The organism is Mucilaginibacter rubeus (assembly GCF_003286415.2).
Taxonomy (GTDB): Bacteria; Bacteroidota; Bacteroidia; order Sphingobacteriales; family Sphingobacteriaceae; genus Mucilaginibacter; species Mucilaginibacter rubeus_A.
In genome coordinates this window covers 6,629,744-6,860,429 of sequence record NZ_CP043450.1, presented here as the reverse complement: position 1 = coordinate 6,860,429, position 230,686 = coordinate 6,629,744, and the positions used below count along the sequence as shown (strand labels likewise).

218 protein-coding genes, 2 tRNA genes and 1 pseudogene (2 of these 221 cut by a window edge) are annotated in these 230,686 nt (G+C 42.9%); 108 read left to right on the top strand and 113 right to left on the bottom strand.

Annotated features, from left to right (window positions below; all coding sequences use genetic code 11):
• From DEO27_RS27970 to DEO27_RS27895, 16 genes are all read right to left on the bottom strand, one after another.
• Positions 1-355, bottom strand: the 5' portion of a protein-coding gene (locus DEO27_RS27970; RefSeq protein WP_112571109.1) for a hypothetical protein. The gene continues 263 nt to the left of window position 1, outside the view; the window shows 355 of its 618 coding nt (coding positions 1-355); its start codon is at positions 353-355; its stop codon lies beyond the left edge, outside the window.
• The gene (locus DEO27_RS27965) at positions 345-965 is read right to left on the bottom strand and encodes a hypothetical protein (RefSeq protein WP_112571111.1); all 621 of its coding nucleotides are present in this window, start codon (positions 963-965) and stop codon (positions 345-347) included. The genes DEO27_RS27970 and DEO27_RS27965 overlap by 11 nt, the downstream gene beginning before the upstream one ends.
• Positions 962-2,308 (bottom strand): RIP metalloprotease RseP, encoded by a 1,347-nt coding sequence (gene rseP / locus DEO27_RS27960; protein ID WP_112571113.1) that lies wholly within the window; start codon positions 2,306-2,308, stop codon positions 962-964. The genes DEO27_RS27965 and rseP overlap by 4 nt, the downstream gene beginning before the upstream one ends.
• Complete coding sequence (locus DEO27_RS27955; protein ID WP_112571115.1) at positions 2,305-2,913, bottom strand: hypothetical protein; 609 nt, start codon at positions 2,911-2,913, stop codon at positions 2,305-2,307. Before DEO27_RS27955 ends, rseP begins: the two co-directional genes overlap by 4 nt.
• Before the next feature lie 3 nt (positions 2,914-2,916).
• Positions 2,917-3,096: a hypothetical protein gene (locus DEO27_RS27950; RefSeq protein ID WP_112571117.1), complete on the bottom strand. Its 180-nt coding sequence runs from the start codon at positions 3,094-3,096 to the stop codon at positions 2,917-2,919.
• Between the two features lie 8 nt (positions 3,097-3,104).
• The gene (locus DEO27_RS27945) at positions 3,105-3,836 is read right to left on the bottom strand and encodes a ZIP family metal transporter (RefSeq protein ID WP_112571119.1); all 732 of its coding nucleotides are present in this window, start codon (positions 3,834-3,836) and stop codon (positions 3,105-3,107) included.
• A 12-nt stretch (positions 3,837-3,848) separates the two neighbouring features.
• The gene (locus tag DEO27_RS27940; RefSeq protein WP_112571121.1) at positions 3,849-4,253 is read right to left on the bottom strand and encodes a hypothetical protein; all 405 of its coding nucleotides are present in this window, start codon (positions 4,251-4,253) and stop codon (positions 3,849-3,851) included.
• Between the two features lie 25 nt (positions 4,254-4,278).
• Positions 4,279-4,959, bottom strand: coding sequence for a hypothetical protein (locus DEO27_RS27935; RefSeq protein ID WP_112571123.1), 681 nt, complete (start codon positions 4,957-4,959; stop codon positions 4,279-4,281).
• Positions 4,956-6,275: an Nramp family divalent metal transporter gene (locus tag DEO27_RS27930; protein WP_112571125.1), complete on the bottom strand. Its 1,320-nt coding sequence runs from the start codon at positions 6,273-6,275 to the stop codon at positions 4,956-4,958. Before DEO27_RS27930 ends, DEO27_RS27935 begins: the two co-directional genes overlap by 4 nt.
• Positions 6,268-8,397 carry a heavy metal translocating P-type ATPase gene (locus DEO27_RS27925; protein WP_112571127.1) on the bottom strand — a complete coding sequence of 710 codons (2,130 nt, stop codon included), beginning with the start codon at positions 8,395-8,397 and terminating at the stop codon, positions 6,268-6,270. Before DEO27_RS27925 ends, DEO27_RS27930 begins: the two co-directional genes overlap by 8 nt.
• A gap of 13 nt (positions 8,398-8,410) precedes the next feature.
• Entirely contained in the window at positions 8,411-9,607 is a 1,197-nt protein-coding gene (locus DEO27_RS27920) for an efflux RND transporter periplasmic adaptor subunit (protein WP_112571129.1), read from the bottom strand.
• A gap of 8 nt (positions 9,608-9,615) precedes the next feature.
• Positions 9,616-14,004, bottom strand: a complete 4,389-nt coding sequence (locus tag DEO27_RS27915) for a CusA/CzcA family heavy metal efflux RND transporter (protein WP_112571131.1) — start codon at positions 14,002-14,004, stop codon at positions 9,616-9,618.
• Positions 14,005-14,286: 282 nt separating this feature from the next.
• Entirely contained in the window at positions 14,287-14,601 is a 315-nt protein-coding gene (locus tag DEO27_RS27910; protein ID WP_112651674.1) for a DUF6660 family protein, read from the bottom strand.
• Between the two features lie 250 nt (positions 14,602-14,851).
• Positions 14,852-15,469, bottom strand: coding sequence for a class I SAM-dependent methyltransferase (locus tag DEO27_RS27905; protein WP_112571552.1), 618 nt, complete (start codon positions 15,467-15,469; stop codon positions 14,852-14,854).
• A 186-nt stretch (positions 15,470-15,655) separates the two neighbouring features.
• Positions 15,656-16,798, bottom strand: a complete 1,143-nt coding sequence (locus DEO27_RS27900; RefSeq protein ID WP_112571135.1) for a prolipoprotein diacylglyceryl transferase — start codon at positions 16,796-16,798, stop codon at positions 15,656-15,658.
• 71 nt (positions 16,799-16,869) lie between these two features.
• A complete protein-coding gene (locus DEO27_RS27895; protein ID WP_112571137.1) occupies positions 16,870-17,295 on the bottom strand; it encodes a MarR family winged helix-turn-helix transcriptional regulator in 426 nt (141 codons plus the stop codon).
• Between the two features lie 705 nt (positions 17,296-18,000).
• On the opposite strand from DEO27_RS27895, the gene DEO27_RS27890 reads away from it, so the two are divergent.
• From DEO27_RS27890 to DEO27_RS27880, 3 genes are all read left to right on the top strand, one after another.
• Positions 18,001-18,429: a PepSY-like domain-containing protein gene (locus DEO27_RS27890; RefSeq protein WP_112571141.1), complete on the top strand. Its 429-nt coding sequence runs from the start codon at positions 18,001-18,003 to the stop codon at positions 18,427-18,429.
• 36 nt (positions 18,430-18,465) lie between these two features.
• Entirely contained in the window at positions 18,466-19,098 is a 633-nt protein-coding gene (locus DEO27_RS27885) for a phosphatase PAP2 family protein (RefSeq protein ID WP_112571143.1), read from the top strand.
• A gap of 76 nt (positions 19,099-19,174) precedes the next feature.
• Positions 19,175-20,227, top strand: coding sequence for a hypothetical protein (locus DEO27_RS27880; RefSeq protein WP_208057738.1), 1,053 nt, complete (start codon positions 19,175-19,177; stop codon positions 20,225-20,227).
• A gap of 53 nt (positions 20,228-20,280) precedes the next feature.
• Here the strand turns inward: DEO27_RS27880 and DEO27_RS27875 are convergent, their stop codons facing one another.
• A complete protein-coding gene (locus tag DEO27_RS27875; RefSeq protein ID WP_112571145.1) occupies positions 20,281-20,643 on the bottom strand; it encodes a response regulator transcription factor in 363 nt (120 codons plus the stop codon).
• A gap of 157 nt (positions 20,644-20,800) precedes the next feature.
• On the opposite strand from DEO27_RS27875, the gene DEO27_RS27870 reads away from it, so the two are divergent.
• The 15 genes from DEO27_RS27870 (at position 20,801) to DEO27_RS27805 (ending at position 36,370) form a co-directional block, all read left to right on the top strand.
• Positions 20,801-22,441, top strand: a complete 1,641-nt coding sequence (locus DEO27_RS27870; RefSeq protein ID WP_112571147.1) for a hypothetical protein — start codon at positions 20,801-20,803, stop codon at positions 22,439-22,441.
• Positions 22,442-22,729: 288 nt separating this feature from the next.
• On the top strand, positions 22,730-23,155 hold the full coding sequence (locus tag DEO27_RS27865) for a hypothetical protein (RefSeq protein ID WP_129567793.1): 426 nt from the start codon (positions 22,730-22,732) through the stop codon (positions 23,153-23,155).
• A 285-nt stretch (positions 23,156-23,440) separates the two neighbouring features.
• Complete coding sequence (locus DEO27_RS27860; RefSeq protein ID WP_129567792.1) at positions 23,441-23,908, top strand: hypothetical protein; 468 nt, start codon at positions 23,441-23,443, stop codon at positions 23,906-23,908.
• A 51-nt stretch (positions 23,909-23,959) separates the two neighbouring features.
• A complete protein-coding gene (locus DEO27_RS27855; RefSeq protein WP_112571153.1) occupies positions 23,960-24,622 on the top strand; it encodes a DUF305 domain-containing protein in 663 nt (220 codons plus the stop codon).
• A gap of 105 nt (positions 24,623-24,727) precedes the next feature.
• Complete coding sequence (locus DEO27_RS31640) at positions 24,728-24,895, top strand: hypothetical protein (protein WP_167516251.1); 168 nt, start codon at positions 24,728-24,730, stop codon at positions 24,893-24,895.
• 158 nt (positions 24,896-25,053) lie between these two features.
• Positions 25,054-27,285 (top strand): heavy metal translocating P-type ATPase, encoded by a 2,232-nt coding sequence (locus DEO27_RS27850; protein WP_112571155.1) that lies wholly within the window; start codon positions 25,054-25,056, stop codon positions 27,283-27,285.
• Positions 27,286-27,300: 15 nt separating this feature from the next.
• Entirely contained in the window at positions 27,301-27,513 is a 213-nt protein-coding gene (locus tag DEO27_RS27845; RefSeq protein WP_112571157.1) for a heavy-metal-associated domain-containing protein, read from the top strand.
• A gap of 103 nt (positions 27,514-27,616) precedes the next feature.
• Positions 27,617-28,048 carry a hypothetical protein gene (locus DEO27_RS27840; protein ID WP_112571159.1) on the top strand — a complete coding sequence of 144 codons (432 nt, stop codon included), beginning with the start codon at positions 27,617-27,619 and terminating at the stop codon, positions 28,046-28,048.
• A 66-nt stretch (positions 28,049-28,114) separates the two neighbouring features.
• Positions 28,115-28,678, top strand: a complete 564-nt coding sequence (locus DEO27_RS27835) for a helix-turn-helix domain-containing protein (RefSeq protein ID WP_112571161.1) — start codon at positions 28,115-28,117, stop codon at positions 28,676-28,678.
• Positions 28,679-28,964: 286 nt separating this feature from the next.
• Positions 28,965-31,559: a multicopper oxidase domain-containing protein gene (locus tag DEO27_RS27830; RefSeq protein WP_190295260.1), complete on the top strand. Its 2,595-nt coding sequence runs from the start codon at positions 28,965-28,967 to the stop codon at positions 31,557-31,559.
• 38 nt (positions 31,560-31,597) lie between these two features.
• Positions 31,598-32,275: a DUF305 domain-containing protein gene (locus tag DEO27_RS27825; protein ID WP_112571165.1), complete on the top strand. Its 678-nt coding sequence runs from the start codon at positions 31,598-31,600 to the stop codon at positions 32,273-32,275.
• A gap of 30 nt (positions 32,276-32,305) precedes the next feature.
• Positions 32,306-32,923: a DUF305 domain-containing protein gene (locus tag DEO27_RS27820; RefSeq protein WP_112571167.1), complete on the top strand. Its 618-nt coding sequence runs from the start codon at positions 32,306-32,308 to the stop codon at positions 32,921-32,923.
• A gap of 150 nt (positions 32,924-33,073) precedes the next feature.
• Positions 33,074-33,316, top strand: a complete 243-nt coding sequence (locus tag DEO27_RS27815; protein ID WP_243771445.1) for a four-helix bundle copper-binding protein — start codon at positions 33,074-33,076, stop codon at positions 33,314-33,316.
• A gap of 548 nt (positions 33,317-33,864) precedes the next feature.
• Positions 33,865-34,941, top strand: coding sequence for an NAD-dependent epimerase/dehydratase family protein (locus DEO27_RS27810; protein WP_112571202.1), 1,077 nt, complete (start codon positions 33,865-33,867; stop codon positions 34,939-34,941).
• 31 nt (positions 34,942-34,972) lie between these two features.
• Positions 34,973-36,370, top strand: a complete 1,398-nt coding sequence (locus tag DEO27_RS27805) for a vitamin K epoxide reductase family protein (protein ID WP_112571205.1) — start codon at positions 34,973-34,975, stop codon at positions 36,368-36,370.
• A 71-nt stretch (positions 36,371-36,441) separates the two neighbouring features.
• Here the strand turns inward: DEO27_RS27805 and DEO27_RS27800 are convergent, their stop codons facing one another.
• On the bottom strand, positions 36,442-36,675 hold the full coding sequence (locus tag DEO27_RS27800; protein WP_112571207.1) for a hypothetical protein: 234 nt from the start codon (positions 36,673-36,675) through the stop codon (positions 36,442-36,444).
• 574 nt (positions 36,676-37,249) lie between these two features.
• On the opposite strand from DEO27_RS27800, the gene DEO27_RS27795 reads away from it, so the two are divergent.
• From DEO27_RS27795 to DEO27_RS27695, 21 genes are all read left to right on the top strand, one after another.
• On the top strand, positions 37,250-37,954 hold the full coding sequence (locus tag DEO27_RS27795; protein ID WP_112571209.1) for a class I SAM-dependent methyltransferase: 705 nt from the start codon (positions 37,250-37,252) through the stop codon (positions 37,952-37,954).
• A 144-nt stretch (positions 37,955-38,098) separates the two neighbouring features.
• On the top strand, positions 38,099-39,349 hold the full coding sequence (locus DEO27_RS27790) for a hypothetical protein (protein WP_112571211.1): 1,251 nt from the start codon (positions 38,099-38,101) through the stop codon (positions 39,347-39,349).
• 91 nt (positions 39,350-39,440) lie between these two features.
• The gene (locus DEO27_RS27785) at positions 39,441-39,869 is read left to right on the top strand and encodes a hypothetical protein (RefSeq protein ID WP_112571213.1); all 429 of its coding nucleotides are present in this window, start codon (positions 39,441-39,443) and stop codon (positions 39,867-39,869) included.
• Between the two features lie 77 nt (positions 39,870-39,946).
• The gene (locus DEO27_RS27780) at positions 39,947-40,447 is read left to right on the top strand and encodes a DUF3347 domain-containing protein (RefSeq protein ID WP_112571215.1); all 501 of its coding nucleotides are present in this window, start codon (positions 39,947-39,949) and stop codon (positions 40,445-40,447) included.
• A gap of 77 nt (positions 40,448-40,524) precedes the next feature.
• A complete protein-coding gene (locus DEO27_RS27775; RefSeq protein ID WP_112571217.1) occupies positions 40,525-41,130 on the top strand; it encodes a DUF3347 domain-containing protein in 606 nt (201 codons plus the stop codon).
• A gap of 4 nt (positions 41,131-41,134) precedes the next feature.
• Positions 41,135-41,584, top strand: coding sequence for a heme-binding domain-containing protein (locus DEO27_RS27770; protein ID WP_112571219.1), 450 nt, complete (start codon positions 41,135-41,137; stop codon positions 41,582-41,584).
• 74 nt (positions 41,585-41,658) lie between these two features.
• The gene (locus tag DEO27_RS27765) at positions 41,659-44,370 is read left to right on the top strand and encodes a multicopper oxidase domain-containing protein (protein WP_112571221.1); all 2,712 of its coding nucleotides are present in this window, start codon (positions 41,659-41,661) and stop codon (positions 44,368-44,370) included.
• A gap of 199 nt (positions 44,371-44,569) precedes the next feature.
• Positions 44,570-45,145 carry a TlpA family protein disulfide reductase gene (locus DEO27_RS27760; protein WP_112571223.1) on the top strand — a complete coding sequence of 192 codons (576 nt, stop codon included), beginning with the start codon at positions 44,570-44,572 and terminating at the stop codon, positions 45,143-45,145.
• A gap of 7 nt (positions 45,146-45,152) precedes the next feature.
• Entirely contained in the window at positions 45,153-47,264 is a 2,112-nt protein-coding gene (locus DEO27_RS27755; protein WP_223266070.1) for a copper-translocating P-type ATPase, read from the top strand.
• Between the two features lie 19 nt (positions 47,265-47,283).
• Positions 47,284-47,787, top strand: a complete 504-nt coding sequence (locus tag DEO27_RS27750) for a GNAT family N-acetyltransferase (protein WP_112571225.1) — start codon at positions 47,284-47,286, stop codon at positions 47,785-47,787.
• Positions 47,788-47,805: 18 nt separating this feature from the next.
• Positions 47,806-48,234, top strand: a complete 429-nt coding sequence (locus DEO27_RS27745) for a hypothetical protein (protein ID WP_112571227.1) — start codon at positions 47,806-47,808, stop codon at positions 48,232-48,234.
• 60 nt (positions 48,235-48,294) lie between these two features.
• Positions 48,295-48,882, top strand: coding sequence for a c-type cytochrome (locus DEO27_RS27740; protein ID WP_112571229.1), 588 nt, complete (start codon positions 48,295-48,297; stop codon positions 48,880-48,882).
• A 471-nt stretch (positions 48,883-49,353) separates the two neighbouring features.
• Complete coding sequence (locus tag DEO27_RS27735) at positions 49,354-49,539, top strand: hypothetical protein (RefSeq protein WP_129567791.1); 186 nt, start codon at positions 49,354-49,356, stop codon at positions 49,537-49,539.
• 473 nt (positions 49,540-50,012) lie between these two features.
• Positions 50,013-50,387, top strand: a complete 375-nt coding sequence (locus tag DEO27_RS27730; RefSeq protein WP_112651672.1) for an HYC_CC_PP family protein — start codon at positions 50,013-50,015, stop codon at positions 50,385-50,387.
• A gap of 125 nt (positions 50,388-50,512) precedes the next feature.
• A complete protein-coding gene (locus tag DEO27_RS27725) occupies positions 50,513-50,935 on the top strand; it encodes a hypothetical protein (protein WP_112571233.1) in 423 nt (140 codons plus the stop codon).
• Between the two features lie 39 nt (positions 50,936-50,974).
• On the top strand, positions 50,975-51,235 hold the full coding sequence (locus DEO27_RS27720; protein WP_112571235.1) for a heavy metal-binding domain-containing protein: 261 nt from the start codon (positions 50,975-50,977) through the stop codon (positions 51,233-51,235).
• 60 nt (positions 51,236-51,295) lie between these two features.
• The gene (locus tag DEO27_RS31915) at positions 51,296-52,570 is read left to right on the top strand and encodes an efflux RND transporter permease subunit (protein WP_112571237.1); all 1,275 of its coding nucleotides are present in this window, start codon (positions 51,296-51,298) and stop codon (positions 52,568-52,570) included.
• Positions 52,567-54,459 (top strand): efflux RND transporter permease subunit, encoded by a 1,893-nt coding sequence (locus DEO27_RS31910; RefSeq protein ID WP_112571239.1) that lies wholly within the window; start codon positions 52,567-52,569, stop codon positions 54,457-54,459. The genes DEO27_RS31915 and DEO27_RS31910 overlap by 4 nt, the downstream gene beginning before the upstream one ends.
• A gap of 2 nt (positions 54,460-54,461) precedes the next feature.
• Complete coding sequence (locus DEO27_RS27705) at positions 54,462-55,697, top strand: TolC family protein (protein ID WP_112571241.1); 1,236 nt, start codon at positions 54,462-54,464, stop codon at positions 55,695-55,697.
• Positions 55,672-56,940 carry an HlyD family efflux transporter periplasmic adaptor subunit gene (locus DEO27_RS27700; RefSeq protein WP_112571243.1) on the top strand — a complete coding sequence of 423 codons (1,269 nt, stop codon included), beginning with the start codon at positions 55,672-55,674 and terminating at the stop codon, positions 56,938-56,940. Before DEO27_RS27705 ends, DEO27_RS27700 begins: the two co-directional genes overlap by 26 nt.
• Positions 56,933-58,180 (top strand): efflux RND transporter periplasmic adaptor subunit, encoded by a 1,248-nt coding sequence (locus DEO27_RS27695; protein WP_112571245.1) that lies wholly within the window; start codon positions 56,933-56,935, stop codon positions 58,178-58,180. The genes DEO27_RS27700 and DEO27_RS27695 overlap by 8 nt, the downstream gene beginning before the upstream one ends.
• Before the next feature lie 244 nt (positions 58,181-58,424).
• Here DEO27_RS27695 and DEO27_RS27690 read toward each other — a convergent pair whose 3' ends face one another.
• The 5 genes from DEO27_RS27690 to DEO27_RS27670 form a co-directional block, all read right to left on the bottom strand.
• Positions 58,425-59,666 carry an MFS transporter gene (locus DEO27_RS27690; protein WP_112571247.1) on the bottom strand — a complete coding sequence of 414 codons (1,242 nt, stop codon included), beginning with the start codon at positions 59,664-59,666 and terminating at the stop codon, positions 58,425-58,427.
• The gene (locus tag DEO27_RS27685; RefSeq protein WP_112571249.1) at positions 59,659-60,831 is read right to left on the bottom strand and encodes an efflux RND transporter periplasmic adaptor subunit; all 1,173 of its coding nucleotides are present in this window, start codon (positions 60,829-60,831) and stop codon (positions 59,659-59,661) included. Before DEO27_RS27685 ends, DEO27_RS27690 begins: the two co-directional genes overlap by 8 nt.
• The gene (locus DEO27_RS27680; protein WP_112571251.1) at positions 60,815-65,179 is read right to left on the bottom strand and encodes a CusA/CzcA family heavy metal efflux RND transporter; all 4,365 of its coding nucleotides are present in this window, start codon (positions 65,177-65,179) and stop codon (positions 60,815-60,817) included. The genes DEO27_RS27685 and DEO27_RS27680 overlap by 17 nt, the downstream gene beginning before the upstream one ends.
• 72 nt (positions 65,180-65,251) lie before the next feature.
• Complete coding sequence (locus DEO27_RS27675) at positions 65,252-65,677, bottom strand: hypothetical protein (RefSeq protein ID WP_146750034.1); 426 nt, start codon at positions 65,675-65,677, stop codon at positions 65,252-65,254.
• Positions 65,678-65,685: 8 nt separating this feature from the next.
• Positions 65,686-67,008, bottom strand: coding sequence for a cation diffusion facilitator family transporter (locus DEO27_RS27670; protein WP_146749898.1), 1,323 nt, complete (start codon positions 67,006-67,008; stop codon positions 65,686-65,688).
• A 79-nt stretch (positions 67,009-67,087) separates the two neighbouring features.
• Here DEO27_RS27670 and DEO27_RS27665 point away from each other — a divergent pair, with 79 nt between their 5' ends.
• From DEO27_RS27665 to DEO27_RS27655, 3 genes are all read left to right on the top strand, one after another.
• Positions 67,088-67,942 (top strand): AraC family transcriptional regulator, encoded by an 855-nt coding sequence (locus tag DEO27_RS27665; protein WP_112571255.1) that lies wholly within the window; start codon positions 67,088-67,090, stop codon positions 67,940-67,942.
• A gap of 269 nt (positions 67,943-68,211) precedes the next feature.
• The gene (locus tag DEO27_RS27660; RefSeq protein WP_223818073.1) at positions 68,212-68,631 is read left to right on the top strand and encodes a hypothetical protein; all 420 of its coding nucleotides are present in this window, start codon (positions 68,212-68,214) and stop codon (positions 68,629-68,631) included.
• Between the two features lie 245 nt (positions 68,632-68,876).
• Entirely contained in the window at positions 68,877-69,512 is a 636-nt protein-coding gene (locus DEO27_RS27655; RefSeq protein WP_112571259.1) for a hypothetical protein, read from the top strand.
• Positions 69,513-69,766: 254 nt separating this feature from the next.
• Here the strand turns inward: DEO27_RS27655 and DEO27_RS27650 are convergent, their stop codons facing one another.
• The 11 genes from DEO27_RS27650 to DEO27_RS27600 form a co-directional block, all read right to left on the bottom strand.
• Positions 69,767-70,423, bottom strand: coding sequence for a metallophosphoesterase family protein (locus tag DEO27_RS27650; RefSeq protein WP_112571261.1), 657 nt, complete (start codon positions 70,421-70,423; stop codon positions 69,767-69,769).
• Position 70,424: 1 nt separating this feature from the next.
• The gene (locus tag DEO27_RS27645; protein ID WP_112571263.1) at positions 70,425-71,183 is read right to left on the bottom strand and encodes a metallophosphoesterase family protein; all 759 of its coding nucleotides are present in this window, start codon (positions 71,181-71,183) and stop codon (positions 70,425-70,427) included.
• Entirely contained in the window at positions 71,183-72,268 is a 1,086-nt protein-coding gene (gene arsB / locus DEO27_RS27640) for an ACR3 family arsenite efflux transporter (RefSeq protein WP_112571265.1), read from the bottom strand. The genes DEO27_RS27645 and arsB overlap by 1 nt, the downstream gene beginning before the upstream one ends.
• Before the next feature lie 43 nt (positions 72,269-72,311).
• Positions 72,312-72,938, bottom strand: a complete 627-nt coding sequence (locus DEO27_RS27635) for a hypothetical protein (protein WP_112571267.1) — start codon at positions 72,936-72,938, stop codon at positions 72,312-72,314.
• Positions 72,939-73,002: 64 nt separating this feature from the next.
• On the bottom strand, positions 73,003-73,425 hold the full coding sequence (locus DEO27_RS27630) for an arsenate reductase ArsC (protein ID WP_112571269.1): 423 nt from the start codon (positions 73,423-73,425) through the stop codon (positions 73,003-73,005).
• Entirely contained in the window at positions 73,422-73,847 is a 426-nt protein-coding gene (gene arsN2 / locus DEO27_RS27625) for an arsenic resistance N-acetyltransferase ArsN2 (RefSeq protein WP_112571271.1), read from the bottom strand. The genes DEO27_RS27630 and arsN2 overlap by 4 nt, the downstream gene beginning before the upstream one ends.
• Positions 73,848-73,857: 10 nt before the next feature.
• A complete protein-coding gene (locus DEO27_RS27620; protein ID WP_112571273.1) occupies positions 73,858-74,430 on the bottom strand; it encodes a DUF6428 family protein in 573 nt (190 codons plus the stop codon).
• A gap of 54 nt (positions 74,431-74,484) precedes the next feature.
• The gene (locus tag DEO27_RS27615; protein ID WP_112571275.1) at positions 74,485-74,814 is read right to left on the bottom strand and encodes an ArsR/SmtB family transcription factor; all 330 of its coding nucleotides are present in this window, start codon (positions 74,812-74,814) and stop codon (positions 74,485-74,487) included.
• Positions 74,815-74,995: 181 nt separating this feature from the next.
• Positions 74,996-76,255 carry a hypothetical protein gene (locus DEO27_RS27610; protein ID WP_112571277.1) on the bottom strand — a complete coding sequence of 420 codons (1,260 nt, stop codon included), beginning with the start codon at positions 76,253-76,255 and terminating at the stop codon, positions 74,996-74,998.
• Entirely contained in the window at positions 76,255-77,835 is a 1,581-nt protein-coding gene (locus DEO27_RS27605) for a 2Fe-2S iron-sulfur cluster-binding protein (protein ID WP_262714152.1), read from the bottom strand. The genes DEO27_RS27610 and DEO27_RS27605 overlap by 1 nt, the downstream gene beginning before the upstream one ends.
• A 1,448-nt stretch (positions 77,836-79,283) precedes the next feature.
• A complete protein-coding gene (locus DEO27_RS27600; RefSeq protein ID WP_112571285.1) occupies positions 79,284-80,312 on the bottom strand; it encodes a sulfite exporter TauE/SafE family protein in 1,029 nt (342 codons plus the stop codon).
• 244 nt (positions 80,313-80,556) lie between these two features.
• Between DEO27_RS27600 and DEO27_RS27595 the strand changes: the two genes are divergently transcribed.
• The 5 genes from DEO27_RS27595 to DEO27_RS27575 all read left to right on the top strand — a co-directional run bounded on the left by DEO27_RS27595 (position 80,557) and on the right by DEO27_RS27575 (position 85,265).
• Positions 80,557-81,579, top strand: coding sequence for an LLM class flavin-dependent oxidoreductase (locus DEO27_RS27595; RefSeq protein WP_112571287.1), 1,023 nt, complete (start codon positions 80,557-80,559; stop codon positions 81,577-81,579).
• Between the two features lie 1,352 nt (positions 81,580-82,931).
• Positions 82,932-83,249: a hypothetical protein gene (locus DEO27_RS27590; RefSeq protein WP_112571290.1), complete on the top strand. Its 318-nt coding sequence runs from the start codon at positions 82,932-82,934 to the stop codon at positions 83,247-83,249.
• Positions 83,250-83,348: 99 nt separating this feature from the next.
• Positions 83,349-83,423, top strand: a tRNA-Val gene (locus DEO27_RS27585).
• Positions 83,424-83,566: 143 nt separating this feature from the next.
• A tRNA-Val gene (locus tag DEO27_RS27580) sits at positions 83,567-83,641 on the top strand.
• 433 nt (positions 83,642-84,074) lie between these two features.
• Positions 84,075-85,265 (top strand): glycoside hydrolase family 27 protein, encoded by a 1,191-nt coding sequence (locus DEO27_RS27575; RefSeq protein ID WP_223818072.1) that lies wholly within the window; start codon positions 84,075-84,077, stop codon positions 85,263-85,265.
• 170 nt (positions 85,266-85,435) lie between these two features.
• Here DEO27_RS27575 and DEO27_RS27570 read toward each other — a convergent pair whose 3' ends face one another.
• The 8 genes from DEO27_RS27570 to DEO27_RS27535 all read right to left on the bottom strand — a co-directional run bounded on the left by DEO27_RS27570 (position 85,436) and on the right by DEO27_RS27535 (position 95,635).
• Positions 85,436-86,089 (bottom strand): NAD(P)-dependent oxidoreductase, encoded by a 654-nt coding sequence (locus DEO27_RS27570; protein ID WP_112571292.1) that lies wholly within the window; start codon positions 86,087-86,089, stop codon positions 85,436-85,438.
• Positions 86,090-86,208: 119 nt separating this feature from the next.
• The gene (locus DEO27_RS27565) at positions 86,209-87,048 is read right to left on the bottom strand and encodes an endonuclease/exonuclease/phosphatase family protein (RefSeq protein WP_112571294.1); all 840 of its coding nucleotides are present in this window, start codon (positions 87,046-87,048) and stop codon (positions 86,209-86,211) included.
• Between the two features lie 18 nt (positions 87,049-87,066).
• Positions 87,067-88,860, bottom strand: coding sequence for a RagB/SusD family nutrient uptake outer membrane protein (locus DEO27_RS27560; protein ID WP_112571296.1), 1,794 nt, complete (start codon positions 88,858-88,860; stop codon positions 87,067-87,069).
• Between the two features lie 34 nt (positions 88,861-88,894).
• A complete protein-coding gene (locus DEO27_RS27555) occupies positions 88,895-92,431 on the bottom strand; it encodes a SusC/RagA family TonB-linked outer membrane protein (protein ID WP_112571298.1) in 3,537 nt (1,178 codons plus the stop codon).
• A gap of 115 nt (positions 92,432-92,546) precedes the next feature.
• Entirely contained in the window at positions 92,547-93,509 is a 963-nt protein-coding gene (locus DEO27_RS27550) for a FecR family protein (protein WP_112571300.1), read from the bottom strand.
• A gap of 74 nt (positions 93,510-93,583) precedes the next feature.
• Positions 93,584-94,192, bottom strand: coding sequence for an RNA polymerase sigma factor (locus DEO27_RS27545; RefSeq protein ID WP_112571302.1), 609 nt, complete (start codon positions 94,190-94,192; stop codon positions 93,584-93,586).
• A 63-nt stretch (positions 94,193-94,255) separates the two neighbouring features.
• On the bottom strand, positions 94,256-95,032 hold the full coding sequence (locus tag DEO27_RS27540) for a M17 family peptidase N-terminal domain-containing protein (RefSeq protein WP_112571304.1): 777 nt from the start codon (positions 95,030-95,032) through the stop codon (positions 94,256-94,258).
• A gap of 354 nt (positions 95,033-95,386) precedes the next feature.
• Positions 95,387-95,635, bottom strand: coding sequence for a hypothetical protein (locus DEO27_RS27535; RefSeq protein ID WP_112571306.1), 249 nt, complete (start codon positions 95,633-95,635; stop codon positions 95,387-95,389).
• A 179-nt stretch (positions 95,636-95,814) separates the two neighbouring features.
• Between DEO27_RS27535 and DEO27_RS27530 the strand changes: the two genes are divergently transcribed.
• Positions 95,815-97,116 (top strand): leucine-rich repeat-containing protein kinase family protein, encoded by a 1,302-nt coding sequence (locus DEO27_RS27530; protein ID WP_112571310.1) that lies wholly within the window; start codon positions 95,815-95,817, stop codon positions 97,114-97,116.
• Positions 97,117-97,646: 530 nt separating this feature from the next.
• Here the strand turns inward: DEO27_RS27530 and DEO27_RS27525 are convergent.
• Entirely contained in the window at positions 97,647-97,841 is a 195-nt protein-coding gene (locus DEO27_RS27525; RefSeq protein WP_112571314.1) for a hypothetical protein, read from the bottom strand.
• Positions 97,842-97,913: 72 nt separating this feature from the next.
• Here DEO27_RS27525 and ileS point away from each other — a divergent pair, with 72 nt between their 5' ends.
• Genes ileS through DEO27_RS27510 form a run of 3 tightly spaced genes read left to right on the top strand, consistent with a single transcriptional unit; the run spans position 97,914 to position 102,286 of the window.
• Positions 97,914-101,297, top strand: a complete 3,384-nt coding sequence (gene ileS / locus DEO27_RS27520) for an isoleucine--tRNA ligase (RefSeq protein WP_112571317.1) — start codon at positions 97,914-97,916, stop codon at positions 101,295-101,297.
• A complete protein-coding gene (locus DEO27_RS27515; protein WP_090533802.1) occupies positions 101,297-101,680 on the top strand; it encodes a TraR/DksA family transcriptional regulator in 384 nt (127 codons plus the stop codon). Before ileS ends, DEO27_RS27515 begins: the two co-directional genes overlap by 1 nt.
• Positions 101,681-102,286 (top strand): lipoprotein signal peptidase, encoded by a 606-nt coding sequence (locus DEO27_RS27510; protein ID WP_112571319.1) that lies wholly within the window; start codon positions 101,681-101,683, stop codon positions 102,284-102,286. It begins immediately after the preceding gene.
• A 400-nt stretch (positions 102,287-102,686) separates the two neighbouring features.
• Here the strand turns inward: DEO27_RS27510 and DEO27_RS27505 are convergent, their stop codons facing one another.
• The 7 genes from DEO27_RS27505 to DEO27_RS27475 all read right to left on the bottom strand — a co-directional run bounded on the left by DEO27_RS27505 (position 102,687) and on the right by DEO27_RS27475 (position 109,464).
• Positions 102,687-103,943, bottom strand: a complete 1,257-nt coding sequence (locus tag DEO27_RS27505) for a pyridoxal phosphate-dependent aminotransferase (protein WP_112571321.1) — start codon at positions 103,941-103,943, stop codon at positions 102,687-102,689.
• A gap of 223 nt (positions 103,944-104,166) precedes the next feature.
• On the bottom strand, positions 104,167-104,901 hold the full coding sequence (locus tag DEO27_RS27500) for an acyl-CoA desaturase (RefSeq protein WP_112571323.1): 735 nt from the start codon (positions 104,899-104,901) through the stop codon (positions 104,167-104,169).
• A 285-nt stretch (positions 104,902-105,186) separates the two neighbouring features.
• Positions 105,187-106,200: an LLM class flavin-dependent oxidoreductase gene (locus tag DEO27_RS27495; protein ID WP_112571325.1), complete on the bottom strand. Its 1,014-nt coding sequence runs from the start codon at positions 106,198-106,200 to the stop codon at positions 105,187-105,189.
• A gap of 75 nt (positions 106,201-106,275) precedes the next feature.
• Positions 106,276-106,944 carry a hypothetical protein gene (locus DEO27_RS27490; protein WP_112571327.1) on the bottom strand — a complete coding sequence of 223 codons (669 nt, stop codon included), beginning with the start codon at positions 106,942-106,944 and terminating at the stop codon, positions 106,276-106,278.
• A gap of 24 nt (positions 106,945-106,968) precedes the next feature.
• The gene (locus DEO27_RS27485) at positions 106,969-107,475 is read right to left on the bottom strand and encodes a nuclear transport factor 2 family protein (protein WP_146750035.1); all 507 of its coding nucleotides are present in this window, start codon (positions 107,473-107,475) and stop codon (positions 106,969-106,971) included.
• A gap of 88 nt (positions 107,476-107,563) precedes the next feature.
• Positions 107,564-108,154, bottom strand: a complete 591-nt coding sequence (locus DEO27_RS27480; RefSeq protein ID WP_112571331.1) for a hypothetical protein — start codon at positions 108,152-108,154, stop codon at positions 107,564-107,566.
• Positions 108,155-108,156: 2 nt separating this feature from the next.
• On the bottom strand, positions 108,157-109,464 hold the full coding sequence (locus DEO27_RS27475; RefSeq protein ID WP_112571333.1) for an amidohydrolase: 1,308 nt from the start codon (positions 109,462-109,464) through the stop codon (positions 108,157-108,159).
• Between the two features lie 395 nt (positions 109,465-109,859).
• Here DEO27_RS27475 and DEO27_RS27470 point away from each other — a divergent pair, with 395 nt between their 5' ends.
• The 3 genes from DEO27_RS27470 to DEO27_RS27460 all read left to right on the top strand — a co-directional run bounded on the left by DEO27_RS27470 (position 109,860) and on the right by DEO27_RS27460 (position 112,179).
• Positions 109,860-110,267: a DoxX family protein gene (locus DEO27_RS27470; RefSeq protein ID WP_112571337.1), complete on the top strand. Its 408-nt coding sequence runs from the start codon at positions 109,860-109,862 to the stop codon at positions 110,265-110,267.
• 132 nt (positions 110,268-110,399) lie between these two features.
• Positions 110,400-111,272: a hypothetical protein gene (locus DEO27_RS27465; RefSeq protein ID WP_112571339.1), complete on the top strand. Its 873-nt coding sequence runs from the start codon at positions 110,400-110,402 to the stop codon at positions 111,270-111,272.
• Between the two features lie 37 nt (positions 111,273-111,309).
• Entirely contained in the window at positions 111,310-112,179 is an 870-nt protein-coding gene (locus DEO27_RS27460; RefSeq protein ID WP_112571341.1) for a hypothetical protein, read from the top strand.
• A 95-nt stretch (positions 112,180-112,274) separates the two neighbouring features.
• Here the strand turns inward: DEO27_RS27460 and DEO27_RS27455 are convergent, their stop codons facing one another.
• From DEO27_RS27455 to DEO27_RS27440, 4 genes are all read right to left on the bottom strand, one after another.
• Complete coding sequence (locus tag DEO27_RS27455) at positions 112,275-113,243, bottom strand: hypothetical protein (protein WP_146750036.1); 969 nt, start codon at positions 113,241-113,243, stop codon at positions 112,275-112,277.
• 209 nt (positions 113,244-113,452) lie between these two features.
• Entirely contained in the window at positions 113,453-114,361 is a 909-nt protein-coding gene (locus DEO27_RS27450) for a DUF1735 domain-containing protein (protein WP_112571345.1), read from the bottom strand.
• A gap of 13 nt (positions 114,362-114,374) precedes the next feature.
• The gene (locus DEO27_RS27445; protein ID WP_112571347.1) at positions 114,375-115,889 is read right to left on the bottom strand and encodes a SusD/RagB family nutrient-binding outer membrane lipoprotein; all 1,515 of its coding nucleotides are present in this window, start codon (positions 115,887-115,889) and stop codon (positions 114,375-114,377) included.
• 12 nt (positions 115,890-115,901) lie between these two features.
• Complete coding sequence (locus DEO27_RS27440) at positions 115,902-119,021, bottom strand: SusC/RagA family TonB-linked outer membrane protein (protein ID WP_190295259.1); 3,120 nt, start codon at positions 119,019-119,021, stop codon at positions 115,902-115,904.
• Positions 119,022-119,249: 228 nt separating this feature from the next.
• On the opposite strand from DEO27_RS27440, the gene DEO27_RS27435 reads away from it, so the two are divergent.
• The 4 genes from DEO27_RS27435 to DEO27_RS27420 all read left to right on the top strand — a co-directional run bounded on the left by DEO27_RS27435 (position 119,250) and on the right by DEO27_RS27420 (position 124,280).
• Positions 119,250-119,582, top strand: a complete 333-nt coding sequence (locus DEO27_RS27435; RefSeq protein WP_090532189.1) for a PadR family transcriptional regulator — start codon at positions 119,250-119,252, stop codon at positions 119,580-119,582.
• Positions 119,583-119,607: 25 nt separating this feature from the next.
• Entirely contained in the window at positions 119,608-121,290 is a 1,683-nt protein-coding gene (locus tag DEO27_RS27430) for a PspC domain-containing protein (protein ID WP_112571351.1), read from the top strand.
• Positions 121,291-121,301: 11 nt separating this feature from the next.
• Positions 121,302-121,523 (top strand): hypothetical protein, encoded by a 222-nt coding sequence (locus DEO27_RS27425; RefSeq protein ID WP_112571353.1) that lies wholly within the window; start codon positions 121,302-121,304, stop codon positions 121,521-121,523.
• A 303-nt stretch (positions 121,524-121,826) separates the two neighbouring features.
• The gene (locus tag DEO27_RS27420) at positions 121,827-124,280 is read left to right on the top strand and encodes an outer membrane beta-barrel protein (protein ID WP_112571355.1); all 2,454 of its coding nucleotides are present in this window, start codon (positions 121,827-121,829) and stop codon (positions 124,278-124,280) included.
• A gap of 132 nt (positions 124,281-124,412) precedes the next feature.
• Here the strand turns inward: DEO27_RS27420 and DEO27_RS27415 are convergent, their stop codons facing one another.
• Positions 124,413-126,920, bottom strand: coding sequence for a M14 metallopeptidase family protein (locus tag DEO27_RS27415; RefSeq protein ID WP_112571357.1), 2,508 nt, complete (start codon positions 126,918-126,920; stop codon positions 124,413-124,415).
• A gap of 475 nt (positions 126,921-127,395) precedes the next feature.
• Between DEO27_RS27415 and recQ the strand changes: the two genes are divergently transcribed.
• Both recQ and DEO27_RS27405 read left to right on the top strand, forming a co-directional pair.
• Positions 127,396-129,567, top strand: a complete 2,172-nt coding sequence (gene recQ, locus DEO27_RS27410; RefSeq protein WP_112571359.1) for a DNA helicase RecQ — start codon at positions 127,396-127,398, stop codon at positions 129,565-129,567.
• A gap of 234 nt (positions 129,568-129,801) precedes the next feature.
• Positions 129,802-131,154: a UDP-N-acetylmuramoyl-tripeptide--D-alanyl-D-alanine ligase gene (locus DEO27_RS27405; protein WP_112571361.1), complete on the top strand. Its 1,353-nt coding sequence runs from the start codon at positions 129,802-129,804 to the stop codon at positions 131,152-131,154.
• Positions 131,155-131,674: 520 nt separating this feature from the next.
• On the opposite strand, the gene DEO27_RS27400 is transcribed toward DEO27_RS27405, so the two are convergent.
• From DEO27_RS27400 to DEO27_RS27385, 4 genes are all read right to left on the bottom strand, one after another.
• Complete coding sequence (locus tag DEO27_RS27400; protein WP_112571562.1) at positions 131,675-134,035, bottom strand: ABC transporter permease; 2,361 nt, start codon at positions 134,033-134,035, stop codon at positions 131,675-131,677.
• A gap of 173 nt (positions 134,036-134,208) precedes the next feature.
• Positions 134,209-134,484: a hypothetical protein gene (locus DEO27_RS27395; protein WP_112571363.1), complete on the bottom strand. Its 276-nt coding sequence runs from the start codon at positions 134,482-134,484 to the stop codon at positions 134,209-134,211.
• A gap of 4 nt (positions 134,485-134,488) precedes the next feature.
• A complete protein-coding gene (locus DEO27_RS27390; protein ID WP_112571365.1) occupies positions 134,489-135,280 on the bottom strand; it encodes an SDR family NAD(P)-dependent oxidoreductase in 792 nt (263 codons plus the stop codon).
• 3 nt (positions 135,281-135,283) lie between these two features.
• Positions 135,284-136,264, bottom strand: coding sequence for an NAD-dependent epimerase/dehydratase family protein (locus DEO27_RS27385; RefSeq protein ID WP_112571367.1), 981 nt, complete (start codon positions 136,262-136,264; stop codon positions 135,284-135,286).
• Between the two features lie 78 nt (positions 136,265-136,342).
• On the opposite strand from DEO27_RS27385, the gene DEO27_RS27380 reads away from it, so the two are divergent.
• The 4 genes from DEO27_RS27380 to DEO27_RS27365 all read left to right on the top strand — a co-directional run bounded on the left by DEO27_RS27380 (position 136,343) and on the right by DEO27_RS27365 (position 139,094).
• Entirely contained in the window at positions 136,343-136,756 is a 414-nt protein-coding gene (locus tag DEO27_RS27380; protein ID WP_223818071.1) for a TM2 domain-containing protein, read from the top strand.
• A 31-nt stretch (positions 136,757-136,787) separates the two neighbouring features.
• Positions 136,788-137,885 (top strand): Nif3-like dinuclear metal center hexameric protein, encoded by a 1,098-nt coding sequence (locus DEO27_RS27375; RefSeq protein WP_112571369.1) that lies wholly within the window; start codon positions 136,788-136,790, stop codon positions 137,883-137,885.
• Entirely contained in the window at positions 137,885-138,628 is a 744-nt protein-coding gene (locus DEO27_RS27370; protein WP_112571371.1) for a zinc ribbon domain-containing protein, read from the top strand. The genes DEO27_RS27375 and DEO27_RS27370 overlap by 1 nt, the downstream gene beginning before the upstream one ends.
• Positions 138,629-138,710: 82 nt before the next feature.
• The gene (locus tag DEO27_RS27365; protein ID WP_112571373.1) at positions 138,711-139,094 is read left to right on the top strand and encodes a DUF2809 domain-containing protein; all 384 of its coding nucleotides are present in this window, start codon (positions 138,711-138,713) and stop codon (positions 139,092-139,094) included.
• Here DEO27_RS27365 and DEO27_RS27360 read toward each other — a convergent pair.
• The 11 genes from DEO27_RS27360 to rsfS form a co-directional block, all read right to left on the bottom strand.
• Complete coding sequence (locus tag DEO27_RS27360; RefSeq protein ID WP_112571375.1) at positions 139,080-139,625, bottom strand: PIN domain-containing protein; 546 nt, start codon at positions 139,623-139,625, stop codon at positions 139,080-139,082. The genes DEO27_RS27365 and DEO27_RS27360 overlap by 15 nt on opposite strands.
• Positions 139,618-139,959, bottom strand: coding sequence for an STAS-like domain-containing protein (locus DEO27_RS27355; protein WP_190295257.1), 342 nt, complete (start codon positions 139,957-139,959; stop codon positions 139,618-139,620). The genes DEO27_RS27360 and DEO27_RS27355 overlap by 8 nt, the downstream gene beginning before the upstream one ends.
• A 19-nt stretch (positions 139,960-139,978) precedes the next feature.
• Positions 139,979-140,872, bottom strand: a complete 894-nt coding sequence (locus DEO27_RS27350; RefSeq protein WP_112571379.1) for a hypothetical protein — start codon at positions 140,870-140,872, stop codon at positions 139,979-139,981.
• A 69-nt stretch (positions 140,873-140,941) separates the two neighbouring features.
• The gene (locus DEO27_RS27345) at positions 140,942-142,012 is read right to left on the bottom strand and encodes a PA0069 family radical SAM protein (protein ID WP_112571381.1); all 1,071 of its coding nucleotides are present in this window, start codon (positions 142,010-142,012) and stop codon (positions 140,942-140,944) included.
• A gap of 29 nt (positions 142,013-142,041) precedes the next feature.
• Entirely contained in the window at positions 142,042-142,683 is a 642-nt protein-coding gene (locus DEO27_RS27340) for a response regulator transcription factor (protein WP_112571383.1), read from the bottom strand.
• On the bottom strand, positions 142,649-143,479 hold the full coding sequence (locus tag DEO27_RS27335; protein ID WP_112571385.1) for a sensor histidine kinase: 831 nt from the start codon (positions 143,477-143,479) through the stop codon (positions 142,649-142,651). The genes DEO27_RS27340 and DEO27_RS27335 overlap by 35 nt, the downstream gene beginning before the upstream one ends.
• Positions 143,446-144,126, bottom strand: coding sequence for a hypothetical protein (locus tag DEO27_RS27330; protein ID WP_149301887.1), 681 nt, complete (start codon positions 144,124-144,126; stop codon positions 143,446-143,448). Before DEO27_RS27330 ends, DEO27_RS27335 begins: the two co-directional genes overlap by 34 nt.
• A gap of 19 nt (positions 144,127-144,145) precedes the next feature.
• Positions 144,146-144,520 carry a hypothetical protein gene (locus DEO27_RS27325; RefSeq protein WP_146750037.1) on the bottom strand — a complete coding sequence of 125 codons (375 nt, stop codon included), beginning with the start codon at positions 144,518-144,520 and terminating at the stop codon, positions 144,146-144,148.
• Between the two features lie 223 nt (positions 144,521-144,743).
• A complete protein-coding gene (locus tag DEO27_RS27320) occupies positions 144,744-145,382 on the bottom strand; it encodes a lactate utilization protein C (protein ID WP_112571391.1) in 639 nt (212 codons plus the stop codon).
• Between the two features lie 57 nt (positions 145,383-145,439).
• A complete protein-coding gene (gene ftsH, locus DEO27_RS27315; protein WP_112571393.1) occupies positions 145,440-147,551 on the bottom strand; it encodes an ATP-dependent zinc metalloprotease FtsH in 2,112 nt (703 codons plus the stop codon).
• Between the two features lie 90 nt (positions 147,552-147,641).
• A complete protein-coding gene (gene rsfS / locus DEO27_RS27310) occupies positions 147,642-148,016 on the bottom strand; it encodes a ribosome silencing factor (RefSeq protein ID WP_091167167.1) in 375 nt (124 codons plus the stop codon).
• Between the two features lie 47 nt (positions 148,017-148,063).
• Between rsfS and DEO27_RS27305 the strand changes: the two genes are divergently transcribed.
• From DEO27_RS27305 to pfkA, 4 genes are all read left to right on the top strand, one after another.
• Positions 148,064-148,837: a biotin--[acetyl-CoA-carboxylase] ligase gene (locus DEO27_RS27305; protein ID WP_112571395.1), complete on the top strand. Its 774-nt coding sequence runs from the start codon at positions 148,064-148,066 to the stop codon at positions 148,835-148,837.
• 16 nt (positions 148,838-148,853) lie between these two features.
• Complete coding sequence (locus DEO27_RS27300; protein ID WP_112571397.1) at positions 148,854-149,306, top strand: protein-disulfide reductase DsbD domain-containing protein; 453 nt, start codon at positions 148,854-148,856, stop codon at positions 149,304-149,306.
• 23 nt (positions 149,307-149,329) lie between these two features.
• Positions 149,330-151,087, top strand: coding sequence for a protein-disulfide reductase DsbD family protein (locus tag DEO27_RS27295; protein ID WP_112571399.1), 1,758 nt, complete (start codon positions 149,330-149,332; stop codon positions 151,085-151,087).
• 145 nt (positions 151,088-151,232) lie between these two features.
• Positions 151,233-152,213 carry a 6-phosphofructokinase gene (gene pfkA / locus DEO27_RS27290; RefSeq protein WP_112571401.1) on the top strand — a complete coding sequence of 327 codons (981 nt, stop codon included), beginning with the start codon at positions 151,233-151,235 and terminating at the stop codon, positions 152,211-152,213.
• Positions 152,214-152,249: 36 nt separating this feature from the next.
• On the opposite strand, the gene DEO27_RS27285 is transcribed toward pfkA, so the two are convergent.
• Together DEO27_RS27285 and DEO27_RS27280 are read right to left on the bottom strand one after the other, a co-directional pair.
• A complete protein-coding gene (locus DEO27_RS27285; RefSeq protein WP_112571403.1) occupies positions 152,250-153,620 on the bottom strand; it encodes a PAS domain S-box protein in 1,371 nt (456 codons plus the stop codon).
• Positions 153,621-153,674: 54 nt separating this feature from the next.
• Entirely contained in the window at positions 153,675-154,211 is a 537-nt protein-coding gene (locus tag DEO27_RS27280) for a 5' nucleotidase, NT5C type (protein WP_223818070.1), read from the bottom strand.
• A 220-nt stretch (positions 154,212-154,431) separates the two neighbouring features.
• On the opposite strand from DEO27_RS27280, the gene DEO27_RS27275 reads away from it, so the two are divergent.
• From DEO27_RS27275 to rplS, 12 genes are all read left to right on the top strand, one after another.
• The gene (locus DEO27_RS27275) at positions 154,432-154,950 is read left to right on the top strand and encodes a 30S ribosomal protein S16 (protein ID WP_112571405.1); all 519 of its coding nucleotides are present in this window, start codon (positions 154,432-154,434) and stop codon (positions 154,948-154,950) included.
• Positions 154,951-155,071: 121 nt separating this feature from the next.
• The gene (rimM, locus tag DEO27_RS27270) at positions 155,072-155,599 is read left to right on the top strand and encodes a ribosome maturation factor RimM (RefSeq protein WP_112571568.1); all 528 of its coding nucleotides are present in this window, start codon (positions 155,072-155,074) and stop codon (positions 155,597-155,599) included.
• A gap of 477 nt (positions 155,600-156,076) precedes the next feature.
• Positions 156,077-156,550, top strand: a complete 474-nt coding sequence (locus tag DEO27_RS27265) for a hypothetical protein (protein WP_112571407.1) — start codon at positions 156,077-156,079, stop codon at positions 156,548-156,550.
• A complete protein-coding gene (locus DEO27_RS27260) occupies positions 156,547-156,984 on the top strand; it encodes a hypothetical protein (RefSeq protein ID WP_112571409.1) in 438 nt (145 codons plus the stop codon). The genes DEO27_RS27265 and DEO27_RS27260 overlap by 4 nt, the downstream gene beginning before the upstream one ends.
• Positions 156,981-157,181, top strand: coding sequence for a helix-turn-helix transcriptional regulator (locus DEO27_RS27255; protein ID WP_090532259.1), 201 nt, complete (start codon positions 156,981-156,983; stop codon positions 157,179-157,181). The genes DEO27_RS27260 and DEO27_RS27255 overlap by 4 nt, the downstream gene beginning before the upstream one ends.
• Before the next feature lie 16 nt (positions 157,182-157,197).
• Positions 157,198-157,587, top strand: coding sequence for a VOC family protein (locus tag DEO27_RS27250; RefSeq protein ID WP_112571411.1), 390 nt, complete (start codon positions 157,198-157,200; stop codon positions 157,585-157,587).
• Between the two features lie 154 nt (positions 157,588-157,741).
• Complete coding sequence (locus tag DEO27_RS27245) at positions 157,742-158,113, top strand: VOC family protein (RefSeq protein WP_112571413.1); 372 nt, start codon at positions 157,742-157,744, stop codon at positions 158,111-158,113.
• Positions 158,114-158,220: 107 nt separating this feature from the next.
• Positions 158,221-158,904, top strand: coding sequence for a tRNA (guanosine(37)-N1)-methyltransferase TrmD (gene trmD, locus DEO27_RS27240; RefSeq protein ID WP_112571415.1), 684 nt, complete (start codon positions 158,221-158,223; stop codon positions 158,902-158,904).
• Positions 158,905-159,170: 266 nt separating this feature from the next.
• Positions 159,171-159,737: an RNA polymerase sigma factor gene (locus tag DEO27_RS27235; protein WP_112571417.1), complete on the top strand. Its 567-nt coding sequence runs from the start codon at positions 159,171-159,173 to the stop codon at positions 159,735-159,737.
• Positions 159,738-159,781: 44 nt separating this feature from the next.
• On the top strand, positions 159,782-160,273 hold the full coding sequence (locus tag DEO27_RS27230; protein WP_112571419.1) for a hypothetical protein: 492 nt from the start codon (positions 159,782-159,784) through the stop codon (positions 160,271-160,273).
• A gap of 5 nt (positions 160,274-160,278) precedes the next feature.
• Positions 160,279-160,524, top strand: a complete 246-nt coding sequence (locus DEO27_RS27225) for a hypothetical protein (RefSeq protein WP_112571420.1) — start codon at positions 160,279-160,281, stop codon at positions 160,522-160,524.
• A gap of 192 nt (positions 160,525-160,716) precedes the next feature.
• The gene (gene rplS / locus DEO27_RS27220; protein ID WP_090532282.1) at positions 160,717-161,064 is read left to right on the top strand and encodes a 50S ribosomal protein L19; all 348 of its coding nucleotides are present in this window, start codon (positions 160,717-160,719) and stop codon (positions 161,062-161,064) included.
• A gap of 810 nt (positions 161,065-161,874) precedes the next feature.
• On the opposite strand, the pseudogene DEO27_RS27215 reads toward rplS, so the two are convergent.
• From DEO27_RS27215 to DEO27_RS27200, 4 genes and pseudogenes are all read right to left on the bottom strand, one after another.
• Positions 161,875-162,528 (bottom strand): annotated as a pseudogene (locus DEO27_RS27215) (phosphatidylserine decarboxylase family protein); the annotation flags it as partial.
• A 26-nt stretch (positions 162,529-162,554) separates the two neighbouring features.
• A complete protein-coding gene (locus DEO27_RS27210; RefSeq protein ID WP_112571422.1) occupies positions 162,555-163,361 on the bottom strand; it encodes a phosphatidate cytidylyltransferase in 807 nt (268 codons plus the stop codon).
• On the bottom strand, positions 163,358-163,570 hold the full coding sequence (locus tag DEO27_RS27205) for a DUF2007 domain-containing protein (protein ID WP_091210011.1): 213 nt from the start codon (positions 163,568-163,570) through the stop codon (positions 163,358-163,360). The genes DEO27_RS27210 and DEO27_RS27205 overlap by 4 nt, the downstream gene beginning before the upstream one ends.
• On the bottom strand, positions 163,571-164,515 hold the full coding sequence (locus tag DEO27_RS27200; protein WP_112571424.1) for a CPBP family intramembrane glutamic endopeptidase: 945 nt from the start codon (positions 164,513-164,515) through the stop codon (positions 163,571-163,573).
• Positions 164,516-164,554: 39 nt separating this feature from the next.
• On the opposite strand from DEO27_RS27200, the gene dusB reads away from it, so the two are divergent.
• Positions 164,555-165,547, top strand: coding sequence for a tRNA dihydrouridine synthase DusB (dusB, locus tag DEO27_RS27195; RefSeq protein WP_112571426.1), 993 nt, complete (start codon positions 164,555-164,557; stop codon positions 165,545-165,547).
• Positions 165,548-165,592: 45 nt separating this feature from the next.
• Positions 165,593-165,979, top strand: coding sequence for a Co2+/Mg2+ efflux protein ApaG (gene apaG / locus DEO27_RS27190; RefSeq protein ID WP_112571428.1), 387 nt, complete (start codon positions 165,593-165,595; stop codon positions 165,977-165,979).
• A 107-nt stretch (positions 165,980-166,086) separates the two neighbouring features.
• Here the strand turns inward: apaG and DEO27_RS27185 are convergent, their stop codons facing one another.
• Positions 166,087-167,019, bottom strand: a complete 933-nt coding sequence (locus tag DEO27_RS27185; RefSeq protein WP_223818069.1) for a YXWGXW repeat-containing protein — start codon at positions 167,017-167,019, stop codon at positions 166,087-166,089.
• A gap of 33 nt (positions 167,020-167,052) precedes the next feature.
• Between DEO27_RS27185 and DEO27_RS27180 the strand changes: the two genes are divergently transcribed.
• Positions 167,053-167,298: a hypothetical protein gene (locus DEO27_RS27180; protein ID WP_112571430.1), complete on the top strand. Its 246-nt coding sequence runs from the start codon at positions 167,053-167,055 to the stop codon at positions 167,296-167,298.
• A 107-nt stretch (positions 167,299-167,405) separates the two neighbouring features.
• Here DEO27_RS27180 and DEO27_RS27175 read toward each other — a convergent pair whose 3' ends face one another.
• On the bottom strand, positions 167,406-168,116 hold the full coding sequence (locus tag DEO27_RS27175) for a zinc metallopeptidase (protein ID WP_223818068.1): 711 nt from the start codon (positions 168,114-168,116) through the stop codon (positions 167,406-167,408).
• Between the two features lie 166 nt (positions 168,117-168,282).
• Here DEO27_RS27175 and DEO27_RS27170 point away from each other — a divergent pair, with 166 nt between their 5' ends.
• Both DEO27_RS27170 and DEO27_RS27165 read left to right on the top strand, forming a co-directional pair.
• Complete coding sequence (locus DEO27_RS27170; protein ID WP_112571434.1) at positions 168,283-169,425, top strand: NAD(P)/FAD-dependent oxidoreductase; 1,143 nt, start codon at positions 168,283-168,285, stop codon at positions 169,423-169,425.
• Between the two features lie 106 nt (positions 169,426-169,531).
• Positions 169,532-171,190 (top strand): glutamine--tRNA ligase/YqeY domain fusion protein, encoded by a 1,659-nt coding sequence (locus DEO27_RS27165; RefSeq protein WP_112571436.1) that lies wholly within the window; start codon positions 169,532-169,534, stop codon positions 171,188-171,190.
• A 97-nt stretch (positions 171,191-171,287) separates the two neighbouring features.
• Here DEO27_RS27165 and DEO27_RS27160 read toward each other — a convergent pair whose 3' ends face one another.
• The 12 genes from DEO27_RS27160 to DEO27_RS27105 form a co-directional block, all read right to left on the bottom strand.
• On the bottom strand, positions 171,288-171,848 hold the full coding sequence (locus tag DEO27_RS27160; RefSeq protein ID WP_112571438.1) for a cysteine hydrolase family protein: 561 nt from the start codon (positions 171,846-171,848) through the stop codon (positions 171,288-171,290).
• A 50-nt stretch (positions 171,849-171,898) separates the two neighbouring features.
• Positions 171,899-172,207, bottom strand: a complete 309-nt coding sequence (locus DEO27_RS27155; RefSeq protein WP_112571440.1) for a hypothetical protein — start codon at positions 172,205-172,207, stop codon at positions 171,899-171,901.
• Positions 172,208-172,279: 72 nt separating this feature from the next.
• Positions 172,280-172,849 (bottom strand): Crp/Fnr family transcriptional regulator, encoded by a 570-nt coding sequence (locus DEO27_RS27150; RefSeq protein ID WP_112571442.1) that lies wholly within the window; start codon positions 172,847-172,849, stop codon positions 172,280-172,282.
• Between the two features lie 236 nt (positions 172,850-173,085).
• Entirely contained in the window at positions 173,086-173,817 is a 732-nt protein-coding gene (gene pgl / locus DEO27_RS27145) for a 6-phosphogluconolactonase (RefSeq protein WP_112571444.1), read from the bottom strand.
• 7 nt (positions 173,818-173,824) lie between these two features.
• Positions 173,825-175,339 carry a glucose-6-phosphate dehydrogenase gene (gene zwf, locus DEO27_RS27140; protein ID WP_112571446.1) on the bottom strand — a complete coding sequence of 505 codons (1,515 nt, stop codon included), beginning with the start codon at positions 175,337-175,339 and terminating at the stop codon, positions 173,825-173,827.
• A 26-nt stretch (positions 175,340-175,365) separates the two neighbouring features.
• The gene (gndA, locus tag DEO27_RS27135) at positions 175,366-176,790 is read right to left on the bottom strand and encodes an NADP-dependent phosphogluconate dehydrogenase (protein WP_112571448.1); all 1,425 of its coding nucleotides are present in this window, start codon (positions 176,788-176,790) and stop codon (positions 175,366-175,368) included.
• A complete protein-coding gene (locus tag DEO27_RS27130) occupies positions 176,787-177,413 on the bottom strand; it encodes an HAD family hydrolase (protein ID WP_112571450.1) in 627 nt (208 codons plus the stop codon). The genes gndA and DEO27_RS27130 overlap by 4 nt, the downstream gene beginning before the upstream one ends.
• 102 nt (positions 177,414-177,515) lie before the next feature.
• A complete protein-coding gene (tal, locus tag DEO27_RS27125) occupies positions 177,516-178,604 on the bottom strand; it encodes a transaldolase (RefSeq protein WP_112571452.1) in 1,089 nt (362 codons plus the stop codon).
• Between the two features lie 232 nt (positions 178,605-178,836).
• Complete coding sequence (gene rpiA / locus DEO27_RS27120) at positions 178,837-179,544, bottom strand: ribose 5-phosphate isomerase A (protein ID WP_112571454.1); 708 nt, start codon at positions 179,542-179,544, stop codon at positions 178,837-178,839.
• 162 nt (positions 179,545-179,706) lie between these two features.
• Entirely contained in the window at positions 179,707-181,710 is a 2,004-nt protein-coding gene (gene tkt, locus DEO27_RS27115; protein WP_112571456.1) for a transketolase, read from the bottom strand.
• 39 nt (positions 181,711-181,749) lie between these two features.
• Positions 181,750-182,508 carry an ROK family protein gene (locus DEO27_RS27110; RefSeq protein ID WP_112571458.1) on the bottom strand — a complete coding sequence of 253 codons (759 nt, stop codon included), beginning with the start codon at positions 182,506-182,508 and terminating at the stop codon, positions 181,750-181,752.
• Between the two features lie 242 nt (positions 182,509-182,750).
• Complete coding sequence (locus DEO27_RS27105; RefSeq protein WP_223818067.1) at positions 182,751-185,135, bottom strand: alpha-L-rhamnosidase C-terminal domain-containing protein; 2,385 nt, start codon at positions 185,133-185,135, stop codon at positions 182,751-182,753.
• 156 nt (positions 185,136-185,291) lie between these two features.
• Between DEO27_RS27105 and DEO27_RS27100 the strand changes: the two genes are divergently transcribed.
• Positions 185,292-187,700, top strand: coding sequence for a DUF2339 domain-containing protein (locus DEO27_RS27100; protein WP_112571462.1), 2,409 nt, complete (start codon positions 185,292-185,294; stop codon positions 187,698-187,700).
• Positions 187,678-188,910, top strand: a complete 1,233-nt coding sequence (locus DEO27_RS27095; protein ID WP_112571464.1) for a hypothetical protein — start codon at positions 187,678-187,680, stop codon at positions 188,908-188,910. Before DEO27_RS27100 ends, DEO27_RS27095 begins: the two co-directional genes overlap by 23 nt.
• A gap of 173 nt (positions 188,911-189,083) precedes the next feature.
• On the opposite strand, the gene DEO27_RS27090 is transcribed toward DEO27_RS27095, so the two are convergent.
• From DEO27_RS27090 to DEO27_RS27080, 3 genes are read right to left on the bottom strand one after another with little or no spacing between them, the layout of a single operon-like run.
• Entirely contained in the window at positions 189,084-190,094 is a 1,011-nt protein-coding gene (locus DEO27_RS27090) for an amidohydrolase family protein (protein ID WP_112571466.1), read from the bottom strand.
• Between the two features lie 51 nt (positions 190,095-190,145).
• On the bottom strand, positions 190,146-191,021 hold the full coding sequence (locus DEO27_RS27085; RefSeq protein ID WP_223818066.1) for a TIGR01777 family oxidoreductase: 876 nt from the start codon (positions 191,019-191,021) through the stop codon (positions 190,146-190,148).
• 55 nt (positions 191,022-191,076) lie between these two features.
• Positions 191,077-191,895 carry a DCC1-like thiol-disulfide oxidoreductase family protein gene (locus tag DEO27_RS27080; RefSeq protein ID WP_112571470.1) on the bottom strand — a complete coding sequence of 273 codons (819 nt, stop codon included), beginning with the start codon at positions 191,893-191,895 and terminating at the stop codon, positions 191,077-191,079.
• A 141-nt stretch (positions 191,896-192,036) separates the two neighbouring features.
• Between DEO27_RS27080 and DEO27_RS27075 the strand changes: the two genes are divergently transcribed.
• The 3 genes from DEO27_RS27075 (at position 192,037) to DEO27_RS27065 (ending at position 193,959) form a co-directional block, all read left to right on the top strand.
• Positions 192,037-192,654, top strand: a complete 618-nt coding sequence (locus DEO27_RS27075; RefSeq protein WP_112571472.1) for a hypothetical protein — start codon at positions 192,037-192,039, stop codon at positions 192,652-192,654.
• The gene (locus tag DEO27_RS27070; RefSeq protein WP_112571474.1) at positions 192,651-192,953 is read left to right on the top strand and encodes a winged helix-turn-helix domain-containing protein; all 303 of its coding nucleotides are present in this window, start codon (positions 192,651-192,653) and stop codon (positions 192,951-192,953) included. The genes DEO27_RS27075 and DEO27_RS27070 overlap by 4 nt, the downstream gene beginning before the upstream one ends.
• A 223-nt stretch (positions 192,954-193,176) precedes the next feature.
• A complete protein-coding gene (locus DEO27_RS27065) occupies positions 193,177-193,959 on the top strand; it encodes an enoyl-CoA hydratase/isomerase family protein (protein ID WP_112571476.1) in 783 nt (260 codons plus the stop codon).
• 250 nt (positions 193,960-194,209) lie between these two features.
• On the opposite strand, the gene DEO27_RS27060 is transcribed toward DEO27_RS27065, so the two are convergent.
• Positions 194,210-195,415: an alkaline phosphatase family protein gene (locus tag DEO27_RS27060; protein ID WP_190295256.1), complete on the bottom strand. Its 1,206-nt coding sequence runs from the start codon at positions 195,413-195,415 to the stop codon at positions 194,210-194,212.
• Positions 195,416-195,815: 400 nt separating this feature from the next.
• Here DEO27_RS27060 and DEO27_RS27055 point away from each other — a divergent pair, with 400 nt between their 5' ends.
• The 9 genes from DEO27_RS27055 to DEO27_RS27015 all read left to right on the top strand — a co-directional run bounded on the left by DEO27_RS27055 (position 195,816) and on the right by DEO27_RS27015 (position 201,753).
• On the top strand, positions 195,816-196,418 hold the full coding sequence (locus DEO27_RS27055; protein WP_223818065.1) for a hypothetical protein: 603 nt from the start codon (positions 195,816-195,818) through the stop codon (positions 196,416-196,418).
• 172 nt (positions 196,419-196,590) lie between these two features.
• Positions 196,591-198,036, top strand: a complete 1,446-nt coding sequence (locus tag DEO27_RS27050; protein ID WP_112571482.1) for a sigma-54-dependent transcriptional regulator — start codon at positions 196,591-196,593, stop codon at positions 198,034-198,036.
• A gap of 4 nt (positions 198,037-198,040) precedes the next feature.
• Entirely contained in the window at positions 198,041-198,244 is a 204-nt protein-coding gene (locus DEO27_RS27045; RefSeq protein WP_112571484.1) for a hypothetical protein, read from the top strand.
• An 81-nt stretch (positions 198,245-198,325) separates the two neighbouring features.
• Entirely contained in the window at positions 198,326-199,363 is a 1,038-nt protein-coding gene (locus DEO27_RS27040; RefSeq protein WP_112571486.1) for an AI-2E family transporter, read from the top strand.
• A gap of 163 nt (positions 199,364-199,526) precedes the next feature.
• On the top strand, positions 199,527-199,793 hold the full coding sequence (locus DEO27_RS27035; protein WP_090532345.1) for a YtxH domain-containing protein: 267 nt from the start codon (positions 199,527-199,529) through the stop codon (positions 199,791-199,793).
• Between the two features lie 62 nt (positions 199,794-199,855).
• Positions 199,856-200,206, top strand: coding sequence for a phage holin family protein (locus tag DEO27_RS27030; protein WP_112571488.1), 351 nt, complete (start codon positions 199,856-199,858; stop codon positions 200,204-200,206).
• Between the two features lie 3 nt (positions 200,207-200,209).
• A complete protein-coding gene (locus DEO27_RS27025; protein ID WP_112571490.1) occupies positions 200,210-200,656 on the top strand; it encodes a hypothetical protein in 447 nt (148 codons plus the stop codon).
• A gap of 105 nt (positions 200,657-200,761) precedes the next feature.
• On the top strand, positions 200,762-201,421 hold the full coding sequence (trmB, locus tag DEO27_RS27020; protein WP_112571492.1) for a tRNA (guanosine(46)-N7)-methyltransferase TrmB: 660 nt from the start codon (positions 200,762-200,764) through the stop codon (positions 201,419-201,421).
• Positions 201,421-201,753, top strand: coding sequence for an MGMT family protein (locus tag DEO27_RS27015; protein WP_112571494.1), 333 nt, complete (start codon positions 201,421-201,423; stop codon positions 201,751-201,753). The genes trmB and DEO27_RS27015 overlap by 1 nt, the downstream gene beginning before the upstream one ends.
• Positions 201,754-201,903: 150 nt before the next feature.
• Here DEO27_RS27015 and DEO27_RS27010 read toward each other — a convergent pair whose 3' ends face one another.
• Together DEO27_RS27010 and DEO27_RS27005 are read right to left on the bottom strand one after the other, a co-directional pair.
• Positions 201,904-202,263, bottom strand: coding sequence for a VOC family protein (locus tag DEO27_RS27010; RefSeq protein ID WP_112571496.1), 360 nt, complete (start codon positions 202,261-202,263; stop codon positions 201,904-201,906).
• Positions 202,264-202,333: 70 nt separating this feature from the next.
• Complete coding sequence (locus DEO27_RS27005) at positions 202,334-202,771, bottom strand: VOC family protein (RefSeq protein WP_223818064.1); 438 nt, start codon at positions 202,769-202,771, stop codon at positions 202,334-202,336.
• 55 nt (positions 202,772-202,826) lie between these two features.
• On the opposite strand from DEO27_RS27005, the gene DEO27_RS27000 reads away from it, so the two are divergent.
• The 7 genes from DEO27_RS27000 (at position 202,827) to DEO27_RS26970 (ending at position 210,638) form a co-directional block, all read left to right on the top strand.
• Complete coding sequence (locus tag DEO27_RS27000; RefSeq protein ID WP_112571500.1) at positions 202,827-203,174, top strand: carboxymuconolactone decarboxylase family protein; 348 nt, start codon at positions 202,827-202,829, stop codon at positions 203,172-203,174.
• Between the two features lie 94 nt (positions 203,175-203,268).
• Entirely contained in the window at positions 203,269-203,868 is a 600-nt protein-coding gene (locus DEO27_RS26995; RefSeq protein ID WP_112571502.1) for an ExbD/TolR family protein, read from the top strand.
• Positions 203,868-204,452 (top strand): DNA-3-methyladenine glycosylase I, encoded by a 585-nt coding sequence (locus tag DEO27_RS26990; protein ID WP_112571504.1) that lies wholly within the window; start codon positions 203,868-203,870, stop codon positions 204,450-204,452. Before DEO27_RS26995 ends, DEO27_RS26990 begins: the two co-directional genes overlap by 1 nt.
• 95 nt (positions 204,453-204,547) lie before the next feature.
• Positions 204,548-207,355, top strand: a complete 2,808-nt coding sequence (gene polA, locus DEO27_RS26985) for a DNA polymerase I (protein WP_112571506.1) — start codon at positions 204,548-204,550, stop codon at positions 207,353-207,355.
• A 337-nt stretch (positions 207,356-207,692) separates the two neighbouring features.
• On the top strand, positions 207,693-209,117 hold the full coding sequence (locus tag DEO27_RS26980; RefSeq protein ID WP_112571508.1) for a glycogen synthase: 1,425 nt from the start codon (positions 207,693-207,695) through the stop codon (positions 209,115-209,117).
• Positions 209,114-210,376, top strand: a complete 1,263-nt coding sequence (locus tag DEO27_RS26975; RefSeq protein WP_112571510.1) for a glucose-1-phosphate adenylyltransferase — start codon at positions 209,114-209,116, stop codon at positions 210,374-210,376. Before DEO27_RS26980 ends, DEO27_RS26975 begins: the two co-directional genes overlap by 4 nt.
• Before the next feature lie 73 nt (positions 210,377-210,449).
• Positions 210,450-210,638, top strand: a complete 189-nt coding sequence (locus DEO27_RS26970; RefSeq protein WP_112571512.1) for a hypothetical protein — start codon at positions 210,450-210,452, stop codon at positions 210,636-210,638.
• Positions 210,639-210,828: 190 nt separating this feature from the next.
• On the opposite strand, the gene DEO27_RS26965 is transcribed toward DEO27_RS26970, so the two are convergent.
• Positions 210,829-211,506, bottom strand: coding sequence for a metal-dependent hydrolase (locus tag DEO27_RS26965; RefSeq protein WP_112571514.1), 678 nt, complete (start codon positions 211,504-211,506; stop codon positions 210,829-210,831).
• A 193-nt stretch (positions 211,507-211,699) separates the two neighbouring features.
• Positions 211,700-212,617, bottom strand: coding sequence for a hypothetical protein (locus DEO27_RS26960; protein WP_112571516.1), 918 nt, complete (start codon positions 212,615-212,617; stop codon positions 211,700-211,702).
• A gap of 335 nt (positions 212,618-212,952) precedes the next feature.
• Between DEO27_RS26960 and DEO27_RS26955 the strand changes: the two genes are divergently transcribed.
• A complete protein-coding gene (locus DEO27_RS26955) occupies positions 212,953-214,515 on the top strand; it encodes a glycoside hydrolase family 10 protein (protein WP_112571518.1) in 1,563 nt (520 codons plus the stop codon).
• A 166-nt stretch (positions 214,516-214,681) separates the two neighbouring features.
• On the opposite strand, the gene DEO27_RS26950 is transcribed toward DEO27_RS26955, so the two are convergent.
• Positions 214,682-215,470 carry a DUF1835 domain-containing protein gene (locus DEO27_RS26950; protein WP_112571520.1) on the bottom strand — a complete coding sequence of 263 codons (789 nt, stop codon included), beginning with the start codon at positions 215,468-215,470 and terminating at the stop codon, positions 214,682-214,684.
• 263 nt (positions 215,471-215,733) lie between these two features.
• A complete protein-coding gene (locus DEO27_RS26945; protein WP_112571522.1) occupies positions 215,734-219,069 on the bottom strand; it encodes a vitamin B12-dependent ribonucleotide reductase in 3,336 nt (1,111 codons plus the stop codon).
• A gap of 947 nt (positions 219,070-220,016) precedes the next feature.
• On the opposite strand from DEO27_RS26945, the gene DEO27_RS26940 reads away from it, so the two are divergent.
• Positions 220,017-220,370, top strand: coding sequence for a JAB domain-containing protein (locus DEO27_RS26940; protein ID WP_149301886.1), 354 nt, complete (start codon positions 220,017-220,019; stop codon positions 220,368-220,370).
• 17 nt (positions 220,371-220,387) lie between these two features.
• Here DEO27_RS26940 and DEO27_RS26935 read toward each other — a convergent pair whose 3' ends face one another.
• The 13 genes from DEO27_RS26935 to DEO27_RS26875 all read right to left on the bottom strand — a co-directional run.
• Positions 220,388-221,095 carry a GDSL-type esterase/lipase family protein gene (locus DEO27_RS26935; RefSeq protein WP_190295254.1) on the bottom strand — a complete coding sequence of 236 codons (708 nt, stop codon included), beginning with the start codon at positions 221,093-221,095 and terminating at the stop codon, positions 220,388-220,390.
• A 26-nt stretch (positions 221,096-221,121) separates the two neighbouring features.
• Positions 221,122-223,470, bottom strand: coding sequence for a GDSL-type esterase/lipase family protein (locus DEO27_RS26930; protein WP_112574863.1), 2,349 nt, complete (start codon positions 223,468-223,470; stop codon positions 221,122-221,124).
• Between the two features lie 32 nt (positions 223,471-223,502).
• Positions 223,503-224,306 (bottom strand): hypothetical protein, encoded by an 804-nt coding sequence (locus DEO27_RS26925; protein WP_112574862.1) that lies wholly within the window; start codon positions 224,304-224,306, stop codon positions 223,503-223,505.
• Positions 224,303-224,773, bottom strand: coding sequence for a hypothetical protein (locus tag DEO27_RS26920; RefSeq protein ID WP_112574861.1), 471 nt, complete (start codon positions 224,771-224,773; stop codon positions 224,303-224,305). The genes DEO27_RS26925 and DEO27_RS26920 overlap by 4 nt, the downstream gene beginning before the upstream one ends.
• On the bottom strand, positions 224,766-225,596 hold the full coding sequence (locus DEO27_RS26915) for a nucleotidyltransferase (RefSeq protein WP_112574860.1): 831 nt from the start codon (positions 225,594-225,596) through the stop codon (positions 224,766-224,768). Before DEO27_RS26915 ends, DEO27_RS26920 begins: the two co-directional genes overlap by 8 nt.
• Positions 225,596-225,880 carry a hypothetical protein gene (locus DEO27_RS26910; protein ID WP_112574859.1) on the bottom strand — a complete coding sequence of 95 codons (285 nt, stop codon included), beginning with the start codon at positions 225,878-225,880 and terminating at the stop codon, positions 225,596-225,598. Before DEO27_RS26910 ends, DEO27_RS26915 begins: the two co-directional genes overlap by 1 nt.
• The gene (locus tag DEO27_RS26905; protein WP_112574858.1) at positions 225,870-226,157 is read right to left on the bottom strand and encodes an oxidase; all 288 of its coding nucleotides are present in this window, start codon (positions 226,155-226,157) and stop codon (positions 225,870-225,872) included. The genes DEO27_RS26910 and DEO27_RS26905 overlap by 11 nt, the downstream gene beginning before the upstream one ends.
• Positions 226,154-226,372, bottom strand: coding sequence for a hypothetical protein (locus tag DEO27_RS26900; RefSeq protein WP_112574857.1), 219 nt, complete (start codon positions 226,370-226,372; stop codon positions 226,154-226,156). Before DEO27_RS26900 ends, DEO27_RS26905 begins: the two co-directional genes overlap by 4 nt.
• On the bottom strand, positions 226,369-226,833 hold the full coding sequence (locus DEO27_RS26895; protein ID WP_112574856.1) for a hypothetical protein: 465 nt from the start codon (positions 226,831-226,833) through the stop codon (positions 226,369-226,371). The genes DEO27_RS26900 and DEO27_RS26895 overlap by 4 nt, the downstream gene beginning before the upstream one ends.
• Positions 226,826-227,905: a hypothetical protein gene (locus tag DEO27_RS26890; protein ID WP_112574855.1), complete on the bottom strand. Its 1,080-nt coding sequence runs from the start codon at positions 227,903-227,905 to the stop codon at positions 226,826-226,828. The genes DEO27_RS26895 and DEO27_RS26890 overlap by 8 nt, the downstream gene beginning before the upstream one ends.
• Positions 227,905-228,510 (bottom strand): DUF6046 domain-containing protein, encoded by a 606-nt coding sequence (locus DEO27_RS26885; RefSeq protein WP_112574854.1) that lies wholly within the window; start codon positions 228,508-228,510, stop codon positions 227,905-227,907. Before DEO27_RS26885 ends, DEO27_RS26890 begins: the two co-directional genes overlap by 1 nt.
• Complete coding sequence (locus DEO27_RS26880) at positions 228,510-230,297, bottom strand: tape measure protein (protein WP_112574853.1); 1,788 nt, start codon at positions 230,295-230,297, stop codon at positions 228,510-228,512. Before DEO27_RS26880 ends, DEO27_RS26885 begins: the two co-directional genes overlap by 1 nt.
• Before the next feature lie 169 nt (positions 230,298-230,466).
• Positions 230,467-230,686, bottom strand: the 3' portion of a protein-coding gene (locus tag DEO27_RS26875; RefSeq protein ID WP_112574852.1) for a hypothetical protein. Its footprint extends 119 nt past the window's final position; only the last 220 of its 339 coding nucleotides appear in the window; the start codon falls outside the window, past its right edge — the gene reads right to left on this strand; its stop codon occupies positions 230,467-230,469.

Genomic DNA, 230,686 nt, shown 5'->3' with positions numbered 1-230,686 from the left:
GGTTGACCCTTGGGGGTTTCAGGTCGTTGCGCAGCTTGGTGATCAGTTGCAACATCGTTTGCACAAAAGCGGCATTTACAGTGCCGTTTTGGTGTGCCGCTTCCGTTTTTGTTATCACCAATGCCTCACTATAAATGGTCCTGGTAACCCGAAAATAATACTCCCGGGCATTTTTCTCAACGGGTAAGCGCAGTACGGAATCTGCTGTCATCCGGAGCAAATCCATATAATTCGGCGCTTGTCGTTTAACCGGCAACGTTTGGGCCATAACAGGGCTGCCTGCTATTAACAGGCAGCCGGATACGATAGCCACCTTTACCCTGGTCATCTGTTGTTGGAGACGCTTAATGTTCATTAGGAAAATCATTTTGTTCAAGATCCATTACCCGGGCTTGCAGGTGATTAATGTTTTTTTGTTTTTCCGTTTCCCAATGAGCTTTAGCATACGCAGTGAAATAGGAATGATCGGTCATGAATTGTAAGTTCTGCCGGGTCCAATCACCTTCGCTATATTCTTTATGTAATACATTCGCCCATTCCGTGCGGAGGCGTTCAGCGTGCGTGGCGTAATCAGACAGCGCCAGATGGCGCATATCGGCATCACACATGACCGCCTGAAAATGGGTATGCGGTACCTGAGGCATTTGAGTGGCCCTGATACAATCGTTCACCGGGTTGATGAACAGTTCTTTTTTGCCCAGGCTGCGCAAAAAGTCCCCGGCTAATGTCATGCTGATGGCTTCGTGCCCATGGTAGGTATAACAATAACCGCTGTCATGAAACCAGGCGGCAACCAGCAGGATGTCTTGTTCCCATTCATTAAAAAGCATGTGCGTAGTCAAATCCTGTACAGCATCCACCATTAGGCGGGTATGCTCCAGGTTATGGTAAACCATCCCTGCCGGTAGTTTTCCGGTCAATAGCGTGGTTATATATTGTTCGGTTTTTTTGATAAGTTCGTTCATGAGCTAACTTGATGAAGTGCACGGATATCGTTGAATAGCACATAGCCGGAAAGCAGCATGATCGCTACCACACCGGCGAGATAAAAAAAGGCCCAGAAAGTACGGCTAACAGGTTTGCGGGTAACAGCTTCATAAAGCAGTACAGCCATAACCCCGCCGTCCATCGGGGCAAGGGGAATTACATTGAGTAATGCAAGCGCGGTCGATAGGAGAGCGACCAGCCCCCAAAATCGTTTGGCCTCGAAATGGCCGCTAAATAAAGTGGCGATACGGACCGGGCCTACCAACCCGTCCTTTGCCTTCACTTCACCCGAAACGAGCTGGCTCAACCCTTTGGAGTTTTGAGCAATGGTGCTCCAAACCTTCGTGGAACCGGCAGACAGTGACTGACCAATAGATACACGCTCAGGTTTGAACACGGGTAGATTGGTATTCAAACTGAAACCAATATGGCCATCCTTATCTCTATGCGCCAGCATCGTACTGGTTTTACCATCATGTATAACAGTCAGGTATAACTGCCGCTGCTCGTTCTCTTTCAACCGGATAATGAAATCATTGTAGGAACGCACGGAATCCCCATTGAGGGCAATAATGTGCGCCTTTTTAAAGGCCTGGTTACGGCGCAGATCGACATTGGTAAAAAATGAGTCAACCTGAAACCCCGCTTTGAGGGAAAAGAATTGGGTCAGCCCTTTATCTGCCACCAACTGCATAATCTTTGGTGAAACAGCCACATGCAGGTGTACCCTTTCTTTGCCCTGACGGCGAACAATGGAAAGCACAGTATTGCCGTGCATCAAATGCGTACTCAGTAATTCATCTTCATACAATGCCGAGTCCGCATTGATCGAGGTCACTTCGTCGCCCGGTTGTAAGCCCGCCTGCAGACCGAGTTGTCCCGGTAGAATGATGGCATTTTTTCCAAATACGGCAACCTGGTTCCTGCCGTAATACAGGAACATCCCGCAATATACCAGTAATGCCAGCAGCAGGTTCATAAAGATACCGGCAGACATAACGATCAGTCTTTGCCACACGGGTTTATGGCCATAACGATGAGCCGGGGGTACATCAGCATCTTCATCGGGATCACTGTCATCCGCCGTAGCTATACTTCCCGCCATACGCACATATCCGCCGAGCGGTAGCCAGCCGATGCCAAACTCCGTCCCTTTGTAATTAAAGCGGAAAAGCCGCTTACTAAAAGTGTCGAAAAACAGGTAGAACTTTTTAACCCTGATCCCAAATGCCTTGGCAGCCAGAAAATGCCCCAGCTCATGAATAAAAACCAGCAGGCTTAATCCAACCAAAAATTGTGCGATCATGATCAGTATACTCATAGTAGTCCGGCTGTTTGTGTAAGTTGTATCGCTCCCTGGATATGCATGGTAATGTCCGTTTGCGATCTGATCAGCATCCCATCATAATACCCTTGTTCTTTACCACAGGTCAGGTGAATGAACAATTCATTTTTTTGCAGGAAACGCGCCATGAAAGGGGCGATCTGCGCCTGTAAAAGTTTCTTTAATACTATTTCCCGGCCCGGGTGTAACAAAAAGAGGGAAACCGCTGAAGCGTTTTCGCCCAGACTGTCCTCGGGTATACTACGCAGGGTCATCAGATCTTTTAAAGTAATCAGCACCATCTCAGGTCCGTCATTTATTGCAGGCTGGAAACCTTTATCTATGCCCAAGCCGTTAAAGTCATCCGCCAGTAAATGGTAACCAAAGGCCACCTTTACCGCATCCGGCCATAACTCTAAAATTACTGGTGAATACGGCAACAACGCATAACACTCAAGCCCGAGCGACAGCCTGCGCGTCAGTGTCAGGTAAACCTGTAATTGCAGATTACTGTCCTGGATCGTCCGGTGTTCCGGGTTTGCCTTAACATGCAGGAACTGGTAGGTACCTGCTTCCTGGGTAATCTTAAAGGGAAAATCCATGGCTCACCCCTCCATGTCTAAGAACCACTGCTGGGCCCGTTTAACAGCTTCTTCCTCTCGGGTACAGCCCTCGGGAATATCGCTGTCTTTTAACTGCCCTTCGATCTCCAATGCCTTAGCTTTAACTTCAGGCTCCAGGTCTTTTAAAGGGGTTTGTGAATGATCTGAATGATTTGTTTCCATAGGTATTTTTATAATATGATGCCCAGCACCAAAAAGATCAGGAAGCCGGCAAAAAATAAGGCGGTATAAACCGGTGAATCTTTTTCTTCGTGGGCTTCTACCAGCAATTCTTCGGTCACCAGGTAAAGCAGTGCGGCTGCTCCAAACGACAAAATAAATTCCATGAGTTTTTCAGGCGCATTATGAAGCAGGAATAAACCGGCGACCGCACCGATCAGAAACACCAGGTCGAGGCCGACCAAGATCTGGTATAGTTTAGGTTTACTGTTGGTTCCTGACCTGATGGTGGTCACTACAGCGATGCCCAATGAAAAGCATTCGAGCGCTAAGGCGAAGGCTAGCAAAGTGCCTTCCTTTTGCCCGGCGGCAAACCCGATCCCTAAAAGGATACCATCAATAAGCAGGTCTATACCCACCGCAGCTAAAGCCGCCCAGGGCAATGTTCCTTTGCTTGTTGAATTTTCTTCGGTCGCCTCTATTTTTTCTGTGACCCGCTTAACGATCAGCATGGATGCGATACCCACAATGAACCCGGTCACGATCATGATAGGGTCGTGTATCTTGATCATATCCGGCAGCAGTTCAACGGCCACCACTGAAAAAACGACACCGGCGGCGAAGTGCAGGGTCATACTTTTGAATGCGCTGCTGGCATTTCGAAAAATAGCCAGGGTGCCGCCTGCGAGCAATAACACAACCGGGATTAGGGTAAACAGGATCTCTTTTTCAAACTGGGTCATAATGCTATACGGTTAAATAAGTGCCTTTAAATAAACGTTCAGCGCATCAACCTGGTCTTTTAATTTTGGATCAGGAGCAATGCCGGACTGCGATTGATGAACCAACACATTATCCATCATAGCTGCATATTGCAGGAGCAGAAAATTGATGTTCTTTTCAGTATAATGACTTAGATCACGGCGTTGTAAATTGTCCTGCTGTAAATCAAGCAGATCCTCCAAACGTTCACGTGTTTCATGCAATGCCGTTTGCCGGTAGCAATAAATTACGTAGAGCAGTAAGCAATAGGTAAAAGCGTTGATGATAAAGATGCTTTTAACAAAGGCGAAAGTAACTGCCGCTGATAAGCCTATGATATTGATGAACAAGTTGATGGCAATGATCAGATAGCTTGCCTTATAGGTATTCGTTTTCATAACCGGTCATCCTCCTTCAAATGGTTCATGGTTTTAAATATTTATAGAGTTCAGGGAACCGTTCTTCATTGGCCAGCGCCACACGGACATAAGCTATAGAGGCAGCGATAGCTGCTATTCCAATGGCAACCAATAACTGAAGCGGAAAAATCTTCGCCTGTAAAAGCGCGGCAAGGTTTAGGCTTAAGCCGCAAATGATCAGCATCACCTTTACCATCCAGTGGCGTTTGCGTAGACAAAGAAAAGCAAGCAGGCATATACCGGCTACTACCGCCCCGCTGACAAAAAATAATGAACAGCCTTCATAAGGTTGGGGATGCAGAAAGTTATCGGAACGGCCGCATAATTCCGGCCATAGCCAACGTATGGCTTGATTCAGCACAAACAGAATGGCGGTCAATAGGAGGCCGAACATGGAAAAGCGGTTTAGCCAGAACATAAACCTGACCCGTTCTTTATACAGGAACAGTAAAATAATCGCACACCAGTAAGGTATCCAGAACGGCGCGTTGACCAGGTGAGGTGCCAGGTCCATGAATGGTAGCCATTTGATCCGCTGAACATAACTTTCCAGCCAACCATTGATTTGACTCAGATTGACATGAAATACAGTTAAGCAAACTGCAATCAAAAAGCAAACCATGGCTACCGAAGTTGACCAGCACACGATCTGGAAGGTCCTGGAATTGTACTTGGTCAATTTCATTTGCTGAAAAATTCGAGGTAAACCAAAAAAACTGCTCCCGCCGTCATCACCAGCAAACAAAGCCCCCCTAACACATTAGATAATGTCTTATTGGTGTATCTACCCATGATCTTTTCGTTGTTGGCGATATGCAGGACGATCCCGATGATCACCGGGCAGGTAACCCCATAAAGGATAGCTGTATAAAGCAGCGCGTCCACCGGATTGATCCCAAAATAGTTAATACCTAAACCCAGCAATACGGAAATAATAAGGATCACGTAAAAAGCTTTAGCCTGGTGGAACTTTTTATCCAGGCTGCCTTTCAGCCCAAAAGTTTCTGTCACGATATAGGATAGTGAACCACTGAGCACCGGGATCGCCAGAAAACCCGTACCGATGATGCCAACGGCAAACAGCAGGTAGGATGATCTGCCCGCGACCGGTTCAAGGGCTTTGGCAGCTTGTTCAACGGTATCGATATTCCTGACCCCATGCGAATAAAGAGCTGTTCCGGTAGCCAGGATGGTAAAAAACATGATCAGGTTGGATAAAAACATCCCCAGGTTCACATCAATACTCATTTTTTGAATGAGCAGGCCCAATAATTTCCGCTCCCTTTTTTCGCCGTTATCCGGGAAAGCATCGCTTAAGGTCAGCCGTCTTTTATTCACGATCAATTGCCGCTTTACCGTTTTGACATCTTCGGCTTCCATAGCGGTTTGCCAGAAAAACAAATAAGGGGAAATGGTCGTACCCAATATGGCTACCAGCACACCTATAAAATCCTTGTCCCAACGGAAGGTTGGTACCACGGTTTTTTTCAAAACTTCCCACCAGTCCGGTTTCGTAAAGAAAGGCACAGCGATATAAAGCAATAATGTAAGGCAGAGATATTTTAATACCGCGACGAACTTTTGATAAGGTAGGTAAACGATAAAAAATAACAGCAGGCCTGTAAAAAGGATGCTAAAGTATATGGCGGGCACTGATGGTAGAAGCAGGTTGGCCACAGCACCCATTGCAGCAATGTCGGCACCAATATTCAGGATGATCGCAGGAACGCTAAAGATTACCATCAGGTATAATACCGGCTTACCGTAATGCGCTTTCAGTGTGGTGGTCAGTCCTGAAGAAGTGATCAGGCCGATCCTGGCGCACATTTCCTGTATAGCTGCCATCAATGGAAATGTAATGATCACCGTCCATAGGGTAGTTAAGCCATATTTAGCCCCGGCCTGTGAATAGGTCGCTATACCCGATGGATCATCATCACTCGCTCCGGTCACAATTCCAGGCCCGAGCGCCCCCAAAAATTTCTTTACCTTTTTAAGCATCTTTTTTCTTTTTAGATTTTGCTGAATTATGGTGACCGCTGTCGTAAGCCAGTAAGCGAAGTGCATTAAATACCACCAAAAGGGTTGAACCTTCGTGGGCAATAACCGCCGGGCCAATAGAGGCGATACCTAAAATGGTCAATGGGATTAGCACAGCGACCATACCCAAACTGATGCATAGGTTTTGTTTGATGATACCCCGTGATTTGCGGCTCAAGCCGATGGCAAAGGGCAGGCTTTCCAACTGGTCACCCATTAAGGCGATATCAGCCGTTTCCAAAGCCACGTCAGAACCGGCAGCCCCCATAGCGATACCAACCGTACTTTTCGCCATGGCCGGGGCATCGTTAACACCATCGCCGACCATCGCCACTTTCTTTTCTGATTTATCCAGTTTTTGAACAGCGGCAACTTTATCCTCCGGCATAAGGTTACCCCAGGCATCGGTCACACCAACTTCTTTGGCTACCGCCTCTGCCACCTGTTGGTTATCGCCGGTCAGCATGACCATTTTTTTGATCCCTAATTCTTTAAGTTGGGCAATCACGTTCTTCGCTTCCTTTCTTGGCGTATCCATCAGGGCGATGATGCCTAAAAAGTCTTTCCCGGATTTTACCGTCATGGTCGTATTGCCACCTTTTTCCAGTTCTTCAACCTGCTTTTTTAATTCATCAGGCAAGGTTTTACCAAATAAGGCGAGATTGCCGATCAGAATTTCACGACTGCCGATCTTGGCCTGAACGCCTTTACCAACGATGCCTTTTACGCTGCCGGCTTCCGGTATTTTATGATTTCTCTTTAACCTTTCCAGACCACCAACAACAATAGCTTCCGCTAAAGGGTGGTCACTCAACTTTTCAACGGCTATGGCTGTTTCCAGTAATTCTTCCTCGGTAGTTCCTTCAAAAGGAATAACCTGCGTCAATTTAGGTTTGCCTTCAGTTAAAGTCCCGGTTTTATCAAAGGCAATGGCTTGCAACTCACCTAGATCTTCTAGCGGGCGACCGCCTTTGATCAGCACACCGCCACGGGCGGCACGGGCAACACCACTCAAAACAGCGCTTGGTGTGCTGATAGCCAAAGCGCAGGGACTGGCAGCTACCAGTACGGACATGGCCCGGTAAAAGCTTTTGCTGAATGGCTCATCGATCACTAAAAAAGCAAAACATAACGCGGTAACCAGCACCAATACCGCCGGAACAAAGTATTTCTCGAATTTGTCAGTGAAAAGCTGGGTCGGCGATTTTTGCTTCTCCGCTTCGTTCACCATTTTAACCAGGCGGCTAATGGTGGAATCTTTAGCTTCCCGGATCACTTTCACCTCCAGTGCCGAACCGCCATTAATAGTTCCGGCAAAAACCCGGTGTTCGGGCTTGATGGTTTTTTCAGCGCTATAATCCTTATCGATATCGGCAACAGGTCGCTTTTCCACCGGAACGCTTTCACCCGTGATCGGTGCCTGGTTGACGCTGCCTTCACCTTTGACCACTACGCCATCAGCGGGTATCTTGCTATTGGGTTTGATCACGATGACCTCACCCAGTTTCAGTTCCTCAATGCGTACTTCGGTTTGCTTACCGTCACGGATGACATGGGCCGTTGGCGGCGCTAAACTGGTCAGCGCTTCAATGGACTTGCGGGCTTTGCCCATGGCATAATGTTCCAGGGAATGGCCAAGACTGAACAGGAAAAGCAGCAGCGCCCCTTCCAGCCATGAGCCTAATATGGCCGCGCCGACAGCCGCTACCAGCATCAGGAAATCGATCTCAAATCCGCCCTTCAGGACGGTTTCCACGGCTTCTTTCGCCGTGAAATACCCGCCGAAGAAATAAGCGATGATATAACAGGAAAGACTGGCCCACTCCGGCAGCGATTTGACGAAATGCAAACCCCAGCCTGCACCAAGCGCAACACCACAGAGAATCGCAAAGATCAGTTCGGTATTCTTGCCGAAAATACCACCATGCTCATGGTCGTGACCTTCTTCTTGTTCATGCCCCTCTTCATCATGATCGTGACCCTTTTTTTCCTCTTTATCTCCCGGGCGGCTGATATCCACCCTTGGATGTTCGTGCTTGTGCCCTTTGTGGGACGCCGCGTTTTTGCTTTCCTGTTTTTTCATGGTTTATTGGATTTTATTCTTCTTCACTGTTTTTTAGTTTACTCAAAAGGTCATAAGCGCCCCTGGTAACGATCTGGCTGTTCGCCGGGATCGCCGCCGGTAATTCGACCGCGATATAACCGCCTTCCTTAACGCCGGTAGTGATTTCCGCCATTTTAAAGCGATAAACTTTGGTGTCGCCATCTTTACGCTTTTCGGTGTCCGTACCTGACATTAAAAATACGTATTGTTTACCCTCAAAATTTACGATGGCCGATTCAGGCAATGCCGGTGTTTCACTTTTGCCGGTTTCAATAAATGCCTTAACGTAAGTACCCGGGAGGAAGTTAACGCTGCCTTTAGCGATGCTGTGGATACGGATGGTCTTATCGGTATTGATCTCTTTACCAACCAGCGAAACGATGGCCCGGCGCTCGGTAGAGTCGTTGGTGAGGGTGAACCGGACATTCTGGCCTGGTTTCACCTTTTCCGCATCCCGCTCGAACACATTGAGCTCCACATGCAGGTTGTTGCTGTTAACGATCTCCAGCATGATATCATTCGGATTTACGAATTTGCCTACATTGGTATTGACCTTAGTTACATACCCACCAATTGGTGCATAAATATTGACCGTGCTCCTGATAGCGGCGGGAGTTAATTTTGACGGATCAATATTGATCAGCTTTAAGCGCTGGCGCAAGGCTGCCTCTCTTGCCATCGAGCTTTCGTAACTGGCTTTGGCTTGCTGCAAGACCTTGGTCGCGGTCACGTTCTGTGAGGCCAGTGTTTGCTGACGTTTATATTCTTCCGAGTTCAGGTCATGCTGGCTTTTGCTATCTAGATAATCCTGCTGCAATTGCACATAGTCCTGGTTTTCGAGAACGGCGATCACCTGCCCTTTACTTACTACCGAGCCTTGCAGCACCGGAATAGATTTAACGATGCCACCCATTTGGGTACTGATGCTAACCAGGTCCTGCGGTGGTACGTCTATAAAACCATTCACTTTCAAAACCCCGCTCAACGCTTTCGGGCTTACTGTTTCCAGTTTCACGCCGAGTGTATTGTATTGCGCTTCGCTGATCTCAGCGACATTACTTTCTTCTTTCTTTTTGGTTGTATCAGCTTGTTCGGGGGTTTCTTTTTTACCGCCGCCGCAGCTGCCGAAGGTTAGGGCCAGTGAAGCGATCATCATTAACCCTGTAAATTTTATGATTTGTTTTTTCATTTCTTTAATTATAAACCGGTCAGGTATTGCAAGTCGTAAACAGATTGATTGTATTGATTAAGTGCCTGTAAATAGGCCAGCCGGATATCCGAAGCTGTTTTTAAGGCCTGGACAAATTCCACATAGCTGATCTCTCCATTCCGGAAAGCGATCTGCGCCTGTTTAAGGATCAGGTCAGCATTGGGTAAGGCACTGGTTTCGTAATAAGACACCGAGCGGTCGTTCTTCAGTAACTGGTGATAGGCCTGCTCATATTGGCTGGATAAGTTCTTCTCATACAATTGCAGCTGTGTCTGCGATACCTCCTTTTGAATACGGGCCGATTTCACACGCGCCGCATAAGGTTTAAAGAACAGGGGTATGGAAACCCCGGCCTGTACACCCTGGAAACGATTTGCGCCGGTAAAATTCCGGTCAATACCGTTTACATTCTGGATACCCATAATCGATTGGTTAAAATAACCGATGGTAAAATCCGGCCCCGACTTCGCTTTCTCCAGGTCAATGTTGCGGTCAGCCAGAATGATCTGTTGACGCTGGTAGGCCAGCTGCGGGTTCTGATTGATGGCGCTGTCGAGGTGCTTAAATTCGGCTACGGCCCTTTTCAGTGCGCCCTTGGAAAGGGTCACAGAATCGGTAGTATTCATCAGTCGCTGTAATTCGGCACTGCCCGCAGCAATATCCCCGTTATTGCGGGTCGTTTGATTCCTGATCTCATTTAACTGCGTTTCGGCGGTGGTTTTTTCCAGCAGATTACTTGCACCTGCTTTGTAACGAACCGAAGCTGCCCGGTAAAATTCGTTATAAATAGAATCCTGTCGCAGGTACAGGTCGCTTAAAGCCGTAAAGTAGGATAACTGCCCATAAGCTTGTCGCACCTGGTAACGCAGTTGCGCCTGTGTTAAGGTCAGTCCGATCTGGGCATTTTTTTCCTGCGCCTCAAATACCTGGCGCTGGCTTTTAAACAAGCCGGGGAAAGGTATGCTTTGCTGGATATTGATCTGGTTATCCCTTTTAATGCTGTTAAACTGCCCGTATTGCAGATTGATATTGGTCTTTCCGAGATCAAAAGCGCTACCTTTTAAGGCAGTTTGCTGGTTGATCTGAAGTTGGGAAGAGCGCACGCCGAAATTATTGGTCAATGCGGTGTTAACTGCCTGGTCCAGGCTGATAGGGCCACCTGTTCCAACACGGGTCTGCGCTTTAGCAGACGATAGCCCGAAGCCCATGAATAACAACAGGGTGGCTATGATCTTCGCCGCTTTACCGCCCTTGCGGTCACTGCGGGACTTTTCAAAATAGGTATATAACACGGGTAAAACGATTAGGGTTAATATGGTGGAGGTAAGCAAGCCACCGATCACCACCGTTGCCAGTGGTTTTTGTACCTCGGCACCTGCGGCAGATGAAATCGCCATCGGCATAAAGCCTAATGAGGCTACCGTTGCGGTCATCAAAACCGGGCGTAACCTTTCCGCTGTTCCCTCCAGTACGATCTTCTTCAGGTCGGTCAGTCCGCCTTTTTTCAAGCGGTTGAATTCAGTGATCAGTACGATACCGTTTAATACAGCCACACCGAACAGGGCAATAAATCCAACCCCTGCCGAAATACTAAATGGCATCCCTCTTAATAGTAAGGCGAAAACACCACCGATGGCTGCCATCGGGATAGCAGAAAAGATCAGGATGGATTGTTTGATCGAACCGAAAGAGAAATACAGTAATAACAAAATAAGTAGCAAGGCTACCGGTACAGCGACAGACAAGCGGGCAGTAGCTTCTTTCAGGTTCTCAAATTGACCGCCATAGGTTACGTAGTATCCTGCCGGCATTTTGATCTGCTGATTGATCTTGCCCTGGATCTCGGTCACCACTGATTGGATATCCCGGCCACGGACATTCAGGCCTACGACGATACGGCGCTTGGTATCTTCACGCTGAATTTGGTTCGGGCCAACCTGGAACTGCACACTGGCTAACTGTTCCAACGGCACCTGGTTACCATTAGGAGCGGTCACATACAGGTTTTTCACATCATCAATGCCCTGGCGGTTCTGATCTGATAAACGCACGACCATATCGTAACGGCGCTCTCCCTCGTAAACCAAACCAGCGGACTGCCCGGCGAACGCGGCATTAATAGCCGTATTGACCGTTGCTATACTCAAACCATATTGGGCAACTTTATCCCGGTCGATCTTAACTACGATCTGCGGCAAACCGGTGGCTTGCTCGATATACAAATCTTTCGCACCGGAAACACTGTTTACGATCTTTCCTACTTTTTGGGATAGGTCGGCCAGGGTTTGCAGGTCGTCACCAAATATCTTGATACCTATATCCTGACGTACACCGGAGATCAGCTCGTTAGAACGTAATTGAATTGGCTGGGAAAAACCAAAGGTGACACCCGGAACATTTTCCAGTTCCTTCGCCATCAGGTTAGCGAGTTCTTCACGGTCGTGGGTAGTGGTCCATTCTTTTTTGTCTTTCAGGATCACGGTCAGGTCACAGGCATCCATCGGCATCGGGTCAGTGGGTATCTCGGCGGCACCTATCTTACCGATCACCTCCTTTACTTCCGGGAATTTTTTAACCAGGATCTGTGAAGCCTGGTTAACCTTATCAATTGTTTGGGAAAGGGAACTGCCGGTTAGCAGGCGGGTTTCAACTGCAAAATCTCCTTCTTCCAGGGTCGGGATAAATTCGCCGCCCATACGGGTAAAAGTGAATACAGCAGCCACTAATAATACCACAGAAATGATAATGATCTTTAAACGGTGGTTCAGCGCGCCAATGATAAGCGGCTCATAACGTTTATGGATGGCATCCATCATTTTGTCCGAGATATTCTTTCCGTTCTTTGGCTTTTTACTCAGGAACATCGAAGATATCATCGGTACATAGGTCAGTGACAACAGGAATGCGCCAATAATGGCAAAGGCTACCGTTTCAGCCATCGGGCGGAACATTTTGCCTTCAATGCCTACCAATGCCAAAATTGGAAAATACACGATCAGGATGATGATCTGACCGAAAGCCGCAGCGCTCATCATACGCACTGCTGAAGTTTCAACCTGCTCATTCATTTCTTGCTGGGTGTAAGCTTTGGCACGTTGTTTCGCATATAACAAGTGCATCGTAGCTTCCACGATGATCACCGCGCCATCGACGATCAGACCAAAGTCGATAGCGCCCAGGCTCATTAAGTTCCCGGATACCCCAAATAGGTTCATCATACAGATAGCAAAAAGCATGGCCAGTGGTATCACGGAGGCTACCACCAATCCTGCACGGAAATTGCCCAGGAAAACCACTAAAACGAAGATCACAATGAGTGCTCCTTCGATCAGGTTTTTTTCTACAGTGCCGATAGCCCGGCTCACCAAAGCGCTGCGGTCAAGGAAAGGCTCTACCACCACACCTTCAGGTAAAGTTTTGTTGATGCGGGCGATTTTCTCTTTTACCGCTGTTACGACATTATTGGCATTGGCTCCTTTGAGCATCATCACGATACCACCGACGGCCTCGCCGCTGTTCTCTTTAGAGGCACGGGTTAATGCGCCGTAACGGATAGAGTTGCCGATATTGACGGTAGCGATGTCCCGGATCAGCACCGGTGTGCCATCCGTATTGTTTTTGACGACGATCTTGCCGATATCATCAGTTGAACCAACCAGACCTTCACTTCGGATAAAATAAGCATTGGGTTTTTTATCGATATAAGCGCCACCCGTATTTTGATTGTTTTGGGCAAGCGCGTCAAATACATTGTTGATACCAAGGTTAAAACTACGCAGCTTATCAGGGTCAAGTGCGATCTCGTATTGCTTTAGTAAACCGCCAAAGCTGTTAACCTCCGCAATGCCTGGTGTGCCTAATAACTGGCGTCTTACGATCCAGTCCTGCACACTTCGTAATTCACGCGCGTTGTATTTGCTTTCATAACCAGGCTTGGCATGAATAACATATTGATAGATCTCGCCAAGCCCGGTGGAAATGGGTGAGATTTCTGGGTTACCTAAACCTGCAGGGATATTATTTTTGGCTTCTGAAAGCTTTTCATTAACCTGCTGACGTGCCCAATAAATATTTACATCATCGTGGAATACGATAGTTACCACCGACAAGCCAAAGCGCGAAATAGAACGCACCTGCTCGATCTCGGGTATGGTCGCCATGGTTTGCTCAACCGGGTAAGATATGAGCCTTTCTACTTCCTGGGTGGCCAGTGAAGGGCTCAGCGTGATCACCTGAACCTGATTATTCGTAATGTCAGGAACGGCATCTATGGGTAATTTTTTGAGTGACCAGATCCCCCAGGCAATGAGCCCGAGTGTGAAGATCCCGATCACCAATTTATTGTTGATGGAAAAATGAATGATCTTATTCAGCATAAAAATGATCTAATGCTTGGATAAGATATGACAGTACCTCTGTACAATTCCGATCATTGCCAAGACCATAAAAATGGTCATGATGATGATAGCGATGGTGCGTATAATGCGCATCCATAACGGCCTTTGGAATTTCTTCTTCTTTTTTTTCTTGTGAGTTACAGAGGTACGCTTAGCAGGATTTATCCTGTTTGTTGCCATACCGGTACAAGTAAAACATGAAATAATAAACTTGCCGCAAAGCAGCGTCAACTATGACGCAAAACGGCGAACTCGGAAAGTTTATGCGTTTAGCTTGGGCGGTTGCCAAATGTTAGCTGGTCGGGTAACCGGCTTTTCAGGGATCATGAATGCTACAACAGGGGTATAAGTTCCGGCAACCGGTCGGAAGATCATTTTGCTTTGGATAACCACCTGCATGTTACAGCAACTGCAATGGCACATCGGCGGACACTGGTCCTGGTTGGTTTTGGACTGGTGCTGCTTTGTTAGAGTCAATGAAGCGAATGCATCGGGTACACCACCGACTTTATCCTTGCATGGCTCCAGGTCCAGGCAAAGAAAAAAAAGGGCAAATATGAAGCACATCCATTTCATTTCGGTGCAAAGATATTAAATCAGTATTTAAAAATACAATTTATAAGTTTGACTTTTGCCATAACCAAATACTTAACAACGTTTTATACGGTTTGTTTATCAGACTTTACCTTATATCCCTTGTTATAGTTTTAACAAACAACAGGTGATTCGCTTTAAGATCTCCGCAAAGATAGTAGAGTTACTATGTTTTGCAGAGTACCGCGAAGCTTATAAAGATTCTCTTTATGAAATAAAATTGTACCAGATATTACAAACTACTTTTTTCGAAGCTGCAAAAAAGAAAATTCTGGGTGGTTTGAAACGGGGTTACATGATCTTCATGGATACACCTGATCTTTTTAAAATCTTTAGTTAGCTGGTTTTGTAATTGTTCTTCTGTGTATTGTTTTATGGACAGCCCGCTGCATTGTTCTGGTCCGTTCTCCGAAAAAGTGCCAATGACCAGGTAATTTTTAACGGATCTTCCGGCTATGTCCAAATAAGCAGCAATTTGGTTTTGCCCTGTTAAGAAATGAAAGGTAGCACGGTCGTGCCAAAGGTCATAATATTCATCCGGTTTAAAATCAACAATATCGGAAATGATCCATTTGACCAATTCACTTTTTTTGCCAAGTCTTTCTTGTGCTTTTTGCAATGCGGCTGTAGATATATCCAGTACCGTAATATCTTCAAACCCTTCTTGCAGAAGGTAGTCAACCAACTTACTGTCGCCGCCTCCGATATCTATGATCTTTGAAGTTTTGGATAGATCAAAGCTATGAATGAAATCAAGCGAAGTTTGAGGAACAGATTGTGTCCAGCTAACCTGATCCGGTTTTTTGGTTTGATATACCTGTTCCCAATGTGTTTTTTTATTTTCTCTCATATCGGTTTGATGAGCTAATATAACCATCAATTGGAAAATTTATGTCGACTGACAACTACGTTTCCTAAAATTAATATAAGGATTACAATGATCAGGGCCGAAAAAGGAAGTTCAAACAGCCACTTGCTCAAGAAAGTTGAATCAATAAATGTGTTGCTATTACTGACTATATTATTTATTAGTACTTTATTCCGGATTATATTTTGTCTTTCTCGAACTCACATAAACGATCAGACAGCCGGTCAAAAACAGACCCATCGAAATCAATTCTGCCTGGGTTGGTTTTACAAATCCGAGATCATATTTATTATTAACACGGATCAATTCAATGAGAAACCGCTCGGCGCCATTCATTATCAGATAAATTCCAAACAGCCTGCCGGGCGAAGTAATAATCTTTCTCAGTTTCCACAACACCAGGAAAAGCAGGGTGCATACCACAAATTCATACAAGGAGGTCGGGAATACGCCAATAGGTAACTGAAAGCAATGCTCGCCTGTGCAGCCTGGGATCAATACACCCTGGTCACTTACATTGTGCGGATAGGTATAGCTCCACAGCCAATCGGGTAACCATTTTACTGGTTTTTGAAAAGAATTTACAATTCCCCAATCCCCATCGCCTGCCATATGGCATCCTATCCGGCCAATACCATAAGCCAGCATGAGTACGGGCGCAGCGCTATCGGCCAACTGCCATTTGTCGATGTGCTTTTGATGTGCATAGTACAAAATGGCCATCGACGCCACGATCAGTCCCCCATAAAATGTTAAACCGCTAAAAGCAAAGAAGTCAGCCGGATGGGCTATGTAGCTGCTCCAGTTTTCTAATCCGTCAAATAGCTTTGCGCCGACGATGCCGGCGACTGCGGCAATACCGATAATGGTATCGGTTCTTTCATGTGGCCAGTGCGAAATTACCTTCAATTCAGGCTTACCTGCGGCTTTCAGGCTTTTGAAGTAGTACCTTATAAAGGCGACGAGCACTGCAAGAATTAACGCAAAGGCCAGATCCATCAGCACAATGCCGTCATACGGATCGCCATCAAACGAAAAGCGGTTCCGGGCAAAAACAATCAATGCCAGGCCCATTAACAGGGTAATCAGGCCTGTAAAGAATATTTCCCACGAGCTGATTTGCTTTCCGACCCATGTAAGCTCCCGGCAAGGCTGTAACCAACCTTCACTTTCACGGCGTTTTAGTTCTTTCTTTAGGAGCAGCATTGCGACAAGAAACGCGATGGCAACAAACAGGCCGAACATTTTAATAGGTAATGGGATGGAAAAACCAAAAATATCTTTAGTGAGATCGGAGAGTGTTGGATACATAATAAATGACTGTTAAAATTTTCAGAATGGCCGCAGGACTCGCCTTAAGTTAAAGTTTCCCTCCTGCTCAGTCAAACCTGAAGTTCAACCAAATTAGATTGCATCTTAAAAAGCGTTGCATAGAAATAATCCAGGTGCGTTTTATCCAACTGTTGATTGATCATGCAATTTACCTGCTCAATCGCTTGCTGAATTTTGGGAATGATAGCTTCGCCTTTGCTGGTCAATAAAACGAAATGTGCTCTTCTATCCGCACTGTTCTGTTCGGTATAGACCAACCCGTCCCTAGTCATCCCTTCGATCAATACCGCTATACGCGATTTGTCGGCCTGGTATAGTTCTGCCAGCTCTTTTTGCGTAAGTCTGCGATTTGTGTATGCCAGGATGAGAAGGATCTCCGCATGATGTTCGAACTTAAGTTCCGGAAGAACCCTGGTGATAGCGCGGCTATATAAACGGCTCAGGCGGCTCAGACTTTTTGATAATAAAAAATGCATGATGAATTTCTTGAAGAATAAAAAAAGAAACAGCGCTGCTTTACAGCTCGTAAGGCATTAAATGGTCTAGAAAATCAAATACGCAGAGAGAGCCGGAATGGAGGGTAAGGATAAAAGTATCGCCGAAAAGGAACGAGCGTAAGTAATTTTGCACGTCGTCCGATTCGTGCCAGCAACAATAAGATAAAAAAAGAACCAGCCAGTTTAATAAATAAGTGATGAATATTTTGATTTTTATTCAAAACTGACTTATCGGTGCGGTGCATCAAACTGAGGGCGTGATTGTTGGCGTTGTCTAACTTTCGTTTAAAAATAGAGTTATAATGTCCTTGGGGATTGAGCGATCTTTGACCGAGAGGGGGGAGGAATAAAATATGGGTAAGTACTACAAACAAGTAGGCCACGAGAAGAAGCAATACATTTGCATTGTTATATTTACTATTACCCATATACAAACATAAGTTTTTTATTCTGGTAAATTAAAAGCTGAAGCTCTGGTACCTTCCCTTTAGAGATTTCGGGATGCGATTGTTATGGGTAATGGGTATCCTTTGACTAAGAAAAGTATTATCATCAATATGACAAATGCAGTGACATTGACGTTCCGATTTAAGTATTATAGAGATAGTAGGGTAAAGTCAATCACGTTGATGAACACAATTTTCCTACAGAATGATTTTTTATCATTGAATATAAACTTAAAAAATGAAAAAGAAATTATTGTTTGGCGTTATCGCCTTCCTTATCGCAGGCAATGTTATGGCACAGGACTTAAAAAGCTCCGCTGTGCCCTCCGTTGTTAAAGCCGCGCTGGCTAATAAATATCCGCAGGTTACCAAAGTCACCTGGGAAAAGGAAAAAGGAAATTATGAGGCTAATTGGGGTGGAAAATCTGGTGAAGACAATTCCGTTACATTTACACCGGCAGGTGCATTTGTCGAAATTGTGAAGGCCATATCTATAAGCGAATTGCCAAAAACTGTTGCGCCCTATGTTGCCGCGCACTATAAGGGCGCGAAAATTAAAGAAGCCGGAAAAGTAACTGATGCCGCCGGGAAAACCATGTATGAGGCCGAAATAAAGGGTGGCGACCTGATCTTTGATGAAAATGGTAGCTTTTTGAAAAAAGACTAAGTATCAGTGCAACTATCTGATCGAAAAAAACGAATAATGCTGTATGTACTGGTAACCATGATGATTGGTTTTCTGGCGCTCACAGCATTTGTTTTTTTCATGCCAGTATTCTTATTAGACCGGGAATTTTCAGAAGAAGCACAGGAACATCAAAACCCACAGTTGGACACGGCGATGAAAATGGTTAGCTGGTTTGGTTATATGCCAAATTCGGTTATCATCGTTTTGGGTACAGCGTTGCTGTTTTTTCTTTATAAATATAAAAAGGAAGGTTTATTCCTGCTGTCAACCCTGATCTCCGGTATAATCAGTTCTATCGTTAAACTTATTGTTAATCGTCCGAGGCCGTCAGAAACCTTAGTTAGGATCATTGAAAAAACAAGACAGCAAAGCTTTCCAAGCGGGCATGTAATTTTTTATGTCGTTTTTTTCGGTTTCCTGGCTCAGCTGATGTTTGAGATTGCCGCTGTCCCCAAATTTATCCGGGCATCAGTTGGCTCAATTTGTATGTTATTGATATTCATCGTTCCATTTTCCCGTATCTATTTGGGCGCGCATTGGTTAACCGATGTGCTTGGCGGCTTCTTACTGGGTCTGGTAATTTTAGCCACACTTGCTTATCTCTATTTGAAAAAAAGAAACATAGCCCTGCATAGAAACGAAGTGTAACAACGCACTTTCCTACGGTCATCAACAGATAAGTCATCCCTTTTGGTTAATTTGCCAGAAATATTAAATTAAACCCATGAAAAAGTTACTATCCTACCTATTACTCGCTGTATTATTCCTGTCGTTGTCATCGCTTTCTGCTGTCAATAGCGACAATATAGGGATTGGTCAGCAACCCCAGGTTAGCGTCGACACTAAGGGTGTAATCAGGGTTGTTTTTGGATCAGAGGATAAAATATTCTGCGCAACCTCAAATGATCATGGAAAATCTTTTAGTCAACGGGTTTTGGTAGCGCGGGTGCCTGATATGCACCTTGGCATGTCGAGAGGGCCTCAATTATCAAGCTCTGCTAATTATTCAGTGATCACGGCTATGGACAAATCCGGAAATATCCATTGGTTTAAGCTTAGTCACGCTACGGGGCACTGGAAGACGATGGGTGTCGTTAATGATTTGACAGGTTCTGCACCCGAAGGGCTGATGAGCATAGCAGCAGACAAAAAGGATAATTTTTACGCGGTATGGCTCGATAACCGAACCGGAAAGCACAATCAGATCTATTTTGCGTCCTTACCAGGCAAAGCTATGAAGTGGACAAAAAATATTTTGGCTTACCAGTCGCCTGATCAACATGTCTGCGAATGCTGTAAGCCAAGTATAGCTGTACAGGGAAATAACGTAGCTATTATGTTCAGGAACTGGCTGAATGGTTCCCGGGACCTTTATGTAACCCGGTCATTAAATGGCGGGCAGACATTTGCAGCAGCGCAAAAATTAGGTCTGGATACTTGGAAACTCAATGGTTGCCCGATGGATGGCGGCGGCATTGTCATTGATCCTACGAATACCGTTCAAACTACCTGGCAGCGAAAAGGTATGGTATATTTCTGCCAGCCCGGCCAGCCTGAAACTTTTATCGGCAATGGCAGAAGCTGTGCTATCGCGATAAGTGGTACCAGCAGCTTTATTACGTATCAAAATAGCGATACCGTAAAATTAATGTCGCTACAAAGCAAAAAAACACAAGTGGTAGGGAATGGCAGCTTCTTAAGATCCGCCATATTGCCAAACAACAAGATCATTTGTGTCTGGGAGCAGGATCATATGATCAAATTTAAAAACATCTAAACTATTGAATTGCCGGACAGGTTAATATTTTCGTGTCAATAAGCAGCCTATGCCTATAATTGCAATTGCATTTCAACCGCGTTGAGCAATTCAGCAACATCAAATGGCTTTGGCACAACGTCATCCGCGCAAACTTCTTTGATAGCGGTCAGGACTTTTGGATGCGTCGAAAATACAATTACGGGGATATGTTTTGTTTTCACGTTTTTCTTTAGCGTAAGGCATAACAGTGTGCCTTCTTCACTTGGTCTGATAATATCCAGTATGATGACATCCGGTTTGTAATCATTGATCACCTCTAATACTTTGCTCTCCGTGTTTAATGCTTTTACTTCATAACCTTCATCTTCCAGTATCAAGGACACAATTTCGATTATGGCCTGATCATTCTCCATCACAAGGATCTTTTTCTTCATGCTTTATAAAATAAACGTTAAATATAAATAATTTTTTATGGATCAGGCTACGGTGCTCAATGCCGGGATCAACCGCGGCTATCACAAATAACTAACAACTTAGCATGTAACCATATAGCGTCAATTGCGTTAAACAACGTCTAAATTGAATTTGGCCATGCAATTAAAGGAAAACGTTAAATATATATCAGCGGGTGTGATCCTGCTGATCCTGGCTTTTTTACAATGTTACAGGACAGTTCATGACCTGCATTGGGCCTTTGAGCCGGATTTCGACCGGGATATTGGCTATATCAGGAGTACGCTGGATGGACACTTTGGTTCCGACCCCAATATAGCCGGTGAGTATATGTGGTATAACCCCCTGTTGTACCTATCTGAAACTGCCATTGTTTATGTCACCGGCCTGCCGGTAAATATTGTGGTTGCAAGGGCCGGGGCCTTTCTCAACCTCCTTGGCCCAGTTTTCTTTTTTTTCATGATGATCCGGCTGTTTGATTATAAAGTTGCTCTCGCGGGATTATTGTCCTTTTTATTTTTGGCTTCCGGTAATCTGCCCGGCTGGGGCGGTGCCACTTATTCACCCTGGCCGCTCGCTGATTCATACGTACAGTTTTTATTTTATCTGAATATTTTCTTTTGCTACAAGGCGTTTTCGACGCAGAAAATGTACTGGTTCTTAGTATTGGGCGCTTTCTTAGGTATCAGCTTTTTGGGGCATTCCGCGCCGACGATCATCATTATTTTGCTGCTGATTTCTTTGCAGGGCCAAAAAGTGGTATTGGCTTTAAAAAACAAGCAATTTAGTACTGTCGGCACCTATTTCCTACAGGGCGCGTTAACCATTATTCCGTTTTTTATCCTGAGCTTCCCTTTTCTATATTTCGTCCTATTCAAATACCACCTACATTTTATCAACCGTGTTATTTTACAGTGCGCACCAGGTATTTTCGCGAGGCACAATACCCTGGAACTGCTGAAACTAAATATTACATTTTCTATGGTTGTTGCTGTCATAGGGTTTGTATGGTTTTATAGGAAGTATCAGCAGCCTGTTATTCGCCGGATAGTTTTTAATTTATTGTTGATTACGTTAATAATGTATGTGTATGAGGCGGCTCTTCCTACAGCGAACCGCATGCTGCATATCACGCTTCCTGATACCATCCCGGCTTTCCATTACTTTTTCTACTTTAAAGCGCTGCAGTCCGTTTTCTTTGGTTTTGGTTTTATCGCCTTATCCGGCCCGGTCATTCAATGGTTAAGTGACCTCCTTGTACGGAAATTCACAGTTAAAAACCCGTTGATCCTTTATAGTAATTTGATGGTATTATTCATTTTACTTTTTGCCCTGGGTTATTATTCCATTTACAGCAAGCGCAAAGATTTTCTTGAACCGAGGCAGCAAGCGCTGGCTAAGGAAAAACGGACGGATGAAATAGAAGTGTACAATTACATCAGCAAGAATATACCGCTCGATAAAGTGATGCTTTGCGGCCATGATCAGTCTCTTTTCCCGGTAATGGCAACCGGCATTAAAATGGTTTCAGTGGAGATATACTTTTCCAATCCTTATATTAGCTATGAAAAGCGGGAAAGTGACCGGCATGATATGCTTTCCTTTCTGTCTACGTCGCAGCCGCTTTCCGCTGAAAAATTATTTGCTGCATACCGGGTCAGCTATGTCCTGTTAACAAACCAAAGCTTTGAAAACTATAAAAGCCCCTCTTTTCTGGCCAGCAGCGTGGTTTTTAAGAACAATTCCTTTACCCTGATAGCGTTGAACAATACGATATAATACAAGAGGGTAAAATTTGCGCACAAGTAGGTGCATGAAAATCATTGATGCGTAGGAAAAGGATTGCACAAATGAAAAAATATAATGACAAGAATGAGGTATTAACCATATTAAAAATGAATTCATCCTGATTCAGAATAATTTTTATATCGTAACTGCGAGGCTAAATGGTTGTAAATTCAAAAGCTGCTTATATTTTTATACCTTACAGTTACGCACCCGCTAACATATAATTTTGTATGTGACCAAAAACAACATAAACAAAAAATATGTTAACTTAGATATTTAATGAGAAAAAAAGCGGTATTTCTGTTATTTATCTTTTTGCTCAACTCTCTTGTTGGGCTTGGTTGTACTTTACGCCAGAGTTTTCAGGATCTGCCTCATCATAATGATCATGAAGTTGTAATTCATGCCCTGCATAATAGTAATCACGCTGACCACTTTTTAACCGAAAAAAATAATCATCCTGTTTTGCAAAACGAGGATGAGGCATGCTGTCAGAACAGTACGGCCCGGTTTAATTCGCTGGCCAAAGAAACACCTCAAGGTAACAAAGTTTCATTTGAGTCACCTCAAAATATATTTTTTCCCTGTAATCCACTTATCGTCAGGTTTACCAGTTTTTTGCCAGCAATTAAGAATAGTAAAAAGGTTTCCCAATGGCCACCATCCTGGACGATGCGCATAGCTATCCAGCGTTTCCAGATTTGATCAATTCCAATATTTTTTCTCCTTTTCATCATTCGAAGAATAATTGACGCGTGACTGTTTTTGGCCATTTTACTGTCCATCAGGTCTCAGTTAATGTTTGTTGAATGCCAGGAAAAAGGTCATCGGTAAGCACCATTGCATTTAGCGATGCCTCGCTTGTTTATTATGGAATTCGGTATCGCTTTGTACCGGTCAAAATATCAAATCTTTAATATTAAGACTATGTTTTCAGGATTTCCCTCTTTACACCCGTTAATTATACATTTTCCAATTGTATTGATTTTAATGGCATTTGCCTTCCAGATCATAATTGTAGCCAAACCTCAATGGCATCAAATCAGGTGGGCTACATTGGCGATCATGGCCGCAGCTTTTCTTTCCGCATTAGCGGCCAGCACTTTGTTCCATGCTGACCCGGCGGATAATACGCCTAAGGCCGCTATGGCAATATTTGCAGCGCATGAGAAGTATGCAAGGTATACACTATGGTTATCAGGCATCACGTTGCTTTTAAAGGCAATAGGCGTTTTTGCAAAATTTTATTCCAGGTCATATAATACCGTTGTTTTGGTATCGGCTACTCTTGCTGCTATCTGTTTATCAATTACCGGTCATCACGGCGCACGGTTAACGCACATCGCCGGCGTAGGGCCTATGGGCAGATATTTGATGAAAGAGGATGATATGGGTAAGGAGCATGCTAAACCCGGCAAACCAGATAGCCTCATGAAAATGGATTCTACCATGAAATAATGGGCTTGCCCGGTAATCAGGCAGAATGTAGCCAACTAAAGATCAATCCCCATGATGCACAAAACACCTGGACTTTTTGCGTTGTTTCTATTTTATGCTGTGACCGTTCATGGTCATGGCAGGAATAGCTACGTTTCGGCGGGTTTCGTTAATCCCGATACCACGGTAAGTTTCAACAGTATTATTGATAAGATGAATATCCAACTCGGTCAGCTGCTCATGACGGGCAATACTGACCGGGATATCGTCATGTCCATTATCGTAATCAATCTTGGTGCTGTGGAGTTGGAGATGCTGGAGATGCAAAAGGGAAAAAATGACCGGTTGGTCCGGAATGTCAGGAAAATGATTGCTGTCCGAATCCATGAAACTTTAGAATTAAATAAATTCCTGGTCAAGGGGAATCTGCCGGAAAATTACGATCCCTTACATAAAGACGGCTGCATAGGCCGCCAAATAGCTTCATTTCCCCAGCATAAAAAACTGACTTTCGCAAGCAGGCCAACAACCGACGAGGAATTTGTGCTGCTGCTGATCGACCTCGATCAGCAAGGCTTAAAAATGATTAGGGTATTATCGAAGTATGGGAATGATAAGGAACTGCGGTCGTTTGCCAAAAAGATCAGGAAGCATTTACGTGCGGAGATGGGTGAATTATCAGGCTATTATCATCGTAGCGGCAGGCCTGCCATAAACAGACTGGAACATTTCTAATGGCGTATCATTCGTGAGTAACAGACAAGAACATCGTCGGGCATCAGCTTTTGGCTTAAAAGCTAATGCCCGACATTTAGATTACTACCAGTTTAATTATTGTCTATGCCAATTCCAGAAAAGCAAAGAATTAAAAAGTCGGCTCCTAAAAAGAAAAAGCCCTGGACAGCCGGCAGAATATTTAAAGAGATTATCTATACGCTTGTGTTCTTGCTAAGCCTGGCGGGTATTATTGCTGTTTTATGGGCGGCATTCCATACGCATTTGCATTAACAGTACCGATCATGGCGAGACTCCACCGATCATCACTTTATTGCGGTATGACATAAGTATTGAGTTGTACCTAACAAATTATGTAATTCTTTCCCCGAATTATGTAATAGTCATAAAAGAATGAGGCGTAATTTTGTAACCATATATTTAATTCAAGAATGACAGCAGCAACCCAAACACTTACTTTTCCTGTGACCGGCATGACCTGCGCCGGATGTGCAGCGAGTGTAGAATCAATGATCAATGCACAGGAAGGTGTAGAAAAGGCGGAAGTTAATTATGCTACACAGTCGGTAAAAGTAGCCTTTCATCCGGCTTTAGTACAACCCTTTAGCTTGCAACAAGCTGTACAATCTGTTGGGTATGATTTAATCATTGATACGGTGAACGGGCGGGAAAAACAAGCAGAAGCCCAGCAAAGTCAATTGAATAAATTAAAGAAGAATATCATTTGGGCCGGGACATTAACGGTTCCGGTTGTATTGATCGGGATGTTTTTCATGAATTTTCCGTATGGAAATTACATCATGCTGATCCTGACTGCACCCGTATTATTCGTTGCAGGCCGGAGTTTTTTTATCAATGCCTGGAAACAGGCCCGTCACGGCAGAGCAAATATGGATACGCTTGTCGCGATGAGCACGGGAATCGCTTTTGCATTTAGCTTTTTTAATACCGTATATCCCGAATTCTGGTATCGGCAGGGACTGATGCCGCACGTTTATTTTGAAGCTGCTGCCGTAGTGATCGTCTTTATTATGCTGGGCAAGCTTCTGGAAGAGCGGGCAAAGTCTAATACCTCTTCTGCTATCAAAAAATTGATCGGGTTGCAACCAAAAACTGTTTTATTCATCACTGACAAGGGAGAAATAGAAACGCCGATTGCAGAAGTTCAGGTAGGTAACCGTTTGCTGGTTCGCCCAGGTGAAAAGATCCCCGTTGACGGCATCTTATTTGAAGGGAGCTCTTTTGTTGATGAAAGTATGATCAGCGGTGAGCCTGTCCCGGTTGAAAAAAAAGCAGGTGATAAGGTATTTGCCGGAACAATAAACCAAAAAGGCAGTTTTCGCTTTACGGCCGAAAAAGTGGGAAGCGCAACGATGTTGGCCCAGATCATTCAATTGGTTCAGGAGGCGCAAGGTTCAAAAGCCCCGGTTCAAAAACTTGTCGATAAAATTGCCGGCGTGTTTGTACCGGTTGTCATGTTAATTGCGCTGCTGAGTTTCGGAGCATGGCTTTTGTTCGGCGGGCAGCACGCCCTCACCCAGGGCCTGTTAGCTATGGTAACGGTGATGGTGATCGCCTGCCCCTGCGCTTTAGGGCTGGCAACACCTACCGCTGTTATGGTCGGGATCGGTAAAGGAGCTGAAAACGGCATCCTTGTTAAAGATGCTGAAGCCCTGGAACTTGGCTACCGTGTGAACGCTGTTGTTCTCGATAAAACCGGAACATTAACAGAGGGCAAACCAAAAGTAACAGATCTGGTCTGGACAAAACCGGCGGAAGAGAACAGGTCATTTCTTGCAGGAATTTTGCTGTCCTTAGAGCAAGAATCAGAACACCCTTTGGGAGCGGCTGTAGTTGAATACCTCAAAGAGATGGACGTAAAACCTGTTCCCTTAGCTTATTTTAAAAGCCTTACCGGACGCGGAGTAGAAGGCTTGCAGGATGGAAAGCCTTATTTGGCCGGGAGCCCCAAGCTGGTTAACAGCATTAACATCCAAATACCGGATGATCTGAAAAAGCAGCAGGATTTGTGGCAGAATGCCTCGAAGACCGTTATCTATTTTGCAGACCATACATCGGTCTTAGGTATCATCGGTATACAGGACAAGTTAAAAAGCAATTCCGCGCAGGCGGTAGAAGATTTGAAAAAACAAGGCATCGAAGTTTACATGGTTACGGGCGACAACCGGCAAGCGGCGAATAACATTGCAGCTGTAGCAGGGATCGATCAGGTCATAGCAGAAGCATTACCTTCAGATAAGGCAGACTTTGTTAAACAATTGCAAGCCAAGGGAAAGGTCGTAGCTATGGTTGGCGATGGTATCAATGACAGCCAGGCACTGGCCCAGGCTAACCTTTCCATCGCGATGGGGCAGGGTTCAGATATCGCAATGGATGTTGCGAAGATCACGTTGATATCCCCCGACCTTACGCAAATCGCTAAAGCGATAAAGCTTTCACGGTTAACGGTTCGTACGATAAGACAAAATTTGTTTTGGGCATTTGTTTATAACCTGATCGGCATACCTATTGCGGCCGGACTGTTGTATCCTATCAACGGATTTTTATTGAATCCGATGATCGCCGGGGCGGCTATGGCACTAAGCTCCGTATCGGTGGTGAGCAATAGCCTCCGGCTGAAATTATCAAAAATTAACATTTAATATAAATCAAATAACATGGAAACGTTCAAATTCAAAACCAATATTAACTGCGGTGGCTGCATAGCATCTGTAACCCCATCATTGGACAATTTAAAGGGTATAGATAAGTGGGAGGTAGATACCGCTAATCGCGATAAGGTACTTACCGTACAGGCAGAGGGTTTAACTGCCGAACAGATCATCGAAAGTGTGACGGCAAAAGGCTATTTTGCACAAAGAATTGATTAGCAAAGGTGTAGACAGAAATCCTGCTGCGATGCCAGCAGGATTTTAATTTTAAAGAAAAATATTTAGTCAAGAACAATTGTAACTTTTTTGTGTAGTAATAATAATGAAAAAGTTTAGTGCATTGATTTTGGCGGCCTTATACCTGATGTTAACATCAGGGGTATCAGCCTGCTTTTTTCATTGCTGTACCGATGCCGGCCCCGGTTATATTAACCATGGTTCCGCATTGTCCAAAACAGATTCTTGTGACGATGATCATTGCTGTGACGAGCCTTCGGGAGATTCCCCTTCTCAAATAAAAAGTCAGCATTGCACTTGCTGCAACCAGCAAAACTTGTCGATGGTCAAGGAAAATGTTAATGGATCAACGGAATTGCAGTTAGAGGTATTTAAAGTTCAACTTCATCAGATTATATATTTTCAGGATTGCGTTGTGCGAGCTACTACTGAGCAATTCAAATGGCCTATAGCTAAAGCACCACCTGATGCCTCAAAGCCATTTATATATATTTTAAATCGTTCTATCCTCATTTGAGTTCAAGCTGCCGCACCCCGCGGATGGTATTTTAATGTTTAATCGTTAACCGCTTGAAACTCGAACATGATCCTTCATATAAAAAATATGGTTTGCGACCGTTGTATTATGGTCGTCAAACAACAAATAGATAATCACAATTTTCTGGTCTCTGACATCAGCCTTGGCGAGGTTCAATTTCACCCCGAACCAAATGAGGAACAGATGCAACAGATCGCCTCCTCATTAAAAATACTGGGCTTTGAAATCATCGATAAGGAACGTGACCAACTGGTAGAAAAAATTAAAAACACCGTTATCAAGCTGGTCCACCATTCAGACCTGACCGGCGTTTATCAAACCCTCAGCAGTATACTTGCCGAAACCCTGCAAATGGATTATTCTTATCTGAGCCGTGTATTCTCCGATCACGAGGATGTAACCATTGAAAAGTTTATTATACAGCAAAAGATAGCGAAGGTGAAGGAACTACTGCAATATGGTGAGCTGAATATGAATGAAATAGCTCATATGATGGGTTATAGCAGCAATGCACATTTGTCTAATCAATTTAAAAGCATTACCGGTTTGACTCCCAGTCAGTATAAATCAATTGATAAAAATGACAGGAAACCACTGGATAAAATTTAATACCATCATGAAAATCACCATTAACCTATTAATCATCTGTCTGCTTGGATTTAGTCATTCAGCCAGTTGTCAGCAGAAAAAAATGCGCATGACCGATACCACCATGCACATGAAAATGCCGATGCCTGCCTCCAAGAAAGTTACGAAGAAACCTAACAAGTCGACTCCGGCTGCTCATCATATGCCCTCAAAAAACACCTCAGGAATGCCAGGGATGAAAATGGATGGCAGTTCAGCTAAGGCTTCTGGCGTTAAAAAAAGAAGTAATGCAATGCCTGGAATGAAAATGAGTAAGAAAAGTATGCCCGGAATGGATATGTCGGGACAAAATACGATGCCCGGAATGAATATGAAGGAAAAGACTGCAATGCCTGGAATGAACATGCAAGATACCGGTATGAAGCATATGGATATGAAAGATCAAATGAAAATGAGCGAAGGGATGCCGGGTATGCATATGAAAGGGATGACTAAACAGGGAAAGGACACCATAGGCAGTACCTCCTCTACCCTGAATGATCATTATATTCATGCCGGAAAACGGGTAAACTATGACCTCTTTATAACGGATACCATTGCAAATTATACCGGAAAACCGGTAAAAGCGATGGCGATAAACGGCCATATACCAGGCCCTACGCTTTCGTTTACGGAAGGAGACACAGCATATATCCGTGTTCACAACCGGATGAAAACGGAAACGTCTATTCACTGGCATGGTGTTTTAGTACCCAATCAGTACGACGGCGTTCCTTATCTCACCACTGTGCCAATCATGCCGGATTCCACCCATACCTTTATTATACCTCTCCGGCAAACCGGAACATTCTGGTATCACTCCCATACAGATTTGGACGAACAGTCCGGCCTTTATGGCTCCATTGTAATACATCCTCAAATAAAAAGCAAAGATTACCCCGAACAGGTGATGCTTTTTTCCGACTGGACGGATTATAAACCGAAAGAAGTGCAAAGGATGTTAAAGCGGGGAACCGACTGGTTCTCCATTCAGAAAGGAAGCGTTCTCAGTTATGGCGGAGCGATCTCAAAAGGTTACCTGGGCGACAAACTAAAACTGGACTGGATGCGTATGCCGGCAATGGATCTGGCGGATGTCAAATACGACCGGTTCCTGGTTAATGGCTACACGGATCAGCAACTGTCCAAATTTAAACCGGGTGAGACGGTTAGACTACGGATCATTAATGGTTCCTCATCCAGTTATTTTTGGTTGAACTATGCGGGAAGTCAAATGACGGTTGTCGCGGCGGATGGCCTGGAAGTAAAACCTGTGACGGTTGACAAGATACTGATCGGAACAGCAGAAACCTATGATGTACTTGTCAAAATACCCTTAAAAGGCAAATACGAATTCCGCGCGACCTATCAGGACGTATCAGGGAAAGTATCGGCTTGGTTAGGGTCTGGTGCTGAAGTTAAAGTTAAAGACATTCCTCCCGTACCCTATTATAAACTAACCCACACCTTCAACCGGATGATGAGCCAGATGAATATGCCTATGAATTCAGTGCCCAGCTCAAAAGTAAAAAATGACGGCCTGCAGTTCAGCAAGAGTACCGGCGAAATGAAAATGGACGGCATGGATATGGGTGATATGAAAATGGATAAAAAAGCAGATAAGCCTACGCCTGATAAAAGTGAAATGAAGATGAATGGAATTGACATGAAGGGCGACTCAAGCATGAAAAACATGGCTGGCAATAAAACAAAAAAAATGCCCGTGAAAGGAATGAAACCCGATATGGGTGACCAGCAGAAAGACATGGGTAAGATGGATATGGGCGAAATGGGTATGGGGGGCATGGGAAGCATGAATATGACTGATGACGGCAAAGGCACGAAGATGGGGCCGGGCGGTTCCATGTTGCTGGGATTAGGTGGTGAAGGGAAGATACTGACCTACGATATGCTTCAGGCAAATAGTTCAACTGTAATAGAAGGCTCTCATACGGTAAGAACGTACCATTTATATCTGACCGGAAGTATGATCCGTTACACGTGGTTGATCAACAATAAGGCTTTATCGGAAGCAGACAAATTATTGATCAGAAAAGGTGAGATCGTAAGGTTTGTTCTACATAATACCACGATGATGGAGCATCCTATGCACCTGCATGGGCACTTTTTCCGGGTTTTAAACGCCAAGGGCGATTCTGCGCCGCTAAAGCATACCGTCAGTATTGAGCCTATGCAGGTAAAAACCATTGAATTTTTAGCGGATGAAGCGCATGATTGGTTTTTTCACTGTCATACCTTATACCATATGATGTCCGGCATGGCCAGGGTGGTCCGTTATGAAGATAACCCAAGCAACCACGAGGTTGCCCCCTATCAGAAAAATAACCCCTTGTTAAAAGACGACCGCCGCTGGTATACCTGGGGTATGGCCTCTTTTCATTCGCAAACAAGTGTAGGGTCTATTTTCATATCGAACACCCGTTATGAATTCAACGCTAATTACAGGTTCAGCTACGATGGACGGTACGAAATTGACCCGCGTTTCCAGCGGTATCTGGATAATAACCAGTATTTGGCTGCTTATGTAGGCGGCAACTTCGAGCAGACAGAAAAAGGTAGGCTGTTTCGTCGTAACGGGGATAACAGCGCAGTTGCCGGTGTGCGCTACCTTCTTCCGCTTTTCTTACAAACAGATGCGCGTATCAGTAGCAAAGGGCAGTTTCGCTTCACGATCAGCCGGGAGGATATACCGTTGACCAAGAGACTGTACATGGGGTCATCCTATAATACAGATAATGAGTTCCAGGTCGATACGCGTTATATCCTTACCAAAAACTTCGCTGTTTCGGCAAGTTACGACAACCAATATGGTTTTGGCGGAGGCCTGACCATCATCTTATAGTATTTAACATCTAACATAAAACAAATAAAAACTAAGCTATGAAAACAACAATTTTAATGATCCCGCTTTTGGCAGCTAATGCCATTAGCTTTAACAGTACTAAGGGTGCGTTTGCAGGTAACAGTCCATTTGCAACAAAACCGGTTATTATTTTTTCGGCACCTGAAATCAAAACAAGCTTTCATGGGGAGGAGCTGATGGAGGTAATGAATAAGATGATGAAAGATATGGAGGCACAGCCGATGAAAGGCATAGTAGACCTCGACTTTGCGTCTATGTTAAAGATCCATCATCAGGGAGCTATTAATATGGCTAAGGTCGAACTCCAAGACGGCAAAGATGCCAAGTTGAAAGCAATGGCCCAAAAAATCATCGATGACCAAACGAAGGAAGTTTCAGATTTGGACCAGTTAATCGCTTCGTTGCAAAGCACTCCCAAAAACTATGACCCTATGAACAAAAGTGCCGGACCGGCAAAAGCGATGCAGGATAATATGATGTCTATGATGAAACCGGGCCATATGTCGATGTCCTCAGTGGACCATGAATTTGCAGACATGATGATTAAACATCATACGGACGGCATTCAAATGGCAAAAAGTATAATAGCCTATAGCAAAACAGACAAGCTACGTTCGATGGCACAAAAATCCATCCCACAGCAAGGCCAGGATATCAAAGGGTTTCAGCAGTGGAAGACCAATCATAAAGGATAAAATTCAGCAATTCATTTTAAATACACTACCATGAAAATTCTATTTAAACTTTCCATCTTAACCGCCTTTGTCGCCGTTTTTAGCGCATGTAAAAAAGATAGTAACCAATTGCAGCTACAGGGGCATGACCAAAATCAAATGATGGGCATCATGCACGCTACAATGGCGAAAATGGATACCTTAAAAATGACCAAAGACCCGGATAATGATTTCGCGCTGATGATGCGCATTCACCACCAGGGTGCGATAGATATGGCCAACCTCGAACTGCAAAGCGGAACCGATGCGACCATGAAACAAATGGCTCAATCCATCATTACAGCTCAGCAGGCAGAGATAGCGCAATTAACATCGTTTTTAAAATCACACCCGGCACACGGCAACGACCCGGATTTCGACATGCAACAAATGATGGATATGCAAAAAGGCATGAAACAAGCCGATCTACAGATCATTAACGGAAGGATCGATCACGATTTCGCCATCCTTATGATCGGGCATCATCAAACGGCAACAGAAAATGCACGATTAGAACTTTTGAAAGGCTCGGAAAGTGCTATGAAGACGATGGCTCAGAGTATTATAGACAGCCAAACTAAAGAAATCAGTCAGTTCCAGGATTGGTTGCTGGCAAATGGGAACAAATAGCTCCATCATTCATATAAATCTAACTACTAACTATATAAACGAAAAATTATGTCACATCAAAAATTCAAAGATTGCATTGATGCTTGTGTAGCGTGTGCGGTTTCCTGTAGCCATTGCGCTACCGAATGTTTAAAAGAAGAAGATGTCAAAATGCTATCTAAGTGCATACAACTCGATCTGGAATGTGCTGCCATTTGCCGGTCAGCTGCCGAGTTGATGAGTTTAGGCAGTGAATATAGCGCGCATCTGTGCCGCATCTGTGCCGATGCATGCAAAGCCTGTGCCGAAGAATGCGAAAAACATGCGCATATGGGTATGGAGCATTGTAAAGAATGCGCCGAAGCCTGCCGCAGATGCGCTGAAGCTTGTGAACAAATGGCTACAGCCGTTTAATTTTAAACTAAAGGTGTGCTGTGAAGCACGCCTTTAGCTTAATAGGTGAGCAATTTTATTCTTACGTGAGTACTGCTAACCAGCAAATATTTCAGAGATAACGAAATGAACTGGATAAGCTTTTGCCGGGATGCAAAGCATATTTTTTAAAGGAAACGATGTCAAATCCATATCAACAGGAATTTATTCAGAAGCTTGAAAGGTGTACTCTGCTTTGTGCATGCTATGTTGCTCAAAATCTGGGGCAGGACCCCTCCCGGGTTACGGGAACGGGAATACACATGGCTTTGGATTGTGCGTCAGTTTGCAAGGCAATGGCGGAAGAACTGACGCTGGAAGACATCATTACCTTACACTTATGCCAGGTGTGTGCATTCATCTGTAACTCCTGCGGGGAAGAACTTGAAAGGCTTGACGGCATGGGTATAGCATATTGCAGTGAGTGCAGTAAAGCTTGTTATCAATGTGCGCAAACCTGTCAACAAATTCTGTCCCGACCTGATAGCATAATTGAAGAACAACCTATTCAAACTTAAAACAGAAGTACAATGGAAAAGGAAAAAAGCGAAACCGCAATCAAATCCGGCGGAATACAAAAGGAACTGATCGTTGTTTCAGGTGCCAGTGGGTTGATAGGTACCGCGCTTATTGAAAAGCTGGCTTCAAAATTTCTTATTGCTGGATTAGACAATGCCGGCTATCCTTTTCCACCTGCCGAAGCTGAATGTATCTGTGTTGACCTTACCAGTGACCAAAGCGTTGAATTCGCTTTTGACCGGATTCGCTATGCTTACGGAAACAGGATTGCGTCTGTAGTACACCTGGCAGCGTATTACGACTTTTTAGGTAAGCCTTCTGACTTGTATGATAAAGTGACAGTCAAGGGAACGGAAAGGTTGTTAAACAACCTTCAGAAGTTTAAGGTAGACCAGTTTATATTTTCGAGTAGTATGCTTGTATATAAACCATCATCTCCTGGTGTAAAAATGGACGAGGAATGGCCGCTTGAACCCAAGTGGGACTATCCAAAATCAAAGGTGGCAACAGAAAAAGTTCTGAATGAGAAAAGGGGCAAGATACCGGTCGTGACAATGCGTATAGCCGGCGTATATAATGAACAGGGCAATTCAATACCCATTACTAACCAGATACAGCGCATTTACGAAAAGCAGATCAGTGCACGGCTCTACCCTGGCGATGTAACTCATGGCAGTACGTATGTTCACCTTGATGATCTGGTTGATTCCATTGTTAAAGTCATCAACAAAAGGAAAGAGTTGCCGCCAGAAGTCATCCTGAATATCGGAGATGACGAAACCTTATCTTATCAGGAATTGCAGGATATTATCAGTAAAGCAATTAATGGCAAAAATTCAGAAATCATTCATATACCGAAGTGGTTTGCCAAAGCCGGCGCATTTATGTTAAATCTTTTTGGCAAAGCATTTATTAAACCCTGGATGATTGATTTGGCGGATGATCATTTCGAGCTGGACAGTACTAAAGCAAAAAAAATGATAGGCTGGCGGCCAAAAAATGGACTACGTAATACTTTACCACAAATGGTTAAAAATCTAAAAGCGGACCCTGAGAAATTTTATAAGGTAAATAAATTAAAAGAGTAAATCCAATAAGTTTTGACCAATTACTAATCATATGAAGCAGCACGATCATTCTTCCATGTCGCCGCAAGGTGAAACATTTTCCCATAAGCAGCTGGCAGATCAAACAAAAATGATCGTTGAACACTACAATAACTTATATTGGACACATGCTACAAATGTCCTGCTCGGGTTTTTTCTTATGGCAGCGCCTTTTACCTTTGGTTATAAAAGCGCCGCAATGACCTATAGCGATTTGATTAGCGGGGTGCTTTTGATTGTCTTTAGTCTGCTTTCGGCTAACCCTTTCCGGCTTTGGGCACCATGGGCTTCTACAATGGTTGGTTTATGGCTCCTGTTCGCGCCGTTGGTTTTTTGGTCACCCGACGCATCAGCTTATATAACTGATAGCATAGCTGGTATCTTCGCCATTGGCCTATCCGTACTTATTCCGGAAATGCCAGGTATGATGCAAATGATGATGACGATGCCATCCGGGCCAGATACGCCTCCTGGCTGGTCGTACAATCCTTCCACCTGGCTGCAGCGCACGCCCATCATTGTATTGGGCTGGATCGGATTTTTTTGTTCCCGCTATTTGACGGCCTATCAATTAGGTTATATTCATCAGGCCTGGGACCCGTTTTTTAGCATGGGAACAGAAAAGGTTTTAACCTCCTCCGTTTCCAAATCTTTTCCGATTTCTGATGCCGGGCTGGGTAACCTATCCTACACCATAGAAGCCCTCATGGGTTATATGGGGATGTCGAACCGATGGCGAACGATGCCCTGGATGGTTAGTTTCTTTGGTATACTGGTTATTCCATTGGGTGTTGTCAGCATCGTGCTGATTACTTTACAGCCCGTTTCGGTTGGACACTGGTGTACCATCTGCCTGGTTACTGCTATCGCTATGGTCATAATGATACCACTTACTTTGGATGAAGTCGTGGCTATGATTCAGTTTTTGAGTAAGCGTGTAAAAGGGGGAAAGCCTTTTTGGCGTACTTTCTGGATGGGTGATACCATCAAAGGCGGCAGTAAAGATGTCCGGACCCCGCTTTTTACAGATTCTATCTCCAAAACGCTTCCGGCGATGGGCTGGGGAATAAACTTGCCCTGGAGTTTGTTATTATGCACAGTAGTTGGATTGTGGTGGATGTTTTATCCGGGCAATTTTGATATAACTGGTAAAGTCGCTAATTATTTTACCACGCTTGGTGCGTTAGTGGTCACTTTTTCCATAATTTCTATGGCAGAAGTTGGTAGGGCTTTAAGGTTGTTAAATATTATTTTTGCATTATGGCTTATCACAGTCATGGATTTTATGAAGTACATACCTCCTTTTCCACTTTGGAATGCTAACATCACGGGTGTAGCACTGATCGTTTTAAGTATACCAACAGGAAAGGTAAAGGAGAAATATGGAACTTTTAATAGATATATTTTTTAAGGGACATAACACGTTCACAGCTAATTTTAAATCATGAGACGAGATAGAAATAAGCATTTGAAAATCTAATATTAACTGAAATGTTCATCATAATATTTCTCAATGCCTTCCCCGATCAGATTTGCGGTTTCCTGATCAAATTCTCCACCTGCCAGGTCCCAGCTTTTATCTTCATTACTGGTAACAGCGCCTATGGTTTTTCCATTCAAAGAAATCGTAAATATTCCCCCTTCATGGTTAATTTCGAGGGTTTTGGAGTAGGTATTAAAACATAAAGGCGCTTTAATAAAAAAATGATTTTCCATGGTGTTTTGAATAATAGTTTATATCATCTCCATTAAATTAAAACGAATACCTCTATAATAGGTTTTCCATAAAAATACGTTTTTGGCAGCGGAGATATTAGTATTGGATACAATTTATATAAGAAACCATTCAACGATTTGCGGGGCTTCAATTCCTTGATTCATAGGTAAAAATTGGTTACAACTATTGGCTTGACAAATTGTTTCATAATCTACCGAGGCCATCCTTCCGAAACGAAACGATGCCCGGCAGTTATAACAGGTATCTCATTAATTAAAACATTAATTATTGTAACTTGTAAAAGCACAATAAACAGCTTTAATACACGTCTCAATATATATTCCATAGAAATGAAAAAGATTAAAAGCGGCCTTATTTGGCTTTTTAAATTCCTATTTATAAAAAAATGTTGCCGTTAACTTCAACAGTTATCATTAGTTCGACAGCAACCCAATCTATAATTTTTACGTACTGCTAATCAACTTAACAGATTATCAAACCTGCCTTAAGTGAATGGTTTTACAATTTGTTTAGTATTAGTCAAACCGGATGTATAGATGATATCACCTTATCATGAATACTAATTTAGGTTTCGAGCAGAATTACATCGCTTTGCGGCAAATAGAGAAACGGATCTATTCTGATATAGAAGTTTTGTTGTTACCTCATATTGCTCGCGATCATGTCCACTATAAAGAGTGGAAAATCAGAAAGCAATCCTGCAGTTTATTGATCTCCTATCTTAAAAGGAAAAGAAAACCCATAAAAATTCTGGAAGTAGGTTGCGGTAATGGCTGGCTTTCTGCGAAGTTATCAGAAATTGGACAATCAGAAGTAACCGGTTTAGATGTTAATCGGGTCGAAATCAATCAGGCGATAAACGTTTTTAGTAAAAAAAATCTAAAATTCATATATGATCGTTTTCCGTCCGAGCATTTAGAAGGACTGAAATTTGATATTATTGTATTTGCAGCTTCGATACAATATTTCAACTGCTTTTCGGAGGTTATAAATGAAGCATTTAAGTGTTTGACAGTGCGTGGTGAAATACACATAGTAGATACGCCTTTTTATAAGCCAGACGAGCTAGCAGATGCTGCAAATAGATCAAAGAAATATTTTTCAGGCTTAGGACATGCTGAAATGGCCCATCATTACCATTATCATTCAATAAATGATCTCTTAGAATTTAATCATAAAATCTTAGCAAATCCCAGGAAATTATTCAACCGTTTGTTTAAAAAGATCAAGTTTCCCTGGGTAATGATCAAGTGTTAGTTCAATACAAAAAACCGCTTATTACTTAAAGTAAACACTATTCCCATTTGTTTTATTCAATTAAGATGATCAATATTTTGAGAAGAATAATGTCATTTGACATTTAATAGAGAGTTCTGCTATCTTAGTGCATCAATTCTAAACATGAGCGAACATTTACAATCTATTATTACGCAGTATAAGAACGATCAGGAATCTGTTTATAATACCTGGTTTATCAATAATGAAGATCGGCTTAAAGCATTCCGGTCCATCCGCAGAGGTGTTTTGCAGGTCATTGATGATATTAAGAGAAAACGTTTCGGCAATGACTTTAAAGGCACTTCCCTGGAATTTGTGTTGAGTTGCATCACGGAGCAGAAGCAAGTTTTTGAAGGTGCTTCGCATCCTTTTTATTGGAAACCGAAGCTGCGAATACCGGATATTTACGAAAACGAGGCTAATAAAGTAGCTTTCGGTCAGTTTTTGGAAAATTGTATCAATGCAAAGAATGAAATTCAACTTATCCAGGAAATCGAAAAGCTGGATGCTTTAAAGATCAAAGGGCTCGGCCCGGCAGTAGCCAGTATCCTATACTTTTTGCATCCAACACTTATTCCTCCGTTCAACACGGCGATCATCAATGGATTTAATTATTTGTTCAAAGACAAAAAAAAACTGGGAAGTTGGAGCGAGTACCTGAAGATCCGGGAAGTCATCATGGATATGAACCGTAAATATTGTAATGAGCTTTCCATGGACACCGGTGCTTTTGCCGGCTTGTTGTTTGAGATTGGAACGCAAAAACTGCTGTTAGGTAAGGATGAATATTTATCAGAAACTGAACGAACCAGGCTGGAAAAATTAATTGAAAAGCGGCACAAAGACAAAAGGGCAGAGACAGAGGACGAACATTTACATAACGAAATGCAATATCACCTGCTCAAGATCGGGCATTCGTTAGGGTATGATGTAATAGCCGCCTCTAATGACCGCTCCAAATCATGGAACGGAAATAAATTTACTTTTATTTCCCTGGAAGAATTTCCGAGATTGAATCTTGAAAAAGAAGTATTGAACACAGTCAAACTCATTGATGTGCTGTGGTTCGCTAAAGGCACGGCCAAGGTGATCGCCGCTTTTGAAGTTGAAAAGAGCACAAGTATTTATTCGGGGATATTACGATTGACAGATTTGAACTGTAGTGTACAGGACGGCGGTGAAGTATTATATTTAGTTGTCCCCGATCAGCGGGAAAAGGATGTTATTATGCAGCTTTCGCGGCCCTCTATTCGGAAAGGGAATATGCAAATGAGCTATATCTGTTTTTCTGATCTGCGTCAATATTGTGATGCAATCTGCAAATTAGGGGAGGATCATCATAGCATGAAAAAGATAGCGAAATGCGTTTGTTAATCGCAATAAGCGTGACCAGAGGTAATTATGTAATTTATTTACCAAATTATGTAAACATTTATAAAAATAGTTATGTAGATTTGTTCGGAAAATGAAAAGTAAGGCACTATTTCTTTTAACTGTTTTTTTACTGAACACGCTTGCCGGGTTCAGTTGTGCGCTCCATATGAATATGGAAGGTACGGGAAAAAGCATGTTGCATGAAGAGAGTTTGCACGGCGCCCATCATGATCACATGACAATGATGGCTCCTCCAGGGCCCAAAAGCGATGGTCCGCAACTTGAGTCAAAAGCAAATCCTTGCTGTCAGGAAATGTCCAATAATTTTGCGACTCTGGCCAAGCTTATTCCGCAAACTGAGAAGGTTTCTATTCAAATTCCATTTATCTCTGCAGGATCATACTACGGTTTCCGTTTTCTACCCGCATATGATTTGGATGTGCCTTTCAATTACCTGATACCTCAAAAGCGGCCTCCGACGCGGGGCATCCGGCTTATCATCCGTAGTTTTCAAATTTGATTTTTTTTTAATTTTAGTTGCTTGTTGACATGGTTAGCCATGCCCAAATTGTTTATTAAAAATTAATTAAAATCAAAATGAAAAAAATATTTCTTTTAGTTGCATTAGTTGCAGCTACTTTTACCCAAACTTTCGCTCAAAATAGCGCAAAGCCATCTGCACTTGGTTCTTTATTGTCATCGTATTACGATGTTAAGAACGACTTGATCAAATCCAACAGCACCGATGCAGCGACACATGCTGCTGACTTTCTTAAAGCGGTGAATGCTGTTGATATGAAATCATTGCCCGCAGCTGATATGAATGCCTTTATGTCCTTTCAGGACAAGTTAGCCTTCGATGCCAAGCATATTTCAGAAAGTAAGGATATCGCCCATCAGCGCGAGCATTTCGCCAACTTCTCTTCCAACTTCTTTAAATTGGCCAAGGCGGTAAAACTGACCGATCAGGCAGTTTATTACGACTATTGCCCGATGAAGAAAAGTTATTGGTTGTCTGCAGATGCATCGATCAAAAATCCATATTTCGGTAGCCAGATGCTGACCTGCGGTAAGGTTACTGAAACCTTAAATAAATAAATTATTTCCCACTATTTAATTGATATACCCGGAGCATTTTTTTGTTCCGGGTGTATCTTAATTTCAATTTAAACGATATGAAAAATATAATCATTGTTTTGGCCATCGGCCTTACCACTTTATCTATAGCCGCTTGTAATAACAATTCAAAAAAAACGACTGCGCAAGCGGGTAATGATACTACAGCTGCGGCAGCTGCAACAACTACCGAACCTAATTCTTCAAAATCCGGGGTCGATGCTAAAACGAGTGCTTCGGTTAAAGAGATGGTTGCGAATTATTTACAACTGAAGAATGCTTTAACCACTGACAACACTAACGATGCGGCTACTGCCGGCAAAGCATTATCGGAAGGTTTCGTAAAACTCGACAAATCGGTATTGACCGCAGACCAAAAAAAGGCGTATACAGACATAGCTGATGACGCGAAAGAAATGGCTGAGCATATTGGCATAAGCGGAGGCAAATTACCGCATCAACGCGAACACTTTGACATGCTGAGCAAAGATATGTACGATCTGGTGAAATTATTTGGAGCGGGCATGCCTTTATACGTGGACCGCTGCCCGATGTTTAATGATAAAAAGGGTGCAATCTGGCTAAGCGAAACAAAAGAGATAAAAAACCCTTACCTGGGTTCGTCAATGCCTACCTGTGGTTCGATCAAAGAAGAATTAAAATAAAAGTATGAAGCGTAAAGTTTTAATTGGGCTGGGTGTCGTCGTCATTTTATTTATTGTCATTCAGTTCATACCCGGGCAATACAACCAGAGTAAACAGACCTCGGCGAACAATATCGCTCAGGTATATAGTATGCCACAGGACGTACAGGCGATTTTAAAGAAAGACTGTTATGATTGCCATAGCAATAACACCAATTATCCCTTTTACGCGCATTTGCAGCCAATGCGGCTTATGCTGGACAGGCATGTCCGTAATGGCAAGGATGAATTGAACTTCGATGAATTCGGAACGTATTCGGCGAGAAAGAAAAGAAGCAAGTTGCGGGCAATCAGCACAAGTTTAGATGAAGGAACTATGCCCCTGCCTTCATACCTGATTATTCACCGTGATGCTGCACTTAACCCGCGAGACACGGCTTTGATCAAAAATTGGATCAGGAAAGTCAACGAATAAAGTAATGACTAAAATAGCCAGTCAGTCGCGGAAAGGCTGACCGGCTATATTGTCCTAAATATGAACATGTAAAGATGAAAAAAATATTAGTAATTGTGGTACTGCTTTGTTTAAAACAGCTGGCATTCGCTCAAGGCGATATGCAGAATATGGCTGGTATGGAAAAAAAACAAGCGGTTACCTATACCTGCCCGATGCACCCGGAAATTCATGCTTCAAAGCCGGGAAATTGCCCGAAATGCGGCATGAAGCTGGTCAAAGAAAAAAACAAAACCGTTGCAAAAAAGGACAATGGTATGCAAATGCCTGCGAATCCTACTACAAAAAAAGCAGGTAGTATGGATGGAATGAAAATGGGTGAAGAAAATTCTAACCCAAATCCGGAAAAATCAAGCGGCATGTCCATGAAAAACGATGGTCAGAAAACGGATAATATGGAGGGAATGAAAATGGGTGATAACGATGCTGCTTCGGCTGAAATTAAAAGCGCCAGGGCCAATTTAGGGCCTATAAAAACGATTGCTGCTGTTTCTCCTCCGCATACCGTTCGTTACGACTTATACGTCAGGGATACTACGGTAATGCTTGGAAAAAAACCAAAGCGCGCCATTGCGGTGAATGGTCAGATCCCCATGCCCACACTGACATTTACCGAAGGCGATACCGCGGAAATATGGGTTCATAATGAATTGAATGAAGAAACCTCACTTCACTGGCATGGGTTGTTTTTACCCAATAAAATGGATGGCGTGCCTTACATTACACAGATGCCTATCAAGCCTCATACCAAATATCTTTATAAGTTCCCAATCGTGCAGCATGGTACACACTGGTACCATAGCCATTCCGGATTGCAGGAGCAAATCGGTATGTACGGAGCCTTCATTATGAAAAAAAGGCAGGAATGGAATATTCCGTCGATCCCGGTGGTACTAAGCGACTGGATTGATATGAATCCTAAAGAAGTGGAAAGAAGTCTTCACAACCAAACGGACTGGTTTAGTATCCTTAAGGGAACGACTCAGAGTTATGCTGAAGCGATTCGTACCGGTCATTTGAAAACTAAGTTGACCAATGAATGGAAAAGGATGACCGCTATGGATGTGAGCGATGTGGCTTATGACAATTTCCTGATCAACGGTAAAAACCAATCGACGCTGTCGCAATTTAAGGCCGGGGATAAAGTAAGGCTGCGGATAGCCAATGGTGGAGCCTCGTCTTATTTTTGGCTAAACTGGGCAGGTGGTAAGATCACCGTGGTTGCGAATGATGGTAATGATGTAGAACCGGTTGAAGTGGACAGGCTTATTATAGCGGTGTCAGAAACCTACGATGTTGTGGTAACGATACCCGATAATAAAAGTTATGAATTTTTAGTGACCCCCGAGGACCGTACCAAACATGCTTCGCTCTGGCTGGGTAGTGGCGAAAAGGTTGCGGCTACAAAAATGCCGAAGCTAAAATACTTTGCCGGCATGAAAATGATGAATGACATGATGGACATGAAGGGCAACCTGGTAAAGATGGACGGGATGGATATGAAAAACCAGGAGATGGATATGAATACCGTCATGTATCCGGAGATTTCGGGACCTGAAAATCCTGCTGACACGATGAAAAGTAAGCAGGATATGCGGAACAGTGATATGAACAAATCCCCTGTGCCGGCCAAGGATAGCAGCAAAAAAATGCAACCGCAAGGTGGGGCTCAAAGCATGGCTGGTATGGATATGGGAAATAGCAATGCAGATATTGTAACCCTTAGCTATGCGATGCTCCGGGCACCTGAAAAAACAACCTTACGTTCAGGTCCGGTAAAAGAACTCAAATTTAATTTGACCGGTAATATGAACCGTTATGTCTGGAGTATAGATAATAAGGTTGTCTCCGAGGCGGATAAAATTTTGATCAAGAAGGGGGAAAACGTGCGTATCATTTTATATAATAATACGATGATGCGACATCCCATGCACCTGCACGGACATGATTTTAGGGTGTTGAACGGGCAGGGCGAATACGCCCCGTTAAAGAACGTGCTGGACATCATGCCTATGGAAAGTGATACTATCGAGTTTGCCGCGACCGAGCCGGGCGGCGATTGGTTCTTTCATTGCCATATCCTGTATCACATGATGAGCGGAATGGGACGTGTATTTAGCTACCAGGATACCCTGGTTGACAAAACCGACATCACCAATCCTAAGTTAGCTCAGCGTCGTTTAAACGCTGACGATCAAATGCCTCACCCAATGGCGCGTATCGGATTGGAAAGTAGCGGCTCCGATGGAGAGCTTATGTTCGCCAATACCCGTTGGAAAGCAAACTCCATATGGCACCTGGGTTTAAATGCTAAGATGGGTTACGAAAGTGAAACCATGGTTGGTCGCTATATCGGGCGGAATCAATGGTTTTTCCCTTATGTAGGATTCGATTACCATTATAAACAATTTAATCCCGATGAAAAAAATATTTTTGGCAGCGATTATAAGAACTTATTTGGACAGGTAAGCAACAAGGAACACCGTAGAACAGTGGTAGCCGGTATGGCCTACACCTTACCGATGCTGGTCATCGCGGATGCACGTATTGACGGTGATGGTAAATTACGGTTCCAATTGGGACGTGAGGATATTCCATTATCAAAACGCCTTCGTATGAATTTCATGATCAATACCGATAAGGAATATGCAGCAGGATTAAGATATATTGTCACCAAATACTTTTCCTTATCGAGTCATTATGATAGCGATATGGGATTGGGTGCAGGTTTAACAGTAACTTATTAATTTTATCTAATGCCGGCTCATGAGTCGGCATTTTTTATTTAACGGCGACAGGTTCACGGATACATTGTTCAGTATCTGCGGTGGCTATTATTTTTATAAGTCATGGTCTGAGTATAGCTTCTCCACTTATTGGGTTTACTTGAAAATATAGGCACTTAATAGCGGTCAAAATATAAAAATATTAAATAACAAATAAACAATGAGCCATCAAACATCCATCACGAAAATGAAAGCCTGTAAAATTGTAGCTATCGGCTTATTTCTGATAATAACAGCTGCGCTCAATGGTTCGGCTAGCCCTTTCTATTCATATACAAACAGCCTTCCGGTACCTGGCTTTAAAGATTCTTTTGTAGATAAAGAAACACCATCTTTTACGCTGGAAGACAAAAATGGTAAAAGGATAAAATTGACCGACTTAAAGGGGAAAATCGTACTTATTAATTTCTGGGCTCCGTGGTGCGCGCCTTGCAGAGAAGAAATGCCCGGCTTGGATAAATTGTACAGACATTTCAAGGAAGATACAAACGTAATATTCATCACAGTGGATATGGATCATAATTTGAAAAAGTCTCTTGCTTTTATGAGCAGCAATCAATTGATGCTTCCTGTTTACGTTGCAGAGACTCAGATTCCTGCAGATTTTATAGGTGACGCAATCCCTGCAACGGTTATTTTAGATCAATCTGGCAAAATTGTTTTCAAACAAGAAGGGGGATTAGACTTTAACGATGAGCATTTTATCAAGTATTTAAAGAGTTTATTAACAAAATAAGTCAACAATGAAAGATATTCACAAAGATCATCCCGGGGATATGAATAACATATCATCACCCCATAAACATGAAAATCAAGCCTCAGAAGCGACATTAAACAAAGACCCTATGGGGCATGGCAAACACGCTGCGCAAGCCGGTATGGGGATGGCGGGCCATGATCATCACGCTATGATGATCGCTGATTTTAAGAAACGGTTTTATGTTGTTTTGGCGTTAACTATTCCCGTAATGTTGCTTTCTATGCAAATTCAACAATGGCTGCGCCTTGATCTACATTTTGTCGGTTCCAATTACCTCCTGTTTGGCCTGTCAACCGTCGTCTTTATTTATGGTGGATGGCCGTTTTTGTCTGGATGGTTTAGTGAATTGAAAGCAAAAAATCCGGGTATGATGACCTTAATCGGTTTTGCGATAAGCGTAGCTTATATCTATAGTGCAGCAACCGTATTTGGTTTGAAAGGAATGGACTTCTTTTGGGAACTGACAACGCTGATCCTAATCATGCTCTTAGGGCACTGGATTGAAATGCGTTCAGTTGCCGGGGCATCGAGGGAATTAGAGTTGCTGGTACAGTTGATGCCTGCTGAAGCGCATTTGATTGATGGTAAAAACACAAGCGAAGTTAAAACCGATAGTTTAAAGTCGGGTGATCTGATCTTAATCAAACCGGGTGAAAAAATTCCTGCTGACGGCATTATTGAGGATGGGGAAAGTTACCTCAATGAGTCTATGCTAACGGGAGAGTCTACTCCGGTGCAAAAATCCAAAGGACAGGACGTCATCGCAGGTTCTGTAAATGGCAACGGTTCATTACGGGTAAGAGTAACTCATAGTGGCGAAGATTCTTATTTGTCCAAAGTAATTACCCTGGTTAAAAATGCCCAGGATGCAAAATCCAACACGCAGCTATTAGCCGATAAAGCAGCAAAATGGCTGACCATTATCGCGCTTATAGCAGGTATCGGCACTTTTGCCTTTTGGCTGGCAGATGGTAAAGACCTGGCCTTTGCCATGGAAAGAATGGTTACGGTCATCGTTATCTGCTGTCCCCACGCTTTGGGGCTTGCCGTTCCGCTTGTAGTAGCAAAATCGACCTCTCTTTCTGCGAAGCATGGCTTGCTCATTAAAAACAGGACCGCATTTGAAAACTCCCGAAAGATCAGCACGATTGTTTTTGATAAAACCGGAACCCTTACGGTGGGAAAATTTGAAGTGGCCCGGGTACTTGTGATCGACCATCAAAGCAATGACCATCAAAAATGGGAAAATGAAATGCTGCGAATTGTCGCCGCGCTGGAGCAAAATTCAGAGCATCCTATTGCCACAGGAATTCTTGCCGAGATCAAGAAACGTTCTTTGGATGTTCCCAAAGCAATAGACTTTCAGGCGATAACAGGTAAGGGCGTGGAAGCAATGGTGGAGGGTAAACACCTCAAGGTAGTAAGCCCCGGCTATCTTAATGAAAAGCATATCGCTTTACCAGAGGGATTTGAGGCTAACGGCAGCGAAACGGTGGTCTTCGTTATAATCAATGAGGTTTTATACGGCTATATCGCTTTATCAGATACGATACGCCCTGAGTCGGCTGAAGCTATACAAACTCTGCATGACAACGGGATCAAATCACTGCTATTAACCGGCGATAATAGTCAAGTCGCTGAAAGTGTAAGCAACCAGTTAAAAATGGATGGCTTTTTTGCCGAGGTTTTACCGCATCAAAAATTAGATAAAATCAAGGAATTGCAGCAAAAAGGTGAGTTCGTAGCCATGACCGGGGACGGGGTGAACGATGCACCGCCGCTGGCTCAGGCAGATATAGGTATTGCGGTAGGTTCCGGCAGCGATATTGCGGCGGAAACCGCAGGGATCGTTTTAGTAAATAGTAATCCCAAAGACATCGTTAGTTTGATCCTGTTTGGAAAGGCGACCTATCGTAAAATGGTTCAAAATCTGGCTTGGGCGACAGGTTACAATGTGGTGGCCTTGCCCCTTGCCGCCGGTGTGCTTTATAACCAGGGTATTGTATTAAGCCCTGCAGTGGGAGCTGTATTGATGACCGTTAGCACGGTCGTAGTGGCCATTAATGCAAGCTTACTAAAAGTAAAACAGTCATAAGTTATTATAGAACAATGGCATGGATTATTCAATTTACATCAGGCCTTTGCTGATCAGCGATGCGGAAAATAATTTGAAGTGGAGTATTGATCCGGAATTGTGGAAATTAACCGGTGAAAGGCCGGAAAAATACATATCTATGGATTTGGAAGTCGCCTGGTTGTCTTATGTGCTCCGAAATACGACAGATAAATGTTTTGCCATATGTCTGAATTTTCCTGACCATCATATAGGGAACATCGAATTAACGAATATTACCGACCAAGAGGCACAATGCAATGTACTTATCGGGGAAAAACTATTTTGGGGTAAAGGAATAGCGGGTAAAGCCTTATCCCTGGTCAGCGACTACGCCTTCTCCTATCTCAAATTAAAACGCCTCTACACAAAAATTTACAGTGAAAATAAGCCTGCACTTTCCCTTTTTAAAAGGTGTGGGTTTATCGCAATTGGATTAGCCGAAAATAATTTTATAAAGCTTACGGTCGATTTAGAAGATCATCAAGTTAAATTGTCTCATTAACTATTTGCTAAAATAAAAATGATAAAAATTTTCAATTTATTTAAAAAAGCGAGGGCTGAACCGCCAGTCGACATAGATTTTCTTTCTTCAAGCTATCTTCGTTATCAGGACAAACAAATTGTAATAAGCCCCCAGACGGACAGCTCAGGTCGTCATGCAGAAAATACAGCCATCAGGGTCAAAACTAACATGCCTGCGAATCCGGGATATAGTGTTTTTATTAATAAGTCTGACGAGAATATTACCGGAGACACGTCTGTCATGCCAATTCCTATGAGCATCGTGCATACCAACAAATATATTACCGTCTTAAAAGGTTTTGGGGTTCACCCGAGCGGAGGTAGATATTCAGATTATGGATTGACAGTACGATGGACCGATCAGAAAATAGAAAAAATAATTTTTCATCTGCACGATAGGGATGTAAACATTGAGTTCAGTAAATGATAGCCGAACTAATACGTACAATATCATCGGCCTCTTTTTAAACCATTAAAAGCTATTGCTATGAATTCAGATCAATTCATCCGTAGACTACTAATCACTAACTTAATTCTGCTATCGGCCATAAAATTTGCATTAGCGCAGGACCCGGTAAAAGGTAAGGCATTATTCATAGCCAACAACTGTAGCACCTGCCATAAAATAGATGAGCAAATGGTGGGGCCGGCTCTAGGCCCCATGGTGACAATGGGACACAAAGAAGATTATTTGATCAGTTGGATACAAAATAATCAGGCCCTTATTGAAAAAAAGAACCCTGAGGCATTGAAGATTTATAATAAATTCAATCAGCAGCAGATGCCGGTGTTCAGTAACCTCACGAATAAGGACGTTAAGGATATCATTTCCTATATAAGAAGCGAGTGGCAAACCATGCAAACCGCTAACAATGATATGCAAGGTAAAGGAAAAACCGGTGAGAGAAAATTATCTGCAGAAAATACCTGGCCAATTATTGCACTAATTATTACCTTGATTATTACGTTCCTCATTATTGTTATGTTAAACAAGACAATAGCTCGGCTGGAAGGCCTGTTGCTCAACAGGAAAAAAGTGTTGCCCAAAAAACAATTTTCAAAAAAGAAAAGATAGGGGGAATTGCCAATCAAAACAGCCTGTTTGTAAAAAATATTATTACGGCTTGAATTTAACGCCGATAACAACGACGATGGAATTGTTGATAACCGCATTATAAAATTTATCAGCGATCAAATAGACATTTTGTCGTCAGGCTTTTCTTAAGCAAGTTTCCAAATGTTTGTCTTTCCTGACTGATATAGGTTGAACTTATTCCCCTGATGTTGCTAAAAAGATTTGCCGGATCATTGATTTGTATTTCTGAGTTCGGTAATAGAAATAATGGCACATCCATTCCTTTTATATTAATTTAAATGACAGCAGAGTTTGGCTTTTATTAAACATTAAATGTGAGCCAGAATTACCTGCAAATAAATCGCCAATTAGCTTAACACGATTATTTAAATTCCTATCAGTTAAATTCTTAAATACTGGAACGACTATTGTTTGTATAAGTGATTACCTTAATAATAAACTGAAAATACCATGAAAAAAATTTGTTGTATGATTGCCCTAGCCGCAATCTCATTTAGCAGCGTTTATGCGGAACCAAACATAAACTCATCTGTGAAAGCCGATGTGTTGCAAACCCATAAGAAAAAAGTTATTCATAAGAAAAAAAAGCCAATGAAAATGAAAAAAGGGACCTCGATGGGTAAAATGAAAATGTAATTGTAACACTGTTTTAAACGCCCCGGCTTACGGGGCTTTTTTATCTACCACTATTGTTGAGAGTCTTTAAGTTCTTTCAACTTGGCTATCATTAATCTGATCTCTGCTTACTGTCTTGTGATAATACCTTTCGCCGCTTCAGCTCGGACTTTCTAGTCGATCTCGACTATTTTTTGGGTAATCTTATTTCCTATTGTGTGATCCAATCGTGTGCGATGGATGTTAATCCGCTACACTCGGTTTGACGAAAGCTATTTATAGTTGTTGTTCAGGTCAAAAAATAGTTTAGTTGCGGCCAGTTTAAAATCATTTATGGCCTTGGTTCATCTCAATTGTTTTATTAAAAATACAGTGTAATTGGCAGTTGGCTCAGCGGATGTGCGTCTATAATTAACTTTCATAAAAGTTCGCTTGGTATAAACTTTTTACTTTATTGTGTGGCAATATTTTTATTCTTTATCTATATTTGTGTGTTGAAAAAAATTATTTCCATATTGCTCGTATTTGCTTATGCAATCTCTGTTTACGGGGTTTCTGTAAATAAATTTTATTGCTGCGGGCAACTTTCAACAGTCAGTATTGCTAAAATCACACAACTGAATTGTCCGAATAAGTCCGATCCATCTTGTTGTAAAACAACTAAACAAGAGTTTAAGATAAAAGACAATCATGTTTTTGCAAAGGCAAGTTCCATTGCGCATATACAGTTCGCCGTAGTAATTGCCGAGTATTTTATCCAAATACCTGCTGAAAGTATAGGCATCAAAAATGCAAGGGCTTATAATAGTCATGCGCCGCCAGCTACTCGGGATGCGCTTTATACGCTGTTTTGTACCTACAGAATCTGATTTCCTTCTCCTCATTTCTTTCGATTTAATTGAGCATAGAGCTCTTAAATCCACCAATCTCTTTTTTTATTAATCAAATTTTGCTGCAAGCCCATGCAGTGAGATACTTACTTAAATTTAAAAAAATGAAAACTATCACATTTTCAATAACATTGCTTGTATTGTTGTTTTCAAAAACACTTGTTCAGGCTCATAGCTTCAATGCTAATAAAATTCTTTCCAATAATACTGCTATTGCCGTCGCTCAACAGCATCAATTAGCTGATTATAAAGTTGTGGACCGAGGCGTCATTATCATTTACGAACGTGAGCGGCCCGGAGGTAAGCTAAATCTTTTTAAACCCGTTGTAACTTATTACTTCAGTTTGAAAGATTCTGAAAAGATATATTTGCTTAACCTGGAAAATTTGAAAAATATATACAGGGACGGTAAAGCTTTCGACTTGATAGATGGCAACTTTAGGACGGATAATGATTTGTTTTTTTACGACCCTTATCATCATCAGTACCGGATCAATTATTATCTCTCAAAAATCAATCATTCTTAAGGGATGCCCGTCTATTTATCCATCTTGAATTAAAAATATATGAAAAAAGTAACCCTGATAGCTGTGGCCATTCTTTTCTCCGGTGCAACGGTGTTTGCTGCTGGCCTGCCTGTCAAAGCTGTATCTGACACGACTAAAACAAAAAAGGTAAAGCCTGTAGCGAAACCTGAGAAAGTACAATACACCTGCGGTATGCACCCGGATGTATTAAGTGAAAAACCTGGCAAATGCCCTAAATGCGGCATGGAACTGGTAAAAAAAGAACCGGCGAAAAAGAAAGCTGAAACCATGAAGATGTAATTCATTTCAATACTCCATCCCGGTAGCCATCAGGATGGAGTATTGATTAAAACCATTAAGATGATCAATCAACTTATTACCCTGTCCTTAAAGAACAGGTATATCGTATTGCTGGTCGCCGTCGCACTTTTTGGATGGGGAACTTATGCCGTGCGTGAAAACCCAATCGACGCTATTCCTGATCTATCCGAGAACCAGGTGATCGTTTTCACCGAATGGGGAGGCCGCAGCCCGCAGATCATGGAAGACCAGGTGACTTACCCGCTGGTAAGCAACCTGCAGGGGATTCCTAAAGTTAAAGCCATCCGGGCCACCTCCATGTTCGGGATGAGCTTCGTCTATATTGTCTTCCAGGATAATACGGATGTTTACTGGGCGCGCAGCCGGGTACTGGAACGGTTAAGCTATGCGCAGCGCTTGCTGCCGCAAGGTATTACCCCAACATTGGGGCCTGATGGAACCGGTGTTGGCCATATCCTGTGGTACACGCTCGATGCCAAAGGAATAGATCTCGGAGAACAGCGGGCCTTGCAAGACTGGTATGTTAAGTTGGGGCTGCAAACCGTGCCGGGCGTTAGCGAAGTTGCTTCTTTCGGCGGCTTTGAAAAGCAATACCAGATCAATATAGACCCGCATAAACTCAATTATTATAATATTCCCTTATCACAGGTGCTGAAAGCTGTTAAAAGCAATAACAATGATGTGGGCGGCCGCAAGTTTGAAATGAACGGCACCGGGTATATCGTCCGCGGCCTGGGCTATATAAAAAACTTGCAGGACGTAGAAAATATTACCATCGGAACCATCAAAACCGTACCGGTCAGGGTAAAAGACGTCGCGACCGTTCAAATGGGCGGCGATCTGCGCCTTGGCATATTCGACCAGAACGGCGAAGGTGAGGCGGTTGGTGGAATTGTCGTGATGCGTTATGGCGAAAACGCCGATAAGGTTATTCATGCCGTAAAGGATAAAATGGCCGATATACAAAAAGGCTTTCCTCCAGGCGTGAAATTTAAAATTGCCTATGACCGGAGTGAATTGATCGAAAGCGCAATCGGATCTGTCAAACATACGCTGATCGAGGAAATGATCACGGTGTCAATCATTGTGATCCTGTTCCTATTGAGTTTGAAAAGTGCGCTCAGTATAATTATTCAAATCCCGATTACCATCGCGGCCAGCTTTATCCTGCTCAATGCCTTTGGTATTAGTTCCAATATCATGTCGTTAACGGGTATCGCATTAGCTATCGGGGTGATCGTAGATAACGGGATCGTTATGGTCGAAAACTCGCACCGGAATTTATCCGCTGCACAAGAAAAAGAAAAGTCATGACTACAGCAGAAAGAATTAGAATTATAGAAGCATCCTGTAAACAGGTGGGCCGTGGTGTGTTCTTTTCCACGCTGATCATTGTCGCTTCCTTTCTCCCGGTATTTATGCTGGAAGGACAGGAAGGTAAACTGTTTGGCCCTTTAGCATGGACAAAAACTTTCATATTGGCTATAGATGCGGTCCTTGCGGTTACGCTGGCCCCGGTATTGATTTCCTTTTTTCTGAAAGGAAAGCTGAGTTCAGACGACCGTAATCCATTGAACCGATTTTTGGAACGCGTTTACAGGCCGATACTCAACTGGTGCATTACCTGGCGCAAAACCACTATAGGTATCAACATCATCGCGCTATTGATCAGCATACCGCTCTTATTGAGTCTTGGTAGCGAATTTATGCCGCCGTTAGATGAAGGAACGATCCTGTTTATGCCGGTTACATTACCAGATGTGTCCAACTCAGAAACCAAGCAACTGCTGCAAATACAGGACCGGATCATTAAAAGTATACCGGAGGTAAAGAATGTACTAGGAAAAGCTGGCCGGGCGAATACAGCAACCGATAACTCGCCGATAAATATGGTGGAAACCATCGTCTTGTTAAAACCCACCAGTGAATGGCGCAAAGGCATCAAAAAGGAAGATATCATCAATGAACTTAACGGAAAATTGCAAATACCGGGTGTAGTGAATGGCTGGACACAACCTATCATTAACCGCATCAATATGCTTTCTACCGGTATCCGAACCGATGTGGGATTAAAAGTTTACGGTCAGAACCTGGATACGATCTATTCTTTGTCTAATCAGATGAAACAGGCTTTGCAGGGTATTAATGGTGTGAAGGATCTTTATGTTGATCCGATCACTGGTGGTAAATACCTGGATATACAAGTCAACAAAGATGCCATAGGACGTTATGGCCTAAGCGTAGATGACGTGAACGAGGTTGTAGAAAGCGCATTGGGCGGGATGAATATCACACCAACGATTGAAGGGCGCAGGCGCTTCAGCGTTAACCTTAGACTGGCACAAGACTACCGGAGTAACCTGGAGGAAATCAAGCGCACCTTGGTTCAAACGATGAATTATGGCCCGATACCGCTGTCTTCCGTTGCAGATATTAAGATCAGCGACGGGCCGGCAATGATCCAGTCGGAAAATGCCTTATTGCGCGGTACGGTATTATTTAATGTTCGTGACCGTGACATGGGAAGTACGGTAAAAGAGGCACAGGACAGGCTGAACACGATGGTGAGAAGCTTACCTAAAGGTTACTTTATCGAGTGGAGCGGCCAATATGAAAACCTGATCCGGGCTGAACATACCTTAAAGCTTATTCTTCCTATTGTACTGGTTATTATTTTTGGCTGCCTGTATTTTGCTTTTCACTCCATCCGGGAGGCCTTTTTTAGCCTGATCAGTATTCCGTTTGCGCTTATCGGGGGCGCTTACATGGTGTATTTCTTTGGCGTGCATTTGTCGGTAGCAGTAGCAGTGGGCTTTATCGCCCTGTTTGGCATAGCGGTAGAGACGGGTATCGTCATGGTAATCTATCTCAATGATGCCATGCAGCAACTGGTCGTATTGAAAGGAAATAGTAAGGTAACCATAACCAAAGAAGATCTTCGGATTTACGTGATGAACGGCGCGGTAAAACGTTTACGGCCTAAACTCATGACGGTTTGTGTGGCTTTGTTTGGCCTGGTACCCGTGCTTTGGGCAACCGGTACCGGCTCCGATGTCATGCTGCCTATCGTGCTGCCGATGATTGGCGGGGTATTAACTTCTTCCACGCATATTTTACTGGTTACCCCATTGATCTTCCTGATGGTCAAAGAATACGAATTGAGGAAACATGGCAAGCTGGAAGTATTGGAGGTAAAGGAATAATTATGAAAACGAAATATCACATCACCTATATAGTGCTTATCTGCTTTGCAAGCCTGACAGCAGAAGCTCAGGTTCAGCGCTTGCCTTTAGACAGCGTACTGGCGCGTATAGCTGCTAATCCTTCTTTGCAGGCGTATGATGAAAAAATCAGGGCACAGGATGCGTATGCTACAGGAGCGAAAAGCCTAGATGCACCAAAGATCAGCGCAGGCCAATACCAAACCCCTTATCAGATCAATCCGAACACGGGGTCCTTTATGATCCAGGCGGAGCAGATGTTCACTAACCCGGCCAAACTGCGGGCCAAAGAAAATTACATGAAGGGAATGTCTAAAGTAACCGCCGAAGACAAGAACTATATGAAAAATCAATTGATCGCCCAGGCCAGGCAATATTATTATGAACGAGTTGTGCTGGAAAAAAAACTGGCTTTATTGCAAAACACACAAAGCCTGCTGGAATATATGCTCAAGGATGCGAATATCCGGCTCACCTATGGTAAGGAAAAGCTGCCGAATATTTACAAAGCCAAAGCAGACTTATATCAGCTGGATAATACGCGAGAACAATTAAACAATGAGATCAGCCAAAAAAACATTATGCTCAACACGCTGATGAACCGTGATAAGCAAACGGTGTTTACTGTCGATACTACTGTCGTTCTGAAAGATTATGAAACTAACGTTACCGATACGGCAAGTCTCGCAAATGCGCGCAGCGACATTAAAGGGATCGACCGGAATATTGATTTACAACAATTGAATGCTAAAATGGAATACAGCAAGCGCAAACCCGATTTTGGTATCCAGGCGGGGCATATGTTTAGCTACGGAGGAATGGCTAACCAGTATATTTTAATGGCTTCTGTCACCATACCTATCGTTCCCTGGGCATCCAAAGAATACAAGGCCAACCTGAAAGGTATCCGGTATGAGGTAGCTGAATTACAGCAAAAGAAACTGGATATGCTGAACCAGGCCGAAGGGCAGCTGGCCGGTTTAAGAACGGATATGAGCAGCAAAAAAAGACAACTCAAAAACTATAACCAAAATATCATTCCTGCCTTGCAAAATACCTATAAAACATCCTTGCTCGCTTATGAACAGAATACCGGCGATCTGCCATCAGTATTGGACGGTATTAAAGGTTTACAGTTGGCCAGGATGGATGCATTAGATCGTTTACAGGAACTTTTACAATTACAGGTAGCTTATGAAAAAGAAAATGAAACCCATTAGGATCATATTGACCGGCCTCCTGTTAATTACGATGCTGATCAGTGCCTGCTCGGATAAAAAGAAGGTCCCAGCTACTGTACAGGTTACAAGCGATATTAAATATACCTGCTCCATGCATCCGCAGATCCTCGAAGATCATCCGGGCAATTGCCCGATCTGCGGCATGGCGCTGGTTAAAAAGTCAGGTCAGGCCGGTGCGCAGGCAGGCATCAGCATGAATACGGTATTGCAACCGGTTAATTCATCCGTAATAGCGAATATTACTGCCATTACCCCGGAAGAAAAGTTAATCCCAACCCAAATCGCGGCCCAGGGATATCTTGATTTTGATAACAGGACATTTAATAACATTGCCGCACGCTTTTCGGGACGTATCGAAAAGCTTTATATCAAATATGCTTTCCAGGAAATCCATACAGGTCAGCGGATCTTTGATATTTACAGCCCGGATATGGTTGTCGCGCAGCAGGACTTAATTTACCTGATAAAGAACTCATCCCAGGAAACAGCTTTGATCAATGCGGCCAGGCAAAAACTTTTGTTACTGGGAATGACAACAGCACAGGTGGAACAGGTCATCAAAAGCGGTAGGCCGTTTTATAGTCTGCCGGTGTACAGTCCTTATGACGGACACGTACACGATATGCCGCATAGTCAAATGACAGATACTGCAAGTACAGAATCTCCATCAGATTTCGCTAACAATCCTCCGCTTTCCATCAAAGAAGGTATGTATGTAGAAAAAGGGCAGAACATTTTTAATGTTGTTAACCCTCATCAGTTATGGGCGATCATTAAGATCGACCGCTCTGCAATTGCCGCCTTAAAATTAAACCAGCCAGTCACGATAACATTGCCGGATATGCCAGGAAAAACGATTAGGGGCAAAGTCAATTTTATTGAACCAACCTTGCAAAACGGTGATAAAACCACCAGCATTCGGGTTTATATTGACAATATGGATCATGCGTTGAAGGTACACAGCCTGGTTACAGCTAACATACAAACCGGGGAAATAAAAGGTTTATGGATACCAAGATCCGCATTACTAGACCTGGGACGAACGCAGGTAGTGTGGCTAAAAAAAGGCGCATTATTTAAGGCTCATCAGGTAAATACGGGGATTGTAAATGGCAATGAAGTACAAATTGTAAAAGGCTTATCTGTTTCAGATAGCCTGGCATCAGATGCTCAATATTTAACAGACAGTGAAAGTTTTATTAAAACATCAGGCAATGAATAACAGGATCAAACAACATATATGGCTAAAAGCATTGCGTTTGTTAGCTTTTTCCTTGCTGATAGCTGCGCTGTTTACCGCCTGTAAACAAAAACCCCAGCAGGTGGCAAAAACGCAAAGTAAGGCTTATTACACTTGTTCCATGCACCCGCAGATACACGAAGATCATCCCGGCAATTGCCCGATCTGCGGGATGAAGCTGATCAAAGTAGAACTTGCCGGGGGCAATAGCAGTACCGACATGAACACGATTAGGTTAACTGCTTCGCAGATCCAGTTGGCCGGTATCCTGACAGATACGGTCCGGGATGAAAATGTCGGAAATGAAAAAACGCTGACAGGGACGGTAACCACCAATGAAAATACAGCAGCAGAATTGAGCGCCAGGATTGCAGGCAGGATACAGCAATTATTTGTGAGAACTACCAGCGAAAAAATATCGGTGGGCCAGCCTATATATTCCATTTATAGCGAAGACCTGCTGGAAGCCGAAAAGGAATACCTATTGGCGAAACAACAGCAAAAAGTACTGCATAATCCGGATGTGGATTATCAGCAACTGATCAGTGCTGCCGAAAATAAATTACAGCTATGGGGCTTATCTCCCGCACAGATCAGGAACTTAGCGGCTCCCGGAAAAGTTTCTGCGACGACAACAATTTTAAGTAAAATTAGCGGCACCGTTAGTGAAATAGCCGTTCATGAGGGAGATTATGTAACCGAAGGGATGTCCATACTCAAAACACAAGCGTTAAACAGCTTATGGGTAGAAGCGCAATTGTATGCTGGCGAAGCCGGGAATTATAAGGTGAATGACCAGGTTAGTGTTTCATTTCCTGACCTGGGAGGACAGGTTATTGCCGGTAAGATTGAGTTTATTAACCCTGAATTATCTGATGCGTCCAAAGTGGATTTGATCAGGATCAGTATTCCTAATCCGCAGGACTTAATAAAGCCTGGTATGTTGGCCTATATCACTATTGGCGGGACAGGTAACCGTTCTTTAGCTATACCTGCTTCTGCTATTTTAACTGATGGCAAGGGCAGCAAAGTATGGGTCAGAAATACGGATGGCAGTTTTTCACCTAAAATGATTATAACAGGTTCGGGAAACCAAACTTATTTACCCATAGTTTCAGGTTTAAATCCTGGTGATAGGGTCGTTACACAGGGTGCTTATTTGTTGAATAGTGAAGCTATTTTTAAAAATGGTAGCGATAATATGGCTGGTATGAAAATGTAATCTCGAATAAGGAATCAACAGCGAAAGATTGTCTAATCGAACTGAATCTTTTTAACTGCTGGTTATTCAACTTTGGTTGCCGCCAGTCTGCGGAAAGTTAAGAAAAAATGGCAATAGTTATCTAATCATTAACGGCGCACTTTATTTGAAATAAAGCGTGCCGTTTTTATCAATCATAAATAAATTTTAAATGAAAGAATTCATGAAATAATGCTCTTAATAGTTTAATCACATCGTTTTTTCATTAGCCATCTTTCTTATGGCGCTTCATAAAAAACAGGGCTATCGCTAAAAATGCTATAGAAATAAGACCGCCATATAAAAAATCCTTTCCTGCAAAATGGCTGCCGGTGTAGCCTGCTATAGGGTACGCAATAGCCCACCACAAATGGGAAAACGCAAAATGTGAACCGTAAACTTTACCCTGCTCATTTTCTGCGGTATTTTCACCGATCAGTGTTTCTGATGGCATTTCCGCCAAACTTTGCCCCAAACCTGCAAAGACCCATAAAACCATCATGATAGGAAAGCTAACGAAATTCGTAATGGAGATCGTTATCGCTAAGATTAAGGCCCCTAAGATCAGGGATATGCGCCTTGTCTTTGTTTTGTCCAGGCTTCCTGCTACAAATGCCGCGATGCTGGCACCAATGCCAAATGCGGCCATTACCCAACCGTAATGCTTATCATCTAAATGCAAGCCGCTTTTGATGTGACCGACCGAGTTAACCAGTATTTGAGCACCGGCAAGTGCAGAAACAAACTCAATGATCAGCGCAAAGCGTATAATAGGATTGCCGAATAGCAGTTTTATCCCTTTAATTACATCCTGCCAGGCAGTAAACGTCTTCTGGGTGTTATCTACTTTCTTTTGCAGCTTACCTGCAGGCAGCATCAGGATCAATACGCCAGCTATAATAAATGAACCCGCATCGATAAAAAAAATCTCCCTTGCGCCGAACCAAATTGCCAGGATGCCCGCTAGGCCGGGCCCTAATACACCTAATATTTGGAAAGTTGCCGTAGATAAACCTACAGCCTGCCGATAATGTTCCTTGTCTACCACCTGCGGAATCACCGCGCGGTAAGTTGGTGTAAAGAAGGCATTGAACACGTTTAACGCAAATACTAAGGTATAGATCTGCCATTCGGCTTGTACGAATGGCAGGCTGGCTACGATACCCATACGAATAAAGTGGGTCGTGACCAATATAGTCTTTCGGCTTACCCGATCAGCCAGAACACCGACGAACGGAGAGAAAATAATAAATGCGGTTACCCGCAATGTCAAAGCGCTGGCCAAAATGATCGCCGATTTTTCTTTTCCAAACTGGTAAGACAACAACGCTAATCCTACCCAGGTCACCGCATCACCCAATAAACTGACCGACTGGGCGAAGTACAAGCCTGCGAATACTTTATTCTTTAGTGCCACGAAAGTGTCGGCAAAAGCCGAGAGCCAGTTACGGCTTTTGCTGTTATTCATCTTCCCCGGTATTCTTCATTTTCATTAATAAACTGTAAGCTCCTTTGATTACAAAGGTCTGGTTGCGCAATTCTGAACTATTCGCCAGTAATTCTACATAGCCATCTTTAGCTATCCCCGGTTTTATTTCTACGATCTCATAAGCGTTCTTTCCCTTTACCTTAAAAGCGTAACTTTTGTTTTCATAGTTTACAATGGCATCTTCCGGTAGGGTCAACGGACGATTGGCATTAATTTCAATTTCGGCATTCATGAACGTGCCCGGCAAGAGGTCTTTATCATATTGCTTAAAATGGCAATGCACCACCGTTTTACGCTGATCGGTCAAGTCTTTGCCAATCAGTACAATTTTACAGCGGTATTTTTTTTCCGGGTTGCTGTTGGTATAAGCCATCACGGTTTGCCCCTGGTGCAATAAGGTTACATCTTTTTCAAACACATCCAAAGCTAAATGGATGTCCCTTGGGTCAACGATCTCGAACAAAACATCGCTCGGATTAACATATTTACCAATGTTAACGTTCACTTTGCTCACAAAGCCATCAATAGGTGAATGGATAGCTGCGCTTCTCGTAATAGTGCCATCTGTTACTTTAGCCGGGTTCATACCGATTAAACGCAGCTTCTCCGCCAACGAACTGACCATGATCTTCTGGCTTTCATAATCCGCCTGTGCCTGCTGAAAGATCTTATCGCTATTGGCTTTGCTGACGTTCAGATCACGCTGGCGCTCAAAGTCCTTTTGCGCAAAATTCAGTTTGGCTTTGGCGGTTAAAAAATCCTGCTGTAGTTGGATAAATTGCTGGTCTTCCATCATTGCAATAGTTTCGCCACGGCTTACGTGCATACCCGGCAACAGCTTACTTGATTTTAAGTAGCCACCCATTGGGAAACTGATACTTACCATATTTTGTGGTGGCACATCAATGGCACCGGTAACTTTTAATGAGGTCGCTACCGGGCGATTACCTGCGTGGCCGGTATCTATGCCGGCGGTTTTGATCTGCGCGTCGGTGAGCGTAACAGTGGTCATGTTTTCGGTCTTTGGCTTCTCCATGGTTTTGGTTGCCGTTTTGTCGACCGTTTTGCCACCGCAGGAAAACAGCGCTAATGCTGCTATGAGCGCCGTAGTCTTATAAAGGTATGTTTTAGTTGCTGGTTTCATTGGTTCTGTTTTGAAGAGCGTTAATTTGAATAATGGCCTGGTTAAGATTATTGACCGCATCAGTGTATTCACTGCGTAATGCTGTTGCCTGGTTAATGAGCAAGGTATATTCAAGATAATTGACCTGCCCGGCCGTAAATTGCAGGTTGGCCGTTTTTAAGATCAGGGTGGCATTGGGCAAACCTGTCTTTTCATAATAAGCGGTCAACTTTTGGTATTTGACGACTTCCGCCGCCGCCTGTTTATAGCGGTTTTGCAAAGCCTGTAATCCCGAAAGGTAATCTATCTGTGCCTGTTGTTCTTTAATACGGGACGCACTGATTTTATTCTTTTGCGCACCGAAGAACAAAGGCACCGAAACACCTAACTGAACGGATGAAAAGCGATTGCTACCATCATAAGTCCGGTTTATCCCGTTTACGGTTTGTATACCGTTAAAGCTTTGGTTATAGTAACCCATGTTTAGATCCGGCAAGAGTTTTGAACGCTCTAAAGCAGTTTGTGCCTTGCTGACCTGTTGCTGCTGGCCTAACAACAATACCTGCGGATGGTTGCTAAATGCTGTATCTGTTGCCAAAGGTAAGGGCAGTTTCAGTTCCCTGGCTTCCGGCTGGTAATCCGAGGCTGTATTGAGCAGTACACGGAAACGGTCATCAGCAATTAGCAAATCGGCGTTTACCATTTCTGTTTGGCGGGCGATCTGTCCCCGTTGCGTTTCAGCCGTTGTTTTCTCCAGGATATTACTTTCCCCTTTATCAAAGCGTAGGTTGGCGTTTTTAACAAATAGCGCATAGGTACTGTCTGCACTTAATAACAAACTCAATTTCTGTTTCAGGTAGAGAATGTTATAAAAGCTTTCGGTAACTTGCCGTTCCAGTTCTTTTTTTCTGACATTTACATTCAGTTCCCCGGCCTGGTATTCCGCATGGAGCAAAGCTTTTTGCCGGGTGTAAACCGTAGGGAAATTAACAGACTGCACTACCGATAGGCGGTTGTCATTATAAGCGCTATTAATCTGGCCGTATTCGCCAGTAATATTGGTTTTGGGAATCGTAACGCCCGTACCGGTAATTCTTTTCAAATAATCAGCATTCAGCCGTTCGCTTTTCAGGTTCAGGTTATTTTTAAAGGCGGTATCTATCGCCGCCTTCAGGCTGATCGGTGTTTGTGCTTTCGTGCTTCCGGCGAACAACCCTAAAGAAGTGAGTAAGACGATCACCGCAGATTTAACAGGTATTTTCATGGATTTTCCTTTTTCAAACAGGATATACAAAATAGGCAGCACGAATAAGGTCAGGAACGTCGCGGTTATTAAACCGCCGATCACTACCGTAGCTAAAGGACGTTGTACTTCGGCACCTGCGCCATTACTTAATGCCATTGGAAGAAAACCTAAAGAGGCCACCGCGGCGGTCATCAAAACCGGCCTTAAGCGTAATTTTGTACCTTCAAATACAATGTTTCGTAAATTATCCCAGCCATCTTTTCTAAGCCGGTTAAATTCAGATATCAGCACCAATCCGTTTAATACAGCTACGCCAAAAAGGGCAATAAAACCCACGCCGGCACTGATACTGAACGGCATTCCTCTTATTACCAATGCGATCACCCCGCCAATTGCCGATAAAGGCACGGCGGAGAAGATGAGCAGCCCTTGTCTCATCGAACCGAACGCGAAATATAGCATCAGGAAAATGAGCAATAAGGACACCGGTACGGCGATCATCAAACGCTGTTTGGCTGCGTTCAGGTTCTCGAAAGCACCGCCATAGGTGGTATAATAGCCCGGCGGCAGCTTGATCTGGTTGTTTACCTTCTGTTGCAATTCTTCCACAATACTTTGCACATCCCGTCCCAAAACATTAAAGCCGACAATTATCCGCCGTTGCGCGTCTTCGCGCTGAATTTGGTTCGGGCCTTCTTCGATCTTTACATCGGCGACCTGTTGTAAAGGCACCTGGCTGCCTGTGGGTGTAGGGATCAGCATATCCTGCACATCGCTTAACTGCTTACGTTGTTCACCCGCCAGCCTTACGACCAGGTCGAATCGTTTTTCGCCTTCGTAAACGGTGCCGCTGCTTTGTCCTGCAAATGCGGTATTAACCACCCTGTTAATGTCTTCTACATTCAGCCCGTATTCGGCAATAGCGGCACGTTTGTAACGGATAACGATCTGGGGCATACCGGTAACCGCTTCCACATAAATATCCCGTGCGCCTTTAATACCCCCGGCTATAGTGCCCAACTTCTTAGCAAAGATGGCCAGTGTATCGAGGTTCTCACCAAAGATCTTACAGACCACATCCTGGCGAGCACCGGTCATCAATTCATTGAAACGCATTTGTACCGGGTATTGGAAACCAAAAGTAACACCAGGTACTGCTTCCAGTTCCTTCGACATTTTTTCGGTGAGTTCATCAAAACTTTTGGCATTTGTCCATTTGCTCTTATCCTTCAGGATCACCATCATATCGCTGGCTTCAATGGGCATCGGGTCAGTTGGTATCTCCGAACTGCCCGTTTTACCGACCACCTGTTCCACTTCGGGGAATTTGGATAGCAGTATTTTAGAACCTTGTTTAATTGCCTGCACCGAAGTTTGTAGTCCGCTGCCGGTCAATACCCTGGTTTCTACCGCAAAATCTCCTTCTTCAAGTTTAGGTATAAATTCACCGCCTAATCGGGTCAGTACAAATACTGATACGATGAAGGCAATAGCGGCAATGCCAATGGTCATTTTAGGGTGTTTGACAACCCTTACTAACGCGTAATGATAATGCCGCTGGAAAAAATTCATCATCTGATCTGACCAGTTCATCGTATTCTTTTGCTTACGGCTTAAAGATAAACTGCTTATTACTGGTACATAGGTCAGGGAAAGGATAAAGGCCCCGATTAAAGCAAAAGCAACTGTCTGTGCCATCGGCTTGAACATCTTGCCTTCAATACCCTGCAAGGTGAAAATTGGTATATAAACGATCAGGATAATAAGTTCTCCAAATATGGCCGCGTTGCGCATCCTTGCCGAAACGCTGATCACGTCGTTATCCATTTCTTCATGACTGACCGCGGCCCGCTTTTTCAGGTGAATTTCGTGCATGATGGCTTCCACGATAATGACCGTACCATCGACGATCAGGCCAAAATCAAGTGCGCCCAAACTCATCAGGTTACCCGATACGCCAAAGAGGTTCATCAAAATAACCGCGATTAGCATGGCCAGCGGGATAACTGAGGCTACGATAAGAGCCGCCCTGAAATTGCCCAGAAAGATGATCAGTACGATTAGTACAATGGCAATACCCTCTAACAAATTATGTTCTACCGTACCAATGGCATTATCTACCATCTTCGTACGGTCAAGAAAAGCGTCGATCACGACACCCTGCGGTAAAGTCTTTTGGATCTGCACTACCTTATCCTTAATGTTTTTGATCACTTCGTTGCTATTCGCACCTTTCAGCATCATAACGACGGCACCGGACACTTCCTGCTGGCCGTTCCAGGTCATTGCACCATAACGTGTCGCATGATCTAAACCTACTTCACCAATATCACGGATTAACAGCGGTGTGCCGTTGGGCAGGTTTTTCACCACAATGTTCCCTATATCTTCCAATGAACTGACTAAACCCTCACTACGGATAAATAGCACTGTAGGTCCGCGTTCAATATAAGCACCACCCGTATTGTTGTTGTTCTTTTGCAGAGCCGTGAACACTTCGCCGATGGAAATATTATTTGCTTTCAGGCGTGCCGGATCAACTGAGATCTGATATTGTTTAAGGTAGCCGCCAAAACTGCTCACATCAGCAACGCCGGGTAGGCCCAACAACTGTTTACGGACGATCCAGTCCTGAATAGTGCGCAAGGCCATCGCATCATATTTCTTTTCGTATCCGGCTTTGGCGCGGACGGAGTATTGGTAAATCTCACCCAAACCAGTGGTTACGGGTGCCATTTCCGGTTTGCCATATGCTGTTGGGATTTGGCTGGCAATATCGTTAAGCCGCTCGGAGACTTGCTGCCTTGCCCAATAGATCTCCGCTTTTTCATCAAACACAATGGTCACCACCGAAAGGCCGAAGCGGGAAAAGCTGCGGATTTTTTTTACATCAGGAATATTACGGCAGGATTGTTCAATCGGAAAGGAGATGAAGCGTTCCACATCAGGTGCGCCCAATGCGGGGGCACGGGTGATGATCTGTACCTGGTTATCGGTAATGTCAGGTACGGCATCTATCGGCAAGCGTTTCACTTCGTAGATACCAAAACATATCAGGCCGAATATAAAAAGGCCAACGATGAGTTTATTCCGTACGGAAAACTCAATAATTTTATTTAACATTTAGAAAAAGATTACTGTTAATGGTCGGAAAAAAATACAAGGCATAGCCTTTCGCTGTAAAAACAGCGTATGTTAACAGTCTGCAGGAGGGCCGCGAAGTATAGTTTCGTTAGTCACCCAACCCGGAGGGTAAGGCTCATCGGGGCTGACAACCGGCTGGATATACAGGGTCAGCGGAAATCCTCCAAAAACCAAATCCGGCTTAAAGATCAATACCGGCACGAGGGCTTGTAGACCGTCTAAATGATAAGTTTGGGAAGAAAATATATGGTCTACTTTCGCATGTTCAAGGACATCGTTATCATGATGTTCGATGTGATCATGATGATCCTCGTTATGATGATGTGCACAAATATTATGATACAGCAGCAGGACAAGTCCTGTCATTAAGAAAAATCTGCTGATCCAAAGCCTCATACCACAAATATAGTATATATCGCACCGTTTGGCTAAAGGCGGCAAAATATGGTTCGTTGCGTAAAAGAAATATTTGTTCATAACACAGGCTATTTAAGGACTTTGGCGTAATCGATCAATTTGCCGCCGGAATTTTTGATTAGCTGTACAGCCCAGCTGGTAATAACGATAGCGCCGATCAATCCGCTTGCCGCGTCAAGCCAATATAAATTGTAATACCAGCCAAACCCCAAAGTCACAATAGCCGTTAGGCTGGTTAATCCGTCCGCCAGTACATGAATATAGGCGGCCCTGATATTATCGTCATGATGCCCGTTTCCCTGATGCAACATTCTAGCGCTAATTGCATTTACGATCAAACCGATCACGGCGACAATGATAGCTTCACTGAATTTTACCGGCACCGGGTGTATCAACCTGTCAATTGATTCGATAGCCATAATAATGGCGATGATCTGTAAAACGATGGCGCTTGTGAACCCTGAAAGTGACAGCACCTTGTCTTGCTGGAAACTATGCCTTCCCGACTGCCCGTACCTGCGGCTAAAAAGGTATGCGAGCCAGGTAAGCCCAATGGCGAATACGTGGGTAGACATGTGCCAGCCTTCGGCTGTCAGTGCCATAGAATTGGCATAGTATCCGACTCCGATCTCCAGTAACATGGTAGCTACCGTTAAGTAAACAACCCATCGGCTGGTATTTTCATAGTCTATGGTATGCTCATGTACATCCATTGTTTCTTTGACTGATTTTGTATGGGCCACTGTTTCGTTCCTTGCCAGCAATTCCTGCAAATCGTCCCGGTTATCACTAATCCATTCGGTACTAACCTCCAAAGGATTTCTTTTCGATACTCCAGTTATGGTTTTAGCAGGATATCCGATATAAAAAAAACCAAGCAATTTATCTTTGCGTTGTAAGTCAAAGTACGGTTTGGCTTCTTCGAAATAAGTGATACCTGCACTTGTCCAATACGAACCTAAACCATAGGCGGTCACAGAAAGGAACATGTTTTGCACAGCGCAAGCAACGGCTTCTATTTCTTCATTCTCGGGAAGTTTTCCGGTATCGTCCCGTCGCATACCGATGGATATCACATGAGAAGACATCAAAGGATATTCCCGCATTTTACGATGCCTGTCCTCGTTGAAAGATTCTCCGGCAAACTGATTATAAAGGCTGGCCTGCAGATCGCCGAAATATTTCAAACCCTCACCTGAAAACACTTTAAAGCGCCAGGGTTCGGTCTGTTTATGGTTAGGCGCGCGAATAGCATTCTCTAATATCTGCCTGACGATCTCTTCGGGCACCTGTTTGCCTTTAATGTACTGATAAGGATAAATACTTCTCCTGTGCTTAATGATCTCATTAAGCTGTCTTGTATCGTAAGGTGTTTGTATTGATTCTTCCATGTAATTTACAGGTACAAAATTATCTTTAAGACAAATGCCTACATAGGTAAAAAACCGGCTTTTTTCGGTACTTTTGTTGATGCCACTATTTCAGGATATAGAAATAATATCAAAAGAGATACATTCATCAGTCTCTCCGATACATCGTCACCACTACTTTGAGTTATTGTATATCATGGAGGGTAACGGGGTGCATACCATCAATGATAATCATTATCAATACCAGAAAGGAAACCTGTATCTGCTAACGCCGGAGGATACGCATACCTTCAAAATAGAGACAAGGACATACTGTTGTATCATAGACTTCACCAAAGAACTGTTTTCCAAAAGAAAGCGCAAGGAGATGGATCGGGCGGAAATTGGTGAGTTCTTTATCAATATGGAATATGTTTTTCATAATCACCAGAACACGAAAGGCCATATCGAAATGGCGAGCGAGGAAGCGGAGCTAACCGAAAAATTGGTATTCCAGCTTACTGCTGAAAAAGAACACGACCGAATTTATAGTGGCATCATTATTCAGAATATCGTTTTTCTACTACTTAACCTGATCGCAAGGCGGATACAGGAAAATATTGCGGGCGAACTAAAAAACAGAGGTTTAAAGAATGTTGTTCATGAGGTTACAACGTATGTTCAGCAACATATTTATGATAAGGATCGGCTTAAAATAGAAATGCTGGCCAAAGCATTTCATAAAACACCTGATCATTTGAACCGCAATTTTAAACAGCAAACCGGATACACATTAAAAGCTTACATCAATCAATACAGATTAAATCTTATAGAATCGCGTCTGCGTTACAGCAGTTTAACGGTTTCTGAAATTGCTGACGAAATGGGCTTTACAGATGAGAGCCATTTGAATAAGATGTTTAGGAATAACCATGGTCAAACCGCCTCTGCTTACCGAAAAGCCCATTTAAGCTAAACAGAATTTCAGCTTCGGTCGTCAAATAAACAGTTCATTTTAACATTTGATAATACAAGCGGAGACACATGAAATTGCGGAAGCTGCAACGCTATTATGCGGAAATTCAGGTGCTTTGTCCATATCACATTTAGTTTCGTTCCCGGGAGTTTGCTAAATGGAATGAAATTTCTTAATTTCTAACAACAGGGCATAGCTTTTAAAAACGAAAAGTGCGACGAATCAAATTCTGAATTTGTTTTTTTATACCTTTAGCCTGGAAGTACTTCATGAGAAAGATCTGTGCTTTAATAATGACATCATTTTACCTGTTGCTTTCAACAGGCGCTTATGCATGTCTGCTCCATTGCGCGACGGATTATTTTTATGTTCAATTAGCAAAGAATGGTGAAGCGTTTGTTTCGGGCAACGATCATACTCATGATGAAAAGGAAAGTGATGAGGACTGCAAAAAGGGCGATTGTAATTGCTGCTATCACCATGGCACCTATGTAGTCAAAGAAAATGCAAAAGCCCATGCTCATTTTACCTTTCGACCTGCAGATGTGGCCACTGCAATTCTGCAAGCTGATACCGCTCTGTATATCCCATTACATATTACGAGTAGGATCAGCTGGCCAAGGCCCACAGGGCCGCCTTTTCTGCACAGCCAACCGATCTATATTTCCAACAAAGCTCTTTTGATCTGATCCAAGCTAATGCCGGGCTCCCGGCCAGGATACCTATTATCTCATTTTTTAGCTTGAATTATTATCATGACCTTACATTTAATTTTAATTGCGGCTCATTTCCGGTTGGAAAATTGGCCCTATATACCTGCGTTTTTAAAACAAGTTGGGAAAAATATAACTGATGCAACTGTATATTATCCTCGTTTATATTCTTTAATTAACGGCAGTAGCCCATGGTCGAACCTTAACTACTGCCTGGGAGTATGAATCAGCACATTGTTTATAAAATTCAAAAGAAATCAGGCGGGCTTGCCGCGATCAAAATTGTACCCGTAACCATACCCGGTTTCAATAACCGGACCAGTATCACCGGCGTTTTTCAATTGTTTTACTTCCTTTCCAATGGCAACCCAAGAACGGCAGAATTAGATATGGATACTTACATGGGTTTTGCAGGCGCTATTACCTTCTTTAACGAAAACTTTTTCGAGTGGCGGTACGATGGACAAATCCTTGAGGAATTGGAAGTTGCGCAATTGGTAAAGATCATTCAGGATCATGTGGAAGAGTGGTTCGACCAAGCAGATAACCAACCGGTTTTAAAGGAAGAAGATCTGCATGACCCGGAAAGTGCCTTTTACATGAGCGATGCGCAGCTTGCTGCGATCATGGAACATCCCTTATATGATATCTCGCCTTACTTCCTGTTCGGCCCTGATGATAACGTGATCGGGATCGTACAGAATGGGCCAGGATTTGACATTCATATCAACGGAGCCATCGTTGCTCACTTGGAAGTTTTCGAGGAAGATGATTATAAGATTGTAAACGGGGAGATCATCCAGGATGGTCTAACTGGAGAGATCGTTAGAAGAATAAAAGCGGTAAGGGATCTATAGAAAAGCTTTACTTTGCCAAAAACACTGCGATCTATTAAACTTTGCTAATTTAGGGTATCCGTAAAAGCGGATGCCCTAAATTTTATCGATACTCTTGAGTGAACATTCACAATCTGTTATTACCGAATATATGAACGATCAGAAGTAGGTTTATAACACATGGTTCAATGGTGCTTACTTGTTGAACAGAAAAGCGATATTCAAAAATGGAAATGATGTGTAAAATAAAGAGGTGAGATTACCTAAAAAGTGTATTAATTGGCTTTACGTAATCTGTCAGCCAGATCATCTGCTAATGGACTACCTTCAATGGCCTTTACCGCTTTTTCTATGTTATAGCAGAATCGGACAAATTCTACCTGGATGTCATTTTCAAGAGTCAGCAACACATAACAGCCGCGGGGATCTCCATCTTTAGGTTTGCCAACAGACCCAATATTAATCACATGCTTTTCACCAATGATGCGGTGGTAGGGCTTGTGGGAATGGCCGACACATAAAATGTCAGCTTTGGCTTCGATCATCATATCCAGCACATAGGCTTCGTCTGTATCCTCCAGGACATATTCATTGATACTGCGGGTGCTGCCGTGCGCCAGTACAATATTCAATTGGTCATTGTTGAGCTGATATTCCAGTTTGATATGCGACGGTAAAGTATTAAGATATTGCCGATTATTTGCCGATACCAGTTCATAAGCATAGCCTTTACTTTTTTGGTCATGGTTACCCGCCAATGTAGCGATACCGCGCCTACGTATTTCGGCGATGATTTCATTAGGCCAGATGTTATAGCCGATCATATCGCCTAAACAATAAACCGCATCTACTTTTCGGCTGTCCAGATCAGCCAGAAATGTTTCAAACGCCGGTAAGTTGGCGTGTATATCAGAAAAAAGTGCGATCCTCATCTTAGCCGTTCCTTAACATATCTGCATACTCATTGGGTAGCGGGCTATCTTCAACCGCTTTGGCGGCTTTTTCAATATCATAGTCAAAGCGCATAAATTCCACCTGTATGCTATCCTTATCCATTTTTGAGCTACTTTCATTGATGTTTAATAATACATAACCGCCGCGCGGGTCTTTATCTTTCGGTTTGCCTACCGAACCGATATTAATGGCCTGATAATACTGGTCGTTCGCCTCCAGTATCCGATGGTAAGGTTGGTGTGTATGGCCAAAACACACGACATCCGCATCGGCCTGCTCCATAATGCGTAGCATACTTTTTTCATCCCTGTCCTCAAACAGGTATTCATTCACTTTGCGGGGGCTGCCATGCACAAAAAGCACATTCAATTTATCATTGTTCAACTGGAACTCTAAACGGATATGGGCTGGCAGTGTGCGCAAATAAGCCCGCTGCTCATCTTTCACCACCTCGTTGGTATAAGCGATAGATATTTTGCCTAAAGCTTTTTCCTCGTCTGTTTTATAAGCACAGCCGCAATCATCGCTGTGTCGTCCGATACCGAAGTCATAATTGCCGGTGATGCAGGGTATATTGCGTTTACGGATCTCATCAATAACCTCATTCGGCCAGATGTTATAGCCTACCAGGTCACCGAGGCAATAAATGGCATCAGGCTTTTGTAATTCAACATCAGCAAAAAAAGCTTCCAGCGCCGGTAAATTGGCATGTATATCTGAAAAAAGGGCGATCTTCATTATTGAACAGGCGTTAAAGTTTTAGCGGTATAATATTTCTTTCGGAAGTAAAAAGCGAGGTTTACCAAAGCGATCAGGGCAGGTACTTCCACCAAAGGGCCGATCACACCGGCAAAGGCTTCGCCGGAATTGATGCCGAACACCCCAATGGCAACAGCAATGGCCAGTTCAAAGTTGTTACCCGTAGCTGTAAAAGCTATCGATGTTGAACGGGAATAGTCTGCACCAAACGACTTGCCGATAAAAAAGCTCAGCACGAACATGATGGTAAAGTAGATCACCAATGGTATTGCGATACGGAGTACATCAAACGGTATCTGAACGATCAGGTTGCCTTTCAGGCTGAACATCACCACGATAGTAAACAATAAAGCGATGAGTGTTATCGGTGAGATAAAAGGCACATATTTCGTTTGGAACCATTCTTCGCCTTTTAGTTTGATTAAAGAGTAACGGCTGATCACACCGGCGGCAAAAGGGATACCCAAATAAATACCGACACTTTTAGCGATCTCACCAATGGTGATGTTCACCGCTAAACCCTTCAGTCCGAACAGTGGCGGCAACACAGTTATAAATACATAGGCATAAACACTATATAGTAATACCTGAAAGATGCTGTTCAATGCGATCAGTCCTGCGGCATATTCCCGGTTGCCCTCAGCCAATTCATTCCATACCACGACCATGGCGATACATCGGGCAAGGCCAATTAAGATCAATCCAACCATATAAGCCGGATGGTCGCGTAATAAAGTGATTGCCAAAATAAACATCAGTATTGGCCCGATGATCCAGTTAAGGATGAGCGAGGCGCTCAATACTTTGGTATCCCTGAATACCTCGCCCATGTTTTCGTATTTTACTTTTGCCAATGGCGGGTACATCATCAGGATCAAACCAATCGCCAAAGGGATATTGGTCGTTCCGCTGGAAAACGAGTTGATAAAGCCAGATGATGAGGGAATAAAGTAACCTACGCCAACACCAATGGCCATAGCCAGGAATATCCAAAGCGTTAAATAACGGTCAAGGAAACTGAGTTTTTTGCGTTCGGCAACCGGGGTACAGTTGTTTGCTGACATAATTTATTGCGTATATCGTGTTTTAATATGAATAGAGTGTAAACTACTTCCAGTTTTCTTTGAATTTAGAAGCGGCAAAAAGCATTTCCGCTGTGATCAGTTTGGCCTGTACCTCGTACTGCTCATCGGTCGCACCTGCTGAAATGGGCGAATATTTCAATTTAACGGCGAACTTATCAGGGCTGGCCAGCAGCGATGCCGCGCTTTCCTGTGCCAGTATATGAATTGCCTGCGGATTTGAGGGCGAACTTTCTAAGGTAACCGAACCACCCTGGTCGTTATACTTGGCTTCATCGCCGCTTACTTTAAAGCCGAGTTTTGCGAGTGTCGGTGCAACTTTAGGAGACGCGGCTGCGCCAACAACAAAGATTTTCACATCATTTATACCGTAAGAAGCCAGCGCAGCTTTTAGCACGGCCTTGGCAATAGGTGCGCTAAAGCCATCATTGCCCACAAACTCGACGATCACCGGCAATTTTTTGCCTTTGGTAACAATACCCAATTGCTGGATGCCACCGAGTTCATCCTGACGGTCATTTGTAATAGGGGTATTTTTTTTGAGCAATTTGAAAGTCTGTGCCAGCTCAGCATAAATAGGGTCACCGGCAGGTGCGAAAGCCGAACTTACAACCAGTAAGCCTGCTAAGAAAAATAGGGATAAGTTTTTCATGATTTTAAGTTTTATGGTTTAATTGGTTTATTGCTATTTAACGATATATAAGAGTAAAAAAGGGTTAGTTAACGTGTTCGGCTACAAAGTTGGCTGCGTAAATTTTAATCATATCTCTAACCCGGCGAAACTCGGCCATTACTTCTTCGGGTGTGCCGGTAGCTTTGGCCGGGTCGGGAAAGTTCTCGTGAAAGCGTTCGACCTTACCGGGAAAGAACGGGCAGGCTTCATTCGCGTTATCACAAACGGTGATCACCTGGTCAAATGGGATGGCGATATACTCATCCACATAATTAGAAGTGTGCTTCGAGATATCAATATGATCTTCGGCCATCACCTGAATCGCCTTTGGATTGACACCGTGGGTTTCAATACCCGCGCTGTAAACATTGGCCTTGTCACCTGCAAAATAATGTAGGTAACCCTCGGCTAACTGGCTGCGACAGCTATTGCCGGTGCAGAGTACTAATATATTTTTCTTACTCATAATTCTTTTTTCATAACAATGGCCGATACCGGGCAAACATGGCTGAACTCGGATGATTGCTGAACCTCGACTGGTACTTCTTCGCGCGTTATTTTGCTATACTTCTTTCGCTCGAAGTAAGCTGGTGCGGTTTCTGTGAGCAGATATAAAGCTGTAAGGCTATTCTTTTTACTTATGCTGTTCAGCCGTGCTAATAGTTTACCTGCTATCCCGGCACCTCTGTGTTCAGGATGCACAGCTAAAGACCTCAGTAATCCGTTATTTCCATAAACTTCTACACCGGCTACACCAACCACTATACCGTCCTGGATGGCAACAATAAAGTTATCCAGCTTTTCGGGTAGGTCGGCTACCGGCAGCTTTTCAGCCGCCAGCAATTCGATCATTTTTTCTTTATAGGGTTGGGCCTTGTCGATGATCATTTTATAATATTTAGCAGCCGCCCCCTCCCGGTGTGCAGCAAGCTTCCGCTGGTGCAGCAAGGTTGACTAATTGTACTTTAGGTTTTTCCACTACCGCAGGTGTGCAGCACTCTTCACCTTTTTCAGTCGTACCGCAACTACCGCCACGACCGATAGCTTTACATTGTACCGCATCAGGGCGCAGGTCAACAGTCAACGCGTTGCCGTCGATTATCATTTCATTTGGGAACATCTGGCGGGTATCAAACGCTGAATTACCAAACTCGATCTTTACCGTGCCGTTAGGATTAAGCGGCAACATTTTTTCTACGATATCAACAATAGACAAAGCCTTACCTACTTTCATGGAGCGTTCCTGTTGTTCAGCATTCTCTGGTACCCATAACTGCACAATGATCTCCGTCCAAGCGTTCATCACACCACCACAATCTACTGAAGTGATCGGCGCTTGTTTGATCTCGGTAATATGATAGGCTGCATCTACCAGTTTGCCCTCTGCATATTGGAATTGCAGGTCAAGGTCGGGATGCTGTGATAAGGTGTCTTTGAAGGTTTTCCAGCTGATCGCTTCTACTTTATTCATGGCTTTATGGTTATTATATTATTGCAATATTGCGATGGATTTAATCAAATTTTTTTAACAGCAGGTCGCTTTCAGATCATAAGCCGCAAAGAAACCACTCATCTGTTCACGCAGTTCATTCCAAACCGGCGGGTTGATGCAGTAGCATACGCTAACGCCTTCAATCGTTCCCTGTATCAGTCCGGCATTTTTCAGTTCTTTTAAATGCTGCGAAATGGTTGGCTGCGCCAAGCCCAGCTCATCTACCAGGTCGCCGCAAATACAGGTATTAGATTTAATGATCTCCTGTAAGATAGCGATACGGGCAGGATGCGCGATAGCTTTAAGCATCACTGCTAACCTGTTCTGTTTTTCGGTGAATATTTCTGTTTTAGTTAAGCCCATACTTTATATTGCAATATTACGATTAATAATTCAATTATCAAATTAATTTTTACTTCAGTTTCATAAATCCGTAAGTAATTTATTAAATAATTTATATATGCTTTGAGTGGCGAAAAAGCTTCATTCAAAGGAAAAGCAGTAAGTGAGGCGCGATAGTATCCAAATAACGTTTGGTATAAATTTAAAATCTTAAATATCTTGCAACGTTCACCCGGAATTCAAAACGAAACTCATCAAAATTTCGCTGGCCCGGACTAATTATTTGTGAAGAACCGTTTAAAAAGTGTTTGGCGTATTCGACATGGAAGTTTACCAATTTATGTGTAAAAGGCAAGTTATAATTGAATCCTAACCTGATTGCCTGTTCTGTAGCGGTCTGGACCCTATTTGACAAATTAACAAGGTCATACATGGCAAAGGGAACCAGATCGCCTGTACTTTCTTTATCAAAGAGCTGAAATTGCAGCATCGCATAGCCGCCTGCAAGATTTAAACCCTGATCTGAATAACGGGAATAAATCGTTTCATATTCAAACGTATATAAATGCTCGCCAAGGCTATTGGTATAATCCAAATTGTTTTCAAAACTGAATTTATTCCCGGTAGCGGGTGTGCTCCCAAGCGAAACCTGGTTTATTGCGGACGCAAAAACAAAACTTCTGTTGGTAATATCAGCTGTCCGGTCAATGGCAATACCCACGTTTAATCTTTCGGGGCATTTACCCGTTGGGGTGATTAAGGTTTTTGTTACCTTAACGGCTATATCTTTCCAAAACTGGTACCGTGGCGTATCCGTGTTCATTGAACCCCGGTTATCCTGCATGGCAAATTGCAGAAGCATAGTAGGATTAATTTGCTTTTGTATTTGCAAGCCCCACTGCACGCCGAAATTATTTACGGAGCCATGTTCTTCTAAGATCAGACTTCTATTAATGGTGGGAAGATTGCCTGACGAGAGGTTATCTTCACGAGAAAGGATGTGCGTGTTTTCACCAAAAAGTATTCTGAATTTATTGGGGTCGTCCGCATTTTGAAAAGAAATAAATAAATTTTCCCAATCCTTAAAACGTTTGGTCGCCTGGAAGAACTTATTGTCGGTAAAGTCCACCTCATAAAATAATACCGTTCTATACTTCTCGCCATTGATCCGAAAGTTATAAGCCGGAAGTTTAAACTCCATACCCTGTCTTACCCGCCTGAATGCGGGATAATCACCAGGTGAAAACAAACTTTCAGCATAAGCCCAGGTTGTTAAAGTAAAATCCCCCTGTTTATACTGCAAACCGGAATCCTTATCGTATTGAAAAGGATGTGGCCGGGTTGCGCTATCAGTAAAAGTAACTTTTTTAGTAGTATCTGCCGTTTGCGCATGAAGCAGCAGACTAAAAAATAGCAAGGGGACCGAAAGCACAACTGCTATCCAATATTTGAACCTTCCCATTATTTTAGGTTGTCATAATCAATCCTGATCTTTGCAGACAGTGGAAAGGCCTGGCAAGTCAAAATTTGATCGTTTTTAATATCTGTATCGCTTAGAGATGTGTGCTTTTTCATCATAACCATCCCTTCAACGAGCTTTGCCTTACAGCTTGAACAAATACCCTCTCTACAGGAATATGGCGCGTTGATCCCGTTCGCTAATAATACATCTAATAGGATTTGATCTTTTTTACAACTGGTTTTATGGTTGCTTCCATCTAACTGCGCGTTTAAACTGGCTCCGACGGTATCAATATCTTCTAAGCCGGTACCTGCCTTTAACAGATCTTCGGCATTACTGATGGATATGAATTTTTCCAAATGAATTTTAGAGGGCTGTATTTTATGGTAAGCTAATTCCTGTTCAACTAATTCCATAAATGGCGAAGGCCCGCACACATAATAGACGGTATTCGCAACCGGCATGATTTTCCATTTATGCATAAATTGAACTATTTTATCCTGGTCAAGCCTACCCGTTAGTGCACTCCATCCCACAGAGGCGGCACTTAAAACATGGGTGATAGTCAATCTTTCCTGATAAGACGCTTCTAACAGTTCAAGTTCTCTTTGGAATATAATAGAATCTAAATCCCGGTTTGCATAAATCAGGGATATGTGGGAATCGGGCTGTTGATGTAACAGAGATTTGATAATGCTGTATATGGGCGTAATACCGCTTCCGCCAGCAAAAAATACAAAATGGGTTGGGGCGATTAAAGAATATTCTTTAAAAAAATTACCTGATGGCGGAAGCACAAGAAGTTCATCGCCAGGCGTAATAGTATCGTTTAAAAAATTAGAAACGATGCCATCTTTAACCCGTTTGATCGTAAAGTAAAGGCCGTCATCGGTGAAAGGAGAACTTGAAAGCGAATAAGCTCTTTTATACTCGTCACCGTTCACTGTTAATTCTAACTGTATAAATTGACCTGGGATATAGTTGAATACATTTTTTAGGTTCTCAGGTATCTCCAAAACAAATGTTTTTGCATCGGTTGTTTCGCTAATTACTTTTGAAATGCGCAGCTTATAAAATTTTGATGTTTGTCTTTTTTTGATCACGTAACGAACCCTGAAATAGACTGCCGCCAATAAAATTAAAAAGCAGGCCTCACTGGCCAATTTTTCCGCATCCAAATAATCAACCGGCCTATTCTTTAATTCCGGGTCCATCACGATACCGTGTATAATAAAAAGCAACCCGGTTGCATAAGATATTAAATGGATGTTTTTCCAGGCGCGAAAACCAAGCCGGTTTTTGATAGCTTTTTGCGTAGTCAAAATAACCAGAACAATAGCAAACATGGAGATAGTGCCTAACGCCACATATAACCTTTGTGTTGGCGCATGAATAGGAAAAACAATATTAACAAACGAAAATTTTGTTGCCGGGTCAAAGAGCAATAAAACCGGGTGCAGTAATACAATGGATAATGCGATGTAGGCTGTCCAATTATGCCAGTTATAAATACTGATGCTTTTTAAGGCCTTTGGTAGTTTTTGATAAAGAGTTGCCCGTTGATAAGAAGTACTGATCAATATACCGAACAGGTAATTGACGGTAAATATGATTGTAGCTGCAATACCCGCGTCAGCAGATAATTGCAGAAATATTGAATCTGACATAGAGGATGATTTTAAGATTTCCAGAAGATACCTGCCGTATGAACGGCAAGCGCATATTATAGCAGGAAATCAAAAATCAGATACGGAAAACGGAGTATTGCAGAAACAACCTTTCGGGTGGTAGAAACCGGGAAAGATTAAAGATTTTTTTAGGATTAGTTTCTGTGCAGTAGTGTAATGAAATGATGCTAAATGCAAATAACAAAGGTAGGAGAGCTAAATGAACAAGGACTTGAACATCATTTGGCTTTTCTATTGCAATTTTAAATTGTTGTTCCTGTTTAAAATTGGCTTTGCTTTCTTCATGGTCAAATTCTAATACAGATGACAGGTAAATAATACCAGCCAGGAGTAGAAAGAAGCTAAACACTCTGTTTTTCACAACACAAATATAACTTATCGAAGTCAAATTTAGATCTAACAAAATTTATTAGCCTTAAAGGTGTTAAAATCTGTAGGCCAATATTGCGTAGCAGGTATGTCAGCTCCTCAATTCAGCTAATTTGGTTTTATTTCAAAGCGCCTTGTTGACATAGGCGTTTCAATATATGGGACGGTGGGTTTAAAAGGTTGTTAATTTATTATATAACGGCCAAGACACACAATTAACTGTTAGCCAGGACATTGTTAATGGAAGTCTTTATCGCCGTAACTTTCCATACTCCCTATCGCTTAATAACCCATTTTTATATGTTTTATAATTGCAAAACTGCTATTTATTTGCGAACCACTACGAAAACCGTAGCTGTTCGCAAATAAACGATAACCTATTGCAAATTCAATCTTAATACTAAGTTTGCATAACACTACACTATCCGTAGTAAAATGCAAATCAAAAATTCGACAACATCAAGCCCTTCTTATAATTATTTAGAAGGCTATTAAACCTTTCGTTTATATCCTAATATTTACTATATTTAACCAACGATTTAGAATCATTTATCCATTGCGTGATTCGTAAAGTAGTTGATTTTTTGAAAATATAATTATTTGAAATATAGGCAGTTATGAACGATGTTCATGACCCGTCCATTCCGCTAAATATTTTAACAAAACATCAAAAGGCCTTTAATCAATGATTAAGGGCCTTTTTGTTCCCATATACTTCAGACATCTTGCTAACACTTATACGATAGCCCCTAATTCCGCCGGGGTAATCATTGCACCATTTAAAACAATCCCAAATCAAAAAAGGGCATCAATCTACTGTTTTACTGATATTGATCTTTTTAAGATGAAGCTTGGACTTATCAGTGAGAAAATGCAGCAGATCTAAATAAAAGCAAATTCACCCTTATTGAAGATTTGAAACCCACAATTCTTTTCCTCAAATCCGATAGATTGACGAGAATAAAAGCATGTCACTTAACATCATATTTACTAAGCTTGCCCTGACGCCAGGTATAAACCTCATAATAATGTTTCCGGAAACCATTAACTTCTTCAATGAGATATTTGTCGGCCCCCTCAATAAGGGCTGTAACTTTTGGCCGGAAAACAGGCGGAAGTTCATTCAGTGTTATGGCATGTTCTACCTCAAAACCTTCGTCATATTCTAATTCGAGTTTAAAATCACTCTCTTTCCATTGAACACTGGTTTCCAAGCCTCCGGATATAGTAACGATGCTGATGCGCAAATTACCCGAAGCAATATCTCTAACTGCGCCATAAGTCATAAAACATCCCGAGATCACCATAGCTGCATATCCGATTTTTTGAAACAGTCGGTCACTGATTAGAGGCAGTACATATTTAACCGCGAAAGACGAAATAACTGCTGCAATCGCTATTATTACCCCATAGATAACCGAATTGTTAGTCAACAAGCCAAAAGAAGCATATAAACCCAGCTTAATCAGATGAAGGATAACTTCATTGGCAGCCCGGGTTGCCACAATCTCCTGTTTGGAAAGGCCATAAGTAAGATAAAAACGATTAAAGATAAGCCCAACTGCACCCGTTAAGCCCGAAACAAAGCCGGTAGCCAAACCTATTAACAATACTGCGACATTGCTTTGATGCTCCCGAACTTTAAGTACAGGTTGTTTTTTGAAAAGCGAAGAGAGGTTCCATAATAAAAATAAACCCAGCAATAATTGCAGAAATACAGGGTTTACATAGGTAAGTAACCACGCGCCAAGCCAAACTGTAGGAATAGCTGGAGGAATAAACCATTTGACCAAATCCCAACGTATTGATTTCCACATAACGGCTACCCTTGATAAGGAACTGGAAGCAGTACCGAGCGATAACGCGACAGGTATCTGCGCATTCGGAACTACCAAACCAAGAACAGGGATCAGGATCATGCTTGCTCCGCCGCCACAAACCGCGCTTAGTATAAAAGCCAGCAAGGCAATTATAAATAATAGAGAGATTGTCAGAGACATAACGCTAAAATAAGGGAAAGGATGCTGAAAAATGAATTTGATGAACGCAAAGTGATATTTCGTTCATCAACTACACCCACAGATTTTTTTTGAATTCCTCCTGACTGAATTATATCCCGTTTAATTTTATTTTTGATTGACTTGTATTTGCTTTTACAGGCTGATCAAAATCAGCCCGAAGCATTCGTTTTAGCTAAAACGGAATTTCAAATACGATCTGTCATTTTATGATTAAGGAGACTACATGAAGAAAATCGGATTTTTATCATTTGGACATTGGTCTGATCATCCTGCTTATAATACCCGTACGGCAGGTGACACATTGCTTCAATCCATTGATCTGGCTGTTGCAGCTGAGGAAATTGGCATTGATGGGGCATATTTCCGGGTGCATCATTTCGCGCGCCAATTAGCATCGCCCTTTCCACTACTTTCGGCTATTGGTGCTAAAACCAGTAAAATAGAAATTGGGACGGGCGTAATTGATATGCGATATGAAAATCCCTTGTACATGGCGGAGGATGCCGGCGCCGCCGATTTAATTTCGGGTGGACGATTACAATTAGGCATCAGCAGGGGTTCGCCGGAACAGGTGATCGATGGCTGGCGCTATTTCGGCTATGAACCGGCCGAAGGAGAAACCGATGCGGATATGGGACGTACCAAGGCCTTAGAGTTTCTGGATAAATTGAACGGTGACGGATTTGCTGAGCCTAATCCATACCCGATGTTTCCGAACCCTCCAGGCTTGTTGCGCTTAGAACCTTATTCTGAAGGGTTGCGCGAACGCATTTGGTGGGGAGCAGGCTCTAATGCAACAGCTATCTGGGCCGCCGAAAACGGCATGTACCTGCAAAGTTCTACCTTAAAAAATGATGAAAGCGGCAAACCCTTTCATATTCAGCAGGCAGAACAGATCAGGCTTTATAAAGAAGCCTGGAAAAAAGCAGGCCACGAAAGGGAGGCGAGGGCTTCGGTGAGTCGTTCCATTTTTGCCCTGGTAAACGATCAGGATAAGCAGTTATTCGGCCAGCAAACCAACAGTTCCGATAAGATCGGTTACATAGAAGCCAACAAACGTGCGATTTTTGGAAAAAGCTACGCTGCTGAACCAGATCAGCTGATCAAAGAATTAGCCCAGGATGAAGCTATCCAGGAAGCAGATACCTTACTATTGACAATACCTAACACGTTAGGGGTTGATTATAATGTGCACGTGCTATCTTCTATTTTAAAACACGTGGCACCCGGACTGGAATGGCGTTGATTTATCAATATCACCCCAACGGGCAAAAAGCATTGATCAATAAACCACTTCGATTGCTTAATTAAAAAGCAACGGAATAAAATCAATCTTAAAATTTCCATTAAATAAAAAAGGCCGGACAACTCTCGCAGTTATTCCGGCCCTACATCTACCTATGAAAAACAACCCTTTGAGAAGGGTAATAAGCTATATTCAAACGAGGTGCCAATCTTAAAAAATGCCTTCAATTGCCTAATTGGCAGCTTTTTAAAACACCAACCATCCTCAATGTGTAGAAATGACACCCTTAACCGGGAATTAATTTCCCAATGGTTAATTTTGGCAGATTTTTATTTAATTATCAGGCAATACATGTAGGGGCAATAAAAAAGGCCGGAACACTCTCGCAGTATTCCGGCCCTACATCTACCTATGAAAACAACCCTATGAGAAGGGTATTAATACTTATTCAAACCCAGTGCCAAATGGAAAACATGCACTCAAAAGCCCCAAAAAGCACTTCTTAAATTACATAGCATATAAAGTGTGTAAATACATTCCGTGGATAGTGGCGTTATTTTCCCAAAAGTTAAAATTCCTGGCTTGATCAATTCACAGACACTCCAAACCTATTATGTCACTTTTAGATAACCATTCTCACTGTCCACGTGCTGCCAAAGATTAACAGCTTAAACAATACTGCAAAAGCGATTTTTAAAAACTGGTAAATAAAAAAGGCCGAAACACTCTCGCAGTATTTCGGCCCTACATCTACCTATGAAAACAACCCTTTGAGAAGGGTATTAATACCTATCCAAACCCAATGCCAAATAACAAACACGCCTCTAATAGCCCCAAAAAGGCATTTTGACACGATAAACTATAAAAAGTGTGCAAATACATTCCGGGATTAGTGGCATTATTTTCCCAAAGGTTAAAATCTTTCACCCCGATCAATTTAAGGAACAATCTAAATCTGTAATATCGGCATTAAGCCCCTTTTGCGGTTTCATGTCGGCGAAAAAAAAGAATTAAGATCTTACCTAATACACAACAGTAAAATCATATTTTCAAAAGCGGTAAATAAAAAAGGTCGAAACACTCTCGCAGTATTTCGACCCTACATCTACCTATGAAAAACAACCCTTTGAGAAGGGTATTAATATTTATTCAAACGAAATGCCAATTGATAAATTGGGGCATATCAACTTAAAAAACAGCTTTTTAATATTGCCTATTCGTTAAAATGTAGAAATTTTACTCAAACATGGGCGCAATTTCCCCACCCTGGGAAATACACATATTTTTCAAACAATTTCACACTTTAAACACTTATACAGAAACCAACCCCTCTAAACTTTGTTAACCCAACTATGGACTATAATGTATATTTACTGGCAACCGATCCTCTAAACCCCTGCAGGGATGTGATCCACTCCAGGGATACACGGCTCAAGGTAAAAGTTTACTGCCTTGATGAGGAACGATTTAGTCCGGATGATAACGAGATACAGCTTTATGGCTATGCCGATCATAAGCTTTATGCCTTTGAAACTGTTAACGTTGAAGCCGAAGACGCGCTTGATTTAGTAGGCGCCATACAGTGGTATGCCAATTATATCGATTTCCCGAAGATGGAGATCCTGCCTGAAGACCCGCGGCCGCGTGCCCAATATCGCGATGTTAAGTAAATAACAACCTTAATATCTGTAAATCAGCATACTATTTTTATTTAAAATTTTATTTGGACAAATAAACACAACCTCCTATATTTGCAGTCCCAAAAGGAAGGGAGCTTAGCTCAGCTGGTTCAGAGCATCTGCCTTACAAGCAGAGGGTCACTGGTTCGAACCCAGTAGCTCCCACAGAAAGAAAGCCTAACAGCAATGTTGGGCTTTTTTATACTACTATCACCTGCAAATACTTTATAAAAGTTCTTGCATTATTTGGCAAAGTGAATTATCTTCGCCACTCGGTTTTACCAGCTAATGGTAACATCAAAAACAAAGGGAGCTTAGCTCAGCTGGTTCAGAGCATCTGCCTTACAAGCAGAGGGTCACTGGTTCGAACCCAGTAGTTCCCACAGAAAAAGCCTAACAGAAATGTTAGGCTTTTTTGTTTTAACCTAAGAAACTGTTTAAGTTTGATTTAGTTGTAGGGACGCATAATTGCGTCCCCCGCATGCATTTTACTATAGCAAGATGACATGCAAAGCTGCTTATCCTACAGGAAACGCTATTATGCGTCTCTACCTGAAAAAATCTTGAATCGTTTTTAAACAGGCTCTAACTACTGGCTAATATTTCTTACCCATATTTTAGTTTCGGCAGCTCAATATTCAAATACACCGCGCAAACGTTTGCTTATAACAAGAGGCTTTTAATGCCTTTTTATGCATGATATACGGCGCCTCTCCTAAATTTTTTTGATTAAAAAAACGCAAACGTTTGCCCCCCAATCATAGTGGCAAGCTTAATACACTTGTCAACGATCACTTTCCGCTTATATTTATGCTTATGAATTTCACACATCAAGCCTCAAGAATTACATTCCTGATATCTTTCCTTGCTATTTTTATTATGCTCAAATCAACAGCGCAAGTAACAAAAGCGCCAATAATGGGTTGGAGCAGCTGGAACAATTTTCGCGTTAATATTGATGAGCAAATGCTAAGGCAACAAGCTGATGCAATGATAACAAGCGGTTTGTATGATGCGGGATACCGCTTTATTAATATTGATGACGGTTACTTTGGAGGCCGCGACGCGAATGGGAAATTATTTGTAGACACCGGTAAATTCCCATCAGGAATGAAAGCACTTGTTGATTACATTCACTCTAAAAAACTTAAAGCAGGTATTTATACCGATGCGGGAAAAAACACCTGCGGTTCGATATGGGATAAGGATGAGAAAGGCGTAGGATCGGGAATATACGGACACATTGAACAAGATTGTAACCTGTTTTTTAAAGAGTGGGGCTTTAACTTTCTTAAAGTGGACTGGTGTGGAGGGGAAGTCTTGAAGCTTGATGAGCAAACAGAATACATGAAAATTATTTCGGCAACAAAAGCTATTGACAGCAATATTGTTTTCAACGTTTGCCGCTGGAAGTTTCCCGGAGAATGGGCCATCAACAAAGCGGATTCATGGAGAATATCCGGAGACATCAGCGCGAAGTTTTCGTCTATCCTCGCGATCATAGATATTGACACAGGATTAGATAAATATGCTTCATCCGGCCATTACAATGATATGGACATGCTGCAGGTAGGCCGGGGTATGAGCTATGACGAGGATAAAACTCATTTTTCTATGTGGTGTATGCTTAATTCGCCATTGCTGGCCGGAAACGACCTTCGCACCATGTCTAAACAAACCATCGACATACTTACAAACAAAGAAATAATCGCATTAAATCAAGATCCTGGCTTTAAGCAGGCGAAGAGGATATCTCAGGAAAACAATATTGATGTTTGGGTAAAGCCGCTGGGAGTAAATGGCGATAACTCGTGCGCCATTGCGATCATGAACCGCGGTGATCATGAAACCGCTTTCGATTTGTCGGCAGAAAAGGTTAACATCAATTCCAAAAGCAAACTGCGGGACTTATGGCTGCATAAAAACCTTGGGCAGATAGGCAGATCAAAAAAAATCACTATCCCCAAACACGGCGTTGTTGTTTTGCGAGTATCCCAAAACATATAACCGTTGTTACGTCCTAAGAATCGAAATCCATAAGTCAAGTTCCGCTATCAAGTGTAAATTCAAGAGGAAATGGTTAGAGGTGTAAAACGATCTATTAAAAGCCCCTATTCTTAAAATCAGAACATTTTAAGGCGATGATACTCAAAATCGCCGAATCCTTAACATGAAGATTACTGATAAATAACGGGACAGGCCTTTATATAACGCGTATCAGTCACCTGATACAGCAAAAAACGGGCGACCGCCTCGCGGCTAATGGTTAACCGAGGTTTCGGCTTTCCACTTAAACTAACTTTCACCGGTTTATTCCGATTGAGATTAACCAACCCAACCGGGCGAACCGCAGTCCATTCCAATCTGCTATCTGCCAGCAAATTTTCCTGCAGACCATGATCTGTGTAAGCTGGGCCTATATTACTGCGATCAATCAACCAGCGAAACCATCCGGGTATTTCCTGCCGCGACTCGTTAACTCCCCAGGCCGACGTAACGATGATCCGGCGTGGCGCTTCTTCCCCGAAAGAGATTATGTGCTTAATCGTTTCCGAAAGCAGGTCCACCGGCGTGCGGAGTTTTGCCCATGGCCAGTCCGATGTGCGGGATATATTCAACGTACTGATAATAGCCTCACAACCAAAAGCCGCCTCCTTTAACCGCTCCGCATTGGTAGGTAAACCCTCAAACAGATACAAAGCCGACGAGCTTGATTTTACTTTACTGCAGTCACGTACCAAAGCATGTACGATGTGACCTTCTGCAAGCGCCAAACGCAACAAATGTGCACCGGTACGACCGGTACCGCCCAGGATAAGGAGGATTGCCATGAAACTATAATTTTATGGGTGATTGTTACAGCATAGGTAAATATCGATAGAATTGTAAACTTTACCCCACAAAAAAGGGGCTGCCTCCGGCAGCCCCTTTTTAATAAACCAGGATTATCCTACAAATTCACCTCCGCTAATACCGGGAAATGATCTGATGGGAATTTACCATGGTAGCTGTCGCTCAAAATCCCCCATCTTTTAACATCCACTTTACCGGTTGTAAAAATATGATCGATTACACCGTTTGATTTTAAAGCCCTTCCAAATGAGTTAAAAGAGGCGTTAAACTCGTAAGGCTGGGCAGCCTGGCTGTAAGTATCAACCAAATAGTTTGAGGTGGCCAGACGCTGGTACCAGGTGCTGTTATGATCGCCATTCAAATCGCCGGTGAATATGGCATTTTCGTTGCCGGCAATTTCTTTGATCTTTTTCAGGATCAATTTACCACTTTCCTCTCGGGCTATTTTTCCCTGGTGATCAAAGTGCGCGTTAAAGAAATAGAATTTCTTCCTGCTTTCTTTATCCTGCAGGTATACCCATGAGCATATCCGGTTGCAGCAAGTCGCATCCCAGCCTAAACCCGGTTTATCAGGTGTTTCAGACAACCAGAAATCACCTTTCTTTAATAACACAAATCGGCTCTTTTTAAAGAAGATGGCCGAATGTTCGCCGGCATCCTTACCGTCATCCCTGCCTAAGCCATAACGCTCATATTCGGGCAGGGCATTATTTAAGTCATCCAACTGATTTTTTAACCCTTCCTGGGTTCCAAAAATATCAAACTGATGGAAACGGATCAGCGCGGCAGCAACCGGCGCACGGTTCACCCATAAATTGCCGGTATCCCTGGGGTTATCAAACCGTAAGTTGAAAGTACCTGCAATTAAATGTTGTGCATGGCCTTGCATACATACCAACGCAAATAATACGGCAAATAAATATTGTTTTATTTTCATGATTATCTATGTGTTTGATTATTGTTCCCAACCTGGGTTCTGACCTAATTTAGGGTTCTGAAGCCTGTCGGTTTCAGGGATAGGGTACAGGTAAAACTTGTTGTCCCATTTACGCTGAACGGTTGTTAACCAGGTAAGCTCATTATCGCTGCTAAGCCTTTGCGGATTTGCCGTACCGCCGGTTAAAGTAGCGGCAACGCTAACATAGGTTACACCCGAAACCTGGTTCGCCGGAAGCGTAGTATAAAAGCATACGTCAGGCTTACCATCTTCGTTCAAATCAAGCGGTACATCCAGTGCAGGCACATAGAATCCGTTCCAGGTTTGGTCCATCAGTTCGCCGCGTTTCCATCTTACAATATCATTGAACCTGAAACCTTCAAAGGCAAGCTCAATACCACGTTCACGCCTGATCTCTAATAAAGATGGATCGGAAATAGCCGGGAAGTAATTTGCTTGCAGGTATTTATCAGCAATAACCGGTTTGGTAGCTGTATTACCGGTTATGCCCGCCCTGCGGCGTAAAGCGCCAATGGTAAGGTTCCAGTCGGCATCGGTAAATGTACCCAGCTCGGCTTTTGCTTCAGCATAATTTAACAATACCTCGGCATAACGCATAAGTGGAATTGAGTTGGTATTGCGCGATCCGCCATCCATCGAGGCATCGTCCTGCGTTAATTTAATAGGCTGATAACCGGTATAGGTATATGAAAATACCGGAGGGGCGGCCTGTTGCGTTGCACCATTTAAACGGGTGTAATTACCCATACGGATAGTTTGCTGCAAACGCATGTCGCGGCCTTTTACCTCCTGTGCAAATGGCATAGTTTTATAGCCGGGCTTATCGGTAAACGGTGTGCCATCTATATTAAGATAGGTATTTACAAACGTACGGATAAAGCTTAACCTATCGCCGTAAGTGGCGCTGGTCCAATACCAGTTTGAATCGTTGAAGATACCCAGTGCAGGATCAGAAATTGCGGCAAGGATCACCTCCGATGCTACCGGAGCCTGGCTGGTGAACAATTGCCTGTATGCTTTATCGGTACCGCCTGCGGTGTTCAGACTAAAACCACCTTCGTTCATTACTTTTTGCGCGGCAGTAACACCCTGATTCAGCAAGCCATCAACCGATGCCTGTAAACCATACTCATCGTGGTATTTTCTGAAGGTGCCTTCAAACAAGCAAACCCTTGATTTAAACGCGTAAGCAGTGTACTTGGTAATAAGGCTCCTTGTATTGTCGGTAGTGTTAATATGCAAGCCTGCATAGTCAAGGTCGGCAAGTATCGAGTCGACAACAAGCGTTCTTTTGTCCCTGCCGTTATACAAGGCCGGATCATCAACCTTCATGGTTTTGCCAATCCATGGCACATCGCCAAAACGTTTCAGTTTATCAAAATAGAACCAGGCCCTGAAAAAGCGCGCCAAACCAATAAAATGCTGACGCTGATCAAGCGAGATAGACGGGTTTGTACAGTTTTCGATAAAATAATTAATGTTACGCAAGCCGCTCCAGCTCCAACCACTACTTTGTCTTGGGCCAAAGGCTCCCGGCCTTAAAAAATCCGGAACCGATGTCCTGGCGGCGTAATCGGCCATCGCGTCGCCGCGTACAGCATCGCCCGCGGTTGGCAGGATATCGTAAAATGAGTTGGCATATAGTTGCAGGCCGTTTATACTTCCAAAAACAGCGCTGTTGGTGGCGGTATCTTTTGGTACCTGGTCTAATTTTTTACAGCTAACTATAATCAAGCTTGCAAAAAGCATTGCTATGGCTAACTTAATGTGTGTTGCTTTTATGTGAAACATATGGAATGTCTTTAAAATTGTCGTCTGCTATTGATTAAAATGTTGCGGTGAAACCCAGGGTTACGCTCTTAAGTATCGGGTAGTTATTTCCGTTACCACTGTTACCATCGGTAAGTACCCTGTCAGATCCGTTGATGCTTTCAGGGTCGATATCTTTGGTAATTTTATAAAGCGGCGACCATGTTAACAGGTTCTCGCCCGAAAGGAATACACGGAAGTTGTTCAGCTTAATCTTCTGGATCAAACGCAATGGCAGGTTATAACCTATCTGTATGTTTTTCATGCGCAGGTAAGCCGCGTTTTGCAGGTATTTGGTTTGCGCCTGGGTTAACTCGCCCGAGCCATTTTGTGCCGAATAGCCACGGTACCTTGGGAAGTATGCATTAGGATTATCTTCTGACCAGATTTTACCCAATTGCGATTGCGGCACTTTATTATAAGGCCTGTTGTATTGTCCCCAGAAAACACTTGCTTCAGAGCCCGGATACCAGTCGCGTTTGGCAACGCCCTGGAAAAATGCCGAGAAGAAGAAGTTGTTCCAGTCGGCATCAACACCAATGCCATAAGTATACCTTGGTGTACTATTGCCTATAATGCGTTTATCACCAGGTTTATTTACAGTTTGATCGCCGTAGTCAATTACGCCATCGCCGTTCAAATCTTTAAACTTGATATCGCCCGGTAAAAGCTGCCCGGTAGTTGATGCTTTAATAAGGGTTTGTTTTGGCGAGTTGGCAATGTCCTGTGCAGATGTGAAATAGCCTGCTGTTTCAAATCCCCAGATCTCACCTACGGTTTGACCTGCGTAGTAATCATTCAAACGCTTATCCGGGTTATTGTATTTGGTGATTTTGGCTGTATAGTCGGCCAGGGTTAACCTCAGGCCATAGTTAAACGGTTTTGCTCCTGCATTAAACTTGTCGCGCCAGGTTACGGTTACTTCCCAGCCTTTTGTTTTCAGGTCGGCATAGTTTCCTTTAGGCACATCGGTACCAAAAACAGCCGGCAAGGTCATACCTACGGTAAACATGTTGGTAGTTCTGCGGATATAACCATCGGCAGAAATATTCAAACGGTTTTGCAGCATACCCAGATCCAAACCAAGGTTTTGGACGTTTGAGGTTTCCCATGTTAAACCATCTGGCAATACACCCGGCTGATTGGTTTTTTGAGGTAATACACCATTCAGGATCCTGCCCGATTTAGAAATACTGAATTTTTCCTGGAACGCGTATGAACCAATGCTACCATTACCCAACGAACCGTAAGAAGCCCTTACTTTTAAATTGGTGATCAAATCTTTCGATACCTTCCAGAATGGTTCATTGGAGATTTTCCAACCTCCGGAAACTGAAGGGAAGAAAGCATAACGCTGATCGGCAGGGAATTTTGACGAACCGTCATAACGGCCATCTACTTCAACAAGGTACCTGTCTTTAAATGAATAGTTTAAACGATAAAAGCCACCTACAATATCCCACTGGTCCCAGCCGCCTGCAGTGCTGATTGACTGGCCCAATGCCAGGTTAATATCCGTTGCATCGTCAAAAATTAAACCGTTACGCGTAACGTCCAGCGATTTTTTTGTTGATTGCTCGAAGTTAAAACCAGCCAATGCTTTGAAATAATGGCCGCCTTTCAATTTAGGCTCAAACTCGCCATAAGTGTTGGTGGCGATGTATTGGGTACTTTGGCTATAATTTTCAAGGTCATTATAGGCAGTACCTACGTATTCAATTACGCCCGGTTTACGGCTATAAGCAACAGGTACGCGTTTACGGGTTTGGCCGTTGTCGGTATTCTGAAACGTGAAATCGCCTTTAACACGGAATGTATTGTCAAAAAAACGGGCTGTGAAACCAGTGGTATTTCTAAACACCCTGTTATCAAAGTCGATGCCGTTTTTACCATAAAAATAATCACCTACCGAGTAAGCGGCAGAATAAGTAAGCGTACCGTCAGGATTAAATAAAGGCACCATGGTATGGCCCTCATCCTGAATATTTCTCCAGATACTACCACCTTCACCTACGTTTAACGGGTTATGGTATTTCATATTGGAGTAATCTGCGTTATTATAAAGGGTTAACCATGGATATACTTGTAATGATCCTTTAGCCCTTAGGTTATACATCCTGTAATCATCAGAATTATAGCGAAACAAACCATCCTGTGAATAGTAACGACCGGTGATCAGGAAGTCGGCTTTGTCACTGTTACCTGAGATAGCGATGTTATGTTCACGGGCTTCGTTATGATCCTTGTACAAAAGCTTATACCAATCGGTATTGCCATAATATTCATATTCGCCGGCGCTGTTAACTATTGTTGAAGGCAACGACGGATCAAGCGAATGCTTTCTGAGTTCTTCCAGGTAAGCCGGAGAAAACTTAACTGTTTTATTGATATTCTGTGGTGTTTGCGAATAATCATTCCATGCACTCCAGGCATCATTAAACATTTTAGCAAAGGTGTAGCCATCCGTAACAAACTTAGGCACGGTAGTAGGGCTTTTAATGGAGTGGTTAAATGAATAAGAAACAGATGTTTTGTCTGTAGATGGATTTTTAGTAGTGATGAGGATAACACCAAAAGCAGCCCTTGCGCCATATATAGAGGCCGAAGCCGCGTCTTTCAATACCGATATCGAAGCCACATCATTAGGGTTGATCCTGCTCGGATCGCCCTCAACACCATCAACCAAAACCAGCGCGTTTCCTCCCTGACCGATAGAGGTAGTACCCCTTACGTTGTACGTTGGCGATTGGATAGGCTTACCATCAAGCGGCACCAGGTTAAGGTTGGGGATAACCCCCTGTAAGCCCTGGGTTAAATTGGGCAATGAACGATTTTCAAGCACCTTTGAGGTAACCTGGTCAACAGCACCGGTAAGGTTCTGCTTCCGCTGTGTACCGTAGCCAACAACCAACACCTCATTCAATGTGCCTGATTGGGCCACCAATGTTATAGGTTTAAGCTGTGTAACCTCGCCCGATTTTATTTTAACTCCGGGAATTCTTTTCGTTTCGAACGAAATGAAACTTACCACCAGGGTATAATTTCCGTCATCGGCACTTATGGAAAAATCGCCGTTGATGTCGGCCTGTACACCTCTGCTGGCTTCCTGCAGCATAACGGTTGCGCCGGTTAATGGCACGCCTTTTTCATCAATAATTTTCCCGGTGATTTTACCTAAGGCAGGCTTTGGTGGTTCTTTTTTAAAAAGGGTAACGGTACCTGATATTTCTTCTTTAAAAGCGATATCGGTATTTTCAAAAAGACTTTTTAATATATCAGCTAAACGCTCGTTATTAAAAGACTGGTTTTTAACCTGCACATCGGCCAAAGCAAGTAGCTTGGGATCGTATGCAAATTCAACATTACCGGCAATTTCAATTTTTTTAACAGAACTTAATAAGGTTTCTTTTGCGAGGGAAACGCTAACACGTTTCTCAAAAACCTGTCCTGTACTTGGGGCGGCTATCAATACACCTGCGCCCGCGATAATAATGGTGTAAATCAGAAAAGTGATACGCATGGCTTTAGTTAAGCAACGTAAGTTTTTTTTCATACTTTTGAGTTCTTAGTGGATTTTTAACGGAGAAACTAAGGGCATAAGCAAATAGGGCTCAATCTATTAGCTTTGCAATCAATGGCCGGTTCTGCTACAGACCGGCTTCTTTTTTTTAATACATGGTTACATCATTATTTTTCCTCCTGCAGCTGTTTTTGTGGATGGAACATATTAGCTTCATGGTTTCATCAATTGTGCGCGAATGGCTGATGATGATATTGTATTTATAGGTATCTGTAAGCTTGTTTTTACTGGTGAGTTTTACCCCGTAGATGTTGTTGACGGTTAAGGCCAGCTCCTGGAAAGAAGCATTGCTGAGGGTGCTTTTACCCTCTACCCAACGCCTGCTTTTTTCGCCGTTATAGGCGCTCATGCCGTATGTGTGCTCCTGTAATGAATAGGTAGCCCTTTGGTTAGGCCCCAATACAGCCATTTTGCCTTGCTTATCGCTCACTTCTACATGGCCGGTGCGCAGGGTTACGGCTACGTAGTTTAACAATTTGTATGCTTTAACATTGAATGATGTACCCAGCACCTTGGTGGTTATGCTATTGGTAACTACAAGGAAAGGATGAGCCGGGTCGTGCTTTACTTCAAAATAAGCTTCGCCTTCATCCAGGTAAATATTACGGGTTGCCTTTTTCTCAAAACCATCAATAATCCGGATGCTCGACATGGCGTTGAGCCAAACGGTTGAACCATCAGGCAGCTCCAGCTTTTTCACCTGCCCTATGCCGGTTTTGAAAATGGCGTAGCTTGGCTTTTGCTGCTCCTGCTGTTGCTGCGCAATTTCCCGACGCACAAGCAGCCCTGCAATAGCCAACACAATAATTGCAGCGGCAGCCGCGTACCTGATAATATTTAACCTTCGTATTTTGGGAGGAGGGTTGCTGTTTACCCGTGCTCTCGTGTAGTTGTAGATCTCGCTTTTAAACTGCTGCTCTTGAGCGAAAGGCAGTGACTCATCAATATCATCATACGATTGATACCATTCATCAACCAGTTTCTGCTCCTGCTCGGTAGCTTTATTTTTAAGGTAGCGGTCAATTAATTTTTTAAGCTCCGACGAGTCCATTCAGTTTTGTGCGTTTTTTACTGACATGTTGCACAAAGCCGCTTTTATTACTTCTATTTTACATCAACTTTCTGTTAACTTTGTGTAAACAGGATTACGAGACAAACAAAGCAGTTAATATAACGATCGGGGTATTCAACTTTAAGGCGGCGTTTTAAACGTTTCAGGGCTTCGGTAATATTGTTTGATACCGTTTGTTCAGCGAGATTGAGGTTCTCCGCGATTTCTTTTACCGAATAACTATCACTACGTAACAGGAAAGCGCGCTTCATATTAACCGGCATATCTTCCACTTCTTCACTTACAATTTTTTCCAGATTGAAGTAAGATACCAGGTTTTCTTCTTTGTAGATAATATCATTAATACGGCTTAAAGCATTTTCCATAGCATTCTGCCTGATGGCTTCAGAACGGAAATGATTTAATACTTTACGTTTTACCGCGCCAAATAAAAACTGCTCAAGAGATGTGTTAACCTGTAGTTCGCCCCGCTTTTGCCAAACATCAATCAACAGGTTTTGCACAATATCTTTCGCGGCCTCGTCATCTCCTAACCTTGTCCGGGCAGCTATAAAAAGTGATTTCCAATAGCGATTGAACAATACATCAAAAGCGGTGATGTTATCGTCCCTAAGCATTTCCAACAGTTCATGATCAGCAGGAGGAGTATCAAATTGTTGCATCCGCCAAAATTAAACAACCTACGTAAAGTAAAAGTTAAATAACACACTGATCGTCCAGATTGGTTAATTACCTTTTGAAGTAGCAAGAAAGGCCTTAACAGCATCGGCTGTGACTTGAAAAAAAGCAGGGCCTGCAAGCAGCGTTATTTTAGCCATGGGTTGAAAAGCCGTAAGCGAGTGCCCTTTTAAAAAGCGCTCGGTTTCATATGCATTTATAGCGCCTTTAATTACGTTAACGGCTACCACACCCGTTGGTGAGTCAATTCCGGCATCTTTTAAATCGCTGGCATGCGAGTAACTGCTCACTCCTAAACGCAGGGCTTCGCGCATCTCTACACGGCCAACGCTTGTCATCAGTTCCGGATTGAAGGTTTTTCTGTCTCCAAGACCAATGATCAGTAATTTTTCGGCAGGCATGCTACCAACAGGTGGTGTAATGAGTATGGTTTCCAATGCACGACCTTCAAACTTGCCGCTTTTTCGCAATTCGGTAAGCATTCCTTTTAAGGCATCATCTACATGCACCAGGCCATTAAGGTTGCGGGGCAAGGCAGGAGGTGAATTGAAAATATCCCCTTCGGTATATTGAAAAACACAAATTACCTGCAGCGGAGTTTGTTGGTTGGATGGCGCCTGAACAGCGGCAGCTATTGTTACACTATCTATTTGTCCCAATACTTCAGATGTGCCCGGCGCAGCCAGTTTCTGGGTTTGTGCAAAACCTGTAGCCGCACCTGATAAAACCAAAGCAGCCACTGCAACCAAATACCGAAGCAACTGGCGTAATCCTGCACGTGTATTTAGGGTTGATTGTTGGGGTGTTGATATAGCGTAATTCATAAAGTAAATATTTAAATTGATTGAAGTATTATATTTTGATCCTTTGCTGATAAATCAAAATTGAGTAAAACGACCAAGCAATAAAATGATGTAGATTAAGAAATACAAGATCTCTTAGGAGTTGCTTAAAATTTATAAATGCAGATTACAAGCAGGCAAAACTTCATTGCCGTTGGTTTTAACCAACGGGATAATGAGTAACCACAAGATGGCTTCAGCCCAAATCCGCTTGCATAATTAGGCTAAAGCCAGGACTCTTCAGCTTTTTTACCGTTGGTTAAAACCAACGGCTATGAATAATTTGTATTTTAAATGGCTTCTTAAGAAACAGCTGAATCGATTATCAAATCCAAATCAAACTTTATGGTCTGTAATGACAGCATCACCCGCATCGCTTATAGCAACCTCACAATCTTTTACCGATATATGGTGCTTAAACTGACCGATGGGTTCAATCCAGTCTCTTGAAGTAAACACCGGTGCCTGTATCTGAACAGATTCCACCAGGATCTCTTCGCCGTCGAGCACAAGGCGCCAGCATTCAGTTTGGCCGTTGCTGTTTGTATTATAACGGATATGTGCCAACTGCACTTTCTTATGCATAAACGTATTAGGGTTTTCGCAACAAACGGCCAATTAAAAGGAAAAGTATTTACTATCGATGTACTTCGGCAATCCATCTTATTTGTTACGTATATCAAAATACTTAGCCATAAGGCTCCTGTAGTTTTCGCTGGAATTAACCTAAATATTAGGCATTTTTTGTTCTTTTGCCTCAGTCTATGCAAACATTAAAGCAGTTACAAAACGGAGAACTAAAAGGGGCCGTATCACTGAAGCTATCTGAACAACTTTCAAGCTTTCCGGCCGAAATTTTTGAATTGGCAGATACGCTGGAGTATCTTGATCTCTCCGCCAATAAACTGAGCTCGTTACCTGCAGATTTTGGCAGGCTCAAAAAACTGAAGATTTTTTTCTGTTCAGAAAACCAATTTACGGTTTTGCCCGAAGTATTGGGTGATTGCCCCTTGCTGGATATTGTAGGCTTCAAATCAAACCGGATAGAAACTGTACCACCGGCTTCGGTTAATCCAAATCTTCGCTGGTTTATTCTTACCAACAACAGTATTACCAAACTACCTGCCGAAATAGGTAATTGCAGCAGGATGCAGAAACTGATGCTTGCTGGCAACAAATTAACGGAATTACCGGCTTCACTTGCCAATTGCCGTAACCTGGAACTGCTCCGGATCTCTGCTAATCAGTTAAATGAGTTTCCTGAATGGCTCTTGTCTATGCCTAAACTATCATGGCTGGCTTTTTCGGGTAATCCGTTTAGCTACAAACCCATGGTACAGCCGCTTGAGTTGATTGACAGCCATGAGCTGGAAATTAACCAGTTGCTTGGAGAAGGAGCTTCGGGTATTATCTCTAAAGCTACCCGGAACCACGATCATGAAATTAGCGAGGTTGCGGTTAAAATATTTAAAGGAGCAGTTACCAGTGATGGCCTGCCCGAAGACGAAATGAACGCCTGTATCACCGCCGGCAATCATGAAGGATTGGTAGAATTGATTGGCCAGATCAGCAATCACCCCGAAGGAAAAAAAGGCCTGGTGATGAAACTTATACCGCAAACTTTTTACAACCTGGGCATGCCACCCAGCCTGATAAGCTGTACACGCGATGTTTTTAAACCCGGCATGGGCCTTTCGCCTGTACACATTTTAAAAATTGCGGGAACCATTGCATACGTAGCAGAGCACCTGCACAGCAAAGGCATCATGCACAGCGACCTTTACGCCCACAACATTTTGGTTGATGATGATGCTAACACCCTATTCAGTGATTTTGGTGCGGCCTGCTTTTACAATCATTCGGATACGGAAACCGCAAAAAAGCTTGAATTACTGGAAGTACGGGCTTATGGTTGTTTACTTGATGACCTTATCAGTTTGTGTAATGAAGCAGATTCGCTGTTAGTATTAAAACTTGAAGAGCTCAGAGACGCATGTATGAATGAGAACATGGAGAACCGTCCTTTATTTTATCAGATAAGATCTCAGGTCGCCGGATTAAAATAACCTGCAAAAGCCCGTATACTTCCGTAAGTTTTAAGAGGTATTTACACCCCTCTTAACCTTTTCTCCTAATATGGAAGATTAGAAAGTAACCCAACGTATTGCTTTTTTAGAAATATTTGAACGAAAAATGATAATTTTTGCCAATCCATCGATACATTTATCCTATTCGTCGGTTTTTTTTTGATTTTAACAATCCATGTATTAGATTTGCAGCTATTTCAATACAAGGTTACCACCTTGATTTGTGATAAGGTTTAGGTTTAAAGCCTCCAAGCAGCGAGTGCAAGGAGGCTTTTATTTTTTAATCTTATCAATAACGCATCAACTAAAGTTTTAGTGTTCAAACAAGCATAAAAAAGTATTAAGTCTGAAGTTTTTAGTCTTAAGTCTTGTTTACCAACACTACATACTGTATACCAATAACTTACAATCCAAAACACAGCCACAAATCTGAGTTTGGCCATTTAACAACATATCCGACTTTGAACTTAAAACTAACGACTTGAGACTTAGAACCCGGGACTTATGATTTACTTATTTTCCTTCACAACCTCAATTAACCAGGTCACCAGGCCTATGAAACCGGCAATGAATAATCCGGCACCGGCGCCACGCGCGTAATCGTCCCAATTCTCGGCCGGGCCACTGGGAATGGCCATCCCTGCCGAAAACAGGATAATACCTATTAATAAAAGATAAACAGAGCGTTTTGCTTTATTTTTCATCGGCGTAAATTAAAAAAATCATTTTTAATTTCTGTATTTTTGCAACCTCTTAAAAACGAGGTGAAATAATAGATGTACAAGGAATATAAGCAGTTAAATTTATCGCAAACCGGCAAAGAGATACTGGACTTCTGGAAACAGAAAAATATTTTCGAGAAAAGCATTACCAGCCGTCCGGCGGGTAACCCTTATACTTTTTATGAAGGGCCGCCGAGCGCTAACGGTATGCCCGGTATTCACCACGTAATGGCGCGCTCTATTAAAGATATTTTTTGCCGTTACAAAACCCTTAAAGGCTACCAGGTAAAACGTAAAGGCGGCTGGGACACCCACGGTTTGCCTATTGAGCTTGCCGTTGAAAAAGCTTTGGGCATCACTAAAGATGATATCGGCAAAAAAATAAGTGTAAAAGATTATAACGATGCCTGCCGCAAGGAGGTAATGCGCTATACCGACGTTTGGAACGACCTGACCGAAAAAATGGGTTACTGGGTTGACCTGAACGATCCGTACATCACTTATAAAAACGAATACATTGAAAGCCTTTGGTGGATACTGAAGGAACTGCATAAAAAAGATATGCTGTACAAAGGTTATACCGTACAGCCATATTCGCCAAAATCAGGCACCGGTTTGAGCTCGCATGAGCTTAACCAGCCGGGCACCTACAAAATGGTGAAGGATACCACCATCACCGCGCAGTTTAAAGTTAAACGTGATGGTGATTCGGAGTTTTTGTTTAATGGCGTAGATACAGAGGTATTTATCCTGGCCTGGACAACTACCCCATGGACACTACCTTCAAACTGTGCCCTTGCCATTGGCGAAGATATCACCTATGCTAAGATCAGCACTTTCAATCCATACACTTACCTGCCGGTTTGTGTAGTATTGGCTAAAGATCTGGTTAAAAAATATTTTAAAGCCGAAGGTGAACAGGCGTCGTTTGCCGATTACAAAGGTGGCGACAAGATCATCCCTTGGAAAATTGAAGCTGAAGTAAAAGGCAGCCAACTGGTGGGTATCCACTACGAGCAACTGATGCCTTATGTAATTAACGAAGATCTGGAGAAAAACGCTTTCCGTGTTATCCCTGCCGATTTTGTTACTACTGAAGATGGTACCGGTATAGTACACACCGCGTCTGTTTTTGGTGCGGATGACTTCAGGGCCTGTAAGGAAAACAACGTACCATCGGTAATGGTGAAAGACGAAACAGGGAAGGACGTTCCGTTAGTGAACAAACAAGGCCGTTTTGTTGATGAGGTTACCGATTACGCTGGCCGTTACGTTAAAGAAGAATATTACACTGATGCTGAACGTGCCGAGGAAGGTTTTAAACCAACCGACGTACTCATCTCTATCAAATTAAAAACCGAGAACCGCGCGTTCGACGTTAAGAAATACGAACACAGCTACCCGCACTCATGGCGCAGCGACGAGCCGATATTATACTATCCGCTTGACAGCTGGTTTATCCGCACCACAGCGGTTAAGGATAAAATGGTAGAGCTGAACAAAACCATCAACTGGAAACCGGAATCAACCGGAACCGGTCGTTTTGGTAACTGGCTGGAAAACCTGGTTGACTGGAACCTTTCGCGTTCACGCTACTGGGGCACCCCGCTACCTATCTGGCGCGAGGAAAACGGTGCGGAAGAGATCTGCATTGGATCAATTGCTGAATTAAATGCAGAGATCGAAAAATCGATCAAAGCCGGTTTTATGCCTGAAGGCTTTACGTTGGAAGATATGCACCGCCCTTATGTTGATGATGTTGTTTTAGTATCGTCAACCGGCAACAAAATGTTCCGTGAGCCCGACCTGATTGACGTTTGGTTTGATTCGGGCGCTATGCCTTATGCGCAATGGCACTTCCCGTTTGAAGGCCGGGAAGAATTTAAAAACGCTTACCCTGCCGATTTCATTGCCGAAGGTGTTGACCAAACCCGCGGTTGGTTCTTTACCCTGCACGCTATTGCCGTAATGCTGAGCGAAGCAAGCGATGAGGTAAAAGCTATCAACGAGCAGGTGGGCAATAAAGGTATCGCGTTTAAAAACGTGGTTTCAAACGGCCTGGTGCTTGATAAAAATGGCAACAAAATGTCTAAGCGTTTAGGCAATGCCGTTGACCCCTTCGCCACCATCGAAAAATATGGTGCCGATGCGGCCCGCTGGTACATGATCAGCAATGCATCGCCGTGGGATAACCTTAAATTCAATGAAGAAGGTATAGATGAAGTTAGGCGTAAGTTTTTTGGTACGCTGTACAACACTTACTCGTTCTTTACATTATATGCCAATATTGATAAGTTCACTTACAGTGAACCTGAAATAGAGCACAGCAAACGCCCGGAAATTGACCGTTGGATCATATCCCTGCTAAACACACTGAGCAAAGAGGTTGACGGTTACTATGCCGATTTTGAACCTACTAAGGCAGCGCGTGCTATCCAGGAATTTGTGGATGTGCATTTCAGCAACTGGTTTATCCGTTTAAGCCGTCGCCGTTTCTGGAAATCAGATGATTCTGAAGATAAGCTTTCTGCTTATCAAACTTTATATACCTGCTTAATCGCTATCAGTAAGCTGATGTCGCCAATAGCGCCGTTCTTTGCCGATAGGTTATATTGCGATCTGAACGCTGTTACCAGTAAGGAAGAGTTTGAGTCAGTACACCTGGCTTACTTCCCTGAGTACAACAGCGCACTGGTTGATGCCGAGCTGGAAGAGCGTATGCAGCTTGCACAGGATGTTTCATCATTAACACTTTCGTTACGTAAAAAGGTGAATATCAACGTGCGCCAGCCTTTGAGCAAAATTTTATTGCCAATACTGGATAAAAGCTTTAAATTACACGTTGAGCAGGTTAAGGACCTTATTTTGTCTGAAACTAATATTAAGGATATCGAGTATATTACCGATACCGCAGGTTTCATCAAAAAGAAAATAAAGCCAAACTTTAAGGCCTTAGGCCAAAAAGTAGGTAAGGATATGAAAGTTGTAGCCGAAGCCATCACAAATTTCACCCAGGATGATATCGCCGCGTTAGAAACTAACGGCAATATCCAGGTACTTGATGGCAAATACGAAGTATTAGCTACCGACGTAGAAATCATAGCCGAAGACGTTCCCGGATGGCAGGTTGCAAATTTGGGAAAACTAACCGTGGCTTTAGATGTTACCATAACCAACGAATTAAAACAGGAAGGCATTTCGCGCGAGTTTATCAACCGTGTGCAAAATATGCGTAAGACCAAAGGATTTGAAGTAACTGATAGGATAAACGTGCAGGTAAGCAGCAACCCGGTGATCAGAGCGGCCGTGGAGAACAATTTAACCTATATTTGCGCCGAAATTTTGGCCGACAGCATTGTGTTTGTGGATGATATCACCGTGGGTGAACCTGTTACAATTGACGAACAAGAAATATTGATTGCTATTAGTAAAGTATAATGAAACAAGAACAAGAAAAAACCAGATATTCTGAAGCTGACCTGCAAGAATTTAAAGGGATTATCCTGGATAAAATGCGCATTGCCCGCGAGGAATTAAACTCATTGGCAACGTCATTGAGTTCGCCTAATGCCAACGGCACCGATGATACTGCCGGTACTTACAAAACATTAGAAGATGGTTCGGCCACGCTTGAAAAAGAGCAGATAAACCAATTGGCCGCGCGTCAGAAAAAATTTATTGAGCAGCTTGAAGCCGCTCTTGTACGTATTGAAAATAAAACTTACGGTGTTTGCCGCGAAACAGGCAAGCTGATTCCGAAAGAGCGTTTACGTGCCGTTCCGCACACTACCCTTTCAATGGAAGCTAAATTAAAGCAATAAATGAAGGCTGCTTATACCAAACCTTTTTTAACTGCTGCTTTTATTATCCTTGCCGACCAGATCATCAAAACCTGGGTTCGGGCGCATATGCACATGGGTGAAGAAATTCACCTGCTGGGAAGCCGGGGCATGTTGCGTTATACCGAAAACAATGGCATGGCCTTTGGCTTAGAGTGGGGCGGCGATGCAGGTAAACTGGCTTTAACGCTGTTTCGTATTGTTGCGGTTTGTGGTATAATTTACACCCTTGTTTATTTAATTAAACACAAATACCATCGCGGCCTTATCATGAACGTGGCGCTTATTTTAGCCGGCGCTATGGGTAATATTATCGATTCAACCTTTTATGGCTTGATGTATAAATATGCCCCTTTGTTTCACGGTAAGGTTGTTGATATGTTTTACTTTCCGCTGTTGCAGGGCACATATCCTTCGTGGTTCCCGTTTTGGGCGGGCGAATCGTTTGAGTTTTTCAGGCCGATATTTAACCTGGCCGATGCATCCATCTGTGTAGGCGTAATTATGATATTACTGTACCAGAAACGCTATTTTAAACACGAAAAGCCCGAAATAGCCAGTCCCAACAGCGAGATGGTTGAGGAATAGATTTCTAATAAACTTGATATATAAAAAAAGCCGCGATGAGCGGCTTTTTTTGTTGAACTGCGATATCAACCATATCGCACTATTATATTTTCTGATTCCCCGGAGGGGATACCTATTTGTAGAAACAACATCATATAATCTTTTTGCCTCGTAGAGGTTACCCTAAATTTTCCTGATAAAACCGGAAGGGTAGCACCTACCGGCGCAAAAAGCTATTTTTATTTGTGCTTTCATAAAAGAAATGTCACTTCGATAGAGCATGCGGTGGGTATAAGCGTAGTGGCGAAAGAGAAATCTTATGCGCCCTGTATAGCAGCATACGTGGTGTATAAGATTTCTCCTTACGCTGCCGCTCTGCCCCCTGCTGGTTCGTTCGAAATGACAATACTGTATTATCGGCTTACTTCAATTTTTCCAGTGCAGCTTTTACCCTTGGTATCAAAGCTTCAATTTCGTTAAGTGGTGTTGCACCAACCGAAGCGCGGAACCAGTTTACGTCATCGCCTGTACCAAAGGCCGAAAATGGCACAAATGCCGCTCCCGCTTCTTTGATCAGGTAAAAGTTAATATCTGCCGAATCTTTCAGCACTTTTCCATCAGGTGTGGTTTTGCCGCTGTAGTCAATTTTCAGGGTCAGGTAAATCGCGCCCATCGGTTCAATTGAATCAACATTTAATCCGCCGGCTTTCATTTCCTGGAAACCTTCATGCAGGGCGGTAAGGCTGGCCTGGATCTTTTCTTTAAGATCGTCAAGATAGCTGTTTACATCAGCCTCATTGGTTAAAAATTTTGCCATAGCCATTTGCTCTGGCTTTGGCGACCATGCCCCCATGTGGCCAACAATAGCCTTCATGTTTTCGATAACCAACTCCGGACCAAAACCCCAACCTACACGTACGCCGGTAGCCGCAAAGCATTTTGAACCTCCGTCAACAAAAATGGTGTAATCTTTTAATTCAGGGCGAAGGGTTACCGGATCGTAATGTTTATGCTCGCCGAAGGTTAATTGAGAGTAGATTTGATCGTACAGTAAATACAATGGTTTTTCACCGGCAGCGCGACCCTTGTTTTCGGCAATTACAAGGTCGCAGATCTCTTCCAGGTCTTTTTTGCTGAACATAGTACCGGTAGGGTTCAAAGGCGAACACAGGGCCAGTAATGCAGCTCCTTTTAAATGCGGACGGATATCATCTGCAGTAGGCATAAAATTATTTTCCGGAGCGGTCGGGATGATCACCGCGTCTGCGTTTAACAGATCACTGTAGTGATTATTGTTCCATGACGGTGCAGGGAAAACCACTTTCTCACCGGGGTTAACTACCGCTAAAAATATAGAATAGATCAACGGGCGTGAACCGCCTGAGATCAGGATCTGGTTTGGGGCATAATCAAGACCTAAACTTCTTTTCAAAAAACCGCTTACACTCTGACGCAGGTCAAGCATACCATCGGCAGCAGGGTAGTTGGTTTGGTTATGATTATAAGCATCAATGATCTTATCCTTTAACGGGGTTGGGATAGGATAAATATTTGAGTCGAAATCGCCGATAGTAAGGTTGGCGATATTTTGGCCTTGTCTTTTTAATTCATTGATCTCGCCGGCTATCTTGATGATCTCCGAGCCATGTAAATTTTGAGCTAATAACGAAACACTCATGGGTTTATGTATTTATGAGCGGCAAAGATAGCCGATTGAGGTGAAAGGTGAAAGGCCGGAAAGAAGGTAAAAGCTGAAAGGCAAAAGGCAAAAGGCAAAAGGTTTATTACGCCATCATAAAAGAACGCCTTTCGCCTTTGACCTTTCAACTAAAAGAAAAAAGGTCAAAAGCATTAAAGAAAACCTTTTGCCTTTGACCTTTCGCCTTTAACCTTTAAAAGCTTTATAAATATGCTTTACGCAACTTTATGATCCGCATCCAGTGCATGAGTTTCATAACGGGATAAACCGGATCTATCTCAAACCATTTTGCGCCGAAGTTTGGCTTATTAGGGTGTTTGTGATGGTTGTTCTGGAACAACTCGCCCAGCATTAAAAAATCAAACGGGGTAGTATTTTTTGACTTATCGCCATTATCAAAATTTTGATAACCATACTTATGGCCACACCAGTTAACAATAGCGCCATGTATAGGGCCCATTAAAAAGTGAATTGGGATAAGGACGTACATCCAGGGTTGTGTGGCAAATTCTACATAAAACAAAATGTACAAAATACCAAAAGATATACGTGATACCGCTGATGAACCGATGAAATCAATGGTTTTCCACTCGGGAATATTACCCTTAAAACGCTCCTCCGGCTCCTTCAGCTTCCGCACATGAAGTCTATAGCTCTTAGCTGTATACATCATCATTTGGAAAACATCCCTAAAAAAGTGAGGTGAATGCGGATCCTTTTCTGTATCACTGTAAGCATGGTGCTCACGGTGCATAATAGCATAAGCCCTCGGGTTTAAAAACGATGAACCCTGGCAAATGTAGGTCAATAAATAAAACGTGCCTTCGTAAAATTTATTGGTAGTAAACATTTTATGAGATGCATATCTATGCAAAAAGAACGTTTGGAAGAAAAGCGACAGGAACCAGTGCGCTATGAAGAATATGATAATAACCATTGAATTGTAGAAAATAGACTTTTTTATAATCTTTCCAAAGATACAATTTAAAGCCGTATAAAGTTTTTAATATGTAAATAATGCTAACAAGGGCAACAAAAAATGCCGTTTCGGTTATTAAAACGGCATTTTCAAAATAAAGTTATTTACCCGGAAATATTTAAAAAAACCATCTTGTCATTTCGAACGAACAGTGATGGGCTATGGAGGTGGCCGTGAGGAGAAATCTTATACGCCAAGCATCACAACTTGCCAGCTCTATCGAAATGACATTTTTGCTTACACTTATATTAATTCAAATTGCTCTGCCAGCAAGCGGTATGATTCCAGCCTGTCTTCAAAATTTTCGGTAATGGTAACAGCCATAATCTCATCCACCTCATAATCATTGGCAAGCCAGCTTAGTTTCAGCTTCAGTTCGGTAGGCGAGCCGGCTATTACACGGTAACGGTTATAGCGGATCCGATCCTGCTCGGCTACAGTGTATTCCACATCTTTCACATCATCATAACTTAGCGGCACAATGGGACCTCCCTTTTCAAACTGTAAAAAACGATGATCCATTACGGCCTGGTGCTGTCTTACCTTTTCAGGATCTTCCGAACAGAAAATAAACACAGCCACATTAGCCTCCGGTTGTTTCAGATCATCCGATGGCTGAAAGCGCTCCTTGTACATTTTAACACTTTCGGGTCCGCCGTTAGGGTTAATAAAGTGTGCAAAAGAGAAGCCCATACCAAAATGCGCCGCAAACAAACCGCTTTGTCCGCTTGAACTCAGCAACCACATATTGGGTACAGTTTTTACCTGCGGAATAGCCCTGATACGCGCCTGGATAGTTCCCGGCTCGTAAGTATCATGAAAGTAATTTTGCAGGTCGGCCAACTGTTCCACAAAGTCCTGTTCCCTGAACTGGTTTGATGGGTTAAGCGCAGATGCCGTAATCCTGTCGGTACCAGGCGCACGGCCCATGCCCAGATCTATCCGGCCGGGGAACAAGGCCTCCAGCATACGGAAGTTTTCGGCTACTTTAAGCGTGCTGTGATTGGGCATCATGATACCGCCCGACCCCATGCGCATGTTTTTTGTTTCGCCTGCCAGGTGGGCCAGCAATACCTCGGGGGTAGAGCCCGCTATAATACCCATATTATGATGTTCCGAAATCCAGAAACGGGTATAACCCAGGGTATCGGTATATTTTGCCAGTTGTATGGTTTCTTGTATGGCCTGCTCGGCAGTAGCGCCTTTCCTTATCGGCGACTGGTCAAGCACGCTCAGTTTTATCTTATTTGTGCTCATATGTATTGTGAACACAAAAATAAGCATCGGGTTGCAGGCAGGCTTTACATCCCGGCTTTTATGGCATTGGGATTACTATTGCATCGTCATGTCCCGGATCACCCGGTAGGCAACGGCAATCACCGTTACAACTATTGAAATGTACAGAATATTTTTCCCTTGCCTGCGGTCGGCTTCACTGTAAACAAAAACTTTTTCGCCGGTGGGTAATGTTTTTTTGTGTGATGAAAGCATCCAGCCAATAAAAATACCAAGTACACCACCCATTAAGGCGAAGATATAACCGATAATCACCCATTCGCGCTGCGTGCTTTCCGGAGCCTTAAGTTCATCTATCCTGTTTTGATTGATCTCGGCTAATTTCTGATCGCTTACGTCAACGTCCCTTTCGGCAAGCAGTTTGCGTGCAAGCTGGTGGTCAAACGAGCTCCACTCATCGGCTTTCTCCAATATCTCCATCAATTCGGCATTGGTAAAACTGAAGAGATAATAACTCTTATCAACATGTTTGATATCTTCAGCCTCGCTGGCATTGAGTAATTCGTTGGCTCGGGTAAAATCATCAGCGCTGATCTTTACCCTGTATTCCGTTGAAAGCTCAGCACTGGCAGCAAAAGTAGGGTCAAAAGAGAATCCTCCTTTTTCGGTTTGATGCTCGATACCGGCTTCTTCAAGCAAATCGGTTAATGCCTGTGCCAAAGCAGGGTCATCAAATTTTTTAAATGTGATAAATTCAGGTTGCATAAACAGGTTTTATATAGCAGGCGTTTACAAGCCGTTTCGCGGCACCCAGGCCTGGCTTTTGATGAGCCATTTACCGCTCACTATTCTTAACACAAATGAAAAAGCGCCCTGTTCTTCAAAATGTTCGCCGTTTACGAGACCGGTATACTCAACAGGAGCTACCAGGTAAACTATTTCGTCGGTTTGCTGAAAAGTTTTGATCCGCTGCAGATCGACTTTAAAATCGCTGATCTTAAAATCCTTAACAGCCTTTTGTACCGAGTTGATCCATTGCACACCGGCCAATTGTCCGTTCCATGAAAAAGGGGGCTGTTCATCGGCTACAACCGCGTTAGGGGCATAAAGATCAGTTACGGCCTCGATATTAAAAGTACCGGATGCCTTTATTACAGTTTCCACAACCTGGCGTACCTCCGGCCTCAGCTTAGCAACAGTATCGGCAGGCAGCATTGTTTTTACCGAAGCTGCCATAACAGGCAAACTGCTCATAAACATGCACAGGCATAAAAGGGGTAATAAATGCTTTTTCATGATCTTAACAATTTCACACGCTATAATATTAAGGCCGTTCAATATACGAATAAGCCTGTGTAAAAATACGTTCTGCTTTAAATCAATATCAATCGGGTATAAAGTATTCTACCCTGAGCAATCTGTCTCCATTATGGCTAAACCAAAACATCCACCTGTCCTCTATTGCCGGCTGGGAAACGTCAAGGCCAATTACCTGGTATTTATCCCTATCTGCTCCTGACAACTCTTTTTCGGCTGTCTTCGGAAAAACTTTTTTGAAATCGGCTAACGTTGTATTATAGCTTAACCTGATTTTATCACTCGTAAAATAAAGCGCTGTATCTTTGCTGAAATCTATTTGTGTAAATGCCAGGCTGTCATTCATCATTTCAAACTGCAGCCCTTTATAATACACATACTTAAACTTCTCTCCATTAAAATAAGAAACCGATATGTCTTCATAATTAGGTGCTACAACACTATCGGGCTTACTTAAAATTTTAGAGGTAGCCGTAAAGCTCGACAGCATATCTATTTTCCCATTTAACTTTACTTTATGCCAGTCAAGATATTCGGTATTTCTCGTGGTATCAGTTTTGGAAGCTACTACACTGTCGCTTGGTTTATCATTAACTTGTTTTGCGTTTTGTTTGCATCCTAAACCCAGTAGTACAATTATCCCTAACAGGTATTTCATTATTATTTTGTTTTGTTATTCATATAGTCGATGGTCAGATTACACAAGGCTTTCACACCAACACCAAACCCGCTTTCATCAATATAGAAATCGGGCGTATGGTGTGATGGCGCTTTCAGCGGATCACCACCTTTTGGCATCCCACCCAAAAATATAAACAAGCCCGGTACTTTTTCCTGGTAAAAGCTAAAATCTTCGGCGCCGGTTACAGGCGGGCGGAGCAGCACATTGGCCGAGCCGGCGGTTTGCTGCAGGCTCGGCAACATTTTTTGTGTAAGCTCCGGATCATTATAGGTAACAGGATAGTGGCTGCTGTAAGGAATTTTTACAGTCGCGGTTGCTCCCATGGCATCTGCGGTTTTGGTGGCTATTTCCGTCACCCGGGTAATCAGCATTTTTTCGTCGGCCGGGGTGAAGGAGCGGAGGGTACCCAGCATTTCTACCGACTCGGGAATGATGTTTGAACGGTTGCCACCCTTTATAGCGCCAATAGTTACCACCGCCGGATTTTCGGTTACGTTGATATTACGGCTCACTATGGTTTGCAGGTTATTGATGATCTGGGCCGATGTTACGATGGGGTCAACGCTCGACCATGGGTACGCCCCATGCGCCGACCGGCCTTTTACAATGATCTGCATATCATTAACCCCGGCCATGGTGCCGCCGGGCCTATAAGTAATTTTACCCACTTCTGTTTGAGAATTTATGTGCAGGCCGAAAACCACATCAACTTTAGGGTTTTCCAGCACACCTTCTTTTACCATTTCCTCGGCCCCGCCTTTTTGTCCTGGCTCAACACCTTCTTCGGCCGGCTGAAAAATGAATTTTACGGTGCCATGCAAATCGGCTTTCATTGATGAAAGCACTTGCGCAACTGCCATCAGGATAGCCATGTGCGAATCGTGACCGCAGGCATGCATTACACCAACTTCCTGTCCGTTATAGGTAGTTTTTACTTTAGACGCAAAGGGCACAGGCGTGCGCTCAATAACCGGTAAGCCGTCCATATCTGCCCGCAAGGCTACCACCGGGCCCGGATGCCCACCTTTCAATACCCCAACTACACCGGTTGTGGCCACACCCGTGGTGACCTCAATCCCCAGCGACTGTAAATGTTTAGCGATAATAGCCGATGTACGCACTTCGTGATTACCCAGTTCCGGATGTTCATGAAAATCGCGCCGCCAGGTTACTATCTGTTGCTGCAAGGCATCGGCTTTAGTGTTTACCTGCGCGCGCAAATTGTTTTTTTGCGCCACGGCCGGCAGCGCGAACACGCATAGTGATAAAATAAGGCTTGCTCTCATATAGGTTATTTAGTGACTTAATATAACCATAATAGTTTGAATATGGTAGATTGGGATGAGAAGCAGACCCAATATAAAAACGGAGAGGGCATGTGCCATTCCTCTCTTGAGAGTAATAGTCCATCTATTGACAATTCCCGCCCTTGGGAGGGGTGCGTTAGGATTGCGTATTGGCAGGGAGGGGTTTATACGCCATTTAGCTAATAAGCCTGTTGATGAAACCCCTCCCTACACCCTCCCAGGGGAGGGAATCGCACAGCCCAAACCCTTAAAACCTTCCGACTGTCTTTTGATGGGCTATTACTCTCTCAAGAGGAGAATTAAAAATCTCCTGTTTAATACCCTCCAACATTTTTATTACCTTAAGCCCCTCATACCAACAAAACATCTGCACAATGGCACTTCTAAGCAATTTAGGTAACTACAAAAATTTCGGGCTATTGATTATCCGCATCGGGCTTGGCATTATGTTCATTTATCATGGCTTCCCTAAACTGATGGGCGGTGTAAATAGCTGGGAACACCTTGGCGCTTCCATGAAATATGTGGGCATCCATTTCTGGCCCGTAGTTTGGGGATTGCTGGCAGCAGTTACCGAATGTTTTGGTGGCTTCCTGCTTATTATCGGGCTGGCTTTTCGCCCGGTTTGTATACTGTTGCTTATCAACCTTATCGTAGCCGCGCTAATGCACCTGGGTACGGGTGGCGGGCTCGGCGATGCCGCTCATGCTATTGAAGACGCTATTATGTTTGCAGGTTTAATATTTATTGGGCCGGGCAAATACAGCGCAGATAAGAAATAATACTTTAACCAATAGTCATCATATAGCCATATTTAAATTTTCAGTTAAAACACCTACCCATTTACAAGAAAAATACGGGTTGATAACACCATATTGATATTATATTTTTATAGAAAAATATCACAAATCAATATGAAAAAACAACTATTATGGGGCGTGCTGCTATTAGCGGCGGGTTTTAGCTCATGCCGGAAGGATTCGTTTAAACCTGTTAATGACGAAAGCGGCAAAGGGAAAGCAACAAAGGTAAACACCGGTCAGCCAACTTACACTTATGCTGATTTAGTGCTACAGCCAAGACAGCCAGGAGAAAGCTTTGACACCTACAAAGGTGTATGGTCGGGGGCAGAAGTGAAAATGATAGGAACACCTATTTGGAACCAGGTTGCGTATCCTACATTGGTAAATGGAATACCTGGCTTAGATGCGTCATATGGAGTTTACAGCAATGGAAATATGATTTCATCAAGTGTCGCTACCGGACAGGATTTCTTTATTCTATCAATAGGAACCATTGCCTTGCCAGACCTCCAGGCTTTCCAAAAGGACATCGATAATTATACGAAAGCCCGCGATAATTACGAAAAACTTGGCGGACAGGGGCAAGTTCCTTTGGCATCCGATTATATAAAAGATTCTTATACAAGTGGCATGGGAGGCTATGTGACTGTTACAGGCAAGCTCATCAGGGTAACAACCGGTTCACATTGGGCGTTAGCTTCGGTAAGTTATCCTACTCCAACACCAGCTGCACCAACGGCGCCTAAATTTGTCGGCGCGGTGCCTGACCCCACTGATAATACTATTGTATATGATGTTTATGGCAATAATGGCAACATTTCAATAACTAAAATATTTAAAGGCGGCATTGAGCAAGGCATGTCTGGCGGTTTCGGCACAGGAACTTATAATTTGGTAAGCGGAACAATATACCATGTATCGGTAACCATTTACCGTGCTAACGGAACATCGTTCGTATTTAACGGCAATCTTGACATTTCGTAAACTATAATTATTTACATAAACAATATCACAAATCAATATGAAAAAACAACTATTATGGGGCGTGCTACTGTTAGCGGCGGGTTTTAGCTCATGCAAGAAGGATTCGTTTAAACCTGTTAATGACGAAAGCGCCAAAGGAAAAAGTACAAAGGTAAATGTAGCTCAACCACCGTCATCTTATTCAGACTTGGTTTTGCAACCAAGGCAGCCAGGGGAAACCTTTGACACCTATAAATGTGTATTTGCGGGAACTGAAGTTAAAGTGATGGGAACACCTACATGGAACCAGTCGGCATATCCTACGTTAGTTAACGGAATACCTGCATTAGGTGCATCTTATGGCGTTTACACTAATGCAAATCTAATTCTTGCATCCACAGGTGTAGGACAGGATTTTTTCTCGCTAAGTATTTTTGGAATAAATGGCCTTGAATGGGGCACGAAATTTCGGGACGCCCTGGAACTGTATCAATATGCAGTGGCCACTTATACCCCCTCCTCAGGTGCTCCATATCCATCTCCCGATACTTTTATAGGAAGTGATTTTACCAGTCATGCAGATACATATACCGTTACAGGCAAGCTCATCAGGGTAACTACGGGGTCGCATTGGGCGTTAGCAACAGTTGATTATCCTACTCCAGCTCCGTCAAGCCAGGTTATTGTCAACGATATATTTTTCATTCAGAATAACATACAGTATTCACTCAAAATTTCCGGTAATACGATCACCGGGGTAACATCAGTAGCCGGAATAGCCCCGCCATTTACTCAAATTCCGGCAAAAGGAGCAAGTGGGTCATGCATCGCGATAGATCATAACGCAAATTATAATATTAACGTTACTGTTGCTATGGGGGATGGCTCAGTAGTTAATTACCAGGGCGCAGCACAAGGAGGCGTTTAAGTTGTAAAACACGTAACCTTTAAAGCAGAAGAATAAAAAAGCCGGCTTCCTGATAACAGGAGCCGGCTTTTTATTTGCTCAGAAGAAACAATAAATTATCTATTCATTGCCTCACCCAACTGTTTCAAATAAATCTCGTCAATATCACTTGAACCTGCGGCCGACATAAACTTGTTCAATTTATCCACATCAGCAGAAAATGCTTCTTTTAATGCTTTCTTTTTCAGCACCAATTTAACCGGCTGTCCGCCATCTTTAACAACATAATAAAAATCCTGATCGATATATTCGTCATAGTTATTACCTGTTGATGCTATACCATTAGTAGAAAAATCGGCTTTATGGAACTTGGTGGCTACATCCTTATATATTTTATATTTAGGGCCATCGGTAATTACTTCAACATAACGCTGAGGCGTAATAGCCGGAACCTTTACAAATACGTGATTGATAACTTGTTTATCAAACAATACGAATGATTTAAAGCTGTTACCGTCAATCTGGAGAATTGTATTATTATCCTTGTTCAACATCAGGTTACCACTAATTTTATCGTAATTGAACAGGTAATGTGTATTCTGGACTATTGAATCGGCAGTACTAATTACATATCCGTGCACCCATTTGTCATATAGATACCGGCTGCCTTGAGTAGCATCCTGATGGTTTGTTACTGATATATTACCGGCTTGAGTATTTAATGCCCCCGCGTGCGTACTAAAGGTGTCGAAGTTATTGGTGATACTGGTATTAAATTTACCACCAACTACTGCCTCATTTTTACCTTGTAAAACTATATTATAATTCTTTTGCTGATCCGGCATAAAGGTATAGTCTTTATGCCCGCCCGCAAGCACAAGTATCTTAGAGTTAGGCTGTACTTCCATATTAAACACCCCTGTCGAATCAGAATATGTTGCTTTCTTATGATCTACGTCAACCAGGAAAGCGTAAGGTACATTTTCACCCTGTTCGTCATTAACCCGCCCTCTGATATTTTGAGTTTGCGCAAAACTTGCTGTACTAACGAGAATAGTTAGCATTGAAACCATTGTTCTTTTCATTGTGATAAATAGTATTAAATTCTTACCTAATTTATAAAATACTTGATTATAATCAAGCACTTAAAAAAATTTACATGTAACAAATAGCTTGTTATTAAATAAACTTCTGCACCATATCATTTAGTATACAATTGATGCCTAAATGTTTATTTAAAAAAAAGCCCTGTTACCAAATGGCAACAGGGCTTTTGATTGAGATAACATCAAAATTATTTTTTCACCAGTTTAATCTCCATAATACGCGGTGCGCCGGTATTATAAGCAACATTTATAGTAAATGTTTTTGTAGCCGGATCATAAGTATTTGTTTTACCAACAGGAATAAACAACGGTTGATAAGTACTTGTAGGAGTAACGGTATTATCTGCGTTTACTTTCAAATCCAAATCTGTTTTCAAATCGGCCAGTGCACCACCGTCGATAGAAGTTGGACCAGAAGTACTCATGGTAACATCATAATCAAAAGTGAAGTCACCTAACGTAGGGTGATGCCTTACACCTGATGCGTGATACACACCATCATACTGGTTTTTAGCCTGTACGTAAAGAAAAAGTGTTTTGTAATTGCTGATCTGCTGTCCGCTTGCATCAACAATGGTAAGTGGTAACACATAATTCTTTAAAAGATCAAAATTTTGAGTAACCACGTTCACATTAACGATAGCTGTACGTTGATTTGCAGGCACAGTAGCAGAAAGTGAAGGAATAGTGTAAAAAGCAGTTGGCAACTGTGTATAAATAAGCGGATAAGTAGGCTCGGCAGTTGCTCCTGTTGGATCATTTGCAGCGGCAGTACTATCTGCTTTATACTTAGCAATGTTAGTGTTATTTAACGCAGTTAAGGCAGCTCCATCTACAGCTAAAGTTACTTTTAAAGAAGTACCTAAAGGCTGAGGCGACGCCACGTTTATAGTAACCGGTATAATTTGCGCTGCTGCCTGTAGTGGTAATGAATAAGCGGCAGTTTTACCAAGCCCTTTATAGGCCGCCAACGGTAACTCTACCAAAGTACCAGCTTTACTGAAATCAGTAAAAGTACTTTCGCTCTTTAAGCAAGAGCTTAAGAATACTGTCATAGCTGCCAGTATCGTATATAAAGTTATATATGTCCTTTTCATGATTTTCTTAATATTAATTACTTGTTATTTGTTGAGCCCAGAAAATATTTGATGTAAACTGGTTGATAGAACCCTGAGCCTGAACGTTGCTCGCATTTTGTGCATATTCAGATGCCGGGTATAAAATTCTCCTCGGGATATTTTTCACCGTTACGCCAGTGTAGATAGAAACCGGTACTTTAGGGATACCTGTTCTTCTGTATTCGTTATAAGCTTCAAGGTTACCATATCCGTTCAAAGACGCCCATTTCTGAGTTATAATAGCCTGGATTTGTTGTGCCAGGGTTGCACCAGAACCACTTGGATAGGCCACACTTGCTTGTGCTGCATAATCTGAGGCCTTAGCATCTGCATCTGTTGTTTGAAGAACATACTCAAAAGAAGCAGTGATACCAGAATTATATAAGGTTGCAGCGCTACCACTAATAACGCCACGTGCTGCAGCTTCTGCTTGCAAGAAATATGATTCAGAAGCAGACATGATCACAGCATCCATAGAAGGGGTTTTTAATAAACCATATTTATTAGATGCATTTGAACCATATAAATCAGAACGTCCTATCGCACTTGCTGTAATTGGCACTAATGTACCAAAAGTATTACCTACAAGTTTACCACCTACAGGAGCATAAAATGCAGGCCCGCGGTCGTCAGCAGTATTGGTGTAAAAATCGGTAGCAAATACGTTTGCGGTTATAGGCGCTGCATTGTTAGATCCAGACTGGCTTAAACCATAACTCCCCCAAAAAGGGCTTTGCTTGCCATCAACATTTACGTAACCAGGATTAACATTAGCCATAGTAGTTAAGAAACCTTCACTAAGGTGATTTGCCATTAAGGTTTTGGCTGCTGCTGCATCAATAACATTAGGAACCTGACGTAATACCAAACGCAATTTTAAAGTATTAGCAAATTGCACCCATTTTGTCATATCACCGGCAAACATCACATCGGCATTGCCTGGCTTAACAGCTACTGAAGTTGAAGCATTTTTGATAGCGGTAATTGCATCATCAAGTTTGGTGATCAATTTCGCATAAATGTCTTTACCATTTTCGTATTTAGGTGTAAGGTTTTTAGCACCCTGAAACGCTTCAGAATATGGGATATTGTTGTAGTTATCTACCAGTGCCTGGAAGTTATAAGCTTCCATGATTTGAGAGATAGCTGAGAAATAAACCTGAGCCGGATCGGTTCCAGATTGTTTAATGATATAATCGTAGTTGGCAAGGTTCAGATAAAACTGGCTAAACACTTGATAATCGGCTGTGGTAAACTGGTAAGTAAGCAAAGAGTTGCTTGGTGCATAACCCGCAGCAGGCGACCAATACCCCATTAGGTAACCTTCAAGTGTAAAACTTGTATTTATGTTACGAGCAGTAGTTACTAAAGCTCCGGTAAGCACAACTGATGCAGGACCTGTTGTTGGCTGGTTCGGGTTGTTAGACTGATCCAGGAAGTCCTTTTTACAACTGCTAAATGCCGATGCTAGCAGGAGCAATGAATATGCTATATATTTTCTTTTCATGATTATGCGATATTAAAATTTAACGGTAAGTGACGCACCATATAACCTCGTTGGCGGCGTTTGATTTTCGTTAGTTGTACCTACAGCATTTGAGTTATCTATGCTATACTCAGGATCGGTCCATGGGTTACTTTTAGGCCTGAACAGCAACAGGTTACGACCAACCAAGCCGAATTGCAGGCCTTTGATAACTTTTTGGTTTTTGATGAAACGATAAAGATCAAAGTTTAGTGCAACCTCTCTCAATTTCCAGAATGCGGCGCTGTTTACGTAAGTACTTGTTGCATTGTAGTAAGCAGAGCTGGTCCAGAAACCGGTATTTCCATCAGGAATTGAAACACTTGTATTTGGCACATAAGTGTTGGCTCCTGTTTGGATCACAGAGTTTGGATAGATAAAACGCTGACGACCAGCTGAAGCAGATACCGCTGAAGTACCGGTAAAGTTTAAGGCCTGACCTACGATGTTATTAATAAAGTAGCCACCCCTGTACTCAGCAACAGCTGATAATGTAACAAATTTATATTTGAATGCAGTGGTGATACCTAATATAGCTTTAGGAGCAGCATTGCCCAAAGGAACAACGTTAGCTGTTAAAGTAGGTAAACCGGTAGTTCCGTTAACTACTACATGGCCTTGTGGGTCACGTACAAGGTCGGTTCCTTTGATATAAGGGAAAGGCTTTCCAACAATAGCATAGCTATTACTTGCAGCACCACTGTTATATAAAAGTTGGAACTCGTTAGTACCTGGCTGAAGTGACAATACTTTATTTTGCAATAAGCTTAAGTTAGCACCTAAGTCCCATGAAAAATCACCTGCTTTAACAACCGGTGAACCTTTTAACTCAAACTCCCAACCGTAGTTCTCGACTTCACCTAAGTTTTGTACAGAAGTTGCATAACCAGAAGCTGGAGATATAGCTACAGGGAAAGTTTGGTTTTTAGTGTGTGTATTGTAATAGGTTGCGGCTAAATATACACGGTTATCCAGGAAACCTAACTCCAAACCAACCTCTTTCTCATATGAAAGTTCTGGTTTAAGGTTTGGATTATTAAGTTGTGCACTTAATGATAGAGCTGGTGTAGAGCCGAAGGGCGCACCTGCCGTTGACGCAAACACGTTTTGTAATGAGTATGGGTTGATGTCAACCTGACCTACTTTACTGTAGCTACCCCTTACTTTAGCATATGATAAAGTTTTTTTGTTTTTTAATGCAGGGATAGCATCGGTTAATACAACCGTTAATTTAGCTGAAGGGTAGAAGAAAGAACGGTTAGCCTGTGACAATAATGAACTTTTATCGTTACGGCCGGTTACCTCTAAAAATGCCCAGTCTTTGTAAGCGATGTTCAAGTCACCAAAGTAACCGATCAGGTTTTGCCTGTATTGTGCTGTTGACGCCAAAGGCTCACCAGTTCTGTAAGCAAGATTATAAAAATTATTGATCAATAAGTTGTTGGAACCGTTGGTTACAAGGTTGATGTATTTGGTATAAACTGTATTACCTAATAACAAGTTACCGGTGAAATCACCAATTTTATGTTTAAAGGTTAAGAATAAATCGCCTTGTAAACGAGAATAACCGGTACCACCATCACCAAAATAGGTTGCATCAGCCACACTACCCGGTTTAAACTTCAACTGAGAAGCGATGTTTGAAGTACCAAATGGATCTGAAACTGCATAAGGGCTAAAGTCAACTTCGGCAATTGTGCCTTTAAATTGCTGCCATCCGTATGACATAGACACCTTGTAAGTTGCATCAAACCATTTTACAGGGGCAACTTTAAAAGATGCATTACCCACTAACGCGTCTTTTGTAGTTTTTTGGCGAGAGTTAACAGTTTGCCAGTAAGGGTTTGGATAGTAAGCATTGTAGAAACCATTTACATCGCTGAATTTATCATTGATGTTCTGATAGTTTCTCAAGTTTACGTTAGCTTGCTGGTTCAATACGTTCCAGTATACACCCCTGCCCTGGAAGAAATCCGGACCTGCAGTGTTAGTTGTTGTTTTGGTATAACCAATAGAGTAGTCGGTAGTGAAAATACCGTATTTCTTCATAGCGGCAACCCTTAAACCGGTCCTTCTGTTACGGTCATTAGGAACAACACCTTTGGTATACACATCCTGTGCAGACATGTAGAAACTGCTGTTTGCATCGCCTGTTTGATAAGAAAGGTCGTTTTGCTCAGTTAAACCAGTGTCAAAGAAAGCTAAACGAGGATCTTTACCAGTTGAAGCATATTTAACGCTTTGCACGCTTCCATCTGCCAACGGCACACCTAACTGAACAGTTGAGCCATCAAATTGTGGACCGTAAGACTGGTTTTCGTAAGGCACATATCCATAAAAACCGGTGTTTGGATCAATAACCTCACCTGCACCACCACCAAATTGTCTTTGCAATTTAGGGAAGTAAGAGAAGTTTTCAATTTGAGTTGAGTTTGAATAAGTAATTGTTGGAGTACCTGCACCACGTTTGGTAGTGATCAAGAGTACACCGTTTGAACCTTCAGAACCGTAGATAGCAGCAGCACCTGCACCTTTCAGTACAGTAACGTTGTCGATATCGTTAGGGTTAATCTGGTTAATGAAGTTACTTGATACCGGTGTACCATCAACAACAACCAAAGCCTGGTTGTTACCGTTGATACTTCTGTTACCACGTAGCACGATACGAACGTCAGGATTAACACCGTTGTTTACCGTGTTGATCTGTAAGCCCGCAACTTTACCGGTCAAACCGTTAGCAATGTTGGTTACTTTTGATTCTGTTAACAATTTACTGTCAACAGTTGTTGAAGCATAACCAACCGCACGGGCTTGTTTTTGAACGCCATAGGCCGCCTGCACAACAACCTCCCCCAACTGCTTAGCAGCGCTAACCATAACAACATTAAAATTGATCCGTTGAGCAGAAGCAATTTCCTGTGTTTCGTAGCTGATGAACGAGAAAACAAGTGTTGAATTTTCCGGGATGCTGAGAGAAAATTTACCGGCTGCGTTAGTTTGGGTTCCGATTGTTGAACCCTTTACTTTTACTGTTACCCCTGGGATGGGTAGGCCGTCATCCTTGGCCGTAACTGTACCAGTAACTGTACGATTTTGCGCGAATACTTGCGTCATAGACAACACAAGTAAGCACAAACTTACGAGTAGAAGTTTTTTCATTTCGTTAATAATAAGATCAGTTAATAGTTAATTAATCATAAAAGTAATGTTACGTTATCAAAAAGTCAAGTAATTTCTTTTAAAACGTCATTTTTTTTTCAAAAAGCCAAGTTTCAGCTAAAACAATAATAATTATAGTACTATGTATTGCATAATACAATCTAAAACATATATCTTTGTATTATGATCGTCGAAAACACCCAAACCCAAATGAGGAAAGGCATACTGGAGTATTGCATTCTCTCCATCATAGCTAAGGGCGAAACATATGCGTCAGACATAATTGCTGAACTTAAGAAAGCCCAACTGCTTGTAGTTGAGGGTACTCTGTATCCTCTTTTAACCCGCTTAAAAAATAACGGCCTGCTCACCTACAACTGGGTGGAGTCGATTTCCGGGCCGCCCCGAAAGTATTATGTACTCTCGGACGAGGGTCGCGCGGTACTTGAACAATTGGATAAAACCTGGCAGGAACTGGTATTTGCTGTTCAAACAGCTATCGGTGACAGAAAATAGAAAAACCTACTAATTCACTTTAATCATGAACAAAACAATTATCATAAATATAAACGGCATGGTTTTTCACATTGAAGAAGATGCCTACGAAGTGCTGAAGAACTATATGACGGATGTAAAGCGTCACTTTTCTACTTCGGCCGATAGCCTGGAGATCACAACCGACATTGAAAACCGCATTGCCGAAATGTTTAACGAAATCCTGGCGCGCGATGCCAAACAAGTTATTGTTGAGGCCGACGTACAGGAAGTTACCGGGCAAATGGGCAGTGTGCAGGATTTTGAAACTGCCGAATCTGACAGTAAAACCTCAGGCAGCAATCCTTTTGAATATAATACCGAACGCCGCAGGCTTTTCCGCGACCCGGATGACCATCTGATTAGTGGTGTATGCGCCGGTATCGCCAATTATTTTGACATTAACCCGGCCTGGGTACGATTAGCCTTTGCTATCATGGTTCCGTTTGCCGCTATGGGCCTTGTTATATATATTATATTATGGATGGTTGTGCCAAAGGCCATTACCCGTGCCGACCGAATGGCCATGAAAGGCGAAAAACAAAACCTGAAAGGCTTTAAAAGGAATTTTGAAGAGGAACTAAGCACCGTACGCGAAAACCTTCAAAACTTTAAGCATGAGGCCAAACCTTTCATTTACCAGGTGCGTGATCTTATCAGCGATATTATTGAACACCTGGCTGCTTTCTTAAAGGGCACCGGCAGTTTTCTTGGTAAAGTAGTGGCTGCTGCTATTTTGTTAGCCTGTCTTGGCATGACCATAGCGCTCATTGTTTCGCTTGTGGCGTTATTTACCGCAGGTAACATGGGCATCTATAATTTGTTCCCTTTCAACATAACTAATCACCAGGCCAATGGCATTTTTATGCTGAGCGCCTTTTTAGTGCTGTCGATACCTCTATTAGCCGTTATATTAACAACCATTGGCTTTTTGTTTAAAAAAGTTTCCTTTAACCGTTCCATTGGTACTGTTTTGTTATGTATCTGGTTAGCCTCGTTGGGCGCAGTTTCATATTATGGTGTAAAAACTGCTGCCAGCTTCCGCGAGGGTGGTAAGTTTACCCAAACCATTAAGATTAAGCCAACTGCTAATAATACCTATTACCTGCAGTTGAATGACACCAAGTATTTAAGCAATGAAGACAGCACCCGCCTCAGAATAAATGAGCGCTTTAAAGGCATGATCATTTTAGATGACGACTTTAATGGTGATGACATGCCAAACCGTAGTGTTAACATCGATATTGAAAAAAGCGACGTGCCGCAGCCGGTACTGATCGAAACTTTCAGCGCCAGAGGCACCAATCTGGAGGAAGCTCTGATCAACGCGCGCAGTTCATCTTACCGTTTTGAGCAAAAAGATTCGGTATTGAATTTTGACCGTCACCTGGAAATGCCAAAAGGCTTTTTATGGCGCGGACAGGAGCTGCACCTAACCCTGAAAGTTCCGCTGAATGCCAAAATCATTATCGATCAGAAACTTGACCGCAACATCAACTTTAATATATACGAGTGCAAAAGCGAAGGCGACGGCATTACCTCGGCCACTTATATCATGACCGCAAACGGATTGGAATGCAAAGTTGATCCTATAAAGGCTGCCAAATTAAAAGCCGATAGCCTGAAAGCGCTCCAACAACAGGATACAACATCGGCAAGTCCCGATACTTCGACAGTACAAGCACGATAAAACATCATCCTATGAAAACAATATTTAAATATATAAGCCTGCTAATTTTTAGCGGGCTTATTATTCCTTTTTACTTCCTGTTGCAACAACAAGGCAAATCGCTTGTAAACAACCGGATAGCCCACCATTCGTCAAACCTTGTTTGTGAAAATGACATGCCAATTACCTTTAGAATTATTAAGGATATGGCAAAAAATTTAATGCCTGCATTAAAAAGTGAAAATAATCTGTAACCAACACCCCTGTTTTTGCATCTTAATGTAAAAAGCAACACAATTACCATTTCCGGGTAGTCCGGCAATATAAATTTAATAAAGTCAAAAAAATGACCTCCGGGTCAGGTGGGATTGTTTTGCCAAAATTTAAATTAAAAAACATGAACACTATGAAAACAATCGCTTATATCTCATAATTACTAACCCCTAAAACCGGTAAAACACGCCGGGAACTAACAAAAACTTGTTTACAAATTTTAAAAAAGAAGCAATTCTTTTCATGGCATTGTATTGCCCTTACTTTCTAAAACAACACCAAAAATGAAAACTATCATACACAACATATTTTATACACTGCTGCTTGTTGCTATCAGTTGCAGTGTATCCCTTGCGCAGCAGGCGGCGCCTGCCACAAAGGTATCAGGCGCCCTGCTCAATGACCAGGGTAAACCGCTTGACTATGCAACAGTAAGCCTCCTGCGGGCATCCGATTCAACCGTAGTTAAGGGCGCACTCAGCAATGATGCCGGGGTTTACGTTTTTACCAACATCAAAGCGGGCAATTATTTAATTAAAGCAACTGTTGTTGGCTATCAAAAAGCGGTAAGTAAAAGTTTTACCGTACCGGCTAATGCATCGCAGGTTACAGCACCTGCTTTAAACCTGCGTACCGGCAGTACCGAATTAAAGGCCGTAACCATTACTGCTACCAAACCTTTAATTGAGCGCAAGATAGACCGTACTGTAATGAACGTTGAAAACAGCGTGCTGGCAGCCGGTAATACCGCCATGGAAATTTTGGAACGTGCCCCAGGTGTTACTGTAGACAAGGATGATAACATCAGCCTGAAAGGTAAACAGGGTGTAACCGTAATGATTAACGATAAACTAACATACCTTACCGCTGCTCAATTGGCCACTTTACTGCGCTCAACTGATGGCAACACCATTAAATCAATCGAGATCATTACCAATCCATCTGCTAAATATGATGCCGCTGGTAACTCGGGCATCATCAATATCAAGCTAAAAAAGAATACACAATCGGGCACAAACGGCAGTATTACTGTTGGCGGTGCAAAAGGCCAGTACTGGCGCGATAACAGCAGCCTTAACCTTAATCACAAACAAGGTAATCTTAATGTATTTACTTCACTGAGCAGGGGCGACAACAAACGCGGACATGACCTCGGTTTAAACCGTGTGGTTACCGATAGCCTGGGCAATAAAACTTATTTTAACCAAAGATCATTAATGCCGGGCAGCAATCATTATAATAATTATCGCCTGGGTGCTGATTATGATCTTACGCCAAAACACACCATCGGCTTTGTGGTAAGCGGCTATTCAAATTCCGGCGCCGACAATAACGATACTAAAACCATTATAGGCAAGCAATTTGGCGCTGCCGATTCTTCTTTACATACCACATCGGTAATTAAACAAACGTATAAAAACTTTGCACTTAACCTTAATGACAAAATTAAGATAGACACCAGCGGCCAGGAAATCAGCTTCGATTTGGACTACTCCAAATTTAAAAACAATTCCAACGCGTTTTATTATACCAACTATTTTAAAGAGGACGGAAGTCAGCAGCATTTTCCGCTGAATTTAAGCAACCAAACACCATCAAACATTACCATATATACCGGCAAGGTTGATTATGCCAAACCTCTTACTAAAACCATAAAGCTGGAAGCCGGTGCAAAATTCAGCAGTGTTAAAACTGATAACGACCTTCGTGCGCAAAAACAGGACAGCGTTACCATGGCTTATTTAAACGATACTACGCGCACCAACCGGTTCATTTATAATGAAAAAATAAGCGCTGCGTATATAAACCTTAACAAACAGTTCAAGAAAACATCGGTACAAATAGGTTTACGTGCCGAACAAACCCGGTCGACAGGAAATTTAATTGGTTTTACACCGGTTAAAAGAAGCTACCTGAACTTTTTCCCGAGTGTATTTGTTAATCAAACCTTAAGCGACAAACATGAAATGAGTTTTTCATACAGCCGCCGTATCGATCGTCCGGGGTATGATGACTTAAATCCGTTTGTATATTATCTTGATCCTTATACCTTTTCAAAGGGTAATGCTTTCCTGAAAGCACAATACACACAAAACTTTGAGCTTAATTATACTTATAATAAAACGGTTAATGTGAGCCTTGGTTATAGCCGCACATCTGATGCTATTACCGAACTGATACTATCAGAAGGCAATAAAACCTTCCAAACAAATGATAACCTGCAAACTCAAACCGGGTACAACATCAATGTAAACACTCCTTTCACCATCACCAAATGGTGGGAAGGTAACGTTAATGCAACCGCGTTTTACCTTGGCTTTAAATCAGATACACTGGCAGGTTCAAAATTCAGTGATGGCCAATGGGCTCTCCAGGGGCGTACAACCCAGACATTCAAGTTTGCAGGCTATCGCTTTGAGGTAATGGGCGATTATCAGTCCTCCTTAACCTACGGCATCTACAAAATCAGACCACGTTACTCAATAGATATGGGTTTGAGTAAATCATTCATGAACAAAAAGTTCAATGTTAAAGCTTCATGCGATGATATCTTCAACATCCGCCGCAATGATCTGAGCAGCCACGTGATCAACAACAACTTTGATATTAAACAAAAGAATGATACCCGCGTAATGCGCCTTACTTTCACCTACAACTTTGGCAACAACTCCATCAAAATGCGCGAACACCGCTCCGGAGCCGATGATGAAAAAGGCAGGGTAAAAGGGAATAATTAGCCCCCGGCCCCTAAAGGGGAGTTTTTTGATTAACATATTCTTAAAATACAAAAGGCAGGTTCCCGTTTTGGGAACCTGCCTTTTAATTATCAAATAGATGTAGCTGCTCCCCCTTTAGGGGGCTGGGGGGCACTACTGCCCCACCATAAACACGGCGTTACTGAATAACAGCTTCCCGTTTTCCCAGAAACTGCGGAACAGCGGATCATCAACCATATAAACTATTGAGCCACGGCCCATAGGTTGTACGCCGAGGAGCAAGCCATTGTTGATCTTCTTCTTTGATTCGTAACCCACAAAGCCCGATACATAACCATCTTTTTTTATGGTGCCTACGTTCCAGCCGTCTTCGTCGCTAAACAGGTCATAAATATCATCATTCAGCTTTAACGAATAATAATAGTCCGGCAAACCGAAGCCAAGTGGGTGGGTATTGTCGAGCTTTAGTTTATATATAGCACCGGGAATAGAAGAACTGATGGCCGTGCGCTCACGGTCGCCATATAGTTTAACAGGTTTGTCCTTTTCCTTATCTTTTTCTTTATCGTCCTTTTTCTCTTCTTTCCGTTTGAGCAGAATTCCTTTTTTATCTACCAGTAACGATACTGCATTTTCTATAGCGATAAGCTTACCGCCATCGCGAACCCAGTTTTGAAGTTTCTCCGAAGGGAAGTCATCATAGCGGCCATCAGGGAAAATAGCTACATCAAACTCTCCAAGTTTAGCGCGACCAAGGTCCTGGTAACGGATCAAAGTAATAGGGTATCCTATCTGTGCTTCAAACAAATGCCAAACTTCACCCATGGCTTCTGAGTTAACACCATCACCCGCAACCAATAAAACCTTTGGCTGGCGGATAGCCCTAACTGCATCCGACCCAAAATCCGATCCTTTATCAACAAAGCCTGTTGAAATAGCAGTGATCTCCTGGTTAAGCGAAGCCGCAGTTTGGGTTACGATCTGATCAAAATCGGCATTATCATTTCCTGCACGTGTTACTATCAATGATCCGGCTGTAAATTGCTTTCCGCCTACCTCAAAAGGTTTCTCGGCATAGCGCACCTTGATCTTCTTTTTTAACAGGGCGGCTAAAAATTTCACATCATTAACCGATTGCCATGCCGATACATAGGCATAAGCATGCGTATTGGTTAATGGGCCCGGTTCAGCCACATTCCATTTTGCATTAGCCGGTTTAAATGATTCTTTTACGCCATAGGCTTTCAAGCCATAAGCATAGGGCAGTGACCATGCGGTGATATCATAGGTAGCCGAATCCGGGATAACGGTTTTAGGTTCAAGCAGCACATGCAGCAACACCGCTTTAGGCTGATAGGCATTAATTACCAGGTCATTCGTGCCAACATTATATTGCTCCGTTTTTTGTGTGATATAGTTAAAGCCTGTTACCGTTTTATTGGCTAAACCAAACCCATACTGGATACCATTACGCTCCAACATTTTTGCCAGCGCATTTATTTTATTATTGTTGTCGTTTTTAAAAACATAGGTCTTGTACTCGCCCGGAGGATTGTTGCGGTTGTTATCAAAAAACTTTTTGTACTCGTCCAAAAGTTTTTGTGTGTTTAGCGAGGCTATCTCCAATGTGCTCAAGCTTGTTGAGTGGTGATGCGCAACCCGCTGCACCAGAGTAAGGGTATCACCGGCACGTGTAACCACGGCCAAACCCGCGCTGATACCACCCTGCTCATAGGTCATCCCTATAGAACCATTATATAAAGGATAAGTATCACCATAAGAAGGGTACAGCAAGTCGAACTCATATTTGGTAAAATACATCCAGCCATTCTGATCAAAATACTTGGCGTTGTTTTTACCAATTGTAACCTGGAACTGACGCTGCCATTGGGTAATATCCTTATGGTATGGCTCGGCAGCGGGAGCAAAATAATACGGCGCGTTATAACCCTGTTCATGATAATCAACATGCACCTGTGGCAACCATTGATTGTATAAACCTACCCGGGCCTGGGTTTCTTTTTGCTGCTGCCAGGCCCAGTCGCGGTTAAGGTCAAAGTAAAAGTGGTTAACCCTGCCGCCCGGCCATGGTTCAACATGCTCGCGCGAAGTTGGGTTAGCATCCGGCGCGGAGCCGACTACCGAATTATAAAAGTTCACATAACGGTCGCGGCCATCGGGGTTTAGACATGGGTCGATAACCACGACCATATTTTTTAGCCAGGCTTTGGTAGCCGTGTTTGCGGGATCAACCAGGTCAAATAAAGTCCACATGGAGGCTTCACTTGATGCAGGCTCATTACCATGCACGTTATAGCTCAGCCAGGTAACAACCGGCATAGATGTGCTGCCGCCGCCGCTTTCAACACCGGCCAGTTTAAGGTTATTATGACGGATCTCTTCCAAACGACCGATATTCTCGTCGGATGCTATGAACATGGCTAATAATGGCCTGCCCTCGTTGGTGGTACCAAACTGCTGCAGCTTCACATTCTTTGATGCCGAGGCCACATATTTAAAATATTCGACAATGCGATAATGCGGGGTAAAATGCTCTCCCAGCTTATACCCCAGAAACTCCTGCGGCGACTGGATCTTTTGCGCGAATGCCGAACAAAAGAAACCCATAAATACAAAGAAAAGTAAATGTCTTTTTATCATATATTATATAATAATGTGTGGGAGAAAAGAGATAAGCTAATATGCACAAAATATTGGCAGATGTGCAAATTGTTTAGATGTGGAAATTTCAGATATGCAAATGAGAAAATGTAATTGTATGCAGCTTTCGGATAACAGGGAAATCGCTTTTAAACTACGGGGCACCTAACGGAGCCTTAAAATTTACTTGAAACCTGCTATAAACACGTTACCCCTCTGGGGTATTATTTAACTCCGTTAGGAGTATCGTGTTTATAGCAACACAAACTACGGTGAATTGGCTCCATAGGAGCCTCGTATCAATTATTCGGATCAAAGCGATTCCTTTGTTTCTGATAGAAAAATTTGCGCATCTGAAATCTGTACATTCTCATATCGCTCACTTATCATTTGCACATCTGCACATTCGCACATCTGAAATTTAAATGAAATCTGCACATTTGCATATCTGCACATTTGAAGCATATCAACAAACATGACACCTATCCAGGCCCTGCAAAAATATTTTGGTTATAGTGCTTTCCGGCATGAGCAGGAAGCAATCATTCAAAATATACTTAAAGGGCAGGATGTAATGGCACTAATGCCTACCGGTGGTGGTAAATCGCTATGCTACCAACTGCCTGCTGTATTGTTAGATGGCCTTACCATAGTAATATCTCCGCTTATCGCGTTGATGAAAGACCAGGTAGATAGTCTTAATGTGAATGGCATCCCGGCAGCTTTCCTCAATTCGTCATTAAATCCCGAGGAGACAAGGGTCCTGGTTAACCGTCTTCGGAACAACGAGATCAAACTGCTTTACCTTGCGCCAGAGCGCTTGTTCAGTGCCGAAAGCAAGGAGAATAAAGACAACAAGCTGATCCCTTTTTTAAAAACGCTGAAAGTAGCGCAAATAGCAATAGACGAGGCGCATTGTATCTCATCATGGGGCCATGATTTCAGACCCGAATACCTGATGCTTGCCGGGCTTAAGGAGGAATTTCCGTCGGTGCCGGTTATCGCGCTTACAGCTACGGCCGATAAGCTCACTCAGAAGGATATACTTGAAAAGCTTAATCTTAAATCGCCGGCCATATTTGTATCCTCATTTAATAGAGCAAATATTACTTACCACGTAACGCCGAAAAAGAACAGCTTTAAACAGCTAACCGCCTTTTTAAATGAGCATAAAGATGAGTCGGGCATTATTTATTGCCTCTCCCGGAAATCTACCGAAGCTTTGGCCGAAGATTTAAAGGATGAGGGCTTTGCCGCCGAGGCTTATCACGCCGGGCTAAGCAACGAAATAAAAGCCCGCAACCAGGAGGCCTTTTTGCGCGATGATGTAAAGATCATTGTAGCCACCATTGCCTTTGGTATGGGTATCAATAAATCAAACGTGCGCTATGTGGTGCATGTCGATCTGCCTAAAAACATTGAGGGCTATTACCAGGAAACCGGCAGGGCAGGACGCGACGGCCTGCCATCCGAAGCTTTGCTGCTTTACTCGCCGGGTGACGCCATGAAACTGCAGGGCTTCGCTAAAGTTGAAGGTAACGAGCAGCAAAGCCGGATCATGCTCAACAAGCTTAATGATATGGTAAAGTATTGCCAGCTGCTTTCTTGCCGCCGACAATACCTCATGAAATATTTCGACGAGGAATTTCCGGCCAAATGCGGCTCATGCGATGTTTGCCTCACCGAATACAAACGTTTTGATGGAACCCTGATTGCTCAAAAAGCGCTCTCGGCAGTTGCCCGGTTAAATGAGCGTTTTGGTGCAAACTATGTGATCGACTTTTTACGGGGATCAAAAAGCGACAAGATCCGCGAGGAGCATAAACAGCTTAAAACCTACGGCATTGGCGCCGATATCAGCAAGGCCGACTGGCAACACCACATCCGTGAACTGGTAACCATGGGATACCTGCAAACCGCGGGCGATGAATACCCGGTTTTAAAACTTACCGCGTTAAGCGCCGATGTTTTAAAAGGCGGACAAAAGGTTGAGTTTATTGAAATAGAAAAAGTAGAAGAAGTTCATCACGAAGAAAGCCTGCCACATGAAGCTCCGTTGTTTAACCGCTTAAGAGAGGTTAGGCGTGGTATTGCCGAGAATGAAAATGTGCCGGCATATGTTATCGTATCTGATGCCACATTGCAGGAAATGGCCACCTACCTGCCGCAAAGTTTGGATGAGCTACGATTAATATCTGGCTTCGGCGACATCAAGCTGGCCCGCTATGGCCGCGAGTTATTGCAGCCTGTTAAGGAATATTGTGCAGAGAAAAGCCTCGGTTCAAAAATAAAACAGAAATCACCTAAGCGCGAGCGTAAGACGAAATCGACAGGGCAAGTCAAAACTTCTTCGCGAAACAGTGATACCAAAGCCGAAACGTTTAATCTATATCGTTCCGGAAAAACGATTGTGGAAATAGCTGCTGAACGCGGTTTCACTACATCTACCATAGAAACACACCTGAGTTATTATGTACAAAACGGCGATCTGGATATTACCGAAATTGTTCCGCAGAAAAAAATAGCTGCTATTGCTGATGCTGTCGAAAGCTACGGTGCTGAAAGGCTATCGCCCATAAAAGAGATTTTAGGCGAGGATTATAGCTACGGCGAGATCAGGGCAGTGATAGACTGGATGAAGAGGTAGGAATAATTTTTGTTAAGTATTTCCGATTGACAATAATAAAGCGCGGCCCTTGTGCGATTCCCCTCTTGAGAGGGGTGTAGGGGTGTGTTAATCTTCCTATAATCTACTGCTTGCATAACACACCCCTGCTTTCGCTCACACCTAACGCGCCCCCTCTCAAGAGGGGAATTAGTCAACTCCGGTATTAAACTTATTTAAATGATGTATTTTTGATTTATTCTTGCCATTAAACACATGACTACCACAACCCAACTATACGATATATATCTCAAACATCCCGTAATCAGCACCGACACCCGGAAGATCATTCCTGGCAGCCTGTTTTTCGCGCTTAAGGGCGATAAGTTTGATGCCAATACCTTCGCTCAAAAAGCAGTGGAGGCCGGTGCCGCCTACGCGGTGATCGATAATCCCGATTACCAATTAGGCGAACAGTATTTATTGGTTGATGATGTGTTAACAACTTTGCAGGACCTGGCACGTCACCATCGCCGTCAGCTTGGTATCCCGGTTGTTGGGCTTACCGGCACCAATGGCAAAACCACCACCAAGGAGCTAATCAATGCCGTGCTATCCCAGCATTTTAAAACCCAGGCAACACAAGGGAATTTAAATAACCATATTGGCGTACCGCTTACCATATTAACTATTGATGCCAGTCATGAAGTGGCGGTTATTGAAATGGGCGCCAATCATCAAAAAGAGATCGAGCTGCTTTGCGGCATCGCTCAACCTTCGCATGGTTTAATTACCAATGTAGGCAAAGCCCATTTGGAAGGTTTTGGTGGTGTTGAGGGGGTGAAGAAGGGCAAGGGGGAACTGTATGATTTCTTTAAAAAGTCCGAAAGTCCGGAGGTCGGAAAGTCGGAAAGTGGGAATGTTGTTTTTGTTAATAGCGATGATACTGTTTTAATGGAGATGGCAGATGCCCGTCATCTTAACCATGTTATTTATTACGGAACCGATGCTATTGATAACCTCATCAGCGGCGAACTGTTGGAAAACTCTCCGCTCCTGACTTTGGAGTGGACCAACAATAAAACCGGCGACAGCTATAAAGTTAAAACCCAGCTAACCGGCACCTATAATCTGCCCAATATTTTAGTAGCCATTTGTATTGGTGCCTATCTCGGCTTACCGGCCAATGAAATTAACTCCGGTATCGAAGGCTATCAACCTAAAAACAACCGTTCGCAAATTGTGCAAACGGCTACCAATACCCTCATTTGCGATTACTACAACGCTAACCCAAGCAGCATGTTTGTAGCTATCGAAAACGTAGGCAAAATAGAAGCGAAAAGAAAGGTGCTTATTTTGGGCGATATGTTTGAGATGGGCTCCGAAGCAGCAGTTGAACATGCCGCAGTTATTAAAAAGGCAATGGATACACCGGTTGATGAGCGGATTTTTATTGGCAAAGATTTTTTAAGCCAAAAATCAGAAGCCGGAAACCAGGGCGCGGCAACCTTTTATGAAACTGCCGAAGATGCTATTGCCGCCTTAAAAGCGCAGCCAATAAGCAATTCTACCATACTGATCAAAGGATCAAGAGGAATGGCTTTGGAGCGGTTGGTGGAGTTGTTTTAATATATCCTTATAAAAAACGTCATTGCGAGGAACCATCAGGCGTGTCCTGAAAAAAACATGATGAAGTATAGCATATTTCTTTTTCGATGGTGTGCGCCGGGCGCGTTAGTGATAGGAGCGGATACCGTCCGTCAGCTGACGGATAATGCCTGTGTAGTATGAGCGTATAGCACGGGCCGCAGGCAACGCCCATTTTTACAAAATTGAATCAAAAAATATCATTAATAATCAACAACCCACAATCGCACCACCGTAAGCTACTGACTATCAGTATTTTTTTGATATCTATTATCAATTTGGGCGTTGCCTGCGGCCCGGGCTTTCCGTTGCAAGTCCTCGCTTAGTCACGCCCAAATTCCTACACACGCTGTGGGCTTTACACTACAATCTCTAACGCTGCCCTACGCACCATAAACGCAAACCAAAAACTATTTATTCTTGCTTAACGTCATTCCGATTTCTTTCAGGACACGCCTGATGGTTACTGGTAATGACACGAGTTTGATTTTCTACCCAAAAACTATTCCCGCCTTAAACTATCAACCGGGTTAGCAAGCGCGGCTTTAATGGATTGGACGCTGATAGTAATAAAGGCTATTAAAATGGCTATCACGGCTGCTAATGCAAAGGTTGTCCAATTTATACCTATGCGATACGCGAAAGCGTCAAGCCAGTGATTCATGGCCAGCCATGCTATCGGGAAGGCAATAACAATGGCTATCAGCACAAGCTTAATAAAATCTTTAGCCAACAGGGTAACCACGCTGCCTACCGTTGCGCCTAAAACTTTGCGCACACCTATTTCGCGGGTGCGCACCTGTGCTGTAAAGGCCGCTAAGCCAAGCAGACCAAGGCAAGAGATAAAAATCGCGATACCGGCAAAATAGTTAAACAAAGTTCCTTCACGCTGTTCTCCCTGGTAAAGTTTGTTAAAAATCTCATCCAAAAAAGTATAGCTGAACGGGAACTGACCATTGTATTGCTTAAATTGCTTTTCGACAGCTGCTATAGCTTTGGGAGCACCCTCGCCGGTTGTTTTTAAATATAAGGAAGCATATGTATCCGGTGCATAAAAAAATACCATCGGGCCAATTTTTTCGCGCATACTGGCAAAGTGGAAATCTTTTACAACACCGATGATAATCCCTTCGGTTTTACGAAGCCTGAAACGTTTGCCTATAGGGTCTTTCATTCCTAATTCCTTGATTGCAGCCTCGTTCAGAATGTAATGGGCCGAATCACTCACCGAACCTTCAAAGCCACGCCCTGCCGCCATTTTTATTTTAAAGAAGGAGATAAAATCTTTATCGATACCCTGTGGATGTACAATAAATGTTTGCCCGGTAGCTTTTCCATCCCAATCGGTATCGCCAGAAATACCTCCATTGTTAACAATATTACCCGTAGACCGGGTTACAGCTTCAACGCCTGGTTGTTTCAACAGCTCCGCTTTTACGGCATCATAATGGCCTTTCATATCCCGCATCCAAAGACCAAACACATGGCTTTTATCATATCCTAAATTTTTCGACCGGATATAATTGAGCTGACCGGTGATAACAATGGTACCGATAATCAACACTACCGAGAAGGTAAACTGCACCACTACTAATATCTTGCGGAAAAGAACATCACCAATGCTGTTTGATATTTTGCCCTTAAGCGCCTTTAATGGCTCAAAAGATGATAGCAGCAAGGCCGGATAAATACTGGAAAGCACAAGTGTAGCGGCTATGGTTCCTGCGATAACAAACCAAATATGATAATCGGAAAGATTAAACACCAATTGCTTACCTGCAATTGCGTTAAAAACCGGCATTACATTATAAATTACCAGCACTCCTAAAACCGCCGAAACTGCGAACAACAAAGCAGTTTCAATCACAAATTGCATAAACAATTGTGTTTTGGCTGCGCCGATGATCTTACGCATGCTTATCTCCTTAGCCCTTAGCATAGCCCGTGCAGTTGAAAGGTTAACGTAGTTGATACAGGCTATAACCAGTATTACCAAAGCTATAACGATAAAAATCCGTACTGTGCTGATGCCTCTGTCGGTACCATCGGCATTGTAGAGATGCATTTTGGTGGCAGGTAGCAGGAGGTAATCGGCATCCGTATCTTCAGGCTTCCGTTTTAAGTGAACCTTATTCAAATCTGCAGATAGTTGTTTTAACGAGGTACCGGGTTTTAGCTGCAAATAGGTTTCGTACGAGTAATTGCCAAAATCATGGTTCAGGTCATCTTTATAGTTAGTGAACATGTATTTGACATGATAGCTCATAGGCATGATCATATCATAATTAATGCTTGAGTTAAGCGGAAAATCATTAATCACACCCGATACCGTGAAATTCTCTTTGTTATCCGCCACAATAACTTTTCCCAAAGCATCTTCATTTCCGAAATATCTTTTTGCTGTACTCCTGGTGATCACTACAGAATTATCATTTGTGAAGGGCTTTACGTTGCTTCCTTCAATCAGCGGGAAATCAAAAACGGTAAACAACGATGGATCTGCAAAGCCAACAGCCTGCTCATTAAAAACCTTATCCTGGTATTTAAACAGCGAGAAAAACCAGTTATTGGTTAAGCGAACCTGATTTTGCACAGCGGGTAGCTCCTGTTTGGCCAGCGGCCCCATGGGGGCAACCGTAACCTGCCAAATCTGCTTTGATGCACCGGTACCGCCAAAAAGTTCAACCCGGTAAATGTTTGATGCATTTTTGTGAAAACTGTCAAAACTAAATTCGTCCTGCACCCAAAGCAGGATGAGGATGCCAATGGCAAGCCCCACAGTTAAACCTGCAATATTGATCACCGAATAAAATTTATTGCGAACGAGGTTACGCCAGGCGGTTTTGATATAGTTCTTCAGCATAAAAATCCACTTTATTTCATAGTGTAACATGCAAAACAGTGCCAATAATTCAAATTGCTACATATCAACAACTTACACCACAATCAGAAAACATTATCGTTCGGATACGGACAATTGGGTGTTCATTTATGTTACGGCTTATGTATGAATTAGTCCGGGGATGGCGAGGGGCATCAGCCCTCAAAGGCGGGAGTTATGATATTATGATTAACCAGGATCCGCATCAGCATATCAACCGAAAAATCGCGGGTAATGTCGATACTGATAAAATCGGTTTCTCCATTTTTCACCTCGCAGGCATCGCGGTCAAAATACAATACCAACCCGCGCATACTGCCCGAGATAATAACAATACGCTCGTTATTAATAAGCTTAAAGCTATTGCGCGTACGCTTAAAAAAGCTGCAGAGGTTTTTAATATGCCTATACGTAAGTAATGAAATGATCATGCCGTCAGCTTTTAATAATGGTGGCCAGTCGCTGCCTTATAATGATTTCCTTAACAGCAGCGGGCAGCAAACTGTTTAATAAAACAAGTACCCGGTTTATCATACCCGGGATAATTTCTTTTTTCCCTTTCAACAGGCCATCTATCGCTATACGTGCTACGTGTCCCGGCTCCATAATGGTTGCCTTTGATATGCCTTTGAGCTTATTATTCATCACCAGCAGTTCGGGCTTGGTATTAATACCTCCAGGGCTAAGCAAGCTGATCTTTACGTTTGAACCATGCAGTTCCAGCTGTAAACATTTGGTAAAATACCTGATAAATGATTTGGTAGCGCCATACACCTGTTTCTTGGGTACCACAAACAAACCGCCCAAACTGCCCACATTTAATATGTATGAAGTAGAGGCAGCATCGGCCTGGGCCAGGAATAAGCGTGTAAGCAGTACAGGTGTAATCACGTTCAGTTCAATTTGTTTTTTGTAGAAACCAATGTTCAGATCCTCAAACCACGACCAGTTGCCCAAACCCGCATTATTAATAAGCAGGTGGGCTGTAATTTGCTCATCACTAAGGTAATTAAAAATTGCCGGGTAACTTTCTGCAAGTGTTAAATCAATTTCAAGATAATTCACCTTAACCTCAAAGTTTTTGCGGATAAAGGAAGCCAATTCAGGCAAACCGGAAGCGGGTAATGAAACCAATACCAGGTTAATATGGCGCGATGCCAGTTCAATGGCAAACGACTTGCCCAGTCCTTCGCTGGCTCCGGTTATGATGGCTGTTTGAGTGATCATGGTTCAGGCTTGTTTTAGGTAATTAATTGTTTTGTGTATGCCCTCGGCAAAAGGAGTAATGCGGTAACCCAGTTGTGCTATGGCCTTGTTGCTGCTATACTTCTGATCATATTTTAAACGCTCGGCAAACTCAGGCAAAAAGAAGGGGCGTAAACCGGTAAGCTGTGTTTTGAGCTTTTCTATATGACTATAAAATTCAATCGCCTTTAGCGGCAGGTGAATCAACCGGTGCTGTTTGCCGGATACCTCACAAACGGTATTGAAAAAATCGTTAAAACTGATATCCTCTCCACCCAAAATATAGCGTTCTCCGCTTTGGCCTTTATCCATAGCTGCAATATGGCCATCAACAACATCACTTAAAAAAGCATAGTTGGCTACCTGCTCACCACTGCCGGGAATAAAGCGCCATTTGCCGCGCATATAGGCCGAAACCATTTTGCCAACTGTATTGCTTTCGGTAACCGGCCCCTCGCCATAAACCCGTGAAGGATTTACCGTAACTACTTGCATCCCGTGTTTTATAAAATTTTGTACCTCAAGTTCGGCCAGGTATTTGGTACGCTCATAGGCTATGGGAAAACCCGCAATCCGCGGATCATTTTCGCTCATCGGATGTTTAACCGTTGGGCCCCATACACCACAGGTAGATGTATAAACCATTTTTTGCACACCTGCATTGGCTGCAACTTCAAGCACATTTCGGGTGCCTACAACATTGGTTTCATGATAATCATCGGGGTTGCGGCACCACATTTTGGCCATAGCCGCGGTATGGTACACCTGCTGGCAGCCCTGCATAGCCCTGCCCAAACTTTGCCGATATAAGATATTGCCCGTAACCGGCTCAATGTTTTTATGCTTTATTAAATACGGATGATCGGTATTGCGGCATAGAGCTTTAACCTCGTAGCCCTGCATAGCCAAAATCAGGCTAAGCTGCCTGCCAATAAAACCTGTTGCACCGGTTACTAAAACTTTCATACAGGTATTACAACCGGATATAGGTTTACCCCTATCCGTTATAGCTAAATTTTTCAGAATGATTAACTATTAGGTTTAATGGCAGAATTATTTAAATTTGAGATAACTATCAAACAAGCCTTACCTAAAATGAACATGTACCAGGACCCACACAGCACTTTCGCCGGCTTTTCACCCGAAGAAATGGGCTTTTTACAACATGCTACTCCTGACTTGACCGAAAGCCAGAAAAAATACTTTTACATGGTGTACAGCAACAAGCGTAAAAATTCGCAGGATATATTGTTATTTACCTTGCTGGGTTTTGTTGGCTTTGCAGGTATACAACGCTTTGTATTGGGGCAAATTGGCATGGGTATCCTTTACTTTTTAACAGGAGGTCTTTGCGTTATAGGTACTATTGTCGATTTGATCAACAATAAGTCGATAACTTTGGAGTATAATAAAAATATGGCTTACGAAAGCTATCAGATGGCTAAAATGAGTAGTTAAACAAGCCATTATTTATCTCTAAACTTGCTTAATGAAATTATCCGCCTTAACCGCTTACCTTGAAAGCTTAGCCCCGCTCAACTACCAGGAAGATTATGATAATTCCGGTTTAATAGTTGGCAATCCGGACCAGGAAGTGAGCCAGGCCCTGGTTTCGCTTGACTGTACCGAAGCCGTGGTTGACGAAGCTATTGCCACAGGTTGCCAGGTGATCATATCGCACCATCCTATAGTTTTTAAAGGGCTTAAAAAATTTAACGGTAAAACGTATGTAGAGCGGGTGGTTGAAAAAGCCATTCGTAAAGGCATTGCCATATACGCTATTCATACCAACCTGGATAGCATCATGACGGGTGTTAACGCCCGCATTTGCGAAACTTTAGGGCTAAAAAATACCCGGATCCTGCTTCCTAAATATAACCTGATCAAAAAACTGGTTACCTATGTGCCCCTAAGCCATGCTGATGCCGTACGCGACGCCTTGTTTAGCGCTGGAGCAGGCAACATCGGCAATTACAGCGAAACCAGCTTTAATGTCGAGGGTACCGGAACATTTAAGGGCAATGATGCCGCTAATCCCTACGTTGGCGAAGTTGGTAAACGTCATAAGGAAAATGAGGTGAGGATAGAAACTGTTTATCCAGCCAATTTGGAAAGTAAGATCCTGATGGCGCTGATCCTGGCCCATCCTTATGAGGAGGTGGCTTATGATCTTTACAATTTAACCAATCAGCATCAGCAGGTTGGCTCCGGAATGATTGGCGAACTTGAAATACCAATTAACGAGGAAAGCTTCCTGTTTCATGTAAAGGATAAGATGCGTACCCATGTGATACGCCATACTAAATTAATAGGCAAACACGTTAAAAAAGTAGCTGTTTGCGGTGGCTCGGGAGGCTTTCTACTGAAGCATGCCATAGCTGCCGGAGCCGATATTTTTATCACTGCCGATTACAAGTATCATGAGTTTTTTGATGCCGAAGGAAAGATAGTTATCGCGGATATCGGACACTTTGAGAGTGAACAATTTACGCAACAATTATTGTATGAAATAATTAGGAAAAAATTCCCTATCTTTGCCGTCCGTTTAACAGAAGTAAATACAAACCCCGTCAAATATTTTATTTAATGGAACAAACCGTAGAACAAAAGCTTAAAGCTTTATACGAGCTACAAACTATCCACACCAAGATTGACAGGATCCGCCAGGTAAGAGGCGAATTGCCAATGGAAGTTGCAGACCTTGAGGACGACGTTGCTGGCCTTGAAACCCGCATCCAAAAAATCAAAGGTGAACTTGACGATGTGGAAGATGACATAGTTACCCGTAAAAACCTGATCAAAGAAGCTCAGGCAAACATCAAAAAATACGAAGGCCAGCTTAACGAGGTTAAAAACAACCGCGAATATGACGCTATCTCAAAAGAAATTGAGATCCAGGGCTTAGATATACAGGTTAGTGAGAAGAAGATCCGTGAATACGGCTTCGAAATCACCAACAAAACCCAGGTTTACGAAAAAGCACTTGCCGATCTGGAAGCCCGTCAGGCCGACCTTGACGCTAAGAAAGAAGAATTAGGCACCATTACTGCCGAAACTGAAAAAGAAGAAACCGAATTGAACTCACAAGCTGCAAAAGCAATGGATAACATTGAAGAGCGCTTGTTAACTGCTTACACCCGTTTGCGTCAAAATGCAAAAAACGGCCTTGCAGTTGTAACTATTCAACGTGATTCATGCTCTGGTTGCTTTAACCAGATCCCGCCTCAGCGCCAGTCAGATATCCGTCAGCGTAAAAAGATCATCGTTTGCGAGCATTGCGGACGTATCCTTGTTGACGAGCAAATGGCTTTAGAGGTAGAAGAAGCATAAGCAACCACTTATAAAGTTAAATATATCAAAGGCACCCGGTGGGTGCCTTTTTTGTTGCGCTTATTTAGCCGATATTTATTGCATGCCTAAAAACCGTATAACCTTTTTCATATTAATAATATTAACCATTATACTGGGTTTACTGTCCCGGCACTTTAAATTCATCCCATTATTTATAGGTGATATTTTATGGGCCTCTATGGTTTATTTTATCATGCGGTTTCTTTTTATCAACAAGCCAGTTAGATTCAATGTAATTGCCGCCTTAATCTTTTGCTTCGCGATAGAGTTTAGCCAGCTTTATAAAGCGCCCTGGATAAATGACCTGCGACACACCCTCTTTGGCAGGTTGGTTTTGGGCGAGGGCTTTCTGTGGAGTGATTTGTTGTGCTATGTGATTGGAGTAGGAATAGGTGTTGGGGGTGATTTTGGAAACTTTTACAATCAAAAGTTAATCCAGAAATGATAAAACTGGAGTTGTTCGCATTTTGCTTTCTATAATGTCTCTATCGCGTGTTACAATAATCCAATTCTTTCTATTCGCCAACTCGATAAAATAAGCATCATTATAGTCTACATAATTGGTATTTTCCATAATAAGATCCATATTGATTTGATTGAAGTCATCCGGAAAGCGATTGAAGATTTTGAGAATTGCTTTTATTTGAGAAGTTAAAGCCGAAATATCTGCTTTGTAATTTTCAGACGGTCTGTAATCTTTTTTTAAAGATATCTTTCCTGAATTTGCCGGGATTCTTTTAAACTCGTCAAAGAAGTCTTTAAGTACCTTATTGTGAAATTCCGAAATAACTAAAGACGTAGTATGTAAACCGGCTCCAACGCTTTTTGCATTACTAATAAACTTCGATATTTGACTTTGTTGACGGCTGTTATAATTACCTATAGGAGCAAAAAGAAATAGCAAAACACTATTATCAATTAAGTATTCATGACTTTGCTTTGGATCAAAATCTTTATAGGTGTAGATTTTACTCATCTCCGTACAAATCATCCATCCGCTCCTCGAATGATTTTTGGTCTTGGAAATAATCTTTCGCCCGTTCAATTACCTTCCTTAATAGAGCTCTGTCTTCAATTGGCAGGTTAACAATTTTCAGATGCTCGTTTAAATCCTTCGACTCAAATTTAGAGTACAATTGACCAATTGCAGCATTTAAAAAAGCTGAAGTAACAACTTCAATTCCATAAAAATCAAGCTTTATATCTTGTCTTTCCAATAGCCCCCTATTAATTAAAGAAAATATAGTGCTACCCGCATCCGGACTGAGTGCAGTATCACTTTTTATAATCTCTTTTAGATTTAATATCATAAGCTTTCTTGTAAAATTATTAAAAAAAATCATCCCAATCGTTTTTTTCCGTGTTTAATATGTAAAAATTCGGGTCCTTCAATAACAATTCAATTGTCACTATTGTTCCTGGAAAGTCTATTTCTAACGAAGATGAATTTACTTTACCTTCGCACACTTCTACAAAACCATCAGCTGATATAAATTGCAGCGTTCCCTTATTTAAATGAATCAAGTCTTGTAATAATTTCAATCCCAACCCTCCTGGTATAGCAGCTGTTTTAGTGGTATTTCCATCTGTTAAAGCCCACCTGATTGCGTCTATGCCACTTTTATTTTCTGCTAAATAATTATTAACATTAGCTTTTATCGTTTTTCCTAAATCTGTAAACGTTAACACTGCCTTAGGAGTATTCTTTCTTAAATAAACCTGTCCGCAGCAATATATATATTCGCATTCTCCATGAGTTACAGCATTTAAACAAACTTCAAAAATATTTCTTATGATCTCTTTTTGAGCTAATGGACTCATTTTGGGCATTTTCTGCTTTTCAAATAACTCTACTTTAAAAAAGTCCTTCGCAATACTTTCATCTTCCATCTTGAATCTTCGATAGGGAACACTTGTCTGAAACAAATTAGGAGAACTAATGCTTGAAGCAAAGTTTTGCAAAAAGCCATTCCTACTAATAGCACCTCTAACATTGCCTATCAAATTTTTAATGCTAATTCTATTTCCTCTTTCGATGCAAGAATCTAATATATTGCCTAAAATAGAACACAAGTTGCCTTCAAAGAAATTACAGGATTCAAAATCGATAACTATCTCCTGATTTCTCAATAGAAGTGTGCTACCTGCCAAATTTGCAAAAAATTCAAACCCATATTTATCACCGGCAACTTCTCGTGGAACAAGAAATAAATTATCGTCCATTTTCTATAAATATAAATTCAAGCACGTTAAGATAATGAGTAATTTAGATTAAATCAACTTGCCGAACATCTAAAACATACTCGTCTGTTTTCCTTTCCTTGGTACAAATAAACTATAGTCGTATTCTGGCATCTGCCTGTCGCCCATAAAGCGCTTACAGGCCATTTTAAACATTTGGTGAATGGATTCGGCCACTTTACCTTCGCCGCTCATCCTACGGCCGTAATCGCTGTCATTTAGCTGCCCATCGTGTGTTGAGCGGATCATGTTCAACACTTTTTCCGCCCTGTCCGGAAAAGCTTTGTAGATCCAGTCGCTGAAAATTTCGGCTATGCTACCATTCAGGCGCACCATCGTAAAACCGGCGGCTAAAGCCCCCCTGTCGGCCGCCGCTTTGATGATATTGGGTACTTCGTTGCTGTTTAACCCCGGAATGATAGGCGCCGCCATTACCCGAACCGGAATGCCCCTTTCCGATAGTTTCTGCACAACTGCCAAACGCCCCGTTGCGGTAACTGTGCGAGGCTCCAATTTTTGACGGAGTTGTTCGTTAAGCGACGTAATGGATACATTTACATGCACCAGGTTCAGCTTGGCCATGTCTGCAAGCAGATCGATATCCCGCAGGATCACGTTGTTTTTGGTGATGATACTTACCGGGTTTTTATATTTCCAAAAAACTTCCAATAACCTTTGCGTTATCCCCAGCTTGCGTTCAACAGGCTGATAGCAATCGGTATTGCCCGAAAGCATGATGCAAACCGGCTGGTAATTTTTTTTGTTGAAATATTGCTCCAGCAATTCCGGGGCATTTGGTTTAATAATGATCTTCCGCTCAAAATCAAGCCCGGCGCTAAAACCATAATATTCATGGCTGTTACGGGCATAACAATATATGCAACCATGCTCGCAACCCTGGTAAGGATTGATGGAATACATATGGCTTAAATCGGGACTGTTGGATTCGCTTACAATTTTTTTAGGTGTTTCTTCAAAAAGCTGTGTATTGGTATTTTCAAGCAACGGCTCATCAATACCCTCGATATGATCAAGTACATACTTGTTTTTCAGAAACTTATTGTGCGTGTTTACCTGTGCCCCGCGTCCTTTAAAAAATTCCGGATTTTCCTCATGTGACATTGAACAAATTTGCTAAATTAATTAGCAAATTACAATTCAATCAATTTATTTTTTATGCTGTATAAAACCAGTCCTACGCGGCTCTTGATCTGGAGTTTTTCAAAAAGCTGATCGCGGTAGCTATCAACGGTACGCACGCTGATATTCATAGCCTCGGCTATTTCTTTATAAGTAAGCTCGGTTCCCGTAAAACGAAGAAACTCAATTTCGCGCGGGTTGAGTTTGATATTCTCTAATTTGCTGTTGAAATTGGTAATCAGGTGACGGGTTACAAATTCCGGGTAGTAGAGCTCACCCTGCGAAACTTTCAGTAGTGCATCTTCCACCTCATAAGGTTCCGAATCTTTAAGCAGATAGCCTTTTACGCCCATTTTAACCATAAGCAACACCTTTTCGGCATCCTCAAACATCGATAAAATGATGATCCGCACACCGGGATATTTCGAGCGGAGTATCTGAGCCGCCTCTACGCCATCCATAACCGGCATGCTGATATCCAGCAATACGATATCCGGAACGGTACCACTCTTAATAGTGTTTACAAGTTCCTGTCCGTTTGCGGCCTCAAATAGTATGTTGTATCTTTTAAAATTGGTTACAAGAGCAGCCATACCACTCCTGAAGAGTTTGTGGTCATCAACTAAGGCTATTTGAATGGGTTCCTTTAGCATAAATTTGTTGTACCAGGGGATTGAACGACAATTTTATCTGACAACCCTTACCAGGCGAACTGGTAATAATTACATCCGCGCCTACTAAAGCTGCCCTGTTTTCAATGTTCCGTAACCCCGAACCGCCCTTATTTTCAACCTTTTCGGCATTGAAACCAGCACCATCATCTTCGATGAGCAAATTAAACATTTGTGCAGTATAATACAAACTGATTTTAAGGTTAGCCGCCTTAGCGTATTTCAGGGTGTTATTTACCGCTTCCTGAAATATGCGGAATATTACCAGCTCGCGCTGTTCACCCATACTGTATACATCCCCTTCAACAGTAAAAACAGCGTTGATAATACCGCTGCGGGTTAAGCGCTCCGTTTCTGCTTCAAGTACTTTTATAAGCCCAAGCGAGGTGATATGCTCAAAGCTCATACTCTTTGAAAGATTTCTTAAATCATTAATAGTTTGCGAAATCAATTCCCGGTTTTCGTTTACGCGGCCTTTCTTTTCTTCGTCCAGGCTATTGTTGAGCAAACCAAGGCTCAGTTTTACAAATGATAAAACCTGGGTGATATTATCATGGATTTCCCTGCTGATGTCATTGAGAGTTTGCTCCTGGATCTCAATCTGGGTTTTTAGCATCTCCTGCTTAAACGAAGCTTTCAGATTTTCGCGCTCAAGCAAGTTCTTGTTCTGCTTTTTTTGATATACCATCATAAAGCTAATCATGAACACGCCCAGCAAAAGCAACAGGGCGGTACCAGCAATTATTACGAGGATAAATTGTTCTTCCTGAAAAAGCATATAAAGGAAAATGAAAATAGGCCGTTTATGATTAAGGAATTTAGGTTTAACAACGTCATTGCCAAAAGATAAAAGTGATAATTGTTTTTATACACCATAAAGCTAAAGCAAGCGTAATAAAAGGTCATTGCCAGATAAAAAAAGAAGATCCCCGTTATCGCTAAAAACGGCGGATGGGTGATCAATTCTATATATTCATCGTTATCGTCATTTAGCAATCTGTAGTAATAGTTACAAATGAGCCAAATGCCGAATAAATTTTGCACAACGATTGCTATGGTTGCTCTTTTCCAAAAACCCTGGATAACAAATATGTCAACAAGCGAAAACAGCACGATAACACCCATAGCTATATACCCCTTTCGCTTGCGTTCCTCATCTTTACCAAACGACATAATAAATATCGAGTAGAATACAAACTCCAGTATGTCGTCAAAATTATTACACCAGGCGTTGGTATGGTTAATAATCTGAAACTTAAATACGGCCGGATGATTATAAATCACATCAAAAGCTAAAAGCGGTAAAAGCCACTTAAACCTTCTATCAAGCGATTTATACGCAAAAAGGCAGCACATTAATGCCACCACAAACATCACGTAATAAAACCAATCGAGCATGAATGCTAAAATAACATATAATAGCATTCATGCAGCTATAATTTTATCAGGCTACCGGACAGGCAGGCGGGCAATCTCTGCCTGACTTTACCATGGCAAGCATATTCGCTGATTTTGCAATCTCATTATCGGCCTGTATGGCGTCAACGTGCTCATTTGGCCTTTTACCGGCCACTGTGCCTACAATAGCAACCGATGTTTGATGAGGAGCATCTTTATGATCTGCACCGTGCACTCCAAAATGAAGCCTCACTCCGGTAGCTTCCGGCGGCAGATTGTTAACAAACTCTTTCAGCTTATCTATTGGGAGCCATGTCGATTCCGTATCGTTAACACCATGATGCTTATCAATAACTGCTTTGCGGGTTTTTTTGTACCTCGCAACCATTTCTCTCGCTGTCTTTAAGTCAATAGAGTCCATATTATCAGGGGATTTAAATTAAGCCACCAAACTAATCAAATAATATAAAACAACCTACCCGTTATTTCACGGTTTTACACCCCGTTAAAACACGGTAAAGAAAGGATGGAAAGGAGGGAGAAAAGGATAGAAAGGTGAAAGGGAAAAGGCAAAAGGTGTAAAGAAGAAACAGTGGATTAATCAAATCCACTCAATCCTTAAATCACGAAAATCAAGGTTCAGATTAACCTTCCAGCATAAAAACAAATAGCTCTTTAGGGCCGTGGGCTCCTAAAACCAGTGTTTTTTCAATATCGGCGGTACGGCTCGGACCGGTTACCGTACTGATCATGGATGGCAGCTGGTTGCCATATTTGGCTTTGATGAGTTTAAAGCCATCTTTCAGGTCCATAACCATTTGCGAGGTATAGGCCAATACAATATGCACCGATGGGTAGATACTCAACCTGCGGCCGGCCGTGTTTCCGTTGGAAAGCAGGATACTGCCGTTACGGGCAATTAATGCTTCGCAAAGGGTAAACCCAACTTCGGCCTGTTCAAAGTCTTTATCGGTTTCGTAGTGGGGGTATTCAAACTGGTTCAGGATCTCCTGCAGCTTGGGTTCCCAGCAGTAAATTTTATGCCATTTGCGCTCTTCGGCAAGGGTGAGCAGGTTTTCAATAAACTGCAGTTCATCTTCACAAAAAACAAACTGACCTGCCACATTGGTAAACTGCTCGGCGAAGATCACCTCGGGCATTTCTTCGGAAGGAGGGTAAAGGGGAAGATCTTCCAGTTGAGGGTATGGGTTATCCCTTTTTTCCAAAAGCGCTTTCCTGATTTTTTTAAGCAGTTTTTCTTTTGATGTGGTGATATCCCTCATGGTTACAAAAAAGCAAAGCCACCAGCTTGGCCGGTGGCTTTGTATTATTATTTAAAATTAAAGTTTTGGATCTTCGCTGTCTACTCTTGACAGTTCAGGATTAGTCAGTGTATCAGGAATAGCGTTGTTATCCACATCCGGGTTTAACGCGGCCTCGCCGTTTACAAACTTATCATAGGTAGTACGCTCGTCAAACGGACGCTTGCCTAATATCTCTTCCAAATCACTCTGGAATAATACTTCTTTTTCCAATAGCTTTTGAGCTATTTTTTCCAAACCATCACGTTTCAGGTTAAGCAGATCTTTAGTTTTTTGATAAACCACATCAACCAACTTACGCACTTCATTATCTATCATTTCGGCAGTAGTATCAGAGTAAGGTTTGTTAAACTGGTACTCGCCTTGTGGATCGTAGAATGATACGTTACCAACGCTATCGTTCATACCATAAATTTTGGTCATGGCGTAAGCAAGTTTGGTTATACGCTCTAAGTCACTCAAGGCACCGGTTGAGATCTTACCGAAAACGATATCCTCGGCAACACGGCCACCCATTGATACACTCATTTCATCAAGCAGCTGCTCGGTAGTGTATAAAAACTGCTCTTTTGGCAGATATTGGGCATAACCCAAAGCGGCAACACCACGAGGAACAATAGATACTTTAACCAATGGATCGGCATGTTCCAGGAACCAGCCGGCAATAGCGTGACCAGCTTCGTGGTAAGCAACAATGCGTTTCTCTTCGGGAGAGATGATTTTGTTTTTCTTTTCCAAACCGCCGATAACACGATCGATAGCATCCTGGAAATCGGTCATATCAACCGACTCTTTATTTTTACGGGCAGCAATCAGCGCGGCCTCGTTACAAACGTTAGCAATTTCGGCACCTGCAAAACCCGGGGTTTGAGCCGATAATTTTTTGGCGTCAACACCGTCAGATAATTTGATAGGTTTAAGGTGAACTTTAAAGATCTGCTCACGGCCGATCAAATCCGGTTTATCGATAGATACCTGCCTGTCGAAACGTCCCGGACGCAATAACGCTGAGTCCAGTACATCCGGACGGTTAGTAGCAGCTAAGATGATGATACCCGAATCGGTACCGAAACCATCCATTTCAACCAATAACTGGTTCAGGGTGTTTTCGCGTTCGTCGTTACCACCTACTATATTGTTTTTACCACGGGCACGACCGATAGCATCAATCTCATCGATAAAGATGATACAAGGCGCTTTATCTTTTGCCTGGCGGAACAAATCACGTACACGTGACGCACCCACACCAACAAACATCTCCACAAAGTCTGAACCTGAAAGTGAGAAGAATGGCACCTGTGCTTCACCGGCAACGGCTTTAGCAAGCAAGGTTTTACCTGTACCAGGCGAACCTACAAGCAGTGCGCCTTTAGGAATTTTACCACCCAGGTTGGTGTATTTTTTAGGATTTTTAAGGAAATCCACAATTTCCATTACCTCTTGTTTGGCTTCTTCCAAACCGGCAACGTCATTAAACGTAACGGTTACCTGGGCTTCTTTATCAAACAGGGTAGCTTTTGATTTACCGATATTGAAGATCTGGCCACCCGGGCCACCGCCCGAACCACCGCTCATCCTGCGCATGATAAAGATCCATACACCTGCAAATAAGATCACCATAATAACACCTTGTACCAACCAGTTTGATAACAGGCTTTCGTGGCCCTGCTCAAATTGCAATGATACTTTCTGATCATCTGGTACATCTTTCTGCGCATCAGCAATTGATTTTTTCAGACTCTCGTATGAGGCATCTGTAAAAGTAAACTGCGGACCGCTGCTGGTGCTTGTATTGAAAAAGTTTTTGTCTTTAGATACGTTATTGGCAAAATACGGCTTTGATAAGCTTTGTTGTTTGATATAAACATCGGCCATTACCAAATCACCGCTTTTATAAGCTACAATTTTCTGAACATCATTGGTACGAAGCATGTTAGCTTCAAACTCCTGGAAAGTAACCGGTTTGCCCGATCCGCCGTTTAACAAGGCCGGGATCAATAAAAAGGCCAGGATAACAATACCATATAACCACATGATATTGAACTTTGGCGGTTTTGGAGAGGGCTTCTTGTTCACAATTTTTCGGATAGGTCTTGGATTTTCTGATTTAGAATCTTTAATATCTTTCATTTCTTTTAACGAGCTCAAACTTACAATCTATAATTTAAATTTTACGCGGTAACAGTAAGACTATGCGTTGAGCCTTTTTGTGACGGATGTTTATGCACTTTTATAATATTTAATATCTGCATCGCCCCACAAATCTTCCACTCCATAAAACTCACGTTTATCGGTCCTGAACACATGGATCACAACATCCACATAATCAAGCAGTATCCACTCGCCATGCTCAATTCCCTCTTTGCGCCAGGGTTCGGCTTGGGTGGCTTTGAAAATTTCATCCTCAATGCTATTTGCAATAGCTTTTACCTGTGTCGACGAATCAGCATGACAGATTACAAAATAATCTGCTACTGAACTGAAAATATTACGAAGGTCTAACCTAATAATATCATTGCCTTTTTTTTCCTGGATACCATGTATTGCCAGTTCTGAAATATAGGCAGATTCACTTAACACTTTGTTTTTTACCATCAAAAAGAATTAGTTTTGAACGTTTTTGAGTATAAAATTATTACACTTTGCAAAATAACATATTTTCAGGATTATTTGTTGGTCAAAATTTAGTAACAATTAAACAAGTTGACTCAACAAATAGTTTTCTTAAAAATCTACTGTCAAATTCCACGCCAGTACCCGAAGGTACGGTCATTATGGCAGAAGAGCAATATGCCGGCCGTGGCCAGCAACAAAACACCTGGCATAGCGAACCCGGAAAAAATCTCACTTTCAGCCTGTTACTAAAGCCCCATTTTTTAGCCGTTGGCGATCAGTTTGACCTGAACCGCGCAGCAAGCCTGGGCGTGTATGACGCATTGCAACCTATCCTGGGTGAGCAGCTAAAGATCAAATGGCCTAATGACATCTATTACGGCGACAGGAAACTTGGCGGTATGCTCATTGAAAATACCATACAGGGCGGGCAGCTTAAAGACTCGGTTATTGGCATCGGCTTAAACATAAACCAGGAAAACTTCCCTTCCGGGGCATCAAATGCCACTTCTGTCAAACAAATCTTACAAAAGGATTATGAATTAACCCTGTTATTATCGGAAATTTGCAACTGCCTTGAAGTATACTATCTGAAACTCAAGGCTGGCGAGGTTGATTTTGTAAGGAATACTTACTTAAGCCGACTATATTGGTTAAACGAGGTTAAAAGCTTTGAGTCAAACAACAGAGTTTTTAATGGCACTGTAAAAAATGTATTGCCAAACGGCCTGCTGGTAATTGAAGATACTAAGGGGCAGCAATTGGAGTTTAACCTCAAAGAATTGAAATTTTTAAACAAATAAATAACTTAAAACACAAATGAAGAAACTATTGGTATTGGTAACCGCGCTTATCATCAGCGTTGGCGCTTACGCCCAGATCGAATCGCCGGTGAGGTGGTCATACGCGGCAAAAAAAATGAATGATAAAGAAGCTATTGTATACTTAAGAGCAACTATACAAAACGGCTGGCACATTTATTCACAAACAGTAAAAGACGGCGGCCCAATAAAAACTTCATTTGAGTTTACCCCATCAAAATTATATGCTCCTGTTGGCAAAACTTCTGAACCAACCCCTATCAGCAAATACGAAAAATCATTCAGCATGAATGTGAGCTATTTTGAAAAGGAAGTTGTTTTTAGCCAAAAAATCAGTTTAAAATCGCCCAAAGCAACAGCGGTTACAGGTAAATTAACCTTTATGACCTGTAACGATATGAAATGCCTGCCACCAGAAGATGTTGAGTTTAATATTCCTTTAGGTAAATAATTCAGCACACCTTAACAGTAGTCATGAAATTATTAAATAGAGGCGCTTCCCTACGCGCCGGGCTCATCACATTAATTACCCTGATCATTCTTAATATAGCGGGAGCTAACCCGGTTTATGCTGTGCAGGCAAAATCTGCCGATACTACCGCATCAGCTGCCGGTATTACGTTTACAGATATCCCAACCGCTGCCGACAGCTTAGCCATCAGGAAAAAACACGCTGATTCGGTAAAAAAAGCGGAAGCGGCCAAGGCATCAAAAGCAACCACCACCGCTTCAAAAACAGCAGAAAAGCCAAAATCACTTTGGCAGATCTTTATTGAAGGTTTACTGGGCGGCTTTACAGCGGTAATTTTGCCTTGTATCTACCCATTACTGCCTTTAACTGTAAGCTTTTTCACCAAAAAAAGTGGCAGCAGAGGCAAGGCTGTTATGCAATCACTTATTTACGGGGTGTCAATCATCGTAATTTATGTTACGCTGGGCTTGCTGATCTCTATAATTTTTGGATCGGACGCGCTTAACGAACTGGCCACTAACGGCATATTTAATATTTTCTTCTTCCTGCTGCTCATCGTATTCGGCATTTCCTTTTTGGGTGCGTTTGAAATTACCCTGCCAAGTTCGCTGGCCAATAAGCTGGATGCAAATTCGGATAAAGGTGGCCTTGCAGGTATATTTTTTATGGCATCAACACTGGTTGTTGTTTCGTTTTCGTGCACAGGGCCTATTATAGGAACGTTGTTGGTTGACGCAGCTTCAAAAGGCGACAGGCTTGGCCCAGCAATGGGTATGTTTGGTTTTTCGTTAGCATTGGCTTTGCCATTTACCATATTCGCTTTATTCCCTTCGGCACTTAAAACCCTGCCAAAATCAGGCGGATGGCTTAACAGCGTAAAGGTTGTACTGGGCTTCCTTGAGCTGGCATTTGCATTGAAATTTTTATCAAATGTGGATTTGGCTTATCACTGGAACTGGTTTGACCGCGAGATCTTTTTATCGCTATGGATAGCCATCGGCTTACTGATTGGGCTTTATCTTATTGGTAAGATCAAGTTTTCGCACGACAGCGATGTTAAATACCTAAGCATCCCGCGCACTTTCCTGGCTATAATTACTTTCGCGTTTGTTATTTACATGATACCAGGCTTGTGGGGAGCGCCTTTAAAATCAATTAGCGCGTTTTTACCTCCGGAGGCTACCCAGGATTTTAACCTATCAGCTATTCCTGATGGTTCCGGCTCATCGGCAGCAGCTCCCTCAGCGGTTATACCAGCAAGTATTGGTGAACGTAAGTATGCTGCAAACTATACCCGCATTAAAACCAAAGGTTTAGATGCATGGTATGATTATGACCAGGCCTTACAGGTTTCAAAAGCTTTGCACAAACCAATCCTGATTGATTTCACCGGCTTCAATTGTGTTAACTGCCGCCAGATGGAGGCCAATGTTTGGTCGGACCCACAGGTTTTTAGCCGCTTGAAAAATGATTTTGTATTGCTGCAGCTTGTAGTTGACGACAAAGTTGAACTACCTGCTTCTGAGCAATTTGTGTCAGAGTACAGCGGTAAAAAAATCACCACGCTTGGTGGCAAATGGAGCAACCTTGAGGCCCAGCGTTTCAATGCAAACTCGCAACCGCTATATGTAATGCTTGACAGCGACGGCAATTTAGTTAAGGATGCATCAGGTGCCGAAATAGCGCCATCACCTGCAAATTACAACATTGCAAGCTATCTTAAATTTTTAGACAGTGGCATAGCCGCTTACAAAAAATAGGGATCGAGTTAAAAAAATAAATGTAAATTCGCGCAAAATTCAAATTCTGCGTTTTATTGGTTAGGCGCGGGGTTTAAATAAAAACAATATTTACAACCCTAATTAGTTATGAATAGGTTAGCCTGTTTATAACCAACACAAAAAAATGACTCAGATCAAAAATATCGGCGTTTTTACTTCAGGTGGTGATGCACCCGGAATGAACGCTGCCATAAGAGCGGTTGTACGTGCCGCGATGTATTACGGAATTGAAGTCACGGGTATTCGCCGTGGTTACGACGGCATGGGCAAAGGTGATTTTTTCACCATGAACCGTAAATCCGTTTCAAACATTATTCAGCGTGGCGGTACTATACTTAAAACCGCAAGATGTGATGATTTCAGAACCCCCGAAGGCCGTAAAAATGCTTACGAACAACTGGTAAAAAACAAGGTTGATGCATTGGTAGCCATTGGCGGCGACGGTACTTTTACCGGCGCTAAAGTTTTTGGCAGCGAATATGATATTCCGGTAGTTGGTTTACCAGGTACTATTGATAATGACCTTGTAGGTACCGATTTTACCATTGGTTATGATACCGCCATTAACACCGTTGTTGATGCCGTTGATAAGATCAGGGACACTGCCGAATCGCACGATCGTTTATTTATTGTTGAGGTAATGGGCCGCGACTCTGGATTGATTGCTTTACGTACCGGTATTGCTACCGGCGCCGAGGCCATCCTGATCCCTGAAAGTAAAACCGGGCTCGAAGGTTTATTTAACCGCCTTGAGTTTGGCCGTAAAGACAAAACATCACGTATTGTAATTGTAGCCGAAGGCGACGATACAGCAGGTGGCGCGTTTGAAGTTGGTCGCCTGGTTCAGGAAAAATTCCCTAACTATGATACCCGGATCTCTATTTTAGGCCACATACAACGTGGTGGTGCACCAAGCTGTATGGACAGGGTACTGGCAAGCCGCGTTGGCGCTGCTGCCGTTGAAGCTTTAAGAGACGGACACCGCAACGAAATGATCGGCCTCATTAACGGAGAAGTAGCTTATACGCCATTTGAGCATGCCATTAAACATCACCAGGGTATTGATCCTAACATGATTAAGCTGGTTGAAATGTTATCTATGTAATTTCAGCTAAAACGATAAATAAAACAGCCCGGGCTACTACTTAGTCCGGGCTGTTTTATTTGGCATGGTGCTGTCAACAACAAGCCGGATAGCGGCATCAATTTCGGCGCTCACGGTAAACAGATGGGCTATGATCTCTTTATTTTCGGGATTATAAAAATCTTCGCGATCCATTAAACCTATAAGGCCCAGCATACTTGCTACCGGTCGGCGCAATTCATGCGAACTTAATGAGGCGATGTTTCTTAAACGCTCGTTTTGGTCAACAAGTTCTTTCTGTATTTTGAGCCTTTCGGTAATATTATGTCCGAAGCATCCCGCGCCAATGATATCGCCGGCAGCTGTGTAGATGGGGTTAAAGCTCACCTCAAAATATAAGCTCTGTCCGTTCGCAGGATCAATACTTTCACTGATGATTGAATAACGCTCACCATTTAAGGCGCGGTTATAATAAACCGTCCAGTCGTCAATTATTTGCCGGCTAAAACCCTCGTGTTTATAAGAATATTGGCCTCTATAAGGTTGTACACCTGTTAAATAAGTAACCTGCTCAACATAAGCCTGGTTCATATAAAGGTAGCGTAATTCCTTATCAACCGACCAGATATGATCCTGAGTGTTGTTGATCAGCGCTTCAAGGCTGTCTTTTATTTGCAAAGCCTCTTCCCGCATTTGCATTTGCGGGGTAATGTCCCGGCCAATGCCCTGTACTTCAAATATATTCCCTTCGTTATCGGCTATGGAAACAAACTCCCATTCGGTATCATGAAGTGTGCCGTCTTTAGCAGGCTTTTTGTGAATAAGCCTGATGATCTTGCCGGGATTGTTAATACAATTAGAAAAAGCTTCCTCGCACAGATGAGCCTCCTCCGGAATGGTTGTTTTTGAAAAGTGATGCCCGATAATCTCATCCACGGCATATCCAAAGGTTTTCAAAAACTGGCGGTTAACAAAGGTGAATTTGCCATCAATACCTATCCTGATCAAAAAATTGGTTTGCGAATTAATAAGCGAATCTAAAAATCGTTCACGCAGGCCAACTTTTCCCAAGGATCCCGGGGTTGAAACAACAGCCAGGGCACTTGTGATATTACTTAATATGATCTTATGGCCGGTAAGCCCATCAATAGTAAGTGTTCTTTTTTCGGTTAGTTGTTTTTGATTTGCTTCCAGGTGATAAGTCATCTGGATCGACTCGCCGGGGGGCAACTCAGCGGTAAGCCGTTTAATATCGGCCAAAACCTTAGGCTTTACCAGGCCATTCAAAAAATTGGTATTTTGATGAAGATGCTCAACCCCTACACCAAAAAGGCTATAAAAGTTTTCGCTTACAAACAGGTATTTCTGTTCGTCAAGATCAAAAACAATGGTACAATTTCCTTTTGCAGCAGGGTTTGGGTTAAACATGGAAACAAGCCGTATTTATTTAAAGGTATAGCTATTTATATGATAAACAAACAACTACAATAATTTTTCGGCAACCTCTTTCCAGGTATTTACCCTTTCATAATCGGTAAGCAGCATGTTATGCGGCGAGGTATAAAGTATTTTACGGCCGTTAAATGTGGTGAAATTTTTGATGCGGTCGTCAATCATGATATCTACATCCAGGATCTTGTGCCCGCAAAAAATAATGTTTGTCCATGAGATAAAAGGAAAATGCTCTTCAAGCCATGCCTGTTTATCCTCCAGCGAGTATTTGAATTCCATAGCAGCCGATGCTATATATACATCATATTTTTCATGCAGGGCTTTCACCACTTCCTGCGCATCGGGCATTACCGGAATATCCCTGAAAAAGCCACGCTCATTAATATATACGCGCAAAGTTTCGCTTAGGTGGGGCGGCAGGATCTCTCTAAACTCCTTGCCTTCCATATTGCCAAGGATGATTTCTTCATTGTGCCTCTCTTTATACATGCTGATGAATTTGCCAATGGTATCGGCAATAACTTCATCCATATCAATTGCTATACGTGTTTTCCTGGTGATACTCATGGCGGGTAAGTTCCGATTTTTTTGATTTACTGCAATGTTAAGTTTGAAAAAACGACAATTGATCAGTAAAAAACTACCGTTTATCATGCAACTCCTTAAGCCACACAGCTAAAAGATAAATAATTAATTATCAGCTATTTTTAATTGTGATAAAAATTAATACCTTTGCATCCCCGCAGAAAGAACTCCGGGGATAATGTTGAATACATAAAAATTTACAATGGCAACTAAGATCAGACTACAAAGACACGGTAAAAAAGGTAAACCTTTTTATTACATCGTGGTAGCAGACGCACGCGCTCCACGTGATGGACGCTTCATTGAGCGTTTAGGTTCATACAACCCAAACACTAACCCAGCAACTATCGACATCAACTTTGACAAAACTTTAGATTGGGTTAACAACGGTGCCCAGCCTACTGACACTTGTCGTGCTATCCTTTCATACAAAGGTGTGCTTTACAAAAAACACTTACAAGGTGGTGTTAAAAAAGGTGCTTTAACAGAAGAGCAACTTGAAACTAAATTTGCTGAATGGCTTGACCAGAAAGACGGCAAAATCACCGGTAAAAAAACCAGCCTTAACGTTGCTAAAGACGAAGCCCGCAAAGCTGCTTTAGCTGCTGAAGCTAAAAAGAGCGAAGAAAAAGCTGCTGCTATCGCTGCTAAAAACGCTCCTGTTGCTGAAGAAGAAGCTCCTGCAGAAGATGCAGCAGCAGAAGCTGAAAGCGCAGAATAATTATTTGATTAAGCGTACAGAACGCAGGAATAACATTTATCTTGAATCTTTACGTTTGATTTCTTAAATCCGGATAATGGCGAGGCTAACAGCTTCGCCATTATTGTTTAACTCATTTTATATGAAAGCTGAAGATCATTTCAGGATAGGTACAGTTTTAAAAACCAAAGGCCTGAAAGGCGAATTGCAGATATACGTTGATTTTGATGGTATTGAAGATATTAAGTTCAATGCTGTATTTATTGATATTGCCGGGAAGATGATCCCTTACTTTGTATCATCAATAAAGTACCTGCAAAAAAGCAACGCCTACCTTAACCTGGAAGACGTTGACACCATAGAAAAAGCCTCGGCACTGGTTAAACGGGATATTTACCTGCCCAATAAACTGAAGCCTAAAAAGAAAAAAGGTGAATTTACACTGAATGATGTGGAAGGCTTTATCGCCATAGATGAAACCCATGGCGAATTGGGCGAGATCTTAACTGTGCAGGAATATCCGCAGCAATTGATAGCTACCGTTCAGTATAAAAATAAGGAAGTACTGTTTCCGCTTAACATCGAGATCATTAAAGGTATTGATGTTGAAGGCGGCGAAATTTATATCGACCTGCCCGAAGGCCTGCTGGATATTTACCTGGAAGGATAGCGTTTTGAGATGCAAGACTTTTAGAAGTAAGAAATAAGAATTTTAAAACCGATGCCCGTGTCCCCACGGGCATTTTTATTTAGAAGCAATTTAATTCATTGCCGTTGGTTAAAACCAACGGCATAAAAGACTGAAGAGTCCTGGCCTTAGCCCAATTATACAAACGGATTTGGGCTAAAGCCTCTCCGTGCAACTCACTACTCCGTTGGTTAAAACCAACGGCAATGAAGTTTTATCTACCGGTAAGCGATTGTTTTTAATTGTAGAGACGCATAATTGCGTCTCCCGCATGTAATTTACGATAGCAAAGAGAGATGCAAAGCTGCTTGTCCTACAGGAGACGCAATTATGCGTCTCTACTTGAAAAAATCTTTAACCGTTTTTAAACAGCGCTGAATGATTTAAAAAAATATTTTGTCAAATATATTTGACATTTGTAAAGTTTGTTTTACTTTTGGTAAGCCAAACTTTACAATTATGAAATCACGATTCTTATTTCCGTCAAAAGCCCGGTTCCTGGGGCTGTTTTTATTTTTAGCAGGAATCGCTTTTTTTATTTATTCGCAAAACAGCTCAAATCAAATCTTCGTGTGGTATAATCTGCGCCCCACTGCACAGAGCTTTACGGACGCGGCCAGGGATGAATGCTTCGACGATGAGATCCAGCTATTCCTAACCTTATCCGGCTTAATTTTATTAGCCTTTTCAAAGGAGACTGTAGAGGACGAGCACATTGTACAGCTTCGTTCCGACTCGTTACAGTGGGCTGTATATATAAATTATATAGTTTTCGCTGTAGTGATCTTCGCTTCCTACGGGCTCAGTTTTCTTATGTTCACTATGTATAATGTATTAACTCTGCTGGTGTTTTTCATTATCCGTTTCAGGTGGAAGATCTATTTACTCAACAGGGGTTTAACAACAGAGGTTAAGGAGGCCATACAATCATGAAATCACGCTTTTTATTTCCGCACTGGTTCAGGTACTTGGGGCTGGCACTTTTCCTGATCCATATCCCCATCGTAATGTTTAAAAAAGAGATGGGCTTTAGTATGCATGACGAACCCGATAGTGACAACCTGTTTAACAGCCATCACATCTTTTTCATGACCACCACGCTGCTCATGGCCATCGGCTTATTCTTTATTGCTTTCGCGAAAGAGCGCATAGAGGATGAACAGATCTTTAAGCTCAGGCTCGATTCATTGCAGTGGGCTATTTATGTAAATTATATACTTTTGGTGGTGAGTTTAATTTTAAGCAAAGACACCGAACATATTTTGTTTTTAAATTTATTGGTACCGCTTGTGTTTTTCATTGTGCGTTTCAGGTGGAAAATTTTCCAGAACAACCGCCTCATCAATAAGGAAGAGGGGCAGGCATGAAAAATAATATCAGGGTTGAACGCGCCATCAAAAATATAACCCAGGCCGAGCTTGCGGAACTTATTGGTGTATCGCGCCAAACCATTAATACCATCGAGAGTAACCGGTATGTGCCATCAACAGTGCTGGCTTTAAAAATAGCCCGCGTATTTGGCAAACCGGTTGAGGATATTTTTTCTTTAGACGAAGAGGATTAACCAAACCAATATAACCATGGCAACAAAACCAAGTTTCGCGCCGCAGTTAGCCATTCCGCACGGCGTAACCGACATTAGCTTTTACAGTAAAGCCTTAGGTGCAGTCGAGCTCAGGCGTTTCAGCAATGATGATGGCAGCATTCATGTGTCAGAACTATCTATAGATGGCACTATCTTCCACCTGCATGAGGAAACCGAACGAACGGCTGTACTTTGCCCGGATACCGTAAAAGCTACCAGCGTTACTATCGGCCTTTTTGTTGACGATGTACATGCTGTTGTTGAGGCCGCCAGGCAAGCCGGCGCAAAAGTAGATTCTGAAGTAACGGATTGGGATTACGGTTACCGCCAAGGCGATTTTATTGACCCATTCGGGCACCGATGGATGATTGAGAAGGTTATTTAACAAAATAAATACATTTAAATCATGTCAATTGCGAGCGAAGCGTGGCAACCGCACGAGAGCATATCCGCTCTGTACAGCATGCGATTGCTTCGTCGTTCCTCCTCGCAATGACATAATTTTAGCGTAGATTTTATCATTTTAACTCAGTAAAACCATGGCAAAGCAACCCAACTACGGCAACGGCAAGATATGTTATGTTGAAATACCTGCCATCGATATAGCAACATCAGCAAAGTTTTTCCAAACTGTTTTCGGTTGGCAAATCCGAACCGACAACTATGGATCCACTTCATTTGATGATGGCGTGGGCGAAGTAAGCGGCATGTGGGTAACCGGTCGGGAGCCGATGGGTAAGGCCGGTCTGCTGATCTCCATTATGGTTGATGACGCCGAAGCTACAGTTAAACTGATAGCGGCTAATGGCGGCATTATAACCCAACCTATAGGCAAAGATTTTCCGGAAATCACGGCGCATTTTACTGACCCGGCGGGTAATTTATGGGGGATCTATCAGCATAGAGGATGAACTAAAGAAGCAAGACTTCAAGAGTAAGGAACCAAGACGATTTCGGAGAGAAGACATTTTTCAGTAATCTTGCATCCTGATTCTTTTATCCTGAGTCTGAAGAAAGTATGCGTTTCGATATCATCTCTGTCTTACCCGGTTTGCTTGAAAGCCCTTTTGCACATTCTATTTTGCAGCGTGCGCAGAAAAAAGGAATTTCTGAAATTGTAGTTCACAATCTGAGGGATTATGCTACCAATAAGCAAAAAAGCGTAGATGACTATCCTTACGGAGGTGGCAGTGGTATGGTGATGACCATCCCCCCATTTGCGGCATGCATCGAAAAATTAAAATCTGAGCGGGAATACGATGAGATCATCTTCATGTCGCCTGATGGCGAAACACTGAACCAGGCTATCGCCAATCAGCTTTCTATCAAAAAAAATATCATTATCCTTTGCGGTCATTACAAAGGCATCGATCAGCGCATCAGGGACATTTACGTTACCCGCGAGATCTCGATAGGCGATTATGTACTTTCGGGCGGAGAACTGCCCGCAGCCGTACTGGTTGACGCCGTGGTGAGGCTTATTCCCGGTGTATTAAGCGATGAAACATCGGCCCTGTCTGATTCATTCCAGGACGACCTGCTGGATGCCCCGGTTTACACCCGCCCAGCCGACTGGAACGGCCACAAGGTACCCGATATACTTTTGGGAGGCAATACACCCGAAATTGAAAAATGGCGTCACGAACAAGCTATAGAGCGTACCAAAGCGAGAAGGCCTGATCTGTTGAATAGGGGTGAATGATTTATTGGTGAGTGGTTCATTAGGTTGGATTAAGTGAGTGGTTATTGCATTTTGAATAGTTGATTTGGTGAGTGAAGAATGGTTAGTTCAATACGCCAACCACCGACTTAATCGATAATCTCAACTCACCGGACGGCACCCACTCACCTAATCCACTCAATCAACCACTCACCCGAAAAACAACCACTCACTCAAAACACAAACCAATTTCCTTAAATTAGATTGCAACCAATTAATGCATACTGCATTATAGTAGCGTTGCAGCTATGAACCCTAACCACACCGAAGCCCAGCTTATTGAACAATGCCGTACCAACCCGGCTGCTTTTGGGCAGGTGTTTGACCGTTGGTATAAACCGGTGTTTGGCTATATCATGCGGCGTTGCGGCGATTATGACCTTTCCCGGGATATTGCTGCCGAAACTTTTCTGAAAGCATTTTTAAAAATAGGCTCATTTAAATGGAAGGGCATAAGCCTGTCGTCATGGCTTTACCGTATTGCTACTAACGAACTTAACCAATATTACCGCAGCAGCAAATACAAACCCGAATCATTACAGCAATTGCTGGAAAACCCGCAGATGGAAAAACTGCTGCATGACCATGCCAGTGACGAACGCGAAATGATGGAGCAGGAACTAAAAGCTTATCGCGATTATAACCGCATCCGCGAAAACCTGCTTAAACTGGATATCAAATACCAGGAGGTGATTTCATTACGCTACTTTGAACAGAAAACCAATACCGAGATCAGCGAGATCCTCAATAAAAACGAGGGCACAGTAAAATCACTGCTTTCGCGCGGATTGGAGAAATTAAGAAACATGCTTTAACCACTGCAACCAAAATCAATTAATGCATTATAAGGGTAATTAACATGAAAGATCAGGACGAATTTTTAAAGCAAATGGAAAATTTAAAAGTACCCGATGTAAACCCATCCCAACACCTGGATGTGGTAAAAATGGCCATTATGAACGCCGGGCGTTCGGCAGCCCTGGGACTATGGTTGGTAATAGTCCCCTGCTATTTTTTGATATGTGTATTCATGTATTATCACTTCCACATTAATGCAAACTGGTTTAGCTCCATGTTCAGCATGATGGTTCAGCTGGAGAAGGTACCCTATATCGATTATATCGGTCCGCTGGTATTATTTATACTGCCTGTTGTTTGTATAGTGATCAACCTGTTGTCCATTATCCACGTACAGGTTCAGCAAATAGATCCCAACAGGCCTAAGGTAAAAGAACTCAATATCAGTATCCGGTTAAAACTATGGAACATTGTATTGATCCTCATCAGCCTTGCCATTGTGTTGGTGTTCATCAATTTCGCCATTACAGAAAACATATCCATCAAAAACTAATCAACATGAAATTAAACTGGTTTACCCGCAAAGGGATCATCTACCTGCCTGTATCCATTATTGGCTGGGTTATATTAGCCATAGCGTTGACTTATGCAGTTTTTACATTTATTGATATTGACAAACACTCACATTCGGTAAGCGATACGCTTATCAACTTTGTATTCAATTTGCTATTGACTGGGCTTATATATACACTGATTGCGTATTTTACAGAGAAGAAGCCTGTTACTGTGACCATTGAAAAATGAAAACCGATATTGATCTCCATATGCAGCCTTACGAAGTTTTAAAACTTTGTAAGGCTGCATAAACCACAACCAGCTGTGAATAAAAAAACTAAATGTGGAAATTTTTAAATTTGACTTTCATTTATTGAAAATAATCCCTATACTTGCAATCCGATTTTTACGGGCTAAAAATCGCATTAAGAGCTTAAAATCATGGATTTAGTAAAATTTGTTGAAGAGCAATCAGTAGAAAAAAAGCAGCTTCCATCCTTCAAAGCTGGTGATACTGTAAGTGTTCACTATAAAATCAGAGAAGGAAATAAAGAACGCGTTCAGGTTTACCAAGGTGTGGTAATTCAACGTAACAGCGTTGGTGTAAGCGAAACTTTTACTGTGCGTAAAGTATCAAATGGCATTGGCGTTGAGCGTATCTTCCCTGTTAACTCTCCAAACATCGATAAAATCGAAGTTAACAGTGTTGGTAAAGTTCGTCGTTCTAAACTGTACTACCTGCGTGCCCTTACCGGTAAAGCAGCTCGTATCAAATCAAAACGCGTTTAATTTACCCAACCGCTTAGCGGTATATAAAACACTAAAAGGCCTTTCTGAAAGAAATTTCGGTAAGGCCTTTTGCTATATGAAGGTTTTTGAAGTTCAGATGGTGTAATCTATTGAAATTCAAAGACGAAGGCATTTTTCAAGGCTCCATAACCATCCATAGCGCAACTGCCGCGGGCTTGTAACCCGTGGTTGCCATGGCTTAAGCTTTCAGCTTCAACCATGCTGAATTACAGGTACACTATCGCTAAACCCGCGACAGCCTATTTACCATTCCAATAAGTAAAAAATTGTCATTTCGAGGGAGCAGCGCGGGCCTCCGTCATGGGGCGAAAGAGAAATCTTATACGCCTTTTTAAGTCCTCTGTAATCGTCAAAACAAGGCGCATAAGACTTCTCCTCACGCCATCGCTTTATCCTTACTCCCGTTCGTAGATGACAAATGGCTTTGTTATATGTAGGCTGATCGACGCGTGCAAAATATCCAGGCACAAAAAAAGCAGATGAGTTACCCTCATCTGCTTTTTTATAAACAGTATATGCTAATTATTCACTATCCGCTTCTTCAGCTGTATCGTCAGCTTTTTTAGCTTTCGGAGTTGATGTTTTCTTCTTAGTAGTTTTCTCTACAGCATCTTCTTCAGCAGACGCGCTTTCAACAGCCTCAGGGTGATCAACTACTAATGATGGTGCCGGGGTAATACTATTCATGGTTGGTGCTTCTTCCACCAATACTGCGGGCTCAACTGGCGCAGCAGGCGCTTCAGTAACAGCAGCAGGCTTCTTAGCTGCTTTCACCGGCTCCGGGTCAACAAGCTCAGCTAATACAGTACGACCACCTTTTACCACATCACCAATATTTACTAATATTTTAGTACCAAGCGGCAGGAAAACATCCACCCTCGATCCAAATTTAATAAAGCCAAACTGCTGACCCTGATCAACAATATCGCCCTCTTTTACATACCATACAATACGACGGGCAAGCGCACCGGCTATCTGCCTGAACAATACGGTTACACCTTTGCTGTTTTCAATAGCGATGGTAGTACGCTCGTTTTCGGTTGATGACTTAGGGTGCCAGGCCACCAGGTATTTACCTTTGTGGTATTTAAAATAGCTCACCACCCCTGCAATAGGATTACGGTTTACGTGCACATTAACCGGCGACATGAAAACCGACAGCTGAATACGTTTATCTTTTAAAAATTCAGTTTCTTCTGTTTCTTCTATCACTACAACCTTACCATCGGCAGGGCACAGGATTGTATTTTCGGCTGTTTCAATATCGAAGAACGGGCTGCGGAAAAACTGCAGGATGATCAAAAATAAAGCACCCGAAAAAATGTAAACTATCCATTTTAGGGTATGCGCGGTTGGCATGTAAAACTGGATCAGCGCATTTAAAACAAAAATGAACAGGATAGTAATAGCGAGTGAGGTATAGCCTTCTTTATGTATGGTCATTATTTATATGGTTTAATACAAAACTACTAATTTGAAATTAAGTACAGGTATGCATATACAATTGGCGCGGCCATCAACAGGCCGTCAAACCTGTCGAGCAGGCCGCCGTGGCCCGGCAATATGCCTCCTGAGTCCTTTACGTTCAGGCTTCGTTTGAACATGGATTCAACCAGATCGCCCATGGTGCCAAAGTTTGAGATAATGAGCGACATGATGATCCAATCAAAGCGATTGTACTCTGTATAAAAATTGCTCAAAATATATGCCGCGAAAGCGCAGATCAGGATACCGCCGATAAAGCCCTCCCATGACTTTTTAGGTGAATGCCTCTCAAACAGTTTATTACGGCCAAACTTGCTGCCTACCAGGTAAGCCCCGGTATCGTTACTCCACAACATAATTAAAAAGCCGAGAGGTACGTGAAAGTTAAACACACCGTCGCCACGTGTAAAAGCCATAGCATGGAAAAACATAAACGGCACCACGGCCATTAATAAGCCCAGGTAAGTAAACCCGATATTGGTGAATGGCGCCTCAGATTTTTTGTACAATTCGCCTATCGGAATAAAACTAAGCAATATCGGCAGCAGTATAATATATTTATAAGCCGGGAAATAGCAATTAGCCGCGAAAAAGAAAAACAAGGTTACCCCGGCAAGCGCGCCTGTAAAACGCTCGGGCTGCATGCCGCCTTGTTTTACCAGCTTATAAAATTCCAGTAAACAAAACAGACTTAATAACAGGTAAAAAACACTAAATACATAAGAGCCTAACAAATTAGACCCAATCATTACGATAATAAAAAATAAGCCAGTGATGGCGCGTTGTTTCATATATTAATTTGATTGAGGATCATGATCTCAATGGCCTTACTAAAATCCTCCTGGTGAATATAAACCTCAATTTCGCCAAAATTGCGGTGCGATGAATCCTGCTTATTAAGCAAAACGGTGTCAATATGATGCCCGGTAAGCATCTGCTTAACAATTTCTGATTGGTAAAAATTAGTTGAAGTAAAAATTTTAACCCAGTTTTTTTCCATTTAACTCAACAGCGGGCTTTTTCCTTTAGCAGTATTTCTGTACATAAAAAGCAAAATTAAAATAATTATTACGCTTAACGCATAGCTCTGATAATTAAAAACGTGCTGATCATTAGGATCAAGCGTTATACGTTTTTGCGAATACAGGTACAGGATCACTACCTGGGTGGCATTATTTAAAAAATGTGCCCAAACGCTTGTCCAGATGCTGCCGCTCCACATCACAAAATAGCCAAAAAATACGCCCAATGCCACACGCGGCAAAAAGGTAAAAAACTCCATGTGGAAAGCACTGAACAATATGGCCGTGATCCAGATAGCCGCATGCGGGTTTCCTGTCCACCTGATCATGATAGTTTGCAAGCAACCCCTGAATAAAAATTCTTCGGCAATGGCAGTCAGCAAGCCAACAACCAGAACAGCGAAAAGCATATCTGATACGGTCTTCATCTGCAGCATAGCTTCCGTAGCTTTTTGGGCCTGGGCCTCCATAGCACGTAAAGCATCTTCTAAGCTCTTTAACGGGGCCGGCAGTACCAATTTCTGATTAACATTTACCAGCACTTCCATAACCGGCGATGAGCAGATCATGATAGATAGGATCAGCAGCAACAATACAGGTGGAAATTTGGGGGTAACTTTCAGATAATCTACAGGCTCCTTTACTATAAAACGCGCAAAAATTACAGGGGCCAGGTACAGCGGCAAGGTAGTGCTGATGATCTGCAATGTCCACAAAGCCGCGCCAACATGCGGGTTGTGCACATTAAAGGTAAAAGTATCGGTAAGCGTTTGTGTTCCGAATATGGCACCAATAATCCCCGCGGCTATTAAACTACAGACAATCAGCAGCCCGATAGTTAGGGCAATCAGTATAATAAATTGTAAAGACGGCGTTATTTGACTTCTCTGTGGCTGAGGCACTTGAATTGGGTCTTTTATCATTCGATGTAAAATTCGTATTTTTGCAGGCTAAAGATAAGGATGTCTGTAAAAATAGGAAATATTGATTTAGGAGAGTTCCCGCTGTTGCTGGCGCCGATGGAGGACGTGAGTGATCCGCCGTTCCGTTATGTGTGTAAGCAAAACGGCGCGGATATGATGTATACAGAGTTCATCTCCAGCGAGGGCCTCATCCGCGACGCGGCAAAAAGCAGGCAGAAGCTTGATATTTTTGAATACGAAAGGCCTATCGGTATCCAGATCTTCGGCAGCGATATCGATCACATGCGCGAAGCTACCGAGATTGCTACGCTGGCAGGGCCCGACCTGATGGATATCAACTACGGTTGCCCGGTAAAACAGGTGGCTTGCCGTGGTGCAGGTGCAAGCCTATTGCAGGATATTGATAAAATGGTTGCCATGACCAAAGCGGTTGTTGAGGCAACACATTTACCGGTAACTGTTAAAACCCGCCTTGGCTGGGACGATAACACCAAAAATGTTTACGAAGTTGCCGAACGCCTGCAGGATGTTGGCATCAAGGCGCTTACTATACATGGCCGCACCCGTGCGCAGATGTATAAAGGCGTGGCCGACTGGGCGCTGATAAGGGATATCAAGAAAAACCCGCGTATAAAAATCCCCATTTTCGGCAATGGCGACATCGATTCGCCCGAAAAAGCCGCGGCATGGCGAATGGAATATGAGGTTGATGGCATGATGATAGGTCGTGCGGCTATCGGTTATCCGTGGATTTTTCGCGAAATAAAGCACTATTTTAAAACCGGCGAATACCTGGATAAGCCCACAATTGCCGAGCGCGTTGCTGCATGCAAAGCACATTTATACAAATCAATAGAATGGAAAGGGCCAAAAACAGGCATTTTTGAGATGCGCAGGCACTATTCTAACTACTTTAAAGGGATAGATCATTTCAAAGAGTTCAGGATGCGTTTTGTTACTGCCCCTGATCTTGAATCAGTTGACCAGATCCTGGCCGAGATTGAAGAAAAATATGCCATTGAAATGGCTTAATATTTGCTCCCTTTCTATATATTTGAAATAAACGATACTTGTCACATGGTTACCACTATTACTGAGGGTGTTAAGGTTTCCATAGAAACCATATATCAGCCGGAGTATTCAAACCCGGCAAACGATCATTTTATGTTTGCCTATAAAGTAAGCATCGAAAACATGACCAACTACGCCATCAGGTTGATGAGCCGCCATTGGTATATATTTGACTCAAACGGTGCAAAGCGTGAAGTGGAGGGTGAAGGTGTAGTGGGCCAGCAACCGGTTATTGAACCGGGCCATACGCACGAGTATGTGTCAGGCTGCAACCTTAAAACCGATATGGGCAATATGAAAGGCGAATACCACATGGTTCGTATGTTGGATAATGCCAATTTCAATGTACAGATCCCGGAATTTTATCTGATAGCGCCTTACAGACTGAATTAAGAGTCAAGACAGCAAGATTCAAGAAACAAGATTTTAAAATATGAAGCCCTAACTGAATAAGCAGTTAGGGCTTCTTTATATAATGTACTTTGGGGGCAATTGTTAGCTTAGCGTTGTCTTTCCCGGTGTGGGGCCGCCTGATGCCGCGCGGGCACCTGCCTTTGTGGAGTTCTGGCCCGTTGCTGATTTACCGGCCTTGGCTGATTACCTTCAGGCCTTTGTTGATTATTTACCGGTCTTGGCTGGTTGCTAACCGGATGATCGGTACTTTCTGAAGGGCGGGGCCTTGCGGGATTATTGTCGGCATTGCTCCTTGAGGATGGCCGGGCATTGTTTCCGTCAGATGCAAAACGGTTTCCGTTAACCCTGTTCATAGCTGTAGTTACCGGCTGTCCGTTATTTACCTTAGCAAACTGGCTCCTGTCTTTAACCGCAATCTGCCGGTGACTAACCTGATCTGACGTTGGTTGCAGATGCGCATCCCTTTCAGCCGCGCGGTCCTGCGGTCTGGGCTGAGCAGTTACGCCACCCGGGCCGTTAAAGCTGTTGTTATTAACTGTAACATTATTTACAACCGTTTTATTGATATAGGTATTATGCACAACCGTATTATTAACATTCACAACGGCTGTATTGTACTGAAATGAATTACCGGCCCAACGACCGCCCACATAGCCGGTGCCAACATAACCGTAGCCATAGTTTACACCACCATAAAATCCAATATGCGGCCCCCAGTAGCCTTCATGGAAAACATATACAGCACCATTGTATCCCCAGTAACCGGGTGTCCATAAATATCCAACCCTTGGCGGGCTTACCCATACGCCGGGAACCCAATAATATCCACCATCCTGGTCATAAGCCCAATAACCGGGAGTCCATAAATATCCATCAACAGGACAAGGGGGTTGTGTATATGTTGGCAAAACAGGCGGAGCGATATTAACTGATACACCTACACTGATTTGCGCATAGGTTTTAACCGATGCTATTGATATGACCAAAAGCACCATAAACACACTTACTATCTTTTTCATAATCTCGATTTTACCCAAACCTACCTGTGCGACATGAACATTGCATTAAGTTTTGGACGGTTAAATGAACGGATTATGAAGTTAGCCTTAGAGACAGCAAGAAGTCAAGAGTCAGGAACCAAGAAAGAAACAGAAACAAGAAGTCAATATCTAAGAACCAAGAAAGAAACAGAAGCAAGAAATCAAGATTCAAGAACCAAGAAAGAAGCAGAAGCAAGAAGTCAAGATTCAAGAGCCAAAAAAGAAAACTCTGAAAATAAAAAAGCTCCAACCGAATAATCGGTTAGAGCTTTTTTGGTGAATGTCAACCTAAAACATTCTTGTTTCCTGGCTCCTGCTATCCTGCTTCTGTCTCGGCTCTTGAATCTTGACTTCCTGACTCTCTCTTAATTCCTTCTGTTATTAAACAAAAACGAAGCATAGTAAACCAAAGTTGCCAAAGCGCTCAGCGCGGCTACTACATAGGTCATGGCGGCCCACCATAGGGCATCCTTTGCCATTTCATGTTCCTGACCGGTTTGTACTACAGCATAATTATTATCCAACCATGCTAAGGCACGACGGCTCGCATCAAACTCAACCGGCAAGGTTATGAAGCTAAAAAATGTAACCAGCGCCAATGCGGCCACACCTACGGCTAAAACATAAGGACTCCCGGAAAAGAACAGCAACATAATGCCGATAAACAAAGTCCACTGGGTAATGGTTGATGCCACATTAATAGCGGGTACCATAGCCGAGCGGAAACTTAGCCAGCCATAGGCTTCGGCATGCTGCACGGCATGACCGCATTCGTGCGCGGCAACCGCGGCTGCAGCTATACTCCTGCTGTAAAAAACATCGGTACTCAGGTTAACTGTTTTTGTTTCGGGGTTATAATGGTCGGTAAGTTGCCCTTCAACACAAATTACCTGTACATCAAATATGCCATGAGCGCGCAGCATTTTCACGGCTACTTCCTGGCCCGATAAGCCCGACAATAAGCCGATTTCAGAATACTGCTTAAATTTACTCCTGAACCGCCATTGTACAATGAAGCTTACCAGGGCAACAATAATCATCAGGAACCAGGCCGAGTTAGGCGCTATGTATCCCATAATTAATGAAATGTGATTCATATGATTGATAAAATATATTTAAATAAAACTAAGTAGTTTAAAACACTATAAACGTTACAGCTCCTGTTCAAAAATTATTCCGCTTTACTTAAAGCACCGGTAAATCATTACCTTTTTGTGTCCCGATTACTTATTTTTGATATCAATGGAGCCATCATTTTCATACTGGGAACGCACCGCATTTACCGATAATGCCGATGTAATTATCATAGGCAGCGGTCTCGTGGGCTTAAGCGCAGCGCTTCACTTAAAAAAACAGCAGCCGGCGCTAAAAGTTTTGGTATTGGAACGAGGCTTTTTACCATCCGGCGCCAGTACTAAAAACGCTGGTTTCGCGTGTTTTGGTACAGTTTCGGAGCAAATTGATTTAATAAATCAGTCATCCGAAGAAGAGGCCATGCGCCTGGTTGCTTACAAATGGAACGGGCTTCAGCGTTTAAGGCAAAACCTGGGCGATGAGGCGATAGATTATTATCAACATGGCGGCCACGAACTGTTCATGAATCATGAGGAAAACCATGCTCAGGAGTGTATCGATCAGATAGATCATCTCAATAAATTATTTCAGCAAGCCATTGGTCGGGCTGACATTTATGCAGTAGCGGATGAAAAAATTGCAGGATTTGGCTTAAAAAAGATAAAGCATATCATCTACAACCCGTTTGAAGGGCAGATCCACACGGGAAAAATGATGCGTACTTTGTTATATAAAGTTTATGAGCTTGGCGTATTAGTACTTAATAATTGCAGTATCTCCGGTATTGAACAGGAGAATGACCATATCAGGTTGAACACCTCGCAAGGTATTTTTAAAGCAGGTAAAGTGATCCTGGCTACTAACGCCTTTGCAAGCCAGCTTTATCCAGAACTTGATGTGGTGCCGGGTCGCGGGCAGGTGATGGTTACCCAGCCGGTTCCGGGGTTGAAACTTAAAGGCACTTATCATTTTAATCAGGGCTATTACTATTTCCGCAATATCGATAACAGGGTACTGTTTGGAGGAGGCCGTAATATTAACTACAAAGCCGAAGAAACCTGGGATTTCGGCCATACCGATGAGGTAAAACAACAACTGATAACTTATCTGAACGAAGTGATCCTGCCAGGACAAAACGTAGTGGTTGATTACTGGTGGAGCGGCATCATGGGTTTTGGGCAGGAGATCAGCCCGATAGTTAAACAAATACAGCCCGGCATTTTTTGTGCTGTAAGGTGCAATGGCATGGGGGTAGCTATGGGAAGTTTAGTGGGCGAGGAAGTGGCGGAGTTGTTGTTGAAAACATTATAATATCCTGCCCGCAAAGGCGCGATTTTTCTTCTCCGGTTAACAGGACACTTCTTAGTGCACACCGCACAAAAATTTGTTACTTTTGCCCTTATTGCTATACTAATTTATGAGCGAAGAAAGATCACTGAACTTTATAGAGGAAATTGTTGAAGAAGACCTGGCTGCCGGTAAAAACGACAACCGTGTACTTACCCGTTTCCCGCCCGAGCCTAATGGTTACCTGCATATTGGCCACGCCAAGTCAATTTGCCTTAACTTTGGTTTGGCAAAAAAATATAATGGCCTTACCAACCTCCGTTTTGACGATACTAACCCAGTTAAAGAGGATGTTGAATATGTTGACAGCATTAAAGAAGATGTAAAATGGCTTGGCTTTGATTGGGCCAATGAACTTTACGCTTCTGATTATTTCGACCAGCTATACAACTTTGCTGTCGGGCTGATCAAAAATAACCTGGCTTACGTTGACGACAGCACTGCTGAAGAAATTGCTGCTCAAAAAGGTACGCCAACCGAACCGGGTACACCAAATCAATACCGCAGCCGCTCGGTTGAAGAAAACCTGCAGCTGTTTGCCGACATGAAAGATGGCAAATATCCTGATGGAGCCAAAGTACTTCGTGCAAAACTCGACCTGGCAGCACCAAATATGCACCTGCGCGACCCATTGATGTACCGCATTAAACACGCCCATCACCACCGTACAGGCGATAAATGGTGCATTTACCCAATGTATGATTTCGCGCACGGACAGTCGGATGCTATTGAGGAGATCACACACTCTATCTGTACGCTGGAGTTTGTACCTCACCGTCCGCTATACGATTGGTTTATTGAACAACTGCATATCTTCCCGTCAAAACAATACGAGTTTGCCCGCTTAAACCTTAACTATACGGTGATGAGCAAGCGCAAGCTGCTGCAACTGGTTAACGAAAACTTCGTTGATGGCTGGGACGATCCGCGCATGCCTACTATCAGTGGTTTACGCCGTCGTGGTTATACGCCGGCTTCTATCCGCGAGTTTTGTGAGCGTATCGGTGTAGCTAAACGCGAAAACATGATCGACGTTGGTTTGCTGGAGTTCTGTATCCGTGAAGATCTGAACAAAACGGCATGGCGTCGTATGGCTGTGCTTGACCCGGTTAAACTGATCCTGGATAACTACCCTGAGGGCGAAACCGAAGTTATGCATGGCGAAAACAACCCGGAAGTTGAAGGTGGTGATGGTGGCAGGGATATACCATTCGGTCGTGAGCTATGGATAGAGCGCGAGGACTTTATGGAAGTAGCGCCTAAAAAATTCTTCCGTTTAGGCATTGGTTTGATGGTACGCCTTAAAAACGCCTATATCATCAAAGGCGAAAGCATTGTTAAAGATGCAGATGGCAATATCACCGAAATTCATTGCAGCTACCTGCCCGAGTCAAAATCAGGCAATGATACCAGCGGCATCAACGTAAAAGGCACCATCCACTGGGTAAGTGTTGAACACGCTAAAACTGCAGAGGTGAGGTTATACGATCGTTTATTCCAGGTTGAGGACCCATCAAACGAGGATGGCGACTTCAAGGACTACATAAACCCTAACAGCCTGCATGTACTATCAACCGTGTATATTGAACCAGACCTGGTTAATGCCGAGTTAGGCAAACCGGTTCAGTTTATGCGTAAAGGCTATTTTACTTTAGATAAAAACTCAACTCAGGATAAATTGGTATTTAACCGCACCGTTACGCTTAAAGACGGCTGGGGTAAGAAATAAGCCCCCCGGCCCCCTAAAGGGGGAGTTTTTGATATAAAAAAGCGATTGAGCCAAAACTCAATCGCTTTTTTATTGATCTCATCACAATGAGTGCATCTTATTTCGCCCAGTTACCTACGGTAACCACCTCTGCCTGACGAGGGAATATCTTAGTGATTAACAACTCATGTACTTCATTATCAGTATCCGCGCAGCAATCTGTAACTATGGTAAGTTCGTAATCCTTATCAGATGCTTCACGAACGGTTGATAGCACCACACCGCTGGTGGCAATACCTGTTAATACGAGATGGTTAATGTTAAAACTTCTCAATACCACTTCCAGGTCGCTGCCTGCAAAGGCGCTTACGCGTCGTTTGATAACGATCAGTTCACCATCGGCCGGGGCCAGCTCCGGGATCACCTGCATAAACTGGTTCATATCGGCCCCGGCAAAGCGTTGTTTAGCTGCCGAGAAGCCCTTGTTGCGGCTGCTTACCTCGGGTGCGCCCGGCCTGAAACCAACCACTACATAAATTACCGGGATGTTTTTGCTACGGGCTGTAGCTATGGTTTTTTTCAGATTGGCAATAAGTGATTGAGCATCGGGTATTGCACCTATAATACCTACCTGCATGTCCATAACCAGCAGGGCTGTATTTATTGTATTTTGTTCCATTTTATGTTCTTATAGTTTATCAAATTTAAGGCCTACTTATATCGGCCGCTTTATTCTTTATCCTTATGCTGAAAGTGGGCACTCAACCACAAACTAAGCACGGCAATCCCCAGGAAAAACACGACTAACGAAGTCACATTATCAACGCTCACGTGACCCGTTGTGAACAACAGGAAACCGATAATAAGGTTAAACAATGCCCAGGTTACATTTACGGTAGCTGATGAAAGTCCTTTGCCAGGAGGCTTGGCAAAAGGTGTAGGAAATCTATTCCCGGAAATACCGCTAACAAAATGCGGAACAACATTAGCGAGGAATGCTCCCGCGAAGAAACAAGCTATATACTGATACCAGATCATATTCAAAATTTTGATGGCAAAATTGAGGATTATGATGCACGTACACCTGTGACAATAATCACAATCGACAAATCAGTTTTTGGAACGAATGCGACTTAAAGTTTCGCGGGTGACACCGATATAGGATGCCAGTTGCGAGAGCGAAATGCGTTGAAGCAATCGCGGGTTATTCTTTTCGATAAAATGGTACCGTTCGGCAGGGGTGTAGATTTTAAAGAGTTCACTGTGCTCTTCCGAAGCCAGCAACAGTCGTACTGCTACACGGCGTACAAACAACGCCATAAGCGGCAGATCAATATGCTTAGAAGCGATTTTGTCCCAATCAAAAATATAAACTATCGCTTTTTCACCAGTCTCAATGGTGTACTCGGAAGGATTACGGGATTTAAAGCTCCTGAGGTTGGAAGTAAACCCTTTTTCAAACGTAAAATTGAGATTAATAACAACGCCATCTTTATTATACCATGTGCGCAGATAACCTTCCTCAACAAAATAAAAATGCCGGCAAACCTGCCCTACCTCTAAAACCGCTTCACCTTTTTTTAATTCGTGCCGGGTAACACAATTCAGCAACATCGATAAGTCCTCGTCTGGCATATCCACAACGGCTTTGATAGCATTAATTAATGGTTCGTTATCCATTTAGCGATGTTCGAATGTTGTAAAGGTAGCAGAAAATGAGGATTATGGATCTAAAGGGCCGACTTCATCTAAATATGCATTTACTTATTACATAATCACTTCATTGCGAAGAACGAAGCAATGGCGAACTGTGCAGAGCTGCCATACTAATCGAGGATTGCTTCGTACCTCGCAATGACGTGTGTAAACAAAAAAGGGCCTAAACATTTAGGCCCTTTCGCTATAAATAACAAATATTACTCTTTACTTTCCAATGCCGCGGCAGCCGGTTCATCAACAAACCACTCTACCTCGCCAGATATCGAATCAATAAGCTGAGCTGGATACAGTTCAATATCCTCGTCATCTTCCAGTATGTGTTTTACAGCTTCGGCTTTACCTGCTCCGTAAACTAAAAACGCTATTTGGGCTGCGTCATTAATAAGCGGTGCGTTAAGGGTAATGCGCCATACCTGCTGATCTTCCAGCCATACTTCTTTCACACCGGGCACACGATCATGCAATACAGGTGTATACGGGAATAGTGATGCTGTATGTGAATTATCGCCCAGACCTAATAATACCAGGTCAAAACTTGCTTCATCATCGTCAAAAAACGCAGAGATCACTTCCCAGTATTTAGCGGCTGCCTCGGCAGGTCCAAATGATGTTTCAACCGGGAAAATTTGTGCCGGGCTTATCATCAATGGCTCAAACAAGGCCTTTTTAGCCATCAGGTAATTGCTGTCTTTATGATCATGGGGCACGTTGCGCTCATCTCCAAAAAAGAAGAAAACCTTTTCCCAGTTTACCTGGTCGGCATAGGTTGTTGAAGCCAGCAGTTCATATAGCTTTTTAGGTGAGCTGCCGCCCGAAAGCGCCACACTGAACTTGCCGTTTTTGTTGATAGCTTCCGTAGCCAGGGTAACAAAATGATCGGCCAGCCCGGTTAATACTTCATCTTCCGTGTTATAGATATTCAGTGTCATTAGCTTTTTATTTTTTACCGTTTACAGGTAAGGTGAACCAATTATAGCCATCGCGGGCAATTAAAGCTTCAGCAGCTTCTGGGCCCCATGAATCGGCAGAATAATTAGGGAAATTCAGGCTCTTTTTGCTTTGCCATGTATTCAGGATAGGCATTACCAGTTCCCATGCAGCTTCCACCTGGTCGCCACGCATAAACAAAGTCTGATCGCCCATCATGGTATCCAATATCAGCGTTTCGTAAGCTTCAGGAGCCTGGTTGGTATAAGTACCTTTATAGTCAAACACCATATCAACAGCGTTTAATACCATATCAATACCAGGGCGTTTAGCCTGAACCTGTAAACGGATACTCATCTCTGGCTGTATGCTGATGATAAGCCTGTTTTGCTGCCAGCTTTCTGTTGCTTCGGCAGGGAAAATCTGGTGCGGAACATCCTTAAACTGGATGGTAATAACCGATGATGACTGGTGCAGCCTTTTACCTGTACGCAGGTAGAAAGGAACACCTTGCCAGCGCCAGTTATCGATGAAAAACTTAATAGCCGCAAAAGTTTCAGTATTTGACTCTTTGTCAACTTTTGGTTCTTCACGGTAGCCGGGCACTTCGCGGCCTTTCATCCATCCGCTGCCATACTGGCCTCTAACAGTCGAATTACGAACGTCTTCGGCTGTAAATTTGCGCATGGCTTTCAGCACGTCAACTTTACGGTCACGTACCTCATCGGCGCTGAAGCTTACCGGTGGCTCCATTGCGATGTGACAAAGTAACTGCAACAAGTGGTTTTGGATCATATCCCTCATAGCACCTGAGCCATCGTAATAATCGCCGCGTTCTTCAACGCCCAATTGCTCAGTAACCGAGATCTGTACGTGCTCGATATAATTACGGTTCCAAAGCGGCTCCATAATGGAGTTGGCAAAACGGAAGGCCATAATATTCTGAACGGTTTCTTTGCCCAGGTAATGGTCAATACGATAGATCTGGCACTCGTCAAAAATGCTTTTTAACAATGCGTTCAGGTCTTTCGCTGTTTCCAGGTCATGACCAAACGGTTTCTCAATGATGATCCTTACGCGTTTTTTATCTTCAGCCAGTTTAGCTTTTGATATGTTCGTCGCGATGATAGGGAAGAAATTAGGTGCTACTGCAAGATAGAATAACACGTTTGCCTTGGTTTTCCACTCAGCGTTGTGTTTTTCAATGCGTTTGCCAAACTCTTTGTATGTTTCAAAATCGTTAGCGTCAGATACCTGGTAGTAAACGTTTTTTACAAACTCCGCCCATTGTTTATCGTCGGTTTTACCGCTGCGCGAAAACTGGTTGATATCCCTGTGCAGGTTCTCCCTGAATTGCTCGTCGGTAAGTTTGGTACGACCAGTACCTATAATAGAAAATTGCTTAGGCATCCAACCGTCCAAAAACAGGTTGTATAGAGCCGGTGCAATTTTACGTGCATTTAAATCGCCTGTACCACCAAAAATGATAAATATGGTAGGTTCTGATTTAGCTGTTGTGCTCATTGTTGTGTTTTAATTAAAACCGTTAATTAATCGTTTGCCGGAGCCCATTGTGTATGGAAAACGCCTTCTTTACCGATAAGCTCATAAGTGTGCGCGCCAAAATAATCACGCTGGGCCTGGGTAAGGTTTGAAGGCATCCTTTCGCTGCGGAAAGCATCAAAGTAACTTAATGCCGAAGCATAACCCGGAGTAGCAACACCGGCAGCAATTGTAGCCGATAATACTTTCCTGATGCCCGGTAAAGTTTCTTTAACAAGTGCCGCTACATCACTGTCAAGCAACAGGTGCGGCAATGCTTTATCTTTATTATACGCGTTGTAAATATCATTCAGGAATTCTGAACGGATGATACAGCCGCCTCTCCAGATCTTTGCGATTTCGCCAAGGTGAAGGTCGTAGTTAAATTCTTCTGACGCTTTAGTAAGCAGGTGCATACCTTGTGCATAAGTAAGGATGCTGGTAAAGTAGAAAGCCTGCTCTAAAGCAACCAATAACTCTTCTTTGCTGCCGTTAAGCCCTATTGGATCGTTGTAAACGGTTGAAGCTTGTTCACGTAACGATTTGTATTTAGAAAGGTCGCGCATTGATACTGAAGTATCGATGGTTGGGATAGGGGTTACCAGGTCCATAGCCACCTGCGATGTCCATTTACCGGTACCTTTAGCCTTTGCTTCGTCCTTAATATCATCCAACAATAAATGATCGGTACCCGGAGCTTTGTATTTGAAAATATCTTTAGTAATATCTAACAGGAATGATTGTAAACGACCTTCGTTCCATTTAGCAAACAGATCGCCAATTTCTTCGTTGCTTGCTTTTAATCCTTTTTTCAGGATCTCGTAAGTTTCGGCAATTACCTGCATGATACCGTATTCGATACCGTTGTGCACCATTTTAACAAAGTGACCTGACGCGCCAGGGCCAATGTAGGTAACGCAAGGCTCGCCATTAACTTTAGCGGCAATGGCTTCAAAAATAGGTTTCATTACAGCATAAGCATCCTTATCGCCACCCGGCATCATGCTCGGGCCGCGGCGGGCACCCTCTTCACCACCAGATACACCCATACCAAAGAAATGAAGGCCTTTAGCTTCCAATTCTTCAACACGGCGGTTGGTATCGGTAAAGTGCGAGTTACCGCCATCAATCAGGATATCGCCTTTTTCTAACAACGGGGTTAATTCCTCAATTACGGCGTCAACAATTTTACCGGCAGGTACCAGCATCATGATAGCCCTTGGCGTGGTTAAGCTTTGTATAAACTCTTTAACATCGGAAAAACCTTTGGCTTCCCTGTCGCCAGCTTCCTGGTTTAATGAATCTACTTTACCGGTATCTTTATCGTGTCCGGCAACCGCGAAGCCATGATCGGCCATGTTCAGCAGCAGGCTGCGACCCATAACACCCAGGCCTATCATACCAAAGGCGTATTTGTTTTCTGTTGCGCTCATTTTGTTTTGAGGTTTTCTTTTTTAAGTGTTTCTAAAATTTTCTTGGTGCCTTCAAGGCTGGTATGCTGAAATGCACGGATACCCAGTTTTTGCGCTGTATCAACAAACATTTTCCTGTCGTCAAAATACACGCATTGTTGCGGCGATGCCTGGGCAATACCCATGGCCAATTGCCAGATACCGGGATCGGGTTTACGCATTTTCACTTCGCATGATGATACAAAAGCATCAAAACACTCATGTAGTTTAAATTTGCGTACACGGTAATCGTTCAGTTCTTTACCCTCGTTGTTCACCGATATAATACGGAAGCCGCAATCCTTTTTCCAATCCTTTAAAAATTGCAGCATCGGCAATTCAACAGACGTAGAGTAGATAAAATCCTTAAAATCTTCGCGTACAAAATCCCTTGGGTGGTTAAATATCACCGTATCAAGGTATTCATCAAGCGTGATGCTGCCAATTTCGTATACGTTGAAAATAAAGTTGTGCAGGGCGTTAACCTCGGCGTAGTCGAGTTTAAAACGTTTGGCCGCTTCTTCACGGGCCTCATGTCCCCATCCGTTTGACAGCAGAATGCCGCCCACGTCAAAAAAAAGGATCTTCAGATCAGCAACTTCCATAGATGTAGTTTTTATTGAAGTCGGGAGTCTTTAGTCTTAAGTTCGAAGTCAAATTATTCCGACTTCGAACTCAAAACTTTCGACTTAAGACTCAGAGCTTAATTATTTGTTTTTTTGTACTTCGATAGCATTCAACAGCTTTTCAAATGGCTTGTTGAATTTCTCGATGCCTTCGTCTTCCAGTTGCTGGGTTACAGCAGCCAGATCGATACCTAAAGAAGGTAGTTTTGCCAGGATCTCGGTAGCTTTATCTAAACCTGCTTCCAAAGTGTTTGCTGCAATACCATGATCACGGAAAGCGTCAACAGTTTCCAAAGGAACGGTATCAACAGTATCCGGGCCAATTAATGCCTCAACATATTTGGTATCTTTAAACGCAGGGTTTTTGCTACCGGTACTTGCCCAAAGCAAACGCTGTGGCTGTGCACCTTGCTCAGCAAGTTTTTTCCACCTTTCGCTGCTGAATACGCGTTTGTAAATTTCATAGGCTTTTTTTGCCGACGCGATAGCAACTTCACCATATAATTCTTTTTCGCCTTTAGCTTCGATGATTGGGTCAACAACCACGTCGATACGGCTCAGAAAGAAACTTGCTACTGATGCAATGTGTGCGATTTTGTGACCGGCAGCTAAGTGCTCTTCCAAACCTGCAATGTATGCTTCAGTTACTTCTTCGTAACGCTCTAAACCAAAAAGCAGGGTAACGTTAATGTTGATACCTTTTGCAATTGATTGCTGAATAGCGGCCAAACCCGGTTTAGTGCCAGGGATCTTGATCATTACGTTTTCACGGTCAACTTTTTTCCAAAGTTCTTCGGCTTGTTTAGCAGTACCTTCGGTATCTAAAGCCAAAAACGGAGAAACTTCAAGGCTTACATAACCGTCAACTTTGTTTGACTCTTCGTAAACACCTTTAAACAGGTCGGCAGCAGCCTGGATATCTTTAACAGCAATTTCAAAAAATAATTTTTCGTTGTCGGTTTCGGATTTAAGAGCAGCGATATCAGCATCGTAATCAGAACTGCTGCTGATAGCTTTTTCAAAAATTGCAGGGTTTGAAGTAACGCCGCGTACGCCGTCAACGTCAATTAATTCTTTAAGTTTTCCTGAAGAGATGATCTCACGGTCAATAAAATCAAGCCAGATACTCTGACCAAAACCATGTATCTGCGCTACATTATTAGTTGCCATAATGGGGTTCGTTTTTGTTTGTTAATTATTTTGTTAAAAGCGCGATGAAGGTAGCAAAAATTACTACCAAATCGGTCTGTTATGTAAAGTTCTTAATAAGAATGCCCTTAATTGTAAGGTTTATATCATACTTTGTTAACATATCATTGTTAAGCCGGAAGTTCTAAGTCTTAAGTCAAAAGTCTTGTTTTTCCTGACTTCGGACTTGCGACTTTAGACTCCTGACTTCAGACTAATTATTAGCCGCCATAATGATATTCAGATCAAAGCCGATAAAAAGCCCGCTTTCAATTACTCCTGTTATCGATTTAATATCCCGCTCAAAACTTTTACCGATCTCATTAAACTTAGCATCCAATACCAGGTTGCCATTTTCTGAAATTATCGGGCCGTCTTTACCTTTTGCAGGGCGAATAGTTAGCTCCGTTGCCCCCAAACTTTTCAGTTCCTTTTCAACATAAGGCAATGCTTGCGGAAAAACCTCAATAGGCACCGGAAATTTCGAGCCTAACTTATCAACCATCTTTGATTCGTCGACAATGATATAGCTAACCGCACTTGAGCTGATCAGCAACTTTTCTTTAAACATGGCCCCGCCACGTCCTTTAATCAGGCTCTTATCCGGATCAACCTCATCGGCACCGTCAAACAGCCAGTCGGGTTTATGCTCATACAGGGTAGTTACAGGCAAACCCAGTTTGGCGCAGAACATAGTAAGTTCAACCGATGTTGGGATAGCCTTTACATTCAGCTTTTCATCTTTTACCCTTTGGGCAATAGCCACCAGTGCCAGGTACGATGTTGAGCCTGAGCCAACACCTATAATATCGCCATCCTTAACTTTTGCCGCTATTTCTGCAGCTACCTTTTGTTTGCCTTCGATATTGATGATCTTATCGGCCCACTCCAGGTTATTTATCAGGTTGCTGTTCCAGTTCATTTTTTATTTAGATGTGAGATTTGAGACATGAGATTTGAGATAGGAAACTTAGCCAGTGGCAAAATCTAACATCTCACATTTCACGCCCCAAATCTATGTGTGTGAGATAAGAAATCTTCCGCCGCGGGCAAAATCTCAAATCTCACATCTAATATCTCAAATCTATAAAAGCGCCTTAGCTCTTTTAACAACGTTATCAACAGTGAAGCCGAAGTGTTTGTACAGATCTTCAGCCGGGGCCGATTCACCAAAAGTCGTCATGCCCAGCATATCGCCTTCGTCGGTGGTGTATTTATGCCAGCCCATTGGTGATGCCATTTCAACAGCCAAACGTTTTCTGCTTGCTTTAGGGAACACCGACTCTTTGTAAGCCGCATCCTGTTTTTCAAACAGCTCCCATGATGGCATACTTACCACACGGGTTGAAATACCTTCTGCTTCCAGTTTTTCCTGCGCCTGCATTACCAGTGCTACTTCAGATCCGGTCGCGATTAAGATTAAATCAGGGCCTTTGCTGCCTTCTGAAAGGATGTAAGCACCTTTTTCCAGGTTTTCGGCTTTACCGTATTTATCCTGATCAAGGATAGGTAAACCCTGACGGGTGAATACCAATACAGTAGGACCGCCTTTTTTCTCGATGGCAACACGCCATGCATGAGCGCTTTCGTTAGCATCAGCCGGACGGATCACGGTTAAGTTTGGTATAGAGCGTAAAGAAGCCAATTGCTCGATAGGTTGGTGGGTGGTACCATCCTCGCCCAAACCAATACTGTCATGGGTATAAACAAAAATCGGGTTTATTTTCATGATGGCAGCCAAACGGATTGGCGGGCGCATATATTCAGAGAACATCAGGAAGGTAGCACCGAAAGGTAGCAAGCCTTTGGTTAAAGCCATACCATTTAAAGCCGAACCCATAGCATGCTCACGGATACCGAAGTGGAAGTTACGGCCTGCACGGTTTTCTGATGTAAATGAATCGTATTCTTTCAGATTAGTTTCGGTTGATGGGGCAAGGTCAGCCGCGCCACCAATCAGGTTTGGTAATGCAGGGGCAATAGCGTTCAATACTTTGCCTGACGCCTGGCGGGTTGCCATTTTAGGGTCTGAACCTTTAAATACCGGCAGTTTATCTTTCCAGCCTGCAGGTAATTCGCCTTTAGCGGCAGCTTCATATTCAGCAGCTAATTCAGGGAATTTAGCTTTATAATCGGCAAATAATTTGTTCCATTTTTCTTCAACGGCTGCACCACGGGCACCTTTGGTGTGGTAATAATCCAACACTTCGTCAGATACGTTGAATGACTTGTCAGGATCAAAACCGAAGAACTGTTTTACCAGTTTAATTTCGTCGGCACCAAGCGGCGACCCGTGTGAACCTGCAGTACCTGATTTATTAGGGCTACCGTAAGCAATTAGTGAACGAACACGGATAAATGATGGTTTTTGAGTTTCGGCTTTGGCGTTAATGATAGCCAACTCAAGTGCATGGGTATCATTAACATCGGTTAAATCCTGTACATGCCAGCCGTATGCACGGAAACGGGCGCTTACATCCTCATTAAATGCAATATCGGTGCTGCCTTCAATAGAGATGTGGTTATCATCATATAAATAGATCAGGTTACCCAATTGCAGGTGACCGGCTAATGAAGCTGCTTCTGAAGTTACACCTTCCATCAAATCGCCATCGCTGCAAATGGTGTAAATATTGTAGTTGAACAGCTCAAAACCAGGCTTGTTGTAACGTGCTGCTAAATGTTTCTGCGCTATCGCGAAACCAACAGCATTAGCAAAACCTTGGCCCAGCGGACCGGTAGTTACTTCAACGCCCGGAGCCAAACCGTATTCCGGGTGACCGGCAGTTTTGCTGTTCAACTGGCGAAACTGTTTGATATCATCTAAAGAAAGATCATAGCCGGTTAAATACAAAAAGTTGTATTGTAAAATACAGGCGTGACCGGCTGAAAGGATAAACCTGTCGCGATTTGCCCAATCAGGGTTTTTAGGATTGTAGTTTAAAAACTTTGTCCATAAAACGTGGCCCATTGGCGCAAGCGCCATAGCGGTACCAGGGTGGCCTGAATTTGCTTTTTGCACGGCATCGGCTGCCAATACCCTTACGGTATCTATTGCCAATTTTTCTATGTCTTTTTGGTTTTCCATTTTATTTATCAGGTATTGTAGTTAGTGTTAGTTTTCTGTTTACTCGGTAGGTGTTGCAAGTTTGCGTTTGGTTTTGCTTTCGCTTTCATCGTCGCGCCAAAGCCTTGCTCCTCCTTTGATACCATCGGCATTGGTAACTATCTTCATGTTTTTATCAAGCTTAAAAGTAAGCTCGTCTGAATTGCCGCCGCCAATGTATAAAGTATCGTAATTAAATACGGTTTTCAGTATTTTGAAAACCTTCTTCATGCGCTTGTTCCATTTTTCTTTGCCTTCTTTTTCCAAAGCCTTCTCGCCTATATAGTTATCATAGGTAATGCCCTCCTTTATCGGAAGATGGGCCAGTTCAAAATGGGGCAATAAATGACCGTCCATTAACAAAGCGGTACCAAAACCGGTGCCCAGGGTTATCACCATTTCAAGGCCTTTACCTGCTACTACACCAAGGCCCTGCATATCGGCATCATTTACTACCTGCGCAGGTTTACCTAATGCTTTTTCCAGTTTTTTACTCAGGTCAACATCAGCCCAATAATCGGTACCCAGGTTTGGCGCGGTTTTAACAACCCCGTTTTTTACATAACCCGGAAAGCCAACTGATATTTTATCATATGCCGGAAAATCCTTTACAAGGGTGTTGATAGCTTTTATAACATTATCAGGATTTGCAGGAGCGGGAGTAGGTATCTTATCATACTCCATTTTTAAATCCCCTTTTTTATTCAGGATAGTGGCTTTAATGTGTGAACCACCGATATCGATTGAGAGAACCCTTAGCTGGGATGGTGTTTTTTTCATTTAGCGTAATTTATTTAGCTGGTTAGCAATTTGGTGAAACCCTTAGTTCCCAGCGCATAAATATCACATTTTAATAATATCAAATTGTTAAATAATCTGATAAAATCAATTTATCGTCCTTAAGCAACGAGGTAAAGTTAGCGCTGCTTTTATTTAACAAGCCAATTTTTAAAAGCATTTTTACTTATGCGTGGCAAAATCAGTGTAATTAACGTAAAATGTTAATAACGTTGTAAAATTTTTCAGATAATTAAATTGTTAGTACCTGTTTTAAGCGTAAAAGTTTTCCCTTTCCATACAAAAATGCCGGATGTACCTTTCGGAAGCGTTACGTTTATATTCCATTTTCCATTGTTAAACAAATATTTGGCATAAACCTTTCCGTTTGGATGAGGTACTTCGGCACGGATGCTTTTAATCTGCCCCAAATGAGGCTCAATTTTTACTTTGCTGAAGCCCGACGCATAAGTATCTACTCCTACAATAGTGCGGTAAAACTCGATGTTAGGGCTTGCACCCCAGGCGTGGCAGTCAGAACGGTTATGGTCAAGATCCGAGATCTCGGCCCAGGTGGTTAAGCCCATTTTGATATTATCCCGCCAAATGCTGAGCCAGTTCAGGTAATCATCGCCCAGGCCACCTTTTACCATGGCCTGGTGCAGGTAGTATTTAAAATAGATGGTGCATTTGGTAAGCGTGGCATCATTCAATAGTTTTAAACTGATATCATGTGCGCCTGCACTGTTTACCATGCCAGCCAATACAGCTATTGAATTGGTATGCTGAGAGAATAGCTGCTTATCCTCGGTATCCGCATAAAGCATTTTACCTGCATCCCAATATTTGTTTTGGATAGCGGTTTTCAATTGCGCCGCTTTGGCTTTGTACATTGCAGCAAACGCGGGCATCCCCATTTTTGCTTCCATCTCGCCGGCTTGTTGATAAGCCCACATCAACTGCAGATCTAATATGGCCGATGTACCTTTGGCGCTTTTAGGAGCCTGACCAAAATCCCAGCCTTTATCGCTCACCCAATCAACAAATGTCCAGTAGGGCGTGTCTTTTAGCGAGCCATCTGCCTGTTGGTATTTGCTGAAAAAGTTGAGTACATCACGCATGCCTGGCAGCTTATCTTTGATAAACAAACTATCGGGGCGATACATCCAATAATCATGCAGCATACCTATGTACCATAACGAAAAAGTGGAAATAATTTGAGGCGAGAACGAAGGATGACGACTTAAGGTTATCCCCTCGGCCAGCCGCGAATGATCCATCTGATTGATGGCATTGCGTACCAGGCGGTCGTCGCCACTATTATAAAAGGATACCAGCGCCTGGATGCGGGTATCACCAACATATTGCAGCTGTTCGTAATACGGGCAGTCGGTATAGGTTTCTCCGGCGCAAAGGCGGGCGGTGCGCCAGCCAATATCCAGCATCTGTTGCATTTCGGGATTAGATGTTTCCAGTTTGGCATTCATTTTAAACGGATATCCAGTGAATGTTCCGTAGATATCGTCGATGATCAAAGGTTCATCTTTGGTAGTTATTTTTACCTCGATATACCTGAACGTGCGCCAGGTTAACGTAGTGAATGAATTGCCCGTAGCCCCATCAGCAACAATGCTATCCCTGCGGCCAACAAATATCTTTCCGTCAACATCATTACGATTGCCTTTAACTGTCCCTTCGGGACCAGTCAGCGTTTTAAATAATGATTCGGTATAACTAATGCCGATGCCTGCATTTTTCCCCTTGCTGAAATTGAGTGTTACAAAGGCGTTGGTTAAATACGTTTGATCGAGCAGCAAAGTAGCAGAGGTGTTTGCAGGAATAGTGACCGCCGTTTTGCTTGCCGGAAACGACGGCGGAACAGTTACACCATCTGCTTTTCTTAAAACTGGGATCCTTTGCAGGGTCATTTCCATGGCGGGTATGGATGAAGGTACCAACATCCAGCCAAAGGCATTGGTAACACCTTTAGGGTTTCCGTTATCAATGCGGATGGCGTTTTTCCAGTTGCTATCATCAAGTCCTGTGGTATTCCAGTTTTTTATGGATTGGTTCAGATCCACCCGTTCGCCTGGCCCCGCTACATAATAAGGATGCCAGCCGATACCGGTAATGGGTTGAAATGATTTATCGCGGATGCATTTCCAGGTTTTATTGGTGTTGATGATCTCTTCATTCGGGGTATCGCCCTGCATAATAAAACCAGTTTGCAGGGAAATCTGCGCCTCGGGCCTGTAATCGCCATCGTTCCAGACTACCGCGGCTATGAGGTTTTTACCAGGCTGAAGATATGGGGCCAGATCAACCGTTTCATAGTTCCAGTAATAGGTATCCCCCCGCGCAGGGCCTAATGAAACCAGCGTTTTATTTACGTATAGTTTATAGCGATTATCCGCAGATACATGAACCACAAACGACGCAGGCTTAGCGATAAGCTCAATATCCTTCCTGAAATAATAAACCCCGTATTCCTTTAAAGATTCCTGTGGAACGGTGATCCACGATGCTTTCCATTGATATTTCAACAGACCCGGATTTGTGGTTTGTGCATACGTAGACGCTGTAATTAAAAGAAAAAATACAAAAAAGCCGCGCTTAAAGAAACTCATCATGAAATAGTGTGGTTTATAGGTGATTGGCAATTGCCTGCACAGCTAAATTACAATTAAAGCTGCATTATTTCATACGGAGTTTGCTTATTGATTAACCCTACTGATAGTGGATTATTTCATAATTCCTTTATCTTTATTTTTTACAAACCTAAAACTATGGATGTATTAGCCGTCTTTTTACTGGTGATTGTCATTATTATGATGCTTAATCACAAAGGCAGTTTAAACAATAAGATCAGGGAACTTGAATTTAGAATATTCGAACTAAAGGAGATTATTGAAAAACTGAAGATAACCAGGCCTCCGGTTACCGAAGACGTAAAAAAAGCAGAAGCATCGGCACCTGTTATCACTCCGCCTCCTCCTGTTGCTCCGGTTATACCTGAGCCTGTTGTTGAAACCCCACAACCACCTGTTGAAGCAGAGATAAAACCAGAACCTGTTACGAGTCCAAAAGTTGAAAGGCAGCCTGAGGTTATTGAAGATAGTTTTTCAATCATCAATCGCCCGGTAAAAACACGCGATTATGAGCCTATAAAACCTATAACGTCAAAACCTTCCTTCTTCGAGCGCCATCCCGATCTGGAAAAATTCATCGGCGAAAACCTGGTCAATAAAATAGGTATAGCCATACTGGTACTGGCCATAGGCTTTTTTGTAAAATACGCTATTGATAACGATTGGATAGGCCTTGTTGGCCGGGTGGGCATAGGCATAGTTTGCGGCGGTATTTTAATAGGCGTTGCCCATATGCTCCGCAACAGCTATAAGGCTTTTAGCTCGGTGCTGGTAGGCGGCGGCCTGGCTGTATTTTACTTCACCATAACGCTGGCCTTTCAGCAGTTTCACTTGTTTGGCCAAACAACTGCATTCATCATTTTAATTGTGATCACCATTTTCGCGGTGGTACTTTCCTTATTGTATGATAAGCAGGAGTTGGCGGTAATTGCCCTGGTAGGCGGTTTTGCAAGTCCTTTTATGGTGAGTAACGGCAGCGCCAATTATAATGGCCTGTTTATCTATCTGCTCATATTAAACACCGGCTTACTCATTATTGCTTATTATAAAGCATGGCGTATACTTAATATCGTATCATTCGGGTTTACGGTTATTGTTTTTTCGACCGTGCTTTATACCCTTACGGCCGCCACTTATCATATCGGCTTTACTTTTGCCAGTATTTTTTACGCGCTTTATTTTGCTATCAACATTGCCAACAACGTACGCGAAAACAAGAAATTCATCGCGTCGGATTTTAGTATTCTACTACTCAATACCGGGTTATATTTCGCGACGGGATTATATCTGTTAACAATGATGCATGACGAGCAATACCGCGGTTTGTTTTGCGTAAGTCTCGCGGTTGTAAATCTTGTGTTGTCATACATACTTTTCCGAAACCGTAAGGTAGATATCAACATTCTTTACCTGTTGATTGGCATTACGCTCACATTTATTTCGCTGGCAGCCCCGATACAACTGCATGGGCATAGCATTACGATATTCTGGGCGTCGGAAGCGGTGCTATTATACTGGCTTTACCAAAAGTCAAACATCAATTTAATGAGATATACTTCGTTATTGCTGTGGATAGCTATGTTGCTAAGCTTATTGATGGATTGGGAGCAAATTTACGGAAATACCAATGTAACGCTTACCGTCATAGCCAACAAAGGATTTATTACAACTCTTTGCGCAGCCGTCAGCTCGTTTCTGCTCGCGGTATTAATGTTTAAGGATACAACTGAAGCAACCGGCAGGTTCAAGGTAGATAAACGCGTTTTCAGTATTACAGGGCTTGTCTTGCTATATTTAAGCGGCTTGCTGGAAATCAACCACCAGTTCGTAACCAGGTTCCCATACACCGATCTGAATATTTTATACATGATGGTTTATACACCTGTATTTGTATTTATTTACTACGTGGTATCGTTTAAAATAGCCGTTATCAACTTTACTGATAACCTGAAACTTGGTTTGCTGTTAGCCTGCATTACCATTTACCTGTTGTTGACCCCACTGTTTTTTAACCTGCAGCATGTTATGCTCGAGACAGGTAAAGTACCGGCCGCCCATTTCATGGCGCACTGGGTAGGCGCAATATTTACCGGCCTGCTACTATACCGTGTTATCGCGTTAACCCGTAAAAATGAAAAAGCCGGCATCATCACCTTATTTACCTGGGTATTGAGTGTAGCAGTTGTAGTATTTTTAAGCCTTGAAGTAAGCCTGATGAGCAACCTGTTATTTTATAACAAGGTAAATTCTATTGACAGGATAGAAACGGTTTATATAAAAACCGGACTGCCCATACTTTGGGGCCTGCTTTCCTTCGCGCTGATGTGGCTGGGAATGAAGCATAAACAGCGGGCTATGCGCGTGGCCTCGTTAACGTTATTCTCCATTACATTGCTTAAATTATTTTTGTTCGATATCAAGAACATCCCGATATGGGGCAAAATTGCAGCCTTCTTTTGTCTGGGTATTTTGCTGCTTATTGTTTCATTCATCTATCAAAAAGATAAAAAAAATACAGCTACCGATGAAGCTAACAAACCTGAATAAGCTAACGCTTTCTATCCTGCTGCTTTGTGGCATAGTATTACCGGCATCGGCACAAAAAAACTTTAAATATAAGGCCACGCTGCAAAATATTGACAGCACAGGCTTTTACCGTATTGGTTTGCAACCTGCATTGGTAGCCAAGGCCAAAGTCGATCTTTCGGATATTCGCATTGCCGATTCTAAAGGCAATTTTGTGCCATACATACAAGCCGGGAGCCTGCCACAAAAAAGCCAGAAAAGCTTTGTTGTTTTTCCGGAGATCAGCAACACGCCCAAAACCGATACCAGTACCGTTTTTATCATCGAAAATAAAACCGCCCTGGTGCTCGACCGCCTTTGGATCAGGTTGCAAAACACTGCTGTAAAACGTAAAGTGAACCTGCTGGGCAGCGATAATCTTAACCAGTGGTTTGCTATCCAGGAGGATATTCCGCTGCAGGAAGCTATCCAAAACAGCGAAGGCACCTACTTACAATTGCTGTCCTTCCCGGCAAGTAATTACCGCTATTTGAAAATCCAGGTAAACGATAAGAATAAGAACCCTGTCAAATTCTTGCAGGCCGGCATTTACACCGAGTACGCGTCGGCAGCGCAAAGTTATACTGCCATAGCACCTGTAAATATTATCCGCGCGGATAGCAATAAAGCTACATTTATTGATATCAAGTTAAATGATAACTACCAGGTAAATAAGCTGCATTTCAATATCAGCGCGCCTAAGTACTATAAACGCGGCGTAGCGGTTTACCAGTTCGTGAACAATGGCAAAGAATTGATTAGTGAAGCAGAATTATCATCAGATAAAAATCCCGACCTGCTGATCGCCGCGAAAACCAATCACCTGTTAATTGAAATCAGCAATGGCGATAACCAGCCGCTGAGCATTGGTGAGATTAAAGCTTATCAATCCGAAGAATACCTGATCAGCTATTTGGAAGCCAAACAAAGCTACCAGTTCCTGGCAGGGGACTCATTGGCACAAGCACCGGAATACGATCTGAAATTTTTTGCCGATAGTATCCGCAGCAACACACCTGTTATTAAACATGAAGCTGTTGTTAAAAACACCGGCTACGCGGCGGCGGTTAAACCAGCTGGTAAAGATTACACGGTGTTGATCTGGGTAGCGATCATAGTATCCTTAGGGTTGCTGTTGTTTTTGACTTTGAAGATGACTAAGGAGGTGAAGAAGAAGGAAAATAATAATTGATAGACTCTGCTGTTCTGCTGTTCGAAGTCTCTGACTTCGAACTCGTATGCCTGTAGTTTGCAACTACAGGAAATCACTGTAGTCTGAAGACTACAAACATAGTCGTCCGAAGTCAGAGACTTCGGACAGCGAGATAATTGATGGACTTCGTGTATTAAGCGTATTAACAATCTTCAGTCAGCAATCACCCGTGTATTCAATATCTGCCGCGTAGTTTGCTCTCCTAAGTTTTTGTTCAGCATCTCAATATAAGGGCCGATATCTATTAACGGCCAGTCCGTTCCGAATACGATGTGATCTGTGCCAATTTTTTTTATTTGTTTTTTAAGCGCGATCAGCTGGTGCCAGGTTGTATTCCTTTTGACGGATTTGGTATGGTTACTATTTTCATCGAGCGGGAAAACAGCGCTGACATCAAGGAATAAATTGGACCCAGGCTCTTTATTTGAATGTAAATAGGCAGATATAAGCCTTAGTGCTTTATCCGATTGCCTGTCATACCCACCCCAACCTGCCATGTGGGCTATAACTACTTTAGTATTTTTTGCAAAAGGCAGTATCTGCTTTAACAGTATTTTAGTGTTTGCCGCGCCCTCCCACTTTTCGCTATTGCGGAAATGAACAAGCAACAGCAGCTTGTATTTATTGGCAACAGCAAATACCTTTTGTAACTGCTTAACCTGGGCTTTATCAAAAAGGTTGACCTTGCTATTAGCAAAGTGAAGCTTGAGACCGGTAAAACGTTTGGTGACCGCGCAACGCTCAATCTCTTTTATGGCGTAAGGTTTTAGCGGGTTAATACTCATAAAAGCTTTCAACCGGTCAGGGTACTGTGCGGCTTGCGCGGCAATCCAGTCGTTCTGCTTTTTTACTTCCAGGTATTCATTTTTTACAGGCGTTGCCGGCGAGCCGAACCAATATGCATTTGAGATGATCCAGGCCGAATGAAATTTTGCCTTATCAAGCCGCCCGATGATGGTATCGGCATCAAAGCAAAGCGAATCCATTTTTGTGGCTTTCAGGTGAAAAGCCTTTAACATACGATATCCCAATTGCACCGTGGCAGAGTCCTGCAGGTGCACATGGTAATCTGTGTAATAATTTGGCTTTACCTGCGCCTTTAAATTAACTGCCAGTACCAGGAAAAATATCAGGGCAGCTGCTCGCTGCGAATAATGCTTCATTAAACCTAATGTAGCTATTTATATCGGTTGAATTTTGCACCAGTCTTTCTGTTACCCCCTGATACTTAAAATATCATGCACCGCATGTTCCGCCTTTTCATACTGAAATTTAAAACCGCTATCCAGCAAACGTTTGGGAACTACCCAGCGGCTTTTTAATATCAGTTCAGTTTCAGTTCCGATCAGCAATGCGCCGGCCTCAAGCAGCCATTGGGGAGCAGGTAAACCGAAAGGTGCGCCATAAGCCTCGCGGATGATCTGCATCATGTCTGTGTTCCTGGCAGCTTCAGGGGCAGTACAGTTAAATACTCCATTTAATTCGGGATGATCAAGCAGCCATTGGGTGCTGCGGGCTACGTCATGCTCGTGTACCCAGGCCATGTATTGCTGCCCGTCGCCTTGCTTACCACCAAGGCCAAACCTTACCAGGTTAAGCAACCTCGGAAAGACGCTGTCGCTGTGGCCAAGTACAATGCCCATGCGCAGGGCAATTTTACGGGTGTGGGGCGTATCCGTTTTAAAGAAAGTGCTTTCCCATATATTGCAAACATCGATAGAAAAGCCATAACCGATTTCACCGGTTTCTTCATCCTGAGCATGGTCTTCGGCATGGCGGTAAATAGTAGCAGAGGTTACGTTGATCCAAACTTTTGGCGGATTAGTCATTTTATTGATCACCCGGCCCAACAGCTCGGTTGGCACTACCCTTGAACGGATGATCTCGCGTTTATTTTTTTCAGTATACCGGCAGTTTACATTTTTGCCGCACAGGTTGATCAGCATATCTGCCCCGGTAAGGTGTACCGTCCATCCCGCCTCGGTTTCGCCATCCCAAAGGGCGGTGTGTACATTGCCGTCCACCGGTTTCTGTTTCCGGGCAAGAATGATCACTTCATCTGCCAGATCACGGTAGTATTTAGCCAGCACAGTACCGAGATAGCCATTGCCACCTGCCAGTACAATTTTTTATAAGGTTTCATGATCAGTTAAGGTTTAAAATGAGCAGTAATAAAACAATACGGTAGGTTACCCAGGTAATGGTAAGTACCCAGCCAAGTCCCAGCAATTTGGTGCGGCGGATATGTTCTAAAAACATCAAACCCGCTACTGCCATAAAATACAAGGTATAAACCAGCGGCCCAAATTGAAAAAAGCGACTTACCACCAGGCCAATCAAGAGCAATAAACTGCCTGCAAAAGAGATGGTCATCATATTACCGAGATAGGTCCACAGGTTTCGGCGGTCAAAACTGCAGATCGCGGCACCCTGGAAAAGGATCTGCCCGCCACAGATCAGATATTCACGGTAAGGATTGCCCAAAGGCACCATCCCGACAAGCAAATGTGCATAAGCCGTTAAGATAAACCCGGTACAAAACCAGGTGAACAGCAGGTACAATAAGCGGTAATGCAGCTTAAAGGTAGGCTGGTACTCAAACCCGGTTTCTGCGGCCGGAATAATTACCCGGCGGTTATATGATATAAAAGCATATGCCTTGCTCATAAGCCAGACAAATGGCTTTAAGGCAAATAAGGGGGCGAGTACCGGCCATGAATTAGCAATAACTTTAAAAAGGCTCTTAATACCATAAGTAATCTCACCGCTTTCAAGATCGATCAAAGCTATTTCATTAACGGCCCGTTGCCTGTCATAAACAGGGCAGGTACCCGCATGCGCTTCCTGGTAAGCAGAACGGCCATTGGCGTCAAGCATACCGGTTTTTACAAACGCCCCGGTATAAACACGGCACATGGGGCACTCGGCATCAAACAGGATCATATGATTTTTAAGCGTTTTCATAACTTTCAGTGTTTTCTGAAACAAATATACAATATATTTTAAACTTTCAATAAATACTGAAAATTAAATTTCAATAAACATGTTTCGCTCCTCTTGCAAAATCAGATCTTATCTATAACTTTGAACAACAAAGTACTTTTGATGAAAGAACAAGATATTCATGCAGAGTTAAGTTCCATCCGCGATCTGATGGAGCGGTCGGCCAAATTTATTTCGCTTAGTGGCCTTTCGGGCGTAATGGCCGGGATCTACGCGTTCATTGGCGCGGGGATAGGATATACTTTGCTTCAGGGCCAGTATGCCGCACTCAGAGAAGGCCAGGTCTTTATTGAAGAATCGCTGATCATTAAATTATTTATCGTAGCCATAGCTGTACTTGTACTTTCAATTGGTACCGGCATCTGGCTATCGATACGTAAAGCCAAAAGAAACGGTCAGCCGTTTTGGAACGCCGGCAGCAAGCGCCTGCTTATTAATATGGCAATTCCGCTGGTAAGCGGCGGTTTGTTTACCATAATATTGGTTTACCGCGGCTATTACGGCATTATAGCGCCTGCTACACTGATATTTTATGGCATGTCGTTAGTTGCCGGAAGTCATTATACATATTCGGGGATTAGAAGCTTGGGGATATTGGAGATTTTATTAGGTTTGCTTTGTGCCGTGATGCCGGGCTACGGCTTAATTTTCTGGAGTGTTGGTTTCGGTCTGCTCCACATTATTTATGGTACAGTAATGCATTTTAAATACGATAAGTGAAGATATCATTAGATCAGTTTGATAAAGCCTTTGAAAACCGCATCCGCCTGCAAATCATGAGCGTATTGGTTGCCAACGAAAGCTATGACTTTAACTCGCTTAAAGAATTGCTTGACCTTACCGACGGGAACCTGGCATCGCACCTGAAAGCTCTTGAAAAAGAAGAATACATCCAGGTGGAGAAATCTTTCATAGGCCGCAAACCCAATACGCGCTACCTGGCATCCGAAAAAGGGCGCGCCGCATTCAGGCTGCACCTGCTTGCCCTCGAAAATTTGATCAAACAGCAGAAACTATAATTTTTTTATTTATTCACTTTGAAATACAAAGTGAATTTAAAACAGTTGATTCTACCTAAACCTAATCACTATATCATCCGGCATTCCCAACATTGGGAGTGCCGGTTTTTCTTTCAGCTCAATGCATCTGTTTACAGGAAGCGTAAAACAACTTCAATAATTTTCTTACTACTTTTACATGAAGCATCTGGTTATTTCAAGCAATACATAAAGTACATCTCCCATGGAATTTCAAAACTTATTGATAGCAAATAAAGAGCGTATTCAATACATCACCATCAACCGCGAAAGCAAACTGAATGCCCTTAATAAAGATACCCTTGCCGAACTGCATACTGCATTTGCCGAGGCATTTCAAAATCCGGACGTCGGCGGTATCATCATCACCGGAGCCGGACCAAAAGCGTTTGTTGCCGGTGCAGATATCAGTGAGTTTGCGGCACTGGATGTTGAAGGAGGGGCGCAGCTTTCACGCAAAGGCCATACCGAAGTTTTTGACCTGATAGCCAATGGCAATAAGCCTGTAATTGCGGCAGTAAATGGCTTTGCTTTAGGCGGAGGACTTGAGCTGGCTATGGCCTGTCATATCCGCATAGCATCCGATAACGCTAAAATGGGCCTGCCCGAGGTAACTTTAGGACTGATGCCCGGTTACGGCGGCACACAACGCCTTACCCAACTGGTTGGCAAAGGCAAAGCTATGGAAATGATCCTCACTGCCGATATGATCACCGCTGCCGATGCCTTGCAATATGGCCTGGTTACCCATGTAACTACTCCCGAAGAGCTGTTAATTAAAGTCGAAGAAATCCTGAATAAAATATTAACTCGCGCTCCGTTGGCACTTGCTGCCGCCATTCGCTGTATCAACGCCGCATATACCGATGGGGTTAACGGCTATGAAACCGAAATAACAGAATTTGGAAAAAGCTTCGGCACCAAAGATTTTAAAGAGGGAGTGGCTGCCTTTATGGAAAAACGCAAAGCGGAGTTTAAAGGGGAGTAGAAAATTATTCTCGCCCAATCAAGTGCCTATGCCATATCCGTTAACTTGAGGCAAAAAAGGGGGGATTGCGCGATTCCCCTCTTGAGAGGGGTGTAGGGGTGTGTTTCTGCTTTGATAAGCCAAGCGCACAAACACACCCCTGCTATCGCTCATTCCTCCGCGCCCCCTCTCAAGAGGGGATTCTTCAAAATATTATTTAACTAATCCTCGACTATCGCATTTTAGGAGCGTCCACATTCCCGCGTTAACCCTACCAATATTTCTTATCCATAAGCCATGCTGCCAGATCTTTATTATAATTAAAGTATGAGTCTAGCGGCATTTTAGCTGCATTCAGAATAATTACCGGCACTTTTATCTCATAAACAGAACCATGGCTTCGGTACGTTTCCGGCAGATCTTCTTCTGCACCGGTTTCCAGGTCGCCAAAAACGGTGGTCGAATCGCCAAGTACAACAAGATCGCCTATCCGGTTCGGCGGAAGATGATATTTCTTAGCTGCCTCGGCGCGGGTTAGTACCGTTTCAACACCTTTAATTTTATACAACGCCTTTTTAACCTCCGGCAGATCGCCATCTTTATTCAAATAAACATAAGCAGCGCCACCAAAACCACGGTGATGCTTTACATATTTATCTTTCTCAGGGCTTAGCGCCAGTTTAATATCAACGTGCTGCAACTGCAACGCTTTCTTCACATCTACACAACGGCTTTTGTGGTTTACATCATGATCGGCAGTGATGAGTATGGTTGCATCAGGTGCCGTTTCATTGATCTGGCCTATCAGCTTATCAATATTAGCTAAATGCCTGATAGAATTACTATCCGCAGGTGCCCAGGTATGCATCGGGTAATCGGTAGTATGGATATAGATGCAACGGATATCTTTACGGTTTTTAAGCAAATAGATACCTGCTTTCATTGTCCAGTAATTTACTTCGGCACTGTAAATACTTGCAGGCGTGCCTATCTTATTTGTCCATGAGGTATCGGCTGTTTCCGGCGATACTACAATATCGGTCCCCTCGGGCAGCAGAGTGGTACTTTTCTTTTTACTGGAGATCAGTGCCGACTTAATCCCATCCGTTTTCAACTTTTGAAAAATGGTAGGGGCAAGCACCAGGTGCTTATCTTCCATGTATTCTTCCTCACCTTTGTCATTTAAAAAAAAGTTTCCGCTGATGCCGTTTACCTCCGGAAAGGTACCCGTACAAATTGAAGTATTGTTGGCATTGGTAACTGTTGGCATTAAAGCGCTAACCTGTTTAAAAAAGCCTTTGGTAATCATCGCTTTTAAATGCGGCATAGGGGCATTATTAAAATAACTCATGCCAAAACCATCCATCATAATGATCACAACCCTTTTACCATGGTTAAATTGTTTCTGTTGGGCCAGGCTTATTTGTCCGGTCAACAATAAGATAAAAGCGATTATATAACGGCAGGTATTTTTCATGATCATTTTTTAACGAAAATAACCCGCTCAAAACCCATCTATGTTAATAGGAAATAATTTAACCGAATAATGATCTGTCCTTAACACTAAAACACCCTAAACGGCCGATTCTGAAAGTACCTTTTGAAAGACATTTTGCCATTTCACCCAATTTCACGCAGAATTCATCATTTTCAGGCTCAAAACTCCATGTTAAGACAATGTTAATTTTGACAGAAAAACAGCAATTACAAGGCCATTTGACAATATCCTGACCAAAATACCAATAGGGTCAAAAAATAAATTACTATCAATCAATTGATTAAATACTCATGACTTTTGGATGAAAAATCGAATCTGAATTATGCAGTTAATTTGCTTCGTGTTTCAAACAACATATATCAAAAACACAACAATAGTTATGAAAAATTTATTCAAAGTTTCAGCTTTAGCCCTTGCATTTGCAGGCTTAGCTTTTGGTGCAAAAGCACAAACATCTACACCTACTACCCCATCTACAACATCAACTACAACTAAAAGTGGCATCCGTTATAGCATAGGCGTTGAAGCAGGTTTACCTGTTGGCAATTTCAAAGACAACTACAAATGGAACTTAGGCGGTTCTGTTCAGGCTGATATCCCGGTTGTTTCAAACCAATTATTTGTTACTGTTAACGCAGGTTATAACAATGTATTCGGCAAAAACAACATAGGTGGTGTTCAAGGTCTTGATGCAACTGATTTCCACTTAATTCCGGTTAAAGCTGGTTTGAAATACTTCCCAATCAGCAATTTCTACGTACAAGGTGAAGCCGGTGCAGCATTTTTGTTAAACAAATCTGACGTTAATGCTAACAAATCAACAGCGTTTGTTTATGCTCCACAAATTGGTGTACAATTCCCGGTAAGCGCAAGCAGCTTTATTGATGCAGGTATCCGCTATGAAGCTACTACCAAATACGCAACAGGTATTGATCAAAGCAAAGTGAACTTTATAGGTTTACGTGTAGCGTACGGCTTTTAATATATGGCCCTACAAATACCTTGACATAAAAAAGGGGAGCTCATTCGGGCTCCCCTTTTTTATTGTTTTTTTAATTCATATGAACCTTAATAATTAAATAAATCGTATAAATTAGCACATTGTTTGTATTTTGACACTTAATAAGACATTTACCGCACAATAATTGCTGAATATGAAGAGGATCCTCATCATTGATGATGAAGTTAATGTTGCGTTATTGCTATCGAAGTTTTTAACGCGAAATGGGTTTGACGTTAGTACCGCATCAAGTGGTACGGGGGGTATGGAGGCGTTGAAAAACGGTGAATATCAACTTGTACTTTGCGATTTCAGGCTTGAAGATACCGACGGGCGCGAAATGCTCCGTAACATTAAAATCCAGTATCCTAAAACTGGGGTTATTATCATCACCGGCTATTCAGACATTAAGATGGCTGTTGAGTTGATCAAAATGGGGGCTTATGATTATATCACCAAGCCGCTATATCCGGATGAGATCTTAAATACCATAAATAAGGCTCTTGAAACTCACCACGCACTGGTTGAGGTTGATGAAGAGCCACAGGCTGCCATTGTACCTGAAAAAGCAAAGACCAATACCGTTAAAAAAACTGTTTTTGCCGCCGAATTTGTTACCGGCACCAGTCGCGCCTCAAAAGAGCTTGCCCGGCAGATTGAACTGGTAGCGCCAACCAATTACAGCGTTATTATTTTAGGCGAAAGTGGTACAGGTAAGGAATCGGTTGCCAAAAGCATCCACCTGAACAGTCCGCGCCATAATCAGCCGTTCATTGCCATGGATTGCGGTTCGTTAACCAAAGAGCTTGCTGCAAGTGAGTTTTTCGGTCACGAAAAAGGTTCATTCACGGGTGCTTTATATACCAAGATTGGCCACTTTGAAATGGCTAACGGCGGTACGCTGTTTTTAGATGAAGTGGGTAACCTTTCATATGAAATCCAGGCCGCATTGCTTCGTACCGTACAGGAACGCAAAGTTAAAAGGATAGGCAGCACCAAGGAGATTGATCTTGATGTGCGTATTATTATAGCCACCAACGAAAACCTGCAGGAAGGCATCCAGAAAGGCCGTTTCCGTGAGGATCTTTATCATCGCTTTAACGAGTTCAGCATTTACATGCCGCCTTTGCGCGAGCGTGGACACGATATTATATTACTGGCCGAGCACTTTCTAAAAATAGCAAACCAGGAACTTGGCCGCAGTGTCGAATCCTTTTCGCAGGAAGTTGTGGATTGCTTTATGAACTACCGCTGGCAGGGTAACATCCGCGAGCTTAAAAACGTGATCCGCCGCGCCGCGCTTTTGGCCGAGGGCAACGAGATTACGCTTAAAGCATTGCCGCTTGAAATGTCCACTTATAAGTTATCATACGAAGCACCTAATCATTACACGCAACAGCAACCGGCTGCTAAGCCGTATGAAGCTCCGGAGGTTAAGGAAACCCGTCATGATCTAAAAAACGCCGCGCTTGAAGCCGAATATGAAACCATCATCAGGGTGCTGAGGGAGGTTAACTTCAATAAAACCAAAGCCGCCGAGATCCTGAACATTGATCGTAAAACCCTTTATAATAAAATGAAGGCCATTAACCTTAAATAGTAATATGGGGGCTAATGAAGATAAAAACGACGCCGAAGCCTTGCGCAAATTAAGGCATGATATAAAAAATCAACTATCAAACATACACCTTGCGCTTGAGCAGTTGCGGTACGAAATACCTAACCCAACGTCGGATTGTTTGTTTTACATGGATACCATAGAGATAAGCTCAACCCGGATCAATACCCTGCTTAACAATACCAACTAAAAGGCGTTGCAATTAATACTTGAAACGCCAAAACTTTTTGGCGTTTTTTTGTTTTAAGCAAATATCAACACAACAGCCTAAATGTCAGTATTCAACTATAAACAACGCAATAACATCATCCTGGTAAGCATTATTATACTGGGCTGTTTTTTACTTTACGCAATTAGCGGTTTATTTAGTTCGATACTTGGTGCTGTAGTATTGTTTACCATTTTCAGGCCGCTGTTTGTAAACCTGGTCGAAAAACGCAACTGGAACAAAACATTGGTAGCCCTGCTCATCATTTTCAGCTCACTTATTGTTATCGTTATCCCTTTCCTAACGCTGAGCATCATGATAGTGGGCAAAATTTCAAGCATCAATATCAAAGACCTGCCTATTGACCAATGGACATCAAAAATTGATGCTTTTGCGGCATCTAACTTAAATCAGCCCCATTTTGCTGAAGACACCCTTCAAAAACTGGGGACTTTTGGTACGGGCTTGTTTCCATCAATATTAAGCAGCGCAGCCAATATCATCATAACCCTGCTGGTATTGTACTTTCTTTTGTATTTCATGCTCACGCAAATGCGTGAGTTTGAGGCCGGCTTATTAAAATACGCGCCTTTCCGCGAACAGCATGCATTAAAATTTGCCGCCGCACTACGCGATTCTACCTATTCCAACGTTTTAGGACAAGGTATAATTGCCGCCACACAGGGCTTTTTGCTGGCCCTGGGCTTTTACGCACTAAGTATTCCGGATGCTGTATTTTGGGGGGTAATAGGGGCATTCATATCTTTTTTACCTGTTGTTGGGGCGCCAACCTTGTGTATTCCGGCAAGTATTATATTATTTGCACAGGGGCATAACTGGCAGGGGGTGGCAATACTTGTTTATGGCTTACTGGTTATTGGCAATATTGACAATGTTTTACGCATGATCATTAACAAGCGTATAGCCAACACGCACCCCATAATTTCAATAATCGGGGTATTTATTGGCTTACCTTTGTTTGGTATCCTGGGCCTGGTATTTGGCCCGGTGCTGTTATCATATTTTCTGCTGTTGCTGGAAATCTATGAAACAAACCGTATGGCGGCCGATAGGCTTGAGCGGATAAACAGTAGTGTATAAATTATACCGTACAGCCCTGAACAGTTTTGTGAACACAGGGTAAAATTTATTAATCAGATAAAAGTTAATTTATACTTAAATAAAAATAAATGCGCCAAATACACATATTTGGCAGGATATTTACGAGTAACTAATCAAATGTTCAACTTTAAATTATATTACAATGAATGATAACTCAAAAGTAGTTGTTGCATTGCTTGCCGGTTTAGCAGCAGGGGCAGCGTTAGGCATTTTGTTTGCACCTGATAAAGGAAATGAAACCCGCGACAAGCTTACCGAATCGTTAAAAAACCTTGGCGAGTCAATAAAAGATACTGCAGCTGCTGAAATTGACAACCTGGTTGGTTTAAAAGACAAAGTTGTTGAAAACATTAAGTCGAAAATCAAAGGCGCTGAAGAAGAATACCAGGATGACCTTGAGCACGCATAAGCATGTATAACACCAATCCCGGATGTGGATGAACACCATATCCGGGATATATAACCTTACCTATGGAAGAGAAAAAAGATACCCAACCACCATTACCACCCATTATTGACCAGTTAAAAGAGTACGCCGAAACACGGTTTAAGCTTTTAAAATATGAAGCAATTGAAGGCGGATCATCCATTTTGGCAAGTGTAATTGCCGATGTGGTAGTTGTGATCAGCATGGTGCTGGCCTTTCTTTTTGCCAGTGTTACGCTCGGTTTTTTTCTGGCCGATGTTTTTCACTCCTACTGGGAAGGTTTTGGATGTGTAGCCGTCCTTTACTTTTTGATAGCCATGTTTATCAAGATATTTAAACGACACCTTGAAAGGCCGCTTATCAACATCTTTATTCAAAAAATATTTAAACGATAAACCATGGATCTTCATATCACAAACGTAAGCGATCTGCAGGCCGAAATATTCAGGCTTAAAGCACTCGAAAAACAGCAAAGCGTTGCGCTTAAAGCGCGCTTCAATAGTCCATCGGCTATTTTTTCTACCGCGCTCACACTGTTCCCGCGTTCAAACGATACTGATGGGATAAAGGGTACCAGCTTCTTTCATCCGGATATTCTGAACCTTGTTTCCAGGTTTATTATCCCGCTTGCCTTAAACAAAACTTTATTTAAGCATTCAAATTTTTTGGTAAAAACGCTGGTTGGCCTTGTTTCGCAAAAAGCGTCAAACTATGTTAATGAGGATGCAGTTAGCGGTATTTGGGATAAAGCAAAAGCATTATTTAGCAAATTCATCAAAAAGAAAGAGGATAAGGAATACAAACCGGCACCATATGTTAAGCCGGTAGGTGGGGCTGCGGTATAAATCCTTATTTCGCCCGGTCTGATAAGCGCCTTGAGCCTCAGTTAGGTTTAAATTCGTAAAATTGGTGCTTATTAGATATTTTTGCGCTTTATTTTAAAAATTAAAGTGGGAAAAGATAAGATAAGACGTTTTGCCGAGATTGAAACCTTTAATAACGTACTGCAATTAGATGCCGGCAAACCTTTTAAAGGCCAGTGGAGCCGCGAGTTTTTTAAGAACGATAACCCGGTAGTGCTTGAACTTGCCTGCGGTAAAGGCGAATACACCGTAAACCTTGCCCGCATGTTTCCCGATAAAAACTTTATAGGTATCGATTATAAGGGCAACCGCATCTGGCGCGGCGCTAAAACTGCTATTGAAGATGGTGTACCCAATGTTGCCTTTTTACGTATTCAGATTGAAAACCTGCTCGATTATTTTGCTCCCGGCGAAGTTGATGAGATCTGGATTACCTTCCCCGACCCTCAGCCCCAGCTAAGTCGCGAGAAAAAGCGCCTCACCTCACCACGGTTCCTGGATAAATATGTGATCATCCTTAAGCCAGGTGGCTTTGTTAACCTCAAAACTGATAACGATGGTTTGCATGCCTACACTGCCGAAAAGATAGACGAGCTTAAATTGAACCTTCATGTGAAAACAGAAGATCTTTATCATTCGGAGCATGCCGATGAGGTGTTGTCTATCAAAACTTACTACGAGAAAAAATATTTACAGGATAACAAGAACATTAACTACCTTAAGTTTTCATTCCCGGTAAAAGCTTAATGGAAGAGATTAATTTTTTTGAAAAAGTATACCAGGTAGCCCGCCTCATTCCACCGGGACGGGTAACCTCTTATGGCGCTATAGCGGCTTACCTTGGCACCAAAGGTTCATCGCGTATGGTAGGCTGGGCCATGCAGGCAGCCGGAAATGTAAAACCACCTGTACCTGCCCATCGTGTAGTAAACCGTCAGGGATTATTAACAGCGAAAGCTCATTTTGGCGGCAACCGTATGGCCGAAATGCTGGAAAGCGAAGGCGTAAAAGTTATTGACGATCAGATCCAGGATTTTAAATTGCATTTCTGGGACCCGATGGTGGAACTGGCGTTGTGATGTAATTCCTTTAAAATCAAAACCATGTCATTGCGAGGCACGAAGCAATCGCATGCTATACAGAGCGACTTTGCCTCCGTGCGATTGCTTCGTGCCTCGCAATGACCTGGTTTTCTAAGCCGCCACCCGGCAATCATTTTTATTTTAATATCACACCGTAAACTGCAGCAATTCCATCCTGTTTCCAAATGGGTCAATAAACGAAAACCGGGTGCGACCGGGAATAATCGGTTCTTCCCAAAACTCAACGCCATAACTTTCCAAATGCCGGCGGGCTTCGGCAATATCGGTAACCTCAAAGGCTGTATGGCGCGATGTACGGGGCAAGGCGTCTTCGGTACTTAAATGAAGTTGGATATCCGCTATTTGAAACCAGTAGCCTTTTGACTTAAAGGCAGGCCGTTCTATGCGTTGCAAACCCACAACATCTGTGTAAAAAATCATTGCTTCTTCCAGCCGTTCCAGCGGAACACAAACCTGGATATGGTCGGCGCGTTTAAAGTTGATCATAAGCCCCTCTAAATCTCCCCTAAAGGGGAGACGTTTAATAATAATTATTTAACTAAGTTTTATGATAATATTAGGCATCATGTTCGGCAAAAGTAAGCACATAGCCGTTATTATCTTTTATCGAGAACTCGGTAGCGCCATAAAAAGTAGTTTCAAGACCTTTTAATACGGTTACCTTTTCCTTTATTTCTTCAAAAAACGCACGGATATTTTTAAGGTTGATATATAACAGTAACGAACCTCCGTCGGTACGCTGTATATCAGGCAGATCCTCGCCCAAACTATCATACGTCTGAAACATCATGATTACACTGCCATTGGTCATCATGGCCCAAACCAGATCGGTACCGGTTTCAGGGACACTCATGGTAACTTTGAAACCTAACAGTTCATAAAAACTGATGGTTTGGTTAATATCATTTACAAAAATATTGGGCGATAAACTTTCCATAATTAGCGCGTAAAAATTTTGATTAGCGGCTATAAAAATAACGATCCGCTCTTTCAAATGCTAAATATTTTAGCTTAATTAGCTTAAATTTTATTAACAAACACAACATCCCGTGGGAAAACTTGTAGAAGAATTTGACGCCTATCGCTCTAAGATGAACGAAAGGATCATGGAGACCGCCAATACCAACATCAAACGCTTTTTTGCACTCGATACAACCAGCTACGCCGAAGGCGCGCTTGACGTTAAAACCAAAGAGATGCTTGGCCTGGTAGCCAGCATGGTTTTGCGTTGCGACGATTGTATCAAATACCACCTCGGCAAATGTCACGAGGCCGGCGTTAATCATGATGAAATGAACGAGATCTTCATGATAGCCAACCTGGTAGGCGGCTCAATTGTTATTCCGCATTACAGAAGAGCAGTTGAATACTGGGATGAGTTGAATGAAGTGAAATAAGTATACAACAGCTTCGTTATAAGGAAGAAGCAAGCATAATTAACTAAGATTGCTTCACCCTTATAACAACGCTGTTTACCTAACCTACCACACCATGTACAAACCTCACCCACGCAGAAAGCTGTTCAATATTGACATGTTTCCAATGGTCAATTTATTATTGATTATTTTATTGTTTTGCATATCTGGCTATCGTCCTTCAACACCTTATCCTATCCAAATCAATTTGCCAACAGGGCATTATTTTAATACTGCGGATCCGGAAAGCTACATAACTACTATACTCATAGGGCAAAAAAAGCTAATGTTAAGGTTTGATGCAGCGGATGTACGAGAAGAAACACTAAAGCAAATGGGAGGTAGACACAATACCGATTTCACGCCGGCGGAGATAACTAAATTTGGCGAAACGGACATTATCGGAACACCACTGGTTCAAATCAAAAAATATATTTCGAGTTATTATAACGCTGCGGATTATTACAATCAACCGGGGTTAGCACTCGATGAATTAGCCGAATGGATAAAGGAATCGCATAAGGCTACTTTCGAAAAACATAACAGAAGATCGCGTATTTTCATCATGGCCGATGCGGAAACTCCATACCCTGTGATCAAAGATGTAATAGCCATGCTGGGGCAGCAAAAAATCAACAAATTTTCAATCATTTATTCCTACCTAAGACCAATATAATGAGCAATCAAACCAACAACCCAACCCGCTGCTCCTGGGCAGGCACTGATGAACTATATATTAAATATCACGACCAGGAGTGGGGAAAAGAGGTTCATGACGACCATACCTTTTTTGAATTCATGATCCTTGAATCTGCGCAGGCAGGGTTGAGCTGGATCACGATCCTGCGCCGTCGGGAGGCTTACCGTAAAGCGTTCGCCAATTTTGATGTACAGAAGGTGGCAGCCTTTACTGTGAATGATGTTGAGCGCCTGCTGCAGGATGAAGGCATTATTCGTAATCGGCTTAAAATACAAACCTCCATTAGTAACGCTAAACTGTTTATCGATATACAAAAAGAGTTTGGCTCTTTTGATAAATACCTTTATAGTTTTATGCCAGGGGGGAAAGCCATCATGAACAACTCTAACGCAACACCGGCAACCAGTCCCGAGTCTGACGCGATAGCTAAAGACATGAAAAAACGTGGTTTTAAGTTCTTTGGCACCACTATTTGTTATGCTTTTATGCAGGCCACCGGTATGGTTAATGATCACATTCCTACCTGTAGTTTTAAACAAACAGACGCTAATTTGTATTAGCGTAATTCATTAAAATTGGTGTACTTTGCAGGAAACCATTACCTGCGCTATTGGGTGATGATTGCCTTTTCGGTATAATTCGTGTTAAAATAATTATGAAAAAACTATTTCTTTTGGATGGCATGGCCCTCATTTACCGGGCTCATTTTGCTTTGAGTAAAACACCCCGGTTTACATCAAACGGGTTAAACACTTCGGCAATGATGGGGTTTACCAATACACTGCTCGATGTTTTGAAAAAAGAGGCCCCCACCCATATGGCCGTGGTTTTTGATACCGAAGCACCAACCGAACGGCATACCGATTTTGAAGGTTACAAAGCCCACCGCGAAGCCATGCCCGAAGATTTGGCAAAGGCTTTACCTTATGTTATAAAAATCATACTGGGCTTTAATATCCCGGTTATCACATCTGATGGATACGAGGCCGATGATATCATCGGTACCCTTGCCAAAAAAGCCGAGCAAAAGGGCTACACCGTTTATTGTATGACGCCCGATAAGGATTTCGGCCAGCTGGTGTCAGACAATATTTTCATTTATAAACCCGCCCGTATGGGTAACGAAATGGAGATACAGGGTGTTAAAGAAATATTGGCCAAATGGGAAATTGAGCGCGTTGATCAGGTAATAGATATTTTAGGCCTTTGGGGCGATGCGGTAGACGGCATCCCGGGCATTCCGGGCATCGGCGAAAAAACAGCCAAAACGCTTATCAAACAATACGGCTCGATGGAAAACATCTTTGACCATAGCCACGAATTGAAAGGCAAACAGCGCGAAAATGTGGAGCAGTTTAAAGATCAGGGGCTGATGTCCAAAAAACTGGCTACCATATTACTGAACGTTCCGGTTGAACTGGATGAAGAAGGTTTGGAAGTATGCGCACCAAGTAAAGAATTGTTAGAGCCATTGTTTGCTGAATTAGAATTCCGCACACTTGGTCGCCGCGTGTTTGGCGATGATTTCAGTATTACGGAGTTAAAATCGGCCGGCACACAAACTGATCTGTTTGGGGCTCCGGTAGCAACCGGACGTACTACCATGACTGTTGATGTGGAAGACATCCATGAGGACCTTACTATCGCCGCCAAAAACATCAACAATACCCCGCACGAATATCATCTGGCCGATACTGCCGAAAAACGTGCAGATCTCATTAAAATATTAGCCCAACAGCAAACTTTTTGTTTCGATACCGAAACTACCGGAACCGATCCTAATCATTGTGAGTTGGTAGGCCTGTCCTTCTCCGTTAAACCCGGCGAAGGCTGGTATGTACCGGTTTCTGCCGATCAGGTTGCTGCGCAAAACATTGCTACCGAATTTAAAGAAATACTTGAAAACGAAAACATCGGCAAAATAGGGCAAAACATTAAGTTTGATATCCTGATGTTGAAATGGTACAACATTGAGGTAAAAGGCCCCCTGTTTGATACCATGCTGGCACATTATATTATTGATCCGGATACCCGCCATAACATGGATATCCTGTCAGAAAATTACCTGGGCTATAAACCGGTGTCCATCACCGAGCTTATTGGCGCCAAAGGCAAAAACCAGGGCAATATGCGCGATGTAGAGTTTGAAAAAATAAAAGAGTACGCAGCCGAAGACGCTGACATCACCTTACAACTCAAAAATGTTTTCGAGCCGAAATTAAAAGAGGTTGAAGGCGAAAAACTGGTGAATGAGATAGAACACCCGCTGATCTATGTACTTGCCGATATGGAGTACGAGGGCGTAAAAATAGACCATGATACCCTGCGCGATTTCAGCAAGCAATTGGAAACTGACATAGCCCAGTACGAAAAAACGGTTTATGAAAAAGCAGGCGTAAAATTCAATATCGCGTCGCCAAAGCAATTGGGCGAGGTGTTGTTTGAAAAATTGTTGCTTGACCCTAAAGCCAAAAAAACCAAAACCGGTCAGTACCAAACCGGCGAGGATGTGTTGCTTTCTTTAGCCGCCAAAAGCGATATCGTGCGTGATATCCTTGATTTCCGTCAGCTTCAAAAACTAAAATCAACATACGTAGATGCGTTGCCGCAGATGGTTAACCCGAAAACCGGCAGGGTGCATACCTCGTATAACCAAGCTGTTGCCGCCACAGGTCGTTTAAGCAGCGTGAATCCCAACCTGCAAAATATCCCGATCCGCACAGAGCGGGGCCGGGAAGTGAGGAAGGCATTTATCCCAAGGGATAATAACCACACCATTGTATCTGCCGATTACTCGCAGATCGAGCTTCGCATTATAGCCGAGATTAGCAAAGATCCGAACATGATGCAGGCCTTTATCAATAACCACGATATCCATACAGCCACCGCTGCCAATGTTTACGGTATCGGGCTTGATGAGGTAACCAGCGATCAGCGCCGCAATGCAAAAGCGGTTAACTTCGGCATTATTTATGGGCAGTCGGCTTTTGGTTTATCACAAAGTTTGGGTATTCCGCGTAAAGAAGCCGCCGAAATCATAGAACAATACTTTGTACAGTTTGCAGGTATTAAACAATACATGAGCGATACCATGAACTTTGCCCGTGAAAACGGATATGTATGCACGCTGATGGGACGCCGTCGTTACCTGCGTGATATTAACTCGGCCAATGCAACCGTTCGTGGTTTTGCCGAGCGAAATGCCATCAACGCCCCAATACAGGGCTCTGCAGCCGATATGATCAAGATAGCCATGATCAACATCCATCGTGAACTAAAAGCTCAAAAACTGGATACCCGCATGACCATGCAGGTACATGACGAGTTGGTGTTTGACGTGCCGCATCATGAAGTTGAAATTGTGAAACCAATCATCATGCACAACATGAAAAACGCCATCAAAACCGAAGTACCTATCATGGTTGAAATTGGAACAGGTTTAAACTGGCTGGAGGCACATTAATTGCCCTGCCCGTAAAGGTAGATTTCTAAAATGTCATTGCGAGGAGGAACGACGAAGCAATCGCATGCTATGCAGAGCGGTTCTGCCTCTGTGCGATTGCCGCGCTGCGCTCGCAATGACATATTAAGCCATATTGCAGTTAAACCGATAGCCAAGGTGCCTAATTCATATATCCCGTCTGTTTCCAATCCCCCCTTTTACCTATCATTTTTACAACTATAACATCTTAACGATAATAATATTTCAGCGCTTTTTATCTAAATTTTTAAAAACTATATTAATTCTCATAGGTTTCTCTTTTGGTAATCTTTGCTTAAATTGAGCCAATAAAACCTGAATGAAAATATACCATTTGAGTGCTGAATGCTATCCCGTTGCCAAAGTTGGCGGGTTGGCAGATGTTGTTGGCGCATTGCCTAAGTACCAGAACCTTGCAGGTTTGCAGGCTGCTGTTGTTTTGCCTTTTTACGACCGCAAGTTTACCCAGGAAAACGATTTTGAAATTGTTTTTGCCGCGGCTACTTTACTTGGCAACCGCCGTCTTTTCTTCGAGATCCTGAAAGAAAAAACAAATAAGCTTGGTTTTGAACTTTATTTAGTGAAGATCCCAGGTTTACTTGATAGAGAAAATGTATACAGCTACCCCGATGAACGCGAACAGTTCATTGCCTTTCAACTGGCGTTTTTAGATTGGATCAGCTATTCGCAGCAAACGCCCGATTTGATCCACTGCCACGATCATCATACAGGGTTGGTACCTTTCCTGCTTTATCATTCAAAACTTTATACACGATTGGCTCATACGCCAACCGTATTTACCATACATAACGGCCAGTATCATGGTGCTTTCGGATGGGACAGGCTTTCATTGCTCCCCGAAATCGATCTTACCAAAACCGGCCTGCTGGACTGGGCGGGTGGTATTAACCCACTTGCCGCCGCGGTTAAATGCAGCTGGCGTTATACCACTGTTTCGCCAACTTACCTGCAGGAACTTACTTATAACTCAAACGGGTTAGAATACTTGTTTTATATTGAACGGGCAAAGGGCTCCGGTATCATGAACGGCATCGACACCGAGGTTTGGAACCCTCAAACCGACCCGATGATCCCAACTAAATTTTCGGCTAAAACATTGGCTAAAGGTAAAAGGGCTAATAAAGAGGCCATTTGCAAGCGCTTTGAACTTGATCCTGAAAAACCATTATTCACCTTTATTGGGCGTTTAGTTGTTGAAAAAGGTGCCGACCTGCTGCCTGCCGCAATTGAGCGCAGCCTGCTGGAGAACGAGGGCGAAATAAACTTTGTGATATTAGGGGCCGGCGACAAGGAAAACGAACTGGCGCTACTTCAACTAAAAAATAAATACCCGGAACATTGCAATGTATTTATTGGCTACGATGAGTCGTTGGCTCACCTGATATATGCCGGGGCCGATTTCCTGCTGATGCCATCACGCGTAGAGCCATGTGGCCTTAACCAATTATATGCGCTGCGTTACGGCACTATGCCTATTGTACGCACAACAGGAGGCCTCAATGATTCTGTTATTGACTTTGGCGACGAGGGCGGATATGGTATCCGCTTTGTACAAGCCAGTGTTCAGGATATTTGCCACTCCGTGTTCAGGGCCAAACAACTTTATCAGGACACTACGAAAATGCAGCTGCTGCGCAAACAAATGATGGCGCTTGATTTTTCGTGGACACGCTCAACACAACAATACATTGAACTATACGAAAGCTTAAAACTCACTATATGACATCCAAAGTAATTTCCATTGTGCTTGGTGGCGGCCAGGGCAGCCGCTTATCACCGCTAACCGCAACGCGGTCGAAACCGGCAGTACCAATTGCGGGTAAATATCGTTTGGTGGATATTCCCATTTCAAACTGTCTGCACTCGGGCATTACACGTATTTATGTGTTAACGCAGTTTAACTCGGCATCGTTAAACAAGCATATCAAAAACACTTATCACTTCAGTAGCTTTAGTGATGCGTTTGTTGATATCCTTGCGGCGGAACAAACGCCATCAAGTGTGGCCTGGTTCCAGGGTACGGCCGATGCGGTTAGGCAAAGCTTACACCATTTGGCGGTACATGAGTTTGAGTATGTTCTGATCCTTTCTGGCGATCAGTTATACCAGATGGATTTTGAAGATATGATCAACCATCATATCGAAACCAATGCCGAAATTTCAATTGCCACCATTCCGGTTGATGCAGCTGATGTTCCAGGCTTTGGTATCCTGAAAACAGACGAGAACAACATGATCACCTCGTTTATCGAAAAGCCGAAAAGCAATTTCGAAAGCTGGGCATCAGAAGTTAGTCCGGAAATGCAGGCCGAAGGCCGTGTGTACCTGGCATCTATGGGTATTTACATCTTTAACCGTAAATTGTTGTACGATTTACTTGAAGGCAACGAACGTACCGATTTTGGTAAAGAGATCATCCCGCAATCAATTGAAGGCCACCGCGTAGCCAGCTACCAATACGAAGGTTACTGGACAGATATCGGTACTATTCCTTCATTTTTTGAAGCCAACCTGGGCTTAACTGATAATATCCCTAAGTTTAACCTGTTTGATAAAAACCCGATATATACCCGTGCGCGCATGCTGCCGCCGTCAAAAATATCTGGTACGCTGATGGAAAAGTCTATCGTTGCCGACGGTTGTATCATCAACGCCAAGCAGATCACGCATTCGATAATCGGTATCCGTACCCGTATTGGTGTTAATACCATTATTGAAAACTGCTACGTGATGGGTAGCGACAACTATCAAACCCTGGAGCAAATTGCCGAATCGAAAGAAAGTGCTTCGCCAATTATGGGTATTGGAGATAATTGCCACATTAAAAACGCGATCATCGACAAAAACACCTACATAGGCGATAACGTAACCATTAACTGCGGCGAAAAGCTTGAAGACGGCGATTATGGTACACACACGGTGCAAGATGGTATTGTTGTGGTTAAGAAACGAGCTATAATACCAAGTGGCACAGTTATTTAATTAAAAAACAAGAGAAAACAATTCATAGTTAATTTGTTATAATAGGTACAAACCATTTAAAACATAATCAACTATGAAAAAGGCACTATGTATGATTGCTTTAGCAGCAATCACTTTCAGCAGCGTTTTCGCTCATGGCACATTAGTTCGCCCATCCAAAGGCGTTATGCAAACTGATACTACCAAGAAGAAATCGAAGCCTAAAAAAATGAAAAAAGATACCATCATGAAAAAAGACACCATGAAAATGAGGAGGAAATAAGTCTTTAGTCATAAGCCGGAAGTTTAAGTCCGGTTGGTATCAAACAAGAACCGCCCCGGCAAATGCCGGGGCGGTTCTTGTTTATAATCGTCATGCTGAACTTGTTTCAGCATCCCACATGCCAAGTCTACACCCTGTAATGAGAATCTGCTTCGTGGGTTCCCGAAACAAGTTCGGGATGACGTGTGTTTTACAAATCCAAAGTTTCACCAATAGCCGGCAATTTCAAATTCAAACCGGCTTTGATAAACTTCTCAGCTACCTCATCTTTATCAATTTTGATAACCGGGAACGAATCATAATGAACGCCAATAATGTTTTTGCAGTTAATGAACGCCGCGGCTTTAATGGCATCATCTGCGCCCATGGTATAATTATCGCCGATAGGCAAAAATGCCCAGTCGAGATTTTCATCGGCCAGCAGCTTCATATCATAAGTAAGCGCTGTATCTCCTGCAAAATAGATCACTTTACCTTCAGCATAAATTAAAAAGCCTGCAGGGTTGCCACCCGGTGAGCCATCGGGCAAAGTGCTTGAATGCACGGCGTTCACCATTTTAACACGACCGAAATCGAAATTAAAGCCGCCGCCAATATTCATTCCGTGTACATTTTCGATGCCTTTAGTGCCAAGCCAGCCGGCAATTTCGGCAATGCAAATTACCTTTGCGCCGCTGCTTTTAGCAATCTCCAAAAGGTCGGCCACGTGGTCGCCATGTCCGTGCGATACCAGGATGTAATCAGGTTTAATGCTGTGAATATCGATATCTTTTGCCAGTGGGTTAGGGCTTATGAACGGATCGAAAAGTAATTTCTTTCCACCGGTTACAATCTCAAGGGCGCACTGGCCATAATAAGTAGTTTTCATAGAATATTATTTTATGATCTGATCAAAAGTAAACACTTAATAACAGCGATTTGATTTAGTGGCAGAAAAGTTACAAATATGTGTTTGAACAATAAATAACAATTTTTAATTGTTCCGGAACAAGTTATTAAATACAAAAAGCCGGGTTTGCTGCAACAAACCCGGCTTTTATATCATTCGGAAAAATCCGTATTTACTTAAGTGTTATACCTGTTTTACCCATGGTACCGCCATCAGCATAAAGCATAATGGTGTAAGTGCCTTTCTGGAATGGAAGGGTTGGGTTAATCCAGTCGATGGTGTATTGTGAACCATCATCCTTAAAGTCGATTGATGTTTTGTAAGTGTATTGCAGGTCCTGGCCGTCGGCGCTGAAAGTACCTGAATCTGGTGCGGTGATCAGGTTACCGGTTGGGTCAATCACACGCACATAAATATCGTGCATTGCTTTTGTAGCCAGTGTATTGCTTGCAACTGTGAAATTGATTTTCAGTTTTTTAGCCGGGTTTGCACGGGTAACATCCACCTCTTTACCGCTGCCCCTTATCTTATAAGCTACAACATCTGATGTGGCCAGTTTAAGCGCCTGGGCAACTTTTACTTTAGCGCCAAGGTCTTCATTTTGTTTGGATAGGGTATCTACCTTTTTGGCAACCGTTGCCAGGTTTGTTTTTAAGGTGTCCCTTTCGTTGGTAAGTGAGGTGTTTTGTTTTTTAAGTTCTTCGATATCCGCGGTATATTTGGTTACAAAATAGCGGAGCTGTTTAACATCTTCCTGAACTTTTGCAAGCTCCTGTGCGGTAAGTTTACCTTTAGCCAGTTTGGCCCTCAGAACTTTAATGGTCGACTTTAACGAGTCGTTTTTTGCCGTTAACGCAGCGGTCATTTTGGCTTTGCCTGCGGTGACCTGTTCAACCTGCGATTCAAGACTGTCAAGCTCAGTTTGCAGCCTCGTTTGCTCATCATGCTGATAAACTATTTTTTTATCGGAGTTGTTTTTTTGCAGGTACAGGTACACATCGGTACCCAATAAAGCAAGTACTACTACAATAAGAAAATAAATGACGTTTGAGTTTTTCTTAGGTTGTTGTTGCCCAGATTGGTTTTCCATAGCAATTAAATGTTAAGTTTTAGCATAGTTAAGCAAGTGGTATAACAAAAGCTTAGCTATTGTGTTTGTTTTTGGCGAAATATCAACTGTTAATTGATGTAAAGCGCTATCCTGCAAGCATATACAGGTTGTTTATTTCTAATGGTTAACATAATGAACGTTAAAACAATAAAAATATGATTTAAAAAAAATTATTACATCAATTGTGTTAGGCGTGGGGCTAAAATAAATACAAAATGTTTAAAACACAATAAGGCTTCAATTTTTATACTTCATAATAAACCTGCTACGTTATGAGTTTATATCTTTGCAGCTTTCTAACTTAATATTATTTAATGCATATATACCAACGGTTCATACTCCTTTTTATACCCCTGTTTACCTGTTTATCAGTTAATGCGCAGCCGGCAGAACTTGTACCAGCCCCGGTTGACGTAAAAATGCAACCCAAGCGCGAATTCAGGGGGGTATGGATAGCTACCGTTGTTAATATCGACTGGCCAACCAATTCCAAATCGCCGTCAGAAAAGCAGAAACAGGAACTTATTGATATCTTAAACTCGCACCAGGAAACCGGAATTAACGCGGTTATGCTACAGGTAAGGCCTGCTGCCGATGCCTTTTACGCCAAAAGCCGCGAGCCGTGGTCAAAATATTTAACAGGCAAACAAGGCCAGGCCCCGAGCCCAAACTATGATCCGCTTGAGTTTGCTATTACCGAAGCGCATAAACGCGGTATGGAGCTGCATGCCTGGTTTAACCCATACAGGGCAACCTTTGATGGCAACTTTGCAGCGCTAAGTCCGCAGCATATTACTAAAATCAAACCCGAGTGGTTTTTTACTTATGGTGGAATAAAAACCTTTAACCCCGGCTTACCCGAGGTGCGCGACTATATTGTGCAGGTGATACTGGATGTTGTGGATAATTACGATATAGATGGCGTACACATGGACGATTATTTTTATCCATATCCTATTGCCGGGCAAAAAATAAACGACGACGATACGTTTAAAAAATACGGCGAAGGTTATGATAACATCAAAGACTGGCGTCGCCACAATGTTGATTTGCTGATAAAAATGATTGCCGACAGCGTGCACGCGCATGATCCCAATATCAAATTCGGCATTAGTCCGTTTGGCATCTGGGCCAATAAGGCACAAAACGAAGAAGGTTCGGAAACCAACGGCGGCTCATCTTATTATGAAAACTATGCCGATACCCGCAAATGGGTTAAAGAGGGCTGGATAGATTATATCAATCCGCAGCTTTACTGGCAGATAGGTAACCGCGCTGCCGATTTTCAAAAACTGTTAAGCTGGTGGAGCGACAATACCTATGGAAGGCACCTGTACGTAGGTCAGGCAGCTTACCGCATTAATGAACGCAAGGTGCAAGCTTTCAGAAATCCTTCACAGCTACCACAGCAAATAGGGCTGATCCGTGATAACCCGAGGGTGCAGGGCAGTGTTTATTTCAGTTCTAATTCGCTTACCAGTAACCCGCTTGGCTTTACCGATTCATTACGTGATAATTATTACCAATACCCGGCCCTGCCACCGGTAATGCTCTGGCGCGACTCGATACCGCCCAATGCCCCGCAACAGGTTACCGCTAAGGCTGTAGGCAAAAGTGTGGCTGTAAGGTGGCTTACGCCAACCTTAGCTAAAGATGAGGAACCTGTTTACGGTTACGTGATCTACCGTTTTAACGATGGTGAAAAGATAGATATCGACAATCCTAAAAATATCCTGAAAATCAAATATGACCCAACTCTGGGTTATGATGACAATACCGTTATTAAGGGTAAAACCTATTTTTATGTGGTCACGGCATTGGATAGGATGAAGAACGAGAGTGAGAGATCTCCGACTATTGCGGTTACGGTGCCGTAGAGCAAAGTTCTTTTTCATTGTAGGGCGAGACTTGTGCGATTCCCTCCCCTGGGAGGGTGTAGGGAGGGGTTTCATCGACAGCTTATTTGCTAAATGGCGTATAAACCCCTCCCTGCCATTACACAATCAGCCGCCCCCCTCCCAAGGGAGGGAATTTGAAATTCATTCAAAGCTCTATCAAACCCTTTTCTTTCAATTTATTCAGGTATATATCAATCTCCGAATCGCCCATACCAAATATGCTTTCAGCTTTCCAAAAGGCGTGGTAAATTTCGATTTTGGTTTTGGCGCCGCTATTGTAAATATCCAGGAGTCTTTGTTCGATATAAGTCAAGCCATCCGCATTGGTTTGCATACGTTTCAGGTGGGCTTTCAACGCGGGCTTAAGCAATGGGACACCGCCCCAAAAGGTATTTTCATTGAGCCATTTTTCTAATCCTGGCAGATCGTTATTAACGTATAATCTCCAGGCATCAAAGGCCAGGCCAAGCTCCCATTCGTTCAGCCGTTCACGGGCATCGTATAGCTCTTCAAACTGCTCGCCGGTTAGTTCACCAAGGCCTTTCTTATTTTCAAACTGAACACAATCTGCTAAACAGATGAGATAAATAGCCGGGGCCGACATATCGGTTTTCAGCGAGAGCATTTCCAATACGCCCAAAAGGTTCACCTGGCAGTGCAAATCAAATTCAAACCATAAATTGATCTCTTTATACTGACTGCTCAACTTGCCAAGCTCATCCAACACTTTATGCTGATAATCATCCTCGGGATCATTAAACGCTTTGCCGATCCATTCGCGGCGGGCGTTCCAGAAACTGGCCGACAAAATATCTTCCTGCAGCGGTCCTTCAGAAAACACCTCACGCCAAACCATAACATCGCCATCGAGCCCGGTTTGATCAAAGCCATCTAACGCGGCATCGCCATTTAATATGTGTAGGATAGTGTTCATAAAAGCTAAGTTAAAAATAATTAGTCCCTCGAATCTTCAAAGGACGAGTTTTTTGATTTGTGATGACAATTGAATACAAGAATTGCTGTTTAAGGTTTGCAAAACCCTGTAGTTGCGAACTACAGGCATAGTTGTCCGTAGACAGAGTCTACGGACAACTTATTGCTACAAATCCATTGTCTTAGCAAACAAAAAACCCCGCCTGGGTAGGCGGGGTTAAACATAATTAACTATTTATAACTGATTGAAAAAATCCTTGTTTATTAAGAGCAGCCCATAGAGTTGCCGCAGTTTAAGCATTTGTAGCAGGTGCCAGAACGTACTGTGGTATGCCCGCAAACGTTGCAGCTTGGCGCATCGCTTTGTACGCCCATACTAACGTCGAAAGATAAACCTTTTCTTTGAGGATTGGCAGAATTATCCAAGGATACCTGATTGTTGGTAGTTGGCTGATATACATTACTTTCGTCCGCGTTAAAAGCATCATCGTCCATTTGCGGATTGCCGAGTATAGTTCCCTCAGTTATTACATGTACAAGGTCGGTACGGTTCTGATACTCATAACCCAGCATCCGGAAAATGTAATCGATAATAGAAGTTGCGCTTTTAATGTTAGGATGGCCGATAACCATGCCCGCAGGCTCAAAACGGGTAAAGGTAAATTTCTCCACATACTCTTCAAGCGGCACGCCATACTGTAAGCCAACCGAAACAGCAATAGCAAAGCAGTTCATGAGCGAACGGAAAGTAGCACCCTCTTTGTGCATATCCACAAAAATCTCGCCCAGGGTACCATCCTCGTATTCGCCGGTTCGTACAAATACATTCTGACCGCCAATGTTGGCCTTTTGTGTAAAGCCACGACGTTTATAAGGCAGGTTCTTTTTCTCCACCACACGCGATAGCTGACGCATGAAAGCCGTATCCTTTGATTTTTCCATAATGGCCATGGCCGCTTCAATAACCTGTTCCGGGGTTAGGTCGGCAAGTTTTACGTTGGCCGCTTCGCCTAATACTTCTTCAACGGTATCCAGCTTATCATCAGCTTCCTCCTTAACATCCGATTTGGTTGACAGCGGTTGCGACAATTTACAGCCATCGCGGTAAAGCGCATTGGCTTTTAGGCCTAACTGCCAGGAAAGCTCATAGCAGTCCTTAATCTCTTCAACCTTGGCCTCGTTTGGCAGGTTGATGGTTTTAGAAATAGCCCCTGAAAGGAAGGGCTGAGCTGCTGCCATCATTTTAATATGACCATGAGCGTGGATATAACGCTCGCCTTTGGTGCCGCATTTGTTAGCGCAATCAAAAATCGGGTAATGCTGCAGCTTCAGGTATGGAGCCCCCTCAATGGTCATGGTACCGCAGATATACTCATTGGCTTCGGCAATCTGTTTTTTATTGAAACCTATGGCTTTTAATAAATTGAAATCAGCTGCGTTGTATAGCTCGGCAGCGATGCCAAGGCGTTTCAGGCATTCTTCACCCAGTGTCCAGATATTGAATGCAAAACCGATTTCAAATGCCGATACCATTGCCTTGTCCAGTTTTTCCAGTTCATTATCGGTAAAACCTTTGGCTTTAAGGGTATCTATGTTGATGTGCGGCGCGCCTTTTAAGGTTGCAGCACCCTTGGCATAATTTACGATGGAGGTAACCTCATGCTCCTGGTAACCTAAATTACGCAGGGCTTCGGCTACGGCCTGGTTAATGATCTTGAAATAACCTCCGCCAGATAGCTTCTTAAATTTAACTAAAGCAAAATCAGGCTCAATACCGGTGGTATCGCAATCCATCACCAAACCGATAGTTCCGGTTGGGGCTATAACGGTAGTTTGAGCGTTGCGGTAACCATATTTTTCGCCCATCTCAACCGCTTTGTCCCAGGCATTGCAGGCTGCTGAAAGCAGGTAGTCAGGACAGATCTTTTGATCGATACCCGGAGGAGCGATTTCCAGATTTTCGTAGTTCTCGGTTGAGTTATAAGCCGCGTAACGATGGTTCCGCATAACACGCATCATATGCGCTTTGTTATCATTATATCGGCTGAAAGCTCCCAGCTCACGGGCCATCTCGGCCGAGGTAGCGTAGGCAGTGCCGGTCATGATGGCGGTAATTGCCCCGCCAATAGCGCGGGCCTCATCACTGTCATAAGCAATGCCGCTAACCATCAGTGCCGAACCAAGATTGGCGTACCCCAAACCAAGCGTACGGTAATCATAGGATAGTTGCGCTACCTCTTTAGATGGAAACTGCGCCATCAGCACAGATATTTCCAGTACGATTGTCCACATGCGGCAGGCATGTTCAAAACCTTTTACATCAAACACACGGGTTTGCGCATCAAAGAAATGGGCAAGATTGATGGATGCCAGGTTGCAGGCTGTATTATCCAAAAACATATATTCCGAACACGGATTGGACGCGTTAATCCTGCCGCCTTCAGGACAGGTATGCCATTCGTTGATAGTACTGTCAAACTGCACTCCCGGATCGGCACAGGCCCAGGCTGCAAATGAAATATCATCCCACAGTTTTTGGGCGGATATGGATTTAACCGTTTTGCCGCTCATCCTGCTGGTTAAATTCCAGCTTGAACCGGTTTTAAGCGCATTGAAAAAACTATTAGGAATCCGTACCGAGTTATTGGAGTTTTGACCGGATACCGTGCGGTAAGCCTCACCCTCATAGTCGGAAGAATAACCAGCCGCAATCAGCGCGGCTACTTTCCTTTCTTCTTCCACTTTCCAGTTTACGAAGCTTTCAATTTCTGGGTGATCAAGATCGAGGCAAACCATTTTAGCTGCGCGGCGGGTTGTACCGCCCGACTTAATAGCCCCGGCCGCCCTGTCGCCAATTTTCAGGAACGACATCAGTCCGGATGAATATCCTCCGCCGGATAGTTTTTCGTTATCGCCACGTATTTTGGAAAAGTTGGTACCTACGCCCGAACCGTATTTAAAAATGCGCGCTTCACGAACCCAAAGGTCCATAATGCCACCTTCATTCACCAGGTCGTCATCCACAGAAAGAATGAAGCAGGCATGCGGCTGCGGGCGCTCATAAGCCGAGGTTGATTTGCTAAGTTGCTCTGTAACCGGATCAACAAAATAATGCCCCTGGGGCTTGCCTGTGATGCCGTATGAGGTATGTAAGCCGGTATTGAACCATTGCGGTGAGTTTGGCGCAGCCAATTGCCCAACAATGGTATAAACTATTTCATCATAAAATATTTCAGCGTCTTTAGGTGTGGCAAAATAGCCGTAACGCATGCCCCAGTCTATCCAGCAGTTGGCCATGCGGTGGGCAACCTGTTTAATGCTTTTTTCGGATCCCGTTGTACCGTCAGGTTGTGGCACCCCAGCCTTACGGAAATATTTTTGAGCCAGTATATCAGTAGCCACCTGCGACCAGCTTGCCGGCACCTCAACATCGTTCATTTCAAACACCGCGTCGCCGGAAGGATTGCGGATAACCGACGATCGTTTTTCATACTTAAACAGATCATAAACATTAATGCCTTCTTTGCTGAAATAGCGTTCTGCTTTGAGTCCCCTTACTCCGCTTGCCGGGGGCGTGTTCCTGGTAATGTTTTTAGCCATAGCTTTTCCTTAATTATGATAAAATTAACTGAGTAGATGCAACACTAAAAAAGGTTCAGGGGTTTTAACTCAAATCTATTAGTATGCTGAATAGCATAATAGTCGGAGTTTTCCACAAGCTGATAATAAATGAGGCGTATGAACTTTGGCTAATTTGCAGGGACTGTTTTTCAGTTGCTTACGGTGTTAATAACTAAGAATTGAAGGTGTTTTTGTTGGAGAAAGGGAAGCGTTTTTAATCATGTTCAGTGACAGTGATTTAGGGGAACATAAGCTTCATCGTTGTTGTGCGAAAAAGTTTATAAAATCGCGAATTCGACATGCAATAAAAAATTAAATCCACATGCGAGGTTTTTTTAGGTTATTTTTTGGAAAAATCGTTGATTGAGCGGCCTAAAAAGGGCCTTTTTTTTCGCTTAAAAACTACTTTTTTTTGATGTCTGGTTTAAAAAATACCTTTCATAAGCCTTTTAAAAGCCTCACAATGCAATGATAATTTTTTTTCCTTACTAAAGCAGCTAAACCAGCGCTTAAAATTTAAAGTCTTATAACACAGTAAACAAGGCGCAAATTGCCCAAAAAACAAAACTTTCCGCGCAAACGGACGTAAAAATGCGCCTATTTGATTTAAACTGATAAGTGATATGGATATGTAGCAGCTTTAATATAATTCCCTATTTTTGGAAAGTCAAAAATATTGTATTCCCAGTTGTTGCCGCTCAAAATTCCAACAGTTAGAACACGCAACACAACGCCGGAGATACGCCGAAATGGTGTAGCTGTGCTTTTGCGTTGTGTTTGGCCGTTGGAAGCCATGAGCGGGCGAAAGATAAACCACAGTTACGCCATATTTTGTTCCTTTGAAGCACTCCCAGCTAAAGGTAAGTTATATTGAAAAGATTTTGTCGCGGCCAATTACGTGCTCTGCCGATAGCTACGCTTTTTTTATGAAAATATGGGATGACAGCCTAATTAACCTCCAAGAACAGGTATATGTACTTTTTTTAAATTCAAGGAATGAAGTAATTTCATGGCGCTGTGTAAATACTGGAAGTTCAAAAGCCACAACATTTGATATAAAATTTACCCTTTCATGCGCATTAAATTGCATGGCTACAAACATTATAATTGCACACAACCACCCATCTGGAGAGCTTCGCCCATCGATAACAGACTATCAAGCTACAGAACGCTTAAAAATGGCCGCCGAACTCTTAGATATACATCTATTAGATCACTTAATTATAAAGACAAAAGGATTTTATTCTTTGATGGATAATAAAAAAGCCTCTTCAATTTGAAGAGGCTTGATATAACTTTAATTGACATATCGCTTTAAAGAATCCCTCCATAAAAGGTAACCCAGTCCATTTAGATGCAAACTATCTCCACAGTCATACAGGGAATTTAGTCCACTGCCTTTTAAAAAGGCGTTATACAAATCGATATATTCGCATTTGGTCTCAAAGGCTAACGTCTTTAATTTCAAATTCAGACTCTTAATATCGCTTAAAACTGGCGTTTTTGCTTGGTATTTATTCCAGTTGGTAGGAAATACACTTTGTAGGTAAATAGCTGTGTTTGGCGAAACAGCTTTTGTTTTCTTTATGACCTCTCGAATTTCTTCACTTACAGAATTCGGCGAAGCGCCATTTAACAAATCGTTTATACCAACCTGAATAAATATCTTTTTAGGATGTTTATCAACTATAAAATCAATCCTATCCAGTACGGATTTCGTGCCGTCCAACGCTATGCCTCTATTTTTACAATGAGCATTATGAAAAGCCTCCGCAACCTCAAAAAATTGCGTGTGACTATCACCAATAAAAACAATTGAATTACTGTCCACTTCAAATGTTCGAAATTCAGAGCTTCTAATTTTCCAAAAGATATTTTCATTTTTTATGCTGATTGGTTTAGGGGCTAAACTGTTATAAAATTGAATTTTTCTAACTAAGTAAATACCTGCTAATGGCAAACAAAGTATATTCACAACAATTGATATTATAAGCCCTTTTCTCATAAAGCAAATATAATTTTTATAGCTCGTTATACTAACGTTACTTGTTTCCATGCCTGCCACGCATTAGCATACCCGCCCCTGATATACATTGCAGCGCCACCGTCATAACTTGAAATTTCCTGTTTAGCAAAACCATTCAGCCCGGTTTTATTGGTTATCAAAAAGCCGTTGATAGGAAACCCATTATCTGTCAAACCAAAATCGTAGGTAATACCATCAGGGTAAGAATTTGGCAATGTCGATGCGGCGGGATTATTAAACCCTCTATTCGTTAGCGGATTTACTACACCAAAAGGAACTATTTTCCAAGTTGACCAACTGTTAGCATATCCGCTTCTTACATACATAATTGGGTCAGCCCCCCCAATATTCATTAAGGTTTGCTGAATACTGGTTAAGCTACTTTTGTGACTTACCAACGATCCGTTTATCGGCCATCCACCATCGGTGGTTACAAAATCATAACTTATACCGATTGGATAATACGAAAATGGTTTACTCATGGTCGGTGCAGAAAAACCGCCGTCACGCAATGGACTGTTCCTATAGTATTTAGGAAATAAAATATCATAGGTGGCGCATGCTATCAGCACTTTGAAAGATTTTGCAGGGTGTATTAACTCGTTCGGGCGGCCAGCATCGTAAGCGCTAATATAATCTTGTCCATTTCTTGCATCTTGCCACATAGCGTAAACGTCCATGTAACAGCAAGCATATTTGCGGGCAAGAGTTCTTAAACCTTTATTATATTCTTCGTTAAATATTTCTCCTTTATGACCCAAATTATCATCGGTTGTCGTGCTCATCGAACAAAGGACTATTGACAATTTTTCCTTTGTGTAGTTTGCATTTCCACGAATAGTTGATAAACCAGTGTCGATTTTATCAATTAATTGGCGCGGCGTTATTCCTGCGGTATCATTGATACCCCACCTGATAACCAAAACATCAGGATTTGCGGCCAAATCGGCAGCCAAATAAGTATCTAACCAATCCTGCGTGGTTTTTCCACCTTGACCATGATTTAGAAAGTTGATAGCCGGAATTAAATCCCTGCTGGCCAAATCTGTCATTACAATGCCAATGTTATAATTAGCTTCTTCTCCGCTTATATCCCCGAATGTTGTACTATCTCCAGTTAATACGACATTAATAGGCGTGGGCGCGGTGGTGGCGGCAGATGCTCTGTTGGCTATTAGTTTTTTGTGGAAGTATGATAAATATTCAGTCCCGAATACGTGTTGAAATTTATCCGCGTAACTATTTAATTGCTGTTTTCCTCCATTGGCGTTATTTTTCAAAATACGAACATTACCGTTTATTGGCGTTCCGTATTTATTATCATAAGCAGCGGAAACAAAAAAATCTCCGCTATCTTCAATTACATTCTCACTAAGCAATGCGTTATTTATTGCTGTAAGATCATCCGACACGCCATCGCCTACAGCGCCGTAGTCAACCCTAAAAGATTTGATTTGGCCGGAGGGCTCCGACGAGCCACCACCGCCGCCAGACGGCGCATTTATCCAGTGTGTGTCGCCGTCAGTCGCGGAGTTCTTAGCTAAAATTTGACCAGCAGCGCCACCGTTTGGAACGCCAACACCCGCCGGGCCTTGTGCTCCGTCAACTGGCGCGTTTATCCAATGCACGTCACCATCGGTATTACTGTTTTTGGCAAGTATTTGTCCGGCTGTGCCGCCTACCGGGATTTTAAACAATGCAGTTATTTGAGCCTGTAATTTACCCAGCGCCTGCAAAACGCTATCCGTGGCAGCCACGGCAGTAGATGTACCAAAACCGATACCAGTTAAAATGGAGTTTAAAACCCTTGTAACGGTAAAATACTTATTTGTTGCACCTTCGGGCACGGCATCAGTAGTACCGGGTGACGCAACGATTTGAATATAGGTTGAGCCACTCCAGCGGTATTCGTTATTGTTATCTATGGTTATATAAATTTTACCAGCTTCACCCGGTGAAGGCAATGCAGCGAAATTGGCAAACTCCAGCACGTCATCTACGTAACTGGGTAATTGATCTGCCGAAACTTTACCCGTTTCATCTAACCCGGCGTATCCATTGGCTACGTTTTTGTTTGCCACGTTTTCGGCTGTGTATCCTATACCTCCGCTTTCTGCCAATTCATTGATTTGGAGTTGCAAATCTTCATCCGCCGCCGCTCTGGTAGTTGCTTCGGTTTGCAAATCTTCGGTTGCCGCCTTTCCTGCTAATGTATTAGATAGGTTGGTGATCTTGCTTACTGGTATCGAATCTTCGTCTTTATGCCAAAAGCTGTCGATAAGCGAAGCAAATTGCCCCGCCGTTGGTTTTGCACCTCTTAAAAAAAAATTCTTTAATGCGTCTCTTGTCGCCATCTCTCTGTTATTTAGGGGTATTAAATTTGAAATTAAAATGTGCCTGGGATTGGTTCAATCCACATACCTGTTATGTAAGGGTTCACTATCTTCATTGGCGCTGGGTTTGCGCTACCTGTTTTGGCCGTTCTGCCAAAAATCTTTGCCCAAAGCCCCCTTCCGCTACCGCCACTTAATCTGTTATCTTCAATGAGCGTCCCGGTCTGGTCTGTGATAGAAACGTATTGTTCGTGGTCATGCTCAATAAGATTTTCCAAAGCCATAGTTACCGTCTTAGAACCGCCCGGCGCGCCTACTGTTGCAAAATCGGCATCATCTGGGTTGTAGTGCATCGGTAGACGGCCGCGCCAGCCTTCAACCTCCCGCCAGCCTGTTGGTATAGCTTCTTTAGTGCCTTTCCACCAGACCATACCACCAACGCCAGCAAATGGCCTTAAAAGCCCCTCTACGCGATCAAGCCGCGCCAGTACTCCTTCGGTTGTATTTCGTTTAAAGTTCGCCCATAACATCGCTGTAGTGCCGTCATCACCAAACCTTGCCGCACGCACATACTTTACAACGCGCGGTTGGTTATCCTGAAATACAACTGTGGTAGCGTTTTCCTGAATTATAACTTTGGTTTGCTTAACACCACCAACAAACGGCAATATTTCGCCATTGATAACTACCACGCCATCGCTTACGCTTGTGCCCGCAGCATCACACCCGGAAAGGATTGCAAGAGGCCCGGCCAGCGCTGCCGTTTGTGCGGCAGTACCGATACAGTCCTGTATAAACTTCATTACTCCCTGATCAAACGGAAAGCCCCCCGGCTGTGTAAAATCATATCTGTTCATATTGTCCTGTATATTAAAAATCGTTTAGAGGCCAGCTTGTAATATTTCACTTTGGCTTCCATTTCTATTAAATCCTGATTGCTTAATGTGATTGCTTCGGGCACATTTACTATAAAATCTACCCCGGTGTCTGCGTAATCACCTTCATTGTGTAAAGGCACGCTGCCTAAATAAAGCGGCTTGTTTTCGTCTGGTTGAAAAATGTAAATCCTGTCAAACGCAAAGCCGTCATCTATGTAAATGCGCCGCTCTATGTTATCAAACCTATCGTTGAGCATCGCTTCAAGGCTAAACACGCGGCTGTCATGCAATACGTTGTACAGATCGGCGGAGCGCTTGGCTAAAAAGATATTATACATGATAACCACGGGCGTACACAATGCCCGCAGCCATGCAAATAACTTTGCCTTACGCTTCCTCATAGGCAGCATAAGCATTACCCACCTGTCATAATTGATATTAAACATAAGGCACGTAGGTTATAGTAAATCCGCCATCAGTAACCCGCAGGTATCCGGCATCTGGGATGTACCTTTCGTTAATTTCTTCAAATGGCCTTAAACCATATTGCGCCTGTGCGCTGGCAAGGGAAACCAGTTGCACACCATCAACAAGCTGTATCGCATCTGACAATCTTGTTTTGGCAAACTCCCCGTTAAATTGCAGGTTCTTTAAATAGTTATTAACAGCATCAATAACAGGCGCTGTGCTGGCCGCGTCTATTCGCTCTCCAGCGGCGTTTAAAACAAGGGGGTCGTAATAGATGCTCAAAACAAGTTTTAAGCCATCAGGCGGCAGGCTATCAATATTTACACGCACTCCGGCATCTTTACAACTTTTGATGTAAGCGACAAACGAAAGTTTTTCCTGATCTGTTAACTGTGCATAGTCATCATCAATCAGTTTAACAACTTTCATTCTCAAACTGCCGTCATCGTTTTCAACTACAGCGGCCTGCTCGATTATCTTTTGCGCGGCGATTGCAGCATCGTCTAACCCTACGTTTGCATATTTGTCACTATCTGGAATTAAAGCCTGTCCATATTGAAAGCGCAACGCTAAATCACGATACCAGCGTAATGTATGCGGCTTTAGTAGGGCCAGCAAAGCTTCGATGGCGGCACGGTGCTTATCAAAAAGCGTGTCAAGCGTCCAAATTACAGATGCTACGATGTAAGCCCAAAGCTTGTAATCCGCTACGGCGCTTGTGCTGTTTAGTTCGCTTAATTTTTCATCGGCATAAACGCGGTTAATTATTTGCTTATACCAGTAATCTATCGTTTGTGCCATTAGGAAACTATAAAGTCGTATTCAATTGCCCAGAATTCCACGCCCTCTGGTAATAGCGCCTCCAGTTCTGTTGTGGCAGATGCCGGAGAAATTTTGTATTTCCTGAAATAATCCGCTACGTCTTGTACAGCGATGGCCGGGGCGGTAACAATTGTACCCGGTTTAACTTCGTCGGTAACGTCAATGCCCATTAATTCGGCGGCCTCAAAAATGCTATCAAGCGTACCGCCGCACTGAATAGCAATATCATGCGGTGTTTGCCTGGCTTTTATTTCAACTTGCATAATCAGCGTCTATATTGAGTTTACCGCTTACAAAGCCCATCCCGTTTACCTTCATTCCATCCGCGCTATATTTAATGCGGATTTCGCGGAGCAAATCATCTGTGCTATCATCGTTTAAAAACCTTGATAAACCGACCGTTGCGGTAGGCGCTTGTTTATATTCGCCGGGGTCTGATAGCAAGATCTTTTTTTGTTGTTGTTGATTGCTTTCTCCCTTCGCAAAGTCACCTCCGGCAAACAGACAATCGCCGTCCTCATCTTCTAAATAATCAATCATTCTATTTTGCCGTTAAATGTGCCGACTACTGGATTAGTGCCAGCGGTTAAACCATCTATGTAAATCACAGCGCCAGACTTTACAAACGTTTCTATAGCGCTTACGAAAGCATTTAAAAAAGTCTCCAGATTTTCTTCGGCTGTCCCTGTATCGTTCTGGGAGGCCTCGTATAAATCTTTTAAATCCTGCTTAAGCTTTACCGTATTTAAACTCATTTTAAAAGGTTGTTAACTCTGGTTAAAAGCTGTTTTAAAGCGGCTGCGTCTTTCGCTGCCGCAATTGTCAAAACGGCGGCGATCAAATCCGTTAAAATATTTTTTAGCGTTTCGTCGCCTTTACTTATCTCAACGCCTCCAGTGTCAATGGCTACAGATGTAGTGCCCACGGTTACCCGCCAATCCGTTATTACATCGCTGGCGATAATTATAAAATCATCAACGTCCAATTTTGCTACAAGCACAGCCGAACCAACCGAGGGCAATACGTCGACACTGTGCGAATTACTCACTATGGCACGTAGCCTGATATTTGGTAATTCTATGCCGTCCAGATCAATTGTGCAGGTATACGCCTCGTTATCCACATCTAAAACAGTTGCGTCATAGATAGCGGGAGGGCCTCCGGCGTGGGCGGCCTCCAAAAAGTCTTCGCGCAGTTTTCTTAGTTTTTCAGACATCTAAACGATACGTTATTTCGGTTTTGCGGCGTGCACCACGAACACCGAATGTTACTTCTATACCGGGCACGAAGTATGTACCCGCACGCGCCCCGTCAAATCTTTTATCTATGATTGTACCTTTCCATCCCGGCTGGCAGTAAGGTTGTAAAAAGCCGGTAATTGAGCCTTCGTACCCATCATACTTAAGCCGCTTTAAAAAACCGTCTGCCTTCGTTTTAAGGTAGTTTTCATCATTGCTAAACGGTATTATTCTTTCGTAAATAGAGCCGTTTAGGTCGCCAGCTTCATATAAAATATGTTTCCCGTTTTTACCTTTTGTTTTAAGGCGAACGCGCACCAGATTATCTTTAGCCAGCCTTTGTTTTAAATCTTTTTGGTTGGCGGCGCAGTTATATCCAATGCTATATTTAACCTCTGCCAGTGTACCCGTTTGGCCTGCGGCGGTATTTGTAGTACGTCCTTCTTGAATGCCAACATAGAGCACATTATCATCAAAGTACACAGTAAGCAGCATACGTTTTTGAAAGTCCTCCAACACCTTTAAACCATTCTCATTTTTTATGTAATAATTGGTTAGTTTAATGGTTGGAATATCCGGGCTAAGTACTATATCCGTGCCTTGAATTATTCGCGCTAAAACCTCTTTTACTGTGGTAGGTTTGCTCCAGCTTGCCAAAATATTTTGGTTGCGAAGCTGCCACGCATACCCCTCAATCTCGATACTTACCGGAGTGGTTAGGTTAACCCTACGGACGAACCCGCGAAACTCATTGCGCAAATCGCCATTATATCCGAGGTCTATACTCACTTTGTCGCCTTCGGCAAATAGCTTCCCGGTTTGCACGCTGGAAACTGGTAAATTTTGTACCGCTTCCTGCACACCCAGCCCTACAACATTCAAGGCGCTATTTATGGTGTTTTTAAGTGAAACAATACGCCCCAGCCCCGGTATTTTTAGCACGGCTGTGCTTACAATCATGTTAACGTTTTTCTTAATCGTTAACTCAATTACACCGCCCCTGAAAGTGTATTTACCAATCTTAATTACGCTGTTTAATACAAACGCCATCAGTCTACGTATAAAGTAAAAATGGTATCGCTTTTCATTGCGAGGGTGAAATCTCTAACACCTATTACCTTTGGTTTTTCCGGCAATTGCATGTCCTTAATCAGAACATAATCGCTGTCATGCAGGAAAATGTCAGTATAAGCAGATTTAAGCCTTACAGGCTTATTGTATACAAATACATCATTCAGCATTTTAATTTGATCGTCTGGAAACTGATTGTTTATACCGATCAAAAAGCCTTTGATTGTAATTTCGTATGGCCTATTTCCTACAATCTCGTTAATGTCGCCGTCCAGTTCGGTCATGAACTCTTCAACAATGGTTTTAGCCCGGCGAATACCTACCACGGTATAAGGGAAAACATAATCTACGCCGTCTACCTCGATAGTAACAGGGCAAAACACTTCGTAGCCCAGTGTATCGGCAGCGCCATAAAGCGCCTGCCCATATAGGTTAGTTGTTTTTCGGGCGTTCGCGCCGATCTGTGGCAACTCTGCTGGCTGTATGGTGTCTGGCAGACCCGCAATTTTCGCGGGCTTGTAACCATGTACCTGCTCGAAAAGCTCTTTTAAATCAAATGCGGTGTTTAATGTTGCTATTGCCATTAGTTAGATGGTATCATTGAGCCGCCAGAGTTTACAACCTGATTGAACATATCAATAAACATTTGCTCAATCTGATCTTTACCCTCACGTAAGTTTGTTGTATGGATTGTTATTTGATCGATGCCCTGTTTAGCTATCTGAATGGTGATGTTACGCACTCCGCCGCCAGATATGCCCTTTGCGGTATCGGCTACGCCTTCAGGTGCTCCAGTGCCAGCGCCTTTGGCTTTTGGGTCAAATTGTTGGGTCATCCAGTCCATTGCAGAACTGGCAGCTTTTTTATTGAATTTTAAACCAACCTGCGACCACCCGGCAGCTATGGCGCTCTTATTTTGATTGTAGGCCGCCAAGTTATCAGCCTTTTGCATGGCTCTCTCCTGCCTCAACTTGTCAATCTCTCTACTGGCATCGGTTTTTATCTCCATTGTAAGCGCTTTGCCCGCTCCGGAAAAATCGCCGCTCATAGCCAGTTTTAGCGCCGTTATAGCATTGGACACCATGCCAGTTACTTTTTGGAAGATGTCTTTTATCTTCAGAAAGAATAAATTTCCAGTGAAAAGCACCCCTTCAAAAAAGTCTTTGAATGATATTCCCACATTGCTACAAAAAGCCTTGATGATAGTCCAAAGACCGTTGATGCTTTTACCCCAACCATCAAAAGCCTTTACAACCCACACCACAGCGCCAACAACTAACCCAATAAGAGCAACAGGCCAGTAAGCGGCTACCGCCAATATTCCTTGCCAGATGGCCGCCCTTTTCGTGTAAATTGTGTAGATACCCCAAGCCAGCGTCATTGCACCAATGGCAGCCGCAATACCATACATTAAAGGCTCGTTACCCATTAGCCCGGATAATATTGTAGTAACGCCACCCAAAACAGGAAGCAACGCCGTGCCAATTGTTCCCGCTGCCGTACTCAACGCCCCGGTAAAAGCCATCCATTTACCTGTTGGCGTTTCGCCCATTTTTTTCATGCCATCATGAAAGCGGCCCATCGGCCCGGTAGCATACTGGAAAGCGCCAATAATGTCCATAGCGCTTATTTTACCTTCGGACATTTCCTTTTTCAACACCGCCATGCTTTTGCCCGTCTTTTCGGCCATAGCTTGCAAAGGGTTAAATCCGGCGTTTATGTACTGGAGCAAATCTTGCCCAGTAAGTTTTCCGCCTGCCTGGGTTTGTGCAAGCGCCAACGTTAAGCCCTGCATTTTCTCCTTATCGCCCATAGCAACATCACCCAACATTTTAAGCTCTGGCATGATGTTTTTTGCAGCTACCCCAAAACCTAATAGGGTTTTAGCTTCGCCAAAGGTTTCATTACCGTATATGGTATCATTGGCAAAGCCCATCAAATTACCGTGCAGCTTATTGCCCTGTTGCTTTCCCGCCATAACCTCAAAGCTTGTCCCGGCCATTTGCCGTTCCATGCCAGCTTTAAGCGAGGTAACGAGGCCAGCCCCGGCAAGCGCCAAGCCTCCGAGCACCAAACCAGTGCCAACCATGTTGCCGCTACGTGACCGCCCGCGATTTTCCAAAGCGTCACGCCTGTTCTCCAGACGTTCAATTTCGCGGTTGGCGCGTTCAATCTGGCGGGTATCCAGCGAAATGTTACGCGTACGGGTTAACTCATCTATACGGCTATTTAACTGATCTATTGAACTGCCAACGGTGCGCATGCGGTTAGTTACCCGGTTTAAAGAACCTTCGGTAGTATTAGCAAAACGCTGCATTTGGCCAGATGCCAAATCCTTAATTTTTACCAGAAATTCTACAATATTTGCCATTACATGCGGTTGTTTGCTTTGGCTTCTTGAAGCCTAATATCTTCTACTTGCTTGTACACCTCCGCCCAGCGTTCGTCGGATAATTTAGAGGGGTCGTAACTGGTATGATAGGCTATGAGCGTATCCACATAGCCTATCCAGTTTGCGTTTATATTGCCAGAGGTCGCCTCTATAACTTTTTTAGCTGTGCCTTTTGCACGTCCAAAACACCTTGCACCACTTCCATCACTCCAAAGAAAACAGCATCAACATCGCGTATCTCTTCGTCGCCTCCCAGCCATAATTGACCGAGAACAATTTCAGTATAGGTAACAGGGTCAACTGTGCCACCCTTTGCGCTTAATTCGCGCATGTCTTCGCGTGTTGGTCGGCGGATGTATGCGCTATAT

Coding starts and splice junctions, on each gene's coding strand:
- DEO27_RS27965 (WP_112571111.1), bottom strand. CDS start 965: ATGAACGAACTTATCAAAAAAACCGAACAATATATAACCACGCTATTG.
- rseP (WP_112571113.1), bottom strand. CDS start 2,308: ATGAGTATACTGATCATGATCGCACAATTTTTGGTTGGATTAAGCCTG.
- DEO27_RS27955 (WP_112571115.1), bottom strand. CDS start 2,913: ATGGATTTTCCCTTTAAGATTACCCAGGAAGCAGGTACCTACCAGTTC.
- DEO27_RS27950 (WP_112571117.1), bottom strand. CDS start 3,096: ATGGAAACAAATCATTCAGATCATTCACAAACCCCTTTAAAAGACCTG.
- DEO27_RS27945 (WP_112571119.1), bottom strand. CDS start 3,836: ATGACCCAGTTTGAAAAAGAGATCCTGTTTACCCTAATCCCGGTTGTG.
- DEO27_RS27940 (WP_112571121.1), bottom strand. CDS start 4,253: ATGAAAACGAATACCTATAAGGCAAGCTATCTGATCATTGCCATCAAC.
- DEO27_RS27935 (WP_112571123.1), bottom strand. CDS start 4,959: ATGAAATTGACCAAGTACAATTCCAGGACCTTCCAGATCGTGTGCTGG.
- DEO27_RS27930 (WP_112571125.1), bottom strand. CDS start 6,275: ATGCTTAAAAAGGTAAAGAAATTTTTGGGGGCGCTCGGGCCTGGAATT.
- DEO27_RS27925 (WP_112571127.1), bottom strand. CDS start 8,397: ATGAAAAAACAGGAAAGCAAAAACGCGGCGTCCCACAAAGGGCACAAG.
- DEO27_RS27920 (WP_112571129.1), bottom strand. CDS start 9,607: ATGAAAAAACAAATCATAAAATTTACAGGGTTAATGATGATCGCTTCA.
- DEO27_RS27915 (WP_112571131.1), bottom strand. CDS start 14,004: ATGCTGAATAAGATCATTCATTTTTCCATCAACAATAAATTGGTGATC.
- DEO27_RS27910 (WP_112651674.1), bottom strand. CDS start 14,601: ATGAAATGGATGTGCTTCATATTTGCCCTTTTTTTTCTTTGCCTGGAC.
- DEO27_RS27905 (WP_112571552.1), bottom strand. CDS start 15,469: ATGAGAGAAAATAAAAAAACACATTGGGAACAGGTATATCAAACCAAA.
- DEO27_RS27900 (WP_112571135.1), bottom strand. CDS start 16,798: ATGTATCCAACACTCTCCGATCTCACTAAAGATATTTTTGGTTTTTCC.
- DEO27_RS27895 (WP_112571137.1), bottom strand. CDS start 17,295: ATGCATTTTTTATTATCAAAAAGTCTGAGCCGCCTGAGCCGTTTATAT.
- DEO27_RS27890 (WP_112571141.1), top strand. CDS start 18,001: ATGAAAAAGAAATTATTGTTTGGCGTTATCGCCTTCCTTATCGCAGGC.
- DEO27_RS27885 (WP_112571143.1), top strand. CDS start 18,466: ATGCTGTATGTACTGGTAACCATGATGATTGGTTTTCTGGCGCTCACA.
- DEO27_RS27880 (WP_208057738.1), top strand. CDS start 19,175: ATGAAAAAGTTACTATCCTACCTATTACTCGCTGTATTATTCCTGTCG.
- DEO27_RS27875 (WP_112571145.1), bottom strand. CDS start 20,643: ATGAAGAAAAAGATCCTTGTGATGGAGAATGATCAGGCCATAATCGAA.
- DEO27_RS27870 (WP_112571147.1), top strand. CDS start 20,801: ATGCAATTAAAGGAAAACGTTAAATATATATCAGCGGGTGTGATCCTG.
- DEO27_RS27865 (WP_129567793.1), top strand. CDS start 22,730: ATGAGAAAAAAAGCGGTATTTCTGTTATTTATCTTTTTGCTCAACTCT.
- DEO27_RS27860 (WP_129567792.1), top strand. CDS start 23,441: ATGGCATTTGCCTTCCAGATCATAATTGTAGCCAAACCTCAATGGCAT.
- DEO27_RS27855 (WP_112571153.1), top strand. CDS start 23,960: ATGATGCACAAAACACCTGGACTTTTTGCGTTGTTTCTATTTTATGCT.
- DEO27_RS31640 (WP_167516251.1), top strand. CDS start 24,728: ATGCCAATTCCAGAAAAGCAAAGAATTAAAAAGTCGGCTCCTAAAAAG.
- DEO27_RS27850 (WP_112571155.1), top strand. CDS start 25,054: ATGACAGCAGCAACCCAAACACTTACTTTTCCTGTGACCGGCATGACC.
- DEO27_RS27845 (WP_112571157.1), top strand. CDS start 27,301: ATGGAAACGTTCAAATTCAAAACCAATATTAACTGCGGTGGCTGCATA.
- DEO27_RS27840 (WP_112571159.1), top strand. CDS start 27,617: ATGAAAAAGTTTAGTGCATTGATTTTGGCGGCCTTATACCTGATGTTA.
- DEO27_RS27835 (WP_112571161.1), top strand. CDS start 28,115: ATGATCCTTCATATAAAAAATATGGTTTGCGACCGTTGTATTATGGTC.
- DEO27_RS27830 (WP_190295260.1), top strand. CDS start 28,965: ATGAGTAAGAAAAGTATGCCCGGAATGGATATGTCGGGACAAAATACG.
- DEO27_RS27825 (WP_112571165.1), top strand. CDS start 31,598: ATGAAAACAACAATTTTAATGATCCCGCTTTTGGCAGCTAATGCCATT.
- DEO27_RS27820 (WP_112571167.1), top strand. CDS start 32,306: ATGAAAATTCTATTTAAACTTTCCATCTTAACCGCCTTTGTCGCCGTT.
- DEO27_RS27815 (WP_243771445.1), top strand. CDS start 33,074: ATGCTATCTAAGTGCATACAACTCGATCTGGAATGTGCTGCCATTTGC.
- DEO27_RS27810 (WP_112571202.1), top strand. CDS start 33,865: ATGGAAAAGGAAAAAAGCGAAACCGCAATCAAATCCGGCGGAATACAA.
- DEO27_RS27805 (WP_112571205.1), top strand. CDS start 34,973: ATGAAGCAGCACGATCATTCTTCCATGTCGCCGCAAGGTGAAACATTT.
- DEO27_RS27800 (WP_112571207.1), bottom strand. CDS start 36,675: ATGGAAAATCATTTTTTTATTAAAGCGCCTTTATGTTTTAATACCTAC.
- DEO27_RS27795 (WP_112571209.1), top strand. CDS start 37,250: ATGAATACTAATTTAGGTTTCGAGCAGAATTACATCGCTTTGCGGCAA.
- DEO27_RS27790 (WP_112571211.1), top strand. CDS start 38,099: ATGAGCGAACATTTACAATCTATTATTACGCAGTATAAGAACGATCAG.
- DEO27_RS27785 (WP_112571213.1), top strand. CDS start 39,441: ATGAAAAGTAAGGCACTATTTCTTTTAACTGTTTTTTTACTGAACACG.
- DEO27_RS27780 (WP_112571215.1), top strand. CDS start 39,947: ATGAAAAAAATATTTCTTTTAGTTGCATTAGTTGCAGCTACTTTTACC.
- DEO27_RS27775 (WP_112571217.1), top strand. CDS start 40,525: ATGAAAAATATAATCATTGTTTTGGCCATCGGCCTTACCACTTTATCT.
- DEO27_RS27770 (WP_112571219.1), top strand. CDS start 41,135: ATGAAGCGTAAAGTTTTAATTGGGCTGGGTGTCGTCGTCATTTTATTT.
- DEO27_RS27765 (WP_112571221.1), top strand. CDS start 41,659: ATGAAAAAAATATTAGTAATTGTGGTACTGCTTTGTTTAAAACAGCTG.
- DEO27_RS27760 (WP_112571223.1), top strand. CDS start 44,570: ATGAGCCATCAAACATCCATCACGAAAATGAAAGCCTGTAAAATTGTA.
- DEO27_RS27755 (WP_223266070.1), top strand. CDS start 45,153: ATGAAAGATATTCACAAAGATCATCCCGGGGATATGAATAACATATCA.
- DEO27_RS27750 (WP_112571225.1), top strand. CDS start 47,284: ATGGATTATTCAATTTACATCAGGCCTTTGCTGATCAGCGATGCGGAA.
- DEO27_RS27745 (WP_112571227.1), top strand. CDS start 47,806: ATGATAAAAATTTTCAATTTATTTAAAAAAGCGAGGGCTGAACCGCCA.
- DEO27_RS27740 (WP_112571229.1), top strand. CDS start 48,295: ATGAATTCAGATCAATTCATCCGTAGACTACTAATCACTAACTTAATT.
- DEO27_RS27735 (WP_129567791.1), top strand. CDS start 49,354: ATGAAAAAAATTTGTTGTATGATTGCCCTAGCCGCAATCTCATTTAGC.
- DEO27_RS27725 (WP_112571233.1), top strand. CDS start 50,513: ATGAAAACTATCACATTTTCAATAACATTGCTTGTATTGTTGTTTTCA.
- DEO27_RS27720 (WP_112571235.1), top strand. CDS start 50,975: ATGAAAAAAGTAACCCTGATAGCTGTGGCCATTCTTTTCTCCGGTGCA.
- DEO27_RS31915 (WP_112571237.1), top strand. CDS start 51,296: ATGATCAATCAACTTATTACCCTGTCCTTAAAGAACAGGTATATCGTA.
- DEO27_RS31910 (WP_112571239.1), top strand. CDS start 52,567: ATGACTACAGCAGAAAGAATTAGAATTATAGAAGCATCCTGTAAACAG.
- DEO27_RS27705 (WP_112571241.1), top strand. CDS start 54,462: ATGAAAACGAAATATCACATCACCTATATAGTGCTTATCTGCTTTGCA.
- DEO27_RS27700 (WP_112571243.1), top strand. CDS start 55,672: ATGAAAAAGAAAATGAAACCCATTAGGATCATATTGACCGGCCTCCTG.
- DEO27_RS27695 (WP_112571245.1), top strand. CDS start 56,933: ATGAATAACAGGATCAAACAACATATATGGCTAAAAGCATTGCGTTTG.
- DEO27_RS27690 (WP_112571247.1), bottom strand. CDS start 59,666: ATGAATAACAGCAAAAGCCGTAACTGGCTCTCGGCTTTTGCCGACACT.
- DEO27_RS27685 (WP_112571249.1), bottom strand. CDS start 60,831: ATGAAACCAGCAACTAAAACATACCTTTATAAGACTACGGCGCTCATA.
- DEO27_RS27680 (WP_112571251.1), bottom strand. CDS start 65,179: ATGTTAAATAAAATTATTGAGTTTTCCGTACGGAATAAACTCATCGTT.
- DEO27_RS27675 (WP_146750034.1), bottom strand. CDS start 65,677: ATGAACAAATATTTCTTTTACGCAACGAACCATATTTTGCCGCCTTTA.
- DEO27_RS27670 (WP_146749898.1), bottom strand. CDS start 67,008: ATGGAAGAATCAATACAAACACCTTACGATACAAGACAGCTTAATGAG.
- DEO27_RS27665 (WP_112571255.1), top strand. CDS start 67,088: ATGCCACTATTTCAGGATATAGAAATAATATCAAAAGAGATACATTCA.
- DEO27_RS27660 (WP_223818073.1), top strand. CDS start 68,212: ATGAGAAAGATCTGTGCTTTAATAATGACATCATTTTACCTGTTGCTT.
- DEO27_RS27655 (WP_112571259.1), top strand. CDS start 68,877: ATGAATCAGCACATTGTTTATAAAATTCAAAAGAAATCAGGCGGGCTT.
- DEO27_RS27650 (WP_112571261.1), bottom strand. CDS start 70,423: ATGAGGATCGCACTTTTTTCTGATATACACGCCAACTTACCGGCGTTT.
- DEO27_RS27645 (WP_112571263.1), bottom strand. CDS start 71,183: ATGAAGATCGCCCTTTTTTCAGATATACATGCCAATTTACCGGCGCTG.
- arsB (WP_112571265.1), bottom strand. CDS start 72,268: ATGTCAGCAAACAACTGTACCCCGGTTGCCGAACGCAAAAAACTCAGT.
- DEO27_RS27635 (WP_112571267.1), bottom strand. CDS start 72,938: ATGAAAAACTTATCCCTATTTTTCTTAGCAGGCTTACTGGTTGTAAGT.
- DEO27_RS27630 (WP_112571269.1), bottom strand. CDS start 73,425: ATGAGTAAGAAAAATATATTAGTACTCTGCACCGGCAATAGCTGTCGC.
- arsN2 (WP_112571271.1), bottom strand. CDS start 73,847: ATGATCATCGACAAGGCCCAACCCTATAAAGAAAAAATGATCGAATTG.
- DEO27_RS27620 (WP_112571273.1), bottom strand. CDS start 74,430: ATGAATAAAGTAGAAGCGATCAGCTGGAAAACCTTCAAAGACACCTTA.
- DEO27_RS27615 (WP_112571275.1), bottom strand. CDS start 74,814: ATGGGCTTAACTAAAACAGAAATATTCACCGAAAAACAGAACAGGTTA.
- DEO27_RS27610 (WP_112571277.1), bottom strand. CDS start 76,255: ATGGGAAGGTTCAAATATTGGATAGCAGTTGTGCTTTCGGTCCCCTTG.
- DEO27_RS27600 (WP_112571285.1), bottom strand. CDS start 80,312: ATGTCTCTGACAATCTCTCTATTATTTATAATTGCCTTGCTGGCTTTT.
- DEO27_RS27595 (WP_112571287.1), top strand. CDS start 80,557: ATGAAGAAAATCGGATTTTTATCATTTGGACATTGGTCTGATCATCCT.
- DEO27_RS27590 (WP_112571290.1), top strand. CDS start 82,932: ATGGACTATAATGTATATTTACTGGCAACCGATCCTCTAAACCCCTGC.
- DEO27_RS27575 (WP_223818072.1), top strand. CDS start 84,075: ATGAATTTCACACATCAAGCCTCAAGAATTACATTCCTGATATCTTTC.
- DEO27_RS27570 (WP_112571292.1), bottom strand. CDS start 86,089: ATGGCAATCCTCCTTATCCTGGGCGGTACCGGTCGTACCGGTGCACAT.
- DEO27_RS27565 (WP_112571294.1), bottom strand. CDS start 87,048: ATGAAAATAAAACAATATTTATTTGCCGTATTATTTGCGTTGGTATGT.
- DEO27_RS27560 (WP_112571296.1), bottom strand. CDS start 88,860: ATGTTTCACATAAAAGCAACACACATTAAGTTAGCCATAGCAATGCTT.
- DEO27_RS27555 (WP_112571298.1), bottom strand. CDS start 92,431: ATGAAAAAAAACTTACGTTGCTTAACTAAAGCCATGCGTATCACTTTT.
- DEO27_RS27550 (WP_112571300.1), bottom strand. CDS start 93,509: ATGGACTCGTCGGAGCTTAAAAAATTAATTGACCGCTACCTTAAAAAT.
- DEO27_RS27545 (WP_112571302.1), bottom strand. CDS start 94,192: ATGCAACAATTTGATACTCCTCCTGCTGATCATGAACTGTTGGAAATG.
- DEO27_RS27540 (WP_112571304.1), bottom strand. CDS start 95,032: ATGAATTACGCTATATCAACACCCCAACAATCAACCCTAAATACACGT.
- DEO27_RS27535 (WP_112571306.1), bottom strand. CDS start 95,635: ATGCATAAGAAAGTGCAGTTGGCACATATCCGTTATAATACAAACAGC.
- DEO27_RS27530 (WP_112571310.1), top strand. CDS start 95,815: ATGCAAACATTAAAGCAGTTACAAAACGGAGAACTAAAAGGGGCCGTA.
- DEO27_RS27525 (WP_112571314.1), bottom strand. CDS start 97,841: ATGAAAAATAAAGCAAAACGCTCTGTTTATCTTTTATTAATAGGTATT.
- ileS (WP_112571317.1), top strand. CDS start 97,914: ATGTACAAGGAATATAAGCAGTTAAATTTATCGCAAACCGGCAAAGAG.
- DEO27_RS27515 (WP_090533802.1), top strand. CDS start 101,297: ATGAAACAAGAACAAGAAAAAACCAGATATTCTGAAGCTGACCTGCAA.
- DEO27_RS27510 (WP_112571319.1), top strand. CDS start 101,681: ATGAAGGCTGCTTATACCAAACCTTTTTTAACTGCTGCTTTTATTATC.
- DEO27_RS27505 (WP_112571321.1), bottom strand. CDS start 103,943: ATGAGTGTTTCGTTATTAGCTCAAAATTTACATGGCTCGGAGATCATC.
- DEO27_RS27500 (WP_112571323.1), bottom strand. CDS start 104,901: ATGGTTATTATCATATTCTTCATAGCGCACTGGTTCCTGTCGCTTTTC.
- DEO27_RS27495 (WP_112571325.1), bottom strand. CDS start 106,200: ATGAGCACAAATAAGATAAAACTGAGCGTGCTTGACCAGTCGCCGATA.
- DEO27_RS27490 (WP_112571327.1), bottom strand. CDS start 106,944: ATGCAACCTGAATTTATCACATTTAAAAAATTTGATGACCCTGCTTTG.
- DEO27_RS27485 (WP_146750035.1), bottom strand. CDS start 107,475: ATGAAAAAGCATTTATTACCCCTTTTATGCCTGTGCATGTTTATGAGC.
- DEO27_RS27480 (WP_112571331.1), bottom strand. CDS start 108,154: ATGAAATACCTGTTAGGGATAATTGTACTACTGGGTTTAGGATGCAAA.
- DEO27_RS27475 (WP_112571333.1), bottom strand. CDS start 109,464: ATGAGAGCAAGCCTTATTTTATCACTATGCGTGTTCGCGCTGCCGGCC.
- DEO27_RS27470 (WP_112571337.1), top strand. CDS start 109,860: ATGGCACTTCTAAGCAATTTAGGTAACTACAAAAATTTCGGGCTATTG.
- DEO27_RS27465 (WP_112571339.1), top strand. CDS start 110,400: ATGAAAAAACAACTATTATGGGGCGTGCTGCTATTAGCGGCGGGTTTT.
- DEO27_RS27460 (WP_112571341.1), top strand. CDS start 111,310: ATGAAAAAACAACTATTATGGGGCGTGCTACTGTTAGCGGCGGGTTTT.
- DEO27_RS27455 (WP_146750036.1), bottom strand. CDS start 113,243: ATGAAAAGAACAATGGTTTCAATGCTAACTATTCTCGTTAGTACAGCA.
- DEO27_RS27450 (WP_112571345.1), bottom strand. CDS start 114,361: ATGAAAAGGACATATATAACTTTATATACGATACTGGCAGCTATGACA.
- DEO27_RS27445 (WP_112571347.1), bottom strand. CDS start 115,889: ATGAAAAGAAAATATATAGCATATTCATTGCTCCTGCTAGCATCGGCA.
- DEO27_RS27440 (WP_190295259.1), bottom strand. CDS start 119,021: ATGACGCAAGTATTCGCGCAAAATCGTACAGTTACTGGTACAGTTACG.
- DEO27_RS27435 (WP_090532189.1), top strand. CDS start 119,250: ATGATCGTCGAAAACACCCAAACCCAAATGAGGAAAGGCATACTGGAG.
- DEO27_RS27430 (WP_112571351.1), top strand. CDS start 119,608: ATGAACAAAACAATTATCATAAATATAAACGGCATGGTTTTTCACATT.
- DEO27_RS27425 (WP_112571353.1), top strand. CDS start 121,302: ATGAAAACAATATTTAAATATATAAGCCTGCTAATTTTTAGCGGGCTT.
- DEO27_RS27420 (WP_112571355.1), top strand. CDS start 121,827: ATGAAAACTATCATACACAACATATTTTATACACTGCTGCTTGTTGCT.
- DEO27_RS27415 (WP_112571357.1), bottom strand. CDS start 126,920: ATGATAAAAAGACATTTACTTTTCTTTGTATTTATGGGTTTCTTTTGT.
- recQ (WP_112571359.1), top strand. CDS start 127,396: ATGACACCTATCCAGGCCCTGCAAAAATATTTTGGTTATAGTGCTTTC.
- DEO27_RS27405 (WP_112571361.1), top strand. CDS start 129,802: ATGACTACCACAACCCAACTATACGATATATATCTCAAACATCCCGTA.
- DEO27_RS27400 (WP_112571562.1), bottom strand. CDS start 134,035: ATGCTGAAGAACTATATCAAAACCGCCTGGCGTAACCTCGTTCGCAAT.
- DEO27_RS27395 (WP_112571363.1), bottom strand. CDS start 134,484: ATGATCATTTCATTACTTACGTATAGGCATATTAAAAACCTCTGCAGC.
- DEO27_RS27390 (WP_112571365.1), bottom strand. CDS start 135,280: ATGATCACTCAAACAGCCATCATAACCGGAGCCAGCGAAGGACTGGGC.
- DEO27_RS27385 (WP_112571367.1), bottom strand. CDS start 136,264: ATGAAAGTTTTAGTAACCGGTGCAACAGGTTTTATTGGCAGGCAGCTT.
- DEO27_RS27380 (WP_223818071.1), top strand. CDS start 136,343: ATGGCAGAATTATTTAAATTTGAGATAACTATCAAACAAGCCTTACCT.
- DEO27_RS27375 (WP_112571369.1), top strand. CDS start 136,788: ATGAAATTATCCGCCTTAACCGCTTACCTTGAAAGCTTAGCCCCGCTC.
- DEO27_RS27370 (WP_112571371.1), top strand. CDS start 137,885: ATGGAACAAACCGTAGAACAAAAGCTTAAAGCTTTATACGAGCTACAA.
- DEO27_RS27365 (WP_112571373.1), top strand. CDS start 138,711: ATGCCTAAAAACCGTATAACCTTTTTCATATTAATAATATTAACCATT.
- DEO27_RS27360 (WP_112571375.1), bottom strand. CDS start 139,625: ATGAGTAAAATCTACACCTATAAAGATTTTGATCCAAAGCAAAGTCAT.
- DEO27_RS27355 (WP_190295257.1), bottom strand. CDS start 139,959: ATGATATTAAATCTAAAAGAGATTATAAAAAGTGATACTGCACTCAGT.
- DEO27_RS27350 (WP_112571379.1), bottom strand. CDS start 140,872: ATGGACGATAATTTATTTCTTGTTCCACGAGAAGTTGCCGGTGATAAA.
- DEO27_RS27345 (WP_112571381.1), bottom strand. CDS start 142,012: ATGTCACATGAGGAAAATCCGGAATTTTTTAAAGGACGCGGGGCACAG.
- DEO27_RS27340 (WP_112571383.1), bottom strand. CDS start 142,683: ATGCTAAAGGAACCCATTCAAATAGCCTTAGTTGATGACCACAAACTC.
- DEO27_RS27335 (WP_112571385.1), bottom strand. CDS start 143,479: ATGCTTTTTCAGGAAGAACAATTTATCCTCGTAATAATTGCTGGTACC.
- DEO27_RS27330 (WP_149301887.1), bottom strand. CDS start 144,126: ATGCTATTATATGTTATTTTAGCATTCATGCTCGATTGGTTTTATTAC.
- DEO27_RS27325 (WP_146750037.1), bottom strand. CDS start 144,520: ATGGACTCTATTGACTTAAAGACAGCGAGAGAAATGGTTGCGAGGTAC.
- DEO27_RS27320 (WP_112571391.1), bottom strand. CDS start 145,382: ATGAGGGATATCACCACATCAAAAGAAAAACTGCTTAAAAAAATCAGG.
- ftsH (WP_112571393.1), bottom strand. CDS start 147,551: ATGAAAGATATTAAAGATTCTAAATCAGAAAATCCAAGACCTATCCGA.
- rsfS (WP_091167167.1), bottom strand. CDS start 148,016: ATGGTAAAAAACAAAGTGTTAAGTGAATCTGCCTATATTTCAGAACTG.
- DEO27_RS27300 (WP_112571397.1), top strand. CDS start 148,854: ATGAAGAAACTATTGGTATTGGTAACCGCGCTTATCATCAGCGTTGGC.
- DEO27_RS27295 (WP_112571399.1), top strand. CDS start 149,330: ATGAAATTATTAAATAGAGGCGCTTCCCTACGCGCCGGGCTCATCACA.
- pfkA (WP_112571401.1), top strand. CDS start 151,233: ATGACTCAGATCAAAAATATCGGCGTTTTTACTTCAGGTGGTGATGCA.
- DEO27_RS27285 (WP_112571403.1), bottom strand. CDS start 153,620: ATGTTTAACCCAAACCCTGCTGCAAAAGGAAATTGTACCATTGTTTTT.
- DEO27_RS27280 (WP_223818070.1), bottom strand. CDS start 154,211: ATGAGTATCACCAGGAAAACACGTATAGCAATTGATATGGATGAAGTT.
- DEO27_RS27275 (WP_112571405.1), top strand. CDS start 154,432: ATGGCAACTAAGATCAGACTACAAAGACACGGTAAAAAAGGTAAACCT.
- rimM (WP_112571568.1), top strand. CDS start 155,072: ATGAAAGCTGAAGATCATTTCAGGATAGGTACAGTTTTAAAAACCAAA.
- DEO27_RS27265 (WP_112571407.1), top strand. CDS start 156,077: ATGAAATCACGATTCTTATTTCCGTCAAAAGCCCGGTTCCTGGGGCTG.
- DEO27_RS27260 (WP_112571409.1), top strand. CDS start 156,547: ATGAAATCACGCTTTTTATTTCCGCACTGGTTCAGGTACTTGGGGCTG.
- DEO27_RS27255 (WP_090532259.1), top strand. CDS start 156,981: ATGAAAAATAATATCAGGGTTGAACGCGCCATCAAAAATATAACCCAG.
- DEO27_RS27250 (WP_112571411.1), top strand. CDS start 157,198: ATGGCAACAAAACCAAGTTTCGCGCCGCAGTTAGCCATTCCGCACGGC.
- DEO27_RS27245 (WP_112571413.1), top strand. CDS start 157,742: ATGGCAAAGCAACCCAACTACGGCAACGGCAAGATATGTTATGTTGAA.
- trmD (WP_112571415.1), top strand. CDS start 158,221: ATGCGTTTCGATATCATCTCTGTCTTACCCGGTTTGCTTGAAAGCCCT.
- DEO27_RS27235 (WP_112571417.1), top strand. CDS start 159,171: ATGAACCCTAACCACACCGAAGCCCAGCTTATTGAACAATGCCGTACC.
- DEO27_RS27230 (WP_112571419.1), top strand. CDS start 159,782: ATGAAAGATCAGGACGAATTTTTAAAGCAAATGGAAAATTTAAAAGTA.
- DEO27_RS27225 (WP_112571420.1), top strand. CDS start 160,279: ATGAAATTAAACTGGTTTACCCGCAAAGGGATCATCTACCTGCCTGTA.
- rplS (WP_090532282.1), top strand. CDS start 160,717: ATGGATTTAGTAAAATTTGTTGAAGAGCAATCAGTAGAAAAAAAGCAG.
- DEO27_RS27210 (WP_112571422.1), bottom strand. CDS start 163,361: ATGAAACAACGCGCCATCACTGGCTTATTTTTTATTATCGTAATGATT.
- DEO27_RS27205 (WP_091210011.1), bottom strand. CDS start 163,570: ATGGAAAAAAACTGGGTTAAAATTTTTACTTCAACTAATTTTTACCAA.
- DEO27_RS27200 (WP_112571424.1), bottom strand. CDS start 164,515: ATGATAAAAGACCCAATTCAAGTGCCTCAGCCACAGAGAAGTCAAATA.
- dusB (WP_112571426.1), top strand. CDS start 164,555: ATGTCTGTAAAAATAGGAAATATTGATTTAGGAGAGTTCCCGCTGTTG.
- apaG (WP_112571428.1), top strand. CDS start 165,593: ATGGTTACCACTATTACTGAGGGTGTTAAGGTTTCCATAGAAACCATA.
- DEO27_RS27185 (WP_223818069.1), bottom strand. CDS start 167,019: ATGAAAAAGATAGTAAGTGTGTTTATGGTGCTTTTGGTCATATCAATA.
- DEO27_RS27180 (WP_112571430.1), top strand. CDS start 167,053: ATGAACATTGCATTAAGTTTTGGACGGTTAAATGAACGGATTATGAAG.
- DEO27_RS27175 (WP_223818068.1), bottom strand. CDS start 168,116: ATGGGATACATAGCGCCTAACTCGGCCTGGTTCCTGATGATTATTGTT.
- DEO27_RS27170 (WP_112571434.1), top strand. CDS start 168,283: ATGGAGCCATCATTTTCATACTGGGAACGCACCGCATTTACCGATAAT.
- DEO27_RS27165 (WP_112571436.1), top strand. CDS start 169,532: ATGAGCGAAGAAAGATCACTGAACTTTATAGAGGAAATTGTTGAAGAA.
- DEO27_RS27160 (WP_112571438.1), bottom strand. CDS start 171,848: ATGGAACAAAATACAATAAATACAGCCCTGCTGGTTATGGACATGCAG.
- DEO27_RS27155 (WP_112571440.1), bottom strand. CDS start 172,207: ATGATCTGGTATCAGTATATAGCTTGTTTCTTCGCGGGAGCATTCCTC.
- DEO27_RS27150 (WP_112571442.1), bottom strand. CDS start 172,849: ATGGATAACGAACCATTAATTAATGCTATCAAAGCCGTTGTGGATATG.
- pgl (WP_112571444.1), bottom strand. CDS start 173,817: ATGACACTGAATATCTATAACACGGAAGATGAAGTATTAACCGGGCTG.
- zwf (WP_112571446.1), bottom strand. CDS start 175,339: ATGAGCACAACAGCTAAATCAGAACCTACCATATTTATCATTTTTGGT.
- gndA (WP_112571448.1), bottom strand. CDS start 176,790: ATGAGCGCAACAGAAAACAAATACGCCTTTGGTATGATAGGCCTGGGT.
- DEO27_RS27130 (WP_112571450.1), bottom strand. CDS start 177,413: ATGGAAGTTGCTGATCTGAAGATCCTTTTTTTTGACGTGGGCGGCATT.
- tal (WP_112571452.1), bottom strand. CDS start 178,604: ATGGCAACTAATAATGTAGCGCAGATACATGGTTTTGGTCAGAGTATC.
- rpiA (WP_112571454.1), bottom strand. CDS start 179,544: ATGAACTGGAACAGCAACCTGATAAATAACCTGGAGTGGGCCGATAAG.
- tkt (WP_112571456.1), bottom strand. CDS start 181,710: ATGGAAAACCAAAAAGACATAGAAAAATTGGCAATAGATACCGTAAGG.
- DEO27_RS27110 (WP_112571458.1), bottom strand. CDS start 182,508: ATGAAAAAAACACCATCCCAGCTAAGGGTTCTCTCAATCGATATCGGT.
- DEO27_RS27105 (WP_223818067.1), bottom strand. CDS start 185,135: ATGATGAGTTTCTTTAAGCGCGGCTTTTTTGTATTTTTTCTTTTAATT.
- DEO27_RS27100 (WP_112571462.1), top strand. CDS start 185,292: ATGGATGTATTAGCCGTCTTTTTACTGGTGATTGTCATTATTATGATG.
- DEO27_RS27095 (WP_112571464.1), top strand. CDS start 187,678: ATGAAGCTAACAAACCTGAATAAGCTAACGCTTTCTATCCTGCTGCTT.
- DEO27_RS27090 (WP_112571466.1), bottom strand. CDS start 190,094: ATGAAGCATTATTCGCAGCGAGCAGCTGCCCTGATATTTTTCCTGGTA.
- DEO27_RS27080 (WP_112571470.1), bottom strand. CDS start 191,895: ATGAAAACGCTTAAAAATCATATGATCCTGTTTGATGCCGAGTGCCCC.
- DEO27_RS27075 (WP_112571472.1), top strand. CDS start 192,037: ATGAAAGAACAAGATATTCATGCAGAGTTAAGTTCCATCCGCGATCTG.
- DEO27_RS27065 (WP_112571476.1), top strand. CDS start 193,177: ATGGAATTTCAAAACTTATTGATAGCAAATAAAGAGCGTATTCAATAC.
- DEO27_RS27060 (WP_190295256.1), bottom strand. CDS start 195,415: ATGAAAAATACCTGCCGTTATATAATCGCTTTTATCTTATTGTTGACC.
- DEO27_RS27055 (WP_223818065.1), top strand. CDS start 195,816: ATGAAAAATTTATTCAAAGTTTCAGCTTTAGCCCTTGCATTTGCAGGC.
- DEO27_RS27050 (WP_112571482.1), top strand. CDS start 196,591: ATGAAGAGGATCCTCATCATTGATGATGAAGTTAATGTTGCGTTATTG.
- DEO27_RS27045 (WP_112571484.1), top strand. CDS start 198,041: ATGGGGGCTAATGAAGATAAAAACGACGCCGAAGCCTTGCGCAAATTA.
- DEO27_RS27040 (WP_112571486.1), top strand. CDS start 198,326: ATGTCAGTATTCAACTATAAACAACGCAATAACATCATCCTGGTAAGC.
- DEO27_RS27035 (WP_090532345.1), top strand. CDS start 199,527: ATGAATGATAACTCAAAAGTAGTTGTTGCATTGCTTGCCGGTTTAGCA.
- DEO27_RS27030 (WP_112571488.1), top strand. CDS start 199,856: ATGGAAGAGAAAAAAGATACCCAACCACCATTACCACCCATTATTGAC.
- DEO27_RS27025 (WP_112571490.1), top strand. CDS start 200,210: ATGGATCTTCATATCACAAACGTAAGCGATCTGCAGGCCGAAATATTC.
- DEO27_RS27015 (WP_112571494.1), top strand. CDS start 201,421: ATGGAAGAGATTAATTTTTTTGAAAAAGTATACCAGGTAGCCCGCCTC.
- DEO27_RS27010 (WP_112571496.1), bottom strand. CDS start 202,263: ATGATCAACTTTAAACGCGCCGACCATATCCAGGTTTGTGTTCCGCTG.
- DEO27_RS26995 (WP_112571502.1), top strand. CDS start 203,269: ATGTACAAACCTCACCCACGCAGAAAGCTGTTCAATATTGACATGTTT.
- DEO27_RS26990 (WP_112571504.1), top strand. CDS start 203,868: ATGAGCAATCAAACCAACAACCCAACCCGCTGCTCCTGGGCAGGCACT.
- polA (WP_112571506.1), top strand. CDS start 204,548: ATGAAAAAACTATTTCTTTTGGATGGCATGGCCCTCATTTACCGGGCT.
- DEO27_RS26980 (WP_112571508.1), top strand. CDS start 207,693: ATGAAAATATACCATTTGAGTGCTGAATGCTATCCCGTTGCCAAAGTT.
- DEO27_RS26975 (WP_112571510.1), top strand. CDS start 209,114: ATGACATCCAAAGTAATTTCCATTGTGCTTGGTGGCGGCCAGGGCAGC.
- DEO27_RS26970 (WP_112571512.1), top strand. CDS start 210,450: ATGAAAAAGGCACTATGTATGATTGCTTTAGCAGCAATCACTTTCAGC.
- DEO27_RS26965 (WP_112571514.1), bottom strand. CDS start 211,506: ATGAAAACTACTTATTATGGCCAGTGCGCCCTTGAGATTGTAACCGGT.
- DEO27_RS26960 (WP_112571516.1), bottom strand. CDS start 212,617: ATGGAAAACCAATCTGGGCAACAACAACCTAAGAAAAACTCAAACGTC.
- DEO27_RS26955 (WP_112571518.1), top strand. CDS start 212,953: ATGCATATATACCAACGGTTCATACTCCTTTTTATACCCCTGTTTACC.
- DEO27_RS26950 (WP_112571520.1), bottom strand. CDS start 215,470: ATGAACACTATCCTACACATATTAAATGGCGATGCCGCGTTAGATGGC.
- DEO27_RS26945 (WP_112571522.1), bottom strand. CDS start 219,069: ATGGCTAAAAACATTACCAGGAACACGCCCCCGGCAAGCGGAGTAAGG.
- DEO27_RS26940 (WP_149301886.1), top strand. CDS start 220,017: ATGAAAATATGGGATGACAGCCTAATTAACCTCCAAGAACAGGTATAT.
- DEO27_RS26935 (WP_190295254.1), bottom strand. CDS start 221,095: ATGAGAAAAGGGCTTATAATATCAATTGTTGTGAATATACTTTGTTTG.
- DEO27_RS26930 (WP_112574863.1), bottom strand. CDS start 223,470: ATGGCGACAAGAGACGCATTAAAGAATTTTTTTTTAAGAGGTGCAAAA.
- DEO27_RS26925 (WP_112574862.1), bottom strand. CDS start 224,306: ATGAACAGATATGATTTTACACAGCCGGGGGGCTTTCCGTTTGATCAG.
- DEO27_RS26920 (WP_112574861.1), bottom strand. CDS start 224,773: ATGTTTAATATCAATTATGACAGGTGGGTAATGCTTATGCTGCCTATG.
- DEO27_RS26915 (WP_112574860.1), bottom strand. CDS start 225,596: ATGGCACAAACGATAGATTACTGGTATAAGCAAATAATTAACCGCGTT.
- DEO27_RS26910 (WP_112574859.1), bottom strand. CDS start 225,880: ATGCAAGTTGAAATAAAAGCCAGGCAAACACCGCATGATATTGCTATT.
- DEO27_RS26905 (WP_112574858.1), bottom strand. CDS start 226,157: ATGATTGATTATTTAGAAGATGAGGACGGCGATTGTCTGTTTGCCGGA.
- DEO27_RS26900 (WP_112574857.1), bottom strand. CDS start 226,372: ATGAGTTTAAATACGGTAAAGCTTAAGCAGGATTTAAAAGATTTATAC.
- DEO27_RS26895 (WP_112574856.1), bottom strand. CDS start 226,833: ATGTCTGAAAAACTAAGAAAACTGCGCGAAGACTTTTTGGAGGCCGCC.
- DEO27_RS26890 (WP_112574855.1), bottom strand. CDS start 227,905: ATGGCGTTTGTATTAAACAGCGTAATTAAGATTGGTAAATACACTTTC.
- DEO27_RS26885 (WP_112574854.1), bottom strand. CDS start 228,510: ATGGCAATAGCAACATTAAACACCGCATTTGATTTAAAAGAGCTTTTC.
- DEO27_RS26880 (WP_112574853.1), bottom strand. CDS start 230,297: ATGGCAAATATTGTAGAATTTCTGGTAAAAATTAAGGATTTGGCATCT.